Genomic DNA, 230,686 nt, shown 5'->3' on the forward strand with positions numbered 1-230,686 from the left:
ATTCTTCCTTGTCAGTATCTCAAATAACTTGCGCCTTTAGCGGGGTGCAAATGTAGTTTATTTATTTACATATTCAATCTTTTTTATTGCATTTTTCCCATCTTTTTTCTTATGCATTCCTAACTAATTGATATTGTTACAACTGCAGCACTTTACTTGGGAATTCTTTTTGCCACCGTTCTATTGCAGTGTTCTCTCTTTGAAAAAAGTCAATGAGTAATGCATTTCATTTAATTGTAAATTTTTATAGTGTAGCAACATTATCTTGTATTTACATCATCTGGACAGTACCAATGGTATATATTAATAATTAGGCTAAACTTTCTTTTTTAATACAAATTTTGAATATTGTGCAGGATTACTTTGTTCCTTATATATAGGTAGCAAAAGTTATTTTTTAAACTCCCCATTTTAGAATCACAAAAGAATTGAAAGATTACTATTTATTTATAAGCAATAATAACGGTCAGTATTATTAATTCAAAATTCTCATGCTAGCACTAAGAGTTGAAGTTTCAGATTGTTTATAATTTTTAATTTTATCATTCAACTTTAAAACGCGATCCAATTGTTTTTTTTGAATCGTATATCTGGTATAATATTTATACCATTCTTTTCCGATAAAAAAGGTTGTTACAGAAACCCCTGTCACTAAACCGACAACATAATTTGTAATGTCCATAATTTCTATATTTTTAATTTAAAAAGCATTTTCATCTCCTTTTAAGGTTACTATAATTGTTAAAAAGCAAATTTTAATGTCTGTAATTAAGCTCCATCCTTGTACATATTGAATGTCTGTGGTAACACGACGTTTCATATCAGATACATTTTTAGTTTCACCCCTAAGACCTTTAACCTGAGCTAGACCTGTAATTCCTGGTTTGACAAAATGACGAACCATAAAATTATTAATATGACAATTGTAATCAGAAGTATGCTTGATCATGTGAGGTCTAGGACCTACGACACTCATATTTCCTAACCACACATTAAAGAACTGAGGCATTTCATCTAAACTCGTGCGTCGTAAAAATTTACCAATCGGCGTTATTCTGCAATCTCCTTTTTGAGCTTGTATACTTTCGTCTGACCCATCGATATACATACTTCGAAATTTATAACAGCAAAAGGGCTCGTTTTTTTTACCTGTTCGTATTTGTTTAAATAGTACTGGTCCTTTACTTTGTTTCTTGATGAAAAATGCTAACAACGGATAAAGCCACGACATGATTAACACAATCACCAATGAACTAAAAACAATATCAAATACTCTTTTAATCAATCTGTTATAAGCATTTTGCAACGGCTCGAAACGAGGTTTAATCACATGAAAATGATTTACATGACTTGAATTAAAATGTTTTTTTGAAATTGATGAAAAATCAGGAACAAATTTTAAACGCATACAATGCTTATCGCCAAGCTCAAAAAAATAATTTAAATCTGAAATAAAATCTGGTTTTGAGACAATATATAATTCATTAATATTACTATTCGATGCACTATGAATCGCTTCTGAAAGTGCCAAACTAAAATCTTCATTATTTGTGTACGTCTCCGACGAATTTTCGTTAAGAATACCTATAAAATCTATAAAAAATGAATTACTTTCTAAATGAGAAGCCAATTCAATACTCGTTTTATTAAACCCCCAAATTGCAACTGTATACGATTTAAAAATACGTCCTTTAACTTTTTCTATTACAACTGTAAATACTATTCTAGATACCAAAAAATACAATAGCAAAAAACTCAATTGAAATAAGTTGGCCTTACTTCCTAAAAAGTATTCTACTTTATCCTGAAAAATAATAATATAAATATGCCATAGAATTCGCTGCATCAGAAAAGCACGCCAGCTATTTCTAAAAAAATATTCTAAACTAAAAAGAACATCTACTCGATACAATTGAAAATAAGCAACTGAAAATAGCCAACTTAAAACTGTAATGGGAATCATTTTGTCTTGAAACAAAGTATTCCATCCACTATTTTCTTTAATTGCAAAATTCAGAAATACTATAGTTCCAAGTAACATCGCGATCATGTCTGCCATTGCGCAGCAAATGATAGAGGTGAATTTGTGTCTATTTCGCATTTCTTAATCTTTTATATAAGTTGTAGAATAATGCTCCTTTCAAACTTCTTGTAAATCCAAAGAAAACATCTAATAAATCAGGAGTTCTCTTTGTAATAAGTAATTTTCCTGCTTCAGCTATGCAAACCATTATTGTTGCAAAACTTAAATTTTGTATTAGATTCACATTCTTACCAGGACATTTTATCCATGAATTCTTATGCTGTGTATATACTTCTAAAAAAAATCCTATACTTATAAAAGATATTGCTGTTCGCAAATTATAATATTGTTTATGCCACTTTAACAGCCACTTTGGTAAATATATTTGATTTACAAAACTAGGATCTGAAAGCCATGAAAAATAAAAAACAACGCAGATAACTAATAGCAGTAAAACTATTTGGGTAGACATTTTATATTATTTTATTTAGTAAATTCTTCTAATTTTGCTATATAATTATAGTATTTTAAAAGATTACGCTCTTTTAAACCAAGGTCTCTTTACATCTATCTCCTGATATTGATACGTATAATTTCGGCCATAGCCATATCCATAGGCCGTTTTCATATTTACTCCATTAATCAGAATACCTACATTTTTTAATTGTTCTTTTTTAATAAAATTGTCTACGCGAGCTAAACTGGTTTTATCTGTATAATCATATTTTACGACGAATACGGTGACATCTGCCAAATAGCTTAAATTAAGTGTATCAGACACCATCTGAATTGGCGCAGTATCTAGTATTATGTAATCATATATACTCTTTGCTTCTTCAATCAACGACTCAAAATTAGAATTAGTTATTAATTGAGTAGGATTTGGAGGAATTTCTCCAGAGAACAATACATCTAGATTCTTAGAGAAATTAGTACCCTTTTGCACAAGTCCTTTCCAATTTTCACTTTTGTTAGATAAGTAATCAGTTAGTCCTAACACATTTCTGTCAATCTTAAAATATTCATGCAGTTGAGGATTTCTTAAATCGACTCCAATAAGCAATACTTTTTTATTTTGATTACTAATAGATACTGCACTATGAAAGGCACAAAAAGATTTTCCTTCTCCTTGAATAGATGACGTAAACAGTATTGTACTTCCTTTATTTTCAGTTTTTCCAGGCACTAAATACGATATATTTGAGACTAAAGTACGAGTAGCTTCTGCTATAAAAGAACGAGAAGTAGCTGTGTTATCCAGTTTTTCAACTGTATCTACTTTCGGTATAAAACCTAGCAAAGGTATATTAGGAAGAATTTTTTGAACGTCTTCTTCATTGTGTATTTTAGTATCCAACCATAAGCTCACATACACTATTCCGAAAGGAAAAAGCAAACCAAAAAGCAAAGCACCCAACATAAAAGATTTAGGTTGTGGGAAAATTGCCGAATAGTTAGTCTCGGGTGCATTTAAAGTCTTTAAATTAGATTCTAAAATTGCACCATTTAGAACGGCTTCTTCTCTTTTCTGCAATAATGCGACATAAGTCTCTTCCTTCATATTCAAATTACTATTGATATTACCCAATATTTTATCTTTTGTTGGAATACTTTTCGCTTTTGAATTGGCAGTATATTGTTCTGATCTATTCACTCTAGTGGTTTGGTTTAGAAAATTTAAATAGCCTTCGAGTGTGTTTAATATTTCTTGTTTTTGCACTCTTAACTGCGTCATTACAGTAATATATGCAGGATTGTTTTTTTGTGCTCTTTGCAAAATCAACTCACTGTCCATAAGTCTTGCATTGTAATTTAAAAGCATTTGGTTTACTGTCGGCGCTTCTAGTTTATAATCAGTACCCAAAGTTGTTGTACCATTTGATCTTCGGATGTCATTAATTGCAAAATTAGTTAGTGCGATTTGCTTTTCATTTAATGAATAACTCTCGTTTTTCTGACTTCTATCGGCCGTTTTCTCAAGAATATAATTGTCCATTACTAGAATGTCATTATTCTGTAAAAACTTTTCTTTTACACTTTCAATAGAATCTTTCTCTTTAGTAAAGTTTTTGATTCTTTGATTTAAATAAGAAACCGTATTGGTATATAACTTTTGTTTGTTGATCACGATACTTTTATCCAACAAAACAATAATTTCATTTAAGATTTTTCTTGAACGAATAGGACTTGACCCGACATGATTTAAGTCAATTGTTCCTTTAGACTTTTCGTCAGATAAAACAATAAGTGATGCCTTTAGATTTTTTACAGCAATATCTATTGGTTCTAGAACGACTTTATACTGATTTTCGAAATAATAAGTGGGATTTTTTCTGGCTTTAGCAGACAACTTAATTGTAAATGGTAAACCTGCCAAATCTTCTTTTCCGTCATACCCATTAATCACAAAGCTTTTTTCTGTGTCTAAATCAGTTACAATAAATCCGTTTCCATCAACTTTGACTTCATAAGAGATTTGTGGTAGCGAATCTTTAGAAATAGTAGGTTTTATAATAAAAGGAACTTCAATTACAAACTTATTTTGAACGGTATATTCCTTTTGAAAGTAACTGATGTTTAAATTCAGATTTTTGACCACATTTGATAAAAATTCATTTGATGTGATTAGTCTAATTTCGTCTTCTAGGTTATCCTCTTTACTTTTTTGATCTGTACTTATCGTAATTATTTTAGTTTTATCTTCTTGTTTCTTATCAATAAAAATAGAAGCGGAAGTTTGATATGTTGTTGGCACCATTTTTATGTAAGCATAGGCAGCACCTATGCACAGAAGTACGCTACCTACAAACCAAGGCCAATATCTAAAATACTTTAAAAATTCTTTTTTAAAATCCATAACTATTTAATTAATTAGAAATTGTAGGGGCACAATCAAAATTTTCATTTTGACATTTACTATTCATTTTTTTTAAAATTGTTTTCTACTTTGTAAGCAATAAAATTACTGCCGTAAGAGAGATCGCTAATCCTAAAACCTGTAGCGGGTCTTTAATTACACCGCCACTATTTGCCTTTAACTTATTAGGTGTAACTACAATAACATCATTTTGTCTGATTCTAAAATCTGGATTAGACATCCATGACGCAGTAGTTAAATCAACATGATAAACCAGTCGCTTTCCTTCAAACTCTCTAATAATTTTAACATCTGTTCGAATTGCAGAGTACGTAAGATCTTTGGCCATTCCGATTGCGTCAAGCAAGCTTATTGACTCTTCAGTAAAAGAAAGAACACCAGGAGAGTTTACTTCGCCTAGAATGGTAAACTTATTATTGACAACTCGAACTTGAACCGTCGGATTTACTAAATATCCCTCATTTATAAGACGCTCTTTTATTTTACTTTCGACGTTAGCTGGAGTTAAACCACTAACTTTAATTTCGTTTAAAATTGGCATAGTGATATTTCCTTGCGGCGTAACTAAGTAGCCTGTCAACTTCATCATTTCAACTGATGTTTGTGACGTAAATGTTGCAGTACTATTATTAAAAGGCGCGGCGACTATCGGATTTAAATCACTAACGTCAATTTTTAAAATATCATTAGGTTGTACTTTTGTCGACGCATAATTTAAAGTAGAATTTGCGTAGGTATCTAAATCTTGCAAATACAGCATTTGTTTTCTAGTGGTACAGGATTGTAGCATAAATAAAAACAGTAAAATTAGTAGCAGTGAAAATTTTTTCATATCGGTTGAAGTATAAATTAGTAGTTTTAGTCTTTTGAAATTAGATTGAAGATTTTTAACTTTTTTCTCAATTATTGACGACGAACTAGTTATTATTTTTTTGATAATAAATTATAATTAATAAAAAATCTAGAGATGACTCAGCCTCTTTGGCTATTCTTCTGTACTTAATGCATTATGTATTGTCTTAAAGCAATAGTTTTTTTAAGAAAAACTGCTTGAACTGCACTTAAACCATGGTGTTTATAAATTTTGTAGTCTTCATGTAAAACATCAAAGGCACTTTTAATATCGGTACTCATTCCTCCCATTCTCATTTTTACGATGTACGAATTGATGTAACTCATATTAATTTTATATTTGTACAAATAGCGAAGCAAGAATTCGGTATCAGAAGCTATCTTAAAATCAAGACTGTAGGCGCCATTTTTCTCTATTACAGCTTTTTTTAAATAAACGGTTGGATGCAATGGAAGCCATCCTTTTTGTACTCTTTTGAGACTAAAAACACCACCAATTCTATCCCGAATTAAGCGTTCTTCAGCATCATTCGAGACATATACTCCGTCTCCATAAACTCCTTCAACACTTTTGTCTGCCTCGAAACGGGCTGCAATTCTGCTAATGGCCTTTTTGTCATAAAATTCGTCATCAGAGTGCATTAATCCAATTATATCGCCGGTAGCTAATTTTAATCCTTTGTTAATTGCATCATACATTCCTTTGTCTGGTTCCGATATAAATTGACTTATTTTATCTCGATAACACTCAATAATTTCTTTGGTTCCATCGGTAGAGTTACCATCAATAATTATATATTCAATATCATTATAATTTTGTTCTAGTACGCTATTTATAGCTTTTTCGATTGTATTTTTTCGATTGTAACAAACGGTTATTATAGTAATTCTCATAATTATAATTTTTTAAAGTAAACTGTTTCTCCAATCAGAGAATAAAACTAAAACAAAGAATGTTTTCTAAGAAATGTTTTCGATAAAGCACTGCTTTACTCGTTAAAAACACAAAAAGAGACACTTTAAACTTTTAGCGCGCAAGAAGTTGCGATCTCTATACCAAAATTGAGAAGAAAAAGGATAAATTAAGTTGGGATGTTTTTTCTGCGAGATTTTTATTCATTTAACAATAGCTTGTCAAAATAACTGATGGTTGTAAGTAAACCTTCTTGCAGTTGTATTTTAGGTTCCCAACCATTAAGTTTATCGCTCGCCAATGAAATATCAGGTTGTCTTTGTTTGGGATCATCTTGTGGTAAATCGAGATGGATTATTCTTGATTTAGAACTGGTTAATTTAATAATTACTTCAGCCAACTCGAGCATCGTAAATTCATTTGGGTTTCCTAAATTTACTGGTCCTAAAAATGTAGGCTCTGAACTCATCATTCTAATCATGCCTTCTACTAAATCATCAACGTGTTGAAACGATCGAGTTTGCAATCCATTTCCAAAAATTGTAATGTCTTTTCCTTGCAAAGCTTGCACAATAAAATTAGAAACTACTCTCCCATCGGCGGGATTCATATTGGGTCCGTAGGTATTAAAAATACGAACGATTTTAATGGCAACCTTATTCTGATTGTGATAATCCATAAATAAAGTCTCGGCGCAACGCTTTCCTTCATCATAACAAGAACGAATACCGATTGGATTAACATTTCCCCAATAATTTTCGGTTTGGGGATGAACCAACGGATCACCATATACTTCACTAGTACTCGCTTGCAATACTTTGGCATTGACCCGTTTTGCTAATCCTAAAACATTAATTGCTCCCATCACAGAAGTCTTTATTGTTTTTATTGGATTGTATTGATAATGTACCGGAGATGCTGGGCAAGCCAAATTATAAATTTCATCAACTTCTGCATAATAAGGCTCTGTGATATCGTGTCGCACCATTTCAAAATACGGATTATCAAGCAAATCAATAATATTAGATTTGGCTCCCGTAAAATAATTGTCTAAACAAATCACTTCGTTTCCTTCCTTTAATAATCGTTTGCACAAATGTGAACCTACAAATCCAGCGCCACCAGTAATCAATATTTTTTTCATTTTAATTCTGTTTGTTTTTTAGTGAATGAACTTTTGTTTGAATTTGAAAAAAGTAATGTGACTTGAAACGTGCCAAATAAAATCCTTCTTTACCATCTAAAAACCCCAGTTTAAAAAAATAAGCTCCTAAAAAATAAACTGCCGGTAGCAATCCTGTGGTAAGAAGTCCGTATTTAATTTTTTGGTTAAGGGATAACTGCTTGTTTTTTGATTGTTTAAGCTGTAAATACCGTTGCGCTTCCCAAGTTGAATAGGCATTGTGCTTGGCTATATAATGTTCTAAGTTTTTAAAATCTTTATGAATAACTTTCGATTTAATTACTCCCACATTGCCTTCTATAATGGGATGTTCGTGCACTTCCATATCCAAATGACTCCATAAATCCTCGTCAACTTTTTCATAAGCTCCTTTCGATTTTTTAAAGAGCGCTGACTTTTGAAACCCATAACCGTATTTAAGTTTTTTGCCCATAAAGTAGTTTTGAAACTGTATCGTGTAACCATTAAAATTCGGGTCTGTAATTTTATGTTCTACTTCAGAAACAAATGCTTCAGAAACAAATTCGTCAGCATCTAAAAATAAAATCCATTCGTGAAATAGCGTTGCATTTTGAAGCGCCCAATTCCGCTTTTTAGGGAATTTTCCATCCCATTGAAATTGTATTACTTCGGCACCCATATCTTTTGCAATTCTCGCAGTATCATCTGTACTACCAGAGTCTACGACAACTATTTGATCAAATCGTTTTAATTTATCCAGACAAGATGGTAAATTCAATGCTTCGTTCTTTACAGAAAGTATTACAGAAATTGGAATTTTATTCAAAACTTCTAGATTTAATAAGTTGAGCAGGATTTCCTCCTACGATAGTGTTTTTATCTACATTTTTAGTGACAACAGAACGCGCTGCAACAATTACATTATTATGAATATAAACGCCGGGACCAATAAAGGCATCAGCGGCAATCCAAACCCCGTTGCCAATAGTAATTGGCTTTAGAATTAACGGAAAGTCTTTTTTAGTATAATCATGAGTTGATGCACATAAATAGCTTTTTTGAGAAATTATCGTGTTTGCACCAATACTTACTTTTCCTTGATTATAACAATCCACTTTAGGACCTAAGCTTGAATTTTTACCTACCTCCAAATTCCAAGGAGCCCAAATCTGTACAGATGCATAAATATGAGACGACCACGCTAATTTTGCACCAAAACATTTTAAAACTAATATCCGCCATTTTTTAAATAGTCTAGAAACAAAAAGACGAAAGAAGAGTAGACGGACAATATTCCATATTAGTCTCGCCATTTTATTTCTCAAGCTAAAAGAATGGTTGTAGTGGGCTAGTTCCATTAATTATTTTTTAAATTTTCAGTGAGAATAGTGTGATACAAGTCGATTATTTTTTTTGAAACCACTTGTATTTCATATTTTTCTTCAACAAGTTTTCTTCCTTTCATACCCATATTTTTTAACTCTTCAATAGAAGTATTGATTACTTCTGCAATAGCTTTTTCTAAATTTAGAACTGACAACTCGATCCACCAACCACATTGATGCTTTTCTAAATCTTGCCAAGGAGTTCCTTGAGTTGTTACTACTGGAACGCCAACTGCTAAAGATTCGGCCACTACAATACCAAAATTCTCGCTGTGTGTGGGAAGTATCATAACATCGGCAGATCTTAGAAAGTTCCATTTGTCTTCTCCATATTTAACTCCTATAAATTGGACATTTTTTAACTCGGCGCATCTCAGCTTTAAAGTCGCGACATACTCTTCGTCTCCATTACCTGCAATTTCAAGCTTCCAATTTTTTGTGTCACAATTCCTCCACGCATCCAGTAAGATTTCAATGCCTTTCTTACGATGAATACGTGATAAAAAGACTATTTTTTGGTTTCCATAATCGCCTTTAATTAGTTTAACATCATTACAATTAATTCCATTTGGAATAGTGGAAACAGAATTTTTAAAACCCAAATCTCGAATAGTCTTAGCTTCCATTGGAGCAGTTGCATGAAGATATATAGCTCTTTTTATAGCTTTCTCTTGGTATAAAAAAAGTGCAAGTTTCTTTTTTAAAGAATTATTTGCTAAAATCCAAGGTTCAAGCATACCATGGGGAGAAATAATTACTTTGATACCTAACTGCTGAGCTGCTTTTTGAAAACCCCAGTTTTGTGGACTCCAAATTCCGTTAATATGTACAATATCTGGATTTTCATTTTTAAGGTAAATTTTAAATTCTTTACTCAAAGAAAACCAACGAAATATAGAAGTATTAAAGAATTTAATTGAAACACCATCAATCTTAATAGGATCTTTTGATATTCCTGTCGCAATGCTAAAAGAGATTTTTTCTTTTAATGCGTTACTGAGCAAACGCATATACTCTGTCGTTCCACCTGCGCTTTTATCAATAGATGCTATATAATGAATTACTTTCAATGGTATAGTTTATGTTTAAATTTTATATATCAATTCATTTAATATACAAAGCCGACTTCCCTATTAAAATATTTAAATTCTTTGCCCAACTCTTTAATTTCTTTAGCTGGATTACCACCATATAATCTATAAGGGATAATAAAATTTTTATTTAATAAGGAGTTTGCTCCTAATACACAACAATTCGGTAAAGATGCTCCTCCCAAAATAGTTGATGCTGTTCCTACAAAGCAGTAATCTCCGATAATTATAGAATGACTGTCTTGGATATTTAATTCGATATTAATGGAATGTGTCAATAATTGACTAGAATATCCTGCAATGGTTACAAAATTTCCAATTTGAATAACATTAGTACAATCAATATGATGATTTTTTGTAATTGCAGAATGTTGGCCAATTATTAAATGTGATTTACGATCATGCTGATGAAGAAAGTGCTTTGAAACCGTGTTAGTAGGAAATCCTGTAATCCAATTGCTTCGTCCTATACTAGAGTGCTGCCCTACCGTTATGAGATCTAAATGAACTGCCACATTAAAATGTCCAATAGTAGAATTCGAATTCATAATGAGTTTTTTCGGATAGATCCAAGAAAAACCAATTCTAGAAGATGGATGAATTTCGTATTTAAAACATTGTATTAGGACAAAACGCTTTAAGGACCATGGCAGTAAAATTGTTATTATCTTTAGGAATAGCATAGTGCATCAGTTTTTAAGTAATTTCACATATTGTCTCATAGTGTTATCAAAATCGAATCTTTTTGAGTTCTGATAACCGAGACTAATAATTTCATTTCTAAAAAGCTGATTATTTAATTTTAGAAATTGATTAATAAAATCAGTAGGACTATCTGGATCAGCATATAATGCGGCTTTTCCTCCGACTTCACTCATCATAGGAGCTTTACAAGTAGTTATAACAGGTGCGCCACAGGCTTGAGCTTCAATTATCGGCCAACCAAAACCTTCAGAATAAGATGGGAAGATCATAGCTTGACAATGAGAATAAAGTGCTATAATTTCCCTGTCACTAGGATTATTTATTTGTACGATTCTGTTGGAAATATTTAACTTTTGAATTAGTTCAAGCAATTCAGAATTTAATTTTTCCCCCGCAAAAATCACCAGTCCATCCCAGTCTTTTTGCAGTTCATAAATCATATAAATTAATAGCTTTCTATTTTTGCGCTCTAAATCAGAACCTACATGTAAAATAAGGTCTTTGTCTTTTAATAATTTAAATTTATTTAATAGTTTTTGAATTTCAACTTCTTCCAAAGGCGCAAATTTTTCAGATAAAGAATTATGAATGCATATCCAATTTTTACTGATATTAGGTTTACGATCAATTTGCTTTAATTGATTTAATGTGAATTCAGATACTGCTGCCAGCTTATTAGCACCAGATAGAGCCTTTAAAATTATTTTTTGTAAAAAAACACCAGATTTTGTAGTAGAACAATATGTATCACTAAAGCCGAGACCTGCTCTTATAGCTAAAACATCATGACAAGTTATTAGTGTCTTATTTTTTGGCAAAAAATAAAGATAAATCGCGTTGGAATGATCGCATATGTGATAACTAACTCGCTTACGTAAAATGAAGTTTGAAACTTGAATAATTAAAAGTTTAGTAGGAAATAAGATGAATTTATCAGTATATCCCAACCATTTCATTAAAATTATTTTATTAAAAGCAAAATTTATAAATACCTCATTGGGACGAATCACACTGACATGGAACTTAGATTTTTTATAGCCTTCTGCCATTAGCTCTTCAAAAATTTGCATGCTATATTGCTTATCACTTTTATAATTGCCAATTAGAACTATTTTCGCAGTCATAACGTATCTTTTTGCAATGGTATTCCTGTTTTTTTCATACTTGCTACAACAAAACCAGCCATAATTATTGAATAACCTAAAATGCTGGGCTGAGCCCACTGTCCTTGAAATATTGCAATACACGCAGCTCCACAAATAATAAAAGGCAATAATTTTTCTTCTTGTGGTAATCGTAAAGATTTTACCGCAATACTAATTGCTAAAAATATACGCAGTACCATTAACCCTCCACCAAAGATGATTCCTTGCTCACCTCCCAGTCGGCCAAACTCTGTTTCTGAAACTAAAAATTTGGTTTTACCCGTTAACATTTGCGCACCAGCGTTTGTTCCCATACCTAAATTTCCTGAAAACATAGGTTGATTAAATAAGTCAAGAATTGGTCGAACAAATTCATTTACTGCCCTTAAAAAAATGCTATCTGTGAAACCACCTCCTGTAGCATTATTCACACTATCAACTCGATCCATAAATACCTCCGTTCCTAAATTAAATAGAGTTGAATAACTTTGCAGAAGGGCAATTACCAAATAAAAAACTGTAGCACTAATTAGCAATTTAAATATCATCTTGCCGCTAGTAACGGATGCAATTATAGCAAACAATCCTACAATCGCAACGGCAACTACTGCTCCTCTGCTGATGGTTAAGGGCAAGGCAACAACTAAAGCAATTGTACTCAAATAAAGCAAGACTTTAGAACAAGAATCTTTGGATAGCCAAAAATAAAATACAAAAACAGAAGCCGCGGTATAAAAATTAGACAAACCAGAAATGAATGAAAATGTTCCAGGCGGCCTGCTGTATCCCATTGCGCCTGAGAACCCTGCGCTTCCCTCTCCTCCTACACCAATATTAATAAAAGCGGTCTGAGGGCTACTAAATTGAAAATAGACAACTATGGTCATGAAAATATTGAGAAGCAATAGAACTCTTCCTATTCTTAGTACATCCTCTTTTGAAAAAACTTGCCCAATTATAAAAATTAATGGAAAATGAAGTAACATAATTCTTGCTCCATAAAGACCAACAAAAAGATTAGCATGTCCAAAGGTTAGCGTAATTGCCAAGCTAAACAATGTAAAGATTAATCCGAAGATAACATACGAATTTACAAATTTCACATTTAAGTAAAATGCTCTAATGATTATATAAATCGCAATTGGATCGCGAACGACCAATAAAGGAGTCGCAAAAGTAGGTAAAACCCATTTGCGCAAAGCTCCCTCAAATATCCAAAGTAAAAAATAAGCCCAAATGGCTACTTTTAAAGACTTGTATGCGGGTTCAACTTCTAGTTCTGCAGTTATATTCATTTACTTAATTACTATAAAATCTTTAGTGAAGAAAGGGCATCAGTCATTTCTTGTCCATAAACTGACCATGGTCTCGTCTGTGCTTTTTTTTGAGCTGCAGTACCTAGTATTTCTAATAGTTCTGGTCTTTCAATTATCTTGGTTATCACTCTTTTGATCGCAATTGCTGAACCGGGTTTCACAATCCAACCATCTACCCCATCTCGTATTAAATCTGGACCTGCTGTACGATTTGTAGTAATTACAGGAACTCCTTGAGACATAGCTTCTGTAATAACCAAACCAAAACCCTCAAAGAGTGATGGAAAAACTAAAACATCATGCTGCTTCATACAATCTAAAACTTGATCGTGCGATAAAGATGGAATCCATTGGTGTTTTTCTAACGCGTTATTTAATGCACTACAATTATCGACTGACTTTTGTCCCACGATTGTTAATTCTACTGCATTGCGCATTCCTTCTACCGCCTCAAATAAATAAGAAAGTCCTTTTCGTTGTGAAAGGCCGCCTATAAACAAAACTTTGAGTTTTCGATTAGCCAGTGGCTCATATATTTTTTTCTGTCTAACTTTTGGAAAACCGTAAGGAATTACTTTTATTTCAGGTAAATTTCCCGGATAAGTTTCTAATGTTTTTTTTGTAAAAGTACTGGCTACAAAAATAATATCCGCTAAAGCCAATTCATGGTCTTTATTACTCAACTTTTTATAGGAGTCATTAAAACCTGTAAGCGTCTCTGCCCATTCTGGATTGAGGTCAAACTCTTTTTGCATTAGTAAACGAGCACTTCTCCAATAACCAATAGGTAAGTCATAAATACAATTCATACCTATTTTTTTTGCTTTTATAAATGTCGCTAGTGCGCCGTCTTCGTAAGCATAAACTGCTGTAGCACCTTTTTTTTGTTCACCAATCAAATTATTGGCGATCCATTTATCATGCTTTTGATACACCTTATCTATGCAAAAAAATCCTTTTTCATGCTTAACTAGAAATTGTAGATGAAATTTTGATGCAAGTAAACGTCCAAACTCAAAAAAGGATTTTGATTTTGTCAACAATTGCCATGTCGAATCTAATCTTCTTCGTTTTAGATCATTTAACTTTGAGTGCTTGCTTGCCTTATCTAATAATTGACCTTCAAAAATGGCAACACAGGTATAGATTTTATATAAAATTTTATTTCTAAGCAATCCATCAATTAACGCTTTAGCATTTTCATTTAATGTTGGATGTGAAAACAATATCATTTTAACCATGCGTTATTTGTTGCAAGAAATTCACAAGGATTATAATTTAATGTGGTAGTTCTATTTTTTCTAATTTCTTGAGCGGGATTACCAATTACTATGGAATAATCGGCAACATTTTTAGATACTACTGCACCTGCTCCTACAACTGCTCCTTTACCAACTGTCACTCCTGGCAATATAATGGCATTTGTCGCTATCCATGCGTAATCTCCAATTGATATAGGTGCTTTTTTGTGGCTCCAGAGAGAATCGGAAACATCGTGAGAAGCACTTAAAATAATTACTCCGTCATTTATACAAACATTTTTTCCAATGCTTACTTTATCATGTAGAGCAATTTCTACTTTACCTAAAGTAGAAAAATCACCAATTGATAAATTATCTTTTCGTCCTTTTATAGTAACAATTCCGATCTCGGCAGTGTGAGATATGCTAGCTCCATTCTTAATGAGCTTATTTCTTCTTCTATTATTCTGTATTAACTCAGAAAGCGTTAATAGCCTTTTTGCCCAACTCTTAAAGAAAGCTTTGCTAAATAATTTAAACTGAACTCGATTACTCCATAAGTACTTCAGACTCGCCATAGATATTATCTTTATTTTAATCCTTCTACAAATTTTAGTGCTACAGATTCTAAACTATTTTCATCTGACGCTATAAATTTTGTACTTATAAATTTAATTATAGATGCTTGATTTTCATACTCTGTTAAATTTAAAAACTTTTTTTGTCTAAAGTTTTTAGTTCTCCAATTTCTTGCAATACACAGAACAGGCAATTGATGTTCAAACATCGCAGCCAAGCTTCCACTTTTTTGATTTAATAGATAAGGTGTTGTAGAAATACCGTACTGACATTTTAACAGTAAATCGCTTATATCACTATCTGTGGCAAAACCTGTAACTTCAATGTCAATGTGATGTTCTAATAATACATTTTCCCATTCTGCGATAGCGCTCCCGCAATTACCAATAAAGAAAAATTTTACTCTTTTCTTTTTTTCAGATAATGAAAGCGCAAGTTTCAAATCGTTAAGAAATTTTTCTACAGGTGCCCCGTGATGAATATTACCGAAAATACAAAATCTCAGTTCTACTTCGTCTTTAGCTGTTTCTAGGCATGATTCTAAATTTTTAATAATATTGCTAAACAAAGGCAGTAATTGTGCATTATATCCTAACTCTGTTATTTTATAATGATACACATCAGTTTGAGTACTTAGTGCTACCTCCTTTTTAAATTTCAGAATTTTTAGAATTAAATTCTTTTGCAACAAACCAATACACTTACTTTTATAGGTATCATTTAAATCCATTCCAACCCATAGTTCATGAAGCATAATATGCCACTTATGATTTCCTTTAATTTTTTTTAAAAAAGAAGACAACCAAAATGGCAATCCTTTCGGATTAAAACTATAAGGAACAAATTGTAACGAAATCCAATCGGGTTCCAGTTCTCTCACCACACGTTGCGACCAAATAAGACGTTGTTGATTTTCAGTAGATATTGGAATTCTATGAACTACTACTATAGTTTCCTCTATCTCTTGATTTTCAGTGGTAAAAGAGATAACCTGTTGATCGCATAAAGATAAAATCTGAGCTTTATGACCAGATCTTATAAGGTTACCACATAGACGCCGTGTATAATCACCAACTCCATCTTTGCCCGCTTGAGCGGATCCACAGAGGAACAAAATATCCATATTTTAATTTAAATTAGTAAGAGAGATTAATGTTTTATTATGGTAGAGTTGCAGTTGCATACAACGTCTATAAAAAAACTTATGTTCAGATAAAAAAAAGAGTATTGCAATTTAGTTTTATTACAATTTTAGCTCTCCTTTAGCACAATGCTTATTAAAATTTAACTGTTAGTCTTTTTAAAAAATTTATTACAAATTAAGTCATAGAAATTGATGAAGGAAATCTCAAATAGATTTCGATTAGTCACACAAATGAATAGACCATTTAATTTTCGTCTTCCAACCATTTGTTGAATGAAAGCTTCTTTATTATTTTTGATGAATTTTTCAAATGTTTTTACAAGTATCTCCGAAGAATTTTTTTGGTTCTCCAAATAATTATAAATCCACTTTTCTAGCCCGATAAGAGCAACCCTTTTTAACTCTAGACTGCTTGTACTTGTAATATTGAATTGATTTTTTCGATATAAAAATACAGGACTGGAAGTGTAAGCGATACCTTTCTCTCCGCAAGCAATAAATGCAGAAACATAATCTGAAGCCCAAGCTAGTGGAAGTTTAAAAAAACCACCAACATTTAATAAAGAACTTTTTCTAAATACAAAATCTGAAATAAATTGTTCACTTCTTCCTTCCAGACAGTTCACAATGTAGTTATCTGTCTTTTCAAATTCAGGACAACAATTGCTTAAGCCAATTTCTTCTGAGTTTTCATTAATAATTTTAAGTCTACAATGAAATACATCTAATTCAGGATAACGATTGATCAATTTATCAAATTCATTTAAATATTCTGCTTCCAATTTATCATCATCACCCATTAAAATAAAAAAATCACCTTTAGCCAACCGCAAACATTTGTTCCAATTATCAATAACATTTTCCGCTCCTGTATTAACTTTATTTTCAAAGTATCTAATCCTTGGATCATCAAATTTTTCAACGATATCCAAAATTTCATCAGGAGAACAGTCGTTAACAATAATCAATTCAAAATCTTTGAATGTTTGTGATAGTATGCTAGTAATACATTCTTCAAGAAAACGACTCTTAAATGCTGGAATTCCAATCGAATATCTCATATAATTTGTTTGAACGATAAAGTTTTAAAAAAGTTTCTAAATAGTCTTCGGATTATTATTATTCAATTTTAAAATTTTGTAATATCCGTAGAGCACGTGCAACACCATTTGAACTATAGCAACAAGAATATTTAAGTATAAAATTCCTTTCAAATTCGATATATCAAAAATGAAACAACCTAAAATTATAGGGAACAAACTTGCCGAAATGGAAATATAGTAATGTAAAATCCATCCTCTACTTAAATAGAGCGATAGAGCCGAGCTCATTACCATTGTTATTGTTGTCCCTATTATTAATAGTACTAATTCAGTGTGTAAGCCTTGATAATTTTTTCCTAAAATCCAAAGTATTTGGTCTGAAAAAAAGTAAGTACAAGCAATTATACAAAGAGAAATTATTATAAAAAACGAGACAATTTTAGAATAATGTTGCAGTAGCTTTTCAGGCTGATTTTGTATTCTTGCAAATCTAGGAACAATTAGCGTTGTAAATACAACTAAAAGGAGATTCAAAATTGCGCTTATTCTTCCTAATGCTCCAATTTGCGCTAAAGATGCAGCATTTCCAAATATCGAAATTATCCAAGTTGATATTTGCCCTGAAAAACAGTAATAAACGAGACCTGGCAAACTTCTTTTAACAATTTTAGAAATTTCAATTTTAATTGCAGGATCTTCGCTCTGCGAAGAATCAGCAAATAATTTTGTGACTTTTTTTAATTGAAAATTTCCATAAATTCTTGCTAATCCTCCCGCTAAGATTGAAAGATATGCAAAAGGAAATATAAAAATTGTACCACTAACCAATAGCAATCTCCCTAAACTAACCGCTATCTGATTCTTTTGAAGCGGCAAAATACTTTGATTAAGTTTTAAGGGAATTTCAAGTAACGAGTCGGATAAAGCTGCGAAAAATGCAGGTATTATTGCTGATATTATCAGAAGAGAAATCAACAAACTAGCTCCATTATGCATTAATAAATAAAGTAAAACAGGTAGCGACACAATTAAACTTACAACACCAAATTTTTTACGCATTTGAAGTCCAGTAGATAATACTTTTCCTAAATTTTCCTTATCCTGCCAAACCTTTCCTCCTTGCGCCATTACTCCAGTCGAAATTCCTCCGTCTGACAGGATAGTCATTGCGCCCAACATTGTATTTGCTAAAGTATAGAAGGCATATTCCTGAACGGTTAACAAACGAATGATAAGTATTCCGCATAAAAAGCCAACAGCTTGCACAATCACCTGAGCGCTTCCTGTTACTGAAATTAACTTTCCCCAATTGAGTATAGTGTTATATTTAGGATGCTGTTTGAGCATAAAAACTTTATCTTTCAAGATATAAATTTCAAAGGAATTAAAATTAAAGTTTTTTGTAGGTACTGAAGAATCCCCCTTACGTTTTTAACAAATAACTTCGCTAATAGTATAGCAAGGTTTCTTTCGATTTTATCAATTACTCAAAATAATTTAAAGTGGTGTAACCACCCTCTTTTAAATACTGATCTTTTTTCATAAGTTTCAAATCAGATTGCATCATGTCTTTTACGATAGCAGCTAGATCGTATTTACATTTCCAACCTAATTTTGTTTTGGCTTTAGCAGGATTACCTATCAATAAATCTACTTCGGTAGGTCTAAAATATTTGGGATCTACTCCCAAAACCTCTTTACCCACTTCAACTTGATAATCAGGATTACTAGTCGATTTTACATAACCTTTCTCTTCTACGCCTATTCCTTTAAATTCTAATTCGATACCAACTGTGGAAAAACTCATACGCACAAATTCACGAACTGTAGTAGCTGTTCCTGTTGCAATTACCCAATCTTCTGGTTGATCCGCTTGTAAAATCATCCACATCATACGTACATAATCTTTCGCGTGTCCCCAATCTCTTTTCGCTTCTAGATTTCCTAAGTATAATTTATCTTGTAATCCCAATGCGATTCTCGATGTTGCTCTGGTAATTTTTCGCGTAACAAAAGTTTCTCCACGAATGGGTGATTCATGATTGAATAAAATTCCATTGCAAGCGTACATTCCGTATGCTTCTCGATAGTTTACCGTAATCCAATAGGCGTACATTTTCGCAACTGCGTATGGAGAACGCGGATAAAAAGGAGTAGTTTCAGATTGAGGTACTTCTTGTACTTTACCGTATAATTCTGAAGTTGATGCTTGATAAATACGAGTCTTTTTTTCTAATCCTAAAAAACGAACCGCTTCTAGAAGTCGTAGAGTTCCTAATCCATCAGCATTTCCTGTATATTCGGGAGTTTCAAATGATACAGCGACATGACTCATTGCTGCTAAATTATAAATTTCATCCGGCTGTATTTCTTGAATCAAACGTGTTAAATTTGTACTGTCTGTCATATCTCCATAATGCAAGATGAAATTCCTGTTTTCTACATGTGGATCTTGATACAAATGATCGATACGATCAGTGTTAAATGACGAAGTACGTCTTTTTAGTCCGTGTACCTTGTAGCCTTTTTTTAATAAAAATTCGCTTAAATAGGCACCGTCTTGGCCAGTTACGCCAGTAATAAGGGCGATTTTTTTCATACCATTTATTTTGTAATTGTGAAATACGACGAACTGGCCCCCAAGAATTTGTGGCGTTAAATCGTAAAAAAAATTAGAGTTTAGCTTTTAGCTTTTAGCTTAAAAATCTTCGGGTTACGATTAAGATAAAGACAAAATGTTAAAACTTATTTTGTTTGAAATCATCGATATTTTCCAGAAACCAACTGTAGGTCTTTTTTATTCCCTCTTCTAAATTAATTTTGTGTTTCCATCCTATATTATTCATCTTAGAAACGTCCATCAATTTTCTTGGTGTTCCGTCTGGCTTTGCATCATCCCAAATAATTTCTCCTGTATGACCTACAATTTTTTGAATTGTAGCAGCGAGTTTTTTAATGGTTAAATCTTCACCCGTTCCTACATTATATAAATGATATGGAAGTTGGTTTTCTAAAGCATAAACAACTGCAGCAGCCATATCATCTACAAATAAAAATTCTCTCATTGGAGTTCCAGTTCCCCACAGTGTTACCGTTGCATCTTTATTTTCTTTGGCTTCATGAAATTTACGAATCATAGCTGGTAAAACATGGGAACTGTTCAAGTCAAAATTATCATGAGTACCATATAAATTGGTTGGCATTAAACTCACAAAATCTTTTTTATATTGTTTGCGTATGGCTTCACATAATTTTACACCAGTAATTTTTGCTAAAGCATACCATTCGTTAGTTGGTTCTAAAGATCCCGTTAATAAGTACTCTTCCCTTAACGGTTGTGGCGCCAATTTTGGATAAATACAAGAACTACCTAAAAAAATAAATTTAGTTACTCCAAAGAGATGCGCTTCATTAATAAGATTATTTTGAATTTGCATGTTTTCCATCAAAAATTGATAAGGAAAATCATTATTCGCTTGGATACCTCCTACTTTTGCAGCAGCATCTATAATTACGTCCGGTTTTATCTTTTGTATGAATTTTCGAACTTCTTTTTGTCTTCGTAGATCTAATTCTCTGCTTGAAACTCCTACAAGATTACTGTATCCTCTTTCGGTCAAGGTTCTCCATATAGCACTTCCAACCATTCCGTTATGTCCAGCAATATATATTATAGAATTTTTATCAATCATTGTAAGCGTTCTTTATTTAAGAAGTGAAAAAATAAGCAATCGAATTTCCTCCAATACCCTTTTTTCTTTAATAGTACAAAATTTAATGAGATATAAAATACTTAAATTGGAAATTTAATTTAACTATAAATTTTAAAACTAAATTTAATCGCAAGAAGTAACGATCTTTTTTTTTGAAGTTTAACTGCTCCGAAAAATGAAAGAATTTAAACGTTACTAACTCAATTCTAGTGTGCGTTTAAAATTTCTCTTTGAAACACTTCGTTGCGTAAACTAGTACTAGAAAAGCGATGATTTCGGGTATTAAAGTACAACTCAATACCTTTTTCTTCACAATAACTTCTTCCTGTAAAGTCTCTTTCTTTATACTCATCTCCCAAAATTCGAATATCAATAGTAAAAGCTTTTAGTATATCCTCTAAGTCTTGCTCACTAGCGTACGGAACTACTTCATCAACAAACTTACAAGCTTTTAATTGTATATAACGCTCGACAACCGTTTGAGTAGGTTTATTTTTTGTTGGTCGATCTAATGTTGGATCGGTCTGCAAACCAACAATTAAATAATCACAATGCTGCTTAGCTTCTTCAAGCATTTTAACGTGCCCTGCATGTAACAAATCAAAAGCACTAAAGGTTATTCCTGTTTTCATCTTTTTAATGTTTTAAATTATAAAATAGTTTAGTAATTAGATTAATCTGCAAAAATTTTTTATCATTTAAAGTAGTCTTAAAAAATGTTTATTTTACAAAATTAAATAAGGGTTCCCCGTGAATAGTTACAGAATAACTACTCATAAAAAGAAAAAATGAACTATAAAAATCTTAAAACCATTATTAATTATAGCTACTTGAAATTTTAAAAAAATCAACAGAGAATCAAAGCTGAATTCTTGTAGTATTAGTAACAATAATTTAAGTTAAAATTAGTTATACGATGCGAGTTGTAAACTACATTTCTGTTGCTTATTGTCCTTAATCAGGAAAAAATAGAAGTGAAAATAGAAATAAATAAACCTTTATAGAATTAAATTTACATGTAAAGTAGTATAAAAATAGAATTAGGTTTTGCAGACGGATAGAAATAAGTACTAATTGAAGTCGTAAATATTTTTTCGAGTAATACATCCCACTAACTATTTTAAAATAGATTTTTTTTCCAAAATCTACAATGAAGCAATACTATGGACTTAATTTAATAGTAAACAAAGAGCAACTTATAAATAGAATTAAATAAATGATTTGGTATGAAATGGTACGTAGTTTACACAAAACCGAAATGGGAAAAAAGAGCGGCAGAACAATTAAGTAAATTTGACATTAACTGTTACTGTCCGGTAATAAAAAAAACTCAGCAAAGATCTGATAGAAAAATTAAGGTAGAAGTACCATTATTCAATCATTACATCTTTGTGCAATTATTAGAAAAGGATAGAAATTTGGTATTCAATTCACCTGGGGTAGTACGCTATTTATTCTGGTTGGGTAAACATGCAGTTGTACAAGATCAAGAAATTCAGACTATAAAAGAATGGCTTGATTGTGGAGATACTGCGAAAGAAATATCGGTCATGCAATATCAAATTGGAGATAAAATTCATTTGAATTCTGGTCCGTTCTGCGATCAAAATGTTGTGGTAAAAGATATCACAAAAACGCATTATGTATTAATTTTAGAATCTTTAGGTTATGTCTTAAAAGTAAAACACAAATAATAATTAAACTTTCAGCTTTATCTATAGAAAGTAAACAATTAGCTCAAAACTGTTTTTTGAACAAGTTTTATACTATTTTACAACAGGCATTAATTCTGTAATCTAAATAGTTCACTATTTTGAACACCTAGAATTTTAACTAACTTATCTAGTTTTGAAATTTTTAAATCGACTATTCCTTTTTCTATATTAATATAATTTTTTACACTTATTTCCATTTGAATAGCAACATACTCGGGTGTGTGATTGTTTTGTAGTCGAAATTCCTTGATTCTTAAATAGTAATTTTCCATTATCGTAAGTTTTTTTAGTGCTAATTGTAATGCGTTCTGTCGTCGATTTTAATTTAAAAGCATAACCTTCATTTTATACTGTCTCGTTAAAAAAAATTGAAACGTCAAATTTAAATATGAATTCGGTTGATACATTTAAAACTTTCGAAATTTCAATTAATTTAGAAACTGTTAAGTCAACATCTCCCCTCTCAATTTTACCATAACCACTAGCAGTCATTTTTAATTCAGCTGCTACATATTCTCTAGTAAAATTTTTTAATTCTCTTATTTTCCTAATATTTTCGTAAACACTATATTTCATAAAATAAAAAATATAAATAATTCATACTTGGGATTTCTTGTGAAACTTTTAAAATTATACTCTAATTTTAAAAACTTAGTCACTTATTTTTAAATTTTGACTAAAAATATATAATGTATTCAGTCTTTGATAATAAATCTGTCCAATGGATTTTAAAATCCGATTAAGTACAATTTGTTCCATTTAAGGACTAATTGATTCCTATGGTATAGATACTAATACAGTGTTTTGTAGGAGAATAAATTTATAATGCATCTATAACTAAGACATCATTAACTCGTTTTGTAAGATCAAAGTAATATTTATCAGAAGATAATTTTGAGTACCAGAGAAATCAACGCAACGCTATTAACGAGATTGGAGTTTAAAACTTGGAGAACGTAAATAGTCAAAGATGATACTAAAAAATTATCCACGAAAAAAAAACCGCAACTTCCAATAGAAATTACAGTTGTTAATTATCAAATAATATATAAGGCGATACCTGCTATAAAAATAAATAATTTGAGACTTAAAAATAAAAAAATGTAGTGATTTCTAGAACAAAATTTCGGTTATGTATAATTATTGAGTTACCAAAAATTGTGGATATGGTTTTGGCTCAACGTTTATAAGTACGTTAGGAACATTGTCTTTGACATTCACCAACATTTTACTCAGTAATGGATTCGCTATCAAATTACTGTTTACGAATACAGCCTGTGTTAAGCCATAAGTTCTTGTAACATTTCCTTTAATTGTAGAGTTTAGGATATAATTACTCATAAGGTAATGAACTGTAGATGAAAATACAGGAACAGCATCACTTAAGTTACAACCTTCCATATAACTTCCCTGTGCTCGTATAATTGCATCCGTTGTTGAGTTGTTGTAAAAGTTGCAGTTGTACATTGCCAAAGGGGAGTCCCGTATAATGTTCGGACCACGATGATTGGTAAAATCACAATTAGCTACGATAGGAAAATTATTTCCCGATATGTCAAAAGCTAGAGAATTACCATCAAATTTACAGTTTATCCATGCGTTTAAATTATCTGCTCTTGTAGCTTTCATTGAGACGGCCGTTCCGCAATTTAAATATTGTCCATTATAAAAAACAACTTTATCAACATATCCTGCATTTTCAAAAGTATACACAGGATGCGGATCTTGAAAGAATCCTACAGTACAATCTACAAAACTTACACTATCGAAGAAGCAGTTGTCAAGTCCAAAAATTCTATATAAATGAATTCCGTATTTTTGATTTCTAAACACTACATATTTTAAATTTGTAAATGCAATTAAATCCATTTCGTCAGGAGCAAACACGCCACTGCTTCCTCCTTGCAATGTTAAATTGGAAAGAATAAAGTCATTATCTCCTTGCGAAGATTCAGCAAGTGTTATCAACGGAAAGTCATCTCGTAAACCGACTATAACTGTTTTTCCTGTACCTGCTCCTACAATTCCTTTGGTTCCATCAACGATCATTTTTAGCGTTGAACTAATGTAAAAGATTCCCTCTGGCAACTCCGCGATGCCTTTAGAATTTAATAAATTTTGGATAAAACTTGTACTATCTGTTTTACCAGTTCTATCTGTTTGCCAATTCGCACCTAACGGATCAGGAAGTTTTTCCCATGTGGTGCGTGCGAAAGGAGTGTGTTGAGTACCCAAAATAGAGCTTGCTATTGCTGTCGCATTTGTAATAGAAGATGTTTGAATTTTACCGCTTAAAGTAACATCTTTATCTAATCCAGTGCCGTGAAAGTGCGCTTTTAAATCAAATCCAGTAACAGAACCTGCTCCTCTTATAAAGTCATCATGCTCTCCCGCAAAGTAAAGTACATTTGTTTTTGCAGCTACCGTAGGAGCTCCACTTCGACCTTCTCCCTGTATGTATTTATTTAAAAAGAACAGATTATTTGCATCAATATTGAACGTTGGAGTTTGAACTGTTGAGTAACTATTACCTCCTCCAAAATCTGTAATTTTTACGTCTCCCATATTCTGCATGTATAGCATAGGTTTTTTTCCTGTACCACTAAAATTCCATGCCTCGCTATCTAAACCAACAAAAGTTATTGATCTTAAATTATCAATGTCTGTAGCGTCTCCTGCAGGAGTTAAAAAATTTGAATGTAAATGGACATTACCATAACTTGGAGTTGTATTATTACCTTTCATTACAAGCATATCAGACACACCATGCACTTGATGTTTTATAAATTTATTATTTCTAAAATAGCCAGATGAACTACAATCAAATTGGATAGCACTCATGATGTTAATAAATAAATTATTTTCTACCATGGCATTTGTCGCTTTAATGGTAGCCCACTTAATCGTTTTAAGTGTACAATTTGAAATAACACCTCCAGCTTGAAAAGTCACATTTTTTCCTGAAGGAAATAAATCTTGTAGATGAACATTAATACTCCCTGCAGCGATGGTAATATTAGAAACCTGAGTCATCGTTGGGTAGCCATATAATCTTTGATTACTTTTCATAACGATATCAACTCCCGAATAATCGCCTTGTTCTAATCGCACAGAACCATAAGTATCTAGTGCTTTTTGTAGGGTTCCTTTTTGCGCAATTGGCAATAAGTGAGCCTTAAAGTATTCAATTTCTTCTAGTTGATTGTTAACGCCCGTTGCTAATTTATCTGTAGTAAATGTTGCTATATTACTATCAATTGACAGACGACCAGCATTATCAATTGATCGAACAGTTAAATTGTAAACTGTTTCTGGAATTAATCCAGTCACTTTATAAGTAGTTGTAATTCCTTCAGACTTACTTAACAAAATATTTTTACTGTAGATACCATAGCCAGTAACAGAAGCATTGTTAGTTGGCGCTGTCCAATTTAAGATGACGCTTGTTTCGGTAATTTCACTTGCAATTAAACCGGTTGGTTCTCCTATCTTAGCTGTTGTAAATTGTATACTATTACTGTCTACTGATGAAAGACCTCCGTTATCTACTGATCTAACGGTAAGTATATATTCCGTTTCTGGTATTAATCCAGTAATTTTATAGATGTTTCCAATTCCAACAGCTGTGGCTACCAAAATCGTTTTGCTATAAATACCGTATTCTTTAATAGAGGAATTATTTATAGGAATAGTCCAGGACAAAACGACGCTACTTTCTGTAATCTCGCTAGCAACTAAATTAGTTGGAGCAGCTAATAGTGGTTCATCAGCTACCTTATTTGTTATAACTATTTTACTGTTACTATCACTTGACAAAGTTCCCTCTTTACCAATTGCTTTAATAGTAAAGCTATAGGCTGTTTCTGGAAGTAATCCTGTTATTTTATAGCTAGTTTCACTTCCATTCGATGTGGCTACCAAAATATTTTTACTATAAATACCGTATTCAGTAATAGAAGAGTTGTTTGCGGGAGCCGTCCAAGATAAAACGACACTGGTTTCTGTAATTTCACTTGCTATCAATCTAGTTGGCGGATCAAGAATTGGATTACCTATTATCGTATTCGTTGCAAAGGTTGCTAGATTACTGTCTCCAGATATTTTGTTGTTCGCATCAATTGATCTAACGGTAAAAGTATAAGATGTTCCTGGATCTAATCCTGTTATTTTATAGGTAGTTTCTGCTCCAACAGATTTGGCTACCAAAACACTATTGCTATAAATACCGTATTCTTTAATAGACGAATTATTTGCTGCCGCAGTCCAAGACAAAACAACAGTTACTTCTGTAATATCACTTGCTATCAAATCAGTTGGAGCACTCGGCAGTTTAATAGATGAAGCTTCTTCAATAGCATATTGATAGTTTTGCGAAAAAACTACGGTTGAAAAAAGTAAAAAGTAGATTAAATATTTCATTGTCCCGAAATAATATAGCTATTTGAGCCTGTTTTTCTAAGAAAACCAAAGCGTACGTTTCCACTAGCACTAGTAAATTTTGCGCTACCATTTGAATTATAGTTGATAGTAACGTCTGAAGGCGCTTGTATTGTTAAAATTGCACCGTTGTGAGCTTCTAAATTAATAGTATCTCCAACTAACATACTTCCAAAACCAGAAGTTAGTGTTAATGTAGCTGATGCTGTACACTCAATTGTATTATTAATATCAGTACTAGCGATGCTTCTCGAAGTCGTAAATGGCAAAACTGTAGCTCTTGCTGAGCCTACTATAGTACCGCCGGCTGCGCCCACCAATCTTTCGGCAGTTTTTGCATGTAAGGCGTAAGGAACGCTTAAAAGTTGTGTAATTCCGATAATATTAAAATTATTTCCACCAGCAATATCTACCTGTGTTTCTATAAAGTACGGACCTCTTTCCCATGCAATGGTACTAAAATTACCAGTCACAATTGTTCCTGTTCCAATTTCAAGAGAAACTAAACCATTGTTGTTTGTAGTAGCAGAATGAGTTTCTTGATAAACAGTTGTACCAGATGCAGTACTTTGGTGTATAATAATTCTAAGACTAATATTCGAATTTACTAGCAAGCTATTATCTTGTGCACGAATTATTGCCTGATAACTCATTTTTTCTGGCGCTTGCGCAAATACCTTTAGCGTAACAGTTAGAAATAAAAATAGTGTGGTAAGTGCAAGTTTCATTATCTTATTTTTTTATTATTTTAAATGTTTTCAAAACTTTATTGTCAACAAATACTTGAAGTATGTAAATTGAAGAACTAAATTGATTTAAACTTATTTGAGTATCAGTTTCATCAATCTTGTTCTGCCTTAAAAGTCTTCCTTGCAAGTCATACAGCTGGTACGATCGTTTTTTATTTTCTAACTCCATTCCTTTCATATTTACATTTACAAAATCTGTGGTCGGATTAGGAAAAACAAGTATTTCGGTAGTAGTCTCAGTACTATCGGTTGCATCTGAAGTTTCACTTAATTCTTGATGTTGTATACCTTGCGCTACATTATAAATCGATGATACACCGATGTAGGTATAAAACACTTGCCCAATTGAGTAAGTAACTGTACCAGAGTTACCAATTGCATCAGTGCCACTTGTAATAATGGTATTCATAATATCATTCGCACTTGCTTTTTTGTTTTGACTAATTCCTTTGTAGGAAATAAATAATAGTATTAGTATGAGTAGGTTAAATAGTTTGGAGTATCGAAAATTCACAGTTTAAAAGCCTTTTATATATTTATCGCGCAAAATTATTGATTTACAAAACAACATCGATGTAATACACGATATATCCGATGAAATGCACAATAATCATTGCTTTAATGATTATTTACTTACATCAACTGTGATTTTTTTTAAATTTTTATTATTAAATCCATCTGAATATTTAGATATTATAGTACAAGTACGAATAAATATCTACTAAAATTTAAAAATATAACTAGCTGATTTTTATTATGTAACGTATAATTTTTAAATTAATTACACCTACACTAATTTTTATGCTTTTTAGATGATTCTAATTTTGTGGCCAATCTTATCGAATATGAAGTAGAAGTTTAAATAATAGTTGACAGTATAGAGATTGATAACAAAAAGGGAAGTCGAAAATAAGTACTTAAGTCAGCATCATATCAAAAATAAATAGTAGCAATTACAAGGAATAAAAGCAAACGAATTAAGAACAAATTTATCAGGTTATCTAGCTTGAAGAGCTAATTAAAAGAATCTTTTTTAATCTAATTTATAATCTTTGTGAATGCGATATTTTGTTTTTGTGATCGTTTCTTTGTTCTATTAAAATAGAACATTAACCCTAACATTACTAAAAAATAAACAATGCTGAAAGCCCAGTAAGTTTGGATGCCAGCGCCTGGTGCAACAGGAAAAGTAAGACAAGCGGCGTTTAACATAGTCTGAAGAACCCAAACACAGATACCACTTTTAGTTTGTCCATAAACGACAGCACAAATTCCAGCTGCGCCCATCATATTTATAATTAGCGCCAATATTGGTAAGTCTTCAATTACACCAACGTTAAACAAAACTATTGGAGCCCACCATAACCCCCAAACCAATCCAACAATTTGACTAGCGAAGAATATATTCATAAATTTTGAAAGCTGCCTAACAGCAAAACTAACCCAAACTACCTCACCAACTAAGGCAAATAAGATCATATTTATAACAAATGAAAGACTAGTAATCGCAGAAAAATTTAACTTAAAAATAGTAAAATCACCACCCAAATAAAATGCCTTCAAGCATAAAGTTAAACATGCAATTGATGATGCAAAAAGCAATGCAAATAAGTACCATCGAACAGGAACTTTCCAAATTAACATTGGACTAAATAGATCTTTTAGACCGGTATTTCCCCTCGTAAATTTAACTAAACCCATCAAAAGAAATAAAAGGAGAAAGAAACGACCGTGTATGTAAATGCGTCCAGGAATAATATGCAATTGCACTCCATAAACAAAAATTGCACTCGTTAACGGAGCACAGATTAAAAATATCCAAATTTCAAAGGTCCTTACAAAAACACGTAATCTATCCATATCTAATTCATTATTAGTAGTTTGTAAAAATAGTTTGCTAATGTAAAAAAGAATTTCTTACAAATTAATTAAAATTTAAAATAAAAAAGACTTATGAGTTTTACAAAGCTTACTAAAGCGTCTCGAGTTAAGTTTCGCTGTAAAAAAGTGACATACTAAGCAATCTAGTATTAAAATCAACAATTTATTTTTCGAAATTTATGATTTTGAGGATCAAAAGAAAATTTGATTTATAAATAATTTAAGGGAATAGTGATTCTTGCTTAAAAAAAATTTATAAGAAAGACTAACCTTAAAAAGCTGGAATTTTAAAACATTTTAGACCACTAGTATGTCAAAAATAGTAATCAAAAATGCTATTCATCGATAATAATGGCTTTATAAAGGAATTGTAAGTATAGTTTGAATTTTTTTACTTTTTTTGGGTAAGTTATTAAATCCTAATTAATTAATATTTACAAATTTTATTAAAAAAAATAATTTAAGACAGGGGTTTTAATACAGTTAATTTTTATAAAAAACTATATAGCAACACTTTACAATATACGTGTGATTAAAAAAAAAAAACGATTTATTGCACAGTATCCGCAAATCTAATTTCAATACCATTAAAATGAATAATCCTAACACCAACAATTCAAACAATAAAATAATTGGAGCTGTAATGCCGTATCCTAAAAGTACGCTGCATGAGCTTTTTGATGTTAGAGCCAAAATGTTTCCACATTCAATTGCACTTGAGTTTAATGATATAAAAGTTAGTTATGGTGAATTACAAAAAAAGATTAACCAAATGGCAAACTACCTTTGGTCTCAAGGTCTCAGACCTGGACAAATAGTTGCTGTATCATTAGATAGATCTCCCGATTTAATTGCTTCGCTATTTGCTATTTTGCAATGTGGCGCTTCTTACGTTCCTATTGATGTGTTGTATCCTGATGTAAGAATACATTTGATGATTGAAGATTCTGCTGCTTCATTTTATATCAGTTCGAACTTAAAAACAAGTCTTGAAAATAAAATAGTTTGTTTTTCAATTTCGGAAATACTAACTGCAATCGTTAACCATCCAACACAACCCTTACCTCACAAAATAGCAACTGACAGCGCTGCATTTATAATTTACACATCGGGGTCTACTGGAAAACCAAAAGGAGTACAAGTGGCTCACTGCAATGTAATAAATCTTCTCTATTCTATGGCTCAAGCTCCAGGAATAACAGAGAACGATAAAATATTTTCGGTGACAACAATTTCATTTGATGCTATGGTGATGGAGATTTATCTTCCTTTACTTTTTGGAGCTTGCGTAGTTTTAGTTGACGAAGAAACAAGAAGGGATGGACAAACTTTACTTAAAAAAGCCGTTTCAGACAAAATCACAATAATGTGGGGTACGCCAAGTATTTGGCAAATTCTAATAGACTCTGGTTGGGAAAAACCGCTACACCTTAAAGCATTAATTGGTGGTGAACCTGTACCATTGCCTTTGGCACATAAATTACTTTCGCTTTGCAGTGAATTGTGGAATATTTATGGACCTACAGAAACAACAGTTTGTTGTATACTTACTCAAATTACCATCAATGACAATACAATAAACATTGGAAAACCCATAGCCAATACTCAAATTTATTTACTAGATACGCAAAGAATGCCTGTAAATGAAGGAGAAGTAGGAGAAATTGTTATAGCTGGAGATGGCGTCTCGTTAGGATATTTAAACAAACCTGACCTTACGAACGAAAGATTTGTGCATAATGTTTTTCAAAATGATCCAAATCGTAAAATGTATCTTTCTGGTGATTTAGGAAAAGTTTTGCCAAATGGACAAATTCAATGCTTGGGAAGAATTGATCAACAAGTAAAAGTTAGCGGACATCGTATTGAATTAGGCGAAATCGAATCTGTACTAAATAATCTTCAAGAGATTAAAAGAGCAACCGTCGTTGTCAGTACTCACATCGGAGGAGAGCCTAGCTTAGTGGCTTACTTACAATCGGCAGACCATCGTCAAGAAACTAAAAGCATTCGCGATAAGCTTGAAGAAATACTTCCTGAATTTATGGTTCCAAAGTTTTTTATGTGGGTTACTGACTTTCCTATCACAACAAATGGAAAAATAGATACGAAAAATTTACCAGTCCCAGAATATATACGACCAAGTTGTGCACCACTTTTAAGAAAGCCAACAACGAAACTAGAGAAGGAAATTGCTAAAGTTTGGAGCGATCACTTACAAGTACCTCTGATAGGCATAGACGACAACTTCTTTGAAATGGGAGGAACATCGCTTTTAACACAACGAGTGGTGAGCGTGCTTAAAGAAAGGCTAGATTTGAAAATGTCAGTTACCACTATCTATCAATATGCAACGATAGCAAGACTTTGCGAATTTTTAGAATTAAACAAAAAATTGAATAGTTCGCTCAATGGCACAAAATTCACATCAAGTATACAATCAGGAGATGTTGCCATTATAGGAATGGCAGGTAGGTTTCCTGGAGCACAAACAATAAATGAATTATGGAATGTTTTAAAAGAAGGCAGAGAAACAATCTCTTTTTTTAAACCTGAAGAAATTGATTATAGCATTGCGGAAGAGCTGGTCAATGATCCTCTTTATGTCGCAGCTCGTGGTATTATTCCGTCGGCAAATACATTCGATGCTGCTTTTTTTGGAATAAATCCAAAACTAGCTGAAGTAATGGATCCTCAGATCCGTTTATTCTTAGAAATTGCATGGGAAGCTCTTGAGCAAACGGGCTATTTACCTAAATATTATACTGGTAGTATAGGCGTTTATGCAGGTACTGGAACAAATACGTATTATAAAAAAAATATTTTACCTAACAAAGAAATAGTAGATAGCATAGGTTATCTCTTGGCTGAAACTGTTAATGAGAAAGATTACATTTCTTCAAGAACTTCCTATCATCTAAACTTAAAAGGTCCTGCTGTCAGTATTCATTCTGGTTGTTCTACCTCTCTACTTGCCATTGCAGAAGCTGTGCAAGCAATTAGAAGTGGCCAATGTGATATTGCACTTGCTGGTGGTTCAAGTGTTACTGCACCCATTTTTAGTGGACATTTGTATCAAGAAGGATCAATGTTGAGTCCAGACGGACATTGCCGCTCTTTTGACGAATCAGGAAAAGGAACCGTATTTAGTGACGGAGCTGGAGTCGTACTTCTCAAAAAATTAGATGCTGCGCAAAAAGAGGGTGATACGATATATGGAATCATTAAAGGAATAGGAATTACCAATGACGGTGGCAATAAAGGCAGTTTTACTGCGCCAAGCACAGAAGGACAAGCTGTTGCTATTAAAAAAGCAATTCAAGATGCTCAAATTTCTTCGTCTTCAATAAGTTATGTTGAAACACACGGCACTGGAACTCCTGTGGGTGATCCTATAGAACTCGAAGGACTTAAAATAGGTTTTGGAAAACATACTAAAAATAATTTTTGCGCCATTGGATCGATAAAAAGTAATATGGGTCATTTAACCGCTGCTGCCGGTGTAGCTGGATTGATAAAAACAATCTTAGCAATGAATCATAAATTAATTCCGCCATCTTTAGGTTTTGAAAAGCCAAATCCGATTATAGATTTTAAAAACAGTCCGTTTTATGTCAATTCAAAATTAAGTAAATGGGAGTCGGATGCGCCATTAAGAGCTGGAGTTAGCTCCTTTGGTGTGGGCGGTACTAATGTACATCTTGTTGTAGAAGAATATCCGATCGAACAAAAAAATTCTAGTTCAAGCCGACCACTCCAATTATTGATGTGGTCAGCCAAATCAGAAGACAGTCTGAAAGGTTATGAAAATGAACTAGGCAACTTTCTTAATGCAGCACCTAACTTATCTTTGGCAGATGTTGCTTACACTTTAAATAAAACACGAGATTCCTTTAGTCATCGCAGTTTTATTTTAGCAAGTGACTGCGTTTCCGCTAGCGCCGAATTACTTGCTACGGAAAAGAAACATAGTAAAAATTTAATTTTAAAAGTTGCACCTAATGAAGTAGTATTTCTTTTTCCCGGTCAAGGATCGCAGTTTTCAAAAATGGGCTGGAATCTTTATCAAAATGAAATCATTTATAAAGAAGCTGTAGATACGTGTGCAGAGATTTTAATAGAAGAATTAAAAGTAGACATTCGCAAAATTTTATATCCGGAAATAGTTACTCCAGAAACAGAGGCAAAATTAAAAGACACTCGTTTCACACAACCTGCCTTATTTGTAACTGAATATGCCTTATCACAACTGTGGCTAAGTTGGGGAATTAAGCCAACTGCATTGTGTGGCCACAGTATTGGTGAATTCGTCGCCGCGCACTTAGCGGGGGTTTTTAGTTTAAAAGATGCTTTGCATCTAATTGCAATTAGAGGTCGAATGGTAGGAGATTTACCAGGCGGAAGCATGTTGTCTGTTCGTCTAACCGAAGATAAATTAAAAAATATTCTTCCAGGAACGCTATCTGTAGCTGCCATAAACTCTAATCAATTGTGCGTCGTAGCGGGTGAAGATCAACATGTAAAACAATTTAGCCAATCGTTAGACGTTTTAGAAGTTCCTAATAAAATTCTACTTACCAGTCATGCATTTCACTCTAGCATGATGAATCCTATTTTAGCTATTTTCGAAGCAGAAGTGAAAAAGATTACGCTTAACACTCCTTCATTACCAATAGTTTCTACCGTTACTGGTTTATATCTTACCGATGATGAAGCTATAAATCCTCAATATTGGTCCAATCACTTGCGAAGCACGGTTCGATTTGCAACTGCCACAACTACTCTATTACAATTAGAAAATCCGATTTTCTTAGAAGTGGGACCTGGCCAAACCTTGACGACCTTAATCAAACAACAAGGAAATGGTACAGTCGTTTCTGGACTTTTGAGTTTAACGCAAACTGAAAGTCAAGAAAATAATTACAACACCATACTTAATTCTCTAGGAAAGTTATGGCTTAGAGGAATCGAACCTGATTGGGACACTTTTTATACCGATCAAACAAGACAAAAACTAGCATTACCTAGTTATGTTTTTGACCGTAAGCATTGTTGGATAAATCCGATAAATTTTCAAGCCAGAAATTCAATAACGCATATAAGTACTGCTCAAAATTCAACTAGTATTCAAAATGACAGCAAGCCTATGAGAAAAACTACTATCCTCAGCAAAATTTCTTCAATTATAAATGAAACCTCAGGTATAGAATATTCAACTGACGCTTCTTTAAAAAGTTTTCTTGATCTAGGATTGGATTCTTTGACATTAACTCAACTTGCAATAAGTTTAAAGAAAGATTTCAAACTTCCTATAACGTTTCGTCAACTTAATGAAGAATATAGTTCACCATCTCTTTTAGCAGAATACCTTGATCATAACCTGCCAGAGCAAGAGTATAACAAAACTATTCAAACTCAATCAGTATCAAACTCAATTGCTAGCACTACTCCAATTGTAAATACTGTTCCCATTATTTCGAATAATAATAATAATAATAATAATACGACTTTAGTGTTGATCGCACAGCAACTTCAATTATTAGGCAAGCAAATGGAACTGCTGCAAGTTAATAATACCGAAGTAGTTCATCAAAAATTGCAACACGAAGAACTACATTCCGTCATAAAAAATACACCTGAAGATTTAAGAACCGCGGAAGAACGTGTAGAACATCAAAAGCCCTTTGGAGCATCTCCAAAAATTGAAAAAAAAGTAAACGAAATGAGTTATTCTCAAAAGGAATTTCTCACTGAACTAATTTCAAACTACACTAAAAAAACTGGAAGCAGTAAAGCGTACGCTCAAAAGCATAGAAGTACAATGGCAGATCCAAGAGTTGTTTCTGGGTTTAAACCACTAACAAAAGAAATAGTATATCCTATTGTTATTGAAAAATCTAAAGGAAATCGTCTCTGGGATATTGATGGCAATGAATACATCGACGCTCTTAACGGGTTCGGGTCTTGTTTTTTTGGTCATCAACCCGATTTTATTAAGGAAGCCCTACACATGCAAGTTGAGAATGGATTTGAAGTAGGACCGCAACATCCGTTAGCTGGCGAAGTTTGTGAGTTGATCTGTGAATTCACTAATCAAGAACGTGCCGCACTTTGCAACACAGGATCTGAAGCGGTTTTGGGAGCTATGAGAATTGCAAGAACAGTGACAGGTCGATCGTTAATTGTCGCTTTTTCTGGTTCCTATCACGGCATAATAGACGAAGCTTTGGTTCGTGGTTCTAAAAAATTAATGACTTTTCCTGCTGCACCGGGAATAATGCCCGAATCGGTTCAGAATATGTTAATATTAGAATATGGAACCACAGAAAGTCTACAAATAATAATTGAAAGAGCTGATGAATTAGCAGCAATTCTTGTAGAACCAGTGCAAAGCAGAAGACCAGAATTTCAGCCAATCGACTTTTTAAATAAAGTAAGAGAACTAACAATCAGAGCTGATATTCCATTGATTTTTGATGAGATCATTACCGGTTTCCGAATGCATCCAGGCGGAGCCCAAGCTTTATTCAATATTCAAGCTGACATTGCTACCTATGGTAAAGTAATTGGTGGCGGTCTTTCCATTGGTGCCATTGCTGGGAAACGAAAATACATGGATGCGCTAGACGGCGGCCATTGGCAGTATGGTGATGACTCTATCCCAGAAGTGGGCGTTACGTATTTTGCGGGCACTTTTGTTCGCCATCCATTAGCACTTGCAGCTTCGAAAGCCGCCCTACTCCATCTTAAAAAACAAGGGCCAGCTTTGCAAAAAAAACTTAATGAAATGACCAATCGTTTAGCATTTGAATTAAATGAAGAATTTAAAAACAAAGATTTACCAATGATTATCAATCATTTTGGTTCACTCTGGAGACTTAAATTAAACGACGAAGTACTGTATGGAGAGTTATTATTCACTTTACTTCGAGAAAACGGCATTCATATCTGGGATGGCTTTCCATGTTTTCTAACAGAAGTTTATACTGAAGAAGATCTAATAAAAATTATACATACGTTTAAAGTATGTATTGAAAAAATGGTTGCCGCTGGATTTTTTAGTAGTACTAAATCTGACAATTCAACTTCAATAATAGCTAACGAAAAAAATTGTGGCATCATTAATAAACCTCCAGTTGCTGGCGCAAAATTGGGACGTGATAAAAAAGGAAATCCCGCTTGGTTTGTAGCAGATTCTAATAAAATTGGTGAATATGTAAAAATTGATTTATAGCTCTTACCATTAAGATGCTTACCATAAATAAACTGTGAAGTAAAAAAATGAGAGTGAAATCTTAATCATACATCATTTTAAAAATAAAATAGTTAACGTACTATGTTACATACACCTACTAAATATGACCCTTTTGCAGGTCCAGAATTAGAATGCGTTGTTTACACAACAAAAGCGCAATCTGAAATCTGGACTGCTTGCTATTTGGGTGAAAACGATGCGGCAAGAGCTTATAACGAGTCTATTTCGATAGAGTTTATAGGACCGTTGGATCCGATTGCCATGGATAAGGCTTTTCAAAAATTAGTCGAACGCCATGAATCACTTCGTTCCAGTTTTAGCACAGATGGTCTGTACATGTCCATTTACAAAAACCTCATCATCAAAATTACCACTATTGATCTTTCTAATTTAGAAAGTATCAATAAAAAACAGGCTTTAGATCAATATATAAGAGACGATGCCGATTTTCTTTTTGATCTTGTCAACGGGCCTTTGTTAAAAGTTGGTTTACTTAAACTTTACCAAAATAAACATCAATTAGTTATAACGGTTCATCATATAATTTGTGATGGTTGGTCTATCGGAATAATGCTGCAAGACTTAGGCATACTTTATTCAGCATTAGCCGACAATAAAACACCTTATTTAACTGCTCCAATTCCATTTTCTGCCTATGCACATGAAGAACAAATGTTCTCGGAAAGTGATGAAAATCGTGAAACAGAACAATTTTGGCATAATGTTTACAAAAAATCTATCCCTTTAGTTACTGTGCCAACAGATTTTGTTAGACCACCAGTTCGAACTTATAAGAGTCAGCGTTTAGATTTTACTTTTGATGCAAATTTATTGTCAAGTTTAAAACAAACTGGCTTAACTGTTGGCGCAAGTTTAGTATCGACATTGCTTACTACTTTTGAAGTGTTTTTATCTCAATTAACAGGTCAGGATGATTTAGTTGTTGGATTACCTTCTGCTGGTCAAGCTAGTAAGGGCATGAATCATTTAATGGGACATTGTGTTAACTTACTTCCGCTAAGAAGTAATCTAAATGCAAATAGTCCTTTCATAGAATACCTAAAAAAAAGAAAATCAGAATTGTTTGATGCTTACGATCATTCACAACTTAGTTTTGGACATCTTTTACAAAGCTTAAAAGTGGCTCGCGATCCTTCTAGAATTCCATTGGTGCCGATTGTTTTTAATATTGATTTGGGAATGACCGATGGCGTTCATTTTTTTAATTTGAATTATACTTTAATAAGCAATCCTAAGGCTTACGACCCTTTTGAAATTTTTGTTAATGCCAGCGGAACCGAAAAAGATTTAGTTTTTGAATGGTCTTATAACGAAGCTCTTTTTAAATCAGAAACGATTAAAGAAATGATGCAGTCTTTCATAAAAATAATCCAGAATGTTGTTAAAGATCCATCGATCACTTTAGGTCAACTTACGTTTGAAGACTTTACAGCTGATTACGATGAATTGAATCGAACTAAGACTGATTATCCTCACGTATCACTTCACGAGCTGTTTGCTTTACAAAGTATTCAGACTCCAACGAATATAGCGTTAGAGTTTCTCGACACTGCAATTTCATATCAAGAGTTACAAGATCATACCAATCAAATGGCTCATTATTTAACAGAATGTGGAGTTGCTTATGGCGATTTTGTTGCTATCTCGCTGCCTCGTTCAGCAGAGCTAGTAATTTCACTTTTAGCTATTATGCAATGTGGAGCAGCATATCTTCCTTTAGATCCAGAATATCCAATTTCGAGATTACAATTTATGATGGAAGATTCTGAAGCTAAGTTTTTATTAACCAACCAACACCTCTCTAATTCATTACCTAGCTTATCAACTACAATTTTAATAGAAAATGCTATTGAAGCCTTACATAAATATCCACACACAAGATTAAAAACAAAAGTAAATCCTGCAGATCCCGTATATTTACTTTATACTTCTGGATCAACTGGTAATCCTAAAGGCGTTTCTATTAGCCATAAAAATTTGGTGAATTTACTTTGCAGCTTGGCACTGGAACCTGGTATTATAGAAAGTGACCGAGTACTTTCGATTACTACAATTTCATTTGATATAGCCAGTGTCGAATTGTTTCTACCGCTGCTTAATGGCGCGACATTAGTATTAGCTGACTCAGAAACCGCCAGAGATGGTCGATTGTTGATTGATCTAATAAAAAGTAGTAATATTAGTTTCTTGCAAGCTACACCTGTAACTTGGTCCATGCTGCTAGATTCTGGTTGGTCTCAAAAACTACCAATTAAAGCGCTTTGCGGTGGCGAAGCGCTGCCTGCAGATCTTGCCCAAAAACTTTTAACTAAGTGTACTACGCTCTGGAATGTCTATGGACCAACAGAAACCACCGTATATTCATTAGCTAAGCAAATAAAAGATGATACTACATTAATAACAATTGGTAAGCCGATTGCAAATACTCAAATTTATATTATAAATGATCAACAGCAACTTGTTGCTCCCGGAATCATTGGTGAAATTGCCATTGCTGGAGACGGCGTTGCCAACGGATACTGGAACAGACCAGAACTAACAGATGAAAAATTTATTAAAAACCCTTTTTCTACTGAAGATGCTGTCTTTTATCGAACTGGTGATTTAGGAAGGTTACTTCCAACCCATGAAATAGAATGCCTCGGACGTGTCGATCAACAGGTTAAGATTAGAGGACACCGAATTGAGCCTGGTGAAGTGGAACAAGCTTTACTGGCAATTGAAGGTATAAAAAAGGCAGTGGTATTGGCTACTGAAGATTTTTTAATCGCTCATGTTGTACCCTATGATTCCATCGAAAATGCAAAACAATTTGTTGCGAGTTGGCGCGAAAACTTATTATCACAATTGCCACCACATTTAGTTCCGCATGCTTTTAATTTAATAGAAAAAATACCCACAACGCTTAACGGTAAGATCGATCGTAAAGCATTATCACAATATACAACACTTGAAAACCGTAAATATACCGCGCCTCGAACAGAAGATGAAAAGTTAGTTGCCGACATTTGGAAAGAAAGCTTAAATCTAGATACTATCGATATTTTTAGTAATTTTTTCGAAATGGGCGGACATTCAATCAAAGCAGTAAAAGTTATGATTGAAATAGAGAAAATTACTGGTAAACGCATTCCATTGTCTGTATTATTTAAATATTCGACAGTAGAGAAATTTGCTAAGCTACTACATACAAAAAGTGACATTTGTTCTGATTGCTTGGTTCCTATAAAAGCCAGTGGAGATAAAACACCTTTGTTTATCATTCATGGAGCGGGGCTAAATGTTTTAAATTTTGTTAACCTAAGCAAACACTTCAACGAAAATCAGCCAATTTATGGCATTCAAGGCAATGCTAAGAAATATGATGCATGGTATGAATCAATTGAAGAAATGGCAGCTCATTACATAGACGCTATTGTAAAAATAAATCCTAACGGTCCTTATGCGTTGGCTGGATTTTCGTTTGGAGGAATTGTTGCTTTTGAAATGACACGTCAATTAAAAGAGCAAGGAAAAAACGTAACCTTGACCGCCTTGCTAGACTCTTACGTCGATTCCTCTTATTATTACCAGACATTTAGCAAAAAGAAATTAATTAGATACTTTGACCTTACTCACAAAAGATTAAATTTTTTAAGAGAAATGCTTATGAGTTGGAAAGCTTTTAAAATGCGAACGAACGCAAAAAAAGACTACATATTGAAAAGGCATTTTGGTCATAATCCTGCAATGACTGAGCAAGAAGCCGTTGCGCTCGAACAATTTATTGAGGCCGACAGCATGGTTAAAACGATTGTGGATCGTTACCATCTTAAACCACAAAACATTGAAGTAGATCTGTTTCGATCGCAAGATGACTTACACTATAAATTAGACCCAACGCATTTGGGATGGAAGAAAGCAGCATTAAAAGGTGTTAAAATTCATAATATATCTGGCAACCATTTAGATATTGTTGCTCCGCCAAATGATAAGTTATTGGCAAGGTTGCTTCAGGATATTTTAGATGAAAAGCATGCAAAAATTTAAAATCATTTTAGATCTAAACTGCAAAAAAATAAGTTTTAGTAAAGTAAGAAAGCTCCAGCAATAAATCTTACATAAAATCGTACGACAAAATGAAACATCAAGCACACAATCAAAATAAGACCCAATTCAATCCGTTATCTACCAACATTGAAAGTATTATTCATACGACCAACTCACAATTAGAAATTTGGACAGATTGTGTGATCGGAGGTGTCGATGCGAACAAGGCCTACAATTTGTCTTATTCCATTAAGTTTAATGGTGAATTTATTTCAGAAGCATTTACCTATTCTTTGAATACTCTACTGCAAAGGCACGAAAGCTTGAGAGCTTCCTTTAGTGCCGACGGAAACTACATGCATATTCATAAAGATCTTACGTCGGAAATTTCACATATTGATATTTCGCCACTTTCGCCGAAGGAAAAAGAAGAGGCGAGAGAAAATGCCATTGATGAAGACGTTAATTTTGTTTTCGACTTGGTAAAAGGACCTTTATTAAGAATTAAAATAATTAAAATTGAAGACTTACAAAATATTGTAGTACTAACACATCATCACATTATTGGTGATGGTTTAAGTATCAACATAATTCTCGAAGAGCTTAGTATTCTTTATTCAGCGTTTATCGAAAACACGAAGCCCAAATTAGCAACACCAGAACGTTTTAGTACCTACGCGAAAAAGGTGAACTTGTTAGCAGAAACGGGTGATTACAAACAAATAGAAGATTTTTGGTTAAACGTTTATAATGAATCAGTTCCTACAGTAGAATTACCAATTGATTTTGACAGACCTCCTTTACGCACTTATAATAGTGAACGTGTTGACTTTATTATGGACGGAACTGTTATAAATTCACTCAAACAACTTGGTAAAAGTGCGGGTTGTAGTTTAGCAACAACACTATTAGTTGCATTTGAGGTGTTTTTATGCAAAATAACAGGTCAAAATGATTTGATTGTAGGTTTTCCGACTTCAGGAAACAGACGTTACGACATGAAGCATTTGATTGGAGATTGTGCCAATTTACTTCCTTTACGAAGTACTATAAATACAAAACTCACCTTTTTAGAGTACTTAAAAGACAGAAATCCGCAATTACTGGAAGCCTATATTAATAATCAAGTTAGTTTCGGTCATCTGCTTCAAAAGTTAGCAATCGCTCGCGATCCGTCGCGAGTTCCCATGGTTCCCGTTACCTTAACTGTGGACTTAAATAGAGATATTGAAAGTGAATTTTCATTTATCGGACTCACGTACGAATTTACAATCAATCCTAGAAAATTCTCGTCTTTTGAGCTACAGTTGCATGCATGTATGTCAAAAAACAAACCCACCTTTCAATGCTCGTACAATTCGACACTCTTCAAAAAAGAAACGATAAAGCAAATGATGATGTCGTTTGAAGAGACTATAAATAAATTAATATCCGAGCAAAACAGTCCATTAGCTAACCTAATAAATGGTGATTACTTATCAGATTATACTATTATAAATAGTACAGAATCAGCATATCCTAATGTTTCATTGACTAATTTACTAAGCAAACAAGCAGATAATACACCAAATAATATTGCCATTGAATATAACAATACTAAAATTTCATACCATGATTTACATAGTAAAGTGAATCAATTTGCGCATTACTTAGAAGCACATGGGGTTCAATCGGGCGATTATATAGCCGTTTGTTTTCCACGCAGTCCAGAGTTGGTTTATGCCATTTTAGCCATTATTCAATGTGGAGCCGCGTACCTTCCGTTAGATCACGAATATCCTACTAAGCGAATCGAATATATGATGGAAGATTCTGAGGCTAAATTTCTTTTAACTAGCAAAGCACTGTCTATATCGTTACCTAAATGTTCTAACACCATTTTGATAGACGACGCCATGCAATCGCTAGCTCAATATCCGACATCAAAACTAGAAACGGTCGTTGATCCAGAAAACATATTATATCTTTTGTATACTTCTGGTTCTACTGGTAAGCCAAAAGGAGCTAAAATATCGAATAAAAATGTGGTTAATTTGCTCTATTCTATGGCAGTTGAACCTGGTATAAAAGAGACTGACAGAGTTCCTTTTATCTCGACGATTTCTTTTGATATTGCTAGTTTCGAATTGTTTTTCCCACTATTTAAAGGCGCTGTTTTAGTCTTACCAGACCATGAAACGTCAAGCGATGGCAGACTTTTTTATGAGATGTTAGACCAAGAAAAAATTTCTTTAATTGTAGCCACACCAACAACTTACCAAATGTTGTTAGATGCCGGTTGGTCAAAAAAATTACCCATCAAAATATGGTGTTGTGGAGAACCATTACCTGCTAAATTAGCTAAAGAAGTTATTAAAATATCGGATGAACTTTGGACCTTATATGGCCCGACTGAAGTAACAATTTTTTCTTCTTGTAAGCACATTAAAACAGAGGATACAATAATTTCTGTGGGAGGTCCTATTGCGAATATGCAATATTATATCGTTGATGAGCAAATGAATCTTCTGCCTCCAAATAGCATTGGAGAAATTGCTATTGGAGGCGATGGAGTTGGAAAAGGTTATTTGGGAAGACCAGAACTCACTGCAGCAAAATATATTCCCAATTTATTTTCGAGTGAAAAAGATGCGATACTTTACCTCTCAGGCGATTTAGGAAAACTATTACCAAATAATGAAGTGATGTGTCTTGGACGTATAGATCATCAAGTAAAAGTAAGAGGGCATCGAATCGAAATTGGAGAAATAGAACATGCTTTAGTATCAATTAATGGCATTAAACAAGCAATTGTGCTTGCGAAAGGCGATATTCTTGTTGCTTTTATTATCGTAGATTTTAAAGCAACTACAGAAATTGAGCTAATTAGAGGATGGAGAAATGAACTCTCCTCACAACTTCCTTCTTTTATGGTTCCACATGTTTTTCATATTCTAGACAAAATGCCTACTACTTTAAACGATAAAGTGGATCGAAAAACATTAATAGATTATAAAGCGAACACAGAAATTGAGCCACAATTTACAGCGCCTAGAACGGAAGAAGAAAAATTGGTCGCCGCGATTTGGAAAGAAAGCTTACACTTAGAAAACATCGATATATTTAGTAATTTTTTTGAGATGGGCGGACATTCTATCATGGCTTTAAACGTAATGATTAAAATAGAAAAGCAAACTGGTATCCGAATTCCACTTTCTGCTTTGTTTCAACATTCAACCATCGAAAAATTTGCTAAATTAATACTGGTTGAGAACAAAATTACATCTGATTATTTAGTTCCTATGAAACCACATGGCACTAAAATTCCACTTTTTATCGTTCATGGAGCTGGACTTAATATTCTCAATTTTGCACATGTCATTCACCATTTCGATAAAGAGCAACCCGTTTATGGTTTTCAAGGAATCGGACCTAATGGGTATGAGAATTGGTTTGAATCTATAGAAGCTATGGCAGCATGCTACATCGATTCAATAGTAAAAATAAATCCTAAAGGACCTTACGCAATAGCAGGATTTTCATTTGGAGGCATCGTAGCCTTCGAAATAGCACGCCAACTTAAAGCACAAGGTAAAATAGTAAGTATGATTGCCATGTTAGACACTTACGTTGATTCATCGTACTACTACAAATCATACTTTAAAAAAGAATCGATGCGCTATTATGATCGCACCTATAGAAGAGCTGATTATTTAATGGAAATGCTTACAAGTTTGCCATCTTTAAAAATGCGTATGAATGCAAAAAAAGAGTACATCTTAAAAAAATATTTCGGATTTAAAGAAAATAGGTCTGAGCAGGAAACATTAGCACTCCAAGAGTTTATCGTTGCTGATCGAATGGTAAATAAAATAGTTGATCGCTATCATCTTATTCCGCAAGATTTTGAAGTAGAATTATTTAGAGCAGAACATGATGAAAATTATAAATTAGACCCTACACATTTAGGTTGGAAAAAAGCAGCGCTAAAGGGAGTTCACATTCATAATATAAAAGGCAATCATCTTAGCATTGTAGCACCACCAAATGACAAAATTTTAGCACGAATGCTTCAAGACATTTTAGATAAAAAGCATGGAAACAGCTAGAGTACATATATCTTTTTTAGACTTAAAAAGTACTGAATTAATACCCACAAAACCACATCATTTAGATGCGGATGAAATTCTCATTTATACCCTTTACTTACCTGATTTTATTGAATTAAAATCAGATTTATTTCGCTTTCTTAGAAAGGAAGAAAAGGAAAGAGCCGAACAATTTTATAAAGAAATAGATAAGAATCGATTCATCATTTATAGATCAATTTTAAAATTCGTTTTGGCAGCGCATACAAATTTAGAGGTGAAGCATATTTGCCTAGATTATGACGTTAATAAAAAACCATTTTTAGCCTCTCATCCGTTCCTATATTTTAATATCTCCCATTCTGAAGATTTTGCAGTTATTGCAGTTTCACATAATAAAGTTGGAATTGACATTGAATATAAATCTGAAAATTTTAATTTCAGCAACCTGTTTCCAGATATTTTTGATGATAAAGAAATGCATGCAATTCAAAATGCTACGGAAAAGCAACAAACATTCTACACTTTTTGGACTCGAAAAGAAGCATTTGCAAAGGGATTAGGAAAAGGTATTGACGAAGATTTTAAATACATTCCCTGTTTAGATGGACAGCAAAATTTAAATCCAGCTCTATTTACAAATAATAAAAATTGGCAAATCTGTAGTTTTGTCTTTACTAATACTTATTTGGCAGCAGTAGCTTTTGAGAGTAATACAGCAACTGCTGAAAATATAATTTTGTACACAATACCAAACAGTATGAAAAGCTTACTAGAACTAACACAAGTAAGAGAAAAAACCTCATTTATTAGTTTAGATAATTAACCCAAAATTTATCGGAAAATCTGATTGTTACTGAATAATTTTTCGAGTTCAGGAACATATTTACATATAATTTTCTTTTTCATAGCTTCTATATGTCGTTCGTGATGAACATCCGAACCAATGAAATCGTACATCCCTTTTTGCAATAATTGTTGCGCCACTTCCGCGACCTTCCGACCATAGTAACCTGTTACAGCATTACAATTCAGCTGAAATAAACAACCAGCTTTTTTTAATTTTTCGAACTCCTGAAAATTATTTTGATAAAACAAATAACGTTCTGGATGTGCAAGTACAGGTACATACCCAGCCTCTTGCAAATCATGTAAAATAGAATAAAGTCCCAGTGGTGGATTCATATACGACATTTCGACTAAAACATAATTCTCTTTTAAAGTAAGTAAAGGTTCTGTTTGAATCAATTTTATGAAATAATCATCCATTAAATATTCTGCGGCAGCGTGAACGGTAACGGCACTAGTATTCTTTTGAAGTTCTAAATTTAGTTGTTGCTCTGCGCTTTTAATTGTTGCAGTAGAATTATCCCAAACCGATTTCATTACATGTGGTGTAGTTACGAATGAGGTAATACCAAAAGCGTACATCGATTCTATTAGAGACAAAGTGTGAATTAGCGAGCTAGAACCATCATCAATGCCAGGCAATAAATGCGAGTGCATATCAATATGATTATCTGGAATTAAATCAATTAAATACGGCGTAGGTTTAGAAAAAAATAGCATTAATGATTTTAAATTTTAGCCAGAGAGCGTTAGATAATTTTAAAAAAACACAAAAAAAGTTCTATTGCAAAACTATAGTCAAAGATAAACTTTATTTAGTTCTAGCATTAAACACCTACACAAATTCTCAAGGGTGTGTTACAAAGATTGCTTTTATAACAGCTCATAAAAGAATTGATTTTTAGTTGAAGCAAATTTACTTTTCTCTGAAAGTCATCAATTATAACTTTAGACTCCTTTTTCTTTTAACTGCTCTGTAAAATAACCTCGTATCGGAAAATCTAAAAATTTAAATATTAAATAAGATAAAAGTATCAGTAGGATAACAGAGATAGGAATGCCCCACCGCCATTCAGCGCTACTTGATTCTATTACTACAACATAACTTGCAAATATTTACATAAAGGCTTACTGTATCATATTTAGCAGAACAGAGATGTCTCCAAAAAAATTATTTCTACGATGCGCAAGATGTAAGCACTCCCCTGCTCCTGACGCAATTACTAGCGAGAAGTAAAAGGCAACAATAATTAATTCTATTATCCATTTCATTCTTCACTACGACAACTGCAGAATAAGAAATTAAGAAGAAACGCATAACATTTTTGTATTTAAAAACTATCTTCTACGTGCCATTTTACACTTTAAACAATATTTTTTTACTTTTAAAATAAAAAAGTGATAAAATTTGACCGAACTATTTTATAGCGTAGAGAATTTCAGACAAAGTAAAACTGATATTTTTTTAGATTAAAAATCAAATAATTAAAACGGTCCAACAAATAAAAAACAGATAAACTTGAGTGTTATAAAAAAATTCTTTAGCGTTATTTATTGCTCCTTTTGAGGCAACTAGTATCTTGCAAATTCACTGTTTTATAAGATGTAGTTTTGCAGCGGAAAAATAAATAAATGTTTTTTTAACAGTATATTGGTACGCTGTGTACTGTATTCTGTTATTTTTGTTGACTTAATTTAATAAAAAAGATATGAAAGAGTTAGTAGAAAAAATTAATGCTGAATTTGAGACATTTACAGCTGAAACACAATCTTTAATTGAAAAAGGAGTAAAAGCGGCAGGACCAAGAGCTCGTAAGTCAACTTTAGAAATGGAAAAATTACTAAAAGAATTTAGAAAACTTTCTATCGAAGAAGCAAAAAAATAATTGGATTGAAAATTTGAAGCCCTTTAAGTAATTAAAGGGCTTTGTTTTTTACACTTGTCTCTTGATGGACTTACCATGATGCATCTGATTCAATCAATCTTTTGCGCTAGATCAGCAAATCGTTTTTAACTTAAAAATCCTTTAGTTTCATACTTAGATTATATAGAAACTTCTTATCAGCTTATACCAAATGCTATTTGGCGTTTTTAAAAGCACCTATTCCTGCAAAAGTGGCTCCTTTTGCTAATTGTTGTTCAATTCTCATCAATTGATTGAATTTTTCAACGCGTTCTGCACGACAACCACTTCCGGTTTTTAAATGACCTGCATTGATTCCTACCGTTAAGTCAGCAATAAACGTATCTATGGTTTCGCCACTTCTGTGCGAAACGAAGCAATTGTATGAATTTTTATAAGCAAGTTCAACCGTATCTAAGGTTTCGGTAACGGTTCCAATTTGATTCAGTTTAATCAGAATTGAATTTGCCACACCTTTGCTAATTCCCTCTGCTAATATGCTTTTATTGGTACAAAATAAATCGTCACCCACAATTTCTGTCTTGTGACCTAAACTATCCGTCAAGTTTTTCCAACCTTCCCAGTCGTTTTCGGCCAAACCGTCCTCTAACAAAACTATTGGATATTGGTTTACCCAACTTTCCCACATTTTTATCATGTCATCGCTTGTCACTAATTTTTGAGTGCTTTTGAAAAATTTATATTTCCCGTTTTCATACATTTCACTAGTTGCAGGATCGAGACAAATACTCACATCTTTACCAGGCGAATATCCCGCTTTCGTAATGGCTTCTAAAATCAATTCCATTGCTTGCTCATTCGATTTTAGATCCGGCGAAAATCCGCCTTCGTCGCCAACCCCAGTACTTAATCCTTTTGCTTTTAATACTGATCTCAAAGTATGAAACACATCTTCGCCCATGCGAATGGATTCTTTAAAAGATGGCGCATTGTGTGGTGCAATCATAAATTCCTGAAAATCGACGGTGTTGTCTGCGTGTTTACCACCGTTGATCACATTCATACAGGGAACAGGCATAATGTGCGCGTTGCTTCCTCCTAAATACTGATATAACGGAATATTTGAACTAATAGATTTAGCTCTTGCAAATGCCATAGAAACTCCCAAAATTGCATTGGCTCCTAGTTTGGCTTTGTTTTCTGTACCATCCAGGTCTATCAAAAAATGATCTAATTCGCGCTGGCTGCTGAAACTCTTGTTCTCAAAAGCTTTGGCAATAGTCGTATTTACATTGTTCACGGCATTTAGTACGCCTTTTCCTTGGTATCTTTTTGGATCACCATCTCTCAATTCTACTGCTTCGCGCTCACCCGTAGACGAACCACTTGGCACCATGGCACGGGCTGTTGTTCCATCTTCCAATTGTATGTTTACTTCCACTGTTGGATTTCCTCTTGAATCGAGTATTTCCATCGCGTCAATTTTCTGTATTTTCATAATAAAATTTCTTCTTGATTAATTAATTTATTTAGTGAATTTTGGAAATTTGTGCAGACTTAAAATTTGCAAGCCCTATTAAAACCAAAATTTCACGCTAAGTCAATACAACTACTTTATTTTATACAATTCGGTAAACAAGGTATTAAGTGATTCCGAATATGCTGGGTGCGAAAACATCCCCGTTGCTAAGTTTTTTGCTGGAATGCCGCCTTCCATCGCCATTTGAATTACCGTTGCTATTTCGCCTCCTTCAGTACAAACAATCGCAGCACCCAAAATTTTGCCTGAATCTTTGTCTACTAAGGCTTTCCAAAGTCCTTGCGGCTCCCCGGTTTCAATACCACGGGTAATTCTTTTTCCCGGAATTGAGATCACATGAAAATTCAACCCTTGTTCGCGCGCTTGATTTTCAGACAAACCTACACGCCCCAACTGTGGATCTGTGTACATGGTGTACGGGATAATTCGACCATCAGTTGTGCTGTCAATCTTTTCTAGTAGATTATTGCGCAGCACCACAAAATCATTGAACGCCACATGAGTAAATTGTGGACCGCCATTTATATCACCCACGGCATAAACGCCCTTTACATTGGTTTCTAGTTTACCATTTACTTTAACGTAGCCTTTTTTGTCCAATGCTATTCCAGCCGCTTCGGTGTTTAAACCATCGGCATTCGATTGGCGACCAACTGCCAATAGCAAATGTGTTCCTGTAATTTTATGGTTTTTTCCGTCTTTACTGTACGTCACGGTAACTGCATCATTGGCTTCTTCCAGCGCTTCAACGGCAGATCCCAGTATGAAGTTCATTCCTTCCGCTTCCATAAGATCCTGTAGCGATTCTGCAACATCAAAATCTTCAGTTGACATAATTTGATCGCCTCTTTCAATAACAGTTACTTCACTGCCAAAGCGACTGTACATTTGGCCAAATTCTAAACCAATGTAACCGCCACCAATGACAATTAATTTTTTTGGAATTTCAGTCAATGCCAGAATTCCAGTCGAATCGTACCATTTTACAGTGTCAATTCCTCTAATTTTAGGAATGGTTGGGCGCGTACCTGCATCAATAAAAATGTGCGGTGCCGTATATTCTTGCTCTTCACCATTCTTTTTTTTGACAACTACTGCGTTTTCTCCAATAAACGAAGCTGTTCCATAAACCAATTCTAGATTTTCAGCATCTGCTGTTCGGTTTTTTACGCCATCCTTAGAGTCAGCTACTATTGTATCTTTTCGTTTTTGAGTCGTTGCAAAATCTAGCGAAAGATCTGAAACTGAGATTCCGTGTTTACCCGCTGTTTTTATGCCGTGCATCACTTTTGCGGAAGCTATTAATGTTTTTGTAGGCGTACAACCTACATTTAAACAAGCACCGCCCAGTTCTGCTTCCGATTTTTCTACCATGACAGTTTTCCATCCAGCGCCTGCTAACTTTAGAGACAGCGGTTTCGCAGCCTGTCCCGAACCAATTATTATTGCATCAACTTTAATCATGATCTATTTTTGAATTGTATTATATGTATAAATTATTTCACTTTCGTGAAATGGTCTCTGCTTTTTGATTGACAATAAAACGACTTAAAAACCTGTTTTACTTATGCCTTAATTTGCCGCTTTTATTTTTGTTGCCACAGATTTAAAGGTTTCAAATGATTTTATATCTTCAATAATTTTAATTTTCTAAAAACTGTCGCAATACATATTGCAAAATTCCGCCGTTGCGATAATATTCAATTTCTATTAAAGAATCCAAACGTGCTATAGCGCTAAATTCTATTGTTGCACCGTTCTCCTTCTGTGCAATCACTTGAACTTCTTTTAACGGTTTAATATCTTCTGAAATGCCACTTATTGTAAAAGTCTCTGTGCCATCAATGCCAAGTTGCTCGGCGGTATCGCCAATTTTATATTGCAGCGGAAGTACGCCAAGTCCAACCAAATTACTTCGGTGAATGCGCTCATAACTTTCGGCGATTACACATTTAATACCCAGTAAAAAAGTACCTTTTGCTGCCCAATCTCGAGACGAACCACTACCATATTCTTTTCCAGCGAGGACCACAAGGGCCGTATTGTTTTCCTTGTATTTCATGGCAGCATCATAGACGCTCATTTCTTCGCCTGTTGGCAAGTAGTTGGTGTAGCCACCTTCGCTTTTGGCCAGTTTGTTTTTGATGCGGACATTGGCAAAAGTACCTCGCACCATAACCTCATCGTTACCACGACGGCTTCCGTAAGAATTAAAACTTTCTTTGGGCACGCCTTGTTCGATCAGGTATTTCCCCGCTGATGAATGCTCGTTAAAAGAGCCTGCGGGCGAAATATGATCGGTAGTGATGCTGTCTCCCAAAACCAATAATGCGCGCGCATTGGTTATGTTTTGTAGTTCAGGCGCAGCGGCAGAAATATTTTTGAAAAATGGAATTTCCTTGATATAAGTCGAATTTTCATCCCAATGGTATAAATTGCCTTCTGGAACTTGCAGATTTTTCCAAATGTCGTTGCCTTCAAAAATTTCATCATAATTCTTTTTAAAATCTTTTGGAGACAGAACAGTACGCATTATCGCATTGATTTCATCGTCTGTAGGCCAAATGTCTTTTAGGTAAACGGGCTGCAAATTTCTGTCAAAGCTAATTGGATCATTCACCAAATCGATATCCACTCGTCCTGCAATAGCATAAGCAACTACCAACATGGGCGACATTAAAAAGTTCATTTTCACCTGCGGATGAACGCGGGCTTCAAAATTTCGATTGCCCGAAAGAACCGACGCCACGACCAGTTCGTTTTCATCTACGGCTTGTGCGATGGCTGGAGACAAAGGCCCTGAATTTCCGATGCAAGAGGTACAACCGTAACCAACCAAATGAAACTTAAGCGCCTCAAGATCGGTCATCAAATCTGCTTTTTCTAAGTAATCAGTAACTACTTTTGATCCTGGAGCAAGTGACGTTTTTACCCAAGGTTTTACATTTATACCATGCTCACGTGCTTTTCTGGCGACTAAACCAGCGCCAATCATCACAAATGGATTTGAAGTGTTTGTACAAGAAGTAATGGCAGCAATAACCACCGAACCATCTGACAATTTAAATTTACCATCTCCTCTATCGATCCATATTGTTTTAAGTCCGTTTTTTTCGACAGTTTCTACACTAGATGGTTCTGCATTTTGCGGTGCTTCATAAATGGGTTGGTCGCCTCCTTCTCCGTCGAATTTGTCTATCGATCGAATGATCTCTCTCTTATTGTGCTCAATATAATTTCGTCCAAAGAAATCATGCAATAAGGACACGAATTTGGGTTTAAATTCACGCAAAAGTATTTTGTCTTGTGGTCGTTTTGGTCCAGCCACTGTAGGTTCAATTGTTGACATATCCAACTCTACAATAGAGGTGTACTGAATCTTATCTTCGTCTGCTCGCCACAACATATTTGTCTTACAATACGATTCTACGATTGCAATTTGTTCTTCAGAACGATTGCTCAGCGTCATGTATTCCAACGTTTTATCATCAATAGGAAAATAGGTAATGGTGCAGCCGAATTCTGGCGACATATTACCAATCGTCGCCCGATCAGGAACGGAAAGGTGGTTGCATCCGGGACCAAAAACCTCAACAAATTTTCCTACTACTCCTTTTTTTCTTAAAATATTAGCAATAGTAAGTACCAAATCTGTAGCGGTGGAACCTAGCGGCAGTTTTCCGGTAAGTTTAAGACCAACTACTTCTGGCATGATAAAATAGAGCGGTTGTCCTAAAATGGCTGCTTCGGCTTCAATACCGCCAACACCCCAACCCACTACTCCAATTCCGTTGACCATGGGTGTATGACTGTCCGTACCGACCAATGTATCTGGAAACAATTCCCCATCTCGCTCAATAACGCCTTTAGAGAAATATTCTAAATTTACCTGATGACAAATTCCCATTCCAGGTGGTACCACGCGAAAATTATCAAAAGATTGTTGCGCCCATTTTAAAAACTGGTAGCGCTCTACATTTCGTTTAAATTCTTCGTCCATATTTCGACCATAAGAATAATCGGTTCCAAAATAATCGACTTGTACCGAATGGTCAATGACCAAATCTACGGGAACCAACGGATTTATAGTTTCGGGATTTTTTCCTTTTCGAGCCAACTCTTCACGAAGCGCTGCAATGTCAACCACAGCTGGAACTCCCGTAAAATCTTGCATCAAAACACGCGCTGGTTTAAACGGAATGTCTTTATCCGAAGCTTCGGGTTTCCAGTGCATCAATGTCTCAACATTTTCTTGTGTTACTGAAAATCCATCGTAATTTCGAAGTGCATTTTCTAATAAAATCCGAATAGAAAACGGCAATTTACTTATTTCGTGGCCTTGCTCTTCTAGAACAGAAAGACTATAATAACCAAATTCTTTTCCTAACAGTGCTAATTTTTTCTTTACTTTAAAGGGATCTTTATCCATAATTTGTAGTGTTTTATTCTATTTTTGATGCTCCAGAAATTCACAAGAATTTGTGGTAATTCATTTCGAAGCAGGATTCTTCGGGCAGCTATTGCGGAAGAATTACAATTGATGTTTTTTAGTTATATTTCAAATCAGAATCTAATTTGATTTGGTATTACAATTTGAGCGCATTAGTATAGTTTTTTTGAAAAATATTTAGTAGCTAAAAAATAATTGTATTTAAAACGCGATGATTGTAAGACATATATCCTTAAAAGTACAAAAATTATATTTTACTGAAGCATTAATATTATCTAGTGCTGAGGTTGCTTGTACAGTAATTAAGAAATCAATAATTAAAAATAGCCGGAAAATAGTAGCGGTCTTTTAAATTTTTATATAGTCTTAAATTAAACTGTAAATAGAAAATCTTCACTAGATCTGCTATTCGTAGTTCGAGGACAATACCAAAATTGACTTGGAGTTGCTTATGGACTTCAACGAATTTTGTTGGGAATACCAAAAAAACCACCAGCAAACTATGTTTAAAAACGGGAATTTTTGAGAGATCGATCGCTACCGATAAGTTTCTCTTAATTAATTTGTTTAACTTTAGCATAAGCAACAATAATTCAGAAGAAATCAAGGCTGGCTATTGTGGTATTAATCAATTATATCATCTGGTAATTTAAATACATATGAAAGTTAATAATCATCCCCAAACTAAATTGGCAAGTAAACAAACAGTTTTCAAAGTCTTGAAAATAAATTTAGAAGCTATTTACTATATGACTTTAAGCAAAAAAATGAAATTGCTTTCTTCATTTTCCGATTAAAAAAATCAATCAAATACTTTGAATGTCCTCATTATAACTACAATACTTACTCTTTGCTGTATATTGTTGTTTTTAGAAAAAATAAAAAACAATGCTTATTCTGTAATTGTTCAAATTTCTTATATCACCTATTTGCCCTTTTAATTATTTAATAACCTGTCCATCATGAAAAATAATTTTTACATAACCACAACAATTGCGCTAATCATCACATTTGCATTAGGCTATTTTTTAAGTTCAAATTGGTATGTACTTTTCGGAATTATTTTAATATTCACAATTCTGGGATATTATGATCTTTCTCAAACGAAACATACAATCATGCGAAATTATCCCGTATTAGGGAGATTGCGTTTTGTATTGGAAGAATTAAGGCCCAAAATGTATCAATATTTTATTGAGTCTGATATTGATGGTCGACCGTTTAATCGAGTCGATCGCTCTACAGTATACCAACGTGCAAAAGGCGTTCGCGACACGATTCCGTTTGGTACTCAACTCGACGTATATGCCGAAGGCTACGAATGGATTTGCCATACGATAGCGCCAAAGCCTTTCGATACTATAAATCATGATCCTAGAATCTTGATTGGTAATAAAGGTTGCAAACATCCGTATTTTTCGAGTATAATCAATATTTCGGCTATGAGTTTTGGAGCAATAAGTGCCAATGCAGTTAGAGCTTTAAATGCAGGTGCTAAAATTGGGAATTTTGCCCATAATACTGGTGAAGGAGGTTTAAGTCATCATCATTTAGAAGAAGATGGAGATTTGATTTGGCAAATTGGTACAGCTTACTTTGGATGCCGAGATGAAGAAGGAAAATTTGACCCCGAACTCTTCGCTGAAAAGTCTAAGAATCCGAACGTAAAAATGATTGAACTTAAGATATCGCAAGGAGCAAAACCAGGACATGGAGGTATTTTACCTGCCGAAAAAAATTCTGAAGAAATTGCTAAAATACGCCATATTAAACCGTTCACTAAAGTGTCCTCACCTCCTTATCATACGGCGTTCGATACACCTTTAGAAATGGTACAATTTATTCAGAAATTAAGAGATTTATCTGGAGGAAAACCAGTTGGATTTAAGTTGTGTATCGGTTATAAAAGTGAATTTATTTCGATTTGTCAGGCCATGATCGAACTGGATATTTATCCTGATTTTATCGCTGTAGATGGTGGCGAAGGAGGAACAGGAGCTGCACCACCAGAGTTTAGTAATTATGTCGGTGCGCCGTTAATTGACAGTCTTGATTTTGTTCACAACATACTTAACGGCTTGGATATTCGCCAGCACATTAAAATTATTGCTTCTGGAAAAATAACTTCGGCTTTTCACGTTGCTCGTGTTATTGCGTTGGGGGCTGACGGCTGCTATCAAGCTAGAGGAATGATGATATCTTTAGGATGCATACAAGCGCTGATGTGCAACACCAACGAATGTCCAACCGGAATTACAACACAAGACCCCAAATTGACTAGAGGATTAGTGGTCGAGGATAAAAAATTTCGTGTCGCCAATTATCATAAAACAACACTTAAAAATTTTGCTGAACTTTTGGGAGCCACCGGTGTAACGGAAACGAAAAACTTAATGCGTTCGCATATTTATCGCCGTGTGTCGCTCAACAGTATGATTACTTATGAAGAGCTGTTTCCATCGATAAAAGTAGGTTCAATGCTTACCGAAGAGGTTCCTGCAAAATATAAAATGGATTTCGCTTTCGCGGATAAAACCCGTTGGGGAATTCATCCATAATTTAATTTTACATTTATACTATAAATTAGTAGTCGATAGCTATGAGCAAAACTTTACATCAATTTTTTGAAAATGACCACCGTCAGATTGATCTCTTTCTAAAAAAAGCACTGAAGCAACCCGGCGGAATCGAACTGAATTACTACCATCAATTTCGAAGCCGATTGCTGCGACACATCAAGATGGAAGAGAAATTGCTCTTTCCTACTGCAAAAAAAGTAAATCCGGAACTGATCACGGAACTGATACCGAAATACCGACTCGATCACGGTGCTATTACTGCCTTAATGGTTCCGGTTCCTACGCTGTCTTTGCTTAAGGTGATTCGATACATTTTAAAAAAACACAATATTGCCGAAGAAGAGACTGGAGGTTTGTACGAAATATGTGAATCTTTGACACAGGGACAAACGCAAGAGCTTTTAGAAGAGCTGAGAGCGACAAAAGAAGTTCCTGTTCATCCACCAAATACAATACCTCTTGCTCTGGAGGCAGCCAAAAGAGCTTTACTAAGAGCGGGATATGATTATCATGAAATTGTAAGTATTGCAGAATGATGGAAAATATCCTGTTTTTTATCTGAAAGTATTTTGCTTATAGAAATTACTACATAATAAAGATTAATTGTAATAAACAAGTATATAATCTGCCGCCTCTTTTACTTAATAAAATTTAAAACTACATAAAAGATATTCTTATCCTTTATGTAGTTTTACTATCTTTATAAACTCAACAACATTTTATTTTATGCAAGCCTCGAACCCCAATACACAAATTCAGCAAGAACTAGTTAATAGCATTATTCATGGCTTCGGAATCATTTTTGGCATTGTAGGAATTCCAATTCTAATCGCCTTTGCGATTAAAAGCGACAATACCTTAGGAGTTATAGGTGCTGCGATTTATGGCTTTTGTTTTCTGCAACTATTTACTTCTTCGACACTTTACCATGGTTTTCAACATGTACAAGCGAAACGCGTTTTCAAGATTTTGGATCATATCAGTATCTACTTCTTAATCGCAGGTACCTATACTCCATTTATATTAATTTATATGAATAATACTTTTGGTATTACTTTACTAGTAATACTCTGGAGTTTGACCGCATTAGGAATTGTATTTAAGATCTTTTTTACCGGAAAGTGGAATGTAGTTTCTACTCTTGCTTATGTCGCTATGGGTTGCATAATGGTCGTTGGCGGTCGCACCTTTTTTGATGCTATTCCGTCTGTAGTACTGACCATGATTCTTATAGGAAGTTTACTTTATCTTTTGGGCGTTATATTTTATCTGTGGACCAAATATCCGTACAACCATGCAATCTGGCATTTTTTTGTTTTAAGTGCTGCTGTTTGTCACTATGTTGCCATTTTAATGGCCGTGTAAAGAATTATAAATTTAATTTCGAATTAATAGCAATAGTTCCGACCTTTAAAATGTTTCCTATTAAATTAAGTCTGTAATAAAATTACTGTTCCAAGCCCACCATCAGCGCAAACACTTACGATCGCTTTTTTACCAGGCCCTAATAGAGACAGCTCTTTAATCGCTTGGCTAATAATTCTTGCGCGAGTCGCTCCAAAAGGATGTCCTATGGCAATACTTCCGCCATTTGAATTTAGATTGTCCCAAGGAAAAGCTCCAAAGCCGAATAAAATTCCCACATTTTTGAGGTGCATGGGATCTTCTAATAATTGAACGTTTGCTACTATTTGTGCTGCGAATGCCTCGTGTATCTCCCATAAATCGATAGCTTCGTACCGCAACTTATGTCTGGCCAACAATCTAGGAATTGCAAAGGTAGTAGCCATCAAAAGACCTTCTTTTTCAATATTTACTGCATTAATTTCCCAATCGACCAACTGTGCCGCATACGAAGTTTTTGAAAATTTATCTTTCGCTTTTTCTCCACAAACCCATAGTCCTGCTGCGCCATCGCTTAATAAAGATGAATTTCCAGCCGTGATTGAACCTTGACCAGATTTGTTGTCAAATACAGGATTGAGTTTTGCTAACTGCTCTAGACTTGTATTTGACCTCGGTATTCCATCCGTTTCAACATTACCAATCGGTAGAATTAGATCATCAAAAAAACCATTATCTCGTCCGTTACTATAATTTTTATGACTGTTAAACGCTATTTCATCTTGTCGTTCTCTATTGATCTTTAACCTTTTTGTAGGTACAACTTGAATAAAAATCTTTTCACTTGTAAGTAGTGCTTGTCAGCTCAAGCACCTATAAATGCTATTTTTGAAGATTTAATATTTCTCCCTTCATGTCATTATCTTTCATAGTTGGCGCTAATAGTTTTAAGATACTTGGCGCGATCTGATTGCTGTACAATTGCTCTTTTGTTTGTACTTCTCCTAATACTTTAACATCTTTACCAAAGGCGACTAACCAAACTTGATCTGCTCCTTTTACTTTCGAGTCGTGATTTCTCCACTCTTCTAATGGTTCTGTACCTCTCCCGTGATCGGTTGAAATAATAAAGATAGTATTGTTTTTATAGAAAGAATCTTGCTGTGTAAACTCCCATAATTTTTTAATTAAGTGGTCTGTTGCGTGTGCTGAGTTTAAATAGGCACTATAGTTTCCGTCGTGCGCGAAGTCATCCGTCTCTCCAAAAGAAATATAAACTAATTCGGGATGTTTTCTCTTCATATATTCCAACGCATAATTGGATGTAAAAGCATCAAAACGAACGGCTTCCCAAGGGGATGGCAAGTTGGGTTGCAATTCATTTAAAAACTGCTCTCTTTCCGAAAGTTTTTGCCCTTTGGCTAACTCAAAACCTGCATTTACAGGAACACCAGAACGTTCTTCGTTTATAATAAATGGCAATACATCCCAACTACCAAAAGCAGCAACTTTACCTTTATATTTAGGCTGATCGTTTAACTTTTCTAAAATAGTTTTATTGGGATTATTTTCTTTAGAATTACTTCTGATGTGTTTATCGTCTGCGGCTCCAGTTAATAATTCGTTGTATCCTGGATAAGAAAACCATCTAGTATTCGTTAAGTTTACGTTGTTCTCATAATTTCGATTTCCGTGTAATTGTCCCATCTTAGCTACTTCATTCCAAAAAAACGGCATTAAGGCAACTCTTCGCTCTTCAGGTGTATCTCTCCAAAAGCTTTCTTTCAGTTCTTTTTTATCGTCAACATATTTCTTTTTACTCACTAATTTTTCATCGGCTCCCGTAAATAATTCCTGCCAACGAAAACCATCTAGAGTAATAAAGACGACTTTAGGATTTTTGTTCGTCTGTTTTTGCTGTGCATTTCCTCCAAAAAAAGTAAAGATTGCTACAGTTGCAAGTATAATCGATCTATTCATTTTATCTTATTTATTTAAGTGAATTTTTATTGATGCTTTTTATGTCGCCATTATTAGGCACAAAATACTAGTATGTTTTTATAAGAAATTAAAGTTAAACATTCTTAACGAAATTATTTTTACAAATGTGACGGCATTTTTTTTATTTACCACAACTTATACGATTAAGAAATCTTTATTTCTTGGCGAGAATATGACATTGCAAGAATTAATTAAAAGAAGCATCATGATCGATTAAAATTTATTGCAGCTATATTCAGTATTGGTAAGAAATACTTTTTACATCCTTTTAGTGTCGTCTTCCACAAGTAGGATATTCATAAATTTTTTTTTTTTAAAACTCAACAATTCAATTAAAGTTGCTACATAAAAAAGTACAAGTGAACTGAAAATTTTAATGAATTGCACTATTTACCTATAAAAAATTTGATTGACTTTCTATACTCTTTTCCTAATTTCTTAAAATTGCTAAAATGCAGTATTTTTAGTATCTTAACTACTTTAATTTTTGATAGCACAGTTTAAGATCTGTGAAAGAACTAGTATTAATTTGCAAAACTTTATATTTGAGTTGTTATATTTTTTCTGTAAGTTACCCGACAAACCTTCCAATTAAATTTTATGAATACATTTCTAAACGCCGAAGACGAAGAATCACGTCTCAAAAAATTAGAATTTTTTGATTTGCTCACTGTGCAAAAAAAGCCTGAGCTAGACATATTTACCGAGGGAGCGGCTTTAATAGCAGACTGTCCTGTTTCTCTGATTTCTATGATGGGAAAGGATACGCAGAATGTACAAAGCTGCATTGGTTTGGCAGTAGACGTTGTGCCTCGTGAGAGTACCGTATGTCAATATGTGGTTGCTGCCAAGAAAACCTTGGTAATTACTGATACTTTGCAAGACGAACGTTCAAAAAGTAATTCAATCGTACTTGAGGCAGGAATACGTTTTTATGCAGGAATACCTCTAAAAGATGATGAAGGTTTTGTATTAGGAACACTTTGCGTAATCGATTATAAGCCGAAAGAACTTACCGAGCGACAGCTAGATTCTCTGCATAAAATGGCTGAGGCTATTACCAAGATTCTATTAGCTAAGAAAAGAAACATACAGTCCGATTATTTTGAAGAGATTGTAAGTATTTCAAATAATTTAATTATTGTGTTGGATGACAATCTAATTATTAAAGATGTAAATCCAGCATTGGAAGGAACTTTTAATGTAAAGAGGAAAGAAGCAATTGGGCAAAGTTTTTTAAAAATTATAGGTAAAAAGTCAGAGGAACTAAAAAGTTTAAAAGAAGATCTTGAACGTACAGATAAGGTAGTTTTTACCACTAGTACAAAATTAAACAACTTGCCTGCCATAACAATCGAGTGGGTTTTAAAGCAAAAGGAGGATAAGTCAGATGTTTTTTGTTTTGGTAGAAATATTTCTAGTCAGATCGAAGAAAACCGAAAACTAGAAAACTCTGAGAGAAAATTCAAAAACTTTTTTCAAAATGCAATTGGTTTAATGAGTATTCACGACTTAGAGGGTAACATTTTGGACGTTAACCAAAAAGGACGAGAATTACTAAATTATTCTGCAGAAGAAATTAATGGAATGAATTTGAAGGATTTGGTTCCTAAACGAAATTGGAATTTACTTGATCAATACTTAGAGAACATTTCAGCTAAAGGTGAAGACGTTGGCAATATGCTACTCCAAAAGAAAAATGGTGAAGAAGTAATTTGGATGTATAGCAACATCGTAGAAGTTGATGAAGAAGGTAAGCAGTATGTGGTAAGCACCGCTTTAAACGTTACAGATCGTGTGTTTCTCGAAAAAGATTTAATCTATACTAAAAAAATACTGGAGCAAACTAACGAAGTGGCGCAAGTTGGTGGATGGGAACTAAACCTTAAATCAAACACCGTTTATTGGTCACAGTCGGTGAAAGAAATTCATAAAGTAGCGCCTGACTTTACGCCAACTTTAGATAATGCAGTTGGATATTATAAAGGAGAAAACAGCATACGTCTAAATTTTTTAATTGAAAGAGCAATACAAGATGGCATTTCGTTCGATGACGAACTTCAACTTTTACGCGAAGACGAAGTTGTAATTTGGGTACGAATAAAAGGAGTTCCCGAGTTTGAAAATGGCGTTTGTACTAAACTTTTTGGCATTATTCAAGACATTGATCAGTCTAAAAAATTATACTTGGAACTGGCTGAAAAAGAGGCCATGCTGCAGTCGTTTATTAGGTATGCTCCTGTAGCTGTGGCAATGTTTGACAAGCAACTTAATTATTTGGCAGCTAGTGCTAATTGGGCAGAAGAAATCTCACTGACTGAAGCACAACTAATAGGCAAACATGTTTTTGAGATTACGACTAATGTTGCCGAAGAGAGAAGAAAAATTTACATCGAAGCTCTTAAAGGTAAATCGTATAAAAATGAAGATGTAACTATAAAACTTCCGAATAAAGAAGAAATTCAACATTATACTATAGAAGTTAGTCCTTGGTATCTTTCTGATGAGGTTATTGGAGGCATAATAGTTTCTACAAAGAACATTACTGAAAGTGTTAAGACGACGCAAGAGCTTCAAGCAGCTAAAGAAATGGCTTTGATAGCTAATAGAGCCAAGTCTGAATTTTTAGCCAATATGAGCCATGAAATTCGTACGCCTTTGAACGGAGTAATCGGGTTCTCTGACCTTTTACTTAAAACACCTTTAAATGAAACACAGGTTCAGTATCTTAATTATATTAATGAATCTGGCGAAAGCTTGCTGACCATTATTAATGATATTCTTGACTTTTCTAAAATAGAATCGGGCAAATTAGAGCTTTTAATTGACAAGTGTAATATATACGATTTGGTCAGTCAAGTGGTCAATGTAATACTGTACCAGTCGCAAAGAAAACATATTGAACTTCTTTTAAATATTGAACAAGGACTTCCAAAAACGTTATTGTTGGACGAGGCCAGAATTAAACAAGTATTAATAAATCTACTAGGCAACGCAGTAAAATTTACTGATAGTGGTGAAATTGAGCTTAAAGTAGAGAAGTTAAAGATTGATGATACTAATTTGACTTTGCGCTTTGCTGTTCGCGATACTGGTATTGGAATTCCGTTAGATAAACAACAGCGTATTTTTGATGCCTTTACGCAGGAAGACAGTTCAGTAAGTAAACGCTATGGAGGAACTGGTTTGGGTCTAACGATTTCGAATAATATTTTGAAATATATGGGAAGCCAACTGACGCTTACTAGTCAACTAACAGAAGGTTCTGTATTTTATTTTGATCTCACTGTACCTTACGAAATGGACAGTTTTGATGAAAGTGAAGATTTAAATATAGAGCGAGTACTGATTGTAGACGATAACGAAAACAACCGAATTATTCTCCAACACATGTTGGCTTATAAAAATATCGATTCGAAATTAGCTGCAAATGGATTGGAGGCAATTCAGATCTTGATGACTGGTGAACGATTTGATTTAATCTTGATGGATTATCGCATGCCTATAATTTCTGGCTTAGAAACTATTGAAAAAATCAAATTAATTTTTGAAAATCAGCACGAAATTTCACCTTTGGTGGTATTGCATACTTCTTCAGAAGAAGAAGAAATTATCAATAAATTTCGTCAAGATGAAAAGTCATTTTGTTTGCTTAAACCAATAAAATCTGAAGAATTGTATGCAACGTTAAGACGCGCAGTAAAAGCCAATACCAAGGTTGATGAGTCTACAGAACAGAATAATCTAGCTGATCAAGCGAATCTATTATTTGCAGAATCGCTAAATGTATTACTGGTCGATGACAATCCCGTAAATATGGTTCTCAATAGGAGAATGATGCAATCGCTGATTCCTGGTGTTGAATTAACAGAAATGACTGATGGTTTTCAAGCATTAAATGCCTGCAAAAACACACAATTTGATATTATTTTAATGGATGTTCAAATGCCCGTTATGGATGGTATTGAAGCTACCAAACAAATACGCCTCAATGCAGAATATGCAAACGTGCCAATCATAGGAGTTTCTGCGGGTAATGTACTTGGAGAAAAAGAAAAATGTCTACAGGCAGGAATGAATGATTTTTTACCTAAACCAATCAGACAGGCTGATCTTTCTGAGATGTTGCTGAAACATATTCCGTACACTTTAGAGCCGTCTTTGAGTGCACTTATAGATTATGAAGCTCACATAGATATGCCGCTATTTCTGGAACAAATAGGCGAAGATGCTGATTTTAAAGAAATGTTTCTCAATCTTGTGATCAACGAATTAACATTAGCCGCTATTAATATGAAAGAAGAAGTTACTAAAAGAGATGCTGTGTCAATCAAAAACTTACTTCATAAATTAAAAGGAACTGCTGGAACCGCTGGATTATATAAACTCGCAGATTGTGCAGGAGAATGGGAAAATAAAATTGAGTATACCAACGATTACGATTCTATTCAAGAAGGAATCAAAGAAGAATTAGAAATAGGTGTAAATTTAATGAAACAGATGTTAATCTAAAAAATTGAAATATGTTGATTTTAATAGCTGAAGACGACGAATTAATATTAAGGACAATTGAACATAAACTTGTAAAGGAAGGATACGACGTACTACTTGCCAGAGACGGCAAAGATGCCATAGAAATTATAAAAGAGACTGCTGTAGACATTATTATTACAGACATCATGATGCCTTTCGCTTCAGGGGTAGAGATTCTCTCGGCCATAAATGAAATGGGGAAAAAAATTCCTGTTATTATGCTTTCAAGTATGGGTCAAGAAGGTGTCATTCTAAATGCTTTTGATCTGGGTGCTTCAGACTTTATTGTGAAACCTTTTAGTCCCAATGAATTATTGTTAAGGATAAAGAGACTAACCAAATAACACAGCAAAATATTGATTTTAGAAATTTCATTTCGATTTCTTTTTGACACGTTTTTAGGAGTGCTAGTAGTAGTTTTTCTAATGATAGTAGCTGTGCTATATTTTAGTTTGTATCAATTTAAAAAACTAATCCTCCTTTTAAAATGGTCAACGGTAATAAATGATAAAGTTTTAAATGCGATTGTGTACGATGGTGATTTTAGTACTTCGGCTGATAATTTAGAACCATTTTCCGAGAATTCATCGTTTAGAGATTTGTTTCTGGAAAAATTAGTAGATTCCGAAAAAAAGTTTTCGGGTGCAGCAAATGAGCAAATCAATAAACTGTTTACCGATTATAAGCTAGAAAAAGAAGCTTTTAATAAAATTTACCAAAAAAAACCTTCGCTTATTGCAGGAGGAATTAAAGAATTAAGTGCCATGCGAGTTCAAAAAGCATTGCCCAACATAGCCGTTTTTTTAACACACCCCTCTCCCATAGTTTATCAGGAAGCACAATATGCTATGATTAATCTTAAAGGTTTTGACGGTTTAAATTTTTTAAATACTATTCCGAATGTAATTTCAGAATGGCAACAACTTCGTTTGTTACTGTCTATCACTGATATCCCTTCAGGATCTGAAGAATCGATTGATCTATGGTTGCGTAGCGCAAATGATTCGGTAGTTGTTTTTACACTTCGCTTATTGCGAAAATTTCAGCTGTTGTCATTATATTCTTCGGTACTTAACTTATTTAACCATAGATCGGATCAGGTTAGAATTCAAGCAGTAGAGACGGTACAATCACTAGAGAATTCTACAACAATACAGCACCTTACCGATTCCTTCAAAAACCAATCAGAAGAAGTTCAAGTCGAGATCGTACGAATACTAAAAACATCAAAAGATCCGAGATCGATTGAATTTTTGAAAGAACAATTGACTACACATTCTTTGGTTAAATTAAGAATATTTGCGGCAGAAGCGCTTTTAGAATTAGATCAAAAAGAGTATTTAATTACACTTAGAAAGGATAGCGATTCTTCTAATGAACTTGTACAAATTATAAATCACGCAATACAGGAAAAAATATGTTAGAATTTTCGAACATTATTTATGAGAGTATCATTTGGTTATTTTTAATTTACGGAACAGCTGTATTCTTAGTATACGGATGGATCGCCATTTACGCTCTTGGCGCAGTGTTGCGTTACAAAAAAGAGAATACATTTACAGACTATACTATTATTGCGTCCAATCCAAATGCACCCACTTTTAGTATCATCGCGCCTGCGTACAATGAAGGCATGACCATAGTAGAGAATGTACGATCGTTACTTTCTCTTTTTTATCATAATTTAGAAATTATAATTGTCAACGACGGAAGTAAGGACGATTCGATACAAAAGCTAATTGAAGCTTATGAGCTAGAAAAGATCTCGTTTTTTGTGCAAGGCACTATAGAAACCAATACAGTAAGAGGTGTTTATAAAAGTAAAAATCCTGCCTTTAAAAAATTAATCGTTGTAGATAAAGAAAATGGTGGAAAAGCAGACGCATTAAATGTGGGTGTCAATGTTTCTACCGGAAACTATTTAGTGTGTATTGATGTAGATTGTATTCTGGAGCAAGATGCTATTTTAAAATTAGCCAAGCCATTTCTACAGCAAACAGATAAGAAATTGATTGCATGTGGCGGCGTAATTCGGTTGGCTAACAATTGCAAAATTGAAAACGGCAAAGTTACCGATGTTAACATTCCGAAAACACTCTTAGGTCGTACTCAAGCTCTAGAATACATCAGAGCTTTTGTTCTTGGCCGCATGGCCTGGTCGCGCGCTTCTGGACTTATTTTAATATCGGGTGCATTTGGTGTTTTTGACCGTAAAATAGTTTTAGCTTGCGGCGGTTACGATAGAAATACGGTAGGCGAAGACATGGAGCTCGTGGTGCGAATGCGCAAGTATATGGAGGAAAAGAAAGAGCCTTACGAAGTACTAACTATCCCCGACCCATTGTGTTGGACCGAAGCTCCCGAGTCAAAAGAAGTGCTTAAAAAGCAACGAAACAGATGGATGCGCGGCACTATGGAAACGCTTTGGAAACACCGAAGAATGATGTTTAATCCAAAATACGGAAAACTAGGAATGGTTAGTCTTCCGTACTGGTTTTTCTTCGAATTTCTAGGTCCTTTAATTGAGTTTTTGGGCTATATCGTATTTTTTATTTTTCTTTTTTTGGGTATAATTAACTGGTCTTTCTTCTTAATTTTATTTGCTTTAGTCTTAGCTGCAGGATTTCTATTTTCAATTTATGGAATATTAGTAGATTTGGTTAGCCATCAGGTATATGCTAAAAGAAAAGATTTTATTGCATTGATTGGGACAGCATTACTAGAGCCGTTCTACTTTCATCCTATCGTTGTTAGAGCGGGCGTAAGCGGTTTTGTTGATTATTTTAAAAAATCACATGCTTGGGGAGAAATGACCCGACAAGGGTTCAATCAACAAAACCAAAACTTACCTTTTACACAAAAGGTGTTTGCAATACTGAGTCAAGGTCTCAAAAAATGGGGCGCTTTTGCTACAGTTTTGATCCTATTATTTTTTATAGGAGTTGGAGCCGAATGGGCTTGGTATACGTACACGGTTCAAGATTTAAAACAATCGCCAATAGCGCTTTCGTTATTTTTAGATAATTTGCTATTTGTTTGTAAGACAATTGCAGTTTTAGGCATTATATACAGCATACTTAATTCAATTAAAGAAAGTTGGGCTAAGCTTTTTGCGCTGACCACTTGTACTTTATTTGTCGTTATCCATTATTTACTTTTTCTTTATTTTTCTGAAAGCCACAATATGTTAGGAGCCGATTTATTGTTCTACAACTCAGCTGAGATGAGACAAATTTTACAGGCAAGTGGTATGTTAAGTGTTACCAACTTTGCATTAATTGCCATCTTAATCGCCCTTACATTTACACCTTTTTGGATGTCGTCTAAAACTTGGTTTGAATCAAAATATGTAGGATTGGCTTTCATCGGTATTGGCTTAGTATTATTTATAATCCCATCTGATTTACTACAAGTACAAAACGAAACTCATGCCAATGACTTTAGTGAAAATGCTGTTAAAAGTAAAGGAGCATATTTCTTTAATTCAAATCTAGACAACTACCTCAGCAATCATCCTGAGATAACCGAGTTATTTGGTGATTCTAATGATAGGATCGCAAGTACTGATGGGATTGACGAGTCTTTTCCGTTTTGGAGAAAAGAGACAACTCCAGACTTTCTTGGGCCGTATTTAAGAAAATCAGACCAAACACCTAATCTTGTTTTAGTCATGATCGAAGGTTTGGGACATGCTTACAGTTCGCCGCAAGGTTACGTTGGAAATTTTACACCCTTCATAGATTCATTAGGACATAAAAGTTTGTATTGGGAAAATACACTTAGCTCTGCCGGTAGAACTTTTGCGGCGATTCCAACGTTAACTGGGTCGCTGCCTTTTGGAAAGAATGGATTTCTAGAAATAAAAAAAACACCAGCACATTTTAATCTTTATAATGTTTTGAAAAGTAATGGATTCGAAACGGGTTTCTTCTATGGCGGAAACAGTTCTTTTGATCGAATTCGTGAATTTCTAGAATACAGCGAAGTAGACAACATCGTCGATCAATTTTCATTTAACGAAACATACAAAAAATTGCCAGGCAACGATGGGGATAGTTGGGGATATGAGGATCAAGCCGTTTTTAGAAAAATGCTTGAGGTGCAAAAGTCCCAAAACCAGCCCTACTTTAATGCTATATTAACCTTGTCATCACACAATCCTTTTATGATCAATAATCCTGATTATTATGAAAAGATGTACAAGAACAGGTTAGCTACAGGTCAATTAAGTGCCGAACAAAAAAAGTGGTCTATTAATAATAAAAAACAACTAATCTCTCTATTGAATGCTGATGATGCGGTTCGTACTTTTTTTGAGAATTATAAGAAGAGAAAAGATTTTAAGAATACCGTTTTCATCATTACTGGAGATCACAGTATGCCAGAAATTACATTGCAATCAAAAATTGATCGTTTTCATGTTCCTTTAGTCATTTATTCTCCGCTGCTTAAAGAAGCAAAATTATTTAACAATGTAGTAAGTCATTTTGATATTGTACCGTCGATACTCGCCTATTACAAAGCCAACTACAATCTAAACACACCTTCGAGTGTGGCTTGGGTCGGACGCGGTCTTATGCAAAACCCAGAGTTCGGTATCATAGGAATACCAATAATGAAAAGCAAAAGTCAACTGATTGATTACGTCTATGGAAACTACCATTTAGAAGACAAGCAGCTGTACCAATTAAAAAATCTGGAGGAAAGTTTAATAAACAGACCTGCTATGTTTAAAAAAGTCAATCAAAACTTCAGTCAGTTTAAAACCATGAATTCAAAGTTCTACGAGACCCAAAAGCTTTTACCTGATTCGGTAGTTACAAATTATTTTAAAATCAAATAATAGTATTAGAATCGTCTGCTGTACCCTAAACTTAAATCATACTGATTTCCCTTTTTTTGTGGTTGGTATTCTTGATTGAAATACATAGCCCCAACTGAAAAAATATTTACTTTCTTTATGGAAAAGTTGTACTCTGCTCCCATTTTAAAAGTTTTAAGTTTATAGGTGTAGTTTTCTAAAAGATTACTGCGGTAATCTTCTGGACTGATACCTGTACCTATTTGAAAAGCAAAGTAATCGTCTGCTCCTTTGGTGTAATACCGTACCGTTCCCGTATAAGATTGCGAAATATTTTTACTATCTGGAGTAATATAGGTACGTAAGTTAAACCAATAATTTTTGTAATATTTTCCAACAGAAGCAGTATACAAAAATAGATTCTCTGAAAAATAAAGATGACGGTATCCTATTTCTGCTTCAAAACTCCTCGGCAAATTGGCATTTAGCGAAGCACCTGTTCTATATTTTGGAAAAATTCCTACATCATTGGAATATCCAGCACCCACATACATGTAAAAAATTTTGGATAATTTTGGATAAGCTTCTAATTCTACTTGTGTTCCATTGGATGCAAATTTATTAGCAAAATTTCCTTTCAAAATCACCGATCCATATTTTGTATTTCTCTTATAACTCAACCCCATAATATGCCAATCATCATCAAACTGCTTATCAAAGTGCGACAGATTGTAAGTTAGACCGATCTGATTTTTTGAAGTTAACTCATTTAACCGCACAGAAAGTTCTCGAGCTTCCGTATTGGTAGAATTGATTGCTAAAAGTCCATCGACGGATTTTTGTGCTCCTGCATAATTGTCAACACCATTGTACACTTTTGCTTTTAGCAACCACAATGTTTCCGAGCGAGGATTATATTTCAGCCCTTTGTCGATTATCTCAATCGCTTTTTCGTTTTGGTCGTTCCAATATTCTAATGAAGCATAAGCGACAAAGTAATCTTCGTCTTGAACTTCTCTTAAATCAAGATCTTTAAATACAACTCTTGCTGCTTCCCAGTTATCTGTCCAGGTATATAATCTACCTAAAAAAATAGAAATATCAGTATACTCGGGCGATAGTAATAAAGCCTGTTTTGAAAGTGCTATTGCAGTGACGTAATCTTTTTGATCAAAAGCGACTGTTCTTGCTTTTTGAAACAGCTCGTCAGAGCTATCACTTTCTTGGCCGTAGCCCGAAAATGAAATTACTATTACAAGTAAAAAACTGAAATATTTCTTCATCAAAAATTGAATAAGTAGTTAAAATAGTAGCGAATACTATAAGATGCAAATATATTGAACTTTTTATTGCCACACTCGTTTTAATCTAATTTACGCTTTTCCTTAAAGATAGATCGTACTAACTGTTTTATTTATAACAGGCCGCTGTAGATGTACTTTCCTTAATTCTCTTATAAAATAAAAAATGCTGTAGTTATTAAACTACATGTACTTCCATATTCTACTACAAAAATAACTGCACATCCAATCTACATTTGCAGTGTTCAAAAGGAACAAAAAACAAGACATAAAAATTCAAATATAAAGTACCATGAAAAAACAAATCGTTATCGCAGCATTAGCTCTTGGAGCATTCGTTTTTGGAACTACTAACGTAGCAGCTCAAACTGTTTCTAACCCAGCAAGTACTACAGTAAACCTTAAATTATCAGACGTAATATCTATTGACGCAGGTAGTGCTGCTACTGGGGGAGTTGTAGATTTTAATTATGTAAACTCAAACGATTATAACACTGTAAAAAATGTAACGGTGCCAAATAGTTTAATTGTAACTTCATCTAAAAACTTTGATGTAAAAGTAAAAGCAGAAGGAGCAAATTTTGTAAATGGTTCAAATAATATTCCAGTTAATGTACTTCAAATAACTGCTGTAACTGGAACAAGCATGACTGGGACATTCAATACTGTTGCCTTATCTACAGCTGATCAAGTTTTAGTTAGTAATGCAACATTGGGTGCTAAAAAATCATTAAGCATAGACTACTCTATTTCTGCTCTTAAAGCATCAACGGTACTTTTAGGAAAACCAGCAGGAACGTATACTCAACAAGTAACTTATACTGCAACGGCTCTATAGCTGGCAGCGTACTATAATTTTTAAAAGCCCTCAACAGCGTGAATCTGTTGAGGGCTTTTTTATTTCATTTATTAAGTAGTAATAATCAGCTATAATTTGCTTAGATGAATCGGTAAAACGAACGGATGTTAAATGCCTTTACAATATTTCAATCTTTATCAAAAACGAATATGCAATACAAAATACAGTGTAAATCAAAAGTTAAGCATTTAATTTTGGATACAATTTAATAATTAGTCCTTTGAGTCGATTTTGATAGTCTTCTATCAACCAATTTTTATAACTGGTGCTGGCATTTTCTAGACATTTTACATATTCTTTGACACGCCACTCTGTTTCAGGAGCAAGACTTCAGCAAGAGCAATAGCATGGCTTAAAGATTCTGCATTATCCAAACACATCTTGGTTTGTTGTCTGATGGATTGCTGTATCACTGTTTTTGGTTTTTTATCAGTATCAATTGCTTCCTGATAATAAGCTTCTAAATCGAAAGTCATTTCTAAAGTTTTTGGAAAATTCGCACGTATTTCAGCCGTCAACGTATGCGACTGGAACGAACTTCCGCTCGCTTGATAATGTAATTGTTTTGCAAAAGCATCTGGATTATCAAAAATATATTTCCAATCTAATGGTGCTTCCCACGCGCCAAAGCGCTGTATGTTATTGCCCAAATCTGTGATTCCAAAAATTCTCTTCGAAGTAAGCCTGCGTGCTCCACGTCCAATCATCTGATGATAAAGCGTAATCGAAGTCGTAGCTCTATTGAGTATTACATGTTTCACAGACGGCTCGTCAAACCCTGTAGTCAAAATCGAAACCGAAGTAAGCACCGCATCTTTTGTTTTTTTGAACCATTTTAGTATTTCCTTTCTCTCGTCATCTGGCGTCTTATTATCCAAATGCCTAACAGGAATACCTGCCGCTTTAAAGTTCTCTGCAACTTGCATAGAAACAGCAATACCATTGTTGAAAATCAACGTTTTTTTACCCAGTGCATTTTCTTTATACGCTTTTAGCAACAGTTCCTGCATTGCTATTGATCCATATAAGTCGTTACTCGAACTAACAGTAAAGTCACCGTGAATACCCGTTTTTAAGGAGTTCAATTCTACCTCATAAACAAAAGACTTTGGCTTAGCTAAAAAACCATCGTTAATTAAATTGGCAATACTTTCGCCCGCTATCAAACTGTCATAATACCGGTTCATTGGTTTAGAAATATCAGAGCTAAACGGAGTTGCAGTAGCGCCTATCACAAACGCATTTTTAAACTTACGCGTTAGTTTTCTAAAAGAATTGTGGTGTGCTTCATCAATAATTACGAGTCCAATTTCTTTGGTATTTATTTTTTTCTCTTTTATTCTGTTTCGAAGTGTCTCCACCATCGCTACATAACAACTAGAATTGCTTTTAAAATTAATTGTTTTGCTATTGATAATGCGGTTGTTTACCGTTAGTTTTTTGAGAGTTGTTGATGTTTGTCGGCACAATTCGCTACGATGCGTAAGAATCATCACCTTCTTGTCATATTGTTGAATGTACCTGCGAGCAATCTCGGAAAAGACCATGGTTTTTCCGCCGCCGGTAGGTAATTGATACAAAAGTTTACGATTGGGTTCACTCTCTATAGTTTCAAAAATAGTTGCTATGTCTTTTTGCTGGTAGTCGTAAAATGAGGTGAAGGTTGGTGTTGTACTTTTCATATTTAAAATAATTTAGGACTACTTGTTTTTTATTGAATTAAAATTGCTCTTGTTACTTTCTTTGAAAATTTCGTTAACTACAGTCTCTTATAATATCTTCATTTTAAATAATTCCTTTTTCATTCGAAGCAATTATTATTTATCAGCAGATCAACGGTTGGTTTTTTAGAAACTTTACTGATATTAAAAGTACGCTCAGTCGGTATTATTTTTTTATAAGATTCTTGCAGATTATTATAGTATTGAAGTTTAGTACAGACTCTTTTATTTCTAGAAAAACTTGTGTAGTTATTAAACTACACACACTTCCATTTTATACTACAAAAAAAACGACACAACCACTCTACATTTGCAGTGTTCAAAAGGAACAAAAAACAAGACATAAAAATTCAAATATAAAATACCATGAAAAAACAAATCGTTATCGCAGCATTAGCTCTTGGAGCATTCGTTTTTGGAACTACTAACGCAGCAGCTCAAACTGTTTCTAACCCAGCAAGTACTACAGTAAACCTTAAATTATCGGATGTAATATCTATTGACGCAGGTAGTGTTGCTGCTGGTGGAATTGTAGATTTTAATTATTTAACCTCAGATGATTACAACACTGCAAAAAATGTAACGGTAGCAAATAGCTTAATTGTAACTTCATCTAAAAACTTTGATGTAAAAGTAAAAGCGGAAGCAGCAAATTTTGTAAACGGTACCAATAATATTCCTGTAGATGTATTACAAGTCCAAGCTGTAACGGGCGGAACTATGGGCGGAACACTTAAAACGGTTACTCTGTCTGCAGTTGATCAAGTATTAGTTAGTAATGCAACTTTAGGAGCTAAAAGGTCCTTAAGCATTGACTACTCTATTTCTGCTGTTAAAGCGTCAACGGTACTTTTAGGAAAACCAGCTGGAACTTATACACAAAAAGTAAAATATACTGCAACGGCTCTATAGTAAGCAGTACAGTACAATATTTAAAATCCCTCCGCAGAGTACATCTGTTTGAGGGATTTTATTTTGAAATATATTTATACATGTATTGTAGTTATTAAACTACACATACTTCCATTTTATACTACAAAAAAAAATACCCAAGGAATCTACATTTGCAATGTTCAAAAGAAACATAAAAAAAGAAATAAAAATTCAAATATAAAATACCATGAGAAAACAAATCGGTATCGCAGCATTAGCTCTTGTAGCATTTGTTTTTGGGACTGCTAACGCAGTTGCTCAAAGTGTTTCTAACCCAGCAAGTACTACAGTAAATCTTAAATTATCGGATGTAATTTCTATTGATGCAGGTAGTGTTGCTGCTGGTGGAATTGTGGATTTTAATTATTTAACTTCAGATGATTATAATTCTGCGAAAAATGTAACGGTAGCAAATAGCTTAATTGTAACATCATCTAAAAACTTTGATGTAAAAGTAAAAGCTGAAGGTGAAAATTTCATGAATGGTTCAAACGTTATTCCTGTATTTGTATTACAAGTAAAAGCAGTTAGTGGAGGAACAATAAACGGCTCTTTAAAATCAATTACGTTGTCTGCAGTTGATCAAGTATTAGTATCTAATGCAGCTTTAGGAGCTCAAAAATCCTTAAACATTGACTACTCTATTTCTGCTATTAACGCATCAACCTTCCTTTTAGGAAAAGCAGCTGGAACCTATACACAAAAAGTAAAATACACTGCAACGGCACTATAATTTACAGCAAGATATAATTTTAAAATCCCTCAACAGCGCATCGCTGTCGAGGGATTTTTTATTTTCTGTAAAAGTAACATTAATTGATGTAGTTATTAAACTACAGGCACTTCCATTTTCTACTACAAAATAAACTACAGAGTCAAGCTACATTTGCAGTGTTCAAAAAGAACAGTAAGAAAGACATAAAAATTCAAACATATAATACCATGAAAAAACAAATTGTTATCGCAATATTAGCTTTTGGAGCATTCGTTTTAGGAACTACTAACACGCAAGCTCAAACTGCAACAACAACTGTAAATCTTATTTTAGCAGATGTTATTTCAATTGATTCTGGCGCTGCGGTTGGTGGTGTGGTAGATTTTAACTACACAACAGCAGCAGATTATAACACCGCTAAAAGTGTCACAGTTGCGGAGAGTTTACTAATTACTTCATCTACCAATTTTGATGTAAAAGTAAAATCTAATGGAGTAAACTTTTTGAATGGTAGTAATAGTATACCGGTAAATGTTTTACAAATTAAAGCAGTATCTGGAGGAACAATGACAGGAACATTTAATGCGATTACTTTATCAAATGCAGATCAAAAATTGGTTGCAGCGGCTGATAAAGGAGCAAAAAAATCGTTAAGCATTGAATATTCAATCTCTGCCGACAAAGCATCGACTGTACTTTTAGGAAAACCTGTAGGAACCTATACACAAACAGTAACCTACACAGCAACAGCAATCTAACTGTATTCACAATAAAATTATAAGATATTCTCCTGATTCATTCTCTATGAATTAGGAGAATATTTAAATTTTGTCTATTTTGGTATAATATTCAGTTTATATACTTCGGTATCAATGATAAACACCTCGTAATTTTGTAGAACCTACCTTCAAAATCTTAGACAATTATGAAAAACTATTTGAGCCCCCAACTAGCCCCCTTTCAAAAAAATGCTAATCTAACATTAGCCTTAAAACTTTTTGGATTAAGAATTGCATCTATTGTCGCGCTCTTTTTTTGTAGTACTATTATTAATGCTCAAAAAGCATCCACTTCTGTAAATATCATATTGGCCGATGTCCTATCCATAGATTCAGAAAGCACTGCCAATGGAGGAGCAATTGACTTTAGATATGAAACTGTTGCAGATTACAATTCGCAAAAAACAGCCACTGTTCCTAAAAGTTTAGTAATCACTTTCAGTAAAGCTTTTGATGTTAAAGTAAAAGCCAATGGAGCCTATTTTGAAAATGGTACAAATTTAATTCCTATTAATGTAATTACCATCCGAAGAAACGAATCTTCGACCTTATCAGGAACATCAACTCCTGTTGTACTCTCTACACTCGATCAAGTTTTAGTTGGCGGTGCTGCTTTAGGAAGCAAATTACAATTGGATCTCGATTATATCATTCCGCAATCAAAATCATCTTCAACTGATATTTTAGGAAAACCAGCTGGAACTTACACGCAGACCGTAACCTATACTGCAAGCGCATTATAAAGTTTATTTTACAGAAAAAGATCCTGATAGTTTCTAACAAATTTCATTTATCATCCATTAATTATAACACACAATACCTATGTACAAGCACTTAAAATTTGCACTTACATTTTTATTTATACATGGCTTTGTATCATTCGGCTTTGCACAAGGCGTGTCCATGTCTCCTACACGTTTATTTTTTACAGGTAAACCTGGCGAAGTTGTAACGCAAACCGTAACACTGCACAATGGTTCTGAAAACGACTACATATTTAATATTAATCTTAAAGACTGGAATCGCGAAGAAGATGGAACCAAAGTTTATTTTGATGCAGGAGTTTTAAAGCAGTCTAATTCCGCTTGGGTTACTACTTTAGAAACCAACATTAATTTATTAGCAAAGGCAACACAAGAAGTACTTGTGACTATGAAAATTCCTGCCAATGCATCGGCTGTAGAATTAACCAATTCAATGTTATTTTTCACTCAAATTGGTAAGCAAAAAGATGAATTAAAATTAGATAAAGGAATTGGAATTATAGCTTTGTTTGAGTTCGGATTACACATCTACAATACGCCTCCAGCTAACAAGACAATCAGTTTAGATCTTATGAATATAGAGTCCGTAGCAAATTTAGCAGATAACTCAAAAATTGTACAGGTGCGCCTTTTTAATGACGGTAATGTAGTGAACGACGCAACTGTGGAATTGGAATTGACCAATACTGATTCTGGCGAAGAAACAAAATTAAATCCAATAAACATTTCGATGATGCCAAGTACGTATCAAACGGTAAAACATCAAGTGCCCGATAACCTAAAAGGTAAATATTCGGGAGTTGTTATTGTTAAAATGGCTGGTTCTAATGATATGAGGATTGGAGAAAAATCATTTGAATTTTAAAAATTGTATTTGAAATCTTTAAAACACATACTGTTTTTTCTACCACGAAAAAGAACAGTTTTCTTGTTGCTCCTTATTTTATCTGCGTCAACTATTCAAGCACAAACTCCTAGTGAAGACGTTCAATTTTATTTTGAATTGGACACTATAGCAGTTACGCAAGGCACAACTTTTACCAACTTTTTACACATAAAGAACAGAACAAACCGCAGCTTGAATATTAGTAGTTTAATCGAAAACGAGAACTACCCTGGAATATTATTAGCGCCTAAAAATCCATCATTCCTTGCTCCTAATAGTGAAGAAAAAGTTTTTGTAAAGTTTATAGCAAGCACTGACTTTATGAAGATGAATAATGACGCTATCTCCTTTAACTTATCGTACGCATTCGAAGATGGTACGACCCGGTTAAAAAAAGCTACATTTTACAGACAAAGAACTGAAGAAGAAGAAGTTTTTGTGTACCCGATGATTCAAGAAAATTATATTGATCCTGTACTGCCCGAATCTACTATTTCTATATTTGTAGAAAATACAGGATATGGTTCTCGTTCCATTCAATTGGAATTGGAGTCTAATTTTGCAGGTCTAAAATTACTGCCGAGACAAATTAGTGTGAATCTCGAAGGCAAAGAAAAAAAAGTCATTGAACTTAAGTTGTCTATGCGTCAACAAAATATTTATTTACCGAATTACAATATACAAGTCAAGGCAATTGATTTGCAAAAAAACAAAATAGCTAGCGTTACTAATATCAAGGTAATGATGCTGTCTAATAGCACGCAAGTGATGCGTAATGCAAACATTGCGACAGATAAAAACTACATGGAATTAGCCTACAATCAATTAAGTAATGGGTTTGATTATACGCAATTTAAAGCCAATTCTGAATTAAAATTAGGAGGAGGAATTCGCTCTGTCTTCAACACTGCAGTTGATTATTACAACAATGACGATACGTACAGTGTGTACAATACCTATCTTGATTTGGAACGCAAAGGCTCCTCTATACGATTGGGAAATATTTACGGAAGCGATTATGATTATTCCGTTTCTGGTCGTGGTGCAAAAGTTTTGGCCAAATTAGGCAGCAATAAAAGTATTGAAGCCTTGGCAATCGATACTAATTATAATATTTACAGCAACTATACATCAGAACTACAAAGCTCGACCACCATTGCAACAAAATATAGTTTTGGAGCGTACAATAAATTCAACGGAAAAGTTTCTTATCTCTACGATCACGATCCACGATTGGCGGTAGACTCGTACATTACTCACTTTAGCTCCGGCTTTACGTTGGCTGAAAATCATAATTTAAGAGTAGAAACTGGTTTAAGTCAAGAGCAAAGCACAATGGACAGTAAAAAGCAAGGCGGATTTATGTCTAGTATTAATTATGACTATAGAACCGAGAGTTGGGACTTAAGCTCACTGAACAATTTTGCATCTACGAACTATGTAGGTATGAACAGAGGTTCTTTAAATTTGTATCAAAACATTGGCTACCGCTTAACTGCTACGGAACGTTTATTTTTACAATATCAAAATTCGCAGTCCAAGCCAGAATATTTGTACAATCAGTACCTTCCAGAGAACACGGGGCAAAACATATTTAATTCTAATGTTTATTACAGTACACATTCCTTAAAGTCAGGACTTCAAATTTCTAAAAATACGTGGAACTTTATTTTTTCACCAGAAGTAGAAAAACAAAAAAACAACAATAGCTTTAGCGCTGAAGGTTTGCTGGCTTATCGATTTCGAACTACTGTAAGCACTTCCTTTAAAGCGCATAAACTCAATATGTCTGCCGAATATTCCTACTCGGAAGCAACAGAAAGATGCTACACTTTTTCAAGCTTTAAAACAATGCTGAATTATAACTACAAAAACTTTTCGTTAAACGGAATGATTCAGTACAACCCTAACACTATTTATGATCTGAATTATTTTTCTGAATCAAGCAAAAATTTTATTAATTATAATTTATATACTTCTTATAATTTTAAAGCGCTACAAAACAAAATAAGTGGCTATTTTTCAGCAGCGATCAATTATTCAGAACTGTACAATAATATCAATCAAAATGTCAACGCTAATTTAGAATACAAGATTACTCCAAGTTGGGCAGGAACCGCTTATGCCAACTATTCTAATTACAAGTCTTTGTTAGCCAATAGTTTTAGAGGCGACAATTATCAAGTTAAAATCGGAATCAAAAAGTATTTTTCGAATGGCGATTCTGGGTCTTTTCATAATGTTTCCCTACAATTTTTTCATGATCAAAACTTAAATGGTATCTTAGATAAAGACGAATTTGCCATGGCAAACGAAATTATTAAACTAGATAGCTATGTGGCCAAAACAGATAAAAGTGGTAAAGTAATTTTTAAAAATGTGCCCCAAGGAAGTTATAAATTAAGAGTCAATGAAAGTAGTGGCGGCCGTTTAATGATTGATCCGACGATTTTGGTACGCAAAAGTGTAAACTTAAAAATAGGATTAGGTAAAAGTAATAAGGTAAAAGGTAAACTAGCTGAGGTTAAGCAAACCTACGACGATTTAGAATCTGATGTTAGAGGTATTATCATTTATGCGGAAGACGAGCAAGGCATAAAAACATATACCGCTGTAGATCAAAATGACGAATTTGAATTTTTTCTTAAAAATGGAACATATCGAATTTTTATCGAAAATAATAAATACGAGTACGTAAAATCGTCAGAAACCATACAGTTAAACAACGCTGATTATCCTGAAATTTTACTTTTTAAATTTATAAAAAAAGACAGGCAAATTAAAGTCAAAAAATTTTAAATCTAATGTTATGAAAATATTATATACAGTTTTTTTAGCAGTATTTTTTCTTTTATACAGTACACATATTGTGCATGCCCAAGATGTTCACATCACGCTGCCAACTTCTTCTATCTTTAACAGATCAGAGTTTACGACTGTTCAAACCGTCATGAATACTCAAGGAAATTCTTCATGGCGCTCTACTGGTGTAGATCCTTACGTTAGGTCTAGTTCAGGTGAATTTTTCATTCATACGTCCGCACCAACCACTACTTTGCCTACATCAGTTCTACAATGGCAATTAGCCACTATAGGTGGACAACAAGCTCCTTTTCGTTCTGGTGATGTGTTGCCTGGATATAAGTGGTTTACGAGTTCTTATCAAACTTGGTATCAGCCTACGGCCAGCTCGCGTTATAACGCTGGAAATGTTGCTTTTCGCTTTCGCATTCCTTCAAGTCAGATCGAGGCCAACGCATTCTACGCAGGTGATTACAAAATACAGATCGCCCAAGATTATGGCCGCAGTGGTTGGTATGCGATAGAATTTAGTCCTGAAAGCTTCAGCACTTTTATTACTATTCCAGAGGACATTAGATGGCTTTTAGGAAGCACTTCCAACTATGTCACTATTAATTCTTTGAATGAATTTCGTACTGGCGCACAATTTGCAATCAATTTGGGTACTATGGAGATTGGACATACTATTGATTTTGACTTGTTCGCAAAAAGTGAGAAAAAAGTAGTTCAGTTTAAAGCACTAAATGGAAAAAATAGAAAGTTTGATGTTTCCGTGGTGCAGCTTGGTAGCAACCAACCTAAAATACTTACCATGGCACTAGAGAAAAATGAGAAAAATTACTCTCCTGCTGGCGGCTTTAAAGTAGAGCGTGGAAACAGAGCAAATTTTGAGCTTCAGCTTCTGGTTAATAATGAGGATTTTAGAAATTACTTTTTTGAAGCTGGAACGTATACTTTTCAAGTTAATTTAAATGCAAAAGCTAGCAACGGCTCTAGTAATTCAGCAAAAGAAGTGGATGTTACGGTAGTGGTTCCATTTCTATCGGAAATTACTATTCCTGGAGGCAACACTGAAGTGAATTTCTTATTTAACACCGTTCAGCAATACAATGAAGGTCAAACTAAAGTTATTCCGAATCAGATTCGTGTTTCAAACAATGAAAATTATGAGTTATATGTAAAATCTGATGCAAACTATTTTTATTCAAACGGAATTCAAACCAATATAAATAGTGATGTACTTGAAATTGGCATCGAAGGAAATTCTAAAAGAATACCTCTGTCTAAAAGTTCACAGATACTAATCAGCAATGGTTCTCCAGAAATTGATAAAAATTTAAATTTAAACTATTCTATTTCAGCCATTTCGGCGCAATCGCTAATACCTAAAGAAAAAAAATCGTACAGTATTAATGTGATTTATAGCTTCACGGCTTTATAGCGACAAACTTTTAAATGATGAAAAAAATTCAAAAAACGTACAGTGCCAACATAAAGGATACAACATATAAATTAGGAATACTTCAAAATAAATATGGAGAAGCTTTTGATTTTTTAATATACTCAATCATTAGCATAACTGATTTTGCATTGTGTACCATTACGTTATTTAATGAAACTAAAACATACATTATTGCTAGCAATGACGACAGCTTAAAGAAAATATGGCCTTTATCAGCCTCTTATTTATCTAAAGCACAGTCGCTTTTTGAACAACAAAAGCAACTGTGCCCTGCTCATAAAGCAAATCATTTAGACGTAAAATTTAGCACAGCCTTTGCTATTACCGATTCCAATAATATAGTTCTCGGAAGTATAAATGTCTTTGATACTAAAGAACGTGTTCTCACTGCAGAAGACAACCTTTATCTCAATAAGGCGGTCGATCAAGTCAATCGCTGGATCAAAATAAAAGAAAAAGAACAGCGCTTAACCAATCAGGACTATTTGTTTGAATTCTCTGATGATCTATTGGGCGTTTTTTCATTGGAAGGAAAATTTATAAAAATCAATCCCGCTTTTACCAAAACATTAGGATGGTCAGCCAAAGAACTTACCGAGTCTGACTTTATTGATTTCGTACATCCAGATGATCGATCGGAAACATTGGAAACGCTAGCTGCCATCATTAAAGGGGAGTTTAGTCACAATTTTACTAATAGATATTTTACCAAAACAAACGAAATTAAATGGATCGAATGGACCAGCTCGCCCGATCTCGATTCTAACCAAGTCTACACTATTGGTCGTGATGTTTCTGAATATGTAGAAAAGGAAAAATTATTGATGCAGAGCGAATTAAAATTTAGAAATGTGTTTGAAAACATCAGTGGAATTCTTAGCGTCTTAGACTTGCATGGTAATTTTATAGATGTAAATAAAGCAGGATTAATTGCCTCGGGATTTTCTAAAGAAGAAATGCAAAACTCTTCTCTTTTTGATCTGATAGAACCCGAACGACATAGTCGAATTACACTATTTTTAAAAGAAATAAAAAAGCACGGAAAAGCTTCTGGCGAAATGTCAATACTTAAAAAAGATGGTGAGCAGGCGATCTGGTACTTTATGAGTGTTTTAGAGGAAGATTCCGATGGAAATAAACAAATTTTTTCGAATGTGATTGATATTACAGAACGAAAAAGAATGAATGATGAACTTAAAAAAGCAAAGGAAGATGCTGAAGAAGCGTATTTAGCTAAATCAGAATTTGTAGCCAATATGAGTCACGAAATTCGAACACCACTCAACGGAATAATTGGCTTTACTGAGCTAGCTTTAGGAACCAACTTAGATGAAACTCAAAAACAATATTTAGAAATTATCAATCAATCGGGTATTTCACTCTACAGTATTATTAATGACATCTTAGATTTTTCGAAAATGGAAAAAAATAAAATGAAATTGGATATCGATAAAGTGGATATTGAAGAAGTGATTTCCGAAGCTTTTAATATTGTGTCTTACAGCGTAAATAAAAAAGGCCTAGAAATGCTTATTGATATCGAGCATAATGCGCCAAGATTTATCTGGGCTGATGGAATGCGACTCAAACAAATATTTGTAAACTTACTCGGTAACGCACTAAAGTTTACAGAAAAAGGCGAAATAAAAGTATACGTAAAAGTGCTAGAAGATTACGGAGAAGGCAAAATGCGAATGCGTTTTGGAGTTCGGGATACGGGAATCGGCATACATATTGATAAACAGAAAGAAATTTTTAATGCCTTTTGTCAGGAAGATGCAAGTATTACCAAACGCTTTGGTGGTACGGGTTTAGGTTTGACCATTTCAAACAAATTATTAGAACTCGCCGATAGTACATTGCAACTAGAAAGTGAACAAGGCAAAGGCAGTCATTTCTTTTTTGACATTAATTTTAATACCGAAAAAGAAGAGTTTGAAATGGCTCTTGAAGGAATTAAAACGGTCTTAATTGTCGATGATAACGACAATAATAGAATGATTTTACGACGAATGTTAGAGATTAAAGGCATAGTTGTAACCGAAGTGGATAGTGGCTTAAAAGCACTACTTACTATGATGGAGCACAAGCAATTTGATGTCATTATCATGGACTATCACATGCCAGTAATGGATGGTATTGAGACCATCAGAAAAATAAAAGAGTTAAACAAAAACTCGCCTTTTATTGTATTATACAGTTCGTCGGATGATGAAACGTTGCAAGAAGCATGCGTTGAGTTAGAAGTTGACAATCGCTTAGTAAAACCTATTAGAATGAACTTGATGTACAAGGTTTTATCTAAACTTAAAAATGACAAGAAGGTACAATCTGTGGCAATTGAATACAAAGAAAATGAATCTGAAGATAGTACACATAGCGTAAAAATTTTAGTTGCCGAAGACAATTCGATCAATATGTATTTGACAAAAACATATCTGCAAGAAATTGTACCTAATGCCAAAATCATAGAAGCTTGTAACGGACATGAGGCGGTGGCACAGTATAAAAAAGAAAGTCCGGACCTTATTTTTATGGACATTCGAATGCCAGAATTAAACGGAATTGAAGCAACAAAAATAATTAGAAGTTTAGAACGTGACATCGAAATTCCGATTATTGCATTAACGGCAGGAAGTTTGCCAGGTGAAAAGGAAAGATGTGTACAAGAAGGCATGAATGATTTTCTGGCTAAACCATTGTTGAAGCTTACTTTAGCCAATATGATTAAAAAATGGATTGGAAAAGAATGAGAAAAGGTTAAATTTGCACGCTTACTTTTAAATTAAGAATTGAAGTAAAACACACCCAGATCATGACTAAACTAGAAAAATTAGAACTAGAAATCGAAATACTTAAAACTGAAAATAACCTACTAACAGGCTGGATATCTTTAATTTCGCACGACAGCAAACAAATATTCGGTAACATTAAGTGGCTAATCGAAGCATACGAGGACGACACAATAAGTAAAGATGATTTTTTTAAGATGCTGCCACAGATTAAAAAAGATGCCACAAAAAATTTCTCAGTAGCACAGAGTACTGGAGAATGGTTGAAAACTCAATTTGGAAATTTCAGTCCTAATGCTGATGTTTTAAACGGTTTCAATTTTTACGATGAAATTAAAGAAGAAAATGAAAATAAATTTTTGAGTAAAGAATTATCGTTTGATTTTAAAGGCGATTATGAACTGAATATAATTACAGATAAAGTGTTACTTCTTTTTATAGTAAACAAATTGGTAGACAATGCTATAAAATATTCGCACAAAAAAAATAAAATACTTTTTACTGCAGAAGAAGACCATACCAATTACATTTTATCAATAACCGACTACGGCATCGGAATGACAGAAAGTAATGTAGATTCTGTTTTCTCATTCGAAAGCCCTGTTTATGAAGGTACAACGGGAGAAATTGGTGCGGGATTAAGCTTGAAAATCGTTCAGAGTTTTGTATTTTTGTTAGGTGGACATATTGTAATCAAATCCGTAAAGAATCAAGGAACAACAATTTCCATTTGCCTCCCCAAATCTATAAATAAAAAAAAACATGCTAAATAATGATCGTATTCTAGTAGCAGATGATCATGAAATTGTGAGAATGGGCATGCTTCGGATAATAAAGCAACTGAAACCGCAAGCGCATTTGGCTGAAGTAAATGATTATATATCATTATACAGTGCAATTTCTAAAGACAACTACGATTTAGTCATATTGGATGTTAATATGCCCAATGGCTCTTTTCAGGATGCTGTCATTTTCATTAAGCTGAAACAACCTAGTATTAAAATTCTTGTATTCTCGTCACAGGATGAGCAAATATATGCCGTTCGTTATTTAAAACTTGGAGCAGATGGATATTTAAACAAAGAGTCTTCATCGGCTAAAATTGATCAAGCTCTAAGTGCGATGCTCAGCACGGGTCGCTACTTATCTGACGAAGTACGAGATGCAATGATTTCAGCTTCTTTGAACGGACCTGCAAAAAGTACTCCTATCGCAGCGTTGTCGAATCGAGAATTACAAATTGCAAACAAATTGGTCGAAGGCATTCCGCTTAAAGAACTTTCGAACACTTTAAATCTGCATGCATCGACTATTAGCACCTATAAAAACAGATTGTTTGAAAAGTTAAACATAAAGTCGATACCAGAACTGGTCGAAATTTTAAAACTTTACAAAGAGTAGTGATTTTTATTCTTTTTTTAAATGTAACAATAACTGTAAATACATAAATATAAAGCCTCATAATCAAAAGATTATGAGGCTTTATAAAATAATTACTTCTGAAATTCAGTAAATACGTTGTGTATTTTTATACCATATGTATTACAGATTTTCAGGAATCATTTCTACTTCCTCCGCGGCGTACAAATAACGCTCTTTGCTGTCATCTAGTTCATCCATCCATTCGGTGTGGTGTTGCGCGGCCATTGTTCCGGTGACTACACTTTGATAGGTCTTATCTCTATACGTTAAAATATCATCCTCTTTGTCTTGCAACCATTCCTTGAACATTTCTCCTACTTTATCAACATTAAAAGGTGGATAATCTGATAGTGAAAGCAGCTCTTTAATGTAATCGGACTGAAAATCGACATTTTCTAAACTATTTTGCAACTGATTGTTTCTATCCAACCACTTGTCAATATCAACTCTTCTCTCCCCTTCTATTGGAAGCGTCAATCTATTCATCATAAAATCTCTAGCAACCCAAGCTTGCGCGTCAAACATATTAAAAGTATAATATTGATCTTGCATTCCCAAATATATCAATTGAGGCAATGCATTAAAAAATATTCCTTTGTATAAATGATCTGGAAATAAGTTGTTTTTAGTTTTTAAGCGAAGTTCATCTGGTAAAAAAGGAAACTTATGTTGGTACCCCGTACACATAATTACAGCATCAAAATTTTCGGTTGTACCATCTTTAAAGAAAGCAGTTTCGCCGTCAAAATGCGTGACCATAGGAAGTTCTTTAATTCCTTCAGGCCATTCGATCCCAATCGGATTACTTCGGTAACTCAAGGTAACCGATTTTGCTCCGTGCTTGTAACATTGAACCCCAATATCTTCAGCCGAATAACTGCTACCAATCAATAAAATATTTCGGTCTTTAAACTGATCTGCACCTCTAAAATCATGTGCGTGCATTACTGTTCCTGGAAAATTTTCAATTCCTTTAAAGTACGGCATGTTTGGAGTAGAAAAATGTCCAGAAGCCACTACTAAAAAGTCTAATTCTTCGGTATAGGTCTTGTCGATTTTTAAATCGTCGAGCACTACTGAGAATTTTTTAGTTTCTTCACTAAAACTAACCCAACGCACGGTGGTGTCAAAGCGTATGTAATCTCTAGCATTACTTTTTTTAATACGTCCTTGTATATAATCAAATAAAACAGGTCTTGGCGGATAGGACGAAATTGGCTTTTTAAAATGCTCATCAAACGAATAGTCCGAAAACTCTAAACATTCTTTAGGACCATTCGACCAAAGGTATTTGTACATGCTTCCGTGAAGTGGTTCGCCATATTTACCGACACCCGTTCTCCACGAATAATTCCACATTCCTCCCCAATTGTCTTGTTTCTCAAAACAAATAATCTCTGGCATCGCATATCCTTGTTCTTTTAACGCTTCGAACGCTCGAATTTGCGCTAAACCACTCGGTCCCGCACCGATTATACCGATACGTTTGTCTTTCATAGAATTTTTGTTCATAGATTTTTTTTTAGATTACAGAATTATATGACTTTTGAAAAAAAAGTCAGCATTCAAAAAATTAGTAGTCGCTTGTGAAAAATTGTTGCAAGATGCAACTGAAAGAGTGTATTACTCTAAAGTGAAATGAATGGATAGAATATCAATTACTAAAAATTTTCACTATTGTATTTTATAAATAAGCATTATTGCTAAAATACGACATGTATTGCGTATTTCCAAATTATTAACGCTATACGTACTGAGATACGCGGCTAAAATCATTATTACAGCTTATTTTACTGCAGAAATCGCATAAAAGACGACAATAGTACAAATTGCTATAAAAACAAATTGTGCTCAATGATACATTATTGTTAATGGTGTAATAACCAAAAAAAAAGCTCAATTCCTTGGAATTGAGCTTTCACAAATACATTTACATAAAATAATAAACTAATTTTTCTCTACATTGAATACCGCAAAGTTGATAATATCCGGTTCCCCAACTGATTTATCAATTAGTAGTCGAAGCTTTTTTGTTAGAACAGGTCTATCAGCTAGAAAAATATACTTATTCCCTATAGCCGTACCGCTATTGATTGTTTGCCATTTCCCATTCTCGAATATTTGAATGCTGAAGGCTCGTACACGATGTCCTAAAGCAATATTTTCCTGAATTACAATTTGATTGATTGTTGTCTCCTTGGAAAGTTTTAATTCAATGCTCTTTCCTTTTCCTTTGGTCACAGCTAGTGGTGAATCGAATCTTTTTTTAATTTCAGCACCCCATTCCTTTAAACGTTGCACATCCTCTTTTGGCATTAGTCCAGTATTATCAGGTGTTAATCCCATAATTAAAGTAGCATTTCTCCCCACTGATTTATAATAAATATCCATTAATTCTTCTAAGGGATAGATACTATTTTCATCTCCAGGCTCCCAAAACCATTCGTGTCTGCCATTAGAACCGCGCAAAGGAGCGTCGGCCATCGCTGGTACCCAATATTTCCCGTCTGGGTCTCCACCTTTTAGTACTGAAAAACCATTTTTAGAAATTCCGGGTATCGCACTTTCGCCAGAGCCTGTATAATTGTACGGAAATGTAGACCAGCAAGGGTAGTTTACAGTACCACTTTCTGAACCGCCCCAACGCGCTTCGGCCAATTGGTCGTTGTGATAAAACAAACAATCCGGCTGGTATTTTTTTACGATTGGTAACACATCTGGTGCTCCCTTATCTGGACTACTCGCACCGCCATCAAACCATATTTCGAATAGAGGTCCGTAATTGGTACAAATTTCTTTGACCATTCCTTCTACCATATTATTGTAATAGGCCTGTCTTTTTTTCTGCATTTCTTCGCTCGGATCGCCATCTACTACAAAATCATGCACACCAAAAAATGAATTCCAACGAATGCCTAAATAAACACCTGGCTTAATATCGTGCTTGCGACAAGCGTCTGTAAAATCTTTAAAGAGATCCGCTTTTCCTTCTTTAAATTTCAAACTTTTCATCGAATACGGATTCACATCAGACTGAAACAAAGCGAAACCCGTTTCATGAGTAACGGTTAGAATAGCAAATTTTGCACCTGCAGCTTTTGCAGAAATTACCCATTGTTCTACATCTAATTTTTGCGGATTGAAGATATTATAATCAGCAACTGGAGTAATTCTGTTGATTCCTTGATTGTATTTTGAAGTATCAAATACATGTAAATCATAATGAAAAACAACGCCAAGCTCGGCTTTCTGCCAAGCCAATTGCTGTTTGTTAGGTATAGGCAAACTTGTTACTTGTCCGTTTACCGAAAACACACACATTGAAATTATACTCCATGTTAGTTTTAAATATTTTATTTTTATTGTCTTCATTATTTAATGTGTTTTTTAGATTGAAATAAATCAGTTTCCTCTAAATTTTTCCAATCCGCTTCTTGCGCTGATTTCCATTTTAGGTTTATCGTTGCTGTTACTTCTGAATTCTTAAGTACATAAACTGAAATTGGATGATACCCTGCTTTCAAAAAAACAGCTGAAGTCAATTCTGTACCTGCTTGATAACCGAAATCAGCATCAAAAAGAATCGCTTGGTGCAAACGAACAAAGGCTTTACTTGAGCTATTCATTGAAAAATTGTATTTGCCATCGGTGGGAATTTTCACGAAAGTGGTATACAAAAACATTCCTTTTCTATTGGTTTGCTCGTTATTCCCGATTGATTTTGTGATTTTTTGTTGTTTGGCTTTTAATTCTTTTTCAGAAACTACATAAGGAAAATCGTCTTCAAAAAATTGCTCTACTACTCCAGGGAAAAGTTTGCTTGAAACTACCGTTGCAGGAATCAAAGCAGTATCATACGGGCGAGGAGCTTCAACGTCTGCGTATCTTAGTTGTAAAACTGAAGCCTTCATTTGTTGTTGCATTTTTTCGAAACCAGGCTTTGATGCTAAATTATTTATTTCGCGGGGATCTTTTAAAACATCATAAATTTCGAAATCATCATCTGCCGATTTAATATCAAAACGAACGCCTTTATAGTTTCCCATTCGTATCAATTGCATCTGTCCTCGTTTTTTATTTCGGTGCGAAAGATCAAATTCTTTAAAATCAGGAGTTCTACCTTCGCCTTCATATTCTACATAAACCAGACTTTCTTTTTGTTTGCCGTTAGCTGTTAATGACGGTAATAAAGAAACTCCATCCGTTCTTGCAGGAGCCGGAACTCCCGCTATATCCGAAAAAGTAGCCATCCAATCCGACAACATCGACGGCATTGTAAGTACCTTTCCTGCGGCAATATGTTTGGGCCAATTGACCAAAACTGGCATGCGAACACCGCCTTCTAAAACATCTCTTTTGATGCCTTCAAAAGTTCCATTACTAGCAAAAAATGTAGGTTCGAACTTAACATATGTAGCTGGAAGATACGATTCGATCGAAGCGCCATTATCAGATGAAAAAACTACTATTGTATTTTCATCAATTTTTAAATCCTTCAATAATTGTAATATATCGCCCACTCCATCGTCAATACGACGATTCGCGGTTGCATAACGCTTGTAGGTATCCGGCCAGGCCACTTCTGTAGTTGCAGGATTATTGTCATTATCATATGTCGCATTAGCATATTCAGGATAGACAAAACTATCTGGAATACCCGACGCAGTATTAATCATTTGCCCTTTTTGTCCCGTCCATTGCACACCACCATTTAATCCCAGACCGCTTGGATAGGCTAGAGTTGGAAGCTCTAAAACGGCATGTGGCGCATCATAAGCGAGATACATAAAGAAAGGCTTGTCAGCATCTTTTCCTTTTTCGTGCGCTACAATTTGCTTTTTGGCAACAGCCGTCCACAAATCAGTGGTGTAACATTTAGCCAGTTCATCCGCTATATTTACGTAATTATCATAAACCTCTTTTTTACCACCGTATAATCCTTCGTACGGATAATGCTCGTGACCATCCATATGTCGCATGTATCCAAAATAAGAATCAAATCCTCTTTTTAAAGGATGTGCTGGCCAATTGGGAGCTACTTTCTCATCTGTTCCTTGCAATCCCCATTTTCCGACCGCCATAGTTTGGTAACCGGCTTGCTTTAATACGGTACCCAAGGTATGATTGTCTTCGAGTGCTTTATCAAATTGATTGTCTCTTACATGTGCATTTCCTTGATTTACACCAGTTAATAAAGAACCTCTAGAAGGCGCACAAACTGGTGCATTGCAATATTGCTGCGTAAAAATAGCTCCCGTCGCAGCCATTTGGTCTAAATAGGGAGTGATCTGATACGGTTTGGATCGATCGTTACTTTTCATGCGTTGCTTTTGAAAAAACGCACCGACATCACCATATCCCATATCATCAACTAGAATGTAAATAATATTAGGACGCTTGTTTTGCGCAGTTCCCTGTAAAGAATTGAAGATTAAAAATATTGTTATAAAAAAATAACATGTGATCAATTTAGTATTCATTTTTTGTTTTTTTTTAGAATGTTATTTGGTACACCACAACAACGATACAAACAACCTTTTTTTATTTTTTATTTCTTTTGAAATTCCAAAATTACATAATTAGTAATTGTTAAATTGAAAACCTCAATCCTTTGGGACTGAGGTTTTTTATTCTTACTTTTTAATTACTTTTTTGCTTGTAATATGACCGTTACGATCTTCTACTTTTATTAAGTACACCCCAGGAGCGAGCGCATTACTCGCTATTTCGATATATCGTTTATTATTTGTATCATCTTGGCTGTAAACCTCTTGTCCTACAACGTTATAAATTTTTACTGAGTTAATACCCTGAGCACTGTCGATCTGTAAAATATTCTGAAAAGGATTCGGATACAACTTGACTTCAGTTGAACTATTCTCTTCATCTGACATTGATTTTTCCTTTTTTGAACTAATTCCTAAAGTTTGACCAGTTACATTTATGAAAAAATCATAAGCTGTGGCAATGGTATTAGAGCCACAAGCTGTAGGCAAATCGACCCAAGAATCTCGCATTCTAAATCTCATCCTTTTTATACCAGGAATGGTTCCAGCTGGTATTGTTATAGATCTCACGATATTTTGCAAAACCGAGCGATTATTTTGTGCCGATCCTCCAAGAGTAAATAATTGCTCACCAGAATCATTAAAATCACCATCTCCATTTAAGTCAATCCAACCTATTAGCCTTGCATGTAGTTCTCCAGAAGCTGGTATATTATTTTGCATCGTGAACGAGAAAGAACTACCTGAAGCAACACTTACAAGTGAAGCACTGTGTTCACCATGACCGTCTCCTAATGATGTAGGGTATGTACCGTTGGAATATGAAATATTTTCTACACCACCAGAAGTAGAAAAACTTTTAATGTAATATTCTTTTCTAGTACTACTTTCGTTGCCAAATTTTGCATTGTTTGCCTCACAGTGTGAGCTATTTGTCACTGCTGTTAGACTAACGCTGGTCTTATAAATATTTATTTTTTGAGTGTTGTTTTCAAACACTGTCATACCTGTTCTATTGGCTAATTGTATATCAAACTTTTTATTGTTTTTTAACACTGGATCTGTCAACCAAATTCCAATTTTATAATTAGAAGCAGTTACAATGTTTGCTGGAAGTGTCATTGTTCCAGAAATAGTATGTGTTAAAATAGTATGATTGGCATCTCCTGGAGTATAAGGCTGCCAAGTTGAAGAATTGGCTGAAGATAAAGAAGTTGCAATTACATTATTAGCAGCGTCCAACAACACAACATTCACTTCCCTTGGATTATGTAATGATGAAAAACCATAATTCTGAATGTCTACTGAATAATTTAAAATATTTCCATTTTGGGTTAACGACTGATTGGCTGCACTGACATAAAGCCTGTATCCTAAATGATCTCTTATAAATTCATAAGCTGTTCTATTGACAGAGCTGCCAACGTTATTTTTAAAATAGCTTGGATGATAAGGTATCTTTAAAGCATCAAGATTTTCTTGACTTAATAAAAATCTTTTCCAATAGGCATTGTTCGCATTGTAGCCATGAGCCAAACTAAAGCTGGTGTAATGATGATCTGTAAGTTGTTTTAAAACTTCATAAACGTCAAAAAGTTCACTTACTTGCCAAATACAATCACTATTAGATTTACAGTCACGAGACCAACCTGGCTCTCCATCAATCAGTAAATTATAAGATTTATCTTTTACTAAATTGTATGTGTCGCTACCATAGTATCCCGAAGAGGTCGACGAATATGTTTTGCTGTCACCAAAAAAATCGTTGTGAAAACCAATTCTTGCATCTTTGATTGCGGTTGAAACTATTGCTGTGCTAATTGCATTACGATCACCTGCAGTTCTCATTTGAGTTTGTCTATCGGCGGGTAAAACTTCCAATAATTTGGCTACTAGGTTATTTTTATCAGTTTGATTGTACGCATTTCCAAAAGAATGCCATTCTCCCCAGGCACCAATAAGTCCCATTTGTAATGTATGAATTACTCCAATATTTGCTTGAACCAAAGGCTTCAACTGATCTAAATGTCCTAAAATTCGGGATGTACTGGGAATTATATTGGTGTAAGGTGCTTCGGCCTCTGGTGCTTGATAAACAAAACGCAGTACCATTTTATACCCTTTATTTTTAAAAGCATCAAAACATTTTTGAACTGCATCTAAGGCAACTTGAGGAAGAGGTCCATCTTTATATTGTGACAAATAAATGTACCATTGCGATAGTCTAACATGTCCGTCTGTAGCGTCCATTTGGTTCTCGATATCTGTAAGTACAGTATTAACATCATATTTTATTGCAAGTCCCCAAGGATCATTTAGATCAGGCGCTTGAACAATTTGCTCGAATCTAAAACCTCTTTCTGGATTGCTCAATAAAGTTTCTTTTGATACGAAACTTTCATCTAGCGGACTTAAACTAGACAATTGTGTGATTGTAAAATCATCAAAAAAAGCGGTACCTGAAGAAGTTGTTTGAAAAAAAACAGTTGCATCTTGCGGAAAGACTCCAGTAGTGAATGGTACAGATAATTCTTGATACGAAGTACTAGAAGTGCTAGCAACTAATGATGATGATAAAATACCACCTGTAAAGTTTTTAATTCCAACAGTAACAGCATTGCTAGTACCAACCTTTGCCCAAGCTTTTAAAAGGTAGCTCGTACCTGCTTTTAATTTTAAATTATTCTGATTTACAGTAGCAGCTTCTCCTGCTATTTTTGCTGCAAATGCACCACTATGAACTTCAGAAGAAACCGCAGTAGTTGTGATCGATTCTGTCGGAGTGCTTCCTCCATTTGAAACAATTACCTTGAAATCAAAGGTTGATGATTTTTCACTAAAATTACAAGGCACTGGCACACCTGCCCATGCATCTTCAAAGCGAATACGCAAACGACTCGCTCCTAAAGTTGCTAAAGCTGGCACCGTAATATTTTTACTAATAGTAACCGTCGAGGCAATATTATCAGTTGATGCATTTCCTAGAAAAAATAATTCTTCTCCACTATCTAAAAAATCACCATCTCCGTTCCAATCTATCCAAGCTTTTATGCGACTGTAGCGAGTGGAGTTAGTATTAGTAATGTTTAACGTAAAAGTTGAATTAGGAGCAACCAAAAGTGTTTGATCACTATACTGATTGTAACCATTAATAGGATAAGATGACGCTGAATAACTGGTAATGTTGCTCACTGCTCCTGTTGTACTCAAACTAGAAATCCACCTATTTGCTCCAGGATCTGCTCCTTTTGAATCACAATAAGATTGTTTACCATTGGACAACCAATTTTGTAAGGTGCCATCCTCAAAACCTCCGTTTGCAATATTTGTTTTTATTGCAATTGGTAATTTTTCTAAAGCAAAATCATCTCCGTAAACACTGTAGGTTTGGTTTGTATAAAAATAGACTTTAGCAGAGGTAGCAGATGCTCCAGTTGTAAATTCAAGTTCCAAAAATTGATAACCAGCAATACTATTATCAATGGTACTATCTCCAGTTGTTGGTGTAAGATAATTTTTGACACCTAGTCGTGCTTTATTAGAGCCTGTTGTATATACCCAAGCAGAAAATCGGTAGATCGTGTTAGGTGTTAATCCAGAAACCAACTGTTCTATAGATGCTGCTGTTCCCGTTAACTTAACGGCTTTAGGCTTTGAACTAGAGTGTTCGGTTTCCCACACTCCCGCATTACCGGTTGCGATCCACGGTGCTAAAATAAATGAGGAGTCTCCTCCTGTATCAAAGCTAGAGTTACTTATAAGATTCTGTGCTTTACCAATATGACTGTACAGAAATATTGTTAAAATGAGTAAAATTTTTGGTTTCATAATTCTTGGTTTAGTTAATTAGTCTTTCAAAATATGGTAATTTGTTTAATTCTGTTTGTATAATTATTATTTTTCCTCCTTTGTAAATTTTACCTGCAGAATCCTTCCAGTTTCCTTTTGGCAATTCAATGGCTCTCTTTATTGTGTTTTTTTGCAAAATTGGCGCAACCAGTACGTTATCTCCCAGCATAAATTGATTGTTTAGTTTTTCAAAACCTTGATTTGGAAATTCATACTCCATAGTTCGAACAATTGGTTTGCCCGTCTCTGCTGCTTCCTTAGCCAATAGCATAATGTAGTTTGTAAATTTTTTACGAAGCGCTACAGCTTCCTTCACTGCGTCAAGATGTTTTTTATCTAAAATTCGCCATGGTGCTACAGAAAACTGCATCATTGGCATTAATGCATGAATTTGTGCTGATCGAACAATAAGTTCTTGATCGATAGTTTGTGTATTTAAGAAAGAAGAAAACTCTCCGCCACCAATCATATCAGGGCAAGAGAACGCATAGCCTAATAATCCTTGACCAGTAATATTAGGAATGAGCGTTTGAAGATCTGCCCAATTATGTGCTTTATCACTTAATCGCTGGGCTAATGCTTTTCCTGCCATTTTCCACATGGCACGATATTCATTCAGCGGATAATCCAAACCAATCTTTCCAAATAATTCTGATTGTTCATTAGGAGTAGTTCCTGGAATATGACTTAGTAAATTATCTGGATAAAAATAAAAATCACCGGCATCTAACTTAAATCCATCGACACCATACTTTTTGATTAACGTATTTAATTCTCCTTTAAACCATTTTTCTGCCGCTGGATTTGATAAATCAAGTACCGCACTTGCACCATTCCACCAGTAAATCATAGCAGGTTGACCAGAATCAATCCAAGGAGCAGCTGCTACATTGGCATCTTTAGCATTTTTTAAGAACAGCTCTTTCTTAGCCAAATCACGATATACATCAGAATCTGGACTTACAAAAGGACAGACCCAAAGCATTACTTTAAAACCAAGATCGTGCAACTCTTTCATCATGGCAGTCGGATTTGGGAAACGTCCTGTATGAAAATCCCATTTTCCATAATTTTCTTGCCAGTTGTCGTCTATCATTAAAACGCCAGGAGGAAATCCATTATCAATAATGGAGTGTGCGTACTTTAATATATCTTCTTGGTTTTGATTGTACATCAACTCAATCCAGGTATTGTATTGTGGTGCCGAAAAAAGCATTTCATGTGGCATTTTTCCATCAGCCACAAAGTAATTCGACGAAGCAAAATCAAAGGCTTCTTTTAATGAATTACCCGCTTTATTTTGTAAAATTTCACCTTTGGCATCTTCTATCGCAATCGCATTCTTTAAAAAAGTAAATTGAAATGGCTGCTCAGACCAAATCACACGTCCTTTATTGGATAGCAATAAAGGTTGCACTTGATTTCCTTTGTTGTTACCGTACATATTGTACGAAAAACCTTCTTGGTACGGCATCGAATAACCATCATTAACAGCTCCACCCCACCAAAGCTCATTAGGTAGAAAGGCAATAGTTACTGTTTCTTTTTTATTTTCGTTACGGTCTTTATTGGTAAGAGAACTCAATGCTACGGAATTAGTTTGTGCGATTAACAGTAAAGGCATTAGCACTATAATAAAAATGTTTAGTCGTTTCATCTATTGATTTATTTTGATTTTATATTTTTAATAAATTGATCAAAGAAGAATTAAAAAGTAGTATCTATTTAATTTCTAATCTTTTTACAAGTGTCCATTGATTATTCAACGGACTATCTTGAATGGATAGTTTTATTCCAGGTTTTCCTGTTGTTGCATCAATAATTGCAACTGCAAATTGATAGTCACCTTTCGGTACAGATTTGGGAATACTAAGATTTAAATCTGGATAACTGTATGTTTCACCTTTTAGCCATTTTCCTGGATTCGCAATCGGATCTACTACATTGTAAACAACTTGTCCTGTTTTTGGATTTATTAACCCGAATGCCACTTTGTATTTATTATTCCAGTTTGGATGATTGTTAGGAAGAACCCCGACTCCAAAATTTTTCCAAAAATGATTAATGACTAAATTTCGATTATTTTGGGCAACGGTAACTGATTCTGGATAAAGTCTGTACCCACCATATGTAATAAATTCTTGTACCTTATTAGGTAGTTTTTCTATCCAAGTTTTAGTTTCAAAAGGTGTTCTTAAATCGAATGTATTGGATCTACAAGCGATTGCATCATCTACTGCTACAGAAAGCGCATCGTTCCAAGTCTTCATTCTTGGAAATCTTTTATCGTCAAAAAATGCTTTTTTGGTTTGATAAGTAGTGTCTTTATCTCTGGCACCAAACCAGTAACAACCTTCCCCAATAAATGCTTTTGCAGGAAAAAGTTCTTTCATGTATCCTCTTTCCCTCTCATCGTACCAATGACTACCTACACCATCACGACGTGGTAAAAAACCTAATTTATCAAAAACAGCTGATTTACTGATGTGCCAATCATTTCGAGAAAGATTATAGACTGTTACTATCTTTTTAAAATTTCGAGCATAATCGCCTGTTACTTTTTCAATTACCCTTTTATAGTTTTTTTGATCTTTTAAAGTTACACCATGGCCTTCTCCCCAACGGCCCAATCCATAGGCATCAATGTAATCGACTCTCGCAGGATTGTCATATTCCTTTGCGAATGCTTTGATGAAATTTTCTAGTTTGGAAAGAAAAATTGGATCATCATAATAAGGTTGTTTGTCATCTTTAAGACTCAATGGTGCGTCCAATGTTGATTTACTACCTGCTTGATAAACCCAGTCTGGCGTTCCATTATCAAAAAAGATTCGAAATGCTAATTTAAGTCCTCTGTCCTCCGCCTTTTTAATGTATTCCTGATATGATTTATTAAATTTCCAAGCATACTTTCCTTCTTCAGGCTCCATAACCTTCCAAAGCACGAGGATGTACAAAATATTTGCATATTTTTCTGCGTTGACTTCATCCATTTCTTCCCAAAAAATAACAGGATCATAATTTTTTGATTCTGGCTCAAATGAGGCACCTTCTTCATAAAGCATCCATCCCATAGCGGGATTTCGAAGATGTGATATTGAATCTAATTTAAAAGTTTTGTTGAATTTGAATGATGTTCCCTCTTGTCCAATTGCGTTTAGAAATCCGCACACAGCAAGCACTAAAGTAATGTGAATTCTCATTATTTGAAAGTTTTAAAAAAGTATATAAAAATAAAGAGTGTGACATTTAAACTTCACACTCTTTATCACAACTAACATTATTATTATTTCATTTAATAACCTGGGTTTTGTTTTAAATTTCCTTTGTATTCATTAATATATCCAACTGGAATCGGGAAAACAAATTTGTTAGGATCGGCATTGAATTTTTTATAACCTCCACCATTAGTTACTCTTTGATACCTGATTAAGTCCATTCGTCTTGTACCTTCACAATACATTTCATGACCACGTTCCATTAAGATTGCATCACGTAGTTGTGATTTAGTCAATCCCAGTACAGGTTGTAACCCTGATCGAACTCTGATAGCATTTAAGAATGAAAATGCTGTTGTACCACCATCACTATTTACAATTTGATTGCTATTTGATATTTGTGAAATTCCTGGTGCACCCACAGTAGCAGTCTCTCCAAGTTCATTAAGGATTTCTGCCATTGACAAGATTACTTCCGCATAGCGGTAAACTATAAAATCGTGTTCTTGAAAATTACCTACTTGCGTATCATCTGTATCGTATTTAACAGGAATAGCTCCGTCTCCAACACCATGACGATTGTCATTTGGGTGTGCTCTATCAATTAAAAGTCCGCTATCTGTCGTATATGATGCTGCGATCGTCGATAAACGCTGATCGTCAGCTTCATAAGTATCGTAAAATGACCAAAGTAATTTATAACCACCCCAAGATCCTGCTCCACGATTTAATTCGCTTGGATAATTATTTGGTAAAGATTCCGAATGCCACATGTTGACATTGAAAGAGTAATCGGAAGGCGTAGCAAAAATGATTTCTTTGTTTTTTTGGTTGCTTTTTTTAAATACACCGCTGTACGTAGATTGAAGCTCGTAAGACCCTGAAGTGATAATAGCTTCAGCACTTGTTTTCGCTTTCTTCCAAAAAGCAGCATCTCCAGTTCTTGCACCTTCCAACATGTATAAACGCATCAAAATAAAATTGGCTATACCTTTGTTCATTCTTCCAAAATTGTTACCAAAATCGGGAGCTTGTAACCTGTCTTTGTTTACCAATAACGATTCGATTATTTGTACAAATGCTTCGTTAGATGGACGCTCAGGATATTCTTGTTTTCCTGGATTTGCTAACATTTCATCTGTCGGATACGGTACTGGACCATACAAATCGTATAAAATAGCTGCTTTCCATGCTCCTACTGCATTTGCTTCTGCTTGCAATTGCTCTTTTACTTCTTGAGAAACTGTTGTCATTTGTCCAATTTGATTGGCAACAATACGAGCATTACTAATATGATTGTAGTAATGAAAGAAATTATTGGTTGCATATCCATTATTCTCTGTCCATTCTTGGTTTTTAAGAAAATCCCAAGGTTGTGCTCCATAAGAACACATCATCATATCACCCGCAGAAATATCAGATATCACTTGAACCGAATTTATACTTTGAACAAAAAACCCAGGATCCCAATCGCCAACTTTAGTGATTGAGTTGTAATATAAAGCAGCAATAGCTAAACGAGCATCTTTTTCTGTCTTATAAAAATTTTCAGGTGTAATTTTGTTGAACTCTTCTTTCTCAAGAGTACAAGACTGCATTACAAAAAGAAATATCAAAATTGGTATAAACTTGACTTTCATACTACTATTTTTTAAGGTTCTTAAAGATCTTCCGACTTTAATTTCGAGATTACATATTATATTCTTCATGGCTCTTTATTTTTAAAATTGAATTTGAAGTCCCAATGAAAAAGTACGTTGGTTTGGATAAGCAGCTACATAACTATCAGTCTCTGGATCCATACCTGAATACGGCGTAAATAAAAATGGATTAAGTACGTTACCGTATATTCTCAATTTATTTACTTTTAATTTATCTAAAGTTCCACTAGGCAAAGTATAACCTAAAGAGATTGTTCTAACACGTATAAACCATGCTTTTTCTAAGAAAAAATCGCCACTTCCGTTTTTTGCATAATTTTGAAGTGCAGAAACACCAGATCCTTCTTGATTGTCACTATTCCAACGGTCTTTTGTCTCTTCTAAAAGATTGGTTCCTATAGACACGATACCATAGACATTAGGTCCACCTAATGAAGTTTTCGTTTCATTGACCTTCCATCTGTTAAATACACCATAGGTATCTATTGATAAATCAAAATTCTTGTATTTAAATGTATTACTAAAACCAAGTGTATATGGTGTATTAACACCAACTTTTACTAAATCGGCAGCATCAATTTTACCATCAGAAACACCAGAGTACTGAGGTTGACCATTTTCATTTACTACTCTATTACCAGATGCGTCTAATAAAAATCCATTAGTATCGTTAATTTTTACAGTTCCAGGAATGTTATTTAATGGATCTGTACTACCTGGTTGAACCAAGCCATCAGATTTATAAGCCCATATTTCACCTATAAATTGTTTTTGTGATTCATTGATTCCTAATACATAACTAGGATCTCGTTTTAACCATCTGTCTCTATAATAAGTATACGTTATTAAAGAATTCCAACTAAAGTCCTTACTAACAATATTCTTTGTATTAAGAGTTACTTCAGTACCATAGGTTTGTTTTTCGGCATCTAGGTTGTAAAATATTTTATTTACAGGATTAGAACTAATTAAGTTGCGTTCTCCAAGTATGCGGCTAACAACACGATTAAAATAATCTACAGATCCGACAATTCTATTATTCAACAGAGAGAAATCTACACCAGCGTTCACGTCCACTTGTTTTTCCCATTTTAAACCTGGGTTTCCTAATCCCGCTAATCTCACTCCAGAAATAACCGAACCACCCCACATTGTATTTGCTCCAGGAGCATACCAATCAGTAAAAGCAGAACCAATGTTATCATTTCCAGTTTCTCCATAACCAATTCGTAATTTTAATTGGCTTAGCCATCCTTCTGTATTTTTCATAAAATCTTCTCTTGAAACATCCCAACCAACAGATATTCCTGGAAAAAATCCGTATTGTGATTCAGGCGAGAAATTCGCCGATCCATCTACTCTAAAGTTTGCCGCTATAAAATACTTGTAATCAAAATCATAGCTCAGCTGTGAGAAATAAGACGTTGTTTCACTAGAACCTCCGTTAGAATAAACGGTAGGACGATTCGCACCTAAAGCTAAGTTATTCCAAAGTACTCCATCATATGGAAAATTGGTCGCAGTAATACCCATTCCTTCCCACTTATATTTCATATATTCTGTACCTAACAATCCGGAAATGTGGTGTTTCTCATTAATTGTTTTCGTGTAATTTGCCAAAAACTGAAACTGATAGTTGGAAGCCATATTCTCTCCCCTGTCTGCACGACCATTGTAGCTTTTTCCTGCAATTGTAGAGGTGGGCAAATATCCATAACTTCTACCCTGCGTTCTATCAAAACCAACTTGCGTTTTTACAAATAAGTCTGGCAAAATATCGTATTTTAAATGTGCTGTATTTAAGAATCGCTCAACTTTAGTTTCGTTCGTTATATCAAGATAAGATACTGGATTTGGAAAGTTAGATTGTCTAGTATTTGTTTGAAACTCTCCATTTTCATTTCGCACTGGTAAAGTTGGATCAAACTGTAAGGCACTTAATAAAATTCCGCTGTTCTCATATAAACCACCGTTTCCAATTTGTACATTATCAGAGTTAATTTGACTAAAAGTGAGATTGATTCCTCCGCTGAGTTTCTCACCAAAGTTTTGGTTTATATTAATACGACCGTTATACTTACTTAAATTATTATTTTTTATAATTCCCTTTTGATCGTATGCACTAAATGAAGAGAAAAAACGTGTGTTTTTACTGTTTCCACTTATAGAAAGATTAAGGTCTTGAACAGCACCAACTCTCGTAACTTGATCCACAAAATCAGTTCCTCTACGCGTTCCATCTCTAAATTCAGCAATTATGCCATCATTATAATATGGAATATATGTTCCTGGAGCTGACCAGTTTCCGCCTTTAGGGACAGTGCTGTAAACACCATCTCTACTTTCGTACAACCATTGTTCTTTTTTTACTCGGTTGGTTTCAGTCATATAATCTACCGCGTTTAGCATAGTAGGAATTTCATAAAATTTTTGCTGACCTGAACTAATATTCAAATCAACACTATAGCCTTTTTCACCGTATTTTTTGCCTTGTTTTGTAGTTATAAGTATTACCCCTCCCGCAGCTTTAGAACCATAAATAGCAGTAGCAGAAGCATCTTTCAAAATATCAATCGACTCAATATCCGAAGGATTTAATGTTCCTAATACCGCATCAATTGATCCAGTTCCAAAAGTTCCAGCAGAAGCAGGACTAAAGTCTGATGTTGGCATACCATCAATTACAATTAAAGGAGAACGACCTGTAGCAGAACCACGTATTTGAAAGGTAATATTTCCGCCTGGTTGTGCCGAATTCAAATTAACGTTTAGTCCAGCTGCTTTACCACTTAATGCCTGAGAAATAGACGAAACAGGAATATCTGCAGTACCAGACAAATTCACTGATGAAACAGCAGAAGTAATACTTCTTTTTGATTTTGTAGCATATCCAACAACTACAACTTCGTTCATCTGTTGAGCCTCAGAAATTAAAGTGATCTTAATATTTTTAGCATCTTTTATTTGAATTTCTTGATTGACAAAACCCATATAAGAAAAAATTAAAGTCTGTCCTTTTGTAGCATCAATTACGAAATTTCCATCAAAATCGGTAACTACTCCATCTTGAGATCCTTTCTTAATAACATTAACTCCTGGAAGGGGCAATCCTTGCTCGTCAAGTACTGTACCTGTTATTTTTTCAAAAGCAATGCTACTTTTATTCTCAATTTTTAGATGTGTTACACTTTTCGTCTCCGTAGTACGTAAAGAATATTTTTCTAAAAGTGAACCTTCGTCGCTAGTACCAGCATACGATGAACTGACGATCAGAGACCCCAGAACAATTTGAAGGAACACGATCTTTTTAGTATTAAAAATCGTTTTACTATTATTTTTTTTAACCATGGTTAGTTTGTTTGTTAGTTCATGACTATTTTAAAATAAGTTACTATCTGTTGACAGCAACTTTTCAGTAGGAGAACGTTGGATAAACGCTTTCTTTTTTTTTGCTGCTTTTTTAAAACTTTTTTTCCTTTTTCATATTTTATTGGTTTGGTTACTAATTAATCTCGGTAGTCTTAAATTTTAAAATGATAATAATTTCAAAAATAGAAGTCATTTTTTAAAAACTAGACCAAACCCAACCAGTTTTTATTAATAATTATATAATTAAAAAAAGATATAAGTGCGATAAATGTATTTAAATTGATAAAAATCAGTATTAACTTTCGCAAACGATGTATTGAAATTAATTAGCATAGCGAAAAATTATAGTATTAATTAAAGATAGTTTGACTCTAGAAAAAAGTATTTGATATTCATCTTATTATGAAATAATGCATCATAAATTATTCTTTAAAGCAAAAATGAATACTCTAATCCGTAACGTTTAAAGCTAATCTCTTTCATCAAAAACGAAAAATTACTACAAAAAAAGCGTCTTTATTTTTGATTTTTATCGCAAATTATTCAATGATTATGTAGTACTAGAAATATAAAACACATTAGAGATCGTAGTAATAGAATTACTGCATAAGTTGAAAATTTATAATACAAGAGATTCCTCTTAGTTAGTCGAGCGTTGCATTATTATTTTATATGCATAAGTAATTTTTATTTCAACAAAAAACTTTATTTATTATGTTGATCCTTAGAAATATTGTAATTCTGAAATTTTAATTTATAATTATATAATAAATTAAATAAATAAATAATTGTTGCAAAGCACATAGGTTTTTTCTTATAATTTAATAACTAGTAGGTACTGATATGTTTTAAGGCTAAACTTTTATATTTTTGAGAAGGCCAAATTTGCATTATAATCTAAAACAAGATTTACAGACTGATTGACCATCATCACAATCAAAAAATTTACGCTAATGAAAAATATCAAAAAATATTTACTCCTATTCATGACTATCACGAGCACTATTTACTGTAATGCTCAGATAATTCCAGCTCCCGAGCATCTAGTATTAGTAGCGGGAACTTTTTCTTTTGATACCAAAGTCGGTATGAGCACTAAAGGTTTAACTAAGACTGACGGCGCTAAGTTAGTCTCCTATTTAAGTAGTAAAATCCAATCTCAAACAGCTGTTGTTATTTCTTCAAGAAAAGAAAGAACGAAAAATATTTATCTCGAACTGCTAACAAAACAGAACGCAAATTTGGGAGAAGAAGGCTATTTTTTAAGTATTTCATCGACAGAAATTAGTATTTCAGCCAATTCTGTCGCAGGTTTATTTTACGGTGGACAAACACTATTACAGTACATCGTGGCCAACAATAGCCAAACTCCAATTCAACTTCCTAATATAGATATTACTGATAAACCAAATATCGCATGGCGTGGAATGGTTATGGACGTAAGCAGACATTTTTATAATGTCAACACTATTAAAGAGTTGTTGGATTTAATGGCCTATTATAAATTAAATGTATTTCATTGGCATTTAGCTGATAACGAAGGTTGGCGATTAGAAATAAAAAAGTATCCAAAATTAACAGAAGTTGGTGCTTGGCGTACTGAAATTCCAGGCAGTATTTTCTATAAAAAAGATTCTACTTACACGCAAAAATTAGATGGCGAACCCTATCAATATGGTGGCTTCTATACGCAATCACAAATAAAAGAAGTGGTGGCTTATGCAAAAGATCGAAATATTACAGTACTACCAGAAATTGATATTCCAGGACATTCTGGTGCCGCTTTGACTGCTTATCCTGAGTTCTCTTGCGAAAAGCACCAACAAGAATCTCCTAATTCTACTTTATGGAATGGAGTCGTAAAACCAGAAAACATCAATTTAAATTATTGTGCGGGCCAAGAGTCAACTTTTAAATTTTTAGAGGACGTATTCACAGAAGTAATAGAATTATTTCCATCAAAATACATTCATATTGGTGGCGATGAGGTCGATAAATCGTACTGGAAAAAATGCCCTAGATGCCAGCAGACAATAAAAGAGCATGGCTTAAAAGACGAAGATGAGCTGCAAAGTTATTTTATCAAACGGATGGCAAAATTTTTAGAAAGGAATGACCGCCAAATTATTGGTTGGGATGAGATTCTAGAAGGTGGAGCGCCTGCAAACGCAACAATTATGTCGTGGCGCGGTAAAAAAGGTGGAATTGAGGCGGCAAAATTAAAACAACAAGTAATCATGGCGCCAAATAATCCTTTATATTTTAATCGTGTACAAGAGGAACCAAAAAATGAGCCCTTTGGCGAAATATATAGCACTAATACTTTAGAAAAAGTATACAATTATCCGCTTATTCCTTCCGAACTTTCTACCGACGAAGCAAAATACATCATCGGTGGGCAATTTGCCATCTGGACTGAATTTATTTCTTCGACCGAACATTTAAAATATATGTTACTGCCCAGAATGCCTGCATTTGCCGAAAATTTATGGTCTACTCCAAGAAATAAAAATTTTGATCGTTTTATCGAACGTTTAAATCAAGCTCACTACGACCACTGGAAAGCCAATGGAATCCGATTTCATCCTAAGTATTATAAAAAATCCGTTTACTAGAATTAAATAGCAAGTCTGTAAATGTAGTCGGGCCTTTTAAGAGATTTAATGCATAGAACAGCCAGTGCTCCAAAAGTGCTGGCTTTTCAGTTTTTAAGAAATTCTTTAGATTTAAAAAGATTTTGCTTTTTAACTGGAAATATCTCCAATAAATTAAAGTCATCTCTCTAAAATATTAGTTTGAATCCATATTGAATATTCCATAATTTTACAAACAGATTTTGTAAATTAGCCAATAATTTTACAATAAACTGAGATATTATGGATTTAAACTTCAATAAAAACGAAGATCACAATAAATTGTTGCTTTCTGACTTACGTCGAAAATTTAAAATAGTAAAATTGGGAGGTGGTGAAAAACGCATCCAAAAATTGCATAACGAGGGCAAAATGACAGCTCGTGAACGAATTGATTTTTTACTAGATGCAGATGCTAAAAGTATTGAAATTGGTGCTTTTGTTGGCGACGGAATGTATGCGGAACATGGCGGCTGTCCTTCTGGTGGTGTAGTGATTAAAATTGGATACATTCAAGGAAAACAATGTATTGTTGTGGCTAATGATGCGACCGTAAAAGCAGGTGCTTGGTTTCCTATCACAGGGAAAAAGAACCTACGTGCGCAGGAAATTGCTATGGAAAATAGGTTGCCAATTATTTACTTGGTAGATAGTGCAGGTGTTTATTTGCCTTTGCAAGATGAAATTTTTCCAGACAAAGAACATTTTGGACGCATTTTTAGAAATAATGCCTTAATGAGCAGTATGGGAATTACTCAAATTGCTGCAGTTATGGGAAGCTGCGTTGCTGGTGGCGCCTATTTACCAATTATGAGCGACGAAGCATTAATTGTTGATAAAACAGGTAGTATTTTTTTAGCTGGAAGCTATTTGGTTAAAGCGGCTATTGGTGAATCAATCGACAATGAAACTTTGGGTGGAGCAGCGACACATTGTGAAATTTCAGGTGTTACCGACTACAAAGCCAAAGATGATGCTGATGCTTTAAATAAAATTAAAAATATTATATCTAAAATTGGCGATTACGATAAAGCAGGATACAACCGTGTGGCTTCTGAAAAACCACTTCTAAATCCGGAAGAAATGTACGGCGTTTTGCCTAAAGCTAGAAACGAACAATATGATATGATGGAAATTATCAAACGCTTAGTTGATAATTCTGAATTTGAAGCGTACAAAGAAGGCTACGGACAAACATTAATTACCGGTTATGCACGTATCGACGGTTGGGCAGTTGGAATTGTAGCAAATCAAAGAAAAGTAGTTAAAACGGCCAAAGGAGAAATGCAATTTGGCGGTGTAATTTATTCTGATAGTGCCGATAAAGCAACTCGTTTTATTGCCAATTGCAATCAAAAGAAAATTCCATTGGTATTTTTACAGGATGTAACCGGATTTATGGTTGGAAGTAAATCTGAACATGGCGGAATCATTAAAGATGGTGCTAAAATGGTCAATGCTGTTAGTAATTCTGTTGTACCCAAATTTACCGTAATTATAGGTAATTCTTATGGAGCAGGAAATTACGCTATGTGCGGAAAAGCATACGACCCTAGATTAATTTTTGCTTGGCCAAGTGCTGAACTTGCCGTTATGGGCGGAACACAAGCGGCCAAAGTACTGGCTCAAATTGAAGCCTCGTCGCTAAAAGCAAAAGGAGAAGTAGTCGATGAAGAAAAAGAAGCTGAATTGTTTGCGAAAATAAAAGCTAAATATGATGAACAAGTTTCTCCTTATTATGCTGCATCTAGACTTTGGACCGACGCAATTATCGACCCACTTGACACTCGTACTTGGATTTCTATGGGAATCGAGGCAGCCAACCATGCTCCTATTTTAAAACCTTTTAATATGGGCGTACTTCAGGTTTAAGTGTGAGTTAGTAAATTATTTATCTAATTATTTTTACATAAGAAAAAAAGACATATATATAAAAATCAACAACTTAGTAGCAGCTAATTGAAAGTCAATTGTCATGGAAAATGTAGAAAGAATGAATAAAGGGGCGAATGCGCGCACTTATTTGACTTTAGATTTATTTCAGATAGCTTTTGGAGTATTTTTGTTTTTGAAAGGAATCTCGCTTTTAACTAATGCATATTATGTACAAGATTTACTTTCGACAATTGATCATCATGGACGAGGAATGTTTTTAATGCATATATTGCTCAAGTACATATGATTGGCTGAATTATAAGTGCTTTTGGTTTACTAACTCGCTGAACAACTGCTGCTCAATTACCTACTATATTAGGTCCTGTGGTTGTAAATGTATTAGGAAATAGAACTTCAGAAAGTTTGATTGTATCACTAATAGCTTCTTTTACGTTAGCAGCAAAAATGCTGCTGATTACTATTTCAAAATGGAACAATAATTAAAATAGCAATAAAAATTTAAAAGAGACTTAAGGTCTCTTTTTTTATTAGCGATAATATGACATATATCATTTTAAAATTCCTTAAATCAAATTATTTTTGTTAGTCTAAATTTCAAGTAGTTATGAAAAACTCTCTCATTCAAAAATACAATGTTCCTGGTCCACGATACACAAGTTATCCAACAGTTCCTTATTGGAATGAATTAGATTTTAGCTATGACAAATGGATTGAGACCTTAAAAAAATCATTTATAGAGAGCAATTCGAAAGACGGAATCAGTTTATATATTCATCTTCCCTTCTGTGAAAGCATGTGTACTTTTTGCGGTTGCAACAAACGCATTACCAAAAATCATGAAGTGGAAGATCCCTATATCACAGCAGTGTTAAAAGAATGGGATTTGTATTGTGCTGTTTTAGAGGAAAAACCTATTATCAAAGAAATACATTTAGGTGGAGGAACACCTACTTTTTTTTCGCCAACTAATTTAGAAAATTTGCTGAATGGAATTTTTCTAAAAGCCGAAAAAGCACCCAATTACGAGTTTAGTTTTGAAGGTCACCCTAACAACACCACCTATGATCATTTAAAAACATTGTACGACTTAGGCTTTAGACGTGTTAGTTTTGGTGTGCAAGATTACTCGCACAAAGTACAAAAAGCAATCAACAGAATTCAGCCCTTTCATAATGTAGCTAAAGTTACCCTTTGGGCCAAAGAAATTGGGTATACATCCATCAGTCATGATTTGATTTTTGGTTTACCTTTTCAGGAATTAACGGATATTATTGATACAATCGAAAAAACAAAATCACTGCAGCCTGACCGATTGGCTTTTTATAGTTACGCGCATGTGCCTTGGATTAAAGGAAACGGCCAACGCGGCTTTAGTGATGAGAATGTTCCTAAAGACGATGAAAAACGAAAATTATACGAAACAGGTAAAAAGTTATTAGCCGATTTTGGATACGATGAAATCGGAATGGATCACTTTGCCTTGGCTTCGGATACTTTACATCAAGCAGCTAGAAACAAAGAAATGCACCGAAATTTTATGGGCTACAGCTCTTCTAAAACACAAGTAATGATTGGTTTAGGTGTTTCTTCCATTAGCGATTCTTGGTACAGTTTTGGTCAAAATGTAAAAACCATTGATGAATATTATAAAGTATTAGAAAGCGATTCAATTCCTATAATTAAGGGACATATTTTGAATGAAGAAGATCTAATTATTCGCAAGCACATTCTTAATTTAATGTGCAATTTAGAAACTTCTTGGGAAGGTACTGCTGAAAAAGTAACTGAAATACCAGAAATTATAGCACAATTAAAAGAAATGGAAGCCGACGGTTTAATTGAGATTGGTACTGAATCAATTGTAGTCAAAGAAGCTGGAAAAGCATTTGTGCGTAACGTATGTATGGCTTTTGATTTACATCTGAAAAGGAAAATGCCAGATACACAATTGTTTTCAATGACCATTTAAAAAAAGAAAAGCGACTAAGATAAGTGAAGTATTCATTTATCTTAGTCGCTTTTTAATTAGTATATTTTTTAAAACAGCGCGTTTTATTATTTACAGTTAGGAGTTTCTTGTAGAAATAAACTCATGTTTGAAGGCGATACATACGGAATTCCTAATCCTAATCCACGCAGTATAAATAAGATTCCGATCACTACACCGATGTACGGAATTGCTTTTTGTATTTTATTTCGAAAAGAAATAGATATAAATTCTTTAATGTAAACCACAGATGTCATTAACGGTATAGTTCCTAAACCAAACAAAATCATATACAAAGTTCCATAAGCGACGCTCTGCATAGCCATTGCGCCAAATAGAGCTACGTAAACCATGCCGCAAGGTAAAAATCCATTAAGCAATCCGATGGTAAATAACGAACGGTAGCTTTTATTTCTAAATTGACTACCTAATCGAGCTTTAATCTTAGAAATAAAACGATAAACAGGTTTTGAAAAATTGTACTTTGCCAAAGATCTTTCGGGAACTAAAATCACTACAATGATCGCGATTCCTATAAAAATAGATAGTTTTTGCTGAATTCCGGCGACAAATAGTCCCTTACCTACTAATCCAAAAACTAATCCAATTAGAGCATAAGCTGAAAGCCTGCCAATATGATAAGTTACAATTTGTAAGGCTTTTTTACTCTTATTTTGATGATCAACTGGCAACATCATAGCGATGGGACCACACATACCTAAACAATGAAAACTGCTTATCAGACCAAATATAAGTGCCGAATATAACATTGCATTTGTTTTTTAAAATACTGTATAGCTTCTTTAGTGAACGTAAATCTCTTCTTTTGTCAAGTATTTTTTACCTTCATACTCCCACTCCATGTTTACTTTCCAAACACCTTGAATTAGTTTTTGATCCGTAATTAACATAGTTGAGTTCTCTAATTTAATATCTGAGACAAAATCTAGTTTTTTATTGGATGCTCGATATAATGTAACAGTTCCTTTAATATGTTTCTCACTAAAGCTTTCAGGAAAACTAACTTTTACTCCAGCATCAGTCAAATTAATTTCTGGTCTTGTTTTCAAATCGTGAGCATTTTGCACTCGCTTCATTTCATCACTAAATCCCATATCATGTACATAATAATCTTCCACTACTAAATCATTGTCATACTTCGAATCTGATTGTACTTTTAATACAAAATACAAAATGAATGATATAAACAAAACAAAAGCAATCACGATTCCTGTTCCCCAATTAATTTTCATAGCTGTATATTTATTTTTTAATCTTGGTAAATGTAAACCTATCGCAGTCAACAATATAATTTTAAAAACCGTTTTGTAAAGTAACGATTACAAAACCAATTCTTTAATTAAAACTTCGGGGTCCTAAAAAGTTTGTAGTCGTAGTTTCAATTAATTGATCTCCATTGTAAACACCAATTTTTACTGTTGTTTTGTCACTTTCCAGTAAAGCCTGATTTATTTCAATAAACAAAGTTCCTTGTGACATTCCTTCTTTCTTAACAAAAAAATGTGTGTTTCCGACATTCTGAATTGTTCCTTTCTGATCAATTAGTTCAAAATGGATGTCGGTATAATTTTTCATTGTTTTGTTTATAATTTTATAAGTATAAATGTTACTAATATTTTCGCCTTTATGTTCAAACAACTGCCCTGGTAAACGCAGAACAAGAGCTTCCACATCATTTCTTAAAAATAAAGTTCCCACTAAAATTCCCATCAAAATTACCAACATCGCGGTATACCCCTTCATACGTGCAGTGAACTGAAAAGGCTCTTTTTTAACAATTTCATCTTCGGTCGCATATCGAATTAAGCCTTTTGGCAATCCAATACCTTCCATTATAACGTCACATTCGTCTATGCAAGCAGTACAATTGGTACATTCTAATTGTACCCCATCACGAATGTCAATTCCCATTGGGCAAACATGTACGCATTGTTTACAGTCAATACAATCTCCTTTCCCCGAGGCATCTCTATCTTCCTGCTTGTTGTATCGCGCACGTCCGACCTCTTTCTCCCCACGTACAAAATCGTACGCTACATTGATCGATTTATTATCCAATAATACACCTTGCATACGGCCGTAAGGACAAGCAATAATACATACTTGCTCTCTAAACCAAACAAAAATGAAATAGAAAACTCCAGTAAAAATAAGAAGTGCGACAAAATTGCTCCATTGGTCTACTGGACCTTGCTCAATCATTAAAAACAATTGATCACTACCCACTAAGTAAGCTAAGAACACATTTGCGATTACAAAAGAAATCAGAAAAAAGATAAACCACTTAAAGACTCTTTTCTTAATTTTTTCAGCGTTCCATTGTTGCTTTGCCAAACGTTTTTGCGCACCATGATCACCGTCTATCCAATATTCAACGCGTCGAAAAACAAGTTCTAGAAAAATGGTTTGAGGACAAATCCAACCACAGAATATACGGCCAAAAACAACTGTAAAAAGTATGACAAAAACAACACCGACCAGCATTGACAATACGAAGAGATAGAAATCTTGTGGCCAAAATGGAAAACCGAAAATATTAAAACGGCGCTCCATAATATTGAACAACATAAACTGATTGCCATTTATTTTTATAAATGGACAAATAATGAATATTGATAATAAGACATAACTAACCCATTTCCTATAATCGTAATATTTTCCCGATGGTTTTTTAGGAAAAATATACTTTCTCTTTCCCTCACTATCTAAAGTTCCAATGGTATCTCTAAACGCTTCGTCTGGCAAATTTGACATGGTATTAATTGTTTAACTGTTGCGCTTTTAAGCAACAACAGTTGTTGAATCATCAAAATTTCATTAGTGTTATTCTACCCAAACTTCTCCTTCTGGAGCTTTTGGATTTTCAGGATTGCTCCCTTTTAATGCTAAAATATAACTAGATACCTTTTGTATTTCTTTTGGTTTTAAAGTAGCTTTCCAAGCAATCATACCTTTACCATCACGTCCTCCGTTGGCAATAGTATGAAAAATTTCTTTTATTCCACCACCTAAAATCCAATGATCATCTGCAAGGTTTGGTCCAATTTGTCCACCTCCATCTGCTCTGTGACAAGCAGCACAATTGGCAGCAAAAAGAGCTTTACCAGCATCTATATCTGCAGGATCTGTAAGTGCTACAACTGTTTTTTCATCCATTAAATCTGGAGCAGTTTTCATATATTCTGCTACGTCAATTTTAGCTTGCGCTAATTCTATTCGCAATTCGTCTTCTTGATTATCAGCTCCTAAAAGCTCATATTGAATCATATATATGAAAGCAAAAATAACAGAAGCAATAAACAAATACGTCCACCAAGGTGGCAAGTTATTGTCTAACTCTTTAATTCCGTCGTAATCATGATGCATTAATAAACTAGCTTCATTTTCCATCGGCTCCGTTTTAGTTAAACGACGCATCAAGTTTTTATACCATTCCTTTTCGGTAAATGGAATACTATTATCGATTTCTAACTGCGCTTTTTGCTCCTCGCTAAGTAAAGCATAGGTAATTTGACTAATAGCTTTAACGGTAATTTCGATCGCAATTAATAAAAATAAGAATACTAATAAAAATAAACTTACCATCGGATATCTAATAAAAGCTGGCTGACTGCCTGAATCTATAAAATATTCCAATGCGCCAAAAACGACAAATAAAATGAGCGGTACTCTAACGTATACTGGGAATAATTTTTTCATTTTGAATTGTTTTTAATTATACAATTGGATTGTCGTTTAACGGAATTTGACTCATCTCCTCAATTTTTTCTTTCTTATAAGAGAAAACCCAAATACCAAGGCAAACAAAAAATATAAAGAAGATTAATAGTGAGAGAATCGGGAATATCTCTATTCCCGCAATTGTGTCCATGTTGTGTTTTACTTGTTCAAACATAATGTATTATTTTACGTTGTCTTTCACTTTAATATCAGTTCCCAATCGTTGCATGTAAGCAATCAACGCTACAATTTCTCTTTCGTTCATAGGAACGAATTTTTCTCCACGTGCAGCTGCTTTCTTCTTACTGTCTTCGTAACTAGCCACGTAATCGGGGTCATTTTCTAAATTTTTCTCGATTGCAATTGCTTGCGCTCTTAAATTAATAAGACCATTTTCAACTTCTTCTGGAGTGTATGGTACTCCAAGCGTAACCATGGCTCTCATTTTTCTTTGAGTTAAAGAAATATCCATTGGCTTGTTGTCAAACAACCATTTGTATCCTGGCATAATAGATCCAGCTGAAATACTTTGCGGATTCCAAAAGTGATTAAAGTGCCAGTTGTCGTTGTATTTTCCACCAACTCGCAGTAAATCTGGACCTGTACGTTTTGATCCCCATAAAAATGGATGGTCGTATACAAACTCTCCCGCTTTTGCTTGTGGTCCATAACGCTCAACTTCACTACGGAAAGGTCTAACTGATTGTGAGTGACAACCCACGCAACCTTCACGAATGTATAAATCTCGACCCTCTAATTCCAATGGAGAATATGGTTTTACACTCGCAATGGTTGGAATATTAGATTTAACCATAATCGTTGGTACGATTTGTATCACTCCTCCAATTAAAATAGCAATAGTTGCTAATATTGTTAATTGGATTGGTTTTCTTTCTAACCACGAATGGTATTTTTCACCTTTTAATCTATTACTACTAATTCTTTCTAAAGCTGGTGCTTCTGCCAATTCGTCTTCAACACGACTTCCTGCACGAACAGTTTGAATCACGTTATATACTAATACAAGCATACCGATTAAGTAAAATACTCCACCAATAGCACGCATCCAATACATTGGCATAATTTGCGTAACTGTTTCTAAGAAGTTTCCGTAGGTCAAAGTACCGTCTGGATTAAATTGTTTCCACATAGAAGCCTGTAAAAAACCTGCTACGTACATTGGAATTGTATACAATATAATTCCTAAAGTACCAATCCAAAAGTGGAAATTAGCCAATTTGATAGAGTGCAATGCTGTTTTAGTTAGTCGTGGAATCAACCAGTAGATCATACCGAAAGTCAAGAAACCATTCCAAGCTAAGGCACCAACGTGAACGTGTGCAATAATCCAATCTGTGTAGTGCGCAATAGCATTTACATTTTTAAAAGACAACATTGGTCCTTCAAAAGTAGCCATACCGTAACCAGTAATTGCTACTACATAAAATTTTAAAACAGGATCTACACGAACTTTATCCCAAGCACCTCTTAATGTCAATAATCCGTTGATCATACCTCCCCACGAAGGAGCTAATAGCATAATTGAAAAAGCAACTCCTAAATTTTGCGCCCAGTTTGGCAAAGCAGAATACAACAAATGGTGTGGTCCTGCCCAGATATAAATAAAAATTAAAGACCAAAAGTGAATAATTGATAAGCGATAAGAGTACACAGGTCGATTGGCAGCTTTAGGAACATAATAGTACATTAATCCTAAAAACGGAGTCGTTAAGAAAAACGCAACAGCATTATGTCCATACCACCATTGCACCAATGCATCTTGTACACCTGCGTAAATCGAATAACTTTTCATTGCTGAAACAGGCAATTCAAGGTTATTAAAGATATGTAAAACAGCAACAGTTACAAAAGTTGCAAGGTAAAACCAAATTGCTACATACAAGTGACGCTCTCTACGACGCATCATTGTACCAATCATATTGATACCCATTACTACCCAAATAACAGTAATTGCGATATCGATAGGCCACTCTAGTTCTGCGTATTCTTTACTAGAACTGTGTCCTAATGGTAAACTAATTGCAGCAGCAACAATAATTAACTGCCATCCCCAGAAATGTAATTTACTTAAAAAATCACTGTACATTCTGGCTTTTAGTAAACGCTGCATAGAATAGTACATTCCGGCAAAAAAGGCGTTTCCTACAAAGGCAAATATTATTGCATTGGTGTGTAACGGTCTTAACCTACCATAACTTAACCACGCTATACCATCGGTAAGATTTGGGAAAAGGTATAAAAAAGCGAGTGTAAGACCAACTAACATTCCCACTACACCAAACACTATTGTGGCGTAGAGGAAGTTTTTTACAATTTTGTTGTCGTAATAAAATTGTTGCATTTCCATAATTAGATTTGTTTTTCTTCTGTTGTTTGTATTTTATTTTTTGGGTTGGGTTTTAGTTCATCGTCAAAAAGCATTCTGACAGAAGGTGTGTAATCATCATCGTATTGCCCAGATCGCACTGCAACTATAAAGGCTATAAAGAAGCCAATTGCAATAATAATACTAACAATAATTAATAAATAAATAACGCTCATGACTTAGTGAATTGAGTGAACAAAGTTACTTTTTGGAATTCTTTTAAAATATGACAATTATCATAATGACCTATTCCGATAAAAATAGAAAATATAATTGACTGAACAAATTTTACTTATTTTAAATTGACTTTAGCGTAGTAATTACTCATTAAAGTAACAAAAGAAACTATAGTCACCGTACTTAGAGGCATAATAATGGCTGCGACCAGAGGCAAGAGATTACCCGTGACGGCAAATGAAAGACCAACAACATTATATAAAAGTGAAATCACGAAACTCATCTTTATAATTTTTGTTGCATTATGAGAAAGGTTTAAGTAGTTGTTGAGATTCTTAAACTGACCAGCATCTAAAATGGCATCACAAGCTGGCGAAAAGACATTCACATTCTCAGAAATCGAAATTCCCACATTGCTTTGCGCCAAAGCTCCAGCATCATTTAAACCATCGCCGACCATCATTACGTTCTTACCATTTTCTTGAAGTGATTTAATAAAATCTAATTTTTGTTCAGGTTTCTGGTTAAAAATCAATTGCGTTCCTTTAGGCAAAAGTTGCTCTAATGTTTCCGTTTCGCCGGAATTATCTCCTGATAAAACTTTAAGTTCGTACTTCTCACTTAATGTAGTAAATAAGTCAGATAATCCATCTCGATATTGATTGTTAAAAATATACTTACCATAATAAGTATCGTTTATCTGAATATGTAAGGTAGTTTGAAACGAGTTGTTTTCTGTACTACTGTGAACAAATTCAGCAGAACCCAACTTAAATGTAAATTCTTCAGTTGAAGCTAAAATTCCTTTTCCAGTTATTTCTTCAAAAGAAACCAATTTTATTCGATTCACTTCCGGCAAATAATCATATAACATTCGACTTATCGGATGGTTTGATGCTTGCACAACATTCTTAATTAACTCGATTTGATCGTTTGAAAGCGGAGTTCCTTCGTACGCAATATTCGATTTTTTATTTGTCGTAATCGTTCCTGTTTTGTCAAAAACTATAGTATCTACTTTTGCTAATTGCTCGATAACCAAGGCGTTCTTTAAATAAAATTGTCTTTTCCCCAGAATTCTAAGAATATTTCCAAAGGTAAATGGAGCTGTCAGCGCCAGCGCACAAGGACAAGCCACGATTAAAACAGCAGTAAAAACATTAAAAGCGGTATTGGCATCAATAAATATCCAATATCCAAAACTGACAAAAGCGATAATTAATAATATTGGCGTAAAATAGCGACTAATTTGATCCGTCAATGTTTTATGTTTGCGCTCGACATCTTTCTGAAAAATTGCATTTCCCCACAATTGTGTTAAGTAACTTTGTGACACAGAATGCAATACTTCCATTTCGACTGCTTTTCCAATTTGTTTTCCTCCAGCAAAAACTTTATCGCCTGATTTTTTTGTAATAGGAACTGCTTCACCTGTCACAAAACTATAATCAACTGCGGCGCTTTCACTAATTAAAATACCATCTACCGGAATTAGCTCTTGATTTCGAATTAACAAACGATCGCCTTTTACGATATCATATATAGGTATACTTTCTTCTTTTTGATTTTCCGACACTTTGGTAACAGCAATTGGAAAATAAGATTTAAAGTCTCTTTCGAAACTTAAGAAGCTGTAGGTTTTAATTTGAAACATTTTTCCGAGTAGCATAAAAAACACTAAGCCTGTTAAACTATCAAAAAAACCAGAGCCGTAACCCATAACAAAATCAAAAGTACTGCGCACAAACATTACAATGATTCCTAAAGCAATAGGAATATCAATATTCAGCATTCTTGATCTAATGCTTTTGTATGCCGATACGTAATAGCCACTCGCCGAATATAAAAAACTAGGCAAACTCAAGCTAAAAATTAATACTCTAAAAAAAGGTTTATAATTGTCTAGCCAAAATTCTTTAACTTCAAAGTATTCTGGAAATGACAAAAGCATAATATTTCCAAAACAGAAAAAAGCAACACCTAATTTATAGATCAAAACGCGATCTACATCCTTAGCTCCTGTTTCGTAATTATCTAAACTTATGTAAGGTTCATAGCCAATTGCACCCAAAAGATATACAATTTCCTTTAGTTTTAGATTGGTTGAGTTGAATGTAATTCGAACTGTTTTCTTTGGGAAATTAACTTGAGAAGAAGTAATTCCTGGTTGCAACCGATTCAGGTTCTCTAAAATCCAAATACAAGAACTACAATGAATGTGCGGGATATTTAATGATACAATTGCAATGTTTTCTTCTTGAAATTCAAGTAATTTTGAAACAATCGTTTCATTATCCAAAAAGTCATACTTACCTTGAATATCCAGCGGAGTTGCTCCTGGCGCATTCTCAAAATCATAGTAAGAGCCTAAATCGTTTACGCTAAAAATTTCGTACACTGTTTTACAACCGTTGCAACAAAAACTCTTGTCATCAAAAACAATAAGATCATTTTTTGGAATTATTAATCCACAATGAAAACAATTCAGACTATTCATAAATTGAAATACTTTTTACGCTGCAAATTTCGAAATTTGGCTTTAAACTTTACATGATATTTGTCACAAAGCTCCGAATTTAAAACTGATATAATAAATATAAAGTACACAATTTTAGTTAAAAACATTTAACTCAATTTAAAGTGATTATATTATTCTTTCATCTTTATTATCCGTAAATTTGCAGCTAATTTTTCCACCAACAAATGAATAAATGTGATCAATGTATTGTTAGACAATTAACCTCTTTAAAGGCTTTGACCAAAGAAGAAGTTATTCAGTTAGCCAATAGTAAAAAAACATTGACGATAAAAAAAGGAGAAGCGCTTTTTGAGGAAGGCGAAGTAACCAATGGTGTCTTTTGTGTGAAAAATGGTGTTGGAAAATTATCTAAATTAAGCGCAAATGGAAAAGACCAAATTGTAAAATTGGTTAAATCTGGCGAATTGCTCGGACAACGCTCTATGATTAGTAACGAGCCCGCTAATTTGAGTGCCAAGGCAATTTCTGACATGGAAGTGTGTTACATTCCGAAAAAAGAAATGTTGGGATTTTTTAATACTAACAATCAATTTTCTATGAGTTTGATGCAAACTATTTGCGAAGACTTAAAAGAATCAGAAAACGATAAAGTTGCCATGGCGCAAAAAACGGTTAAAGAACGTTTGGCTCAAACTCTATTATATTTACAAGATAACTTTGGCTTAGAAACCGACCAGTCGCTAAGCATTCAGCTTTCACGCGATGAGTTAGCAAGCATTATTGGTACGGCAACTGAAAGTTGTATTCGTTTGTTGTCTGATTTTAAAAAGCAAGGATTAATTGAAATTGCTGGTAAAAAAATAATCATCAAAAATAGCCGTGAACTTCAAAAAATGGCAGAATAATTTTAAACTTATATATTCATAAAAAACGCAGCATCTCAATTGATACTGCGTTTTTTTATAATTAAAATTTTGATTTATTTTTGAGTCAAATAATTCAAAACGTTGGTATTAATTCTTTGTTCGATATTAGCAATATCTGCTTTTACGAATTTTTCGCCTAATATTTTTTCGTATAATTCAATGTACCGTTCAGAAACGGTTTCAATGTAAGCATCGGTCATGTCCGGAATTACTTGACCTTCTTTCCCTTGAAAACCATTTTCAATTAACCAACGACGCACAAATTCTTTGGAAAGTTGCTTTTGTTCTTCGTTATTATTTTGTCTTTCTTGATATCCTTCAGAATAAAAATAACGAGACGAATCGGGTGTATGAATTTCATCAATTAAAACAATTACACCTTCTTTTGTTTTTCCAAACTCATATTTAGTATCTACTAAAATTAAACCTCGACTAGCGGCAATTTCTGTTCCTCTTTGAAATAGTGCTCTTGTATATTTTTCTAAAATCACATAATCTTCTTCAGAAACAATTCCGGTAGATAAAATTGCTTCGCGCGAAATATCAGCATCATGTTCACCATTGTCAGCCTTTGTTGTTGGCGTAATAATAGCATCTGGAAATTTATCATTTTCTTTTAATCCTTCTGGCATTGCGACACCACAAATAGTTCTTTTCCCTTCAGCATACTCACGCGCAGCATGACCCGAAAGATACCCTCTAATCACCATTTCGACTTTAAAAGGAGTACACAAATGACCAACAGCTACACTTGGATCTGGAGTAGCAATCAACCAATTCGGAACAATATCCTGCGTTAATTCCATGAATTTAGTTGCAATTTGATTCAAAATTTGACCCTTATATGGAATTCCTTTTGGCAAAACAACATCAAAAGCAGATAGTCTGTCGGTTGCGACCATAACCAGCAGTTCGTCATTAATATTATAAACTTCTCTAACTTTTCCTCGGTAAACCGATTTTTGATTTGGAAAATTAAAATCAGTAGTGGTGATTGTATTACTCATTAGTATCGTTGTGTTTGTTTTTTGTATGCAAATTTAAAACTATTTCGTAGAGTTACATCATGAAAAATACAGTTGCGATTAATAAAAGTGATAAATTTTTGATTTAAAAAAAATAAAAATAAAAAAACCTCAAAATTATAGGTTTTGAGGTTTTAAAAATTTATATATCTTTCAGTTTTCTAAAAAATTCTTGATCATCAATTGGCAATCGTTTCAGAAACTGCTACCAAATTTTTAAAAAGATACTGCGCCACACCGTCGTCTGCATTTGTACCGATTATGGTTAACTGTGGCAAAACATCTTTAAAACTTTGAGGAGCATTTCCCATAATAAGTCCTACCCCGGTTGAAGACAACATCTGTAAATCATTAAAACCATCTCCAAATGCCATAGCTTCCTGCATTGTAAACCCTTCTTTCTCAAGAACTCTTTCAATTGCAAATCGCTTGTCAACCGACTTATCCATAAACTCTAAACAAGTTGGCAAACTGAAAGCATGATGCAATGAATCGGCGCCTTTAGCTATAATAGTGTCTTTTAAATGAATTAACTTTTCATGGTTTTCATGCGAAAAGAAAATTTTAATTGCGGTAAAATCATCTAATTGTTTGTAGTCAACTAATTCAGGGAGATACTTTAATTCCGTCTGAAAACTGTTTATCTTTTCGTTAACTCTATTGGTCTGCCAGCTATTTTCTTTGAAAAGAACAACAGTAATCTCTGGATCAATATCTACATCTAAAGCTGCTTTTACCACATCACTTTCTAAATTAAAAGAATACAGTTCGTCTCGATTTGGAGCATGAATTCGAGCTCCGTTAGAACTAACCAAGTAAATAGGAATATTTAAAGTATCCAGAATTGCCATAGCATCCATATGATGGCGACCCGTGGCAACAATAATTAAATAGCCTTTGTCGTGTAATTCTTTGAAATTTTTTTTGGTGTAATCAGAAATTTTATGTTCTTGATTTAGTAAGGTCCCGTCTAAATCACTTATTATTACTTTTATCTTGCTAAAATCGGTAGTCATAAATTTATATCAAATTGAATGGCAAAATTACAAAATTGCTTTTCCATTAACAAAGAATAACTGTTTTTCAATCTTAAAAAAGCAAAGTTTTACTATTTGATTAACAAAACTTTACAGATTGATGCAACAAAAAACATTCGCTGCAAAAACTCTTACCAGAATCCTTTACAGCGAATGTTAGTGCAATTTTACGATTAAGTTTAATCGTTATTTTCGATTTGTTTGTAGGCATCAATCACTTTTTTCACCAAACGATGGCGAACAATGTCTTTATCATCCAAATAAATTAAACCAATTCCCTCTACATCTTTAAGAACCAGTAACGCTTCTTTAAGTCCAGAAATTGTTCGACGCGGCAAATCGACTTGACCTGGATCTCCAGTAATCATGAACTTGGCATTTTTGCCCATACGTGTCAAGAACATTTTCATTTGCGAATGAGTTGTATTCTGCGCTTCATCCAAAATTACAAAGGCATTGTCTAGCGTTCGACCACGCATAAATGCTAATGGAGCGATTTGAATAACACCTTTTAAAATATAATCTTCCAATTTTTCATTGGGCAACATATCTCGCAAAGCATCATAAAGTGGTTGCATGTACGGATCTAATTTTTCTTTCATATCACCTGGTAAAAATCCAAGATTTTCTCCTGCTTCTACCGCTGGGCGAGTTAAAATGATACGTTTTACTTGTTTTTCTTTTAAGGCTTTTACCGCCATGGCAACTCCAGTATACGTTTTACCAGTTCCTGCTGGTCCCACAGCAAATACCATATCGTTAGTATTAATGGTATCTACTAACAACTGCTGGTTGGGCGTCATCGCTTTAATCAGCTTACCTCCTACACCATGTACCAATACTTTGTCGTGGTCAAATGCTTTTTTATCTTCCCGACCATCGCTCATAATTACGCGTTCAATTACGTTGTCGTCAATGGTGTTGTATCGGGTAAAATGCAACATCAATCGTTGAAATCGTTTTTCGAATTCGTCTAAAACATCCTTTTCGCCAAAAGCTTTCAAAGTTGTACCTCTTGCTACAATCTTCAGCTTTGGATAGTACTTTTTTATAATTTCAAGATGAGAGTCTTGAGCGCCCCAGAATTCTTTTGGAGCGATGTCTATGAGCTCGATTATTCTTTCGTTCAAATGAGGTAGTTTTAAATTAAAATAAAATCTTTTTAAAAATTAGCGTGCTGTCGGGTATCTTTACTCCAAATATGGAATTTGTTTTTCGATTAATGCATTTTTGCAAACCTATTTATTAGCTTTGCATTTCTCAAATTTAATAAAAATTCGATTTAAATACTACCAATAGTTATAAACAAAATGATGTCAATAATTACGCTCACTACCGATTATGGCTTAAAAGACCACTTTGTTGGCGCATTAAAAGGGAAGATTATTTCCGAGCTTAATGAGGCCAAAATTATCGACATTTCCCACGACATCGATCCCTTCAATGCCATGGAAACTTGTTATATAATTGGTGCTTCTTACCTGAGCTTTCCCAAAGGAACCGTTCATTTAATTGGTGTCGACATCGAAAAAAACAAAGAAAATCAGCACATTGCTATGCAATGGAACGATCACTTTTTTATCTGCGCCGATAATGGTATCTTGAGTATGCTCACGCAAAAAATTACGCCGCAAAAAATTGTAACTATTAACATTCACGATCGTTTTCCGGTTGATTTTACCGATTTGGATATTTTCGTAAAAGTAGCTTGCCACTTAGCAAAGGGTGGTTCACTTAATGTTATTGGCAAAGACATTCAAAATATTAAAGAAATTACCGAATTGCAATCGGTAGTGGGCAATGATGGCAACAGCTTAAAAGGATGTGTCATTTATATTGATCATTTAGGAAACGTAGTCACCAATATTTCTAAAAAGCAATTTATCGAAGTGGCTAAAGGACGTAGTTATGAAATTGTGATGAAACCAAGAAGCATTAAGACAATATTACCCAATTATTCGGCAATTGCTTCGTCAAATAAATATCCGATAAAAACTTATGAAGGCGAAAAACTAGCCATTTTTAATGAAGCAGGCTTTCTCGAAATCGCTATTTTTAGAAGTAATCCTGCCACTGTTGGATCGGCAAATAGTTTGTTAGGACTAAATTACAGAGACCCAATTATAATTCAGTTTTCGAATTAATTTTCATTAAAATAAAATACATTTGCAACCCAATTGAATACAAATAATTATGCTGGTACGTATTGTAAAAATGAGTTTTGAAGAAGAAAAAATACCTGATTTTCTTGCAAATTTCGAATCAGTTAAAGAAAAAATTAGAAACGCACCTGGCAACTGTTTTTTAGAATTGTACCAAGACAAAAACAACAAAAATATCTTTTTTACATACAGCTATTGGGAAACTGAAGCTGACTTAGAAAACTACAGACAGTCTGAACTTTTTAAATCAGTTTGGAGCTTTACCAAAAAACTATTCAACGAGAAGCCCGAAGCGTGGAGTGTTGATAAATTAGTTAGTTTAACATAGTTTTGATTTTCTAAATTCAAAACAAATCAACGATTAAAAAATAATAAATGAAATCAATCATTTTAAGAGAGATAAAATCTTTTTTCGGCTCGCCCATTGGCTATTTAGTTATAGGCTTGTTTTTAATAAGCAACGGATTATTTTTATGGGTTTTTGAAGGAGACTATAACATTTTAAATTCTGGATTTGCCGATATGAATCCGTTTTTCTCCTTAGCACCTTGGATTTTAATTTTTCTAATTCCTGCCGTTACGATGCGCAGTTTTTCGGATGAAAAAAAACAAGGTACTATTGAACTTTTATTGACAAAACCTTTGTCTATTTGGCAAATTGTAAATGGTAAATTTTTAGGTTCATTTTTATTAATTGTAATCGCGATTATTCCAACGTTTATATATGTGAAAGTAATTTCAGATTTAGGAATGCCCGAAGGAAATATTGATATGGGAAGTACAATTGGTTCTTATTTCGGGCTTTTGTTTTTGATCGCAGCTTATTCTTCCATCGGAATATTCACCTCTACTTTATCTGAAAATCAAATCGTAGCTTTTATTATTTCGGTATTTCTGTGCTTCTTTCTCTTTTTTGGATTTGATGGATTAGCAAGCGTTATCTCTGGTTTGTCACAACCTATTGCAGCTATCGGAATGCAGGATCATTATAAGAGCATGAGCCGAGGTGTGATTGATTCTCGTGATGTAATTTATTTTGCAAGCATTGCCATATTGTTTCTTTCGTTGACCGTTTTTCAATTAAAATCATTTAAAAAGTAATGAGAGCTTCTTCCAAAAAAAATATCGAATCATTACTTATTGTGATTGCAATTTTAATCGCACTAAATTTTGCTGGTTCTTATGTTTTTCATCGTTTTGATTTAACAAAAGACAAGCGCTATACTTTATCAGAAACTTCATTAAAAATTATCGACCAAGTTAGAAATCCGCTTTCGATAAAAATATACATGCAAGGTGATCTACCACCAGAATTCCGTCGATTACAACTGGAAACCAAACAACTACTAGAAGAATTTCAAGCGTACAATCGTAGTATTGTGTTTGAATTTGTAGATCCTTTAGAAAACGAAAAAGAAAGTCAAGATTTAATTAAAGAACTGTATCGCAAAGGTTTAACTCCTGTAAACATTACAGTAGATGATAAAGGTAAACAGTCGCAAGCCATGGTTTTTCCGTGGGCAATTGCGGTTTACAATGGCAAAGAGGTAAATATTCCTTTACTTAAAAATATGATGGGCGCTTCAACTACACAAAAAGTAATTGGTTCCGTTCAACATTTAGAATATTCTATTGCTGATGCGATTTATAAACTTAGTACCGAAAAACAGAAAAAAGTAGCCATCATCAAGGGAAACGGTGAACTTCGAGAAATTTATATGGCGAAGTTTTTAATGCAAATTCGTGAAAGCTATCACATTGGTCCTTTTACATTAGATTCAGTTGCTAAAGAACCAAATGGAACTTTAAAAGCGCTAAAGGACTACGATTTAGCGATTATTGCTAAACCAACAGAAGCTTTTAGCGACGAAGAGAAGCAAGTTGTAGATCAGTTTATCATGAGTGGCGGAAAAACGCTTTGGCTTATTGACCAAGTAACTGCCGAAATGGATAGCTTGTACAATAATTCGGGGGCGACATTGGCTTTTCCTAAAGACTTAAATTTGAACGACATGTTCTTTAAATACGGATTTAGAATTACGCCCGATTTAGTAAAAGACGAACAAGGTAGCCCTATCAAATTAGCGACTGGTGAACAAGGAAGCGCAACCCAGTACCAAGATTTCAACTGGAAATTCGCTCCTCAAATTTATCCAACAACGCCACATCCAATTGTAAAAAATTTGGGCGGTATTAAGTTCGATTTTGCTAATCCGATTGATACTTTAAAAAACGGAATCAAGAAAACAGTCTTACTGCAATCATCTCAATATTCTAAAAAAGTAGGAACACCATCCGAAATAAATCTAAATATCGTTGCCGAAGAAACTTCGCCAAATCATTACATTAATACTGGTAATTTACCAATGGCAGTTTTATTGGAAGGCAACTTTAAATCGGTTTATGAAAATAGAGTTCTACCATTTGTAGAAAGTGAATTTCTGAAAGAAGGAAAATCAACAAAAATGATTGTGATTTCAGATGGAGATATCATCAAAAATCAATTGGATAAAGACGGAATGCCAGTAGAATTAGGTTACGATCAGCGCTCTGGTAATTTATACGACAACAAAGATTTTGTGATTAATTGCGTCAATTATCTGCTAGATGATACGGGACTTATTAACATTCGAAGTAAAGATCTCGATTTGCCATTATTCGATAAACAGAAAGTTTACGAAAACTATACGCAAACGCAAATCCTAACTATCGGGCTTCCAATCGCTATTTTAGGGCTTTTCGGACTTCTGTTTACCTTTCTTCGTAAAAGAAAATATGCACGGTAAGTGTTAATAAAAAATTTTCGATACTAGGATTGTTTACGATATATTTGTAACCTATCTTAGTTCGGCAAAAAGAAACTAAATATAGTTAAATATTAAAATACAACAGATGAAATTTATAGTATCGAGTTCGTACTTATTAAAACAATTACAAGTTCTAGGTAGTGTTATTAATAGCAATAACACCTTACCTATTTTAGATAATTTTTTATTTGAATTAGATAACGACTCTTTGACCGTCTCGGCATCTGATTTAGAAACAACCATGTCTGCTACTTTATCCATTGATTCTACAAGTCAAGGAAATGTTGCCGTTCCTGCCAAATTATTACTGGAAATTTTAAAAACATTTCCAGAACAACCCTTAACTTTTACTGTCGAAGAAAATAATACAGTAGAAATTAGTTCTAATTCAGGTAAGTATGCTTTAGCGTACGCAGCTGGCGAAGAATTTCCAAAAGCAGTAAGTTTAGAAGATCCATCGGTAACTCTTGTTCCTGCTGATGTTTTAGCCACTGCAGTAAGCAAAACAATCTTTGCTGCTGGTAATGATGATTTGCGCCCGGTAATGTCGGGAGTGTTTTTTCAGTTTTCACCAGAAGGATTAACTTTTGTAGCTACCGATGCTCATAAATTAGTAAAATATGCACGTACGGATGTAAAAGCATCTCAAGTAGCCGATTTTATAATGCCTAAGAAACCATTAAATATTTTAAAAAGTATTTTAGGAACTTCGGATGCAGAAGTAAAAATTGAGTACAATGATTCGAATGCTACTTTCTCATTCGATAATTATATTTTAATGTGCCGTTTAATTGATGGAAAATATCCAAATTACGAAGCAGTAATCCCGAAAGAGAATCCAAACAAATTGATGATCGATCGTTCACTTTTCTTAAGCTCAGTGAAACGTGTCGCCATTTTCTCAAACAAAACTACGCACCAAATTCGTTTAAAAATAGCGGGTGCAGAATTAAATGTTTCTGCTGAAGATATTGATTATTCTAACAAAGCCGAAGAACGTTTGACTTGTGATTACCAAGGCGATGACATGCAAATTGGCTTTAACTCGCGTTTCTTAACAGAAATGTTGACCAACCTACAATCAGACATGATTATGTTGGAAATGTCTTTACCAAACAGAGCTGGTATTTTGACTCCTGTAGATGGCTTAGAAGAGGGAGAAACAGTTACTATGCTTGTTATGCCTGTGATGCTGAACAGTTAACATTAAATACTTTTTTTGTTAAATTTGATTCTTTGTAAATGAATTAAAAGCTGTACTATTGTAAAAAATAGCTATTAACCAACCAATTTTTATATGTTGAAGCCGCAAATTCTTTTGAATTTGCGGCTTTTTACTTTTAACAGAATCATTTGAATTTCTAAAAACGCTATGTACTTTTTTTTGAGTATTTTTATGGTATGAAAATAGAAATTTGGTCCGACATTGTTTGTCCGTTTTGTTATATCGGAAAAAGACATTTAGAAGCAGCTCTACTGCAATTTCCTGCTGAAGATTTTGAAATTGAATGGAAGAGCTTTCAATTGAATCCCAATACACAACCCCAACCAGGAAAAGACGTTTACACCTATCTCGCTGAACAAAAGGGAATTTCGGTTGCCGAATCTAAAGCAATGCACCAAAATGTAGTGGATCGCGCAGCAGAAGTTGGTCTAGACTATCATTTTGAAAAAGCAATTGTTACAAATTCGCTAAATATGCATCGTATTTTGCATTTAGCTAAGAAAAAAAAATTAGGAGACCAAATGAAAGAGCTATTTCTAAAATCATATTTCATGGATGGAAAAGATTTGAATGACGCTCTTATACTTTTAGATTTGGCGATGCAAGTGGGTTTAGATCAAAAAGAAGTTGAAGAGGTATTACAAAACTCCAATTTATTTTTAAACGAGGTACAAACCGATATTGAAGAAGCAAGAGAAATTGGTGTACAAGGTGTTCCCTTTTTTGTTTTTGATCGAAAGTATGCGGTTTCGGGTGCGCAACCTGTTGATGCATTTGTAAAAACTATTCAGGAAGTTATTCAAAACGATAAAAAATAAAGAGATACAGTTATGAAATCACGAAATTATTCAATCACCTACCGAATTTTACATTGGGCAATTGCAATTTGCTTTCTAATGCTTCTTTTCACTATATTTTTAAGGTCAACTTGGCTTAACAAACACAATGTAGCCGCCATCATCCAGAATTTTATGGCGGATAACAATCAAACATTGACCGACGAACAATCAATTCAGCTCGCAAAAAAAATAAGAAAACCAATGTGGGATTGGCACATTTACATTGGTTATGCCCTAGTCGGACTGTATGCGATTCGTTTATTGGTTCCGTTTTTAGGGCAAATGAAATTTACCAATCCAATGTCGAGAGAATTTACTTTTAAAGAAAAATTTCAATATTGGAGTTACATTGTATTCTATGTATGTGTGTCGGTTTCTTTAACTACCGGTTTATTAATGATGTTTGGCCCACAGAACCTAGCTGGACCTGCAGAAAACATTCACGTTTTATCGATCTATTATTTACTCGCTTTTATCGTAATCCATTTGTTTGGTGTCTTCGGCGCCGAATTAACAACGCAACGTGGCTTAATTTCTAAAATTATAAGTGGCGGTAAGAAATAAATTTATTCTTTAATATATAAATTCTTCAGCAGCAGTTGAAGAATTTATATATTTTTCAAGTATGACTTTATATTGAATGTAGCTTCCGAAATCAAGATGCTTGTCAAATCCCAAAATTAAAGTTTCGTGATCTTCTTTAAATAAAATAGCTAATTTTTCGGCTAGTTCTTTTTTTTCTATTGCAATTCCATTAATCAAAATAGCATTGTTTTTTCTAAAATAAACAGTAGCGTTAGTTGTAGGTCGCTCCATTTTATAATACACATACGTGAATGGAATAAATGCTAAATTTTTTCCAATTGAATCGGCATATGAGTAGTAATTCTCTGCTTTTTCATTTTTATGTGCTTTTTCCTTCCGTTTCTTTTCTTGCAGTTTAATTACCTCGGGAATAGCTAGTGCTAAAGGTAAGCGTTTGTCGATGTTTACTAACCAGTTGGTAGAAATTATACTGTTTTTGCGATTTACATCTGCAATGGTATCAGTTCCTTCCATTTTAAAAAATATATAAATTGGCGAATGATCGACTACTTCAGTTACAACAGATCGATCTGATTTTGGCAATAGAACGTCTTTTTTATTTCCACAAGAAAACAAAAACCCGAAAGTTAAGGCAAGTACTATTTTCTTCATATAATTATTTTTAATCCTATATTTTTATAATTGACTACTATTTTTGTAAAAGATTGTGATCCACTGATCATTTTAAAATTGATTCATTTTCTGAATGAGTTGAATGCTTTGAACTGCTTCTTTAACATCATGAACTCGTAAAATCGAAGCACCTTTGTTCAAAGCAATTGCATTTAAAACGGTTGTTCCGTTTAAAGATTCTTCTGTTTTAATACCTAATTCTTTATAGATCATTGACTTTCTAGAAATACCTATTAATATTGGTAGCTCTAGCATGGAGAATACGTCTAATTTTTGAAAAACTTCGTAATTTTGATCTAACGTTTTTGCAAAGCCAAAGCCTGGATCGATAATCAAATCGTTAATACCTAGACTTCGAGCCAATTTTACTTTCTCAGAAAAGTATAACAACATTTCTTTTACAATATCACTATAGTTTGTTTTTTGCTGCATTGTATTTGGCGTACCTCGCATGTGCATCATGATGTACGGAACTTTATAGTTCGCAATCGTTTCGAGCATATTTGGATCTAAGTTTCCAGCAGAAATATCATTGATCATCGCCGCACCATTATCAATACCCAATGCGGCAACTTTGGCACGAAACGTATCAACAGATATTAATGTTTCTGGAAAATGTTTTAAAATCAATTGCATCACCGGAACAATACGGTCAATTTCTTCTTGTTCAGAAACAAACTCTGCATTGGGTTTGCTAGAATACGCCCCAACATCAATAAAATTTGCTCCTTCCAAAAGCATTTTCTCAACTTGCTTTACCATCGCAGCTTCAGTATCATACTTTCCTCCGTCAAAAAAAGAATTGGGAGATACATTTAAAATTCCCATTACTTTCGGAATTGTTAAGTCAATGAGTTGTCCTTTGCAGTTAATTGTCATTCTAATTGTAGTTTAAAGTGCTTTTTAAAACTATAAAACTTTGTAAAGCAACATTACTTAAAATAGCAGTCGGCTTTCCCAAAAAAATGTCCTATTTTTGGAGCAATATTAGACAAATATACACCAAATAATGAAGAATACTTCTCAAGAATACGATGATGTAATTGCAATTTGTCGTTCACTTTTCATTAATAAAATGAAAGATTACGGAAGTGCTTGGCGCATTTTAAGAATCCCTTCCTTAACGGATCAAATTTTTATAAAAGCACAGCGTATTCGTAGTTTACAAGAAAATGAAATTCGTAAAATTGACGAAGATGAAAAAGGTGAATTTATCGCTATAATTAATTATTCGATTATGGCATTGATTCAATTAGAACTTGGTGTTGTCGAGCAACCTGATTTAGATGTTGTAACAGCAACGGAGTTATACGATGCTAAAATTAAATTAACTAAAGATTTAATGCTAGCCAAAAATCACGATTATGGAGAAGCTTGGCGTGAAATGCGAGTAAGCTCTTTGACTGATTTAATTTTGCAAAAACTACTTCGAGTAAAACAAATTGAAAACAACAAAGGAAAAACTTTAGTTTCTGAAGGAATTGATGCTAATTATCAAGACATGCTCAATTATTCTGTGTTTGCTTTAATTTTAAATCCAATTAATATATAATAACTTTAAATATAGTAAAAGCCTTTAGTATGAAAAATATAATTACTCAATTTTCACGCATTTTTGTTGGATGTTTATTCATCATTTCTGGACTTATAAAACTTAATGATCCTGTTGGATTCTCTTACAAACTGGCTGAATATTTTAGTCCACCTGTATTTAATGTACCTTTTTTAGAGCCTTTGGCCTTAAGCATGGCTATATTTTTAGTTATAATTGAAGTGGTTTTGGGTGTAATGCTATTGATCGGGTACAAAGCCAAAGCTACAATTTGGAGTTTATTAGTTCTAATCGTATTGTTCACTTTTCTTACCTTCTACTCTGCTTATTTTGATGTAGTTAAAGATTGTGGCTGCTTTGGAGATGTATTGCATTTGACTCCTTGGGAATCATTTACAAAAGACATTGTTTTATTATTTTTTATTTTGATACTTTTTATCAATAAACATTTAGTTAAGCCCTTGTTTAATAAAAACGTACAAAATATCTTGGCTTACTCTAGTGTGGTCGTTTGTAGTTTTATTGCTGTTTGGATTTTAAACCACAATCCTATTATCGATTTTCGTGCGTATAAAGTAGGTAACAATATAGAGAAAGGAATGGAAATTCCTGAAAATGCACCACAAGCTGTGGTCGAAATGAAATTTATTTATAATGTCAATGGAGAGAATAAAGAATTTACAGAAGACGATTTAATGAATATTCCAGAAGGAGCTACATTTGTTGATCGAAAAGATAAAGTGATTTCAGAAGGCTACGTACCGTCTATTTTTGATTTTACAATGGTTAAAGACGATGCTGATTATACAGACCAATTTTTAAAAGAACCAAAATTAGTTCTTTTTGTAGCGTATGATTTGAACCTTTCGTCTCCTGCAGGAATGAAAAAATTAGAGCAAATTAATAAAGATGCCCAAGCAAAAGGATATAAGGTTATTGCATTAACGGCGTCGGGAGAAACATTAATCGAACAAACCAAAAAGCAATACGGCTTAAATGTTGATTTTTATTTCTGTGATCCAATTACATTAAAAACAATTGAAAGAGCGAATCCTGCTATTGTAGTTTTGTATAATGGTACTATTATGCAAAAAGTACACTACAATGATACTGACGATTTAAAACTGTAATGAATCATTGTTTAAACATAAAGGTCCTTGAAAACTAATTTTCAAGGACCTTTATTTATTTATAGATGCTCAATTTACTAAATAGTTTCTTTTATTTAGTACACTATTACGTTTTCATTTTTATATAACAAACAATATGAGATGCTTTTGTTTATTTGCCAATACTTTTGCGAAATTTGGCAATCCGCATTTTTCATTCAGAATGTTTGATTAACTTTGTTTAAACTCAAAATACCATGAAACAATCAATATTATTACTCGTAGCATTTGCTACCTTTTCTTGCTCAAAGGCTCAAAAAACTGAATTCGCAAAAGAGGCGTTGTCTGAAAAACTAGCTACTCCAGATAATAGTCAAATTGCGTTTCAAGAAATTTTAAAAAAACACCAAGGAAAAACGGTAGTAATTGAAGTTTGGGCTTCTTGGTGTGGTGATTGCATTAAAGCAATGCCAAAATTTAAAGAACTTCAAGCCAAACATCCAGAAGTAGATTATGTTTTTATCTCTATGGATAAAACTGCTGATAAATGGAAAGAAGGAATTGAAAAACATCAATTAGTTGGTGATCATTATATGGCAAACGACGGTATGAAAGGCGTTTTTGGAAAAGCAATGAATATGGACTGGATTCCGAGATACATTATTGTAGACAAAGCTAGTAAAGTTGTTACTTACAGAGCGATTGAAACAGACTTCGATCAAATGGACGACACTTTAAACAGTTTAAAATAAAGACTTTAAAAAGATTAAATAATTAACTAAAAACTAAAATGAGAAAGAAGATTGTTGCAGGAAACTGGAAAATGCATAAAAATGCCGAAGAAACGACAGCGCTTTTAACTGAATTAATTTCAAAAGTACCCGCTTCTACAGCAGCTCAGGTAATTGTGGCCCCAACATTTGTAAATTTAGCTGCGGCTGTAAGTCAGTTGTCTGCAACTAAAATTGAGGTTGCTGCACAAAATGTTCATCAAGCCGAGGGTGGTGCTTTTACAGGCGAAATATCTGCAGATATGTTAAAAAGTGTTGGTGTAAATACAGTAATTCTTGGCCATTCAGAGCGTAGAGCTATCTTTCACGAAAGCGATGCATTAATTGCTGAAAAAGTAAATACTGCTTTGAAACATGAAATGAAAGTTATTTTTTGTTTTGGAGAAGAATTAAAAGACCGTCAGTCTGGAAATCATTTTAATATTGTAGAAAATCAATTGAAAGATGGTTTGTTTCAAATCTCAAAAGAAAATTGGTCAGCTATCGTTTTAGCATATGAGCCAGTTTGGGCTATTGGAACTGGAGAAACAGCATCGCCGGAACAAGCACAAGAAATGCATGAATTTATCAGAGAAATAGTTCGCAAATCATTTGGAGCAGACATTGCTGACGAAGTTTCTATTCTATACGGTGGTTCTGTAAAACCAGAAAATGCAAAAGAAATTTTCTCTAAAGCTGATGTAGACGGAGGTCTAATTGGCGGAGCTGCATTAAAAGTAGACGATTTTGTTGCTATTGTTACGGCTTTTTAAATGAAATCCATTTTACAGCATAAAAAAACCATCTTTTAAAAAGATGGTTTTTTTATATTTTTTAATGATTGGGCTTATCCTCATTAATATTTTTTATTTCTGAAAATTGTTCTTTCGGAATATCTTTAAAAAATTCTGCCGCCTCAAGTTCAGCTGAAGGTCCGTATCCCATAAGATACGTTCCTTTTATTTTATTTGCGGTTTCTATTACGTATAAGATAGACATATCATCAGGATTGCTCATCCCTTCATATCGATGTTCGGCAACAATAAAAATTTCTTCAGGCGTATACTCGTATTTTGTTTCCGTATCGATTAATCGACCATCTCTAAAAAGAAAATTACAGCAATATCCTTTTCCTTGATAATGATTGATATAATCTATTTCGTGCTTATCATAATTATTGTCCATAACTTCAAATTTTATAATTTTAATTGTAGTTGGAAACAACAAGACATTTAAGTACTAATTTAAAAAACAATGAACTCGTTACCGATATAAATTGTTACGTCTTGCTGTCCCAACATTTTATACTGCATATTCAAAGCAAAATTTTGAATCGTACAGTTGTACCTTTTTTTATATTTTTCTTCTCCCACTAATTAGTGATAGGATAAATAAAATAATAAAAATAAAGAATAATACTTTGGCTATTCCGGCAGCACCAGCTGCAATTCCACCAAATCCGAATACTCCAGCCACAATTGCTAGAATGATAAATATAACTGTCCAACGTAACATAAGCGTTTAATTTAAATGGTTAGTAATAGTACATATAGTTTTTATATGCTTGATTTCTATTACAAATTTCAGCAAACTATTGTTTTACACTTAACTCAATTACTCTAAATTTTAACTCTTAAAATATTGCTTAATAATGACAATAATGCAAATTATATAACTATAGTAGTAATTTATATAAGCTAAAACGATAAAATAATTAGAATTTTACATTATGAACAAACACCTATTTCTTTTAATTAAAATGCCATTATTTTGATAGTATATCTAAAAAATAAATTTGAATCGATAGGTAATGTGACTCAATTTTCATTACGTTTTTTCAAAGAGCTTTTTCTTCCACCTTATGAAATGAAAGAATTTCTGAAACAATGTTATATAATAGGGTATAAATCATTGCCACTTGTCGCGATTACAGGTTTTATCATGGGATTGGTTCTAACACTACAATCTCGTCCTACATTAGTAAACTTTGGTGCCGAATCTTGGCTACCAGGAATGGTTGGACTTTCGCTAATTCGTGAAATTGCTCCCGTAATTACCGCATTAATATGTGCTGGTAAAATAGCTTCTGGAATCGGAGCAGAATTAGGCTCGATGAAAGTCACCGAACAAATTGATGCAATGGAAGTTGCGGCAATCAATCCCTTCAATTATCTTGTAGTAACGAGAATATTGGCCACTACATTAATGATTCCTATTTTGGTAATCTTTGCTGATGCAGTCGGAATTATTGGTGGTTATATTGGTATGAACATTCACAGTAACGTTACTTTCTACCGATATATATCGCAAGTGTTTAATTCTTTAGAGTTTTTAGATATTTTTCCTGCAACAGTAAAGACTTTCTTTTTCGGATTTTTTATCGGCATGATTGGTTGTTACGAAGGCTACAACGCCTCTAACGGAACAGCAAGTGTAGGTCGCGCAGCAAATTCTGCAGTAGTAAGCGCCTCCCTCTCTATTTTTATTATCGATATGATTGCCGTACAAATAACCGATTTATTCTTTTAACCTATGGAAACAGAATTATACCTACCTATTAAAGAATCTTCTAATGAAAAAGAAGCTGTTATAGAAATTAATGATTTACACATTTCTTTTGGCGACAACCATGTTTTAAAAGGAGTAACTTTTAAAGTATTTAAAGGAGAAGACGTTGTTGTTTTAGGACGTTCAGGCTCCGGAAAATCAATTACAATCAAATGTATCGTTGGATTAATTAAGCCCAGCAAAGGAGAAATTAAAGTCTTTGGAGACGATATTGTCGAATATTCTATTGGAGAGCTTAATAAAGTTAGAGTCCGTATAGGATTTTTATTTCAAAGTGCTGCCTTATATGATTCAATGTCAGTTCGCGAGAATCTTGCGTTTACGCTTAAACGCCATCATAAAGAATTGAGTGATGCAGATATTGAGAAAGAAATAATAGAAGTGCTTGAAAATGTAGGACTAGAAGAAGCAATTGATAAAATGCCTTCGGAATTGTCAGGAGGGATGAAAAAGAGAATTGGCCTAGCTCGTACCTTAATTTTAAAACCTGAAATTATCCTGTACGATGAACCAACCACTGGTTTGGATACCATTACCTCTAAAGAAATTAGTCAACTAATTATCGATATCAAAGAAAAAAGAAAAACAACATCTATCATTATCACACACGATATGGATTGTGCCAGACGAACTTCTGACCGCATTTTAATGTTAAATGACGGCGTAATTCATGCCGAAGGGAAGTACGATGAACTTGCCAAAAGTGAAGATGAATGGGTAAACGCATTTTTTAAATAAAAAACAAAATCAAAAAACATAAACTTTAAAATCATGAGTAAACAATCAACATATACATGGAAATTAGGGATGTTTGTAGTAATTGGGCTTGCCCTTTTTGTCGCAACCATCTACTTTATAGGTAAGCAACAAAACTTGTTTGGAGAGACCTTTTATATTCAGTCAAAATTTAAAAATGTAAGCGGACTAGAAGTAGGAAATAACGTTCGCTTTTCGGGAATAAATATCGGAACTATTGAAGAAATAGGTTTAGTGAATGATTCAACGGTTTTGGTAAAAATGGTCATTCAAGGTGATGTACAAAAATTTATCAAAACAGACGCAAAAGCAACTATTGGCTCTGAAGGTTTGATGGGAGATAAGGTTCTTACTATTGTTCCAGGTTCAAAATCTACTGTAATGATTGAGAATAATGCCGTTATTGGGTCTCTAGCTGCAATTGAGATGGATGATTTAATGAAAAGTGTAAAGAAAAGTGTAGATAATGCTGGAATTATTACTGAAGAATTAGCCGTTTTTTCGCATAACATGAACCACGGTGATGGTGCTTTATCTAAATTAGTCACAGACAAAAAAGTAGCGAATAGTTTAGAGAAAACAATCAAAAATATTCAAAGTGCCTCTAAAGGTTTAGATGAAAACATGGATGCTGCAAAAGAGAACTTTTTATTAAGAGGTTATTTTAGACGTAAGGAAAAAGAAGAGCAAAAAGCGCTCGAGGCCAAAAAGGATTCTATTCAAGATCTTAAAGAAGCCAAACAAGAAAAGAAAGAAGACAGGAAAAGCAAAAAATAACAAACTATAATAGCATAAAAAAAGGCATATTGAAATTTCAATATGCCTTTTTTTTTATAAAATAAATTCTATTTATTTTCGAATATAGGGCGGTAATAACTGGCTAGATACTTCTCCAAAACCAATTCTAATTTCACTGTTCTTGCAGTAACCACGCATAATAACAGTATCGTTATCCTCAATAAATTTACGTTCAGATCCATCTTTTAATTGGAGAGGATTTTTACCTCCCCAAGTTAATTCTAACATCGAACCAAAACTGTCTGGTGTTGGACCAGAAATAGTTCCCGAACCCATCATATCTCCAGAATTGACACGACAACCATTGGAGGTGTGGTGCGCCAATTGCTGTGTCATTGACCAGTATAAATGTTTAAAGTTTGTTTTACAAACTAAATTTTCATCTTGGTTTAAGGGCTTAATATACGTTTCTAAAGTAATGTCAAATGCTTTTTTCCCTTTAGTAGTTAAATAAGGAAAAGGAGCTGGTACTTGTTTAGGACCTTTAGTTCTAAAGGGTTCTAAAGCATCCAGAGTAACAATCCACGGAGAAATAGAACTGGCAAAACTCTTTGCTAAAAATGGTCCTAGAGGAACATATTCCCATTTTTGAATATCGCGAGCGCTCCAGTCATTCAATAAAACCATTCCAAAAATATAATCTTCTGCTTCATGAACAGGCACTGCCTCTCCCATTACGTTGGCATCGGTAGTAATAAACGCAGTCTCCAATTCAAAATCAACCAAACGAGAAGAACCGAAAACTGGATCTTTTTCTCCATTTGGCAACATCTGCCCTAAAGGTCTGTGAACCGGAATGCCCGAAGGAATAATAGTCGAACTTCTACCATGATACGCTACCGGCAAATGCAACCAATTTGGTAATAAAGCATTGTCAGGATCACGGAACATAGTACCCACATTTGTGGCATGTTCTTTACTCGAATAGAAATCGGTATAATCACCAATTAATACTGGCAATTGCATTTCGACGTCTTCTATATTAAAAATAATAATTTCTCTTCGTTTTTGATCGTCTCTTAATCCAGCTGTATTGATGTCAAAAATTTCGGCAATTCGGTTGCGCACTAGACGCCACGTTTTCTTTCCATCAGAGATAAAATCATTCAAAGTATCTTGCATGAACATATCGTCTGTAAGCTCGATACCTTCAAAATAATTCAATTGTTGCAGTGCACCTAAATCAATTGCAAAATCACCAATTCGAGTTCCTACGGTTACGACGTTTTCCTTTGTTAGAAAAACACCAAAAGGAATATTTTGAATGGGAAAATCACTACTCTCAGGTACTTCTAACCATGATTTACGTTTCGGATCGTTGGCTGTTATTGGCATAATTTGTTAATTATATTGTTGAAAAAATACTTGTCAAATATATCATAATCTAGCTGTACAACAAACGTTTTTTTGTATTTTTGCAACAAATTAACGAAAAACTACACAATGCAACGCGACAAACAAATTTTTGATCTTATTCTTGAAGAACAAGAAAGACAAATTCACGGATTAGAACTTATTGCTTCAGAAAATTTTGTAAGTGATGAAGTTATAGAAGCAGCTGGTTCTGTTCTAACTAACAAGTATGCTGAAGGATATCCTGGTAAAAGATACTATGGAGGTTGCGAAGTAGTTGATGTTGTTGAACAAATTGCTATTGACAGAGCCAAAGAATTATTTGGTGCTGTGTACGCAAACGTTCAACCACACTCTGGTTCTCAAGCTAATGCTTCGGTATTTCATGCGTGTTTAAAACCTGGAGATAAAATCTTAGGATTTGACCTATCACATGGTGGTCACTTAACGCACGGTTCTCCTGTAAATTTTTCAGGTCGTCTGTACGATCCTGTTTTCTACGGTGTTGAAAAAGAAACAGGTCTTTTGAATTATGATAAAATTCAAGAGATTGCTACAAAAGAACAACCAAAATTAATTATTGCGGGTGCTTCGGCCTATTCTCGTGATATGGATTTTGAACGTTTCAGAAAAATTGCTGATAGCGTTGGTGCACTTTTAATTGCTGATGTTTCACATCCTGCTGGATTAATTGTAAAAGGTCTTTTAAATGACCCAATTCCTCACTGTCACATTGTTACAACAACTACACATAAAACATTACGTGGACCAAGAGGTGGTTTAATTTTAATGGGGAAAGATTTCGAAAATCCTTGGGGATTGACTACACCAAAAGGAGAAGTTAGAATGATGTCTTCTTTGTTAGATTTAGCTGTTTTCCCTGGAAATCAAGGTGGACCATTAATGCATATTATCGCTGCAAAAGCGGTTGCATTTGGTGAAGCTTTAAAAGATGAGTTCTTTACTTATGCGATGCAATTGCAAAAAAATGCTAAAGCGATGGCTGAAGCTTTTGTAAAAAGAGATTATAACATTATCTCTGGCGGAACAGACAACCACATGATGCTTATTGATTTAAGAAATAAAGGAATTTCTGGAAAAGACGCTGAAAATGCGCTAGTAAAAGCAGAAATTACAGTAAATAAAAACATGGTTCCATTTGATGACAAATCACCATTTGTTACTTCTGGAATTCGTGTAGGTACTGCTGCAATTACCACTCGTGGTTTAGTTGAAGCAGACATGGAAACAATCGTAGATTTGATCGATAGAGTTTTATCTAATCATACAGACGAGGCAGTTATCGAAGCAGTTGGTAACGAAGTAGACGAAATGATGAGCGAAAGACCTATTTTCGTTTACTAAAAATTAGTCAAAAATCTTAAAGGTCGAAAATCGAAAGTATTGAAATAGAATTTCTATTTTAGCTTTGATTTTCGACTTTTTTTTATGACCGTACATTCTTTTGAATTTCTAACTTTTATACTTTAAAAATATGGGCGTATTGCGATTAGAATTACCAACCGATCCAAGATGGGTAAATATCGTCGAGAAAAACATCGAAGAAATTTTGACTGATCACGCTTGGTGTGAGCAAAAAGCGGCTACCAATGCAATTACTATTATCACCAATAACTCAGAACATCAAGATTTAGTAAAAGATTTATTGGCTTTGGCTAAAGAAGAAATTGATCATTTTGAACAAGTTCATAATATCATTATCAAACGTGGTCTAAAATTAGGTCGCGAACGCAAAGACGATTATGTAAATGAACTTTATATGTACATGAAAAGAAATATTGACGGAAGTCGAGTTTCTGCGTTGGTCGAGCGTTTGCTGTTTTCGGCAATGATTGAAGCTCGAAGTTGTGAGCGTTTTAAAGTACTTTCGGAAAACATAAAAGATGAAGAGCTTTCTGTTTTTTATCGCGATTTAATGGAAAGTGAAGCTGGACATTACACTACTTTTATTACCTATGCTCGAAAATATGGCAAAGGAATTGACGTAGAAAAGCGTTGGAGAGAATGGCTGGAATTTGAAAGCAGCGTGATTGCGAACTATGGAAAAGGCGAAACCATTCACGGTTAAAAGAATTACTAAAGAGAGATTTTACAAAATATAGAATCTCTCTTTTTATATAAATGAAAAATTATCTTGTCTTGAAGTACTCTATTTTATAAATAAAAGCATATCAAAATGAGTACAATTACTGATGCCGTATTGATCAATCTCTAAACTATTCAAGATACTTCTCATCAAACTTAGCCTAATACTTTGCAGGAAATATTCTGTAACTACTACGAATACATTTTGAATGTCTTTTACTTTATACTTGTTCTAGAACAAACTGTATCGAGAAAAGAACATTATTTACCTCTGGCTAATGAATAGTGAATTTTTTCTTATTATGAATATAATTGCAGCAAAAGCAATCAAACTAAAATTAATACCATCTATATTTTACCAAATATTCAAGCCAATTAAATTAGTACAGTTGTACTAGACGATAGCGAAAAAAGAGCGCGAAATAACGGCTCTTTAGATTTACTTTTAATGTAAATCACGTCATAAAAGATTGGCATATTATGAAAATTTGGGCTCTACATAATGGGGAAAGAAGACAGAAAAATAGAGCACAGTTACTCAATTCAAGATTATTGCATGCAAAAGAACCAGTAATTCCACTTGCATCTTAACTTGTAATTTTATCTACTATCATTTTGGCATGAATTCTTGAGTTTTCAATAAACCATTTGTGAGTCTCCATTCCGCCGCAAACTACCCCAGCTAAAAATAAACCTTTCACATTTGTTTCCATTGTTTCTGGATCGTATTTTGGTGCTCTTTTATCATCAGTATTCAGTTCTACTCCCATTCTCTCTAGAAACGACAAATCAGGTTTATATCCAGTTAATGCTAACACGAAATCATTTTCTATTGTAATTTCTCCTTCAGGACTGCTAATAGAAACCTTATTTTCCAAAATTTTACAAATGTTTGATTCAAAATAAGCTTTGATACTTCCCTCTGCAATTCGGTTTTCGATGTCGGGTTTTGCCCAGTATTTAACCCTATTATTTATTTCGTTCTTACGAATGACCATGGTTACATCAGCGCCTTTTCTCCAACACTCCAAAGCAGCATCTACTGAAGAATTATTAGCACCAACAATTAATACTTTTTGAAAAGCATATTCGTGAGCTTCTTTATAATAATGGCGTACTTTAGAAAGTTTTTCTCCTTCAACATTCATCTCAATCGGAATGTCGTAAAAACCAGTCGCAATAACCACATTTTTAGCACTATATGTAGCTTTATCTGAAGTAATAATAAATAGTTCAGATTCTGTTTTTACAACAGAATTGACTCTTTCAAAAAGGTGAATATTGAAGTTAAAATAACGGTGAATATTTCGATAATACTCTAAGGCATCTTGACGTCCTGGTTTTGGAGTCAAACAATTAAACGGAATTTCTCCAATTTCCAGACGTTCGGCAGTTGAAAAGAAAGTCATATACAACGGGTAATTAAAAATGCTATTTACAATTGTTCCTTTTTCAACAATTAAGTACGAAAGCTTATTTTTCTGCGCTTCTATCGCGCAAGCCAAACCAATTGGCCCACCTCCTACTATAATCAAATCGTATGCTTTGTTCATTCTATTTTTTAATTTCCCATTCTAAAAATGGATTTTTACTCAAATATGCATTGTAAAATTTAGGGTCATTTGTTACCTCTTCGCCCAACCATTCTGGTTTTTCAAAAAGTTCATCTTCGCTAGACAGCTCTACTTCAGCTACAATTAAACCCTGATTTTCGCCATAAAATTCGTCTATTTCAAAAATATGATTGCCTTTTTTAACTTCAAATCTAGTCTTATCAATCGTGCCTTTTTCGCATAACTGTAATAATTGCTGCGCTTCTTCTAAAGGGATTTCTTTTTCCCATTCAAAACGAGAAAGTCCGCTCGAACTACCAATGCCCTTTACGGTTATAAAGCCTTTATCTCCTTTGGTACGTACTCGAACTGTTCGCGATATGTCTGAACATAAATAACCTTGCGCAATTCGATTTTGTGTAAAGGACTCTGTTTTAAAATCAGAATTAAGCACTCTGAATTTTCGTTCTATTTCAATCATATTTACCACTTCTTAATCTTGTTTTAGCAAGTTACTTAAATTATTTCAGTTCAAAAACCAAAAGCCGCCAGCAAATTTATCCTTGTGCATAATAGGTCTATCGCAATTACAAAAAAATACCTTACTAAAAAGATATAAAATAGTTGATTATTAACTAGTTACACGGATTTATTTTCGCTAAATTTGAGTAAATCTTAAAATAAAACATATGTCTAAAAAAGCACTTTACCTGTTAGGTATTGTAGTTATTATAATTTTAGGTACTTTTTTATACCTAAAATTCTACTACAATTCCGATGTAAACACATCTTTGAATAATAAAGAAACGCTTGCTTCCGATTCTTATGATGGTGTTGAACTTGCTCCTTTTTTGATTGCTGGTTCTGGATTTAAATACCGTACCAATGAAAATTTTAAATTTTTAAAAGACAACGAAAAAATAATTAATCCTGTTACAGATTCAGTAAATTCAGGCATCATGCGCCTCAAAGAATACTTAGTTAATCATCCTAACGAAAAAGTATCAATTACTGGTTTTGTTGCTTCAAATGAGAATAACACTAGTACATATGATAATTTAGGATTAGCTAGGGCAAATAATATCAAAGAATACTTTATCTCACAAGGTGTACAAGCCAAACAATTGGATACCGAAGGAATAATTATTGATACTTGGACAGTGGATAATGATACCGTCTATGCGCGTGCAGAGTACAAAATAGTAATGGATACAAACTAATAATTTAGCGCACTTTAGTTAAAAAACCGACCAATTGCTGTCGGTTTTTTTGTGCTTTATTTATAAAGTAAAATTCCATTGTAGTTCGGGATTATACCACAGCTTACCGTTTCTTACCTCTAATGGTGCATCAAAATTATTCGTATATAATCCGCCAGTTCCTAATCCTTGAGGCATCGAATTTTGAAGTAAATAGGTCCATTGTGCAATGGCATTTAAGCCAACGTTACTTTCTAAAGCCGAAGTAACCCACCAACCTATATTGTATTTATTTGCTAGTTTGATCCACTCTTCTGATCCTTTAAATCCACCTACAAAACTGGGTTTTAAAATGATATATTGTGGCTTTATTTTTTGCAGTAATTGTTCTTTTTCTTCATACAAAAACACACCTATAAGCTCTTCGTCTAAAGCAATTGGAAAAGGAGTGTTTTTACACAGTACTGCCATGCTGTCAGTATTGTTTTTTTGAATAGGCTGCTCTATACTATGAAGCTTAAATTCAGTGAGTTGTGATAACTTACATAAAGCTTCATTTAAAGGGAATGCACCATTAGCATCGACTCTAATTTCGATTTTTTCGGGAGTAAAATGCGAGCGAATAAAGGATAATAATTGCAATTCTTTATCAAAATCGATTGCGCCAATTTTTAATTTAATACAAGTGAAATTATTAGCAATTTTATCTTCGATTTGTTGCTTCATAAATTCGGTATCACCCATCCAAACTAGACCATTTATTACTATAGCTTTTTTTCCTGCAGTGAACTCCGAAGGAAACAACTCAAAAGGTGTTGCACTAGCCAAAGATCTAAATGCCATTTCGACTCCAAATTGTATTGAAGGGAATTCTAAAAGAGCATCCCAAAGTTGATTTTCACCTAAGTGAATGTTGCTACAAGTCCAGTTTAATTTCTCTTCATAATCAGGCCGATCGTCTGCGCTTAGGCCACGTAATATTCCGCACTCTCCTATTCCTCGTTTACCGTTTTCTTCAAGAATAATAAACCACGTTTCTTTTTGCGTTAAGACACCACGAGATGTTCCTGATGGTCTTTTAAAATCTAAGATGTATTTGTGATATGTTGCTTTCAAGATACTTTAATTTAGTTGTCAAATAAATGTAAAACCTTGTCAAAATCTTTCGACGGTAATTTGGCTTTTTTAAATAATTCAAAATCAGAATTTACTTTTTCGATCCATCCCAAACTATCTGTTACATTTTGCGTCTGGTATTTTTTATAAATTGGTTTGGCGTTTTTGTACTCGTCATTCACTAAATACGCATGTGCTAAATTTAATTTGATCAACAATTCTGTATCGTCTAACGTTGCTCCTTTTTTCAAAGCATTCAGCGCCTTATCATATTGCTTGGTTAAAATATAGCAATAACCAATGGAGTTGTAATCTAAAGCAGTTGCCTTGTCATCATTTACAATTGTTAATAGAGTCGAAATCGCTTCTGCATATTTTCCAGCTAACTGCAGTGAGTATGCCTGTTTTCGCAAATCATTGTACACATTTTTTGAAATTGCAGCATTTGAATAGCACACATCGCCAAAATCTTTAAAAGTTTTATTTTTTTCTGAAATCAGTAATTTTTGAAACTCATCAAAGCGATATTTATTTTGAATTTTGTCTAATATACAAACACAAAAGTCATCCGAGTTCGTCATCTTTTGGGCCAAATTCGATGTTTTGCATTGACTTAAAAGTTCTTTACGCCGATCTTGGCTCCAACCTCTGTTTAGCTTTACATCGACCCAAGGAACGACTTCTAAAACGATTTTTTGATTCATCAACCAATTTTTACTTTCAAAGCCAAACCAAATTGTAGTAGTATTGGGTTTTAAGCAGGACGATTTATCCAGTGAAAGTCTTTTAGCATCTTTACTTACCGCTTCATTTTGTTCAAAACAAGATTGATCGGTTTTTCCGGAGTCTTTATAATTTTTTGCCTGTTCTTTGGAAGTAAAAAGAGCATACTGGCATTTATCGTCTCCTGAAATTTTAGACAATAAAAAAACTGCACCAGCAGAACCTTGACTTATTCCTGTGGGATCTGGAATTGACTTTAAAACAGAAACCAAACTATTGGCCATTTCTTGATTTTGCCCTAGCAATGTAATTCGATACACGACTTCGGTCGTACCAACAGGAAAATCTTCCGTTGGAATCGCACTTCGATCTCGAGCAGAGAGCACTATTTCTTTGGTAGTTGCTCGGTCTTTATCCCAATAACCTTGAGCGAAAACAGCAGTTGATAAACAGCTTAAAATGAGAGAGAAGACGAATATCTTATGATTCATTTGCAGTAGAATTAAAGCTTCTTTATGAAGTGCAAATGTAGTTATATTCTAGTTTAAAAATTAAGAACGCTCGTTGTACATTTGCATAAGCGTACTTACTGTATTCCAGTTACGAATTGTGGCATTCAAATTTAGCTTTTTCTCAATATATTTTTGATCTAAGCGTGTCTTGCCAGCTCCAACGGCATATTTTATAAAAATTTTATTTCCGTCGATGTAAGCTTCATCTGGTTTAAACTGGCTGATTTTTAAATCGTTAATATTCTCTGTTTTCAGCGTAAGAGAAATAAAAGCAACGTATAGTTTTTTGACATCAACTTCTTTTTCTTTTAGATACTGATTGTTTTTCAAGCAACTTTCAAGATCAGCTTTCGAAATAATAAGTACAGGAACTTCGTGACGAAAAGTTTTAAAAATTTCTTGTTTAATTTTAAAACCAAGTGATGCCGCGTTTTCAGCCTCCGAATCAAAAAAAACATTTCCAGACTGAATGTAGGTCTGTACGTTTTGAAAACCAATATTTTCTAATGTAGTTTTCAATGCGTCCATCTTTATCATATTGTGACCAGAGACGTTGATTCCGCGCAGTAAAGCTAAATGAGTTGTCATGAATTATTTTTAGAATTCAAATGTAGTTTTTTAATCAATTTTAATCACACAAAAGTAAAATTATCTAACATAAGCAGCTACTATTTTTTAATCGTAAAGACAAACTTAGACCCAACGCCCAATTCAGATTCGACATAAATGATGCCATGTAACGATTCGACAATTTTTTTGACCGTCGCCAACCCAATACCATTTCCCTTCTCTCCAAAACGATCATTCGCCGACAAAACTTCAAACAGTTGAAAAATTCGTTCATGGTGCTCTTCTGCGATACCATAACCATTGTCTTTGACCAAAAATCTGTAAAAATTTTCTTCTTCTAAAACTTCGATTTCAATTTTTGCAGTTTCTTTATCGTTGTACTTTAGTGCGTTAGCAATTAAATTTATTAAAATTTGCTCAATTGCTGTTTTATTAATGGTTATAAAATCAAGCTTTGATTGCAGCGCTATCGAACAGTTAATACTAAAGGCAAAAAGATCGGTAAGGTCTTGTTTTAGCTCTTGTAGATTTACTGCTGTCTTACTGTCTAGCAAATTGGTGTCTGATTTACTGTAGAGCAACAAACTATCAATCATCTCTTTTAATTTTATCGAAGAAGTCTTTATCATAGTCAGAATTTCTTTTCCTTCTTGATCAATAGCTTCGCCATAACTTTCTACAAAAAAATCGGTCAGTCCTGTAATATTATTTAAGGGAGACTTTAAGTCATGTGCTGCGATTTGTGCAAACTTCTCGAGCTCCACATTTTTTTTTCTAAGTTTACCCATCGTGCTTTCCAATTCCATTTTATTCAATCGCAATTCTAGCAACTTTAAGGTTTGATTGGCTAATGCTTTTAACGAAATAATTTGGTTTGGAGTTAGCTCTCTAGGAATTTGATCGATCACACATAAAGTACCCAAAGGCAATCCTTTCTCAGTTACTAAAGGAACTCCTGCATAAAACACCACGTTAGGTTCACCAATGACAACAGGATTGTCAAAAAAACGCTCGTCTTCTCTACTGTCTGGAACAATAAATACATCATTGGGCTTATTAATCGCATGGGTACAAAACGCATAATCGCGGGGCGTTTGAAAAACATTTAAACCAATTCGCGATTTAAACCATTGGCGATCGTTGTCTATAAAGGTCACCAAAGAGATGGGAGTATCGCAAATTTGCGCAGCTAAAAAAGTCAAATTATCAAATTCAGTTTCAGATAAGGTATCTAAAATAGCATAAGACTCTAGTGATTTCATTCGTTCTTCTTCGTTTTTATGTAAGGCTGCTTTAATCATAATTGTATGGTATTTTTGTTTGATGAATTTACAATTTTTGCAGTTCTTACCATACTATTATTACCTATTTTTTCTTGTTTAACAAACCTTTACCTTATTGTTTAAAACTTTTTAAGCTAATTTTAGTATTTCAGTAACAGTTGCGTACCGCTCTTATCAGTACCTTCTCATTTTAAAATTTCCAAATTATAATCTATCTTCGCTTCACTAAGCAAAAAGAAAAAAAATAAAGACATTGGATTAAGTTTATAGAACCAAATCTATTTTCAACATCTGACTTAGCTCTTATTATTTACAAACTCATTTTATAATTTTCAATTTCTACAATGTCAAATCTGCTACTAACTCCAATCGAATATTTAAAAGGCGTCGGTCCCAATCGAGGCGAATTACTTCGAAAAGAGTTGGGCATTCATAAATACCGTGATTTGGTTAACTTTTTTCCCAATCGATATATTGACAGAACGCGTTATTATAAAATTAATGAATTACAAAATGCGACTACCGAAATGCAAATTATTGGTAAGATCGTAAATATAAAAACAGTTGAATTTGGTAAAAATCAAAAACGTTTGGTTGCCACTTTCGTGGATGATACTGGGCAGATGGAATTGGTTTGGTTTCAAGGAATAAAATGGATTAAAGAAGCGCTAAAAATAAATGAAGTTTCTGTTATTTTTGGAAAGTGCACTTCGTTTAATGGCATGTTTAATATGTCTCATCCTGAAATTGAAGTCCTAGCAGAACATCAAAAAAGTCTACGCTCGGCGATGCAACCTGTTTATCCTTCTACCGAAAAATTAGCTAATCGTGGTATTACGAATCGGGTCATTAATAAATTGATGGAGCAATTGTTTATCGAAACACAAACCTTGTTTATCGAAACTTTGCCTGATTATTTAATTAATGAACTCAAACTAATTCCTAAAAAGGCGGCTTTGTTTAACATTCATTTTCCCAAAAGCACTGAACTTTTAGCGAAAGCGCAATTCCGCCTAAAATTTGAAGAACTGTTCTTTATTCAGTTGCAGTTAATTACCAAAAATCTCATCCAGAAACATAAAATAAAGGGGCATCCGTTTACCCAAGTGGGTCACTATTTTAATGAATTTTATCAAGATCACTTGCCTTTTAATTTAACAAATGCACAAAAGCGCGTAATTAAAGAAATTCGTGCCGATATGGGTAGCAATGCGCAAATGAATCGTTTGTTGCAAGGTGACGTGGGTTCAGGAAAAACCATTGTTGCCTTTATGAGTATTCTACTTGCCATAGATAATGGTTTTCAAGCCTGCTTGATGGCGCCAACGGAAATTTTAGCCAATCAGCATTTTGTGGGACTTTCAGAGTTAGCACAGACTTTAAACATCAATATAAAAATACTAACTGGCTCTAGTAAGATTGCAGCCAGACGAATTATTCACGAAGAATTAGAAAATGGAAGCCTGCACATTTTAATAGGAACGCATGCTTTATTGGAAGATAAAGTGAAATTTAAAAATTTAGGATTAGCAGTTATCGATGAGCAACATCGTTTCGGAGTCGAGCAACGCTCGAAGTTATGGAAGAAAAACACCATTCCGCCGCACGTTCTAGTAATGACCGCTACTCCTATCCCGAGAACTTTAGCGATGAGTTTGTATGGAGACTTGGATATTTCGGTGATTGACGAGTTGCCTCCTGGCAGAAAACCAATTCAAACTGTGCACCGTTTCGATAGTAATCGTTTGAAAGTATGGAAATTCTTGCGCGATGAAATTGCATTAGGCCGACAGATATATATAGTTTATCCGCTAATTCAGGAATCTGAAAAAATGGACTACAAAGATTTAATGGACGGTTACGAAAGTATTTCTAGAGATTTTCCGCTGCCGCAATACTCGATTTCAATATTACACGGAAAAATGAAACCCGCTGATAAAGATGCCGAGATGAAACGATTTTCAGAAGGAAAAACTAACATAATGGTGGCAACTACAGTGATTGAGGTCGGCGTTAATGTACCAAATGCTAGTGTGATGATTATTGAAAGTGCCGAGCGTTTTGGTCTTTCTCAATTGCACCAATTGAGAGGCCGTGTTGGTCGAGGTGCCGAACAAAGTTATTGTATTTTAATGACTTCATATAAGTTGAGCGCCGATAGCAAAACCCGAATGGAAACCATGGTACAAACCAATGATGGTTTTGAAATTGCAGAAGTAGACTTAAAACTTAGAGGTCCAGGCGATTTAATGGGAACACAGCAAAGTGGCGTACTTAATCTTCAAATTGCTGATATTGTAAAGGACAGAGATATTCTGGCTCTAGCACGTAATTACGCCATGACCATACTTAAAAAGGACTCGGCTTTGCAGTTACCAGAACACGCAACTATGCGATCTGTTTACATTGAACTGACTAAAAAGAAAAATATCTGGAACTATATAAGTTGATTTTATTTTACAAAAATTATGAGAATTTTTACGCTTTAATTATGCCAATTAGGTCCTCTAATAATTAATTGATCTGTTTTTTTTGTATAAAAACTATATTAAACCTTTGCTGTTTTTTTCGGTCTAAACTGGTGCTGTTTGTTCATTTGCGAAGCAATAGTTGTATATACAATTGTTAAAGTGCCGAGAAGCGCGCTTCTATTGTTTACAAAAACCTAAATTTGCAATCTTACTTATTAAATGTTAATTAATTCTAGTTTACTTCCATACCAATGAAATTAAAAAACTTAGTTCTCGTCTTACTCGCAATTATAATTGTGGGTTTTATAACTTTCCGAATTTTTGCTAACAAAGAGAAAAATGCTGCTGCAAAAAATTTTAAAGGAAATAAAACAGCCATGCAAGTAAGCGGAGTAGTTGTAAAGAGCTCGACTTTTAATAACACTCTGTCACTTTCTGGCTCGATAGAAGCCAATGAGCAGGTTGAAATTCGAAGTGAAGTTTCTGGAATTGTAGAAGGCATCTATTTTAGCGAAGGCACTTTTGTAAAAAAAGGTCAAGTTTTATTTAAAGTAAACGACATCGAGTTAAAAGCACAATTGCAACAAGCAGTGACCAAAGAAGGCTTAGCTGGAGAAAATGCAAGACGTGCCAAACTATTACTTCAAAAAGAAGCAATTAGCCAAGAAGAATATGATGTAGCCAACGCCGACTTTGCTTCCACTAAAGCACAAACGCAATTGGTTCGTGCTCAAATAGCAAAAACAGCTGTAAAAGCTCCTTTTTCAGGTAAGATTGGTTTACGATCGATTTCTCCAGGAACCTACATTACTCCAGCCATTTTGGTTGCCAAATTAGTAAACACCAATCAATTAAAAATTACCTTTTCAGTGCCAGAAAAATATGCCACGCAAGTTAAAAACAAAACAGTAGTCAATTTTACAGTTTCTGGGTCTTCGGCAAATCATACTGCAATTATTTATGCTATTGAACCCGAGGTTGAAGTAGCGACAAGAACACTACAAATACGTGCCATTGCAGAGAATCAACAAGGTAAATTATTTCCTGGAACTTTTGCAGAAGTGCATTTGCCTTTGGCAACAATAACCGATGCCATTGTTGTTCCTTCGGAAGCAATTATTCCTGTTCAAGGTGGAAAAAAAGTTTTCATTTCTAACAATGGAAAAGCCAAAGAGGTAATGGTTGATGCCGCGACAAGAACTGAATCTGACATTTTGATACTTTCTGGTTTAAACGTGGGAGACACTTTAATTACAAGTGGTGTAATGACGTTAAAAAACGAAACTCCAGTAAAAGTTCAGATTAAAAACTAAACTTAGAATTACAACACAGTCATTGTTTAAAGTAAAAAATTAAACTCCAAAAAATAAAAAAATATAATGAGTTTATCCACCATTAGTATAAAAAGACCCGTTCTAACCATTGTCCTAAATGTTACCATTATTTTGTTTGGACTAATTGGATACAGCTTTTTGGGCGTTCGGGAATTTCCTTCAATTGATCCTGCTCAGGTTTCGGTTCGAACGAGTTACACGGGAGCCAATTCTGATATTATCGAATCTCAAATTACTGAGCCACTCGAAAAAGCTATTAACGCCATCGATGGAATTCGAAACATCACATCGTCGAGCAATCAAGGAAGTAGTAATATTACAATCGAATTTAATTTAGATAAAGATTTAGAAGAAGCTGCAAATGATGTGCGTGACAAAGTTTCGCGTGCTATTCGAAGTCTTCCGCAAGATATCGATGCGCCTCCTGTGGTTTCCAAGGCAGATGCCGATGGAGATGCTATTATATCGATGACCGTGCAAAGTGAAACTCGAAGCCAATTGGAATTGAGTGATTATGCCGAAAATGTCATTTCGCAAAGACTCGAAACGATCCCTGGTGTCAGCAGTGTGCAAATTTGGGGACAAAAGCGATACGCGATGCGTTTGTGGATTGACCCTGTCAAATTAGCTTCGTATGGCATAACTGTATCCGAAATTAGAGATGCCTTAAATGCACAAAACGTAGAATTACCTTCAGGGAAATTGACCGGTAGCAACACCGAATTGACCGTGAAAACAGTTGGAAATTTAGCTACTGCCGAACAGTTTAACAATATTATTGTCCGTTCGGAAGGCGAAAAAACAGTTCGATTTAGCGATGTAGGAACGGCAGTTTTAGGACCAGAAAATATAGAAACCAAGCTGAGTCAATCTGGCAAACCGATGATTGGTTTGGCCATTGTACCAATGCCAGGTGCTAACTACTTGGATATCTCCACTGAATTCTACAAAAAATTTGATGCACTACAAAAAGATTTACCGCGAGATATTAAACTAAATATTGCGCTTGACAATACGATTTTTGTTAAAAATTCAGTTTTAGAAGTAGCCGAAACACTAGGAATTTCGATCGTTCTTGTAATTTTAATTATTTATTTATTTTTTAGAGATTGGGCTATTGCATTTCGTCCATTAATTGACATTCCTGTTTCGTTAATCGCTACCTTCTTTATTATGTGGATGTTCGGCTTCTCGATCAATGTATTGACTTTGCTAGCGATTGTATTGGCTACAGGTTTGGTCGTCGATGACGGAATTGTAGTTACCGAGAACATATTTAAGAAGGTCGAAGAAGGAATGTCGCCAATTGAGGCAGCGATCAAAGGTTCTAACGAAATATTTTTTGCCGTAATTTCTATTTCAGTTACCTTGGCAGCGGTCTTTTTACCGGTGATTTTCTTAGAAGGTTTTGTGGGCCGACTGTTTCGAGAATTTGGGGTCGTAATTGGCGCCGCCGTACTTATTTCTGCCTTTGTCTCCCTAACATTGACACCCATGTTGAACGCTTATTTAATGAAAGGTGGAGAACAGAAAAAATCAAAATTTTATATAAGAACCGAACCGTATTTTGAACAATTAAATAGTGGTTATGCCAACGCATTGAAGAAATTTATGGCTAAAAAATGGCTGAGTTTTCCAATTATTATTGCCTGCTTTGGAATGATTTATTTGTTTTTTAATGTATTGAAAAAAGAAACTGCTCCTTACGACGATCGTAGCTCTATTGTGATGCGAATGGCTACGCCAGAAGGTTCCACCTATGAATATACCGATCGATTCATGCAAGAAATCTCTAAACTGGTTGATGATTCTATACCAGAGAAGAAAGTGGCTTTGGTGGTTTCCTCCCCTGGCTACGGTTCCTCTTCGGTCAACAGTGGTTTTGTTCGTATAACCTTGAAAGAAAAAGGCGAAAGAGAACGTTCTCAACAAGAAATTGTAGATAAACTTTCACAATGGACAAGCCAATATCCTGAAGCACGGACATCGGTTACCCAGCAACCCACAATTGCGGTAAATAGACGTGGAGGCTTACCCATTCAGTACATTATACAGGCACAAAACTTTAAAAACTTAGAAGAAAAAATTCCATTATTTATGGATGAAGCATCTAAAAGTGATGTGTTCTCCATGACTGATGTAAATCTAAAATTCAACAAACCCGAATTAAATGTGAGCATCGACAGAGAAAAAGCGCAAAGTTTAGGCATTTCAATTAAAGATATTGCACAAACATTGCAGCTTTCTTTAAGCGGACAGCGCTTTGGCTATTTTATTAAAAATGGCAAGCAGTATGAAGTTATCGGTCAGTTTGACGAAAAAGATCGCTCGAAGCCATTGGACTTAACGTCTATGTTTGTAAAGAACAATAAAGGAGAATTAATTCAGATGGATAATGTTGTTTCTATTGAGGAGCAAAGTAATCCACCACAACTGTACCACAATAATCGATACATGTCGGCTACGGTTTCTGCAGGTTTGGCTCCGGGAAAAAGTATCAGTGACGGTATCGAAGCAATGGATCAAATTAAAGCAAAGGTTTTAGATGATACTTTTACAACCGACTTAGGAGGCGAATCTCGTGACTTTGTTGAAAGCAGTTCCAATACCTCCTTTGCGTTTGGACTGGCTTTATTATTAATATTTTTAATATTGTCGGCACAATTTGAGAGTTTTATTGATCCACTTATTATCATTTTAACCGTACCAATGGCAGTAGCGGGTGCTTTATTTTCGCTTTGGTTGTTTGATCAAACCTGGAATATATTCAGTCAAATTGGTACCATTATGCTGATTGGTTTGGTGACCAAAAACGGTATTTTAATTGTGGAGTTTGCAAACCAACTCCGCGAACAAGGAAAAGATAAATATGAAGCAATAGTGGAAGCTTCAGAAGCGCGTTTGCGTCCTATTTTAATGACAAGTTTGGCGATATCATTAGGTGCTTTGCCAATCGCAATGTCTTTGGGAGCAGCTTCTACAAGCCGTGTGGGAATGGGAGTGGTAATCGTAGGGGGAACTATTTTCTCTTTGGTACTGACTTTATTTATAATACCAGCTTTATACTTTATGTGGTCCAGAGCACGCAAACATTATCCCGAATTTGACCATATTGATGAATACGAAAGAGAAATTGAAAAGCATTAAAACTATGAATTCTAATAAAAATATATTCTGTCTTTTCTTTGCCTTTCTATGTACAGTAGCAAGTGTAAATGCACAGGAACTTTTGACTATCGAAGATGCCGTAAAAATTGCATTAGATAATAATTTTGAAATAAAAATTGCATCCAATAATTTACAAATCAGCGAAAACAATAATACTATAGGTAATGCTGGTATGTTACCTATAGCAAAAGCATCAGTAGTTGACAACAACAGCATTGAAAACACGTCTCAAACCAGACAAGACGGTACATCTATCGCTTTAGATAATGCTAAAAATAATAATTTAAATTATGGAGTTGGCTTAGATTGGACTGTTTTTGACGGACTACGAATGTTCGCGAGAGCCGAGCAATTAGAAGAATTGAAAAAATTAGGTAAAAACGAATTAAAGAGGACGGTGTTGCTAAAAATAGGACAAGTAAATTTAAACTATTACGATTTGGTTCAGCAACAACAGCAGCTAACAGCTATAGATTCGAGCATTTCAATTTCAAAAGAGCGATTACAGTTGGCTAAAAACCGTTTTAGTATTGGAAAAGCTTCAAAACTGGAAGTACTAAATGCTCAAGTTGATTTAAATACTGATCAAGTTGCGCTTTTACGTCAGAAGGAAACTTATCAAAATACCAAGATACTGCTGAATCAGATCTTAGCTCGTGATGCAAACACACCTTTTACAGTAGTTGATGCTTTAAAAGTAAATGCACAACTAAAATATGATGAATTATTAAATTTATCTCAAAAACAAAATCCAGCTTTACAAGCACAAATTATTAACAATCGCATCGCAGAGCTGCAATTAAAGCAAGTAAAAGGAAATCGTTATCCGATTTTGACTTTAAATTCGGGTTATAATTTTGCCGATAGTAAATCAAGTTTAGGCTTTACAAGCCAAGCAAATTCGAAAGGTCTGAATTACGGCTTTACAGCCTCGATGACTATTTTTGATGGTTTTAACCAAAACAGAAACGAAAAAAATGCAAAAATTGAAGTGGATAATGCTCTTATTTCATTGGAGCAGCAAAATCAGTTTTTAATAGCTCAATTAGCAATTAACTATCAAACGTATTTAACTAATATTGATTTGATTAGCCTAGAAGCAAATAACGAAGCGATAGCGAGACAAAATTTAGATATTACAATGGATAAATTCAAAATTGGAACAATTACCACTTTAGAATTTAGAACTGCTCAATTAAACCATGTCAATGCAAAACTGCGGTACAGCAATGCGCAATTTCAAGCAAAATTATCTGAAATAGCATTAAAAGAATTGACAGGAACAATCAATTTTTAGATTAAATCAAGCTCTTAATTGCTACAAGAATGCTTTACTAAACTATAAAAAATTTCCAAAATATGCTGATTTTAAAATCAATTATGTTCTGGAAGCTTTTTTTACTTGTAAATAAAACACCTATTTTTAGAAGATACATTTTTGTTACAATTTTCTATCAATTAATTGAGGACAAATGAGTAGAAACTGGAGGTAAAATATCAAATAGACGCTATTATATTGAACAATAAAAAAGAAAAATAGTTTTAAACTCCCGTAAGCAATCGCTATATTTACATCTTGAAAAAAGAATAATAAAGTTACCATGAAAATATCGTACAACTGGTTAAAACAATTCGTTAAAATAGACAATACTTCAGAAGAAACAGCCGCTTTATTGACGGATTTGGGCCTTGAAGTTGAAGTTGTTGAAAAATACCAATCAGTCAAGGGAGGATTGGAAGGCGTTGTGGTTGGCCATGTCTTAACATGTGCAAAGCATCCCGACGCTGATCGTCTAAACATAACTACAGTTGATATAGGGCAAGCAAATCCATTACAAATTGTTTGTGGAGCTGCCAATGTTGCTACTGGTCAAAAAGTAGCAGTAGCAACTATTGGAACTGCTTTGTACGATAAAGAAGGAACTGAATTTACAATAAAAAAAGGTAAAATTCGCGGACAGGAGAGCCACGGAATGATCTGTGCTGAAGACGAACTAGGTCTTGGAACAGCTCATGACGGAATTATGGTTTTGGACGCAGAATTAAAACCAGGCACGCCAGTTTCTGGTATTTTTGAAATTGAAAATGATGAAGTTTTTGAAATTGGATTGACTCCAAACCGAGCTGATGCAATGAGTCACTACGGAACTGCTCGTGATTTAAGAGCTGGGTTGCTTCAAAAAGGAACACATGTTGAACTTATTACTCCATCCGTAAGTAATTTTAGAGTGGACATGCGAACGAATAAAATTGATGTTTCTGTAGAAGAGCCAACACTTGCACCTCGTTATTGTGGTGTTACTATTTCTGGTATTACGATTGAAGATTCGCCAAACTGGTTGCAAAATCGATTAAAGGCAATTGGCATTACGCCAAAAAACAATATTGTAGACATTACCAATTACGTGTTGCATGAACTAGGACAACCTTTGCACGCTTTTGATACTACAAAAATTAATGGTAAAATATCGGTAAAGAAATTACCATCTGGAACCAAATTTATCACCTTAGATGATGTTGAAAGAACATTAAATGAAGAAGATTTAATGATCTGTGACGATAAAGGACCACTTTGTATTGCTGGTGTTTTCGGAGGAAAAAAATCTGGAGTGACGGAAAGTACGACTTCTATATTTTTAGAAAGTGCTTACTTTAATCCTGTAAGCATCAGAAAAACAGCCAAGAGGCACCAGTTGAGTACCGATGCTTCTTTCCGTTTTGAAAGAGGAATTGATCCAACCATTACGGAATATGCTTTAAAGCGTGCTGCTCTGCTGATCAAAGAAATTGCTGGTGGTGAAATTACATCTGATATCGTTGATATCTATCCTAAGAAAATAGAAGATTTTTCTGTTTTTTTAAATTTCAAAAATGTTTCTAAAATTATTGGACAGGAAATTCCAAAAGATACTATCAAGAAAATATTAGTTTCTTTAGATATTAAAGTTAATAGTATTTCTGAAACTGGTCTTGGACTTACAATTCCGGCATACCGCGTTGATGTGCAGCGAGAAGTTGATGTAATTGAAGAGATTTTGCGTGTTTACGGATACAACAACATTAGCTTTTCAAATAAGTTAAACGCTACCGTTCTGAATTCACCTAGAACCGAAGATTACAAAGTTCAAAATAGTATTGCGGTACAGTTAAATTCGCAAGGATTTCACGAAATGATGAATAATTCATTGACCACTGCGAACTACGCAAAATTATCTTCTTTATTAAAAGAAGAACATAATGTAACCATGCTAAATCCTTTGAGTGTCGATTTGGCAACAATGAGACAGTCCTTATTATTTTCTGGATTAGAAGCAATCTCTTATAATATTAATCGTAAAAATTCTGATTTAAAATTATTTGAATACGGAAAAACATACCATAAATATTTGAATGGTTACGAAGAGCACAAACATTTAAGCCTTTTTATTACGGGAGACAGAAACAAAGAGTCGTGGTCTAATCCATCAAAATCAACCGATTTCTTTTTACTGAAAGGATATGTTTCTGGAGTACTATCACGTTTGGGAATTCAAAAGTTAACAAACAATCCAACAGAAGTTGACATTTTTTCAGAAGGGACTGCTATTTATTACGGACACGAAGCTCTTGTAGATATGGGAGTGGTTAAGAAATCGATTTTAAAAACTTTCGGAATCAAGCAAGACGTTTACTATGCTGATTTTAATTGGGATTTAATTTTGAAAATAATAACTGGCAAAATTAAATACACAGAAATTCCGAAATACCCGGAAGTACGTCGCGATTTAGCGTTGTTAATTGATCAAAATGTAACGTACGATAGTATTTATGCATTGGCCAAACAAACTGAAAAATCACTCTTAAAAGACGTTAATTTATTTGATGTTTATCAAGGTGCAAACTTACCCGAAGGTAAAAAATCGTATGCGTTAAGTTTTACCATTCAAGACAATGCTAAAACATTAACTGATGCACAAATAGATAAGATAATGGCCAAGCTGCAAAAAAGCTTTGAAACTGAACTAGGTGCTAATTTAAGATAATGAAATACTTTTAAATAAAAAAATCCGTTTCAAAACTAGTTTTGAAACGGATTTTTTATTGCTATAAAAATGAGTTAAACGCATTTCCAATTTAAAACTGCTTATTTTTGACTTTATTTAAAGCTGCTTTATAATTTTCATTAACCTTGTCCCAGTCGATGATTTTAAAAAAAGCATCAACATAATTTTTCTTTTTATACTGATAATCTAAGTAATATGAGTGTTCCCATAAATCTAACACCATAATCGGCAATCCAGGAACCAAAGCATTTTTCATTAGCGGATTGTCTTGATTGTCTGTCGTCGTAATTTGCAACTTCCCTGCTTTATCGACAACAAGCCATGCCCAACCCGAACCATACTGTTTCATCGATTTGTTTTTAAACTGAGTTGTAAAATTAGCATAAGATCCAAAATCTTTTTTTATGGATCCCGCAATTGTATCGACAGGTTCTGACTTACCTTTCGGACTCATACTTTTCCAATATAAGGTATGATTGTAATACCCACCAGCATTGTTTCGCAATGCAGCATCATTTAAATCTAATTTATAGAGCATTTCTTCAATTGGCATATTCTCGTACGCAGTTCCTGCGACAGCTTTATTCAAGTTATTAGTATAGCCTAAATAATGCTTAGAATAATGAATTTCTAAAGTTAAAGAACGAATCATTGGTGCTAACGCATCATAGGCATAAGGAAGCTTCAACACATCAAACGAACCTGGATCTGCCTTTACATCCAAAGGACTTCCAATCAAAACCTTTTCATCTTTAGTTGGTAATGGCACTTCAACCACTTCAATTAAATTGTCATCTTTACAAGAAAACAAACAAAGTGAAGCTGCAAAAAACACGGATAAAAGGAGATATTTTTTCATTAAGATAAATATTATTTTTGGTGGAATAATTACGTTATGCTTTAAAATGCTTCACTTAAGAAATCTTTTATTTAAGCATACCATTTACTCCATTTCAGTAATAGTGTTTACTATTTCTATGTAGGCCTCTTTCGCTTCAGCAATAGTATAATGACTAATTTGCATCCAAGCATTTGTCTTAAAAGCGTCTCTTAAATCAAAACTGTTCGAATTGTTGTATACAGCAGTTCCAAAAGTAGCTTGCTTGTAAAAAGCATATAAACGCAATTGCATGTCTGGTGCTAAGGAATTTTTTGTCATTTTCGAAGCACTTTCCACCGCGTCCGAAAAGCGAGTATCTAAATCTTTTACTGTCATTAAAGCTTTTTTGCTATAATAGTTTTACCACCTATAGCTTTTTGATTTAAAACTACATCAATTGGCGTACCGATAGGTAAAAATATATCAACCCTAGAACCAAATTTGATAAACCCAGCGTCCGTTCCTTGAACAACCTGCATCCCTTCTTTGGCGTAATTTACGATACGTTTAGCCAATGCACCAGCAACTTGACGGTATAAAATTGCACCAAAACTTTCGTTTTCTACTACAATTGTGGTTCTTTCATTTTCTTCGCTTGCCTTAGGATGCCAAGCTACTAAAAATTTACCAGGATGGTATTTACTAAATTTTACCAGTCCGCTAATTGCGTAACGCGTAACATGCACATTTAGAGGAGACATAAAAATCGAAATTTGAAGACGTTGATCTTTAAAGTATTCGGATTCGTAGACTTCTTCAATAACAACAACTTTTCCATCTACAGGAGCGATAATTGTATTAGAATCAATAATTGCACTTCTTTTAGGATTTCTAAAAAATTGCAAAACAATAATTAAAACTAAAAGTGCTCCAATTTGCAAGGCCATTCTCAACCAAACCATTTCAGTTATGAAATAATCGGTACCTAATAGTACGACTGCTGTGAAAATTGTTGCTAAAAAAATCGATCCAGTTCCTTCTTTATGAAACATAATATAAAATTTGATATAATAAAAATACAATTGGTGCTACAAATATAATACTATCTAAGCGATCTAAAACACCACCGTGTCCTGGCATGATGGCACCACTATCTTTTACTCCTGCCACACGTTTAAACTTAGATTCCACTAAATCACCAACGGTTCCAAAAATAGCTGCAATAATAGCGATATTAACCCAAACAGAGTGCGCTCCGTCAATATAATATTCTGAAATTAACAAGCTGGCAATAATGGTAAAAACTACTCCGCCTAGAAAACCTTCAATTGTTTTTTTAGGTGATATTTTTTCAAATAATTTATTTTTACCAATAGATTTTCCAACAATATACGCAAAGGTATCATTAGTCCAAATCAAAATAAAGATGCTTATGATGATCTTTGGATTATATCCTTTTATTCCAAATGGGATTTTAGTGATAAAAATGAAAGGTAAAACTATATAACCTACCAGGTAAAAATACTTCTGAAAGATATTAAAATCAACTTTATTATCATCAAATAAGAAAAAAATGCATCTCACCGTGGATAGTAGTGCAATAAACAACAGTATCTGATCGTAAGTGCGATCTAAATGATACTGATAAGCTAAACTATACAAAGCGGTCGCAAGTATGAACGGGAATATCACGTTCAGTTTAACTAGTAAACAAAATTCATAAACTGCGATAAGCAAAAATATACCGAATAGTAAAAAAAAGCTATCCGTTGAATATCGAATGGAAGCAATTAATAATATTATGTATACAGCTCCAGAAAGTGCTCTCTTGAGGGTCTCATTCATATTATAAATCTTCTAATAACAACAGATAGAGGTTTTTAGCAACGCTACCGTATTGTGTAAAATCTTCTTCTTTTGCTTTTTCAAAGTATTTCATAGCCGTGATATTGGTTGGAATATCTTTGTCGTACTTTCTTTTTATAGCACTCAATGCATCACTTTTAGTATGCAAAATTTGACTTGTTGTTCCTACAATTACAATATTTATAGGTAACTCGTTAGGTTTATGTTGTTTAATTTGTTTCGAAGAAAATAAAATAGATCCCTCTTCTGCAATTAAATTTTCGCAGGCCGCTAATAAAAATTTAGCATCTGTACTATTTTGAAACGGTATCTTATTTTCGTTTAAAAGCTTAAAAAGTCGAGGTTCATAGCATATCGCATGATTTTCAAACCAGTCGTTTTCTGCTAATATATTTTCGAATTGCTCACTAACTTCTTTTAAATTTTCACAATATAAAAATTTACCTCCATTTTTTTTAAAATTAAAAATGAACTGCTCGTCAGGTGAAAGCTCAGGATCAGTAGTGGGGCTATAATACTCGCTAGTGTTTTCCTCTTCGGATGCGTCGTTACTAGAGCCAAATATCTTTTTAAAAAAATTCATTATCTATGTAGTACTTTACAAGTTAGTTGAAAACGTTCAAAGATAAAAAAATCTTAATTCAAAAGTAGTTTTTGAATTAAGATTTTCTAAATAATCCTATAAATACGTATAGTTTACGAAACTTGCTCTTCTAAATTTTTATCAAAAGTACGTTTCCCAAAAATTGCTTCTAAATCGTCTTTAAAAATAACTTCTTTTTCTATCAGTATATCAGCCAATTGATTTAATTTGTCTTTGTTTGCCTCCAATAAAACGATTGCTCTTTGGTACTGACTTTCAATTAAAGCTGAAATTTCTGCGTCGATAACTTTTGCCGTTTCTTCTGAATAAGGCTTAGAAAAATTATAGTCACTTTGCCCAGAGGAATCATAATAAGTTACATTTCCGATTTTATCGTTCAAACCATATATAGTAACCATCGCTTTCGCTTGCTTTGTAACTTTTTCTAAATCGCTTAAAGCGCCTGTCGAAATACGATTAAAAGTAACTTTTTCGGCTGCTCTACCTCCCATTGTCGCACACATTTCATCCAACATTTGATCGGGATGAACAATTTGACGCTCTTCTGGTAAATACCATGCAGCTCCTAAACTCTGTCCGCGAGGAACAATAGTAACTTTTATTAAAGGTGCAGCATGCTCTAGCATCCAGCTCACAGTTGCGTGACCTGCTTCGTGAATAGCAATTGCTTTTTTCTCTGCAGGAGTAATAATCTTATTTTTCTTTTCTAAACCACCAACAATTCTGTCGACAGCATCTAAGAAATCCTGTTTATCTACGGCAGTTTTATTATAACGCGCCGCAATTAATGCTGCCTCGTTACAAACATTTGCAATATCAGCACCTGAAAAACCTGGAGTTTGTTTGGCCAAAAAGTCTAAATCAAGACCCTCTACTTTTTTCAATGGTGCTAAATGAACTTGAAAAATTTCAGCTCTTTCACGAACGTCTGGCAAATCAACATAAATTTGTCTATCAAAACGTCCTGCTCTCATTAATGCTTTGTCCAAGACATCTGCTCTATTGGTTGCAGCAAGTACAATGACATTAGAATTGCTTCCAAAACCATCCATTTCTGTCAACAGTTGGTTTAATGTATTTTCTCTTTCATCATTACCACCTGACATATTACTTTTTCCACGAGCTCTACCAACAGCATCAATTTCATCGATGAAAATTATTGCAGGTGCTTTTTCTTTAGCTTGTTTAAACAAATCACGAACACGAGATGCTCCTACTCCTACAAACATTTCCACAAAATCAGAACCTGATAAAGAGAAAAAAGGAACCTGCGCTTCTCCTGCTACTGCTTTCGCTAATAAGGTTTTACCAGTTCCCGGAGGACCTACAAGTAGAGCTCCTTTTGGAATTTTACCTCCTAGATTGGTGTATTTATCAGGGTTTTTCAAAAATTCAACTATTTCTTGAATTTCTTCTTTTGCACCTTCTAAACCGGCAACATCTTTAAATGTGGTTTTTATATCTGTCTTCTCATCAAAAAGTTTTGCTTTTGATTTTCCGATGTTAAAAATTTGACCACCGCCACCAGCTCCACCACCAGACATTTTGCGCATGATAAAAATCCACACACCAATGATAATGATAATTGGAAGTAAGCTGATTAGAATATCACTCCAATTGTTTTTTTGCAAGAAATTAAAGTCTTTCAGCTTCCCTTCGGTTACTGCTTTCTCTAATTTACTTTGAAATATCTGATCATTACCAATCTCTAATGTGTAGTGAGGACCTTTGTTAGGTCTATCAAATACATCCTTAGAAACCTTAGCATTTTCTTTCTCTTTTAATGCATCGGCATTCAAAAACACTTCAGCTTCGGTTTTATTATAAACCACCACTTTTTCAATTTGACCTTTTTCTAAAATTTTATTAAAATCAGAAGAAGTCAATTGTGCTGGTTCCTCAAAACTTGATCCTCCAGTTGCAAAACTTATAAATAGAAAAACTAAAAGTATTGCCGTGTAGATTAACCAAGGACTTACCTTAAATTTATTTGGATTATTATCTTTAGCCATTTGAAGAAAATTTCTTTAGTATTTGTTTTCGATTGAAGTAATTTTAGCATCACCCCAAAGACTTTCAATGTTGTAATATTCTCTGATGTGTTTTTGGAAAACGTGAACTACGATGTTGACATAATCCATCAAAACCCATTCAGCATTGTCAGTTCCCTCAACATGCCAAGGTTTGTCTTTTAATTCTTTAGATACGATTTTTTGGATAGAGTTAACGATCGCGTTAACTTGAGTATTTGAAGTACCGTTACAAATAACGAAATAATCACACACTGCTGTGTCAATTTCTCTTAAGTCTAGTATTTCGATGTCATTTCCTTTTACTTCTTCAATTCCTTTGATTATGTTCGCCAAGAGAACATCGTTATTAACAGCCTTTTTAGTCATGAATTATTTTATATAAGTTTGTAAAGTTACCAAATTTTGTCTTTATTTTTGAACCTTAACAAAATATTAAATTTATAAATTAAATTGTATAAATGAAACTAATCAAACTCGATGCCATAGATTCGACAAATGACTTTCTAAAATCATTAAATAATCAAGAGCAATTGGGGAACTTTACAATGGTTACAGCTGAAAATCAGACCAAAGGTAAAGGACAAAGAGGAACGTCATGGAACTCTGAAGTCGGTAAAAATCTAATACTAAGCGTTTTGATTAAAGATTTTATTTCTTCAAATGAGCACGTTTTTAATCTTTCCGTAATCAGTTCATTAGCTGTAATATCGGTGTTAGAACAATGGAATATACCGAATTTAAGTATAAAGTGGCCAAACGACATAATGTCATACAATAAAAAAGTTGGCGGAATTTTGATAGAAAACACTTTAAAAAGTGGCGGAACAATAAGTTCAATTGTAGGAATTGGTTTGAATGTCAACCAGAAGGACTTTGAAAGCTTACCAAAAGCATCTTCGTTGGCAGTTATTTGCAATAAAGAATTTGACAAATTTTTATTACCTGAATTAATTGCTACCCAAATCCAAGAATTGATCAATGAATGGAAAACGCAGTCGGAAAATTTATGGAAAATTTACTTTAATAAATTGTTCAAAAAAGGAATTCCCATGCCTTTTAAAAACCAACAACAAAAAACGTTTATGGGAATTATTGTGGGAGTAACGCCATTTGGACACTTACAAGTACAATTGGAGGATGATTCAGTTGCTTCGTTTGACATTAAAGAAATTCAGATGCTTTTTTGAGGAACGGTTAAAATTAAAGAGGTTCAAAGTTGAAAACCTTCAGAGCTTCAAAGATTAAATGATTCACACCATTCAAAGCCACTGCGTACTCAGCTTTAGAAGTCCGAGAAACTATTTTTTAAGCATAAAAAAAGTCCGTTTAGAAATTTTCTAAACGGACTTTGTTTTTTATAGCAATAAATACTTATAGTTTCGTCATATTTGTCGCGAGCGCTTCAATGAATTTTCCAATAGGTCCTTTAATCATCATCGCCATCATTGGGTTAAAATCTCCTTCAAAATCAAGTTTTACAGTACTTGATGCATCAGAAATAGATTCGATATTGGAAACCAAAGTAAATGGCAACTTATCGCTCGCAGCACCCAAAACAATTTTACTTGGTGCTACTTTCTCTTTCATTTTTAATTTTATTTCTGGCATACCTTTCAAACCAAAAATAAAAGCATCTTCTCCGATAACTTCAAATTTCGCAATGTTATCTGGCATTAATTTTTCGAAATTTTTCACATCACTCAACAAATCAAATAATTCTTGAGCCGATTTTGAAACGGTAACTGTAGGACTTTCTAAATTCATTTTATGTATATTAATTGTAAGTGATTCTTTTATTGATTCCAAGTTGCAGGATTAACGCTCCATTCTTGCAAAGTTTCTAAATCATCTTTAGAAATGTACTCTTTTGCAACAGCCAAATGTAATAAATTTGAGTAATTACTCAAAGTAAATAAATCGATGTTTGCTTCTTTAAAATTTTCTTCGGCAATACCAAAACCATACGTAAAAATAGCTGCCATTCCCAAAATATCAGCTCCTGCACTACGCAATGCCTCTACTGCAAGCAAACTACTTTTTCCTGTACTGATTAAATCTTCAACAACGACAACTTTTTGTCCCGCTTCAAAATAACCTTCGACTTGATTTTGTCTTCCATGTTTTTTTGCTTCAGGTCTCACGTACACAAAAGGAAGATCCATCGCTTCGGCGACCAAAATTCCAACGCCTATCGCGCCTGTAGCAACTCCAGCAATCACATCTGGTTTTCCAAATTGTTTTTCAATGCTCTCCGCAAAAGCGTCTCTAACATAATTTCTGATGCTAGGAAATGAGAGAATTAGCCTGTTGTCACAATAAATTGGTGATTTCCATCCCGAAGCCCATGTAAAAGGATTTTTAGGATTCAATTTAATTGCATTTATTTGCAAAAGTAACTCGGCTGTTTTTTCGGCAGTATCTTTATTAAAAATCATACTACAAATGTATAAAGTTTTTGTAAACGACAAACCACTTTTTTTGACAAATGAAATCTCCAAGGAGACTAATTTTCAATTATTCTTGCTTGAGAGCATCGATATTGAACAACTTATTGTGAAAATTTTTCAAAATAAAATTCAACAAGCTTATCTTTATCATCCTGATGAAAAAGAAATAATGAAAACTTTAAAATCTAAAATCCCTGTAACTAAGGCTGGTGGCGGTTTGGTCTACAACAAAAAAGGTGAAGTTTTGTTTATTTTTCGAAATGGCAAATGGGATTTACCAAAAGGCGGCACAGATAAAGGCGAGTTAATTGAAGACACGGCAATGCGGGAAGTTGAGGAAGAAACGGGCGTAAATCAGCTTAAAATTAAAAATAAGTTGCAAAAAACGTATCATATTTTCAAAAGAAATGGAAAATACAAGCTTAAAATTACACATTGGTTCGAAATGCACAGCACTTTTGACGGAGTTTTAGTTGGTCAAGAAGACGAAGGCATTGAAAAAGTAGCGTGGTTAAATCCAGAACAAATTCAAGAAGCGCTTAAAAATTCTTACGAAAACATCAAACTATTATTTGAAGAAGAAAAGATTGGAAAGTAAAAAGTATGCTGATTGAAATGAAAAAAGCCTCAAAATTAAATCTATTTTGAGGCTTTTTTTTATTAATTTTCGTCTTCTTCGTCTGTCGAATGAGATTTAGAGTAATTTCTCCATTTCTCGATACAGCTTTGAAAATCTTGCGGAAGTTCTGTATCAAACCGCATCATTACTCCAGTTGTTGGATGTTTAAATCCAAGTGTTTTAGCATGCAATGCTTGCCTTGGTAACGCTTTAAAACAATTGTCTATGAATTGTTTGTATTTGGTAAACGTAGTTCCTTTTAGGATTAAATGACCTCCATACCGTTCGTCGTTAAATAAAGGATGTCCGATGTGTTTTAAGTGCGCACGAATTTGATGTGTTCTACCGGTTTCTAACTGACATTTTATCAAAGTTACGTATCCAAAACGCTCTAAAACTTGGTAATGCGTAACCGCTGGCTTTCCTATTTCTGGATCAGCAAAAACGGCCATTTGCATACGATCTTTTACATGACGCGCTAAATTCCCTTCAATTGTTCCGCTTTCTTCTGCCACATTTCCCCACACTAAAGCCACATATTCCCTTTCGGTGGTTTTAGCTTCAAATTGCTTGGCTAAATGCGTCATAGCCGCCTCTGTTTTTGCAATAACCAATAAGCCAGAAGTATCTTTATCAATTCTGTGAACCAAACCTGGTCGCTCAGAACTATTCAGTGGTAAATTCTCAAAATGATAGGCCAAAGCATGAACTAATGTCCCCGTATAATTGCCATGTCCTGGATGTACTACCAAACCTGGCTCTTTGTTTATCAACAACAAAGCATCGTCTTCGTAAACGATATTTAGCGGAATATTCTCAGGAATAATATGATTTTCGAACGGCGGATGCGATAACATAATCGTAATCACATCAAACGGTTTTACTTTGTAATTGGATTTTACCGGAATATCATTTACGTAAATATTTCCTTCAGTAGCGGCATTCTGAATCTTATTTCGAGTAGAATTCTCGATCATATTCATCAGATATTTATCAATTCGCAACAAAGCTTGTCCTTTCGGAATTTCAAATCTATGGTGCTCAAACAATTCTTCTTCTAAATCTAAATTTTCTTTATTACTGTTCATCTGGTGCGTTTTCGTCTCCTGCTTCAATTGTATCATTTGCCTGACTTTCATCAACATAACTCGCTTTCCCATCTCCTAAAACCAAATCGATCTTAGATGCTTTTAGAACGCGGTCTCCTACTTTTAAATTTCTTCCTTTGTAACGCATTTCTAAAACCATGTCTTTTCCAAGATTTGGAATATAGGTAATCGTTCCTTCTTCTAAGCCTAACGCTTTTAAAGTTGGAACTGCTTCACGGTACGTTTTCTCAATTAAATCTGGAATTCGAACAGATGAAAATCCAGAAGCATTAATTTTAATATATATTTTTCGGCCCACTTTTACTTTAGTTCCTGGCTCTGGATCTTGTTCTACTACGCTACTTTTTGGAAACTCGCTTCTATAATCTACGCTATCCAAAAGCACGTAATCCAAATCAATACCATCTAATTTTTTTTCTACTTGCTCTTCTGTCAATTTACGTAAGTCAGGAACAGCTAGCTCATGACCGTGATCGGTTGTAAACGTCAGCCAGTGCATGAATAAATAGATTAAAACAGCGCTTGCACCGAGGGCAATTAAAACTTGCGTCCAAAAAACACGACTTACTAGATATTTACGTAAACTCATAGATTAATTTTTATTGGTGGCAAAGATAAAGCTATTTCGTTTCAAAAAAAATGATAATTTTGTTTAGCATACGTTTAATCGCCGATTCGGTTAGACAATTAACCTATTAAAGTTATCAAATGAAAAACATTGCCATCGTCATGGGCGGATATTCGAGCGAATTTAAAATCTCAATAATTAGCGGTAACGTAGTTTATCAATATTTAGATAAAACGAAATTTAACGCTTATAGAATTCATATTTTAAAAGAGAAATGGGTTTATGTTGACGAAAATGAGACTGAATTTCCTATTGACAGAAACGACTTTTCTACTACTGTCAATGGCGAAAAAATAAATTTCGATTGTATTTTTAATGCCATTCACGGCTCTCCAGGCGAAGATGGTTTGCTGCAGGCGTACTTTGAACTACTTGAGCTGCCGCATACTTCTTGCGATTATTATCAGGCTGCACTAACTTTCAATAAACGCGATTTGCTTTCTGTTTTAAAACCATACGGAATTAAAACAGCTACGTCGTATTACCTAAATAAAGGCGATGCAATCTATACCGACCAAATTGTAACAAAGGTGGGCTTACCGTGCTTTGTGAAGCCAAATAAAGCAGGTTCAAGTTTCGGAATTTCGAAAGTAAAAACTGCCGCAGAATTGCCAATTGCAATTGAAATGGCGTATAAGGAAGATAATGAGATTATTATTGAAAGTTTTCTCGATGGCACAGAAGTTTCGGTTGGCGTAATTAATTACAAAGGAAAAGTGACGGTTTTACCTATTACCGAAATAGTTTCTGAAAATGATTTTTTTGATTATGAAGCGAAATATTTAGGAAAATCCCAAGAAATTACTCCAGCTAGAATTTCAACTGAAATGACTGAAAAAATAGCAGAAATTGCCAAACGTGTTTACGAAATTTTACAAATGAAAGGTTTTTCTCGAAGTGAATTTATTATCGTAAATGAAGAACCGCATATGTTGGAAATGAATACGATTCCGGGTTTAACAACCGAAAGTTTATTGCCTCAACAGGCCGAAGCAGCTGGAATTACATTAGAAGAATTGTTTTCAAACGCAATTGAGTTAGCGATCAAAGAATAATCTCAAGCGCTTAGTGGTATAGATTAGAAAGATTCACAGATTTAGTTATTTCATCACCTTGAGTCTATAAATTTTTACACTACTATTTTATTTCAAAAAATAAAAATAGAGGAAGAAATTATTAAAATTAGCATAAAAACAAATGGAAACATTGGATTGGAAAAGAATATTATTTAATGATTTACCGCCTTACTTTTTAATTGAGGTATTTTTTCGATCGATCATTATGTTTGCTGTATTGCTTTTAGCGTTAAAAATTGCGGGAAAAAGAGGTGTCAAGCAATTGTCTGTCTTTGAAACCGTAATTATAATTGCTTTAGGTTCTGCTGCGGGAGATCCTATGTTGTATGATAATGTTGGCTTGTTGCCCGCTATAACGGTAATCGTGGTAATTATCTTATTTTATAAAGGCATTACATGGCTAACGGGAGTGAGTTCTAAATTTGAACAATTTATAGAAGGAAAAACAGAGTGTATCATTGATGAAGGTGAATTTTCTCTGCGATCATTTAAAAAGGAAAGTTTGGCTCAGGATGAATTTTTTCAGGAACTTCGAATGAAGTCTATTGAGCATTTAGGACAGATAAAGAATGCTTATGTCGAAACTAGTGGGGAAATAAGCACCTTTTATTACCCTGATGAAGAAGTAAAATATGGCCTACCAATCGTTCCTCAGTTATACAATCAAAAGTCGGAGATAGTTACCTATAATGGTACATACGCTTGCTCTTTCTGCGGAAATATACAAGAGTTAACAACGGACGGCGGAACTTGTGAAAATTGCAGCAAAAAAGAATGGGTGCTAGCAATAAAAACAGTACGAATTGCATAACTACTAATTTGCAGTGTTATCCTTTGTACCTTTGAATTAGTAAAATCAGAACTCAAAATAAAAAAATGAGAAAAGCCATATTTCCGGGATCTTTTGACCCGATAACTTTAGGTCACGAAGACATTATAAACAGGGCCATTTCACTATTTGATGAAATTGTAATAGCCATTGGTGTTAATGCAGATAAAAAATACATGTTCTCCCTAGAAGAGCGTAAGCATTTTATCGAGGAAACTTTTAAAAATGAACCGAAGGTAAGCGTAATTACTTACGAAGGTTTAACAATTGACTTGTGTCACCTAATTGGTGCTAATTTTATTTTAAGAGGTTTACGTAATCCTGCTGATTTTGAATTTGAAAAAGCTATAGCACACACCAACAGACGTTTGTCCAAAATAGAAACCGTCTTTTTATTAACCGCTGCCAAAACTTCTTATATTAGTTCGAGTATTGTTCGTGATGTTTTACGCAATGGCGGAGAATATGAAATGTTGGTTCCAGAAGCCGTGCGAGTACAAAAATAAAAAGTCTAATATCTTAAACTTGGCAAACGAAAGATTTAACTGTACTTTCGCCCCAATAATTGAAAATAGAGAGAAATGAGTTTAGATAGAGAATTAAATAAACGCAGCGGATCGAAATGTGAATTGTGCGCAGCAACTGAAAACTTAAAAGTATATCAAGTTTTGCCTACTCAGAAAGGTGGAACTGACGAAGCCATCATGGCATGTGATACCTGTATCGATCAAATCGAAAATGCTGGTCACGAAGATTTAAACCATTGGAGATGTTTAAACGATAGCATGTGGAGTGAACACGTTGCGGTGCAAGTCGTAGCATGGAGAATGTTGAGTCGTTTAAGAAATAACGGATGGCCTCAAGAACTGTTAGAGCAAATGTATTTTGACGAAGATACCTTGGCTTGGGCTCAAGCTACTGGTGAAGGCGAAGATGATGAAAACAAAATTGTTCACCGTGACAGTAACGGAGTTATCTTAGAACATGGAGACTCGGTAGTTTTAATTAAAGATCTAAAAGTAAAAGGATCTAGCATGGTAGCCAAACAAGGTACTGCAGTTAGAAACATTCGTCTCGATCATGAAAATGCCGAATATATCGAAGGGAAAGTCGATGGTCAGCAAATTGTAATCATCACACAGTATGTAAAGAAAATTTAATGCATTTTATCATTACAAAAAATCCGCTACATAATTTAGCGGATTTTTTTTGCTTTATACCCAATGATCTCTTTTAAAACGTAGACGATTTTGAATTAAAAGTGATTAACGAAAAATTTCAAAATATTTTTTTATTATGATTTGTAAATGTTTTCAAAATCTACTTTTGATTCTTAAAAGGGAATTCATTTTTAAAAGATTTCAAATGCATTTGGCTTTTTTCGTAGTCCAAAAAATAAATTTATTATAGGATTAATTTGATTAAAATTTACTATTTTTATTTTCATATTTGGTAACCTAAGCATAGGTTATTGTCCCTGAGCGACTTATAAAAATAGAGAAATTCTTGTTATTATTCGCGCTTTATGATTTGGCTCATAAAGGCATCTCAATGTGCTGAGTTATTTTTACTCATTATAAACAAACGCTTTACGAACATTAAAAAATAAAAATTAGTAAACATGAAAAGAGAAAAAAAACTCTGGATTGCATTTGCCTTTGTCGTGGGAATTTCTTTCGCGATACTGGGGTATTACGGCTACGAAATATATCAAAAAGCACCTCCTATTCCTGAGAAAATTATATCAGAAGATAATGCCACTGTTTTTACTGCACAAGAAATTAAAGACGGTCAAAACATTTGGCAAAGTATTGGTGGACAAGAATTGGGATCAATTTGGGGACACGGAGCTTATGTTGCACCCGATTGGACTGCAGATTGGTTGCACCGTGAGGCACTTTTTATATTAGACAAATTGTCTCAACAAGAATACAAAGTAGACTACGCTAATTTATCAGAAGAGCAGCAGTCAGTAATGAAGATTCGTTTGCAAGCTGATGTTCGTAAAAACACCTACAACGATGTTACGAAGACGATCACAATTTCTAGTAATCGAATTGAAGCTATTGCTTCTTTAAGTAAGCATTATGAAGGATTATTTATGGATGATCCTAGTTTTGATCAACTGCGTCATGATTATGCAATACCGAAAATGTCAATCAAAGAGAAAGAAAAAATGCATAAAATGAATGCTTTTTTCTTTTGGGCAACTTGGGCAACCGTAACCAATAGACCAGATGGTGTTATCTCTTACACGCACAACTGGCCTGCTGATGATTTGGTTGGAAACGTCGCTACAAAAGACCTACTGGTTTGGTCTGGAGTTAGTATTATATTATTGATACTATGTACGGGTCTTTTAATTTTTTACCACGTTAAATCTGGTAATGAAGAGCATTTAGAAACACCGGTTAGCGATCCTTTATTAAAACAAGGAATGACGCCATCGATGTTTCAGATTAAAAAATACTTTTGGATAGTTAGTTTACTAATCGTTTTACAAGTTGTTTTTGGGGTCATTACAGCGCATTATGGTGTAGAAGGAAATGGTTTCTACGGAATTCCTTTAGACCAATACCTACCCTACTCGGTTACTAGAACGTGGCACACACAGTTGGCAATCTTCTGGATTGCTACAGCTTGGCTGGCTACAGGTTTGTACATTGCTCCAGCAGTTTCAGGGAAAGATCCTAAATACCAAGTATTTGGAGTTAACTTTCTATTCTTTGCTTTATTAATCATTGTAGTGGGTTCTATGATTGGTCAATGGTTTGGAGTAATGCAAAAATTAGATCTTGTAGACAATTTCTGGTTTGGACACCAGGGTTACGAATATGTTGACTTAGGTCGTTTTTGGCAAATTTTCTTATTAGTTGGTTTATTCTTGTGGTTAGCTTTAATGATACGTCCTCTCATTCCTGTACTTAAAAAAGGTACGGAAGAGAAAAACTTAATCATTATGTTCTTAATTTCCTGCGCAGCTATTGCATCATTTTATGCAGCTGGTTTAATGTGGGGAAGACAAACTAACTTAGCGATCGCCGAATACTGGAGATGGTGGGTTGTTCACTTATGGGTTGAAGGTTTCTTTGAAGTTTTTGCGACCGTCGTTATTGCGTTTTTATTTGTTCGTCTTGGACTTCTTAAAACAAAAACCGCTACTATTAATGTTATTTTTTCAACTATTATTTTCATGTCAGGTGGAATTTTAGGTACTTTTCACCACTTGTACTTTTCTGGTACGCCAACAGCTGTTATGGCATTTGGAGCTACGTTTAGTGCATTAGAGATTGTACCTTTAGTTTTAATTGGATATGAAGCATATCACAATTACACGCTTTCTAAAGCAACGACTTGGATTGTCGATTACAAATGGCCTATCTATTATATGATTGCAGTAGCTTTCTGGAATTTCTTAGGTGCTGGTGTTTTTGGTTTTATTATTAATCCACCAATTGCATTATACTATATCCAAGGTTTAAATACAACAGCTTTGCATGCGCATACTGCTTTGTTTGGTGTATACGGAATGTTAGGAATTGGATTGATGTTATTTGTATTAAGAAGTTTATACCGTCAAGAAGTATTCAATGAAAAATTAATGAAATTTATATTCTGGACAATTAACATTGGTTTATTATCGATGGCTTTAATGAGTTTACTGCCAGTAGGTATCTTACAAGCAATTGCAAGTATCGAACACGGTATGTGGTATGCACGTTCTGCAGAATTCATGCAATTACCAACAATGGTAACTTTAAAATGGTTGCGTGCTATTGGTGATACCATTTTCGGAATTGGAATTCTATCTCTTTGTTATTTTGTTTTTGAATTGACTTTCAGAAAAACTAAAAAATAAAGCAGTACACTATATTTAACAAATCAATTTTAATTTTAAAAAATGCAAGATCAACAAAAGATCTTGCATTTTTTTTTTAAAGAAAGAAGCGCTGCTACTTTAAGTACCAACGCTTTTGAATATTTTATGAAATTATTTAAACAGACTGACTGTCGTGCTTACCTTCCCTAATTTCTTCCACCATCTTTTTATTAAATGCTGGTAAATCGTCTGGATTTCTACTTGTTACTAATCCATTATCTACCACAACTTCTGAATCTTCCCAAAATGCACCGGCATTTTTCAAATCGTTTTTTATAGAAGAAAACGAAGTTACTCTTCTTCCTTTAAGTACATCTGCATCTACAAGAATTTGAGGTCCATGGCAAATAGCTGCAACTGGTTTTTTACTTTGAAAAAAGTCCCGAACAAAATTAACTGCCTGCTCCTCTCTTCGTAATTGATCTGGATTAATAACACCACCCGGTAGCATCAATGCATCATAATTTTCAGATTTTGCTTCGTTAAGTACAACATCAACTTTGTATTCATTACTCCAATTGCCATCGCTCCACGCTTTAATAGTTCCAGCTTTTAAACTTACTATATCTGCGGTCCAACCTTCATTTTCTAAGTATTCTTTAGGTGATTTTAATTCACTTTCCTCAAACCCATTTGTTGCCAATATTGCTATTCTCTTTTTCATAGTACTATTTTTAATGTATTTATATTTCACTTTATTAAAGTTAACTATTACAAATAATCGTAAAGCACTGTTTGTATTAAAGTTATCCTAAAAAATGTTAAGTAAAGAGACATCGCAAAAACAACTAGGAATATTGTAGTTTTTATGCACAATTATGTAAAATATCGCTTTCGCAAAGGTTGTACTTTTAAAAGAAATTTTACAATGAAAAAACAATCGTATTCAAATCATATTCGATTTTATACTCCGCACCATTTTATCTATTACCCAATTATCATGGCGCTAATTGCAGCCTCTGTGTATTTTGCTTTTACTGAAACAAATACCTTATTATGGACTTTTATAGCAATTGTATTTGTAGTGCTGTTTTGTTTGGCTTTCATGGTTCGACAACATTATGCTTTAACATTGCAGAATAGAATCGTAAAGCTAGAAATGCGATACCGTTATTTTACATTAACAAACAAAAGATTCGAAAACATAGAATTTAGATTAAGTGAAAGTCAAATATTTGCATTGCGTTTTGCACCTGATGAAGAATTAGTGGCTTTAGTACAAAAGGCTATTTCAGACAATCTTTCTGCAACTCAAATCAAAAAAGCTATTACTAATTGGAAAGGTGATTACGAACGCGTATAAAGCAATTCATAATTTTAAATATTATATTTCAAAAGAAAAAGCCCGCACACTTAAAAATCAGTTTGCTGGCTTTTTTGATTCATTATAATTTAGGAAGAGAATTACAATTTTTTAGCTTCATTCCAAAACACATCCATTTCGGCTAAAGTCATATCTGCCAAAGGTTTCCCTAATTCTGACGCTTTTGATTCTAAATATTGAAAACGTTTGATAAATTTTTTATTCGTTCGTTCTAAAGCATCTTCTGGATTTATCTTTAAAAAACGAGCGTAATTAATCATAGAAAATAAAACATCTCCAAATTCTGCTTCCATTTTATCTTGATCGCCAATTGCAACTTCATCTTGTAGCTCCTGCAATTCTTCTTGTACTTTATTCCAAACTTGATGTGGCTCTTCCCAATCAAAACCAACGCCCTTTACTTTATCTTGAATTCGACTAGCTTTTACCAAAGCAGGCAAACTTTTAGGAACCCCTTCTAAGACCGAAATTCTCCCCTCTTTTAATTTCAGTTTTTCCCAATTTTGCTTTACTTCCTCTTCGTCTTTGACAACAGTATCGCTGTAAATATGTGGGTGACGAAAAATTAATTTCTCGCAAATTTCATTGCAAACATCTGCCATGTCAAAATCGTTGGTCTCACTACCAATTTTGGCATAAAAAACAATATGTAAAAGTAAATCGCCTAGTTCTTTTTTTACTTCATTTAGATTATTATCTAAAATAGCATCACCTAACTCGTACGTTTCTTCTATGGTGAGGTGGCGCAGAGACTGCATGGTTTGCTTTTGATCCCATGGACATTTCTCACGTAAATCGTCCATTATCGTAAGAAGTCTCTCAAAGGCTTCGACTTGTTTTTCTTTGCTCATAATTTTGACTTTTAAAGTATTCGTAAAAATAAAAAATCCTGTCAAGAAGTACTCAACAGGATTGTATATTAAATTCGAAAAATTTTTATTCTTCTTCAGCTTTAGCTGTTTTCTTAGCAGCTGGCTTTTTTTCAGCAACTTTTTTCTCAGCAGCTTTTTTTTCTTCTTCCAAAACAGGAGTTTCTTCTGCAGATTCTGCAGCGGCTGGAGCTAAATCAGTAACCAGTCCTTTTCCTTGAAGCATGTTGTACCAGTTCAAAATCTTTTTAATATCTGATGGATATACACGATCTTCATCGTAGTTTGGCAGCACTTCTTTAAAATAAGCCAATAGCGTAGCATTGTCCTCTTTATGAGAAATTGCTGGACCTTTATCTTCTTTGTCTGCAATTAATTTCATTACTTCCGCCAATGGTTTTTCACCTTCGTACGTGTAGATTGAAATTTCAGACAATAAACTTACATTGCTTTTTAAACTTACCGTAACTTTTTTACCATCTACTAAAGACTCAGCAACAAAACCCGTACGAGTTTGAACTTTAAGTGCATATAAACCTGGTTTTCCAGAAATAGCTAAAATTTTTTCTAAATTCATTTTTATATAATTTGTATTAAGAATTCGGTTGTATGAATAAATAGGTCAAAAACAAGAAATTACCTTCCTTTTTTTCCAAAAAACTTCATGCGATAGTCTTGGAATGTTTTACCTTCTATAATGTTTTTTAATTTCTTTTGAATCAAACGCTTTTTTAGTGAAGATATTTTGTCTGTAAATAAAACGCCTTCAATATGATCATATTCATGCTGAATTACACGTGCAATCAATCCGTCAAAAACTTCAGTTTTCATAACGAAATCTTCTTCACAATATTCTATTGTAATTTTCTCGTGACGAAATACATCTTCACGAACATCAGGAATACTTAAACAACCTTCATTAAATGACCACAATTCACCTTCTTCTTTGATGATCTTAGCGTTAATGAATGTTTTTCTAAACGATTTTAATTCTTTTTGTTCCTCTTCTTCCAGATCTTCATCGTCACTAAATGGAGCGGTATCAATAACAAATAATCGTAGAGGCAAAGCAACTTGTGGAGCAGCTAAACCAACACCACAGGCATTACTCATCGTTTCGTACATGTTGGTAATAGTCTCTTTTAAATTTGGGTGTTCTGCCGTAACATTTTCCCCAACTTTTCTTAAAACAGGATCACCATATCCTATAATCGGTAAAATCATTTGTGTAGTATTACTATTATACTTCTAAAAAAAAATCTGAAATTTGTTATCAGAATTAAGTTCGCAAAAGTAGTAAAAAATAATAATGATTTAGCCAAAGTATCCTTTTATATAACATTTATTTGTAAGTTTAATTAAATCAAAGTCTGCTTTATAATTAATTGTTTCGTACAATTCTTACCTTTGCTAGTAAACCCATAAACATGCTCCAAAAAATACGTAAACACACCAATAGTATCGCTTTTGTAAACGCATTAAAAATTACAATTGCGGCCGTGGTGCCAGTCATATTTTTTAGTTGGTTGGGTTATTTTACCATTGGTTTTGCGGTAGCTCTAGGCGCTTTTTTTGCTTTTCCAACGGACATTCCGAGTTCGATAAGACATAAGATCAATGGGCTATTTGTGGCATCCTTAATTTTTGCTGGAATTAATATTTTGGTTAATATATTTATTCCCTATCCCATTATTTTTTATCCGTTTTTGACAGCTTTACTTTTTCTGGCTTCGATGCTAACCGTTTACGGTCAGCGAGCAACTATGGTTTCGTTCTCGGCATTATTAGCGATTTCTTTATCATTTGCACATATTCACGAAGGTTGGGATATTTTAATTTATGCCGGATACACCTTTGCGGGAGGTATGTTTTTCTTATTGGTCTCTTTAATTTTTCATTACCTTCAACCGCATCGATATGCCGAAATCGAATTAGCAGCAGTTATAAAATTAACCGCAAAATACTTGAAACTTCGAGGTGATTTATGGAGCCCAGGCGCAAACAGACAAAAAATTACCGAGAAACAGCTTAATCTTCAAGTCGAAGTCAACACCATACACGAAAACCTTCGAAAAGTACTTTTTAGCGATAAAATAAATTCAGGAATCTCGGCTCAAAGTAAAAAAATGTTGATTGCTTTTATCACTTTAGTCGAAATTCAAGAGTTAGCTTTATCTACTTCTTTTGACCACGATAAGTTGCAAGGATACTTTAAGAAAAACCCAGAAGTGCTGTTTGCGTATCAAAACTTAGCTTATAAGCTGGCGAATCGATTGAATAAATTAGCCAAGAGTGTCCACAAACCTGTTGCCTATAGTTCTAAACACGATATAAATGATGCTTTAAAGAAACTTGAAAAAGGGATTCAAATTTATAAAAATGATCCGCACGTTACAGATCGCACTGAAGGCGTATTGATGTTAACCAACATGTCTAAATATGCTAAAAATCAGGTAGAAAAAATTAGAATTGTTGATCGTGCTTTTTCGATGGCGGTAAAATCATTTGATTTTAAAGAACGAAATAATAACTTGGAAAAGTTTCTTACGCCACAGTATTATCCTATTCGTACGCTAATTGAAAATTTAAGTTTTTCATCTACTTTATTTCGTCATTCGCTGCGTTTAACTTGTACAATCATGGTCGGTTTTATAATAGGCCAGTTTCTACCTTTTCAAAATGTGTATTGGATTTTAATGACGATCGTTGTTATTATGCGCCCTGGTTATGGTTTAACCAAAGAACGTTCGTACAACCGAATTTTCGGAACTGTTTTGGGTGCTATAATTGCATTCGGAATTGTTTCTTTAGTAAAAAACAACACAGCCATTAGCATTTTTGCGATTATGTGTATGCTCATCGGGATTTCTTTTACGCAAAGTAATTACAAAGTTGGTGCTACTTTTATTACGATGTATGTTGTATTTGTGTACGGAATCGTTACTCCTAATATTTACGAAGTCATTCAATTTCGAATTATTGATTCGGTAGTTGGTGCTACTTTGGCATTTTTAGCTAATTATTTTTTATGGCCTTCTTGGGAATTTTTAAGTACCAAACCATTCGTGACGCGCTCCGTCGAAGCCAATCGAGATTACCTCAAAGAAATTGCAGTTTTTTACAACAACAAAGGTATTGTTTCATTAGATTATCGCTTGGCGCGAAAGAAAGCTTTTATCGAAATTGGAAATTTAATGACCTCTTTTCAACGGATGTTACAAGAACCAAAGTCGAAACAAGCGTTACTACCGCAAATAAATAAGTTAGCAGTGATGAATCATTCCTTATTGTCTGCTACTGCATCTCTAGGAACTTATATTCAATCGCACGAAACGACTTCGGCTTCAGACGCTTTTAACTTTATTGTAGATACTGTTATAAAAAAGCTTACTGCAGCTGTCGCTATACTCAAAGGAGAACCTTTTATTTTTGACTCCGAAAAAGATGAAGAAGCCTTAACACTTCGTTTTCAAGAATTAAAAAAAGTTCGTGAAAAATTGTATGCAGATCAAAACTCCCAGTTAGAATCAGAAACAGACGATTACAGACAAGAAGTACAATTGGTTATTGAGCAACTTACTTGGATGAATAATATTTCTGATAACATTTTGAAGGTCACAAAAGAATTTGTGTCTGGTAACCATCTGTAACAAAAATGTTTGACGGTAAATTAAAAACTCTTATTACTTACATTAAACTCTTCAGCTTAAGGCAATAAAATAATTCAGCTGCCATTTTTGTGTTGCCAATGCTTGCTTACTCGTTGCGATATCCCAAGGTGCATACAATCTAATTGCCCTTTTTCCTTCTTTAACTGCTGTAGAGAAAACTCCCTGCTGAAATAAGACATCTTGAGGAAATAAAAATAGACCTAAATGACTTTTGTTTTTAACTAAAACAGCAACATAATCAATCGCATCTGTGGCATCAAAAGGTGCTATTATTTTATTCGGATTCCTTTTCCACAACGTCACAAATTGACCAATTTTGGTGGGTGTAATTTTTGCTTGTCGATATACAATTAATTTAGTGTTTAGTGCAAATCGACAAGCATTGTACTCTTTACTTTCTTTTTCAATGAGTACAGTTTGATAATTGAAAGGTTCAGTTAATGAAAAATTCTTACTTAAAAAAGCAACGCAAAAACATGGTATGATTCTCTCTAAATTCAAAAAAATAAAATTAGAATTTACAATTCAATTGACTCACCAATTTCTAAAAGCATCAAATCTTTTTGGTTGTCAAAAAACTTTTTGATAGCTGCTTCATGATCAATTTCGATATAACCAAAAGTATCAAAATGATACCCTAAAATTTTATCGCATGCTACAAAGTCAGAAGCAATAATAGCATCTTCTACATCCATTGTAAAATTATTACCAATAGGTAAGATTGCTAAGTCTAATTTTGTTCTAAGCGGAATTAGCTTCATGTCCATCGTCAATGCCGTGTCGCCCGCAATGTAAATGTTTTTATGTTCGCCTTCGATTACAAAACCACCCGGATTTCCACCGTAACTTCCGTCTGGGAAAGAACTAGAATGAATGGCGTTCACATATTTTACCTTTCCAAAATCAAACTGCCAACTTCCGCCATGGTTCATTGGGTGCGTTTTAAAGTCTTTATTACCGTAATAACCCGCAATTTCAGCATTAGAAACAATAGTTGCATCGGTTCTTTTTGCAATAGCCTCTACATCCAAAACGTGATCGCCGTGCGCATGAGTCAGCAAAATGTAATCTACTTTTAAAGAATTTATATCAATGTGTGATGCACTCGGATTTGCCGAAATATAAGGATCGACTAAAATATGCTTTCCCCCTACTTCTATTCCTAAAGAAGCGTGACCGTAAAATGTAATTTTCATAATCTATCAATTAAAAGTTATAGGTAAACAATAGCGCTTTTAACGGCCGCCAAGAAATAAATTTACAAAAATATCAGAAAGCAATGAAATCATCGATACCGATAAAAGTAGGGAAAGTAAAAAAGTACTCAATGCTAATTTTTTTAATTCAGGATCCAATAATCTTGGTTCTTTGTTATTGGCCACCGTTTTTAAATGAGCCAACATCGGAATGAACGCTAAAACAAATAAATATTGGTCTAAACGAAAATCACTTAGAAAGGAAAACACTACAACCGAAATAATAGCGGTTAACACCAAGAAATAATGATAATTTTTGGCTTTTTTTCCTCCCATTTGCACTACCAATGTATTTTTATTTGATTTTCTATCCGATGCTTCGTCTCTCATATTATTAAGATTTAAAACGCCAACGCTCAATAAACCAATGCTTACAGCAGGTAAAATAAGTAAAGGATCCAGCTCTTTTGAATACAAAAAACTCACACCCAAAGTACTTACCAATCCAAAAAAAACAAAAACAAAAGCATCTCCTAAACCTCTGTAACCATAAGCAGAACGACCAACAGTGTAACGAATTGCTGCTGTTATGGCTGCAATTCCTAAAATAAGGAAAAACAACGAATACACAAAGTTTGACACGCCAAACGCAAAGTAAATTAAGGCTATTGCAGATAAAAGTGTTAAAAATGAAGTAAGAACAATAGCGTTCTTCATTTCCTTAGGAGTTATTTTTCCACTCTGAATTGTACGTTGTGGTCCTACTCTGTCGGCATTATCAGTTCCTTTGAGTCCATCGCCATAATCATTGGCGAAGTTAGATAGCACTTGCAATCCTAAGGTTGTTAATAAAGCAAAACCTAAAATTTTCCAATCAAAAACGTCTGTAGGTGTGTATATGTCTGCAGGCGGATTGGCTAATGCAAAGATACTTCCAACAATAATTCCAGACACAGATAAGGGTAATGTTCGCAATCTTGCCGCTTCAATCCAATGTTTCATTATACTTTATTTTATTATTTATTTTTAAATTTACTTTTGCAAACTACATCCAATTGCTGTCTGACGTTTCCATTTTGTACAACCACAGGTTTGTAAATTGCTTGATAGCGGTAAAATTTCCCAATTGAAAACTCAACCTTCCTCCTGCAGTATGCAAAGTTAAAGAACCAATATTACTATTTTGATGCCAAAAAAGCTGCGAGGTTGTAATTGCTTGTATTTTACTGACAACAATTATTTTGTTAGTAATATCCCAAGCGCCACTTTGATGAATTATAAAATCATCTTTAATAAAAAGACGGTTGTTTTTAAATAGAAAATACTGAATCATTCCAACAAATAGAACTAAAAATCCCAATACGTAATCAGCCGTTTCCATTTTCTCTAATAAAAAATCTCTGAGAAAATAGTACGCTAGTACTGGTAAACCAATCGATATAAAAATAGAAAAACCAAGTTTTCTAAAATTAGGTTTTAATTGCACTCCTTTTTCGGGAATCTTTTGAAAAAGCAACTTTAAAATAGCGTCTCTTTCTACCGTATTACAACCCGGAATTTCAATTGCAGATTGGTGTTCTTTGGTTTCTCCTCCAGTCGCTTGTGTTATTTTAAGCCCTAAAACATTCATTTTTTTTTGAAAAAAATTCTGAGTGATACTCGCGATCTGAACTTTTTCTGGCTTTAAAATAGTGCTCTTAGTATTTAACAGTCCGAAGGATAATAATAAAGAACCATTTTGTTTGGCAATACTATAATCAAAATAAGTAAAAATCGTCTTTACCAAATTTACTATAATAATGGACAAAAAGAAAACTACACATAGCAGTAGACTTAATCTTAATACCTGACTTGTATTGACATAATTTTCTACATTCTCTAATTCTAAAACATCTCTACCAGTAAATCGCTTGAAATAATCAAGAATAGTAAGTAAAAAAGCCAATATGATCAAAAAGCTTTTAAGGTAATTTCTCGTAATTCCAATTTTTAATAAACTTAAAAAACTAATTTTGAGGAAAGGAATTTCAGTTTTGGCAAATTCTTGATTGCGATTGCCATCTAACTCATCACTTACAGAATTGCCCACAACTATTTTGCTTTCATTCAATAATAATTGTGCTTTCAAATCTAATGCTAAATCATGAGCAATTGCTTTGATATGCACTTCTTTTTTACTGGAACCAGCCGTGTCTGCAGTTAATTCATAAACTCCAAATAGTCTTTGAATTAAAGATTGATTGACGTTTACTTGCTGAATCTTATTAAGCTGTATGGTTGTTTTCGTTTTATTAAAAACACCTTCGGTTATTATAAATTCATCATTTTCTTGATTAATATAAAAGGTGAAATTTAAATATTTCAAATAAGAAATAAAACTAACAATAATTACAAAACATAGAATTGCAGCAAAAAAATAAACCTTATTTATTTCGTTAAATTTCAAAATCCAAATTACAAAAAGAGGCCAAATCGCTCTAATGTACTGTTTAAGTGCATACAGAAACATCACGAAAATACCTAAAATAGATTGACGCTGTGGCTGAGTAAAATTGGCTTTCATTATAATTGTTTTTGAATTTTCCCCATAAGCAATTGTTTAATGTTTTCAGCTTGTTCTTTTGCAATTCCTGGAATCTGAATGTCACTAGCACTTCCGCCTGCGGTAAATATTTCAACTTTTGCTAAACCAAAAAATCGAGAAAGTAAACCTTCATGCAGAGCCACGTGTTGGACACGATTATACGGAATTACAAGTGTATTAGTAGCAATAATTCCATGTCTGAATAAAACATCATGATTGCGAAAAGCAAACCCCTTTTTTTTATAGTTTACTCTCGACAAAAACAAAACTACAATTAGCACGATGACAAATAAGGCTATAAATTGTCCTTTAAATGGAGCCAGTTCTATAGTAAAATACAAAAGAAAACCAAGTCCAACAAAAAGTAGCGCAAAGAATATAAATAATTCTAATAGTACCACTTTCCAAAAATTGGGGTGCAGCAACGAAAATTCGACTTCCTCAAACTTTGGAAGTAATGTAGTATCTAAAGTTTCATTTGTAAAATCTTCCATTCTCTATTTTAAATTCATATTATAAATCTCAAGTTCCAATATTGAAACTTGAGACTGTAGTTATTATTATGGTAACCATTTATTTTCGCCAAAGTTTGGTTTTCTTTTTTCCAAAAATGCATTTCTTCCTTCTTTTGCTTCTTCAGTCATATAGGCCAAACGCGTCGCTTCACCTGCAAAAACCTGCTGTCCAACCATTCCGTCGTCTGTCAAGTTCATTGAAAATTTTAGCATTTTTATCGAAGTTGGCGATTTTTGTAAAATTTCTTGTGCCCATTGGTAAGCAGTACTTTCCAACTCCTCATGCGGAATGACAGCATTTACCATTCCCATATCCATCGCTTCTTGAGCAGAATAATTTCTTCCTAAAAAGAAAATTTCACGTGCTTTTTTCTGCCCCACCATTTTAGCCAAATAAGCCGATCCGTAACCTCCATCAAAACTAGTTACATCAGCATCCGTTTGTTTAAAAATTGCGTGTTCTTTACTCGCTAACGTTAGGTCACAAACCACGTGCAAACTATGTCCGCCACCAACAGCCCAACCAGGAACTACGGCAATAACCACTTTAGGCATGAAACGAATCAATCGCTGTACCTCTAAGATATTTAAGCGATGTTGACCGTCTTCGCCCACATACCCTTGATGTCCACGTGCATTTTGATCACCTCCGCTGCAAAAAGAGTAGACTCCGTCTTTAGTAGAAGGACCTTCGCCAGTTAATAAAACAACTCCTATCGAAGTGTCTTCTTGGGCATCGTAAAAAGCTTGGTATAATTCGGAAGTCGTTTTAGGTCGAAAAGCATTTCGAACATTGGGTCTATTAAAAGCAATTCGTGCAACACCATTGCATTTCTTATACGTTATATCTTCAAATTCTTTGGCAGTAATCCAATCCATTTTATTCTATATTAAAAAAATTATAGTGTAAAAATAAGGCATTTTTTAGAGATACAAGCACTCCAATAAAAGGAAGCGCATTATACAATTGCTGCAAATGGCAGTAAATCGAACAATTTCTAAAATAAATTGTAGCTTTTGAGTGAAATACATTAAATAAGTTGTATCTTTAGAATCTAGTAATCAACCAAATGACCTTATTTTTGGTTCTGCTAGATTGAAGTATTTTCACTGATTTATTAACCTAAAAAATGATTTTTTTGAGACACTTGAAACAACTTGTCGCTCATTTTCATAGGGTTTTAGATACCAAAACTACGATTAATGAGCAAATGTTTAGTTCTGTTGACGTAATTGTAAAAAATAAAAAGTAACACCAACGGTTAACTGCAAGATTAATAACGTCGCATTCTATTTAAAATTTATAAGAATTTAAAAGCGATAATTGATTTTGAAATGAAAGCTAGAAACCAATGGGTCTACCGTAAAATTTGTTTAGACAATTAAATTAGCACAACAACATTTAAAAGACAACCATCAAAAGATACTGCTCTTTTATAACAATGAAGAAGATCTATAATTACTAAACTTTAAAGAGTAGCTTTTCTAATTTTATCTGATGATGTAACGCATTAATTTTATTTTTGTTTTTACTAATTACAATTTTTTTTAAAACTTAAATAAAGTAGAAAGGCCAATCAATTCTGATTGGCCTTTCTTATTTTTATAACATGTATTATTCTTTTTGTATCAAATAAATTCCGTCTTCTTTAATTTCAATCAATTTTTCCCTATATAAAGAGCCAATTGCCTTTTTAAAGGTTTTTTTACTCATCTTAAGAACTGTTTTTATGTCTTCTGGATGCGAATTATCATTTAATCTTAAAAAACCACGGCTAGCACGAAGCTCATCCATAATTTTATCTGCATTGGGTTCGATACTTTGATAACCTTGAATTTGTAATGCTACATCAATTTTATTATCGGGACGAATATTTTTAATATATCCACGCATTCTGTCTCCAGTTCGTATGGCATCATCGTATACTTCATCCTTATAAAGCAAACCTTTGTGCTGTTCATTAATGATCACATTAATTCCTAACTCCGTAATGTGCGATACAATTAAATCTACTTCTTCTCCATTTTCAACCGTAAGTTGATCGTTTTTTAGAAACTGGTTTAATTTACTCGAAGCCACCAAACGATTGGTTTTTTCGTCCAAATAAAGGTAAACCAAATAACGCTTGCCTTTTTCCATTGGACGCGCTTGCTCTTTAAACGGAACTAATATGTCTTTCTCCATTCCCCAGTCCATAAAAGCGCCTACCTGATTGGTATAATTAACTCGTAAAAGAGAAAATTCATTCAACAAAATATAAGGCTCTAATGTGGTTGCAACAGGTCGCTCTTCGTGATCCAAATATGCAAAAACAATTAGTTCCTCTCCAATTTCAAATTCATTTGGAACGTATTTGTTGGGTAATAATATATCATGAAGTCCTTCTGGATCTTGTTCCGGATTTCCCAAAAACAGACCCACTTTGGTATCACGTAATATGGTAAGTGTATTGTATTTTCCTATTTCAATCATTTTTCTTAAAATTCTTAGTCGATTGCGACTTGATAATGTGCAAAGGTACAAAGATTAAATTAAAAATTAATTTTGAAATACACTTATAAAATCCTAATTTTATAACTAAGTCTTACAGTCTTATTTTACTAGAAACAACAGATCATTTTTGTCTAAGAATAAAAATTTCGCACACCTAAAAAAATAATTTTTATATGAAATAAAACCCCAAGTTACAAATAACACGTAGCAATACGTTTTACAATTACCTTGCTTTTTAAAAAATTTGAAATGAAAAGCGAGATATACAATTTTAACCAATAAATTTAGAGAAACAAAATGAAAAAAACATTTCATACTGTATTATTAGCCGCAGTAGTAGGATTAACATACTCGTGCAAAAACGAAACGAAAGAAATTAACAATCCAAAAGCAACCGAAGTAGTCGATGAAACAACAGAACACGATCATGGCGACAGCACTAGCCTTGTCTTAAATGATGGAGAACGTTGGGATGCAAACGCAGAAACAACTACGGGTGTTAACAATATGATTGCGCTCATGAATTCTTTCAAAGAAAAAGAAAACGTTACCGCTTATCCAAAATTGACTCAAGATTTGAAATCCGAATTTAAAATGATTTTCGAAAAATGTACGATGACAGGCGAAGCGCATGATCAACTGCATAATTTTTTAATTCCGATAAAGGATCTTTTAGAAACACTTCCTTCTTCAGATTTGGCCGTAGCTCAAAAAAGTTATGATGAATTAAGTACTCAATTATCAATATACAAAACATACTTTAAATAATGAAAACAGCCTCTTTAAGAACAGACCTTCAATACAATGAAGATAAAGTTTCGATCAAAGTAATGATGGAAACAGAAACGTCAAAAGAAATTAGAATCCTTTTTAGAAAAGGACAAACGATGAAAGAACACAAAGCAGGATACCCTATAACAGTAGAAATTCACGAAGGAACAATTACTTTTGGTGTAGAAGGCGAAAAAATGGTTTTAAAAACTGGCGATTTAATTTCATTAGACGCTAATGTTCCTCACGATTTACTTGCAGAAGAGGATAGTATTGTGAGACTTACTTTATCCAAATCTGACAATGTAGAAAGAGTTGCAAAAGTAGTCGAATAGTTAGGACACCACATCTTTTGCTTGAAAGACGTATTTCAAATTTTGTTCTTCAATTTAATTGTTCTGATATTATAAAAAAATCGAACAGAATTTGAGAATAAAATTTCAATTACGTCTTTTTAAATTATAACACAAAAAGTGTTCAACAACTTAAAAGTAAGAATCACACTTCTTCAATTGTCAAGCGGAAACATTCTTTTATTCTTGCAAAATAAATTTTATATGAAGTTTAAAATCTTTTTATTTCTCACTCTCCTACTTTCAACTATTTCTTATTCCCAACAAAAAAGTGATTGGATTCGTGTTGAAAATTATGATGGATCTAAAATCGGTTATAAAGATATTAATGGAAACGTTAAAATTGCAGTCGATTTAGAAACAACGTTTGCACCCCCAAAATATTTTAATCATATCATTCCGATATTTGATCTTAACAATCATAATTATTATCTTCTAAAAAATAAACAAAAAATTGCTCTCGACAGTGTTTATATTTCTTCTGATTATGAGTTGGATTGCGAGCGTGAAAACAAAATTCGGTTTAGAGATAAAAAATCAAGAAAAATAGGATTTTTAAATCAGAACGGAAACGTTATTATTCCAGCACTTTATAATTATGCCGCCCCTTTCTATAATAATCTTGCTGTCGTTTTAAAAAATGCAACTAGAACTTGTTTAGAACAAGGTGTGGACAGTCTAAACTGCGAACATCCAATTTTTAAAGGCGGAATAACTCAGTTAATAAACGATAAAAATCAGTTGGTTGTTGATAGCATTGATACCGCCATTGCTACAAACTTAAATTGGTATTCTCTACACGTTAGCGCCACGAATAAAGAACAAATTAATCGAGTTAGTTTTAAAGGAGTAAACGGCGATTTTTATTCTTTTATTGATTATGATAAGGAATTTAAAAATTGGTTTTTCAACACTTTTGTGCCAGTAGTCAACCAAAGGTCAATAAAGCAATTAGAGAAATTGAGTTTTATAGAACTAACAACATGGTCTGAAAATGAGCAAATTTGGAAAAACAATAAAAATTCGGAAGTAATTAATTCTGAGTTCGTAGAAAAGTTGGTTTCTAAAGTTCAGTTCTTACTTGAAAATCCTAAAAATTCATTTTTCAATTCAAGCGATCTGAATCCGTACATTTATCAAAATAAAAACTACGATGAGTTTTACGATTGCAATGGCAATTTATTTAAAGAAAAATATCCTGCCTATAGTTTTTATATTAATTATGTAGATGCAAATCAATCGTTAGAATATCAGGAATCAATAGCTTTTATCAAAACCGAAAAAGGCTATAAACTATTTACCTATTCGTTTAAAAACTAAAAAAAGCACCGTAAAGGTGCTTTTGTGTTGGATATAGTAAGATTCACTAATTATAAACACTTTCTTTTTTGAAATGGACAGTTAACAAATAATACATTACTGCTCTGTATTTGTTTCTATTAGAGCGGCCGTATTGCTCAATAACTTCCTCTATTGCCGCATCTAAATCTTCGCTGTCGCTCAGTCCTAATTTTTTAATTAAAAAATTATTTTTTACCGTTGCTACCTCTTCTTTACTAGTGGCAGAAACCGTTGCCGAATCAGCATTGTAAATGGATGGACCACAACCGATGGTAACTTTTGTCAATAAATCCATATCAACAGTTACTCCGCATTTGTCTTTTAAATCTGACTCATACTTTAAAATTAATTCTTCTCTAGTGCTCATAAGTAATTTTTTAGGTTGATTATTATTATAAAATTATTTCTAAATTTAAACAAATTATAGGTGCCAATTACTTAATTAATAGGAAGTTCTGTAATGCCCTTAAACCAACTCTCTAAAAAACTGCATTAAAACCAAATCATTGACAATTGTTGGTGTAAATACTTCAAGAATACAAGGTGCATCGTTTTTAGCATATAATAATTCTAAACTTTCAGTTAGCGTATCTTCGTCTGTTGCCTTTAGATACTCGAATTGGTACATTTTTGCTAAATGTTCTGCAGTAAATTTGTGAGAGGTCTCGAAAAAAGTATTAAAAACGGGCGCTTCTTGATGTCCTGGTAAGATTCTGAATATGCCGCCGCCGCCATTATTTACTAAAATGATTTTGAAGTTCTTAGGAATATAATTGTTCCAAAGTGCATTGCTGTCGTACAGAAAACCAATATCTCCTGTTATAAAAACCGTTTGCTTCTCGCTGGCATGTGCTGCTCCAATTGCGGTAGAAGTACTGCCATCGATTCCGCTGGTTCCACGATTGCAAAATACTTCGATCGTTTCATCAATTGTAATTAACTGCGCGTAGCGAATGGCGGAACTGTTGCTAATTTGCAATTGACTGTTTTTGGGTAAACTGCCAATTACTTTTTCAAAAACCTTGAAATCAGAAAATTCAATTTTCGAAAGATATTCATTGGTCCTTATTTTTCGCAATTCCACTACTTTTTCAATGTTTGAATAATAGTCGCTGTGCATGACCTGGGTTTTCTTCAAAAAAGTGTCAAAAAATGCATTAGGCTCCATTTTGATATGATTCGATAATGCTCCAAAAGTATCGTATGCGCGCAAAATATCGATATGCCAATGTTCTTTGGGTTTGTATTTTCTTAAAAAAGCTTTGATGCGTTTAGAAACAATCATTCCGCCAAAAGTCACTAAAATATCCGGTTGCAATTCTTTAAAATCAGCATCGTTAAAAGGCGTAATCAAAGTATCAATGTGATCGATAAAAGTAGGATGGTGCAAGTTAGAAGTCGTCTCGGTAAAGACCACAACCGACTCGTCATTGCCAAACCTTTCGATCGTTGCTGCTGAAATAGAATTGGGTTCGTTAACTCCAACTAAAATCATTTTTTTGCTGGCTTTATTCCAGCTTGACAGCAATTCTTCCAAATTAGGAATAGCGGTTGTCTGATTTTCTTTCACGGAAGTGGAAATAAATGAATGTACAGACAAAGCTGAAACCGTCTCGTACAAAGGTTCTTCAAAAGGCGCGTTTATGTGCACTGGACCTTTCTTTGAAATTGCCATTTCGATGGCTTCATTGATTTTCACATCATTTTCTACCGAAGCATTCTCGGTTAAATTGGCATTGTAAACCGTATGATTTATAAAAACATTTTCTTGTCGAATGGTTTGTCCGTCACCAATATCAATTTTACTTTGCGGACGATCTGCAGAAACTACAATAAGCGAAATCTCGCTATAAAAAGCCTCAGCAATTGCCGGATAATAATTTAACAAAGCCGAACCAGAAGTACAAACCAAGACAGTCGGTTTTTTTGTTTGCTGCGCTATGCCCAGTGCAAAAAATGCAGCGCAACGTTCATCAGCAATACTGTAACTTTTGAAACTTGCATTACTGGCAAAACCAATTGTTAAAGGTGCATTTCTAGAACCAGGAGATATGATAATTGTATTGATCTCTTTGGCCAAAAAAATCTCTAATATACTTTGCGCAAGCGCTATTTTAGGGTAAATCATGTATTCGGATTTGAAAGACGTAAAGATACAAAGATGCCAAGGTTATTCCTTATTCTAAATAAGTTTTCTTATTTTTGAGTTTACTTGAAATTAAAAAAATAATATTTATTATGAGATTAATTTATACGTTATTCTTTTTGGTGCTTTTTCAATTTTCTGGTGCACAAAATGAATGGAAACATAGTGAAATCACTTATACCGATGCACTAATTCAATCAAAAAAGGAAAATAAACCCATTTTCATCATGTTGTACGCTACTTGGTGTCCACATTGTAATGTAATGAAATCTACGGTTTTTAGTGATCCGAAAGTAATGGATTTTTTGGATAAAAATTACATCAGTGTCTGGAAAGATATTGAAAAAGAGGAAGGCAGGAAGTTAAAAGAGCAATACCAAACAAAAGGATTGCCAGCTTTTATTTTTATTGACAGCGATGAAACGGTTTTATACAGCATTAAGGGAGAGATAAAAACGGATTTTTTTATGTACGAAGCTAAAAATGCATTGAATCCGCTGCTGCAGTTGCCCTATTTAGAAAAACAATTTTTAGCTGATCCAAGCAATGCCAACAAATGCTTGGCGTACATTCAGACGCTTAGAAAAGGTGCTGACAGAGCGCGCTTGTCAGAACCGACACATTTGTATCTGGCCACACAAACTGATCAGCAATTGGCTTCAGAAACCAATTGGCGCATTATTGCAAATGGCGTAAGTGATATTGAATCGCGCGAATTTAAGTACGTTTTAACGCATAAAAAAGACTTTGAGAACGCTACATCACCAGCGCGTGTCGAACGAAAAATTATCAATATTGTTTCTGAATTGTTGGAGCCGCAAACAACAAGTTTGGACAGTATAACCTATTTTAAAAATAGAGCAATAGCCAAAACGATAACGTTACAAACAATTGATTCTCTTATATTTTCGTATGATTTGACTTTGGCAGAGCGCAGTGAAAATTGGGGATTGTACAAAAGAACGACATTGAACGACACCCAAAAATATGTTTGGAACATTGACAGCAAACTGAAAGAAATTGGGCAAGTATATCTTAAGGAAATAGAAGATGTTTCCGCCTTAAATAAAGCTATTGATTGGGCACAAAGAGCGATTGAATTGAATTATTCTTCGGATGGAAACTTATTGCTTTCGCGTTTGTATTTGAAAATTAATGATAAAAAATCAGCGGAAGCTTATGCTCAAAATGCAAGAGATATTGCTGTAGAAATGGACTGGAGTACCAAAGAAGCGGATGATTTATTAAAAGAGATCAAGGCTGTATAAATTAATTTGATAGTATCTTTGCACTTTTACAAATACTATGGATTTTACTTTACTCTCTTCTCCCCTACAAGGATTTACTGATTTTCGATTTAGAAATGCCCAAAACAAATTTTTTGGCGGAATTGACACTTTTTACGCGCCTTACATTCGATTGAACGGAAAATTAGAGATTAAAAACTCGTACCAACGCGATTTACTGCCTGAAAACAACTGTAGTTTAGAGGTAATTCCGCAAGTAATTACCAATGATCCTGACGAATTTATTTTTGTGGCAAAGTACGTTAGATCATTAGGATACAAAGAATTGAACTGGAATTTAGGCTGTCCTTATCCGATGGTTACAAAATGCGGAATGGGTTCTGGATTGATTAAAAACACAGCACAAATTAATACTATTTTAGAAAGAGCACACGCTGAAACTGATATTATTGTATCTATGAAAATGCGTTTGGGCTACGACACTACCGAAGAAATTCTTGATGTTTTGCCTATTCTAGAAAAATTTCCTATAAAAAATATTGCCATTCACGCCCGTATAGGAAAGCAACTGTATAAAGGTGGCGTTCATTTGGACGCATTTCAACAATGCATTGACAACAGCAAACAGAAATTATATTACAATGGCGATATTACTTCGGTAGCAAAGTTTCATGAAATGCAACAACGTTTTCCTACTATTGACCATTGGATGATTGGACGTGGTTTGATAGCCGATCCATTTTTGCCGAGCATGATAAAAAACAATACTACTGAATATCCTAAAAACAAAATGGAAGTATTTAGTGCTTTTCATGATACTTTGTATGAAGGTTATAGCGAATCTTTATCTGGACAAACGCATATTTTGCTAAAAATGCATCACCTCTGGGAATACTTTTCGGTCATATTTTCAGATCCACATAAAGTTCATAAGAACATCAAAAAATCTAAAAGTATACGAAATTATGAAGCTACCGTGAAGGAGATTATTAGTAAAGAAAAATAGTTTTTATAGCTAAACTATCTACGAATAACTTCTTTTTAATATTTGATACCAGTATCTCTATTGAAAAAAATCTAACTCACGCGACTTTAAAAAGCAGGCTTTATTTTTAAATAAAAATGAATAGAAATTGGTCATATATAACACGGAATAGAAGAAATTTAACCCACATTTGAATAATCAACTTCATCGCAATGAGGCACAAAAAAAAAGAGTTTGACTGGCAAACTCTTTCTTATACTTGTATGATTTTAAAAACTACGCCTTAATCCAATTGATAATTTGAGGATCTGTTGGTAAAGTTTTTGGTTGAATTACATGTACTAATTCTCCTTGTTCGTTAATTAAATACTTTTGAAAATTCCATGAAACTTCTGAATCTTCTAAACCGTTTTTAGATTTTTCAGTCAAGAATTTATAAATCGCAGCCATATCATCTCCTTTAACCGAAATTTTACCCATCATCGGAAACGTTACTCCATAATTTTGCTGACAAAATTCGCCAATTTCTTCATTGCTTCCAGGTTCCTGAGAAGCAAAGTTATTTGCAGGAAAACCAACAATTACAAATCCTTTATCTTTATATTCTTTGTAAATCTCTTCTAAACCTTTGTACTGCGGAGTTAATCCACATTTTGAAGCTGTATTTACAATTAGTATTTTTTTTCCTTTCAATGAAGCAAAATCAAAAGTATCTCCCGATAAATCTTCCACCTTAAACTGATAAATTGTTTCTTTTGTCATCGCTTTTTCCGCTTTAATTTCTTTTTTCTTATTGGATTGTGCTTGATTCTGGCAGCTAAAAAGCAGCATTATTCCACAAACAACTCCTACTAACTTTTTCATATTCTTATATTTTTTATAAAATTAATCAAATTCAAAAGCAACTGCTTGTTCTTTTAGAATTAATTATGATTCAACACTTGTTAAAAAAAAAAGAATGATCGTACTTCCTAATTTGGTATGTGATACTTATTACGATAAACGACTAGTTACTTATACGTTACCAGAACTATTAATTACAAGAGTATTAAAGGCGTAAATTACATTTCTTCAACCGATTCATTTTCATGTCTCAATTCGATTGTGTTGTAATTTGACTATACTTAAAGTCAGCTTTACATAAATTTTGCTTTACACAAATTTTGCAATATAGCTGCACAACTAGTTTCTAAAAGATATGGTTTACAGTACAATGGGTTTTGAGATCGTGTTTACATCAAGCGACTTATTCAAAGCAAGGAATACATAAAGAGTAATGTACAAGAATTTCAGTGGCTCTAATTTATCACTCAGTAGTAAATTAATCGAATAGTTTTTATAAAAGAATATAAAGTGCCTCTTGTAAAAATTCAAGATAATTACGAATACTATTGTTTTATCTAGATTTGGTTAAATTTAAAAGTAGTTATTCGCTAAAGTCTCGTATTTAAATGCATTAGTATTTAAAATGAATTGTATAAGTTTGTAATACTTTAATCAAAATCATTATGACCCAAGACGAGTTATTAGTTTTAATTTATAAAAAAGACGAAAAAGCTTTTACCTATTTATACGATATGTATTCTAAAAGTTTATTTGCGGTCATCAACACATTAATTAGAAATCGAGAAGAAGCCGAAGATGTTTTACAAGAAGTTTTTGTGAAAATCTGGAAAAATATCGATTCGTATCACGAAAGTAAAGGGCGTTTTTACACGTGGATTATTAATATTGCTCGAAATACTTCCATTGATAAACTGCGTTCTAAAAATTTTAATAACAGTCAAAAAAACCTTTCTTCCGATAATTTCGTACATCTATTAGACGACAGTAATAAATTAACCAATAAAATTGATACGATTGGAATTCAAGAGTTTGTAAAAAAACTGAAACCAAAATGCATTCAGATTATTGATTTATTATTTTTTAAAGGATACACCCAACAAGAAGCGTCAGACGAATTGGCGATTCCTTTAGGAACTGTCAAAACACAGAACAGAAATTGTATTAACGATTTACGACTTTATTTAAAATTATAATGGATACAAAACTATACATCGACTCCGGAATTTTAGAACTTTATGTTTACGGTTTATTAACTGAAACTGAAAACCTAGAAGTGGACGCTTTGGCTAAACAGCATAGCGAAATAAATGAGGAGATCATTTCAATCGAAAAAGCTATCGTTGCTTTATCTGCAAGTTTTTCGCCTTTTCATTCGGTTGCTAATTATGAAAAAATAAAAGCTAAACTAGAACTGAAATATGGAAAAGTGGTTGAAATGAAACCAACCAAATCACCATTTACGTATTTGGGCTGGGCTGCTGCGGTACTTTTAATGATTGGCTTTGGCTATCAATACCAGCAACTAGACGAAACGAACAATCAAGTGGTGGTTGTAAATGCAGAAAAGGAAAACTTAACGAAGTTGGTTGATTCGATGGCGGTACAAAACAAGACAATCGCAACGAGTTTAGCTGTTGTTCGTGACCCCAAAAACACGGTTATCTCTTTGGGAGGGCAAGCGGTTGCTCCACAATCATCGGCAAAAGTATATTGGAACAAAGAAACGCAAGTAGTTTATGTAGATGCTTCTGGTTTACCTAAGCCACCAAGAGGAAAAGTCTATCAAGTTTGGGCTTTACAATTAGCACCTGTTTTAACACCAACTAGTATTGGTTTATTGAAAAAATTTGACACTAACGCCCAAAAATTATTTGCGGTTAGTGCTACGGGTTATGCTGAAGCGTTCGGAATTACATTAGAGCCAGAAGGCGGAAGCGCTTCTCCAACTATGGAACAATTATATACGTTAGGAAAAGTATAAATTTATTTTTCCTTTTGAATACCAAACAAAAAAGGTTCAACGATATGTTGAACCTTTTTTTTGATCATATATTTTAACATCTTATTTCTTGTAATACTTTCTATATTTCGGGTACGTTATAGCTCCTATTAAAGTCATCGTTCCTAATGTATACCAAATCCAATCTAATGATTTTGATTCTCCGCTGGCGTAAGAGTGCAAGCCAACTAAGTGAAAGTTTACACCATAATACGTAAACAGAATAGATACAAACGCAAACATACTCATTAAATTAAAAATCCATTTACCACGCAAAGCTGGTACAAAACGAGCATGAATTACAAAAGCATAAATCATAATACTAATTAAGGCCCACGTTTCTTTTGGATCCCATCCCCAATAACGTCCCCAACTTTCGTTTGCCCATTGTCCTCCTAAGAAGTTTCCAATAGCCAACAAAATTAAACCAATCGTTAAAGCCATTTCATTAATATAGCTAACCTCTTGAATGTGCAAGTCCATTTTTGCTTTGTTCTTCGAATTGGTAAAGAAAATTAAAAGTAAGGCGACAAAACCTAAGATCATTCCTAATGCAAATGGACCGTAACTTGCCACGATAACTGCTACGTGAATCATTAACCAATAAGAGTTAAGAACAGGCTGTAAATTAGCAATTTCTGGATCAATCCAGTTTAGATTTGCTGCGAAAAAAATCATAGCGGTTACAAAAGCAGAAGATGCTACGGTAAGCTTTGATTTGCTATCAAATGCTAAACCAAAAAACATCGTTGCCCAAGCTACATAAACAATAGATTCGTAGGCATCACTCCAAGGAGCGTGACCCGAAATATACCAACGTGCAATTAAGTCAATGGTATGAAGTATAAATATTACTACTATTAGTATATGAAAACCATTAACTGTGATGCGTAAAAACTTTTTATCGAAGAAAATACTGCATAATGTAAAAATTAGCATTAAAATACCTGATATAGAGTACCAATAAATCATTTTTGGTAAAATATCATACTTATTGTAAGCAATCTCAAGATCAACTTTTTGATCACTTGGATGTACACTTGCACCAAACTTCTTCTGAAAACCACTGATACTTTCTAGCAGCTCGTCGGCAGTTTTATAATCTTTTGTTTTAGAAGCATTATTTAATGCTCCGAAATACAATGGTAAAATTTGTTTGGTATAGGTAGCATCCATCCCTTTTAATCCCGCTTCATTCAACTCCAGATACGAAATCCATTTGTTGTTTGCATCATTTGGAATTGGGAAGATTTTTAAAATTCTTCCGCTAAGCGCCGCTTCCATCAAGTTTACTTTCTTATCGGTTTCGATAAAATCTTTCTCAAATTGATTTGGATTTGCCGATTTATACGCACTTTCTAAATATTTAGATAATTTGTAATTTCCTTTAGCATCAAAGAACGAAACAAAGGGTGCGAATTTAGCATCTTTTTCTACACCAAGTAGTTTGCGAATGCTATCGTTACCTGATTTAATGTAAATAATCGGAATCTCGATCCACACTTGCGCATATTGTGTCATCGACAATAATACTTGGTCAGAGTTCATTCCTTTGTAATTATCACTTTGACTTACCTTTCGAAGCAATTCAGAAGAAAATGTATTGATCGGTTTCATACGACCACCAGCATCCTGAATAATTAAGCGTCCAAATTTAGCTGCATGTGCTTCCGGTGCTTTAAAAGCTTGCAAAAGCGAATCTAATTGCACACGAGTGGGCGGAATCGAATTACTGTGTACGTGATCTTGCTTGGCTTCAGCAGTAGCTGCAGCTGCTTTACTCGAATCTACTATTTCAGTAGTATGATCGTGTTCATGATCATGGTCGTGGTCGTGATCATTTTCTTGCGCGAAACCACTTAAGCTAACTAATAAAAATAAGGAGGTAAGCAATTTACTTTTTTTAACTTGCACTTTTTCTAATTTTAGTTTTATATCTGCAAAACGAGAATGCTTAGTAAACATAATCGCCATTAGTCCCAAGTACAGTAAGAAATACCCAAAATAGGTAATTGAAGTTCCCCAGAAATCATGGTTAACAGATAATACTGTTCCTTTTTCATCTGGATCAAAAGACGATTGAAAAAAGCGATATCCTTTATGATCTAAAACATTGTTCATAAATATTCGTGCATCAAACTTTTCTGCTCCATCTAAAACGGTTACTTTACTCTCAAACGAAGAATAGCTTTTTTCTGTTCCTGGATATTTTGCAGCAATAAAATCATTTAATTTTAATTTAAAGGGCAATTCATACACCTTACTTCCGTAGAATAAAGAATATTCTATAGCTCCGATTTTAACTGTTTTTGGTTCTCCTAGTGCTCCTTTGGATCCCAAAAGCGTCACCTCTTTTTCTTGACCTTCTGCTTTAATTTTTACAACTAAAGCATCAGTGTGTGCTTTGGCTTTAAAATCATTATCCGATCCGTAAGCAACCACACCTTTTACAGCTGGGTCTGGGAAAACGACGCGCATATCGCCGATGCTGTACAACGAACGCATCATTAGCGGTTGCACTATATCTTTATCAACTTTACCTTCAAGCTTATCGGCCATTCGCATAAAGTTTCCCTCAAAAGGCGTCTGAATTGTGTATTCTTTACCTGTCGTAGTAATATTTATCGCACCATCTGTTGGTTTATTCAATGCAAATAATACATTGTGAATGTTTTGTACTTCGCCTTCTTTTAAAAAATGTTCATGACGCCCGCCATCTCCAGCTTCTACTATTTTCAGATATAAAATTCCAGCATCATCTGGCTTAATTTCCTCTTTAGCTCCCATTATAAAATCTACATATTCAACCTCAAAAGGCGTTTCTGCAAATTGACCTGACATGCTAAAGTTATTATTAGTTACTGGCGATAATAGAAGGTCTTTATCAAATGCTCGGCGTCTCATTTCACCCTTATATTCCCCATCAGCAAAAACGGTGATAAAGGTCTTATCAGAATAAATTCTGTTTTCGGTAGCGCCTTCGCGAATTGGCATCATTCCTTCATAACTGATATATCTTGTGATGAAAGCTCCTATAAGAATAAATATAAAAGCGAGGTGCAATATAAGTGTTGCCCATTTTTCTTTCTTATTTAATTGGTATCTCTTAATATTTCCTGCGAAATTTATTAAGAAGAAAACCATAATAACTTCGAACCACCAGGCATTATAAATCCAAATTCTAGCGGTATCGGTATTGTATTTACTTTCGATAAAAGTTCCGGTAGCCATTGCAATTGCAAATGTTAAAAAAAGAACAGCCATTAAACGTGTAGAAAACAAAAACGAGAATATCTTTTTATCCATTATTTTGGGGATTACAGTATATAAAAAAGTCGCACAAAAGTACTTAAAATTGTTGACTTTAAGATTCGCAACATTGTTAATTATAACCAAAAATGCTATTTGTTTTAAAAAAAGAATATATTTTTTATAACTATATATTAAGAGTTTTGCCCCTATCGTGCGATCAAAATCATTAAAAAAATTCTTAATTTTGCGAAATGATTAAAATTGTAATAATCGGTTCTGGAAACGTTGCGCAGCATTTGGTAGCAGCATTTGAAAATAATGCTGCTGTCGAAATTATTCAGATATATTCTCGAAAAGAAAACTCAAAAATTGCGGGTATTGATACCTACAGGATGGTGTATGATTTAGCTTTTTTAAAAGAAGCCGATTTATATATTATTGCAGTTAGCGACGATGCGATTATTGATGTAGCAGCGCAACTTCAGTTCATCAATAGATTGGTGGTTCACACCTCGGGAACAGCACCTCTCACTGCTATAGACATAAAAAACAGAAAGGGTGTTTTTTATCCCTTACAGACCTTTACTAAAAATAAAGCGGTTGATTTCAATACCATTCCAATTTGCTTAGAAGCAGAAAACAGCACCGATTACCGGGTTTTGGAGGCTGTTGCCAAAAGTATTTCGAATGCGGTTTATCCCATTAATAGTGATCAACGTAAAGCATTGCATGTTGCAGCAGTTTTTGTCAATAATTTTACCAATCATTTGTATCAAATTGGAGAAGAAGTGTGCAGAGAACATCAGGTTTCTTTTGAAGTTTTAAAACCTTTAATCAATGAAACAGTGGCAAAATTAAACGATTTGGCACCAGTCGATGCTCAAACTGGCCCAGCAAAACGAAACGATCAATCTACAATTGAAGCTCATTTGGATTATTTAACCAATAATAATCAAAAAAATATTTATAAAATTCTAACTCAATCTATACTCGATAATGGCAAAAAGCTATAAAGAAATAATGAACAACATCACTACTTTTATTTTTGATGTAGATGGCGTTTTAACGGATGGATCTGTAGTAGTAAATACAAAAGGAGAAATGCTTCGTACGATGCATACACGTGACGGTTTTGCTATGAAGGCTGCAGTTGAAGCTGGTTATAATGTCTGCGTAATTTCTGGAGGAAGCAATGAAGGGGTTCGTTTGCGTTTGCGCAATTTGGGGCTAACTGATATCCATTTGGGCGTTGCTAATAAAGTAGAAACTTTTGATGAATATACCGACGTTTATAATATCAAACCCGAACAAGTTTTATACATGGGAGACGATATTCCTGATTTTCCAGTTATGAAATTAGTGGGCTTGCCTACTTGTCCACAAGATGCTTGTCCTGAGATAAAAGGAATTTCAAGCTATATTTCGCACGTAAAAGGCGGAAAAGGAGCTGTTCGTGATGTAATCGAGCAAGTAATGAAGGTACAAGGAAAGTGGATGGAAAATTTTAATGGGAAACACGATTAAGGGAAGTTTTTACTTGTTAGTGCTTAATTATTAATGGAGCGTATGTCTCTTAATAATACTAATTCTAAACCTTTCTCCGTCAGTACCTCTCAACCATTGTAACTCTTTCGCTCAGAAAATCTGAACCTTGAAAAAAAAATGAAGTACCTTCAACTTATTCGCTACCAAAACCTCCTTTTATTGGCTTTCATGCAATTGGTTTTTAGGTTTGGATTTATGATTTTTGATAACAGCACGTTCGCTTTAAATATTTTTCAATACGGTTTATTGGTATTGAGTACCGTATTAATTGCGGCGGCAGGATATGTAATTAATGATTTATTTGATCAGGAAAGCGACCGGATCAATAAGCCGGACAAAGTGAGTATTGGTAAATGCATTTCTGAAAAAAAAGCCACTACGATTTATTTAGGTTTAAATATAATTGCCATTATAATTGGTTTTTATTTAGCCATTGTTGTCCATAAAGCTCTTTTAGCTTCTCTATTTATTTTAGTGGCTGTAGTGCTTTATTTATATTCGGCAACACTCCAATCAATTATGCTTGTTGGTAATATTACTGTAGCATTAACATTAGCATTTAGTGTTATAATTATCGGTGTTTTTGATTTGTATCCGATTATGAATAGCAATAATCACACTCAAACAGCACCTTTATTTTCAATTTTGATTGAATTTGCAGTTTTTGCTTTTCTAATTAATTTTTTAAGAGAAATAGTAAAAGATATTGAAGATGTAAACGGAGATTATAGTCAAGGCTTACATACACTGCCAATTGTATTTGGAGTGAAACGAGCATCGTTAGCTGTATTTTTCTTTGCTTTTTTTCCACTCATCCTCTTAATTTTCTATATCAAAGAATACTTTTTATCAAAAAATTTATTTTTGGCCGCCTTGTATACTTTCGCTTTTGTAGTGGTGCCACTACTCTATTTTATAGTGAAAATTTGCAGTGCCAAATCAAAAGCTCACTTTCACCATTTGAGTACAGTTTTAAAATGGATTATTTTTTTCGGAATAATCGGTATTATGGTTATTTCATACAACACAAACTTGCAAAATTATGCTTAAAGAAAAATTAGCCTCGTACCAATTAATTTTGGCTTCAGGCTCACCAAGAAGACAACAGTTTTTTAAAGATTTGGATTTAGATTTTGAAATTCGAGTGAAAGAAGTTCAAGAAATTTATCCTCAAGAATTAAAGGCGGTGGAGATCACAGATTATTTAGCACAACTAAAAGCGGATGCCTTTGAAGGAGAATTACAAGAAAAAGAAATTTTAATAACGAGCGACACTATCGTTTGGCACAATAATAAAGCATTAGGAAAACCAAAAGATGAAGCTGATGCGTTTGCTATTTTAAAATCTTTGGCAGACAGTACACATGAAGTTATTACATCAGTTTGCTTTAAAAGTAAATCACAAACGTCTGTTATTTCCGATGTGACGAAGGTTACTTTTGCAGCACTAACAGATCAACAAATAAACTATTATTTAAAAAACTACCAACCTTACGATAAGGCGGGCTCTTACGGTATTCAAGAATGGATCGGATTTGTTGCTGTAACTAAAATTGAAGGTTCTTATACCAATGTTATGGGATTGCCAACTGCAAAAGTCTACGAATATTTAAGTAACTTAGAATAAAAATATAAAATATGTCTCTCATTAATGATTATCTGAAAGAACTTATATCGTCAGGAATTGTTCTGACTTTGTGGTTTATACTGCGAATGCTTTTTGCGAAAGTTGTTCTTAATTACGCCAAGCACAATCAAAATATTGAACATCGAACTAATTTGGTGCTCAAGTACATCAATATATTGTTGAATATTATCGTTTTTATCAGTCTAATTATTATTTGGGGTGTTCAAACCGCAGATATTTTTATCACTATTTCGTCAGTAGCAACAGTCATTGGAGTTGCCATGTTTGCACAGTGGTCGATTTTGAGTAATGTTACTTCAGGTATGATTTTGTTCTTTTCATTCCCTTTTAAAATTGGTGATACTATAAAAATTCATGATAAAGATTTTCCTATCGAAGCTGAAATTATCGATATCAATGCGTTTCACGTTAATTTAAAAACAGCAGATGGCGAACGAATTGTATATCCTAACAATCTATTATTGCAAAAAGGAATATCTATTATTGACATTCCTCGCACCGAACATGAATTCTTTGATTAGATTCTAAAATAATTCAAAACTTTAACAATTCGCAATTTAAAAACACAACTACTTCATATTCATCGCATATTTTAAAAAAAGCTACTCAAATATTCAGAAAAACGACCGTGAATGCTATTATTTTAAATTCGGTTATTGTTTCTGGCACGGTATATGAAAATTGATTTTCAAGTACGAACTTTAAAAATTAGAAATTATGAAAACTTTAAAAATATCTGCCAGTATAGTACTTTTACTATTTGCTTTTGCCTCTGCACAAGCCCAACTTTCGGTTAATGTTAACATTGGTTCAGCTCCGGTTTGGGGACCACCAGTAAGTGCAAATGTTGATTATTATTTTTTGCCCGACATTAATACTTATTACGATTTAAGAGCTTCTCAATATGTATATCAAAATCAAGGCCGTTGGATTCGCTCAAGAAATTTACCTGTTGCATACAGAAACTATGATTTGCGTCACGGAAGAACAATTATAATAAATGATTATCATGGAAGATCCCCGTATGATTATCACCACAAGCACCAAACCAAGTATCGTAAAAACAATAATCACTATTACGGTCACAACAAAAACTATCACAAACATTACGATAAACACTACAATAAACAGTACCAAAAAAATCATAAAAAACATTACAAAAAGCATTATGATGATGATGATGATCATGACGATTAATTTAAAGCACCCTAGTGGTGCTTTTTTTTTGTAATTATATAAATTCGGCGTTAAATCATATAACAAATTTTACTCGTTTATTTATCATTTTTGAAGAACCAAAACCAGTTAAATTTTCCCTCTAAAACCTTCACTACATGATGATCAAAAACGATATGCCAGTTTATATTAAGCTTCCCTTAATATTAGTTAGTTTATTAAGCATCGGACTAATTTTCTACTTAGCAAGAAATGTACTGACTCCAGTGCTTTTGGCATTTTTATTTGCTGTACTTTTATTACCAATCTATACTTTTTTAAATCGCAAATTAAAATTTCCAAACACATTAGCTTCGGCCGTTTCAGTTCTAATTTTCATTTTAGTCATCCTAGCCATTCTAGCATTTATATCCTACCAAGTAAGTATTATTTCTGGCGATTTCGAAATCATAAAAAAGAACGCGACTTCATTTATGTATGACTGTCACAAATACATTAAAGAGCATTTTAGCGTAAGTATATGGGAACAAAAAAAATACATTCAGGATGTTACGAAAGACTCTGTTAAAAAAGGAAATGAAAGCATCGGCACCATGTTGATCTCTTTCACAGATATTTTGTTAGACAGTACCTTAATACCAATTTACACATTCTTATTTCTATTATATAAAAAACATTTTATCCTTTTCTTATCTAAGTTGTTTAAGAAAGACAACCATGAAAAACTGCGCGAAATTTTGTTTCAAATAAAAATATCGATTAATAATTACATCATGGGTTTAATTTTTGAAATGATTGCCGTGTCCGTACTTACAAGCGCTGGCCTTTATTTCATTGGAATAAAATACTTTATTTTACTGGGATTATTGACTGGAATTTTAAACATGATTCCGTACATTGGAATTCTTGTTGCGGGTGTTCTTACCGTTGTTGCTTCGTTTTCTGGATCACCTGATTTCAACATTGTCATGGGAATATTGATTGTAAATATTATTGTACAATTAATTGATAATAATATTTTAGTACCTTTAATAATCAACTCCAAAGTAGAAATTAATGCTTTGGTATCTATCATCGGAATTATAATAGGTGGAGCTGTTGCTGGTATTGCTGGTATGTTTTTGGCGATTCCGCTTTTAGCGATATTAAAGATAATATTTGATAGAGTCGAAGGTTTAGAGCCTTGGGGTTACTTGATGGGTAACCATTTACCGAAAGCATTCACTTGGAAAATTAAGCAAAAATCTGAAACAGAAGTGTCGTAAGCGTTCTATTTTCTTGCATTTTCAATGTGTTTTTTTACTATTAAGAATCAATGTATGTTTCGAAACTTTAAATTATTATTTCTCTTTTTTACGCTTCTTTTCTGGGGAAGCACGTTCGCGCAGGTAAATAAAACGAGAAAGGATTCGACGGATGCTTCATATTCCAAAATAGAAGACTACTCGAAGAAAAATAAGTTCACTAAAATCATGCACAAGCTCGTATTTAGATCTGCTAAACCGAGAAAACGCGAAGTCGAAAATACAGAAACAGCGAATTCTGTATACGCGGAAGGTAAAATCATTCGAAAAATAAATATTGTTACACTCGATCCTTTTGGTCAGTCGGTTACAGATACAACCAGAATGCCAAAAAATTGGGGCGAAAGAGCGGGGAATTCACTGCACTTAAAAAGTAAGAATCTCGCGATTCGCAATTTATTATTATTTAAAAGAGATGAACCGTACAACGGGTACCAGATCAAGGAAACCGAACGTATTATTCGTTCCCAAAAATACATTAGCCGAGTAAAAATTACCGAACAGCTAGTTAGTACAAGCTCAGATTCTGTTGATGTTACGATTCGAGTATTGGACTCTTGGAGTTTGTTGCCTAAATTTGCGATCTCTTCTTCAAAAACCACAATTGGTTTTGATGAGCGTAATGTTTTTGGTACTGGTCATCAATTAAAATACAAATTCACTCAGCGATTTGATGATTCGAAAAATGCCAACAATGTAGAATACTTTGTTCCCAATCTCTTAAACACCTTTATAAGCACCCAACTCTTTTTTAATAATGATTTAGATGGCTACTACAATAAAGGCCTTAGTATTGATCGTCCTTTTTACTCTGCCTTAACTAAATGGGCTGGTGGTGTTTATTTGGCACAAAATTTTCGCCGAGACAGTCTTCAAGCTCCAGATTTATCGTACCAATTACAAAACTTTAAGTACAGTACGCACGATTTTTGGGGAGGTAGAGCTTTTAAAGTTTCCAATAATAAAATGGGCATCGACAAGACGACCAACTTAATTATTTCGGGCCGTTTTTTAAACATAGAGTATGTGGAGCAACCTGATGATTTATATGATAAGCCCAATTTCTTTTCGAACGAAAAACAATTCTTAGTTGGTGTCGGAATAAACACTCGAGAGTTTATCAAAGACCGTTATCTATTTCGATACGGAGTTACCGAGGACGTTCCTGTTGGAACTATATTGGGATTAACTGGAGGATATCAATATAAAAATGAAATTTGGAAGCCCTATGTTGGTGGCCAAGTTTCGTACGGAAACTATTTTAAATGGGGATTTTTGAGCACTAATTTTGAGGTAGGAACATTTTTCTATCAAGGAAATACGTATCAAACAGCATTTAATTTTGAAGTTAATTACTTTACAAATTTAATGCAGTGGGGCGATTGGAAATTTCGCCAATTTATTAAACCACAGTTAATTATTGGTTTAAACAGGGAAGATTCTATTGGTGATTTATTAAATTTAAATGAGAGAAATGGTTTACCCGCCTTTGATACTGATATATACGGACGAAGTAAAGCGATGCTTACGGTGCAAACCCAAACCTATACGCCAAAAGAGATCTGGGGCTTTCGTTTAAATCCATATCTAAATTATACTATTGGTTTTTTGGGTGATGATAATCGCAGTATGGCAAGAAGCAAACCTTTTTCTAAAGTTAGTTTAGGATTACTAATAAGCAATGACTATTTGGTCTTTAGTTCCTTTCAATTATCAATATCCTATTATCCAAACGTTCCTTATGAAGGTGGAAGTTCTTTTAAAACTAATGCATTTCAATCTGCTGACTTCGGATTTCAAAATTTTGAGCTAAATAAACCTCGAACAGTCGATTATAATTAAGTGATAAAGTCAATAGTTATTAGCACTTTTTGGTATACCGATTTGACATTTAAAAGTAAAATTTTTATTTATAACTGTGTAAGAACTAAATTATATTAGCATTTAACCAATCAAATAATAATTTATAAGCTATTTCTCTTGCTTTCTTTTTGGATAGGGCTAAATCGTGCACCGCTCCTTCTACTCCAATAATGCTTTTTTGCGGTGCTTTTATTTTTTGTGCATTTTTAATAATATCGTTGATGTTCAAAATTGCATCGCCAGTAAACATTTCTTCACTCCATTCCGACGGGAAAATTGATTTTTGGGAATGCAATATTAATATCGGCTTATCCAAAATAACACCTTCGCTAATTTGAGAATGCCCTTTGGTAATTGCAGTCAACCACCCAGCATGAATCGGGTTTGCTTTATTGGGTTTCCAATTTAAATCATAATTCCATTCGCCATGATAATCTTGATGCAAGCTTAAGCCATAAAATTCAGAGAATCCTCCAGGAACTTGCAAATCAGGAAACTTTTTTCCTATAGTAGCTACTAACGGAATTAAATATTTTTTCTGATAAACAGGCACATTCATATCATAAAACGGGCTATTGCAATACAATCCTACAAATAAATCTGAGTTTTGACGAGCTGCTGCGTATAATGTAATAATTAATCCTCCTGTAGAGTGACCCGCTAAGATAACCTGCGTATTATTTTCAGTTCTAATAATTTCTAGCGCACGATCTATTTCTTCAAAATATTCAGACAAATCGCGCACATTATTGACCTTTTGATGTGGTAAAATGGAACGTCCATACTTTCTTAAATCAAGCGCATAAAAACGAAAATCATTCTTTAAAAATTCATTTGCCATGCTTTTTTGAAAGAAATAATCATTAAAACCATGTAAGTACAAAACCGCTTTTGAAGTCTCTTTGCTACTTTGCTTGCGAACCAAGGTCGCAGTAACTGCTCCTTCGTAATCGTCCCTCTGAACTAAAGTAGCTTGTTCGAAACCATCTTTTAAAATATCTTCTGTGTAGGCAATCAAATTCATTCTGTTAATTGTGTTAAAAAAACATAATTTTAAAGATAAAACAATCTTTTGGCTTTCTCGGTACTCTATAATTATTACTTTTGAAATTGAGTACACAAAAAAATCTATCATGCATCAAATGTTCCAAAAAACTATTGTTCTATTTTTGTTTATAAACCTACAGTTTTCCTTTGCACAACAGCCCGAAAAACCAAGTGCTGTTGAAATTTACAATCAAATACAGAAATTAAACTTCTTAGGTTCTGTACTTTATGTTGCCGCTCATCCCGATGATGAAAACACCCGATTAATTTCTTTTTTATCGAATGAAACTAAAGCGAGAACAGGCTATTTATCGTTAACTCGTGGCGATGGTGGACAAAATTTAATTGGACCACAATTGCGTGAACTATTAGGAGTAATACGCACACAAGAATTATTGGAAGCTCGAAAAGTAGATGGCGGTGAACAATTTTTTTCACGTGCCAATGATTTTGGATACTCTAAAAATCCTGATGAAACTCTTGAAATTTGGGATAAAGACAAAGTATTAGCAGATGTAATTTGGGCAGTTCGCAAATTTCAACCCGATGTAATCATCAATCGTTTTGACCATAGATCTCCAGGAACTACGCACGGTCATCATACCGCATCGGCCATGCTGAGTGTTGAAAGTTTTAGTTTGAGCAACAATCCTAAAATACACCCTGAACAACTAAAATTTGTACAAACTTGGCAACCTAAACGTCAATTTTTTAATGCATCGTGGTGGTTTTACGGCAGTCAAGAAAAATTTGATGCTGCTGACAAGTCTAAAATGATAGCCATTCAAACGGGTGTTTATTATCCCGAAATCGGCAAATCAAATCAGGAAATTGCTGCTTTAAGTCGCAGTAGACATCAGTCGCAAGGTTTTGGAAGTACAGGAAGTCGTGGTGTGGACACTGAATACATCGAACTTATAAACGGAGAAAAAGTAAATTCTTCTATTTTTGAAGGAATTGATACAACTTGGAATCGGGTTGCAAACGGAAAATCGATTGGTATTTTTATAAATACTATTATCACTAAATATGATTTTACCAATCCGTCGGCAAGTATTGCTGATTTGGTAAAAGCATACCAAATGATTGAAAATTTAAAAGAAGAACATTGGAAACCTTTAAAACTAGAGGCTTTAAAAAAGATTATCTCTGCTTGTTCTGGTTTGTATTTAGAAGTGTCAACAGCACAACAAGAAATGACTCCTGAAAGTTTGCTGCAATTGCACTTAGAAGCTATAAATAGGACTGCTGTGCCTATGCAATTAGAAAGTGTTACCACTCTTCCTGAACAAAAAAAGACGCTACTTAATAGCACTCTAGATTTAAATGACAGTCGTAAACTTGATCTAAAATTACAGTTACCGCAAGATATTAAATATACGCAACCGTATTGGCTAGAAGAGGAAGCAACAGTTGGTATGTATGCTGTATCTAATCAAGAAAATATTGGAGTACCCGATATTATTAGAGAAGTAAAAGTCATTTTTAATGTAAAAATTAACGGAGTTTTAATTCCGTTTGAAAGGACCGTAATTTACAAATACAACGATCCTGTAAAAGGAGAAATGTATAATTACTTGGATATCGTTCCAGAAGTAACTACTTCTATTACTGAAAAAGTAATGTTATTCACTTCTGAAAAGACAAAAACAATTGCCGTAAAAGTTAAGGCAGGAAAAGATGACTTAAACGGAAAAGTACATTTAGATGTACCCAAGTCATGGAAAGTATCTCCAAAAGAAATCACGTTTTCTTTAGAAAGAAAAGGAATGGTGCAAACCGCTTATTTTGAAGTTACTCCTCCTGAAAACTCAGAAGAAGCCGTAATAAAAAGCATTGCAATGGTCAACGGACAAGTTTTTGACAAAGAACAAACCTCTATTGAATATCCTCACATCACCAAACAACAAGTACTGCTTCCCGCAGAAGCAAAATGCATCAGAATGAATTTAGACACTAGCGGAACTTCAGTGGCCTATATCATGGGAGCTGGTGATGATGTTCCTGAGAGTCTAGAGCAAATGGGTTACAAAGTCACTATTTTACAACCGGAAGAAATTACTAGACAGCGCCTAGAAAATTTTGATGCTGTAATAACAGGAATTCGAGCCTACAATACCGTACAAAGTCTTGCTAACAAGCAGTCTATTTTATTTGATTTTGTTAAAAGTGGTAAAAACATGATTGTACAATACAATACTGCTGGACAAATGGTAACAGATCATATTGCTCCGTACACTTTAAAAATTTCAACCGATCGTGTGACCGACGAAAATGCAAAAGTTACTTTTATAGCGCCAAACCATCCCGTTTTAAATACTCCAAATAAAATTACAGCTGCTGATTTTGAAGGTTGGACGCAAGAACAAGGTTTGTATTATCCAAACGTATACGACAAAGCTTTTACACCTATTATCTCGGCTCATGACAAGGGAGAATCTGCCAAAGAAGGTGCATTATTAATCGCTCCATACGGAAAAGGCTATTATATTTACACCGGTTTAAGCTTTTTTAGGGAGTTGCCCGCAGGAGTTCCAGGCGCTTTTCGATTACTGGCGAATATGATAGAGTTAAAACAAACAGTACAAGATCAAAATAAAAAAAGTAAAAATTAAAAATAGCAACCAATGAAACAGGAAAAAGAGAAAAGTTGGAAAAAAAGTTATACGTATGTGCTTGTAGCTAATGCAATTTATATTGCTTTTTTTTATTTAATAATGGAATTATACTCGTAAGCTATGCAATTATTTGACTGGATTGTACTTATTGTAACACTTTTATTTATAGTTATTTACGGCATTTGGAAAACTAAAGGCAGTAAAAATGTTCAAGATTTTATTTTAGGAAATAATGAAACCCCTTGGTACACCGTTGGTTTATCGGTGATGGCGACACAAGCGAGTGCGATAACTTTTTTATCGACTCCAGGTCAAGCCTATCATGATGGAATGGGTTTTATACAATTTTATTTCGGATTGCCTATTGCGATGATCGTAATTTGTATCACGTTTATTCCGCTGTACCATAAATACAAAGTGTTTACCGCTTACGAATTTCTTGAAAAACGTTTCGATCTAAAAACACGTTCATTGGCAGCTATATTATTTTTATTTCAGAGAGGTTTAGGTACGGGATTAACCATTTATGCGCCTGCCATTATTTTATCTGCTATTTTAGGATGGAACCTAACTATCATGAATATTCTTATCGGCCTTTTGGTTATTATCTACACCTTTTCAGGCGGTACAAAAGCAGTAAACGTTACGCAAAAACAGCAAATGTTTGTAATCATGTCGGGAATGTTTATCACTTTTTTCCTTATTTTACATTATTTACCGAATGACATGACTTTTACAAGTGCACTGCATATTGCAGGAGCCAATTCAAAAATGGATATTGTCGATTTCTCTTTTAATCCAGAAGAAAAATACACATTTTGGAGCGGAATCACAGGTGGTTTTTTCTTGGCATTGGCTTATTTTGGGACTGACCAATCGCAAGTCGGTCGTTATTTATCGGGCAAATCGGTACGAGAAAGTCAAATGGGATTGATCATGAACGGACTTCTAAAAGTCCCTATGCAATTTTTCATCTTACTTACAGGAGTAATGGTTTTTGTGTTTTTTCAGTTCAATCCCGTTCCTTTAAATTTTAATCCTAACAATAAAATTATCATTGAGAAATCGGCTTATAAGGAAGAATACCATGCTTTAGAAAAAAAATTGGATCTACTTTCTGAAGATAAAAAAGTAGTGAATCTATTGTACATTGATCAATTGAATCAAGATTATGACAATCCAATTTTACGAAAAGAATTGGTTACCCTGTCAAACAAAGAAAAAGACCTACGAGATCGTGCCAAAGATATTATTGCAAAAGCAGATAGCACTACTGAAACTAACGATAAAGATTATGTGTTTTTTCACTTTATTCTGCATTATTTACCCAAAGGTTTGATTGGTTTACTGCTAGCAGTTATTCTTTCGGCGGCAATGTCATCTACTGCTTCAGGCTTAAATGCCTTGGCTTCCACTACTGCAATTGACATTTACAAACGAAACTTGAAAGAAGAGAAATCAGATAAGCATTACTTAAATGCTACCAAATTTTTTACCTTGTTTTGGGGAATCATAGCAATTTTATTTGCATGCGTGGGAACCCTATTCGAAAATTTAATTCAGTTAGTAAACATTATCGGATCCATATTTTACGGAACTGTTTTGGGTATTTTCTTAGTGGGATTTTATTTCAAAAAAATTCAAGCACGAGCTGTTTTCTGTAGTGCAGTTATCAGTCAGCTGACCATTTTTATCATTTACTATTTTGCTATTTTCATTTATCCAAGTGGACAAGAAAAACTAGGTTATTTATGGCTCAACTTTATTGGTGCCATGCTAACCATTATTCTTTCTACAATGATGCAACTGACTATTTTTAGAAAAGATAAAGCAGCTGTCAGCGCTTAACTATAGTAGAATTTTGCTCCATTTCAATGATTTAAAAACGAGTATAGACCATAAAAATATTATTTATATGATTTTTAGAAAAGCTACAAACTTTGATATTGCTGGAGTGATTGAACTACAAAGTAGTTATTTACTTGCTAATATCGCCGAGGCAGAACGTGAAAATGGTTTTGTAACAACTCCGTTTACAATTGAACAAATTGAGCAAGCTATTGCCATTGATGGTCTTTTTATTGCCGAAGATGAAAATAAAATTGTGGCTTATGCTTTTGCAGCATCATGGGATTATTTTTCGCAATGGAAAATTTTCCCATTTATGGTTCGTCGTTTACCCTCTTTAGAATTTACAGCTGAAACCATAACAACCGAAAATAGTTTTCAGTATGGCCCAATTTGCATTGACGAAAATTACCGAGGTTCGGGACTTTTTCAGCAACTTTTTGAGTTGATGCGAATTGAAATGAACAAACAGTATTCAATTGGTATCACTTTTATAAATAAGATAAATAAACGTTCTTTTGAAGCGCACACCAAAAAACTTAAAATAAAGGTAATCGATCATTTTGAATTTAATGAAAACCATTATTATGGTTTAGCTTTTTTAACAAGTGAAACAGTTTTGGAATAATAGTACTGTAACATTTGCTTATCGGTTTTTAGTAAAAGGTTAATAATACAACTATAAAAATTTAAAAGTAGTTTATAGAAATAGTAGAATTTTATATTGTAATTTAAATTATTGACTATTTTTACCATGGCTTAACTGTGAGAAAATACTTAATTCAAAATTTAGCATGAAAAAGAATGTACTCATTTGTACTTTAGTACTACTAAGCCAAATAATTGTAGCACAAACAACAACTACTAGCGGTAGTAATGTTCAATCTACTTTAACATATTCAGGAATTGAACTAAGTTCAGTAATCGCAATAGTTATTTCTTGGTCCCGAAACGAATCTATTGTTTTTGCAATTTTACATGGGATTCTCGGTTGGTTCTACGTACTTTACTTCGCTATTGTAAGGGCAAAAAGTAGCTAATTTTTTTATTTCATAACCTAATCAATAAAGAATATTTTATAAATGGATATTTTCGAAACTAAAATTAAATAGTTATGATTGCGATTACAGCTGTACTTAAAAGTAAATCCGAAAATGCGATTCAAGTTTTAGAAATGTTAAAGCTTTTGGTCACAGAAACCCGTAAAGAATCTGCGTGCAAACGCTATGATTTGCATTATACTGAAAATGATTTTATTATTTGGGAAGAATGGGAAAATCAAGAAGGTTTAGACCTACACAATACTATGCCATACTTGCAACACTTTATTCAAGAAAGCACTGATTTATTGAGTCGAGAAATCACGATTTTTAAAACAGTTGACGTATTTTAATCGCATAAAAAAAGCCTTACACAATAACATTGCATAAGGCTTAGCAAATAATTTTTATGTAAAAATATTTAGGTTAAGTACTTTACCCTCATCTCTTTTGCAGTATCAAATTTGCTTTTTCTAAGTCTTCCGCCGTGTCAATTCCAATACTTACATGTGTGGTTTCCACCATTTTTATCCGTTTACCAAATTCTAAATAACGAAGTTGTTCCAGCTTTTCAGAAGCTTCTAGAGACTTCATAGGCAAATTATAAAAGTCTAATAAAGCTTGTTTGCGAAACGCGTAAATTCCGATGTGTTGAAAATAACGAACTCCAACATTTACTTCTCTAGGATATGGAATCACTGAACGTGAAAAGTACAAAGCAAATTGCGATTGATCGACTACGACCTTCACATTATTTGGATTATTAATTTCCTCTTCATTGGTAATTTCTCGCATAAGCGAAGCTAAATCAACCTTGTTTTCGGTATCGTTTCTAAATACCTGAATTAATTCTTGTAAAGGTTCTGCTGCAGTAAACGGCTCGTCGCCTTGCACGTTTACCACAATATCAACCGCTAAGTTTTCAACTGCTTCTGCAATTCGATCGCTACCCGATTCGTGTTCTTTAATACTCCTGATTGCTTTTCCGCCATGAGAAACAATTTCATCAAAAATTAAATCAGAATCTGTAACCACAAAAACATCATCAAATAATTTTGTGGCAACAGTAGCTTCGTACGTTCGAAGAATTACCGTCTTACCTCCTAAATCTTGGAGTAATTTGGCAGGGAACCGTGTGGAGGCATAACGCGCAGGAATGACAGAAATAATTTTCATATGGAAATCTTCAATACATTAAAACAGAACACAACTTACTAAATTCCAGCAATTTGCTTAATTTCATCTACAATTCGAACTGCTAAAACATCAGCTTCTTTTTGCGTAGGCGCTTCCGTGTAAATTCTGATAATTGGTTCTGTATTTGATTTTCTCAAGTGAACCCATTCTTTTTCAAAATCAATTTTCACACCATCAACAGTCGAAATATCTTCGTTTTTATATTTGCTCGTCATTTGTTCTAAGATAGCGTCTACATCAATTTGTGGTGTCAATTCTATCTTATTCTTACTCATATAATATTCAGGATACGATGCACGCAAAGCAGAAACGCTCATTTTTAAATTAGCTAAATGCGTTAAAAACAACGCCACTCCAACCAAACTATCGCGTCCGTAGTGCAATTCAGGATAAATAATTCCGCCGTTTCCTTCTCCACCAATAACGGCATTATTTTTCTTCATTAATTCTACCACATTTACTTCTCCAACAGCACTCGCTTCATACGAACCACCTCTTTTTACAGTTACATCACGCAAAGCTCGAGACGATGACATATTAGAAACCGTATTTCCTGGAGTTTTACTCAGTACATAATCGGCGCAAGCCACCAAAGTATATTCTTCGCCAAACATTTCGCCGTCTTCACAAACAAATGCCAAACGGTCCACATCTGGATCTACCACAACACCTAAATCTGCTTTTTCTTTAACTACCAATTCAGAAATATCGGTTAAATGCTCTTTTAACGGCTCTGGATTATGAGGAAAATGACCGGTTGGCTCGCAATATAATTTTACGACTTCCACGCCCATCAATTCTAATAATCTCGGAATGATGATTCCGCCTGAAGAATTTACGCCATCCACAACTACTTTAAATTTTGCTGCTTTTACGGCATCAACATCAACCAAAGGCAAATTTAAAACTTCGTCTATATGAATGTCCATATAGGCATCATTCGTCGTAATTTCTCCCAAAGAATCTACATCCGAGAAATCGAAAGCTTCTGCATCGGCAATTTCAAGAATTTTAGCACCATCAGCACCACTTAAAAACTCCCCTTTAGCGTTCAATAACTTCAATGCATTCCACTCTTTTGGATTATGGGAAGCCGTCAAAATAATTCCACCATCTGCTTTTTCTAAAGGCACAGCCACTTCAACAGTTGGCGTGGTAGAAAGACCTAAATCAATTACATTTATTCCTAATCCAATCAAGGTATTAACTACCAAATTATGAATCATTGGTCCAGAGATACGGGCGTCACGACCAACAACGACAGTTAATTTTTGCTTGTCTGAATTTTGTTTTAAAAAAGTACCGTATGCCGACGCAAATTTTACAGCATCAACAGGCGTAAGATTATCGCCCACCTTGCCACCAATTGTTCCGCGTATACCTGATATAGATTTTATTAGAGTCATTTTTATGAATTATGGTTATCAATTACAAATATAATAGTTGCAAACTGACAAACTAGTAAAAAAAATAAAAATGCGTGACTTTTCCTTAATAAAACGGGAGTTCACTTTAAATTTTAAATTTCTATATTTACAATACTAATATTAGGAACTCAGTATCTAATTCCTCATCACCTTCTAAATAAATGAATTTCCTAGCACACATCTATCTTTCTGGCGACAACGATCTCATTAAAATTGGCAATTTTATGGCCGATGGTATTCGTGGAAAACAGTTTGAAACCTATCCTACTTTAATTCAAAAAGGAATTTTATTGCATAGAGAAATTGATACGTATACAGATGCACATCCCGTATTTAGACAAAGTACCAAAAAACTACACGAAAATTACCACCATTATTCAGGCGTAATTGTAGACATTTTTTACGATCACTTTTTAGCTAAAAATTGGTCGATCTATTCGGATGAGAAATTAGAGGATTATGTGCAGCGCTTTTATACTTCCCTACATGATAATTACGAATTGCTTTCGGAAAGAACTCAAAAATTAATGCCCATTATGATCCGAGAAAACTGGTTGGGCATTTATAAAAGTATTGAAGGTATGCAACACATTTTGACACAAATGGATAGACGAACAAAAAATCTATCAAAAATGCAGTTCGCTACGACTGAACTTATTTCAAATTATGATATTTTTGAAGCAGATTTCACTCTGTTTTTTGAAGATTTACGAAATCATTGTGCAAAAAAACTACTATTATGAAAAAGATATGCTTTTCAATTTTGTTTGTATCCAGTTTTTGCATTGCGCAAAACACAATACATAAACCAACTGGACTGGTCGCTACCAAAGCAATGGTTGTTTCTGCGCGTGAAGAAGCTTCGAAAATTGGAGTGGCAATTATGCAAAAAGGCGGAAATGCTTTTGATGCAATGGTCGGAACCGAATTAGCACTCGCAGTTGCGTATCCGTACGCGGGAAATATAGGCGGTGGTGGTTTTATGGTTTATCGAAAAGCAAACGGCGAAGTGGGCTCTCTAGATTACCGAGAAAAAGCACCATTAGCGGCTTCAAAAGATATGTTTTTGGATAAAGATGGAAAAGTAATTGCAGGTAAGAGTACAGCAACTGCTTTAGCAATTGGAGTTCCAGGAACTGTTGCCGGAGTTTTTGCAGTCCACAAAAAACTGGGCTCTTTACCCATGTCTGAAATTTTAGATTTGGTTATTGCACTTGCCGAAAAAGGAGTTGTGGTAACGCAAAAACAAGAAAAAAGATTACACGAGTACCGAGACGTAATTATCAGTCGCAACGGAGCTACTACTTTTTTTGCAAAACCGTATTACGCAAACGACACGATTAAATATCCTGCTTTAGCAGCAACCTTAAAACGAATTCAGAAAAACGGAAAAGACGAGTTTTACAAAGGAAGAACAGCTAAAATATTAGTGGAATACCTTCAAAAAAGAGGCGGAATTATCACGCTTGCAGATTTATCACAATACGAAGCCAAATGGAGAAAACCACTTCAGTTTGACTATAAAGATCTAAAAATTACCTCGATGGCTCCGCCAAGTAGTGGTGGAATTTGCATGGCGCAAATTATGAAAATGATAGTTCCTTTCGAAATTTCAAAAATGGGACACAATAAGGAACAAGCAATTAGTGTACTTGTTGAAGCCGAAAGACGTGCTTACGCCGATCGCAGTGACTTTTTAGGTGATCCCGATTTTGTCAAAATACCTATTAAACAACTACTCTCTGATTCGTATTTAAAAGACCGAATGAGTAGTTTTGATCCTGCGAAAGCAAGTTTATCTGCTGACATTAAATCTGGAAAAATTGAATATGCTGAAAGTACAGAAACAACCCACTATTCTATTGTTGACCAATTTGGTAATGCTGTTGCGGCAACAACTACCATTAATGACGGCTTTGGTTCTAAATATTATTGTGATGAATTGGGATTCTTTTTAAACAACGAAATGGACGATTTTAGCGCTAAACCAGGCGTGCCTAATATGTTTGGTTTAGTCGGAAATAAAGCCAATAGTATTGCGCCTCAAAAACGAATGCTAAGTTCGATGACGCCAACAATCGTCGAAAAAAATGATGATCTATTTATGGTCGTTGGTTCTCCAGGAGGTTCTACCATAATTACCTCTGTTTTACAAACTATTTTAAATGTTTACGAGTACAATATGAGCATGCAAGAAGCCGTAAATGCCCCTCGTTTTCATCATCAATGGTTGCCTGACGAAATTACTTTTGAACCCAATACTTTTGATCAAATTACTTTGGATCATTTAAAAGCAAAAGGATATTTAATCAATGAGAAAAACACGCCTGTGATTGGTAAAGTTGATGCTATTTTGGTTCTTCAAAATAAAACATTAGAGGGCGGTGCCGATTTTAGAGGTGATGATAAAGCGGTCGGATTTTAAGTCGTTATCTTAAATGAATTTTCACTGTTATTTTCGGCATTTAAAATATACCTAGAATAAAAGCGTAAAGGTCCGTATTTAAAATTGTAAGGTCTAAATTTGCAGAATTACTAAATTTTCAAAATAAACATGTTAAAAAAATACTTTAGAAAACTAGAAAGCATAATCGCAATGTCGCAGTCTATTATGACGCCAAAGCAATTTATATTTCTAGCGAGTGTTCTAATTGGTATTACGTGTGGTTTGGCGGTTATTGTGCTTAAAACATTTGCTCATAGCGTATTTTCTTTCGCCACATACATTAACGGAATTTTAAAATTAAGTTTCATCAACAGTATTCTACCCATAATTGGTATTTTACTAACTGTCTTTGTGGTGAAACGACTCTTAAATGGTTCTATCGAAAAAGGAACTTCTCAAATTTTATATACAATCGCCAAAAAGGCCAGTATTATTCCGCGTAAACAAATGTATGCGCAAATTATGACGAGCTCGTTAACTGTAGGTTTAGGAGGTTCCGCTGGTTTAGAAAGTCCGATTGTTGTAACTGGTGCTGCTTTTGGGTCTAATTTTGCGCAAAATTATAAATTAGGCTATCGCGATCGCACGCTATTAATTGGTTGTGGAGTTGCGGCTGGAATTTCAGCTGCTTTTAATGCTCCGATTGCAGGTGTGCTTTTTGCCATTGAAGTCTTGTTGGTTGATGTGAGCATAGCTGCTTTTATTCCGATCATGATTGCTGCTGCAACGGGTGCCATTGTCTCGGCAGTTGCATTAGATGAAAATATATTATTATCCTTTAGAGAGCAAGAAGCTTTTAATTTTTATAACGTTCCGTTTTACGTACTTCTAGGTATTGTAACCGGCTTTATGGCGGTTTATTATTCACGCAATTTCCAAAAAGTAGAGCATTATTTTGCAAAGATGAAGGTGGGTATTTATCGAAAGGCTTTAATCGGTTCTTCACTTTTAGCACTTCTGATATTCGTATTCCCAACATTGTTTGGTGAAGGTTATGAAAGTATTAAAACCTTGGCCGAAGATCCCGCGAAGCTAATGGAGAATACGCTTTTTGAAGACTTTAGACACAATCCTTGGGTGTTGTTGTTTTTTGTTGGAGGAGCAATGATGATGAAAGTTTTTGCATCTGGACTTACCATTGGAAGTGGTGGAAATGGTGGGAACTTTGCTCCTGCCCTATTTTTAGGTTCGTACTTAGGCTTCTTTTTTTCTAAGTTTTTAAATTTAACCGGCTTGACTAATTTACCAGTCAGTAATTTTACAATGGTTGGCATGGCCGGAATTCTGAGTGGATTGTTTCATGCACCATTGACCGGAATATTTTTAATTGCCGAAATTACGGGCGGTTATAGTCTGATGATTCCACTTATGATTGTTTCTTCGATCAGTTTTGCAATTTCTAAACGATTCGAGAAATACTCTTTGGATGTAAAAGGATTAGCCAAAAAGGGTCACGTTTTTACCAGCAACAAAGATTCAAACATCTTAACAACTTTAGACATTGACTCCTTGATTCAAACAGATTATTTGACTGTAACTGCTGATGAAAATTTAGACAAATTAGTCGATTTAATTTCCCACTCCAATCAAACTGTTTTTGCTGTAGTCAATAAAGAAAAAGAGTTAGAAGGAGTCGTACATTTTAATGACGTTCGCGAAATTATTTTCAACCAATATCGCGTTAAATACACGCTAATCAAAGACATAATGAGACCGCCACCAGATACAATTTACTCGATTGACAGCATGGAAGTGGTGATGAATAAATTCGAAAAATGCAAAAGGTCTCATTTACCAGTGGTCAAAAATGGCAAGTATTACGGATTTATTTCTAAGTCGATTGCCTTGGAAGCGTATCGTACTAAATTGCGAGCGATGACGATTGAGTGATTTTTTTATTTTTAGCAATTAAAAAATTTTCGAAGAAAAGTGAAAATAATAACTTGGAATTGCAATATGGCTTTTCGTATAAAGGCAAATTATATACTAGGACATCATCCTGATATATTAATTATTCCCGAATGTGAACATCCAGATAAACTAAGGTTTCAAGAAGGTACAATTTTGCCATCAGATACATTTTTGTACGGCAGTAATAAAAACAAAGGCTTAGGTGTCTTTTCTTACAGCGATTTTAAACTTCAGTTAATTGAACAGCATAACACTCAATTTAAAAATGTAATACCATTAAGAGTATTTAATGACTCCCATGAATTTACTATGCTGGCAATTTGGGCAAATAATCCACAAGACAAGGATGGCGCCTACATCACTCAAGTTTGGAAAGCAATAAATTTTTATGAAAATATACTGGGTGAAAAAACTATATTAATTGGTGATTTTAACAGTAACACTATTTGGGATAAAGCTAGAAGAATAGGAAATCATTCTTGTGTTGTTGAAAAATTAGAAGAGAAAAATATTCTTAGCACTTATCATCAATTTTATAATTGTGAACAAGGAAAAGAACTACATCCTACCTTGTATATGTACCGCCATCAAACTAGACCGTATCACATAGATTATTGTTTTGCTTCATCTGACTTAATAAGAAAATTAATTAAAGTTGAAGTTGGTCAATTTGATGAATGGATACATTTTAGTGATCATAGTCCTTTAATCGTAGAATTTGATTTACAAAAAATAGAAAAATGAATTATAACTTCAGAAAGGCAACACTAAAAGATGCCAACATAATTTGGACGATTTTAGAGCAAGCCATCAACCGTAGAAAACAAGACGGAAGTGAGCAGTGGCAAGATGGTTATCCCAATATTTCAGTAGTGAAAAATGATCTACAGAAAGAGGCAGGATATGTTTTAACAGATAATGATTTGATTATTGGGTATGCCTCGATTGTTTTTAATGACGAACCTGCTTATTCCGAATTGAACGGAACTTGGTTGACTACTGGTCATTTTGCTGTACTCCATCGTTTGGCACTTTCTGAAGATTCTCTAGGAAAAGGTTTGGCTAAAAAAATAATGCTTTACGCTGAAGAAGTAGCTGCAGCAAACAATATTTTCAGTATAAAAGTAGATACTAATTTCGATAATATTCCAATGCTGAAAATTTTCGAAAAACTGGGTTATATCTATTGCGGCGAAGTTGAATTTAGAGGAAGTAAACGAAAAGCTTTCGAAAAAGTACTTACTCCTATAGCTTAGTAAAGTACAACTAACCTTACTTTAAAATTTTTAAACGAACTGAAATTTGCCGCTGATTAAAAGGACTTCCAGATATTAAAATCTTTTTCATTTTTTTTTATCTTGGCAAAATAGATGCTTACATAGAAGGTCGAAATTGGTACACTACCAAGAAGGCTAGCCAAAATTATATCTCCACCAGAAAACGAAAATCCTAATCTATTTGGCGTTTTTTTATGCCCTTTTTTAACATAAAGTTCTAAACTGTAGTACCAAAAGAATAAATCAAAATGGTAACTTTGTTTTTTGCTCAAACTATGTTAGAAAAAAACAATACCATTGAAGTTCTTGGCGCAAGAGTTCACAATCTAAAAAATATCGATATTGCCATTCCGAGGGAAAAACTTGTAGTAATTACGGGTCTTTCTGGTTCGGGAAAGTCATCTTTGGCGTTTGATACGATTTATGCCGAAGGACAACGCCGTTATGTAGAAACTTTCTCTGCTTACGCACGTCAGTTTTTAGGAGGCTTAGAACGTCCAGATGTTGATAAAATTGATGGACTTTCGCCGGTGATTGCCATTGAACAAAAAACGACTAGTAAAAGTCCGCGCTCGACCGTTGGAACGATTACAGAAATATACGATTTCCTGCGCTTGCTTTATGCAAGGGCCGCCGACGCATACAGTTACAACACTGGCGAAAAAATGGTTAGCTACAGCGATGAACAAATAAAAGAATTAATAACTACTGATTTTACTGGCAAGCGAATCAATATTTTAGCGCCTGTTATTAGAGCTCGTAAAGGGCATTATGCGGAGCTTTTTCAGCAAATTACCAAGCAAGGTTTCTTAAAGGTGCGCGTAAATGGTGGTATTCAGGACTTGGTTGGCGGTATGAAATTAGACCGTTACAAAACGCATGATATTGAAATTGTAGTCGATCGAATGGTTATTGATGAAACGCCCGATAATCAAAAAAGATTGTCTGAAAGTATCAATACCGCCATGCATCATGGAGAGAATGTATTGATGGTTTTGGATCAAGACAGCAATGAAGTGCGCTATTTCAGTAGAAATTTAATGTGTCCTTCAACAGGAATCTCCTATCAAAATCCGGAACCCAATTTATTTTCGTTCAACTCGCCAAAAGGCGCTTGTCCACATTGCAATGGCTTGGGAACTGTAAACGAAATTAATCCTAAAAAAATAATTCCAAATTCAAAACTATCTATAAAAGCTGGTGGACTAGCGCCTTTGGGCGAATATAAATCGTCTTGGATTTTCAAACAATTGGAAATTATTGGTGAGAAATTTGGTTTTAAACTAACCGATGCTATATCCGTAATTCCAGAGGAAGCCATGCAAATGATTTTGCACGGTGGCAAAGATAAATTTACGATTAACTCAAAAGATTTAGGCGTAGCACGTGATTACAAAATTGATTTTGAAGGTATTTCGAACTTTATTAAAAACCAGTTTGAAGAACAATCATCGACCGCAATAAAACGGTGGGCAAAAGAATTTATGGACGAAATAAAATGTCCAGAATGCCACGGTTCAAGATTAAAAAAAGAAGCTTTGTTTTTTAAAATCGAAGGTAAAAATATAGCCGAATTGTGCGATATGGACATTTCTGATTTAACGGTTTGGTTCCAAGAATTGGACGCTCATTTATCTGATAAGCAAAAACGAATTGCTACTGAAGTCGTCAAAGAAATCAAAGACCGATTGAATTTTCTAATGAATGTAGGTTTGAATTATTTGGCTTTAAGCCGAAGTTCTAAATCACTTTCGGGTGGCGAAGCGCAACGCATAAGGTTGGCTACTCAAATTGGTTCCCAATTGGTTGGTGTCTTATATATTTTAGATGAACCAAGTATTGGTTTGCACCAACGAGATAACGAGAAATTGATTCATTCTCTGGAGCAATTGCGTGATTTAGGCAATTCTGTAATTGTGGTTGAACACGATAAAGACATGATTGAGCGCGCCGATTACGTAATTGATATTGGTCCAAAAGCAGGAAAATATGGTGGCGAAATTATAAGCAAAGGAACTCCGAAAGAACTTTTAGAACAACATACCATTACCGCTCAATATTTGAACGGCGAAATGAAAATTGAAATCCCTGAGAAAAGACGCGAAGGAAATGGCAAATTTTTAAAACTAACAGGTGCAACAGGAAATAATCTTAAAAACGTTTCTATAGAATTGCCTTTAGGACAATTAATTGTGGTTACTGGAGTTTCTGGAAGCGGCAAATCGACGTTGATTAATGAAACACTTTATCCAATTTTGAACGCCTATTACTTTAATGGTGTTAAAAAACCGAAACCGTACAAAAAAATTGAAGGTTTAGAACATATTGACAAAGTAATTGCCATTGACCAAAGTCCGATTGGAAGAACGCCGCGTTCAAATCCAGCGACTTATACTGAAGTTTTTACCGAAATAAGAAATTTGTTTACAATGACTTCTGAAAGTATGATTCGCGGTTACAAAGCGGGTCGTTTTAGTTTCAATGTCAAAGGCGGTCGTTGCGAAACCTGCGAAGGATCTGGGGTTCGCACCATAGAGATGAACTTTTTGCCAGATGTTTATGTAGAATGTGAAACGTGTCAAGGTAAACGTTTCAATCGCGAAACCTTAGAAATTCGCTACAAAGGAAAATCGATTTCAGATGTATTAAACATGACCGTTGATGAAGCAGTTCCGTTTTTTGAACTGATTCCAAAAATTTATCGCAAAGTAAAAACGATTCAGGATGTAGGTTTGGGTTACATTACCCTTGGTCAACAAAGTACAACGCTTTCTGGTGGTGAAGCCCAACGTATTAAATTGGCGGGCGAATTGTCTAAAAAAGATACCGGAAATACGTTTTATATTTTAGATGAACCTACCACAGGATTGCATTTTGAAGACATTCGGGTTTTAATGGAAGTCATTAATACATTGGTCAATAAAGGCAATACCATTTTGATTATTGAACACAATATGGATGTCATTAAATTGGCAGATTATATTATCGATATTGGTCCAGAAGGTGGAAAAGCGGGCGGACAATTGATCGCTAAAGGAACGCCAGAACAAGTAGCCAAGGTTAAAAAAAGTTACACAGCTCAATTTCTGAAAAAGGAATTGTCGTAATTTTATCTCATTTTTTTACTATTTTTGGTTTGACAATAAGAACTAGAATTGCATTTTATTTAGGTATGCTGCTTCGTGCAATTTTATAAATACCATGTAATTTTATTCAAGAAGTTTAAATGCAATTTAACTAGTTTATAAATGGATATAGATATTGAAAATTTATTAAATGCCGAAAACTCGCATATTGTTAAGCTTCAGGAAATTGTAAAAAAAACACTTGAAGACGAAGAGCTAATCAATCAAAACCTTTTAAATCCTCCAAAAGAAATTTTGACAAGAGGACAAAGTGTTTCAGATAAAGTAGCTAGATTTGGGGGAAGCTGGGCTTTTATAATTTCATTTTTTATCATTTTAACGATTTGGATTATTTACAACGTCACAGCAGTTAAAGGTGACGCGTTTGATCCTTATCCTTTCATTTTGATGAACTTGATTTTGTCTTGTATCGCTGCACTGCAAGCACCAATAATCATGATGAGTCAAAACAGACAAGAAGAAAAAGATCGTAAAAGAAGCGAAAACGACTATTTAATAAATCTAAAGGCAGAGTTAGAAATTAGATCGCTCGACCAAAAAGTGGATTTATTACTGCAAGAACAAATTAAAATTCTTTTTGAAAGTCAAGCAAAGCAAATGGAAATTCTAAAAAAAATCGAAGCGAAATTATAATTATAATTTTAATTCGTAAAAATAAAAGATCGATAATAAAAATATAAAAGTATGAGATTAGAGGATTTTGACAACGACGAAGAAAAAGTATTTCAGGATCGTTTGAAACAAAAAACATGGAATGAGATTCGTACCAACGACAGCTGGGCCATTTTTAAAATAATGGCAGAGTTCGTAAATGGATACGAAAATATGGGTAGAATTGGACCATGCGTGTCTATTTTTGGATCAGCACGAACCAAACCGGATACTAAATATTACCTACTAGCAGAGAAAATTGCTTTTAAAATTAGCAAAGCAGGTTATGGTGTGATTACTGGTGGTGGTCCTGGAATTATGGAAGCTGGAAATAAAGGAGCTCATTTGGGTGGCGGAATTTCTGTTGGCTTGAATATTGAATTGCCTTTTGAGCAGCATTTTAATCCATATATTGATCAAGATAAAAACTTGAATTTTGATTACTTTTTTGTTCGAAAAGTGATGTTTGTCAAGTACTCACAAGGTTTTGTGGTAATGCCAGGTGGTTTTGGAACGTTAGATGAAATGTTCGAAGCAATTACTTTAATTCAAACAAAAAAAATCGGAAAATTTCCAATAATTTTAGTTGGAAGTTCTTTTTGGTCTGGACTAATGGATTGGATTAAAACGGTTATGATTGACACCGAACACAACGCAAGTCCAGAGGATATGGAATTGTTTAAAATTGTAGACACCGAAGATGAAGTGGTTGAAATACTTGATAAATTCTATAGAAAATACGATTTAAGTCCGAATTTCTAATTTAAAAAAAGCTGTCTAAAAGGACGGCTTTTTTACTTTAAAAGCAGTATTTTTAATTCGTCATCAAATATTGATTCTCATTGAAATTAAATCTAAAAATTGCTTTTGTTTTTCTCTCATTGCTAGTTTCTACAAAGCAATGGGCGCAACACTACTCTAAAATGTCACTATCGGTGAATTTAGAGTCCAAAACAATTCATGTATTACAAGATTTAACGTACTACAATGAAACTAACGATACCTTAACTCAAATCGTTTTAAACGACTGGAACAATTCCTATTCAGATAAAAACACTCCGTTGGCCAAACGGTTTTCCGATGAGTTTTACCGGCCTTTTCATTTGGCAAACGACAAAGAAAGAGGTGCAACAATTATACTAGCAGCAACGGATAGTAATGCCGCAAATATCAATTTTGAAAGAGCAGATAAACATCCAGATGTATTGACTTTACAACTAGACGAGCCGTTATATCCCCATAAGAAAAAGATAATTCATTTGAGTTATATAGCAAAAATTCCGAGTGATCAATTTACTTCCTACGGCTACACCTCGATTGGCGGTATGTCGTTAAAAAATTGGTTCCTTACTCCTGCACGGTACGAAAACAAACAATTTGTTGCATACAGCAATCTCAACTTAGACGATGCCGTAAATGCAAAATCAGATTATGAAGTTTCCGTTCGTGTACCAAATAATTGGCAATTAACTACCGATTTAAATACTGTAGATAAAGTTCAAGACTCTAATTTTTACACTCAAAATTTCGAAGGTAATAACCGTCTTGGTTTTAATTTATTTATCGAACGAAATACCTCCTTTTTAAATTTTACGAATACTACTTTCTCAGTGTTAACCAATATTAAAACTACTCAAGTTGGTGACATACAAAAAGCAATTATTATTGATCAAGTTATGCAGTTTGCGCAAGAAAAATTAGGAAAATATCCTTTTGAAAATCTCACTGTTTCACAAGTTGATTATGATAGAAATCCGTTTTATGGTTTAAATCAATTGCCTTCTTTTTTAAGACCATTTACCAAAGAGTTTGTGTTCGAAATCACCTTCTTAAAAACATTTTTAAACAACTATCTTAAAACAACTATACAAGTTGACCAGCGAAAAGACAGTTGGATTGCAGATGGATTACAGATTTATCTGATAATGCAATATATCGAGCAATACCATCCTGATCAAAATATGATGGGTAAATTGTCACATTTAAAATTAACGAGGAGATACAAGTTATCTAAACTTAGTTTTAACGAACAGTTCAGTTACTATTACATGTTAATGGCACGAAAAAATTTAGATCAATCCTTAGGCACGCCAAAAAATAATTTAATAAAATTTAACGAACAAATTGCGAGCAAATATAGAGCAGGATTGAGTTTAGCCTATCTTAATGATTATTTAGCTGAAGGAGTTGTACCCAAAAGTGTCAAACAATTTTACAATATAAATTTAAAAAAGCAAACTTCTGCCATTGATTTTGAAATTATTTTAAAGGATAACACGCCAAAAGATATCGACTGGTTTTTTACGACAATTATCGATTCGAGAGCTATAATCGATTATAAGTTTAGTGATTTACATCGCAATGAAACCAAAGACACAATACGTTTTAAAATAAAAAATAGAACAAATACTTTCGTACCTATTCCAGTTTATGGTATGAAAAAGAACGAAATATTATTTAAAAAATGGCTCGAACCCAACGCTGCCGATACTACTTATACCTTTGCCAGAAAGGGCGCTACCAAAATTGTTTTGAATTATGAGAATGAAGTTCCTGAATATAATTTGCGTAACAACTGGAAATCGTTGCGAGGTTTTAAACTGTCCAACCGACCAGTAAAGTTTACTTTTTTAAAGGATCTGGAAGATCCAAATTACATTCAGATTTTGTACGTTCCTACTATTGGTTACAATTATTATGACGGCTTTACTCCTGGCTTGCGGTTGAGCAATAAGACTATTTTAAACAAACCCATCACCTTCGACCTAAATCCTGCGTATTCCATCAAGGCACAAACCATTTCTGGATCAGGAAACTTAACTTTCAATCAAAATTACAGAAACAGTCGTTTGTACAATGCCAAATACTGGATAAGTGGCTCGTATTTTCATTATGTAGAAGATGCTACGTACTTAAAAATCAACCCTTCGATCATGCTTAGTATTCGAGAACGGGATTTGAGAGACAATCGCAAGCAGCATATTTTAGTGCGACAAACCATAGTAAAAAGGGAAGAAAGTGCATTACTTACCGACAATACAAATCAGAACTACTCGATTTTTAATGCACGCTATTACAATACTAAAACTGAAATTACAAACCATTTTAATTTTGTTCCAGAAATTCAGCTTTCACATAATTTTGGAAAATTAGCTACAGAAATAGAATATCGAAAATTATTTGAAAACAACCATCAACTTAATTTACGATTGTATACTGGTACATTTTTATACAATAATACTACGACCGATTACTTTAGCTTTGCTGTTGATCGCCCGACCGACTATTTATTTGATTATGGTTATTACGGAAGATCTGAAAGTTCGGGTCTTTTTAGTCAGCAATACATTATGGCAGAAGGTGGTTTTAAATCAAAACTTGAGACGCCTTACGCCAACCAATGGATTGGAACTATCAATGCTAGTTTTTCTATTTGGAATTGGATTGAAGCCTACAGTGACATTGGATTTATCAAAAACAAATACAAAAATCCTAAATTTATTTACGATAGTGGAATTCGATTAAATTTAGTTACTGATTATTTCGAAATCTATTTTCCTGTGCACTCTAATTTAGGCTGGGAAGTCTCTGAATCTCATTATAATGAAAAAATTAGATTCGTTGTTACGTTTTCGCCAAAAACATTAACCAATCTATTTACTAGAAAATGGTTTTAAAAAAGCATCAACTCTTCTATAATTTTATACTTTAACAAGATAAAAAGATAAAAAAATAAATATAATGTATTTTTTACATCGAATTTGTAAAAATAAATAAGGATAATTAAATTTAATTTATTTGAATAAGTTAAAAAAATTCATTGTTTTTTGCTAAATTTGCATTTTAATAGAGATTCACTTCAATTATGATAAAAGAGAAAACCAATAGTACGCTAACTTTCGAAGATTTTAAGACTGAAGTTCTAAACGATTACATTTTAGCGATGACCAGTCGCGAATGCAGTTTGCTTGGGCGTAAAGAAGTTTTGACGGGAAAGGCAAAATTTGGAATTTTTGGTGATGGAAAAGAAGTCCCGCAATTGGCTTTGGCCAAAGCCTTTAAAAATGGTGATTTCCGTTCGGGTTATTATCGTGACCAGACTTTTATGATGGCTATTGGCCAATTGACTCCTGTTCAATTTTTTGCTGGTTTGTACGGAAATACAAATTTGGCCGAAGAACCAATGTC

The 230,686-nt window shown here is 33.9% G+C and carries 182 protein-coding genes and 1 pseudogene (1 of these 183 cut by a window edge); 88 read left to right on the forward strand and 95 right to left on the reverse strand.

Annotation, left to right across the window (positions count from 1 at the left end; genetic code table 11):
- Positions 1-475: 475 nt before the first annotated feature.
- The 21 genes from AP058_RS05755 to AP058_RS05855 form a co-directional block, all read right to left on the reverse strand.
- On the reverse strand, positions 476-682 hold the full coding sequence (locus AP058_RS05755; protein ID WP_066307746.1) for a hypothetical protein: 207 nt from the start codon (positions 680-682) through the stop codon (positions 476-478).
- Positions 683-700: 18 nt separating this feature from the next.
- A complete protein-coding gene (locus AP058_RS05760) occupies positions 701-2,101 on the reverse strand; it encodes an exopolysaccharide biosynthesis polyprenyl glycosylphosphotransferase (RefSeq protein ID WP_066307748.1) in 1,401 nt (466 codons plus the stop codon).
- Entirely contained in the window at positions 2,091-2,495 is a 405-nt protein-coding gene (locus tag AP058_RS05765) for a hypothetical protein (protein ID WP_066307753.1), read from the reverse strand. Before AP058_RS05765 ends, AP058_RS05760 begins: the two co-directional genes overlap by 11 nt.
- A 63-nt stretch (positions 2,496-2,558) precedes the next feature.
- Entirely contained in the window at positions 2,559-4,880 is a 2,322-nt protein-coding gene (locus tag AP058_RS05770; RefSeq protein ID WP_066307755.1) for an exopolysaccharide transport family protein, read from the reverse strand.
- An 85-nt stretch (positions 4,881-4,965) separates the two neighbouring features.
- Positions 4,966-5,733: a polysaccharide biosynthesis/export family protein gene (locus tag AP058_RS05775; RefSeq protein WP_066307757.1), complete on the reverse strand. Its 768-nt coding sequence runs from the start codon at positions 5,731-5,733 to the stop codon at positions 4,966-4,968.
- Between the two features lie 167 nt (positions 5,734-5,900).
- Positions 5,901-6,647 (reverse strand): glycosyltransferase family 2 protein, encoded by a 747-nt coding sequence (locus AP058_RS05780; protein WP_066307763.1) that lies wholly within the window; start codon positions 6,645-6,647, stop codon positions 5,901-5,903.
- A 218-nt stretch (positions 6,648-6,865) separates the two neighbouring features.
- The gene (locus tag AP058_RS05785) at positions 6,866-7,810 is read right to left on the reverse strand and encodes a UDP-glucuronic acid decarboxylase family protein (RefSeq protein ID WP_066307764.1); all 945 of its coding nucleotides are present in this window, start codon (positions 7,808-7,810) and stop codon (positions 6,866-6,868) included.
- A 1-nt stretch (position 7,811) separates the two neighbouring features.
- A complete protein-coding gene (locus tag AP058_RS05790) occupies positions 7,812-8,636 on the reverse strand; it encodes a glycosyltransferase family 2 protein (protein ID WP_197413384.1) in 825 nt (274 codons plus the stop codon).
- Positions 8,629-9,168, reverse strand: a complete 540-nt coding sequence (locus AP058_RS05795; RefSeq protein ID WP_066307768.1) for a transferase — start codon at positions 9,166-9,168, stop codon at positions 8,629-8,631. The genes AP058_RS05790 and AP058_RS05795 overlap by 8 nt, the downstream gene beginning before the upstream one ends.
- Positions 9,168-10,265, reverse strand: a complete 1,098-nt coding sequence (locus AP058_RS05800) for a glycosyltransferase (RefSeq protein WP_066307770.1) — start codon at positions 10,263-10,265, stop codon at positions 9,168-9,170. The genes AP058_RS05795 and AP058_RS05800 overlap by 1 nt, the downstream gene beginning before the upstream one ends.
- A 38-nt stretch (positions 10,266-10,303) precedes the next feature.
- Positions 10,304-10,834 carry an acyltransferase gene (locus tag AP058_RS05805; protein ID WP_231739572.1) on the reverse strand — a complete coding sequence of 177 codons (531 nt, stop codon included), beginning with the start codon at positions 10,832-10,834 and terminating at the stop codon, positions 10,304-10,306.
- Between the two features lie 141 nt (positions 10,835-10,975).
- A complete protein-coding gene (locus tag AP058_RS05810; protein ID WP_066307775.1) occupies positions 10,976-12,115 on the reverse strand; it encodes a glycosyltransferase family 1 protein in 1,140 nt (379 codons plus the stop codon).
- Positions 12,112-13,431 (reverse strand): hypothetical protein, encoded by a 1,320-nt coding sequence (locus AP058_RS05815; RefSeq protein WP_066307776.1) that lies wholly within the window; start codon positions 13,429-13,431, stop codon positions 12,112-12,114. The genes AP058_RS05810 and AP058_RS05815 overlap by 4 nt, the downstream gene beginning before the upstream one ends.
- Before the next feature lie 11 nt (positions 13,432-13,442).
- Entirely contained in the window at positions 13,443-14,693 is a 1,251-nt protein-coding gene (locus AP058_RS05820; protein WP_082706591.1) for a glycosyltransferase family 4 protein, read from the reverse strand.
- A complete protein-coding gene (locus tag AP058_RS17250) occupies positions 14,681-15,271 on the reverse strand; it encodes an acetyltransferase (protein ID WP_066307778.1) in 591 nt (196 codons plus the stop codon). Before AP058_RS17250 ends, AP058_RS05820 begins: the two co-directional genes overlap by 13 nt.
- An 11-nt stretch (positions 15,272-15,282) precedes the next feature.
- Positions 15,283-16,395, reverse strand: coding sequence for a glycosyltransferase (locus AP058_RS05830; protein WP_066307781.1), 1,113 nt, complete (start codon positions 16,393-16,395; stop codon positions 15,283-15,285).
- A gap of 161 nt (positions 16,396-16,556) precedes the next feature.
- On the reverse strand, positions 16,557-17,477 hold the full coding sequence (locus AP058_RS05835) for a glycosyltransferase (RefSeq protein WP_066307784.1): 921 nt from the start codon (positions 17,475-17,477) through the stop codon (positions 16,557-16,559).
- 36 nt (positions 17,478-17,513) lie between these two features.
- Positions 17,514-18,824: a polysaccharide biosynthesis protein gene (locus tag AP058_RS05840; protein WP_066307791.1), complete on the reverse strand. Its 1,311-nt coding sequence runs from the start codon at positions 18,822-18,824 to the stop codon at positions 17,514-17,516.
- A 118-nt stretch (positions 18,825-18,942) separates the two neighbouring features.
- Positions 18,943-20,058, reverse strand: coding sequence for a GDP-mannose 4,6-dehydratase (gene gmd, locus AP058_RS05845; RefSeq protein ID WP_066307793.1), 1,116 nt, complete (start codon positions 20,056-20,058; stop codon positions 18,943-18,945).
- A 139-nt stretch (positions 20,059-20,197) separates the two neighbouring features.
- On the reverse strand, positions 20,198-21,151 hold the full coding sequence (locus tag AP058_RS05850) for a GDP-L-fucose synthase (protein WP_066307796.1): 954 nt from the start codon (positions 21,149-21,151) through the stop codon (positions 20,198-20,200).
- Positions 21,152-21,378: 227 nt separating this feature from the next.
- On the reverse strand, positions 21,379-21,804 hold the full coding sequence (locus tag AP058_RS05855) for an adenylyltransferase/cytidyltransferase family protein (RefSeq protein ID WP_066307801.1): 426 nt from the start codon (positions 21,802-21,804) through the stop codon (positions 21,379-21,381).
- 594 nt (positions 21,805-22,398) lie between these two features.
- Here AP058_RS05855 and AP058_RS05860 point away from each other — a divergent pair.
- The gene (locus AP058_RS05860; RefSeq protein WP_066307803.1) at positions 22,399-22,866 is read left to right on the forward strand and encodes a UpxY family transcription antiterminator; all 468 of its coding nucleotides are present in this window, start codon (positions 22,399-22,401) and stop codon (positions 22,864-22,866) included.
- Positions 22,867-22,955: 89 nt separating this feature from the next.
- Here AP058_RS05860 and AP058_RS17330 read toward each other — a convergent pair whose 3' ends face one another.
- The 6 genes from AP058_RS17330 to AP058_RS05890 form a co-directional block, all read right to left on the reverse strand.
- A complete protein-coding gene (locus AP058_RS17330; protein WP_066307804.1) occupies positions 22,956-23,159 on the reverse strand; it encodes a helix-turn-helix transcriptional regulator in 204 nt (67 codons plus the stop codon).
- A gap of 73 nt (positions 23,160-23,232) precedes the next feature.
- A complete protein-coding gene (locus AP058_RS05870) occupies positions 23,233-23,463 on the reverse strand; it encodes a helix-turn-helix domain-containing protein (RefSeq protein WP_066307807.1) in 231 nt (76 codons plus the stop codon).
- Positions 23,464-24,027: 564 nt separating this feature from the next.
- Positions 24,028-27,306 (reverse strand): fibronectin type III domain-containing protein, encoded by a 3,279-nt coding sequence (locus AP058_RS05875; protein ID WP_066307810.1) that lies wholly within the window; start codon positions 27,304-27,306, stop codon positions 24,028-24,030.
- Entirely contained in the window at positions 27,303-28,052 is a 750-nt protein-coding gene (locus AP058_RS05880) for a hypothetical protein (RefSeq protein WP_066307814.1), read from the reverse strand. The genes AP058_RS05875 and AP058_RS05880 overlap by 4 nt, the downstream gene beginning before the upstream one ends.
- Positions 28,053-28,056: 4 nt before the next feature.
- Positions 28,057-28,482 (reverse strand): T9SS type A sorting domain-containing protein, encoded by a 426-nt coding sequence (locus tag AP058_RS05885; protein WP_157492627.1) that lies wholly within the window; start codon positions 28,480-28,482, stop codon positions 28,057-28,059.
- 629 nt (positions 28,483-29,111) lie between these two features.
- Positions 29,112-29,933, reverse strand: coding sequence for a hypothetical protein (locus AP058_RS05890; RefSeq protein WP_066307822.1), 822 nt, complete (start codon positions 29,931-29,933; stop codon positions 29,112-29,114).
- A gap of 613 nt (positions 29,934-30,546) precedes the next feature.
- On the opposite strand from AP058_RS05890, the gene AP058_RS05895 reads away from it, so the two are divergent.
- From AP058_RS05895 to AP058_RS05910, 4 genes are all read left to right on the forward strand, one after another.
- Positions 30,547-37,188 carry a polyketide synthase gene (locus AP058_RS05895; RefSeq protein WP_197413385.1) on the forward strand — a complete coding sequence of 2,214 codons (6,642 nt, stop codon included), beginning with the start codon at positions 30,547-30,549 and terminating at the stop codon, positions 37,186-37,188.
- A gap of 102 nt (positions 37,189-37,290) precedes the next feature.
- On the forward strand, positions 37,291-41,259 hold the full coding sequence (locus AP058_RS05900) for a non-ribosomal peptide synthetase (protein WP_066307824.1): 3,969 nt from the start codon (positions 37,291-37,293) through the stop codon (positions 41,257-41,259).
- A gap of 89 nt (positions 41,260-41,348) precedes the next feature.
- Complete coding sequence (locus tag AP058_RS05905; protein WP_066307827.1) at positions 41,349-45,347, forward strand: non-ribosomal peptide synthetase; 3,999 nt, start codon at positions 41,349-41,351, stop codon at positions 45,345-45,347.
- Entirely contained in the window at positions 45,334-46,152 is an 819-nt protein-coding gene (locus tag AP058_RS05910; protein ID WP_066307829.1) for a 4'-phosphopantetheinyl transferase superfamily protein, read from the forward strand. The genes AP058_RS05905 and AP058_RS05910 overlap by 14 nt, the downstream gene beginning before the upstream one ends.
- A gap of 8 nt (positions 46,153-46,160) precedes the next feature.
- Here the strand turns inward: AP058_RS05910 and AP058_RS05915 are convergent, their stop codons facing one another.
- Positions 46,161-46,895, reverse strand: a complete 735-nt coding sequence (locus AP058_RS05915; protein ID WP_066307831.1) for a tyrosine-protein phosphatase — start codon at positions 46,893-46,895, stop codon at positions 46,161-46,163.
- A gap of 989 nt (positions 46,896-47,884) precedes the next feature.
- Here AP058_RS05915 and AP058_RS05925 point away from each other — a divergent pair.
- Positions 47,885-48,061: a histone H1 gene (locus AP058_RS05925; RefSeq protein ID WP_066307837.1), complete on the forward strand. Its 177-nt coding sequence runs from the start codon at positions 47,885-47,887 to the stop codon at positions 48,059-48,061.
- A gap of 193 nt (positions 48,062-48,254) precedes the next feature.
- On the opposite strand, the gene eno is transcribed toward AP058_RS05925, so the two are convergent.
- The 3 genes from eno to AP058_RS05940 form a co-directional block, all read right to left on the reverse strand.
- Complete coding sequence (eno, locus tag AP058_RS05930) at positions 48,255-49,538, reverse strand: phosphopyruvate hydratase (protein ID WP_066307839.1); 1,284 nt, start codon at positions 49,536-49,538, stop codon at positions 48,255-48,257.
- Between the two features lie 111 nt (positions 49,539-49,649).
- Positions 49,650-51,044 (reverse strand): mercuric reductase, encoded by a 1,395-nt coding sequence (locus AP058_RS05935; protein WP_066307841.1) that lies wholly within the window; start codon positions 51,042-51,044, stop codon positions 49,650-49,652.
- Between the two features lie 178 nt (positions 51,045-51,222).
- Positions 51,223-54,009: an aconitate hydratase gene (locus AP058_RS05940; RefSeq protein ID WP_066307843.1), complete on the reverse strand. Its 2,787-nt coding sequence runs from the start codon at positions 54,007-54,009 to the stop codon at positions 51,223-51,225.
- Between the two features lie 983 nt (positions 54,010-54,992).
- Here AP058_RS05940 and AP058_RS05950 point away from each other — a divergent pair.
- The 3 genes from AP058_RS05950 (at position 54,993) to AP058_RS05960 (ending at position 57,974) form a co-directional block, all read left to right on the forward strand.
- On the forward strand, positions 54,993-56,588 hold the full coding sequence (locus AP058_RS05950; protein WP_066307848.1) for an FMN-binding glutamate synthase family protein: 1,596 nt from the start codon (positions 54,993-54,995) through the stop codon (positions 56,586-56,588).
- A gap of 41 nt (positions 56,589-56,629) precedes the next feature.
- A complete protein-coding gene (locus AP058_RS05955; protein WP_066307850.1) occupies positions 56,630-57,145 on the forward strand; it encodes a hypothetical protein in 516 nt (171 codons plus the stop codon).
- 190 nt (positions 57,146-57,335) lie between these two features.
- Complete coding sequence (locus AP058_RS05960) at positions 57,336-57,974, forward strand: hemolysin III family protein (RefSeq protein ID WP_066307852.1); 639 nt, start codon at positions 57,336-57,338, stop codon at positions 57,972-57,974.
- 65 nt (positions 57,975-58,039) lie between these two features.
- Here AP058_RS05960 and AP058_RS17095 read toward each other — a convergent pair whose 3' ends face one another.
- The 3 genes and pseudogenes from AP058_RS17095 to AP058_RS05970 all read right to left on the reverse strand — a co-directional run bounded on the left by AP058_RS17095 (position 58,040) and on the right by AP058_RS05970 (position 59,933).
- Entirely contained in the window at positions 58,040-58,450 is a 411-nt protein-coding gene (locus AP058_RS17095) for a hypothetical protein (RefSeq protein WP_066307855.1), read from the reverse strand.
- Positions 58,451-58,504: 54 nt separating this feature from the next.
- A pseudogene (locus tag AP058_RS17100) lies at positions 58,505-58,789 on the reverse strand (acetyl-CoA C-acyltransferase); the annotation flags it as partial.
- A 46-nt stretch (positions 58,790-58,835) separates the two neighbouring features.
- On the reverse strand, positions 58,836-59,933 hold the full coding sequence (locus AP058_RS05970) for a sulfatase-like hydrolase/transferase (RefSeq protein WP_066307858.1): 1,098 nt from the start codon (positions 59,931-59,933) through the stop codon (positions 58,836-58,838).
- 621 nt (positions 59,934-60,554) lie between these two features.
- On the opposite strand from AP058_RS05970, the gene AP058_RS05975 reads away from it, so the two are divergent.
- The 4 genes from AP058_RS05975 to AP058_RS05990 all read left to right on the forward strand — a co-directional run bounded on the left by AP058_RS05975 (position 60,555) and on the right by AP058_RS05990 (position 69,330).
- The gene (locus AP058_RS05975) at positions 60,555-64,466 is read left to right on the forward strand and encodes a response regulator (protein ID WP_066307860.1); all 3,912 of its coding nucleotides are present in this window, start codon (positions 60,555-60,557) and stop codon (positions 64,464-64,466) included.
- A gap of 11 nt (positions 64,467-64,477) precedes the next feature.
- Positions 64,478-64,831 carry a response regulator transcription factor gene (locus AP058_RS05980; RefSeq protein ID WP_066307861.1) on the forward strand — a complete coding sequence of 118 codons (354 nt, stop codon included), beginning with the start codon at positions 64,478-64,480 and terminating at the stop codon, positions 64,829-64,831.
- A gap of 81 nt (positions 64,832-64,912) precedes the next feature.
- A complete protein-coding gene (locus AP058_RS05985; protein ID WP_066307864.1) occupies positions 64,913-65,911 on the forward strand; it encodes a HEAT repeat domain-containing protein in 999 nt (332 codons plus the stop codon).
- Positions 65,905-69,330 carry a sulfatase-like hydrolase/transferase gene (locus AP058_RS05990; protein WP_066307867.1) on the forward strand — a complete coding sequence of 1,142 codons (3,426 nt, stop codon included), beginning with the start codon at positions 65,905-65,907 and terminating at the stop codon, positions 69,328-69,330. The genes AP058_RS05985 and AP058_RS05990 overlap by 7 nt, the downstream gene beginning before the upstream one ends.
- A 5-nt stretch (positions 69,331-69,335) precedes the next feature.
- Here the strand turns inward: AP058_RS05990 and AP058_RS05995 are convergent, their stop codons facing one another.
- Positions 69,336-70,571 (reverse strand): YaiO family outer membrane beta-barrel protein, encoded by a 1,236-nt coding sequence (locus AP058_RS05995; RefSeq protein WP_066307870.1) that lies wholly within the window; start codon positions 70,569-70,571, stop codon positions 69,336-69,338.
- A 310-nt stretch (positions 70,572-70,881) separates the two neighbouring features.
- Between AP058_RS05995 and AP058_RS06000 the strand changes: the two genes are divergently transcribed.
- Positions 70,882-71,427: a peptidoglycan-binding protein LysM gene (locus AP058_RS06000; RefSeq protein WP_066307873.1), complete on the forward strand. Its 546-nt coding sequence runs from the start codon at positions 70,882-70,884 to the stop codon at positions 71,425-71,427.
- Positions 71,428-71,735: 308 nt separating this feature from the next.
- On the opposite strand, the gene AP058_RS06005 is transcribed toward AP058_RS06000, so the two are convergent.
- Positions 71,736-73,130: a DEAD/DEAH box helicase gene (locus tag AP058_RS06005; protein WP_369815134.1), complete on the reverse strand. Its 1,395-nt coding sequence runs from the start codon at positions 73,128-73,130 to the stop codon at positions 71,736-71,738.
- A 405-nt stretch (positions 73,131-73,535) separates the two neighbouring features.
- Between AP058_RS06005 and AP058_RS06010 the strand changes: the two genes are divergently transcribed.
- The 10 genes from AP058_RS06010 (at position 73,536) to AP058_RS06055 (ending at position 85,703) form a co-directional block, all read left to right on the forward strand.
- Complete coding sequence (locus AP058_RS06010; protein WP_066307875.1) at positions 73,536-74,081, forward strand: peptidoglycan-binding protein LysM; 546 nt, start codon at positions 73,536-73,538, stop codon at positions 74,079-74,081.
- Between the two features lie 208 nt (positions 74,082-74,289).
- Positions 74,290-74,835: a peptidoglycan-binding protein LysM gene (locus AP058_RS06015; protein WP_066307877.1), complete on the forward strand. Its 546-nt coding sequence runs from the start codon at positions 74,290-74,292 to the stop codon at positions 74,833-74,835.
- Between the two features lie 209 nt (positions 74,836-75,044).
- Positions 75,045-75,575, forward strand: coding sequence for a peptidoglycan-binding protein LysM (locus AP058_RS06020; protein ID WP_066308276.1), 531 nt, complete (start codon positions 75,045-75,047; stop codon positions 75,573-75,575).
- 167 nt (positions 75,576-75,742) lie between these two features.
- Entirely contained in the window at positions 75,743-76,339 is a 597-nt protein-coding gene (locus AP058_RS06025) for a peptidoglycan-binding protein LysM (RefSeq protein WP_157492631.1), read from the forward strand.
- 79 nt (positions 76,340-76,418) lie between these two features.
- Complete coding sequence (locus tag AP058_RS06030; protein ID WP_231739575.1) at positions 76,419-77,225, forward strand: hypothetical protein; 807 nt, start codon at positions 76,419-76,421, stop codon at positions 77,223-77,225.
- Positions 77,226-77,234: 9 nt separating this feature from the next.
- A complete protein-coding gene (locus AP058_RS06035; protein ID WP_082706593.1) occupies positions 77,235-80,045 on the forward strand; it encodes a hypothetical protein in 2,811 nt (936 codons plus the stop codon).
- A 10-nt stretch (positions 80,046-80,055) separates the two neighbouring features.
- Positions 80,056-81,489 carry a hypothetical protein gene (locus tag AP058_RS06040; RefSeq protein WP_066307882.1) on the forward strand — a complete coding sequence of 478 codons (1,434 nt, stop codon included), beginning with the start codon at positions 80,056-80,058 and terminating at the stop codon, positions 81,487-81,489.
- 17 nt (positions 81,490-81,506) lie between these two features.
- Positions 81,507-84,263 carry a PAS domain-containing hybrid sensor histidine kinase/response regulator gene (locus AP058_RS06045; protein ID WP_066307883.1) on the forward strand — a complete coding sequence of 919 codons (2,757 nt, stop codon included), beginning with the start codon at positions 81,507-81,509 and terminating at the stop codon, positions 84,261-84,263.
- A gap of 62 nt (positions 84,264-84,325) precedes the next feature.
- Positions 84,326-85,075, forward strand: a complete 750-nt coding sequence (locus AP058_RS06050) for a sensor histidine kinase KdpD (RefSeq protein ID WP_066307886.1) — start codon at positions 84,326-84,328, stop codon at positions 85,073-85,075.
- Positions 85,065-85,703 (forward strand): response regulator transcription factor, encoded by a 639-nt coding sequence (locus tag AP058_RS06055; RefSeq protein ID WP_066307887.1) that lies wholly within the window; start codon positions 85,065-85,067, stop codon positions 85,701-85,703. Before AP058_RS06050 ends, AP058_RS06055 begins: the two co-directional genes overlap by 11 nt.
- A 141-nt stretch (positions 85,704-85,844) precedes the next feature.
- Here the strand turns inward: AP058_RS06055 and AP058_RS06060 are convergent, their stop codons facing one another.
- The 8 genes from AP058_RS06060 to AP058_RS06095 all read right to left on the reverse strand — a co-directional run bounded on the left by AP058_RS06060 (position 85,845) and on the right by AP058_RS06095 (position 103,307).
- On the reverse strand, positions 85,845-87,221 hold the full coding sequence (locus AP058_RS06060) for an NAD(P)/FAD-dependent oxidoreductase (RefSeq protein WP_066308282.1): 1,377 nt from the start codon (positions 87,219-87,221) through the stop codon (positions 85,845-85,847).
- Between the two features lie 450 nt (positions 87,222-87,671).
- On the reverse strand, positions 87,672-89,096 hold the full coding sequence (locus AP058_RS06065) for an alpha-L-fucosidase (RefSeq protein WP_066307889.1): 1,425 nt from the start codon (positions 89,094-89,096) through the stop codon (positions 87,672-87,674).
- A complete protein-coding gene (locus AP058_RS06070) occupies positions 89,096-91,204 on the reverse strand; it encodes an arylsulfatase (protein ID WP_066307892.1) in 2,109 nt (702 codons plus the stop codon). Before AP058_RS06070 ends, AP058_RS06065 begins: the two co-directional genes overlap by 1 nt.
- 153 nt (positions 91,205-91,357) lie before the next feature.
- Entirely contained in the window at positions 91,358-95,059 is a 3,702-nt protein-coding gene (locus tag AP058_RS06075) for a DUF4874 domain-containing protein (RefSeq protein WP_066307894.1), read from the reverse strand.
- 10 nt (positions 95,060-95,069) lie between these two features.
- Positions 95,070-96,737, reverse strand: a complete 1,668-nt coding sequence (locus AP058_RS06080) for a glycoside hydrolase family 31 protein (protein WP_082706594.1) — start codon at positions 96,735-96,737, stop codon at positions 95,070-95,072.
- 64 nt (positions 96,738-96,801) lie between these two features.
- Positions 96,802-98,283: a hypothetical protein gene (locus AP058_RS06085; protein ID WP_157492633.1), complete on the reverse strand. Its 1,482-nt coding sequence runs from the start codon at positions 98,281-98,283 to the stop codon at positions 96,802-96,804.
- A gap of 92 nt (positions 98,284-98,375) precedes the next feature.
- Positions 98,376-100,007, reverse strand: a complete 1,632-nt coding sequence (locus AP058_RS06090) for a RagB/SusD family nutrient uptake outer membrane protein (RefSeq protein WP_082706595.1) — start codon at positions 100,005-100,007, stop codon at positions 98,376-98,378.
- A gap of 12 nt (positions 100,008-100,019) precedes the next feature.
- Positions 100,020-103,307: a TonB-dependent receptor gene (locus AP058_RS06095; RefSeq protein ID WP_066307899.1), complete on the reverse strand. Its 3,288-nt coding sequence runs from the start codon at positions 103,305-103,307 to the stop codon at positions 100,020-100,022.
- A gap of 974 nt (positions 103,308-104,281) precedes the next feature.
- On the opposite strand from AP058_RS06095, the gene AP058_RS06100 reads away from it, so the two are divergent.
- From AP058_RS06100 to hemN, 3 genes are all read left to right on the forward strand, one after another.
- A complete protein-coding gene (locus AP058_RS06100) occupies positions 104,282-105,943 on the forward strand; it encodes a beta-N-acetylhexosaminidase (protein ID WP_197413386.1) in 1,662 nt (553 codons plus the stop codon).
- 261 nt (positions 105,944-106,204) lie between these two features.
- Positions 106,205-107,833 carry an acyl-CoA carboxylase subunit beta gene (locus AP058_RS06105; RefSeq protein WP_066307901.1) on the forward strand — a complete coding sequence of 543 codons (1,629 nt, stop codon included), beginning with the start codon at positions 106,205-106,207 and terminating at the stop codon, positions 107,831-107,833.
- 628 nt (positions 107,834-108,461) lie between these two features.
- Positions 108,462-109,826, forward strand: a complete 1,365-nt coding sequence (hemN, locus tag AP058_RS06115; protein WP_066307904.1) for an oxygen-independent coproporphyrinogen III oxidase — start codon at positions 108,462-108,464, stop codon at positions 109,824-109,826.
- A gap of 86 nt (positions 109,827-109,912) precedes the next feature.
- On the opposite strand, the gene AP058_RS06120 is transcribed toward hemN, so the two are convergent.
- The 8 genes from AP058_RS06120 to AP058_RS06155 all read right to left on the reverse strand — a co-directional run bounded on the left by AP058_RS06120 (position 109,913) and on the right by AP058_RS06155 (position 118,645).
- Positions 109,913-110,614, reverse strand: coding sequence for a sulfite exporter TauE/SafE family protein (locus AP058_RS06120; RefSeq protein ID WP_066307906.1), 702 nt, complete (start codon positions 110,612-110,614; stop codon positions 109,913-109,915).
- A 33-nt stretch (positions 110,615-110,647) separates the two neighbouring features.
- On the reverse strand, positions 110,648-111,097 hold the full coding sequence (locus AP058_RS06125) for a FixH family protein (RefSeq protein ID WP_066308297.1): 450 nt from the start codon (positions 111,095-111,097) through the stop codon (positions 110,648-110,650).
- A gap of 103 nt (positions 111,098-111,200) precedes the next feature.
- On the reverse strand, positions 111,201-112,619 hold the full coding sequence (ccoG, locus tag AP058_RS06130) for a cytochrome c oxidase accessory protein CcoG (RefSeq protein WP_066307908.1): 1,419 nt from the start codon (positions 112,617-112,619) through the stop codon (positions 111,201-111,203).
- 69 nt (positions 112,620-112,688) lie between these two features.
- Positions 112,689-113,564, reverse strand: a complete 876-nt coding sequence (locus AP058_RS06135) for a cbb3-type cytochrome c oxidase N-terminal domain-containing protein (protein WP_066307914.1) — start codon at positions 113,562-113,564, stop codon at positions 112,689-112,691.
- Between the two features lie 16 nt (positions 113,565-113,580).
- Positions 113,581-113,760: a cbb3-type cytochrome c oxidase subunit 3 gene (locus AP058_RS06140; protein WP_066307915.1), complete on the reverse strand. Its 180-nt coding sequence runs from the start codon at positions 113,758-113,760 to the stop codon at positions 113,581-113,583.
- A 6-nt stretch (positions 113,761-113,766) separates the two neighbouring features.
- Positions 113,767-115,953, reverse strand: a complete 2,187-nt coding sequence (gene ccoN / locus AP058_RS06145; RefSeq protein ID WP_066307916.1) for a cytochrome-c oxidase, cbb3-type subunit I — start codon at positions 115,951-115,953, stop codon at positions 113,767-113,769.
- Positions 115,954-115,955: 2 nt separating this feature from the next.
- Positions 115,956-116,147: a cbb3-type cytochrome oxidase assembly protein CcoS gene (ccoS, locus tag AP058_RS06150; RefSeq protein WP_066307919.1), complete on the reverse strand. Its 192-nt coding sequence runs from the start codon at positions 116,145-116,147 to the stop codon at positions 115,956-115,958.
- Between the two features lie 116 nt (positions 116,148-116,263).
- Positions 116,264-118,645, reverse strand: coding sequence for a heavy metal translocating P-type ATPase metal-binding domain-containing protein (locus tag AP058_RS06155; RefSeq protein ID WP_066307922.1), 2,382 nt, complete (start codon positions 118,643-118,645; stop codon positions 116,264-116,266).
- 206 nt (positions 118,646-118,851) lie between these two features.
- Between AP058_RS06155 and AP058_RS06160 the strand changes: the two genes are divergently transcribed.
- Positions 118,852-119,532 carry a Crp/Fnr family transcriptional regulator gene (locus AP058_RS06160; RefSeq protein ID WP_066307924.1) on the forward strand — a complete coding sequence of 227 codons (681 nt, stop codon included), beginning with the start codon at positions 118,852-118,854 and terminating at the stop codon, positions 119,530-119,532.
- A 74-nt stretch (positions 119,533-119,606) separates the two neighbouring features.
- On the opposite strand, the gene AP058_RS06165 is transcribed toward AP058_RS06160, so the two are convergent.
- From AP058_RS06165 to AP058_RS06175, 3 genes are all read right to left on the reverse strand, one after another.
- Positions 119,607-120,560 carry a phosphoribosylaminoimidazolesuccinocarboxamide synthase gene (locus tag AP058_RS06165; protein WP_066307927.1) on the reverse strand — a complete coding sequence of 318 codons (954 nt, stop codon included), beginning with the start codon at positions 120,558-120,560 and terminating at the stop codon, positions 119,607-119,609.
- Positions 120,561-120,757: 197 nt separating this feature from the next.
- Positions 120,758-121,594 (reverse strand): Cof-type HAD-IIB family hydrolase, encoded by an 837-nt coding sequence (locus AP058_RS06170; RefSeq protein ID WP_066307930.1) that lies wholly within the window; start codon positions 121,592-121,594, stop codon positions 120,758-120,760.
- Positions 121,595-121,794: 200 nt separating this feature from the next.
- Positions 121,795-122,745 carry a PhoH family protein gene (locus tag AP058_RS06175; RefSeq protein ID WP_066307938.1) on the reverse strand — a complete coding sequence of 317 codons (951 nt, stop codon included), beginning with the start codon at positions 122,743-122,745 and terminating at the stop codon, positions 121,795-121,797.
- Between the two features lie 183 nt (positions 122,746-122,928).
- Between AP058_RS06175 and AP058_RS06180 the strand changes: the two genes are divergently transcribed.
- The 7 genes from AP058_RS06180 to AP058_RS06210 all read left to right on the forward strand — a co-directional run bounded on the left by AP058_RS06180 (position 122,929) and on the right by AP058_RS06210 (position 129,212).
- The gene (locus tag AP058_RS06180; RefSeq protein WP_066307940.1) at positions 122,929-123,759 is read left to right on the forward strand and encodes an S-adenosyl-l-methionine hydroxide adenosyltransferase family protein; all 831 of its coding nucleotides are present in this window, start codon (positions 122,929-122,931) and stop codon (positions 123,757-123,759) included.
- A gap of 49 nt (positions 123,760-123,808) precedes the next feature.
- The gene (locus AP058_RS06185; protein ID WP_066307943.1) at positions 123,809-124,105 is read left to right on the forward strand and encodes a putative quinol monooxygenase; all 297 of its coding nucleotides are present in this window, start codon (positions 123,809-123,811) and stop codon (positions 124,103-124,105) included.
- Positions 124,106-124,152: 47 nt separating this feature from the next.
- Positions 124,153-124,878: a gliding motility-associated ABC transporter permease subunit GldF gene (gene gldF, locus AP058_RS06190; protein WP_066307946.1), complete on the forward strand. Its 726-nt coding sequence runs from the start codon at positions 124,153-124,155 to the stop codon at positions 124,876-124,878.
- Complete coding sequence (gene gldG, locus AP058_RS06195; protein ID WP_066307948.1) at positions 124,878-126,563, forward strand: gliding motility-associated ABC transporter substrate-binding protein GldG; 1,686 nt, start codon at positions 124,878-124,880, stop codon at positions 126,561-126,563. Before gldF ends, gldG begins: the two co-directional genes overlap by 1 nt.
- A gap of 106 nt (positions 126,564-126,669) precedes the next feature.
- Positions 126,670-127,788, forward strand: coding sequence for a DNA polymerase III subunit beta (dnaN, locus tag AP058_RS06200; RefSeq protein WP_066307953.1), 1,119 nt, complete (start codon positions 126,670-126,672; stop codon positions 127,786-127,788).
- Positions 127,789-127,985: 197 nt separating this feature from the next.
- The gene (locus AP058_RS06205; protein WP_066307954.1) at positions 127,986-128,627 is read left to right on the forward strand and encodes a DsbA family protein; all 642 of its coding nucleotides are present in this window, start codon (positions 127,986-127,988) and stop codon (positions 128,625-128,627) included.
- Positions 128,628-128,639: 12 nt separating this feature from the next.
- A complete protein-coding gene (locus AP058_RS06210; RefSeq protein ID WP_066307956.1) occupies positions 128,640-129,212 on the forward strand; it encodes a cytochrome b/b6 domain-containing protein in 573 nt (190 codons plus the stop codon).
- A 9-nt stretch (positions 129,213-129,221) separates the two neighbouring features.
- On the opposite strand, the gene AP058_RS06215 is transcribed toward AP058_RS06210, so the two are convergent.
- Together AP058_RS06215 and folP are read right to left on the reverse strand one after the other, a co-directional pair.
- Positions 129,222-129,845, reverse strand: a complete 624-nt coding sequence (locus AP058_RS06215) for a hypothetical protein (protein WP_066307959.1) — start codon at positions 129,843-129,845, stop codon at positions 129,222-129,224.
- 72 nt (positions 129,846-129,917) lie between these two features.
- Positions 129,918-130,745: a dihydropteroate synthase gene (gene folP / locus AP058_RS06220; RefSeq protein ID WP_066307962.1), complete on the reverse strand. Its 828-nt coding sequence runs from the start codon at positions 130,743-130,745 to the stop codon at positions 129,918-129,920.
- A 130-nt stretch (positions 130,746-130,875) separates the two neighbouring features.
- Between folP and AP058_RS06225 the strand changes: the two genes are divergently transcribed.
- From AP058_RS06225 to tpiA, 4 genes are all read left to right on the forward strand, one after another.
- Complete coding sequence (locus AP058_RS06225) at positions 130,876-131,418, forward strand: DUF1599 domain-containing protein (protein ID WP_066307965.1); 543 nt, start codon at positions 130,876-130,878, stop codon at positions 131,416-131,418.
- Positions 131,419-131,447: 29 nt separating this feature from the next.
- Complete coding sequence (locus AP058_RS06230; protein ID WP_066307967.1) at positions 131,448-132,548, forward strand: BT_3928 family protein; 1,101 nt, start codon at positions 131,448-131,450, stop codon at positions 132,546-132,548.
- 236 nt (positions 132,549-132,784) lie between these two features.
- Complete coding sequence (locus tag AP058_RS06235) at positions 132,785-133,279, forward strand: TlpA disulfide reductase family protein (RefSeq protein ID WP_066307973.1); 495 nt, start codon at positions 132,785-132,787, stop codon at positions 133,277-133,279.
- Positions 133,280-133,317: 38 nt separating this feature from the next.
- Entirely contained in the window at positions 133,318-134,070 is a 753-nt protein-coding gene (gene tpiA, locus AP058_RS06240; RefSeq protein ID WP_066307975.1) for a triose-phosphate isomerase, read from the forward strand.
- 61 nt (positions 134,071-134,131) lie between these two features.
- On the opposite strand, the gene AP058_RS06245 is transcribed toward tpiA, so the two are convergent.
- On the reverse strand, positions 134,132-134,482 hold the full coding sequence (locus tag AP058_RS06245; RefSeq protein WP_066308300.1) for a hypothetical protein: 351 nt from the start codon (positions 134,480-134,482) through the stop codon (positions 134,132-134,134).
- Positions 134,483-134,650: 168 nt separating this feature from the next.
- Entirely contained in the window at positions 134,651-134,812 is a 162-nt protein-coding gene (locus tag AP058_RS06250) for a DUF1328 family protein (protein ID WP_066307976.1), read from the reverse strand.
- Between the two features lie 255 nt (positions 134,813-135,067).
- Between AP058_RS06250 and AP058_RS06255 the strand changes: the two genes are divergently transcribed.
- From AP058_RS06255 to AP058_RS06265, 3 genes are read left to right on the forward strand one after another with little or no spacing between them, the layout of a single operon-like run.
- Positions 135,068-135,826 (forward strand): ABC transporter permease, encoded by a 759-nt coding sequence (locus tag AP058_RS06255; RefSeq protein ID WP_066307979.1) that lies wholly within the window; start codon positions 135,068-135,070, stop codon positions 135,824-135,826.
- Positions 135,827-135,829: 3 nt separating this feature from the next.
- Positions 135,830-136,603 (forward strand): ABC transporter ATP-binding protein, encoded by a 774-nt coding sequence (locus AP058_RS06260; RefSeq protein WP_066307983.1) that lies wholly within the window; start codon positions 135,830-135,832, stop codon positions 136,601-136,603.
- Between the two features lie 33 nt (positions 136,604-136,636).
- Positions 136,637-137,398 (forward strand): MlaD family protein, encoded by a 762-nt coding sequence (locus tag AP058_RS06265; protein WP_066307984.1) that lies wholly within the window; start codon positions 136,637-136,639, stop codon positions 137,396-137,398.
- A 72-nt stretch (positions 137,399-137,470) separates the two neighbouring features.
- Here AP058_RS06265 and fahA read toward each other — a convergent pair whose 3' ends face one another.
- A complete protein-coding gene (fahA, locus tag AP058_RS06270) occupies positions 137,471-138,754 on the reverse strand; it encodes a fumarylacetoacetase (RefSeq protein WP_066307987.1) in 1,284 nt (427 codons plus the stop codon).
- Positions 138,755-138,862: 108 nt separating this feature from the next.
- Between fahA and glyA the strand changes: the two genes are divergently transcribed.
- Together glyA and AP058_RS06280 are read left to right on the forward strand one after the other, a co-directional pair.
- A complete protein-coding gene (gene glyA, locus AP058_RS06275; RefSeq protein ID WP_066307992.1) occupies positions 138,863-140,137 on the forward strand; it encodes a serine hydroxymethyltransferase in 1,275 nt (424 codons plus the stop codon).
- A 130-nt stretch (positions 140,138-140,267) separates the two neighbouring features.
- The gene (locus tag AP058_RS06280) at positions 140,268-140,861 is read left to right on the forward strand and encodes a tRNA-(ms[2]io[6]A)-hydroxylase (protein ID WP_066307995.1); all 594 of its coding nucleotides are present in this window, start codon (positions 140,268-140,270) and stop codon (positions 140,859-140,861) included.
- A 604-nt stretch (positions 140,862-141,465) separates the two neighbouring features.
- Here AP058_RS06280 and AP058_RS06285 read toward each other — a convergent pair.
- Positions 141,466-142,431 (reverse strand): YpdA family putative bacillithiol disulfide reductase, encoded by a 966-nt coding sequence (locus AP058_RS06285; RefSeq protein ID WP_066307998.1) that lies wholly within the window; start codon positions 142,429-142,431, stop codon positions 141,466-141,468.
- A gap of 1 nt (position 142,432) precedes the next feature.
- The gene (locus AP058_RS06290) at positions 142,433-142,912 is read right to left on the reverse strand and encodes a CYTH domain-containing protein (RefSeq protein WP_066308001.1); all 480 of its coding nucleotides are present in this window, start codon (positions 142,910-142,912) and stop codon (positions 142,433-142,435) included.
- A 208-nt stretch (positions 142,913-143,120) separates the two neighbouring features.
- Here AP058_RS06290 and AP058_RS06295 point away from each other — a divergent pair, with 208 nt between their 5' ends.
- Entirely contained in the window at positions 143,121-143,651 is a 531-nt protein-coding gene (locus AP058_RS06295) for an OmpA family protein (RefSeq protein WP_066308003.1), read from the forward strand.
- A 60-nt stretch (positions 143,652-143,711) separates the two neighbouring features.
- On the opposite strand, the gene AP058_RS06300 is transcribed toward AP058_RS06295, so the two are convergent.
- From AP058_RS06300 to AP058_RS06315, 4 genes are all read right to left on the reverse strand, one after another.
- The gene (locus AP058_RS06300) at positions 143,712-144,746 is read right to left on the reverse strand and encodes an o-succinylbenzoate synthase (protein WP_066308006.1); all 1,035 of its coding nucleotides are present in this window, start codon (positions 144,744-144,746) and stop codon (positions 143,712-143,714) included.
- A gap of 11 nt (positions 144,747-144,757) precedes the next feature.
- Complete coding sequence (locus AP058_RS06305; protein WP_066308010.1) at positions 144,758-145,960, reverse strand: tetratricopeptide repeat protein; 1,203 nt, start codon at positions 145,958-145,960, stop codon at positions 144,758-144,760.
- A 60-nt stretch (positions 145,961-146,020) separates the two neighbouring features.
- Positions 146,021-146,569, reverse strand: a complete 549-nt coding sequence (locus AP058_RS06310; RefSeq protein ID WP_066308012.1) for a DUF1697 domain-containing protein — start codon at positions 146,567-146,569, stop codon at positions 146,021-146,023.
- Positions 146,570-146,649: 80 nt separating this feature from the next.
- Positions 146,650-147,852 carry an ATP-binding protein gene (locus AP058_RS06315; RefSeq protein ID WP_066308014.1) on the reverse strand — a complete coding sequence of 401 codons (1,203 nt, stop codon included), beginning with the start codon at positions 147,850-147,852 and terminating at the stop codon, positions 146,650-146,652.
- Between the two features lie 326 nt (positions 147,853-148,178).
- On the opposite strand from AP058_RS06315, the gene recG reads away from it, so the two are divergent.
- From recG to pheT, 5 genes are all read left to right on the forward strand, one after another.
- On the forward strand, positions 148,179-150,284 hold the full coding sequence (recG, locus tag AP058_RS06320; protein WP_066308017.1) for an ATP-dependent DNA helicase RecG: 2,106 nt from the start codon (positions 148,179-148,181) through the stop codon (positions 150,282-150,284).
- Between the two features lie 272 nt (positions 150,285-150,556).
- Positions 150,557-151,618 (forward strand): efflux RND transporter periplasmic adaptor subunit, encoded by a 1,062-nt coding sequence (locus AP058_RS06325; protein ID WP_066308020.1) that lies wholly within the window; start codon positions 150,557-150,559, stop codon positions 151,616-151,618.
- Positions 151,619-151,684: 66 nt separating this feature from the next.
- On the forward strand, positions 151,685-154,786 hold the full coding sequence (locus tag AP058_RS06330) for an efflux RND transporter permease subunit (protein WP_066308022.1): 3,102 nt from the start codon (positions 151,685-151,687) through the stop codon (positions 154,784-154,786).
- A 4-nt stretch (positions 154,787-154,790) separates the two neighbouring features.
- Positions 154,791-156,104, forward strand: coding sequence for a TolC family protein (locus AP058_RS06335; RefSeq protein ID WP_066308303.1), 1,314 nt, complete (start codon positions 154,791-154,793; stop codon positions 156,102-156,104).
- Positions 156,105-156,408: 304 nt separating this feature from the next.
- Positions 156,409-158,829 (forward strand): phenylalanine--tRNA ligase subunit beta, encoded by a 2,421-nt coding sequence (gene pheT, locus AP058_RS06340; RefSeq protein ID WP_066308024.1) that lies wholly within the window; start codon positions 156,409-156,411, stop codon positions 158,827-158,829.
- 91 nt (positions 158,830-158,920) lie between these two features.
- On the opposite strand, the gene AP058_RS06345 is transcribed toward pheT, so the two are convergent.
- From AP058_RS06345 to rsfS, 7 genes are all read right to left on the reverse strand, one after another.
- The gene (locus AP058_RS06345) at positions 158,921-159,709 is read right to left on the reverse strand and encodes a superoxide dismutase (protein WP_066308026.1); all 789 of its coding nucleotides are present in this window, start codon (positions 159,707-159,709) and stop codon (positions 158,921-158,923) included.
- Positions 159,710-159,793: 84 nt separating this feature from the next.
- Complete coding sequence (locus AP058_RS06350) at positions 159,794-160,066, reverse strand: acyl-CoA-binding protein (RefSeq protein ID WP_066308028.1); 273 nt, start codon at positions 160,064-160,066, stop codon at positions 159,794-159,796.
- Positions 160,066-160,722, reverse strand: a complete 657-nt coding sequence (locus AP058_RS06355) for a phosphatidylserine decarboxylase family protein (protein ID WP_066308306.1) — start codon at positions 160,720-160,722, stop codon at positions 160,066-160,068. Before AP058_RS06355 ends, AP058_RS06350 begins: the two co-directional genes overlap by 1 nt.
- Positions 160,712-161,515, reverse strand: a complete 804-nt coding sequence (locus AP058_RS06360; protein ID WP_066308030.1) for a phosphatidate cytidylyltransferase — start codon at positions 161,513-161,515, stop codon at positions 160,712-160,714. Before AP058_RS06360 ends, AP058_RS06355 begins: the two co-directional genes overlap by 11 nt.
- A gap of 1 nt (position 161,516) precedes the next feature.
- Positions 161,517-162,119, reverse strand: coding sequence for a lactate utilization protein B/C (locus AP058_RS06365; protein WP_066308034.1), 603 nt, complete (start codon positions 162,117-162,119; stop codon positions 161,517-161,519).
- Positions 162,120-162,232: 113 nt separating this feature from the next.
- Complete coding sequence (gene ftsH / locus AP058_RS06370) at positions 162,233-164,152, reverse strand: ATP-dependent zinc metalloprotease FtsH (protein ID WP_066308037.1); 1,920 nt, start codon at positions 164,150-164,152, stop codon at positions 162,233-162,235.
- A 15-nt stretch (positions 164,153-164,167) separates the two neighbouring features.
- A complete protein-coding gene (gene rsfS / locus AP058_RS06375; RefSeq protein ID WP_066308042.1) occupies positions 164,168-164,539 on the reverse strand; it encodes a ribosome silencing factor in 372 nt (123 codons plus the stop codon).
- A gap of 92 nt (positions 164,540-164,631) precedes the next feature.
- Here rsfS and AP058_RS06380 point away from each other — a divergent pair, with 92 nt between their 5' ends.
- Entirely contained in the window at positions 164,632-165,360 is a 729-nt protein-coding gene (locus tag AP058_RS06380; protein ID WP_066308043.1) for a biotin--[acetyl-CoA-carboxylase] ligase, read from the forward strand.
- Positions 165,361-165,544: 184 nt separating this feature from the next.
- Here the strand turns inward: AP058_RS06380 and AP058_RS06385 are convergent, their stop codons facing one another.
- Positions 165,545-165,937, reverse strand: coding sequence for an SRPBCC family protein (locus AP058_RS06385; protein WP_066308308.1), 393 nt, complete (start codon positions 165,935-165,937; stop codon positions 165,545-165,547).
- A 29-nt stretch (positions 165,938-165,966) separates the two neighbouring features.
- A complete protein-coding gene (gene pyrE / locus AP058_RS06390; RefSeq protein ID WP_066308045.1) occupies positions 165,967-166,608 on the reverse strand; it encodes an orotate phosphoribosyltransferase in 642 nt (213 codons plus the stop codon).
- Positions 166,609-166,615: 7 nt separating this feature from the next.
- On the opposite strand from pyrE, the gene AP058_RS06395 reads away from it, so the two are divergent.
- Positions 166,616-167,218 carry an NUDIX hydrolase gene (locus AP058_RS06395; protein WP_066308047.1) on the forward strand — a complete coding sequence of 201 codons (603 nt, stop codon included), beginning with the start codon at positions 166,616-166,618 and terminating at the stop codon, positions 167,216-167,218.
- Positions 167,219-167,280: 62 nt separating this feature from the next.
- On the opposite strand, the gene AP058_RS06400 is transcribed toward AP058_RS06395, so the two are convergent.
- Both AP058_RS06400 and AP058_RS06405 read right to left on the reverse strand, forming a co-directional pair.
- A complete protein-coding gene (locus tag AP058_RS06400) occupies positions 167,281-168,327 on the reverse strand; it encodes an RluA family pseudouridine synthase (RefSeq protein WP_066308051.1) in 1,047 nt (348 codons plus the stop codon).
- The gene (locus AP058_RS06405) at positions 168,317-168,937 is read right to left on the reverse strand and encodes a PASTA domain-containing protein (protein ID WP_066308053.1); all 621 of its coding nucleotides are present in this window, start codon (positions 168,935-168,937) and stop codon (positions 168,317-168,319) included. Before AP058_RS06405 ends, AP058_RS06400 begins: the two co-directional genes overlap by 11 nt.
- A 119-nt stretch (positions 168,938-169,056) precedes the next feature.
- On the opposite strand from AP058_RS06405, the gene AP058_RS06410 reads away from it, so the two are divergent.
- From AP058_RS06410 to AP058_RS06430, 5 genes are all read left to right on the forward strand, one after another.
- A complete protein-coding gene (locus AP058_RS06410; protein WP_066308056.1) occupies positions 169,057-170,031 on the forward strand; it encodes a D-alanine--D-alanine ligase in 975 nt (324 codons plus the stop codon).
- A gap of 142 nt (positions 170,032-170,173) precedes the next feature.
- The gene (locus AP058_RS06415; protein ID WP_066308058.1) at positions 170,174-170,863 is read left to right on the forward strand and encodes a DUF421 domain-containing protein; all 690 of its coding nucleotides are present in this window, start codon (positions 170,174-170,176) and stop codon (positions 170,861-170,863) included.
- A gap of 65 nt (positions 170,864-170,928) precedes the next feature.
- Positions 170,929-171,387 carry a pantetheine-phosphate adenylyltransferase gene (coaD, locus tag AP058_RS06420; RefSeq protein ID WP_066308061.1) on the forward strand — a complete coding sequence of 153 codons (459 nt, stop codon included), beginning with the start codon at positions 170,929-170,931 and terminating at the stop codon, positions 171,385-171,387.
- Positions 171,388-171,462: 75 nt separating this feature from the next.
- Positions 171,463-172,041 (forward strand): alkylphosphonate utilization protein, encoded by a 579-nt coding sequence (locus tag AP058_RS06425; RefSeq protein WP_066308064.1) that lies wholly within the window; start codon positions 171,463-171,465, stop codon positions 172,039-172,041.
- A gap of 461 nt (positions 172,042-172,502) precedes the next feature.
- On the forward strand, positions 172,503-174,740 hold the full coding sequence (locus AP058_RS06430) for a nitric-oxide reductase large subunit (RefSeq protein WP_066308066.1): 2,238 nt from the start codon (positions 172,503-172,505) through the stop codon (positions 174,738-174,740).
- 136 nt (positions 174,741-174,876) lie between these two features.
- Here the strand turns inward: AP058_RS06430 and AP058_RS06435 are convergent, their stop codons facing one another.
- Positions 174,877-175,425, reverse strand: coding sequence for a type 1 glutamine amidotransferase domain-containing protein (locus AP058_RS06435; protein WP_066308310.1), 549 nt, complete (start codon positions 175,423-175,425; stop codon positions 174,877-174,879).
- 204 nt (positions 175,426-175,629) lie between these two features.
- Here AP058_RS06435 and AP058_RS06440 point away from each other — a divergent pair, with 204 nt between their 5' ends.
- Complete coding sequence (locus AP058_RS06440) at positions 175,630-176,064, forward strand: DUF6526 family protein (RefSeq protein ID WP_066308313.1); 435 nt, start codon at positions 175,630-175,632, stop codon at positions 176,062-176,064.
- A 101-nt stretch (positions 176,065-176,165) separates the two neighbouring features.
- Here the strand turns inward: AP058_RS06440 and mazG are convergent, their stop codons facing one another.
- The 3 genes from mazG to def all read right to left on the reverse strand — a co-directional run bounded on the left by mazG (position 176,166) and on the right by def (position 178,178).
- Entirely contained in the window at positions 176,166-176,936 is a 771-nt protein-coding gene (gene mazG / locus AP058_RS06445; protein WP_066308318.1) for a nucleoside triphosphate pyrophosphohydrolase, read from the reverse strand.
- An 85-nt stretch (positions 176,937-177,021) separates the two neighbouring features.
- Positions 177,022-177,531 (reverse strand): DUF5606 domain-containing protein, encoded by a 510-nt coding sequence (locus AP058_RS06450; protein WP_066308068.1) that lies wholly within the window; start codon positions 177,529-177,531, stop codon positions 177,022-177,024.
- Positions 177,532-177,590: 59 nt separating this feature from the next.
- On the reverse strand, positions 177,591-178,178 hold the full coding sequence (def, locus tag AP058_RS06455; protein ID WP_066308072.1) for a peptide deformylase: 588 nt from the start codon (positions 178,176-178,178) through the stop codon (positions 177,591-177,593).
- Positions 178,179-178,381: 203 nt separating this feature from the next.
- Between def and AP058_RS06460 the strand changes: the two genes are divergently transcribed.
- On the forward strand, positions 178,382-180,604 hold the full coding sequence (locus tag AP058_RS06460; protein ID WP_066308076.1) for an FUSC family membrane protein: 2,223 nt from the start codon (positions 178,382-178,384) through the stop codon (positions 180,602-180,604).
- A 51-nt stretch (positions 180,605-180,655) separates the two neighbouring features.
- On the opposite strand, the gene AP058_RS06465 is transcribed toward AP058_RS06460, so the two are convergent.
- From AP058_RS06465 to AP058_RS06495, 7 genes are all read right to left on the reverse strand, one after another.
- Positions 180,656-181,126, reverse strand: coding sequence for a MepB family protein (locus AP058_RS06465; RefSeq protein WP_066308080.1), 471 nt, complete (start codon positions 181,124-181,126; stop codon positions 180,656-180,658).
- Between the two features lie 17 nt (positions 181,127-181,143).
- Entirely contained in the window at positions 181,144-181,821 is a 678-nt protein-coding gene (locus tag AP058_RS06470; protein ID WP_066308082.1) for a metal-dependent hydrolase, read from the reverse strand.
- A gap of 39 nt (positions 181,822-181,860) precedes the next feature.
- Positions 181,861-182,823 carry a 1,4-dihydroxy-2-naphthoate octaprenyltransferase gene (gene menA, locus AP058_RS06475; protein ID WP_066308085.1) on the reverse strand — a complete coding sequence of 321 codons (963 nt, stop codon included), beginning with the start codon at positions 182,821-182,823 and terminating at the stop codon, positions 181,861-181,863.
- Between the two features lie 43 nt (positions 182,824-182,866).
- On the reverse strand, positions 182,867-184,384 hold the full coding sequence (locus AP058_RS06480; protein ID WP_066308088.1) for a PH domain-containing protein: 1,518 nt from the start codon (positions 184,382-184,384) through the stop codon (positions 182,867-182,869).
- Positions 184,384-184,899 (reverse strand): PH domain-containing protein, encoded by a 516-nt coding sequence (locus tag AP058_RS06485; protein WP_066308091.1) that lies wholly within the window; start codon positions 184,897-184,899, stop codon positions 184,384-184,386. Before AP058_RS06485 ends, AP058_RS06480 begins: the two co-directional genes overlap by 1 nt.
- 66 nt (positions 184,900-184,965) lie before the next feature.
- Entirely contained in the window at positions 184,966-185,799 is an 834-nt protein-coding gene (locus AP058_RS06490; RefSeq protein WP_066308094.1) for a 1,4-dihydroxy-2-naphthoyl-CoA synthase, read from the reverse strand.
- 736 nt (positions 185,800-186,535) lie between these two features.
- Positions 186,536-187,393 (reverse strand): S1 RNA-binding domain-containing protein, encoded by an 858-nt coding sequence (locus tag AP058_RS06495; RefSeq protein ID WP_066308096.1) that lies wholly within the window; start codon positions 187,391-187,393, stop codon positions 186,536-186,538.
- Between the two features lie 318 nt (positions 187,394-187,711).
- Between AP058_RS06495 and AP058_RS06500 the strand changes: the two genes are divergently transcribed.
- The 3 genes from AP058_RS06500 (at position 187,712) to AP058_RS06510 (ending at position 189,858) form a co-directional block, all read left to right on the forward strand.
- Positions 187,712-188,182 carry a hypothetical protein gene (locus tag AP058_RS06500; RefSeq protein WP_066308099.1) on the forward strand — a complete coding sequence of 157 codons (471 nt, stop codon included), beginning with the start codon at positions 187,712-187,714 and terminating at the stop codon, positions 188,180-188,182.
- Positions 188,182-188,520 carry a cupin domain-containing protein gene (locus AP058_RS06505; protein WP_066308101.1) on the forward strand — a complete coding sequence of 113 codons (339 nt, stop codon included), beginning with the start codon at positions 188,182-188,184 and terminating at the stop codon, positions 188,518-188,520. Before AP058_RS06500 ends, AP058_RS06505 begins: the two co-directional genes overlap by 1 nt.
- Positions 188,521-188,742: 222 nt before the next feature.
- A complete protein-coding gene (locus AP058_RS06510) occupies positions 188,743-189,858 on the forward strand; it encodes a WG repeat-containing protein (RefSeq protein ID WP_066308103.1) in 1,116 nt (371 codons plus the stop codon).
- A gap of 46 nt (positions 189,859-189,904) precedes the next feature.
- Here the strand turns inward: AP058_RS06510 and AP058_RS06515 are convergent, their stop codons facing one another.
- Positions 189,905-190,246 (reverse strand): DUF2853 family protein, encoded by a 342-nt coding sequence (locus tag AP058_RS06515; RefSeq protein ID WP_066308105.1) that lies wholly within the window; start codon positions 190,244-190,246, stop codon positions 189,905-189,907.
- Positions 190,247-190,345: 99 nt separating this feature from the next.
- Complete coding sequence (gene menD, locus AP058_RS06520; RefSeq protein ID WP_066308108.1) at positions 190,346-192,007, reverse strand: 2-succinyl-5-enolpyruvyl-6-hydroxy-3-cyclohexene-1-carboxylic-acid synthase; 1,662 nt, start codon at positions 192,005-192,007, stop codon at positions 190,346-190,348.
- Between the two features lie 110 nt (positions 192,008-192,117).
- Here menD and AP058_RS06525 point away from each other — a divergent pair, with 110 nt between their 5' ends.
- Positions 192,118-193,293 carry a thioredoxin family protein gene (locus AP058_RS06525; RefSeq protein ID WP_066308110.1) on the forward strand — a complete coding sequence of 392 codons (1,176 nt, stop codon included), beginning with the start codon at positions 192,118-192,120 and terminating at the stop codon, positions 193,291-193,293.
- Between the two features lie 37 nt (positions 193,294-193,330).
- Positions 193,331-194,278 carry a tRNA-dihydrouridine synthase gene (locus AP058_RS06530; protein WP_066308116.1) on the forward strand — a complete coding sequence of 316 codons (948 nt, stop codon included), beginning with the start codon at positions 193,331-193,333 and terminating at the stop codon, positions 194,276-194,278.
- Positions 194,279-194,533: 255 nt separating this feature from the next.
- Here AP058_RS06530 and AP058_RS06535 read toward each other — a convergent pair whose 3' ends face one another.
- Positions 194,534-195,121: a glutathione peroxidase gene (locus AP058_RS06535; protein WP_066308119.1), complete on the reverse strand. Its 588-nt coding sequence runs from the start codon at positions 195,119-195,121 to the stop codon at positions 194,534-194,536.
- A 644-nt stretch (positions 195,122-195,765) separates the two neighbouring features.
- Here AP058_RS06535 and AP058_RS06540 point away from each other — a divergent pair.
- On the forward strand, positions 195,766-196,296 hold the full coding sequence (locus AP058_RS06540; protein ID WP_066308122.1) for an RNA polymerase sigma factor: 531 nt from the start codon (positions 195,766-195,768) through the stop codon (positions 196,294-196,296).
- Positions 196,296-197,084 carry an anti-sigma factor domain-containing protein gene (locus AP058_RS06545; protein WP_066308130.1) on the forward strand — a complete coding sequence of 263 codons (789 nt, stop codon included), beginning with the start codon at positions 196,296-196,298 and terminating at the stop codon, positions 197,082-197,084. Before AP058_RS06540 ends, AP058_RS06545 begins: the two co-directional genes overlap by 1 nt.
- Before the next feature lie 81 nt (positions 197,085-197,165).
- Here the strand turns inward: AP058_RS06545 and ccsA are convergent, their stop codons facing one another.
- Entirely contained in the window at positions 197,166-200,408 is a 3,243-nt protein-coding gene (gene ccsA, locus AP058_RS06550) for a cytochrome c biogenesis protein CcsA (RefSeq protein WP_066308132.1), read from the reverse strand.
- Between the two features lie 197 nt (positions 200,409-200,605).
- Between ccsA and AP058_RS06555 the strand changes: the two genes are divergently transcribed.
- From AP058_RS06555 to AP058_RS06590, 8 genes are all read left to right on the forward strand, one after another.
- On the forward strand, positions 200,606-201,367 hold the full coding sequence (locus tag AP058_RS06555) for a Rossmann-like and DUF2520 domain-containing protein (protein WP_066308134.1): 762 nt from the start codon (positions 200,606-200,608) through the stop codon (positions 201,365-201,367).
- Positions 201,351-201,878: an HAD family hydrolase gene (locus tag AP058_RS06560; protein ID WP_066308136.1), complete on the forward strand. Its 528-nt coding sequence runs from the start codon at positions 201,351-201,353 to the stop codon at positions 201,876-201,878. Before AP058_RS06555 ends, AP058_RS06560 begins: the two co-directional genes overlap by 17 nt.
- A gap of 138 nt (positions 201,879-202,016) precedes the next feature.
- Complete coding sequence (locus tag AP058_RS06565) at positions 202,017-202,949, forward strand: geranylgeranylglycerol-phosphate geranylgeranyltransferase (RefSeq protein ID WP_066308139.1); 933 nt, start codon at positions 202,017-202,019, stop codon at positions 202,947-202,949.
- Positions 202,942-203,526, forward strand: coding sequence for a Maf-like protein (locus AP058_RS06570; protein WP_066308142.1), 585 nt, complete (start codon positions 202,942-202,944; stop codon positions 203,524-203,526). Before AP058_RS06565 ends, AP058_RS06570 begins: the two co-directional genes overlap by 8 nt.
- Positions 203,527-203,537: 11 nt before the next feature.
- Positions 203,538-204,068, forward strand: coding sequence for a mechanosensitive ion channel family protein (locus AP058_RS06575; protein WP_066308147.1), 531 nt, complete (start codon positions 203,538-203,540; stop codon positions 204,066-204,068).
- A 196-nt stretch (positions 204,069-204,264) separates the two neighbouring features.
- A complete protein-coding gene (locus AP058_RS06580; RefSeq protein ID WP_066308149.1) occupies positions 204,265-204,744 on the forward strand; it encodes a hypothetical protein in 480 nt (159 codons plus the stop codon).
- Positions 204,745-204,881: 137 nt separating this feature from the next.
- On the forward strand, positions 204,882-205,988 hold the full coding sequence (locus tag AP058_RS06585) for an AI-2E family transporter (RefSeq protein WP_066308155.1): 1,107 nt from the start codon (positions 204,882-204,884) through the stop codon (positions 205,986-205,988).
- 207 nt (positions 205,989-206,195) lie between these two features.
- Complete coding sequence (locus AP058_RS06590) at positions 206,196-207,869, forward strand: hypothetical protein (protein WP_231739580.1); 1,674 nt, start codon at positions 206,196-206,198, stop codon at positions 207,867-207,869.
- A gap of 85 nt (positions 207,870-207,954) precedes the next feature.
- Here the strand turns inward: AP058_RS06590 and AP058_RS06595 are convergent, their stop codons facing one another.
- The gene (locus AP058_RS06595) at positions 207,955-208,914 is read right to left on the reverse strand and encodes an alpha/beta hydrolase (RefSeq protein ID WP_066308321.1); all 960 of its coding nucleotides are present in this window, start codon (positions 208,912-208,914) and stop codon (positions 207,955-207,957) included.
- A gap of 118 nt (positions 208,915-209,032) precedes the next feature.
- Here AP058_RS06595 and AP058_RS06600 point away from each other — a divergent pair, with 118 nt between their 5' ends.
- From AP058_RS06600 to AP058_RS06615, 4 genes are all read left to right on the forward strand, one after another.
- Positions 209,033-211,552 carry a PIG-L family deacetylase gene (locus tag AP058_RS06600; RefSeq protein WP_066308323.1) on the forward strand — a complete coding sequence of 840 codons (2,520 nt, stop codon included), beginning with the start codon at positions 209,033-209,035 and terminating at the stop codon, positions 211,550-211,552.
- 123 nt (positions 211,553-211,675) lie between these two features.
- Positions 211,676-213,403 carry a sodium:solute symporter gene (locus AP058_RS06605; RefSeq protein WP_066308161.1) on the forward strand — a complete coding sequence of 576 codons (1,728 nt, stop codon included), beginning with the start codon at positions 211,676-211,678 and terminating at the stop codon, positions 213,401-213,403.
- Positions 213,404-213,470: 67 nt separating this feature from the next.
- On the forward strand, positions 213,471-214,031 hold the full coding sequence (locus tag AP058_RS06610; RefSeq protein WP_066308163.1) for a GNAT family N-acetyltransferase: 561 nt from the start codon (positions 213,471-213,473) through the stop codon (positions 214,029-214,031).
- Positions 214,032-214,517: 486 nt separating this feature from the next.
- Positions 214,518-214,796: a putative quinol monooxygenase gene (locus tag AP058_RS06615; protein ID WP_066308166.1), complete on the forward strand. Its 279-nt coding sequence runs from the start codon at positions 214,518-214,520 to the stop codon at positions 214,794-214,796.
- A gap of 88 nt (positions 214,797-214,884) precedes the next feature.
- Here AP058_RS06615 and kdsB read toward each other — a convergent pair whose 3' ends face one another.
- Together kdsB and glmM are read right to left on the reverse strand one after the other, a co-directional pair.
- A complete protein-coding gene (kdsB, locus tag AP058_RS06620; protein ID WP_066308169.1) occupies positions 214,885-215,619 on the reverse strand; it encodes a 3-deoxy-manno-octulosonate cytidylyltransferase in 735 nt (244 codons plus the stop codon).
- A 38-nt stretch (positions 215,620-215,657) separates the two neighbouring features.
- The gene (gene glmM / locus AP058_RS06625; protein WP_066308174.1) at positions 215,658-217,046 is read right to left on the reverse strand and encodes a phosphoglucosamine mutase; all 1,389 of its coding nucleotides are present in this window, start codon (positions 217,044-217,046) and stop codon (positions 215,658-215,660) included.
- A gap of 182 nt (positions 217,047-217,228) precedes the next feature.
- On the opposite strand from glmM, the gene AP058_RS06630 reads away from it, so the two are divergent.
- The 10 genes from AP058_RS06630 to AP058_RS06680 all read left to right on the forward strand — a co-directional run.
- Positions 217,229-217,810: an ACP phosphodiesterase gene (locus AP058_RS06630; RefSeq protein ID WP_066308177.1), complete on the forward strand. Its 582-nt coding sequence runs from the start codon at positions 217,229-217,231 to the stop codon at positions 217,808-217,810.
- The gene (ggt, locus tag AP058_RS06635; protein WP_066308179.1) at positions 217,807-219,492 is read left to right on the forward strand and encodes a gamma-glutamyltransferase; all 1,686 of its coding nucleotides are present in this window, start codon (positions 217,807-217,809) and stop codon (positions 219,490-219,492) included. The genes AP058_RS06630 and ggt overlap by 4 nt, the downstream gene beginning before the upstream one ends.
- A gap of 129 nt (positions 219,493-219,621) precedes the next feature.
- Positions 219,622-221,403, forward strand: a complete 1,782-nt coding sequence (locus AP058_RS06640; protein ID WP_066308185.1) for a chloride channel protein — start codon at positions 219,622-219,624, stop codon at positions 221,401-221,403.
- A gap of 39 nt (positions 221,404-221,442) precedes the next feature.
- Positions 221,443-222,168, forward strand: a complete 726-nt coding sequence (locus tag AP058_RS06645; protein WP_066308189.1) for an endonuclease/exonuclease/phosphatase family protein — start codon at positions 221,443-221,445, stop codon at positions 222,166-222,168.
- Positions 222,165-222,680, forward strand: a complete 516-nt coding sequence (locus tag AP058_RS06650; protein WP_066308192.1) for a GNAT family N-acetyltransferase — start codon at positions 222,165-222,167, stop codon at positions 222,678-222,680. Before AP058_RS06645 ends, AP058_RS06650 begins: the two co-directional genes overlap by 4 nt.
- A gap of 296 nt (positions 222,681-222,976) precedes the next feature.
- Positions 222,977-225,808, forward strand: coding sequence for an excinuclease ABC subunit UvrA (gene uvrA / locus AP058_RS06660; RefSeq protein WP_066308326.1), 2,832 nt, complete (start codon positions 222,977-222,979; stop codon positions 225,806-225,808).
- 141 nt (positions 225,809-225,949) lie between these two features.
- On the forward strand, positions 225,950-226,480 hold the full coding sequence (locus AP058_RS06665; RefSeq protein ID WP_066308197.1) for a DUF1003 domain-containing protein: 531 nt from the start codon (positions 225,950-225,952) through the stop codon (positions 226,478-226,480).
- Positions 226,481-226,531: 51 nt separating this feature from the next.
- Positions 226,532-227,260: a TIGR00730 family Rossman fold protein gene (locus AP058_RS06670; RefSeq protein WP_066308201.1), complete on the forward strand. Its 729-nt coding sequence runs from the start codon at positions 226,532-226,534 to the stop codon at positions 227,258-227,260.
- Positions 227,261-227,340: 80 nt separating this feature from the next.
- Positions 227,341-230,175 carry an aminopeptidase gene (locus AP058_RS06675; RefSeq protein WP_369815135.1) on the forward strand — a complete coding sequence of 945 codons (2,835 nt, stop codon included), beginning with the start codon at positions 227,341-227,343 and terminating at the stop codon, positions 230,173-230,175.
- Between the two features lie 188 nt (positions 230,176-230,363).
- Positions 230,364-230,686, forward strand: the 5' end (the start) of a protein-coding gene (locus tag AP058_RS06680) for a thiamine pyrophosphate-dependent enzyme (protein WP_066308204.1). 2,083 nt of this gene lie beyond the right edge of the window; 323 of the gene's 2,406 nt are visible here — the first part of the coding sequence; its start codon is at positions 230,364-230,366; the stop codon falls past the right edge of the window.

This window comes from Flavobacterium sp. TAB 87 (assembly GCF_001529295.1).
GTDB lineage: Bacteria > Bacteroidota > Bacteroidia > Flavobacteriales > Flavobacteriaceae > Flavobacterium.

Bases quoted from the DNA above. Each gene is read 5' to 3' on its own strand.
- AP058_RS06005 (WP_369815134.1), bottom strand. From the start codon at position 73,130: ATGAAAAGTACAACACCAACCTTCACCTCATTTTACGACTACCAGCAA.
- rsfS (WP_066308042.1), bottom strand. From the start codon at position 164,539: ATGACTAAAAAGGCTGTTAATAACGATGTTCTCTTGGCGAACATAATC.
- AP058_RS05985 (WP_066307864.1), top strand. From the start codon at position 64,913: ATGATAGTAGCTGTGCTATATTTTAGTTTGTATCAATTTAAAAAACTA.
- AP058_RS06360 (WP_066308030.1), bottom strand. From the start codon at position 161,515: ATGAATGAGACCCTCAAGAGAGCACTTTCTGGAGCTGTATACATAATA.
- ccoG (WP_066307908.1), bottom strand. From the start codon at position 112,619: ATGTCAAATTTGCCAGACGAAGCGTTTAGAGATACCATTGGAACTTTA.
- AP058_RS06385 (WP_066308308.1), bottom strand. From the start codon at position 165,937: ATGAATTTAGAAAGTCCTACAGTTACCGTTTCAAAATCGGCTCAAGAA.
- AP058_RS06580 (WP_066308149.1), top strand. From the start codon at position 204,265: ATGAAAACTTTAAAAATATCTGCCAGTATAGTACTTTTACTATTTGCT.
- glmM (WP_066308174.1), bottom strand. From the start codon at position 217,046: ATGACTCTAATAAAATCTATATCAGGTATACGCGGAACAATTGGTGGC.
- AP058_RS06595 (WP_066308321.1), bottom strand. From the start codon at position 208,914: ATGAATTTGATTGCCTACACAGAAGATATTTTAAAAGATGGTTTCGAA.
- ggt (WP_066308179.1), top strand. From the start codon at position 217,807: ATGAAAAAGATATGCTTTTCAATTTTGTTTGTATCCAGTTTTTGCATT.
- AP058_RS05950 (WP_066307848.1), top strand. From the start codon at position 54,993: ATGAAAAATAATTTTTACATAACCACAACAATTGCGCTAATCATCACA.
- AP058_RS06305 (WP_066308010.1), bottom strand. From the start codon at position 145,960: ATGAATCATAAGATATTCGTCTTCTCTCTCATTTTAAGCTGTTTATCA.
- AP058_RS06295 (WP_066308003.1), top strand. From the start codon at position 143,121: ATGTCTAAAAAAGCACTTTACCTGTTAGGTATTGTAGTTATTATAATT.
- AP058_RS06565 (WP_066308139.1), top strand. From the start codon at position 202,017: ATGAAGTACCTTCAACTTATTCGCTACCAAAACCTCCTTTTATTGGCT.
- menD (WP_066308108.1), bottom strand. From the start codon at position 192,007: ATGATTTACCCTAAAATAGCGCTTGCGCAAAGTATATTAGAGATTTTT.
- AP058_RS06630 (WP_066308177.1), top strand. From the start codon at position 217,229: ATGAATTTCCTAGCACACATCTATCTTTCTGGCGACAACGATCTCATT.
- AP058_RS05980 (WP_066307861.1), top strand. From the start codon at position 64,478: ATGTTGATTTTAATAGCTGAAGACGACGAATTAATATTAAGGACAATT.
- AP058_RS06670 (WP_066308201.1), top strand. From the start codon at position 226,532: ATGAGATTAGAGGATTTTGACAACGACGAAGAAAAAGTATTTCAGGAT.
- AP058_RS06290 (WP_066308001.1), bottom strand. From the start codon at position 142,912: ATGATTGAAATAGAACGAAAATTCAGAGTGCTTAATTCTGATTTTAAA.
- AP058_RS17250 (WP_066307778.1), bottom strand. From the start codon at position 15,271: ATGGCGAGTCTGAAGTACTTATGGAGTAATCGAGTTCAGTTTAAATTA.
- AP058_RS06015 (WP_066307877.1), top strand. From the start codon at position 74,290: ATGAGAAAACAAATCGGTATCGCAGCATTAGCTCTTGTAGCATTTGTT.
- AP058_RS06495 (WP_066308096.1), bottom strand. From the start codon at position 187,393: ATGATTGAAATAGGAAAATACAATACACTTACCATATTACGTGATACC.
- AP058_RS06345 (WP_066308026.1), bottom strand. From the start codon at position 159,709: ATGAAAAAATATCTCCTTTTATCCGTGTTTTTTGCAGCTTCACTTTGT.
- AP058_RS05910 (WP_066307829.1), top strand. From the start codon at position 45,334: ATGGAAACAGCTAGAGTACATATATCTTTTTTAGACTTAAAAAGTACT.
- AP058_RS06665 (WP_066308197.1), top strand. From the start codon at position 225,950: ATGGATATAGATATTGAAAATTTATTAAATGCCGAAAACTCGCATATT.
- AP058_RS06285 (WP_066307998.1), bottom strand. From the start codon at position 142,431: ATGAACAAAGCATACGATTTGATTATAGTAGGAGGTGGGCCAATTGGT.
- hemN (WP_066307904.1), top strand. From the start codon at position 108,462: ATGAAAAACTCTCTCATTCAAAAATACAATGTTCCTGGTCCACGATAC.
- menA (WP_066308085.1), bottom strand. From the start codon at position 182,823: ATGAAACATTGGATTGAAGCGGCAAGATTGCGAACATTACCCTTATCT.
- AP058_RS05995 (WP_066307870.1), bottom strand. From the start codon at position 70,571: ATGAAGAAATATTTCAGTTTTTTACTTGTAATAGTAATTTCATTTTCG.
- AP058_RS06050 (WP_066307886.1), top strand. From the start codon at position 84,326: ATGACTAAACTAGAAAAATTAGAACTAGAAATCGAAATACTTAAAACT.
- AP058_RS06325 (WP_066308020.1), top strand. From the start codon at position 150,557: ATGAAATTAAAAAACTTAGTTCTCGTCTTACTCGCAATTATAATTGTG.
- AP058_RS06170 (WP_066307930.1), bottom strand. From the start codon at position 121,594: ATGACTACCGATTTTAGCAAGATAAAAGTAATAATAAGTGATTTAGAC.
- AP058_RS05875 (WP_066307810.1), bottom strand. From the start codon at position 27,306: ATGAAATATTTAATCTACTTTTTACTTTTTTCAACCGTAGTTTTTTCG.
- AP058_RS06355 (WP_066308306.1), bottom strand. From the start codon at position 160,722: ATGTTTCATAAAGAAGGAACTGGATCGATTTTTTTAGCAACAATTTTC.
- AP058_RS06260 (WP_066307983.1), top strand. From the start codon at position 135,830: ATGGAAACAGAATTATACCTACCTATTAAAGAATCTTCTAATGAAAAA.
- AP058_RS05770 (WP_066307755.1), bottom strand. From the start codon at position 4,880: ATGGATTTTAAAAAAGAATTTTTAAAGTATTTTAGATATTGGCCTTGG.
- AP058_RS06435 (WP_066308310.1), bottom strand. From the start codon at position 175,425: ATGAAAAAGAGAATAGCAATATTGGCAACAAATGGGTTTGAGGAAAGT.
- AP058_RS06095 (WP_066307899.1), bottom strand. From the start codon at position 103,307: ATGGTTAAAAAAAATAATAGTAAAACGATTTTTAATACTAAAAAGATC.
- AP058_RS05970 (WP_066307858.1), bottom strand. From the start codon at position 59,933: ATGAATAGATCGATTATACTTGCAACTGTAGCAATCTTTACTTTTTTT.
- AP058_RS17330 (WP_066307804.1), bottom strand. From the start codon at position 23,159: ATGGAAAATTACTATTTAAGAATCAAGGAATTTCGACTACAAAACAAT.
- AP058_RS05895 (WP_197413385.1), top strand. From the start codon at position 30,547: ATGAATAATCCTAACACCAACAATTCAAACAATAAAATAATTGGAGCT.
- AP058_RS06230 (WP_066307967.1), top strand. From the start codon at position 131,448: ATGAAAAATATAATTACTCAATTTTCACGCATTTTTGTTGGATGTTTA.
- AP058_RS06405 (WP_066308053.1), bottom strand. From the start codon at position 168,937: ATGAGTTTACGTAAATATCTAGTAAGTCGTGTTTTTTGGACGCAAGTT.
- AP058_RS06640 (WP_066308185.1), top strand. From the start codon at position 219,622: ATGTTAAAAAAATACTTTAGAAAACTAGAAAGCATAATCGCAATGTCG.
- glyA (WP_066307992.1), top strand. From the start codon at position 138,863: ATGCAACGCGACAAACAAATTTTTGATCTTATTCTTGAAGAACAAGAA.
- tpiA (WP_066307975.1), top strand. From the start codon at position 133,318: ATGAGAAAGAAGATTGTTGCAGGAAACTGGAAAATGCATAAAAATGCC.
- gldF (WP_066307946.1), top strand. From the start codon at position 124,153: ATGAAATCAATCATTTTAAGAGAGATAAAATCTTTTTTCGGCTCGCCC.
- AP058_RS06650 (WP_066308192.1), top strand. From the start codon at position 222,165: ATGAATTATAACTTCAGAAAGGCAACACTAAAAGATGCCAACATAATT.
- AP058_RS05805 (WP_231739572.1), bottom strand. From the start codon at position 10,834: ATGAATTCGAATTCTACTATTGGACATTTTAATGTGGCAGTTCATTTA.
- AP058_RS06510 (WP_066308103.1), top strand. From the start codon at position 188,743: ATGAAGTTTAAAATCTTTTTATTTCTCACTCTCCTACTTTCAACTATT.
- AP058_RS05935 (WP_066307841.1), bottom strand. From the start codon at position 51,044: ATGATTAAAGTTGATGCAATAATAATTGGTTCGGGACAGGCTGCGAAA.
- AP058_RS05755 (WP_066307746.1), bottom strand. From the start codon at position 682: ATGGACATTACAAATTATGTTGTCGGTTTAGTGACAGGGGTTTCTGTA.
- AP058_RS06545 (WP_066308130.1), top strand. From the start codon at position 196,296: ATGGATACAAAACTATACATCGACTCCGGAATTTTAGAACTTTATGTT.
- AP058_RS06000 (WP_066307873.1), top strand. From the start codon at position 70,882: ATGAAAAAACAAATCGTTATCGCAGCATTAGCTCTTGGAGCATTCGTT.
- AP058_RS06610 (WP_066308163.1), top strand. From the start codon at position 213,471: ATGATTTTTAGAAAAGCTACAAACTTTGATATTGCTGGAGTGATTGAA.
- AP058_RS06615 (WP_066308166.1), top strand. From the start codon at position 214,518: ATGATTGCGATTACAGCTGTACTTAAAAGTAAATCCGAAAATGCGATT.
- AP058_RS06400 (WP_066308051.1), bottom strand. From the start codon at position 168,327: ATGAACAGTAATAAAGAAAATTTAGATTTAGAAGAAGAATTGTTTGAG.
- uvrA (WP_066308326.1), top strand. From the start codon at position 222,977: ATGTTAGAAAAAAACAATACCATTGAAGTTCTTGGCGCAAGAGTTCAC.
- AP058_RS06600 (WP_066308323.1), top strand. From the start codon at position 209,033: ATGTTCCAAAAAACTATTGTTCTATTTTTGTTTATAAACCTACAGTTT.
- AP058_RS06470 (WP_066308082.1), bottom strand. From the start codon at position 181,821: ATGAAAATTACATTTTACGGTCACGCTTCTTTAGGAATAGAAGTAGGG.
- AP058_RS06055 (WP_066307887.1), top strand. From the start codon at position 85,065: ATGCTAAATAATGATCGTATTCTAGTAGCAGATGATCATGAAATTGTG.
- AP058_RS05860 (WP_066307803.1), top strand. From the start codon at position 22,399: ATGAAATGGTACGTAGTTTACACAAAACCGAAATGGGAAAAAAGAGCG.
- AP058_RS06180 (WP_066307940.1), top strand. From the start codon at position 122,929: ATGTCAATAATTACGCTCACTACCGATTATGGCTTAAAAGACCACTTT.
- AP058_RS06350 (WP_066308028.1), bottom strand. From the start codon at position 160,066: ATGACAGTAAAAGATTTAGATACTCGCTTTTCGGACGCGGTGGAAAGT.
- AP058_RS06505 (WP_066308101.1), top strand. From the start codon at position 188,182: ATGAAAACAGCCTCTTTAAGAACAGACCTTCAATACAATGAAGATAAA.
- AP058_RS06225 (WP_066307965.1), top strand. From the start codon at position 130,876: ATGAAGAATACTTCTCAAGAATACGATGATGTAATTGCAATTTGTCGT.
- ccoS (WP_066307919.1), bottom strand. From the start codon at position 116,147: ATGAGCGTTATTTATTTATTAATTATTGTTAGTATTATTATTGCAATT.
- AP058_RS05780 (WP_066307763.1), bottom strand. From the start codon at position 6,647: ATGAGAATTACTATAATAACCGTTTGTTACAATCGAAAAAATACAATC.
- AP058_RS06585 (WP_066308155.1), top strand. From the start codon at position 204,882: ATGATGATCAAAAACGATATGCCAGTTTATATTAAGCTTCCCTTAATA.
- eno (WP_066307839.1), bottom strand. From the start codon at position 49,538: ATGAAAATACAGAAAATTGACGCGATGGAAATACTCGATTCAAGAGGA.
- AP058_RS05820 (WP_082706591.1), bottom strand. From the start codon at position 14,693: ATGGTTAAAATGATATTGTTTTCACATCCAACATTAAATGAAAATGCT.
- AP058_RS05960 (WP_066307852.1), top strand. From the start codon at position 57,336: ATGCAAGCCTCGAACCCCAATACACAAATTCAGCAAGAACTAGTTAAT.
- AP058_RS06135 (WP_066307914.1), bottom strand. From the start codon at position 113,564: ATGAAAAAATTATTCCCAGTATACGTTAGAGTACCGCTCATTTTATTT.
- AP058_RS05880 (WP_066307814.1), bottom strand. From the start codon at position 28,052: ATGAAACTTGCACTTACCACACTATTTTTATTTCTAACTGTTACGCTA.
- AP058_RS06555 (WP_066308134.1), top strand. From the start codon at position 200,606: ATGATTAAAATTGTAATAATCGGTTCTGGAAACGTTGCGCAGCATTTG.
- AP058_RS06490 (WP_066308094.1), bottom strand. From the start codon at position 185,799: ATGGATTGGATTACTGCCAAAGAATTTGAAGATATAACGTATAAGAAA.
- AP058_RS05785 (WP_066307764.1), bottom strand. From the start codon at position 7,810: ATGAAAAAAATATTGATTACTGGTGGCGCTGGATTTGTAGGTTCACAT.
- AP058_RS06440 (WP_066308313.1), top strand. From the start codon at position 175,630: ATGAAAAAACAATCGTATTCAAATCATATTCGATTTTATACTCCGCAC.
- AP058_RS06415 (WP_066308058.1), top strand. From the start codon at position 170,174: ATGGAAACATTGGATTGGAAAAGAATATTATTTAATGATTTACCGCCT.
- AP058_RS06125 (WP_066308297.1), bottom strand. From the start codon at position 111,097: ATGAAAATTAATTGGGGAACAGGAATCGTGATTGCTTTTGTTTTGTTT.
- AP058_RS05775 (WP_066307757.1), bottom strand. From the start codon at position 5,733: ATGAAAAAATTTTCACTGCTACTAATTTTACTGTTTTTATTTATGCTA.
- AP058_RS05990 (WP_066307867.1), top strand. From the start codon at position 65,905: ATGTTAGAATTTTCGAACATTATTTATGAGAGTATCATTTGGTTATTT.
- AP058_RS06560 (WP_066308136.1), top strand. From the start codon at position 201,351: ATGGCAAAAAGCTATAAAGAAATAATGAACAACATCACTACTTTTATT.
- AP058_RS06335 (WP_066308303.1), top strand. From the start codon at position 154,791: ATGAATTCTAATAAAAATATATTCTGTCTTTTCTTTGCCTTTCTATGT.
- AP058_RS06185 (WP_066307943.1), top strand. From the start codon at position 123,809: ATGCTGGTACGTATTGTAAAAATGAGTTTTGAAGAAGAAAAAATACCT.
- dnaN (WP_066307953.1), top strand. From the start codon at position 126,670: ATGAAATTTATAGTATCGAGTTCGTACTTATTAAAACAATTACAAGTT.
- AP058_RS05815 (WP_066307776.1), bottom strand. From the start codon at position 13,431: ATGAATATAACTGCAGAACTAGAAGTTGAACCCGCATACAAGTCTTTA.
- gldG (WP_066307948.1), top strand. From the start codon at position 124,878: ATGAGAGCTTCTTCCAAAAAAAATATCGAATCATTACTTATTGTGATT.
- pyrE (WP_066308045.1), bottom strand. From the start codon at position 166,608: ATGATTTTTAATAAAGATACTGCCGAAAAAACAGCCGAGTTACTTTTG.
- AP058_RS06075 (WP_066307894.1), bottom strand. From the start codon at position 95,059: ATGAAACCAAAAATTTTACTCATTTTAACAATATTTCTGTACAGTCAT.
- gmd (WP_066307793.1), bottom strand. From the start codon at position 20,058: ATGAAAAAAATCGCCCTTATTACTGGCGTAACTGGCCAAGACGGTGCC.
- AP058_RS05850 (WP_066307796.1), bottom strand. From the start codon at position 21,151: ATGATTGATAAAAATTCTATAATATATATTGCTGGACATAACGGAATG.
- AP058_RS06045 (WP_066307883.1), top strand. From the start codon at position 81,507: ATGAAAAAAATTCAAAAAACGTACAGTGCCAACATAAAGGATACAACA.
- AP058_RS06235 (WP_066307973.1), top strand. From the start codon at position 132,785: ATGAAACAATCAATATTATTACTCGTAGCATTTGCTACCTTTTCTTGC.
- AP058_RS06030 (WP_231739575.1), top strand. From the start codon at position 76,419: ATGTACAAGCACTTAAAATTTGCACTTACATTTTTATTTATACATGGC.
- AP058_RS05830 (WP_066307781.1), bottom strand. From the start codon at position 16,395: ATGGATATTTTGTTCCTCTGTGGATCCGCTCAAGCGGGCAAAGATGGA.
- AP058_RS06060 (WP_066308282.1), bottom strand. From the start codon at position 87,221: ATGAAAGACAAACGTATCGGTATAATCGGTGCGGGACCGAGTGGTTTA.
- AP058_RS06250 (WP_066307976.1), bottom strand. From the start codon at position 134,812: ATGTTACGTTGGACAGTTATATTTATCATTCTAGCAATTGTGGCTGGA.
- AP058_RS06090 (WP_082706595.1), bottom strand. From the start codon at position 100,007: ATGAAGAATATAATATGTAATCTCGAAATTAAAGTCGGAAGATCTTTA.
- AP058_RS05795 (WP_066307768.1), bottom strand. From the start codon at position 9,168: ATGGAACTAGCCCACTACAACCATTCTTTTAGCTTGAGAAATAAAATG.
- AP058_RS06330 (WP_066308022.1), top strand. From the start codon at position 151,685: ATGAGTTTATCCACCATTAGTATAAAAAGACCCGTTCTAACCATTGTC.
- AP058_RS06460 (WP_066308076.1), top strand. From the start codon at position 178,382: ATGCTCCAAAAAATACGTAAACACACCAATAGTATCGCTTTTGTAAAC.
- mazG (WP_066308318.1), bottom strand. From the start codon at position 176,936: ATGAGCAAAGAAAAACAAGTCGAAGCCTTTGAGAGACTTCTTACGATA.
- AP058_RS05915 (WP_066307831.1), bottom strand. From the start codon at position 46,895: ATGCTATTTTTTTCTAAACCTACGCCGTATTTAATTGATTTAATTCCA.
- AP058_RS06535 (WP_066308119.1), bottom strand. From the start codon at position 195,121: ATGAAAAAGTTAGTAGGAGTTGTTTGTGGAATAATGCTGCTTTTTAGC.
- folP (WP_066307962.1), bottom strand. From the start codon at position 130,745: ATGACAATTAACTGCAAAGGACAACTCATTGACTTAACAATTCCGAAA.
- AP058_RS06155 (WP_066307922.1), bottom strand. From the start codon at position 118,645: ATGAATAGTCTGAATTGTTTTCATTGTGGATTAATAATTCCAAAAAAT.
- AP058_RS06590 (WP_231739580.1), top strand. From the start codon at position 206,196: ATGCACAAGCTCGTATTTAGATCTGCTAAACCGAGAAAACGCGAAGTC.
- AP058_RS06165 (WP_066307927.1), bottom strand. From the start codon at position 120,560: ATGAGTAATACAATCACCACTACTGATTTTAATTTTCCAAATCAAAAA.
- kdsB (WP_066308169.1), bottom strand. From the start codon at position 215,619: ATGAAAATTATTTCTGTCATTCCTGCGCGTTATGCCTCCACACGGTTC.
- AP058_RS06430 (WP_066308066.1), top strand. From the start codon at position 172,503: ATGAAAAGAGAAAAAAAACTCTGGATTGCATTTGCCTTTGTCGTGGGA.
- AP058_RS06575 (WP_066308147.1), top strand. From the start codon at position 203,538: ATGTCTCTCATTAATGATTATCTGAAAGAACTTATATCGTCAGGAATT.
- AP058_RS06040 (WP_066307882.1), top strand. From the start codon at position 80,056: ATGAAAATATTATATACAGTTTTTTTAGCAGTATTTTTTCTTTTATAC.
- AP058_RS06480 (WP_066308088.1), bottom strand. From the start codon at position 184,384: ATGAAAGCCAATTTTACTCAGCCACAGCGTCAATCTATTTTAGGTATT.
- AP058_RS05765 (WP_066307753.1), bottom strand. From the start codon at position 2,495: ATGTCTACCCAAATAGTTTTACTGCTATTAGTTATCTGCGTTGTTTTT.
- AP058_RS06245 (WP_066308300.1), bottom strand. From the start codon at position 134,482: ATGGACAATAATTATGATAAGCACGAAATAGATTATATCAATCATTAT.
- pheT (WP_066308024.1), top strand. From the start codon at position 156,409: ATGAAAATATCGTACAACTGGTTAAAACAATTCGTTAAAATAGACAAT.
- AP058_RS06105 (WP_066307901.1), top strand. From the start codon at position 106,205: ATGGATTTAAACTTCAATAAAAACGAAGATCACAATAAATTGTTGCTT.
- AP058_RS06485 (WP_066308091.1), bottom strand. From the start codon at position 184,899: ATGGAAGATTTTACAAATGAAACTTTAGATACTACATTACTTCCAAAG.
- AP058_RS06160 (WP_066307924.1), top strand. From the start codon at position 118,852: ATGAATAAATGTGATCAATGTATTGTTAGACAATTAACCTCTTTAAAG.
- AP058_RS06065 (WP_066307889.1), bottom strand. From the start codon at position 89,096: ATGAAGACAATAAAAATAAAATATTTAAAACTAACATGGAGTATAATT.
- AP058_RS06410 (WP_066308056.1), top strand. From the start codon at position 169,057: ATGAAAAACATTGCCATCGTCATGGGCGGATATTCGAGCGAATTTAAA.
- AP058_RS06515 (WP_066308105.1), bottom strand. From the start codon at position 190,246: ATGAGCACTAGAGAAGAATTAATTTTAAAGTATGAGTCAGATTTAAAA.
- fahA (WP_066307987.1), bottom strand. From the start codon at position 138,754: ATGCCAATAACAGCCAACGATCCGAAACGTAAATCATGGTTAGAAGTA.
- AP058_RS05870 (WP_066307807.1), bottom strand. From the start codon at position 23,463: ATGAAATATAGTGTTTACGAAAATATTAGGAAAATAAGAGAATTAAAA.
- ftsH (WP_066308037.1), bottom strand. From the start codon at position 164,152: ATGGCTAAAGATAATAATCCAAATAAATTTAAGGTAAGTCCTTGGTTA.
- AP058_RS06210 (WP_066307956.1), top strand. From the start codon at position 128,640: ATGAAATCACGAAATTATTCAATCACCTACCGAATTTTACATTGGGCA.
- AP058_RS05905 (WP_066307827.1), top strand. From the start codon at position 41,349: ATGAAACATCAAGCACACAATCAAAATAAGACCCAATTCAATCCGTTA.
- def (WP_066308072.1), bottom strand. From the start codon at position 178,178: ATGATTTTACCGATTATAGGATATGGTGATCCTGTTTTAAGAAAAGTT.
- coaD (WP_066308061.1), top strand. From the start codon at position 170,929: ATGAGAAAAGCCATATTTCCGGGATCTTTTGACCCGATAACTTTAGGT.
- AP058_RS06570 (WP_066308142.1), top strand. From the start codon at position 202,942: ATGCTTAAAGAAAAATTAGCCTCGTACCAATTAATTTTGGCTTCAGGC.
- AP058_RS06310 (WP_066308012.1), bottom strand. From the start codon at position 146,569: ATGACAACTCATTTAGCTTTACTGCGCGGAATCAACGTCTCTGGTCAC.
- AP058_RS06010 (WP_066307875.1), top strand. From the start codon at position 73,536: ATGAAAAAACAAATCGTTATCGCAGCATTAGCTCTTGGAGCATTCGTT.
- AP058_RS05955 (WP_066307850.1), top strand. From the start codon at position 56,630: ATGAGCAAAACTTTACATCAATTTTTTGAAAATGACCACCGTCAGATT.
- ccoN (WP_066307916.1), bottom strand. From the start codon at position 115,953: ATGGAAATGCAACAATTTTATTACGACAACAAAATTGTAAAAAACTTC.
- AP058_RS06525 (WP_066308110.1), top strand. From the start codon at position 192,118: ATGAGATTAATTTATACGTTATTCTTTTTGGTGCTTTTTCAATTTTCT.
- AP058_RS06025 (WP_157492631.1), top strand. From the start codon at position 75,743: ATGAAAAACTATTTGAGCCCCCAACTAGCCCCCTTTCAAAAAAATGCT.
- AP058_RS05925 (WP_066307837.1), top strand. From the start codon at position 47,885: ATGAAAGAGTTAGTAGAAAAAATTAATGCTGAATTTGAGACATTTACA.
- AP058_RS05855 (WP_066307801.1), bottom strand. From the start codon at position 21,804: ATGAAAACAGGAATAACCTTTAGTGCTTTTGATTTGTTACATGCAGGG.
- AP058_RS06500 (WP_066308099.1), top strand. From the start codon at position 187,712: ATGAAAAAAACATTTCATACTGTATTATTAGCCGCAGTAGTAGGATTA.
- AP058_RS05810 (WP_066307775.1), bottom strand. From the start codon at position 12,115: ATGACTGCGAAAATAGTTCTAATTGGCAATTATAAAAGTGATAAGCAA.
- AP058_RS06120 (WP_066307906.1), bottom strand. From the start codon at position 110,614: ATGTTATATTCGGCACTTATATTTGGTCTGATAAGCAGTTTTCATTGT.
- recG (WP_066308017.1), top strand. From the start codon at position 148,179: ATGTCAAATCTGCTACTAACTCCAATCGAATATTTAAAAGGCGTCGGT.
- AP058_RS06020 (WP_066308276.1), top strand. From the start codon at position 75,045: ATGAAAAAACAAATTGTTATCGCAATATTAGCTTTTGGAGCATTCGTT.
- AP058_RS06205 (WP_066307954.1), top strand. From the start codon at position 127,986: ATGAAAATAGAAATTTGGTCCGACATTGTTTGTCCGTTTTGTTATATC.
- AP058_RS05890 (WP_066307822.1), bottom strand. From the start codon at position 29,933: ATGGATAGATTACGTGTTTTTGTAAGGACCTTTGAAATTTGGATATTT.
- AP058_RS06425 (WP_066308064.1), top strand. From the start codon at position 171,463: ATGAGTTTAGATAGAGAATTAAATAAACGCAGCGGATCGAAATGTGAA.
- AP058_RS06450 (WP_066308068.1), bottom strand. From the start codon at position 177,531: ATGAATTTAGAAAAAATTTTAGCTATTTCTGGAAAACCAGGTTTATAT.
- AP058_RS06265 (WP_066307984.1), top strand. From the start codon at position 136,637: ATGAGTAAACAATCAACATATACATGGAAATTAGGGATGTTTGTAGTA.
- AP058_RS05835 (WP_066307784.1), bottom strand. From the start codon at position 17,477: ATGAGATATTCGATTGGAATTCCAGCATTTAAGAGTCGTTTTCTTGAA.
- AP058_RS06100 (WP_197413386.1), top strand. From the start codon at position 104,282: ATGAAAAATATCAAAAAATATTTACTCCTATTCATGACTATCACGAGC.
- AP058_RS06080 (WP_082706594.1), bottom strand. From the start codon at position 96,737: ATGAAACGACTAAACATTTTTATTATAGTGCTAATGCCTTTACTGTTA.
- AP058_RS05760 (WP_066307748.1), bottom strand. From the start codon at position 2,101: ATGCGAAATAGACACAAATTCACCTCTATCATTTGCTGCGCAATGGCA.
- AP058_RS05975 (WP_066307860.1), top strand. From the start codon at position 60,555: ATGAATACATTTCTAAACGCCGAAGACGAAGAATCACGTCTCAAAAAA.
- AP058_RS06070 (WP_066307892.1), bottom strand. From the start codon at position 91,204: ATGAATACTAAATTGATCACATGTTATTTTTTTATAACAATATTTTTA.
- AP058_RS06540 (WP_066308122.1), top strand. From the start codon at position 195,766: ATGACCCAAGACGAGTTATTAGTTTTAATTTATAAAAAAGACGAAAAA.
- AP058_RS06315 (WP_066308014.1), bottom strand. From the start codon at position 147,852: ATGATTAAAGCAGCCTTACATAAAAACGAAGAAGAACGAATGAAATCA.
- AP058_RS06085 (WP_157492633.1), bottom strand. From the start codon at position 98,283: ATGAGAATTCACATTACTTTAGTGCTTGCTGTGTGCGGATTTCTAAAC.
- AP058_RS05885 (WP_157492627.1), bottom strand. From the start codon at position 28,482: ATGAATACCATTATTACAAGTGGCACTGATGCAATTGGTAACTCTGGT.
- AP058_RS05940 (WP_066307843.1), bottom strand. From the start codon at position 54,009: ATGGATAAAGATCCCTTTAAAGTAAAGAAAAAATTAGCACTGTTAGGA.
- AP058_RS06140 (WP_066307915.1), bottom strand. From the start codon at position 113,760: ATGTTTGAACAAGTAAAACACAACATGGACACAATTGCGGGAATAGAG.
- AP058_RS06280 (WP_066307995.1), top strand. From the start codon at position 140,268: ATGGGCGTATTGCGATTAGAATTACCAACCGATCCAAGATGGGTAAAT.
- AP058_RS05900 (WP_066307824.1), top strand. From the start codon at position 37,291: ATGTTACATACACCTACTAAATATGACCCTTTTGCAGGTCCAGAATTA.
- AP058_RS06530 (WP_066308116.1), top strand. From the start codon at position 193,331: ATGGATTTTACTTTACTCTCTTCTCCCCTACAAGGATTTACTGATTTT.
- AP058_RS06215 (WP_066307959.1), bottom strand. From the start codon at position 129,845: ATGAAGAAAATAGTACTTGCCTTAACTTTCGGGTTTTTGTTTTCTTGT.
- AP058_RS06605 (WP_066308161.1), top strand. From the start codon at position 211,676: ATGCAATTATTTGACTGGATTGTACTTATTGTAACACTTTTATTTATA.
- ccsA (WP_066308132.1), bottom strand. From the start codon at position 200,408: ATGGATAAAAAGATATTCTCGTTTTTGTTTTCTACACGTTTAATGGCT.
- AP058_RS06365 (WP_066308034.1), bottom strand. From the start codon at position 162,119: ATGAATTTTTTTAAAAAGATATTTGGCTCTAGTAACGACGCATCCGAA.
- AP058_RS06395 (WP_066308047.1), top strand. From the start codon at position 166,616: ATGTATAAAGTTTTTGTAAACGACAAACCACTTTTTTTGACAAATGAA.
- AP058_RS06380 (WP_066308043.1), top strand. From the start codon at position 164,632: ATGAAACTAATCAAACTCGATGCCATAGATTCGACAAATGACTTTCTA.